This is a genomic window from Microbulbifer regidiadema (SeqCode), assembly GCF_052466995.1.
This window is the reverse complement of record NZ_CP174297.1, coordinates 230,686-461,371: the sequence shown is the minus strand read 5'-3', so window position 1 is coordinate 461,371 and position 230,686 is coordinate 230,686. Positions and strand designations below refer to the sequence as shown.

Sequence of the window (230,686 nt, the reverse complement as noted above, 5' to 3'; positions counted from 1 at the left end):
TATGGCCAAATCAGAAATCTGAACTAATCCCACCCCCTGGGCTCAACTGCCCAGCCGCAGGTGTCACGGGATTATTCAAAGGCTCCCCAGTTTTCCATATTGCATCCAGGCGTAGCAAATCGGTATGCTTTGACAGCTAGGGAGCCTTCCCATTGGGGTGAAGGCAAAGTCAAAATACAGCCAGATCATCACCATGATTGATTATGTACTCGTAAAGCACCTCCACATCACCGCCGCAGCCCTCAGTATCCTGCTGTTTACTCTCAGGATCGGGCTGGAATTCAGCCACAACACAGGCTGGCGCAACGGCCCCCTGCGCTGGGTACCACACCTCAATGACACCCTGCTGTTATCTGCGGCGGTCGGACTGGTAATCCTGGGTAGCTGGAACCCCGGCACCTCACACTGGCTGGCCGTAAAAGTGGCCCTGGTATTTGGCTATATCATTGCCGGCGTCTTTGCCCTGCGCCCCAGTTTTTCCAAGCCGATCAGGATAACGGCCTGTGTACTTGCGTTCCTGCAAGTTATCGCTATTTTTTATCTGGCCCTACACAAACCCAGCTTTTGACATCCCCTCCCCCGCCCTAAAGGGTGGGGGTTCCTACCGCTAGACGGCGACGTCCCGCCGCGCTTAGATCGCGCGTTTCAATCCCAACCTCAACCCCAAACATCGCGCTCAATGCCTTTTATAGTATATTTACTCGCATCAAACACCGGCTCACGCACTCCTGAAGACAGCTGGTTTTCGTAATCCGCCAGCACTTTAAAAGCGACACCCGACAACAGGATAATAGCTAACAGGTTCGCCGATGCCATAACCCCCATAGAGACATCTGCCATGCTCCATAGCAGAGCAAAATTTTCAACGCTACCAGTATCGGCGACCCAGGCCCCAAAAAGGACAAACATTAAAAATAATATTCGGTAGCATAAAATCGATAAGCGAGTGTGGTACAAATAATAAATATTGGTTTCGCCGTAATAATAATTCCCAATAATTGAAGTAAACGCAAAAAATATCAGTGAAATCGCGATAAAACTACTACCCCAAGCCCCCACCTCACTGGCCAGAGCATCCTGGACTAGCTCAACGCCTTCCATATTCCCCTCCATAAAAATATCGGCCACCAATATAATGGCGGCTGTGGAAGTACAGATAATAATGGTATCGAGAAATACCGAGGCCATTTGAACATACCCCTGCACCAGCGGATGCTTTACATCGGCAACCGCTGCCACATTGGGTGAAGAGCCCAGTCCCGCCTCATTAGAGAAAAGTCCACGCCTAATGCCATTCGCCACAACTGCACCAAAAGCCCCAGCACCCACCTCCTGAAAACCAAAGGCGCTCGCCAGTATCTCCTCTAGCACACGCGGCAACTCAGTAATATTGGTCAACAAAACGTAAAAGGCGACCAATAGATAGCCGATCGCCATAACCGGAACCACGATACCCGCGAAACGGGCAATGGAGCGAATCCCCCCAAAGACAATCACGCCGGCAACCAGCGCCACAATAGAACCAACCCAAAGTGGGCTGATGCCCCAGGCGCTATTTAGCGCAACCGCCATAGTATTTGACTGTACGGCATTAAAGGTAAAGCCATAACAAATCATCAGGAATATCGAAAAGACCAGGGATAACCACTTCCACTGACGCCCCAGCCCCTTCTCGATATAATAGGCCGGCCCCCCGCGAAATGTACCAGGGGCATCGCCGCGCTCCTTGTAGATTTGCGCCAGGGTATTTTCTACCAGACTGGTCGCCATCCCCAGCAGAGCCACCAGCCACATCCAAAACACCGCCCCAGCTCCACCGGCTGTTATGGCCACCGCCACACCGGCAATATTTCCAGTACCGATCCTTGCCGCAGCACTGGTGGCAAATGCCTGGAAGGCAGTCACCGAGTTTTCATTCTCCTTGTGAACGCCACGGACCATCACGCCGACCATATGGCCAAAGTGGCGAAACTGTATAAAGCGGCTGCGAATAGAAAAGTAGAGCCCCGCCGGCAGCAACCCCAAAATCAGGATACCAAGCCACCAGATTCCCCCGATTCCCCCCCATACGAGCGAATCGGCCCACTCAATCAAGGTGATGAGGAAATCTAAAAGCCCTTGCATTGCTCACTCCAAATGGCGGCTTATCCTTATAAACACAGCTGGTTGGTTGATTGGTAGTAAGACTAGCAGACCTTTCTCAGATGCATTTAAAGCTGACAATAGGTCTTTCATCCTATATCAGGATCGATAGCGTTGACGCTGTAATAGCACCAGCATTGAGGAGTCTCGGATAAATACGAATATCTCTATAACTATTGAAGGCTGTAGATGCCAAGCACAATGCGCCGTGAACGGCCTCAAGCTCGAATAGGGGAGCTATGAGAAAATACTAGTGTACTGTATTAAATAGACTTCTAATTTGAGAGTGCTTGGCGCGCACGCTCCACCTTCACTAAAATTCCTTCGGCAGATTTCGCCCACACAAGAGGTTTCTTGGCCTCACCATATATTTCAATAAATTGCACGATAGTCGTTTCCAACTCCTTAACTGAGGTGAATACCCCTCGGCGCAACTGCTTCTCTGTGAGTAACCGAAAAAATATTTCCATCAGATTCAGCCAAGGTGAACCGATCGGAATAAAGTGAAAATGAACTCGTTTGCTTCTCTTAATCCAGCACTTCCTAGTGGTGCCTGTCTTAAGCCCTTTGCAAGACTGTAACGCGACAACGGTGCCTTTCAAGATCCGGTCTACAGCAACTCACTCCCTGTATTGCGAGCTCTTGAAAAATTTAGACACTCCTGCAACGCAGCACCCTAATTGCAACTTACTCTAAAAACCAAAGACATTACAAAATTACTCAGAGGCCCCAGAAAATAAAGCTTGGGGAAACTCAAGCCATTCCAATAAAAAAATCAAACAATAGCTCGGCCCCAACCCCCGGCGCCCCTATAAAGACAGCACTATCTTTAACAAAAAATCTCCCGCGCCCGATCCGGGGATACCACTTTGCGGCCGCACTCCTCCGCCATCCCCGCCAACGCTTCAATCAACTGGCCATTGCCTGAAGCGCGTGCGCCGCTGGGCAAATAAAAAGTATCTTCAACCCCACTACGCAAATGCCCACCCAATTCTGCTGTTTTACGATGCACCGGCCAGATCTCCTCACGACCAATCACCGTACTCTGCCACAAGCTACCGGGCTTCATATATTTGGGGATAATTTCCAGCAACTCGGGATCGGCAGGCATACCTGAAGCCACCCCCATCACCAGGTTGTAGTTGGGCCTATCCACCATCCCTACATCTGCATACATTCCCACCGAGCGGACAATACCGATATCAAAGCACTCAAACTCCGGGCGGGTGCCCGTCTCCCGGCACACCGCCAGCAGCTCTTCCACTTTGTCGACCGGATTATCAAAGACCATTGGCGGCCAGGCCCAGGTGCCGTTAGAGCGGGCTTTCAAATAATTCAGGCTGCCGGCATTGCAGGCGGCAATTTCCGGCCTACCCGCGCGCACACAACTCAACGGCCCCTCCTGATCCCGCCCGATAGTGCCCGTGGAAAAATTTAAAATAACCCCGGGGCACTTATCGCGAATTGCATCGGCAATCTCTAACGCCACTTGCGGGTCCCAGGTGGGCAAATGGCCCCTATTCTCCTCTTGGGCGCGAAAGTGAACATGCATAACCGAAGCCCCAGCGTCATAGGCTTCGCGGGCCGAGCCTGCCATTTCCCTGGGGGTCACAGGCACCGGGTGCTGCTGGGGATTGGTAAGCACACCGGTCAGGGCGCAGGTAATCACTACTTCATCGGACATCGCTGGCTCTCCTAAATTATCTTTGTTAAGGCCGCTGTTTACAGGGCTATCCAGCGTGCTCCCACAGCTCCGGCAGAGTCCGCTGGCGATAAAACACCAGAGAAAATAGGGGGACTGCTTCTGGATAGTACATCGACAAAATACAGCACCAAGCGCTTGCTTGGTTTCATCAGACTACCACAGGGCCCCCACCTTAGAAAGGCGCCTTGTTTCCGCAGATTCATCTCGGCAGAATGCGGAAAACCCAATAAGGAAGTAAGTACCTCATGAGCGAGACGATCACTCCAACCACCGCCCCCTACGGCAGCTGGAAATCTGCGATCAGTGCAGATCTCCTGGTCGAGGGCAGCGTTCGCCTGGCAGAAGCCAGTCTGGTCGATGGGCGCTATTACTGGCTGGAATCGCGCCCCTCTGAAAAGGGAAGAAATGTACTGGTGCAATACTGCCCGCAAAATGGGCGCAGAGACCTCACCCCCGCCCCCATCGCTGTGCGCAGTAAAGCTCATGAATACGGTGGTGGCAGCTACCTGGTGCACGCGGATAGCGTCTATTTTGTGTTGGCAGAAGATCAGCGTATCTACCGCATGAAACTCGACAGTGCGATCCCCGAGGCGATTACAGCGGAAAAGAACTCCCGCTACGCCGACCTGATCATCGATCCCCTGCGCAATCGTCTTATTTGTGTCGAAGAGGACGCCAGTGAAGATACGCAGGGAGAGGAACCTCGGGCCCGTATTATCGCGATAGACTTAGACGACCCACTGGCCCAGCCCGCCAAAACCCTACAGGAAGGGGCCGACTTTTATTCAAACCCAAGCTTGAATCCGGCCGGCGATCAGCTGGCGTTCCTGCGCTGGCACCACCCCAACCTCCCCTGGGACGCCACAGAACTTTGTATTGCCAAACTCAATCCACAGGGGGATGCCGAAGAAATCACTCAGGTTGCCGGCGGCGAAAACGAGTCGATTTTCCAGCCCCAGTGGTCTCCCCTGGGCGAGCTCTGCTACGTCTCCGATCGCAACAACTGGTGGAATCTGTACAAACTGGGGCAAGACGAGCCACTGTGGAAAAAGGAGGCAGAATTCGCCACGCCGCAGTGGGTGTTTGGCATGTCCACTTACGGCTTTATCAGCGCCAAAGACATTCTCTGCACCTATACCCAAAACGGTTGCTGGCACCTCGGCATGGTGAACATGCAAAGCGGGGAACATAAAACCCTCTCCCAACCCTATTGCGATATCGAGAGCCTGCACTGTGAAAATGGCCGCGCAGTAATGATCGCCGCCGGTGCAGAGAGCTTTCCCGCCGTCACCGCCTTTGACCTCAGCAGCAGCACAACAGAACAAATTGCCAGCAGCAACAGCCGCTCACTGCCGGCCAAGCTGTTTTCTGTTGCGCAGGCGGTTACCTTTACCGCGGGCGAGCGCAGCGTACACGGCTTTTACTACCCGCCCCACAACCCCAGCTTCAAAGCGCCCGCTGGCGACAAGCCACCGCTTATTGTTTTTAGCCACGGCGGCCCCACCGGCGCTACCTCGGCGGGTCTCAACCTGAAGGTTCAATACTGGACCAGCCGGGGCTTCGCCATCCTGGATGTCAACTACTCCGGCAGCACTGGCTATGGCCGCGAATACCGCGATCGCCTGGCGAATAAATGGGGCATCTACGATGTTGAGGATGTCTGCGCTGGCGCCGAGTACCTGGTTGAAGGCGGTCTCGCCGACCCCGATCGATTACTGATTAAAGGCGGTAGCGCCGGCGGCTACACCGTTTTGGCGGCGCTGACTTATCACAACACCTTTAAGGCCGGTGCCAGCCACTATGGTATCGGGGAGTTGAGCAGCCTCGCTAAAGACACCCACAAATTCGAGTCCCGCTATCTGGACAAGCTGGTAGGTCCCTGGCCCTCTGCGGAAAAAATCTACCATCAGCGCTCCCCCATCAACGATGTGGAAAAACTGAGCTGCCCGGTAATTTTTTTCCAGGGTATGGAAGACAAGGTTGTCCCCCCCAATCAAGCTGAAACTATGGTTGCAGCCCTGCGCGAGCGCGGCATTCCCGTATCCTATATTACCTTTGCCAGCGAAGGGCACGGCTTCCGCAGTGGCGATAGCATTAAATTGGCTCTGGAGGGGGAGCTGGAATTTTATAGCCGCATATTTAATTTTCCGCTCGCTGAGCCCGGGCCGGGCATTACTATCGAAAACCTATAATCAAGCCGTTTATAAAGAGTTTAAGTAAGTATGGGAAGATGGAGACCGCCGCGCCCGCGCGGCTCCCGCTACATTACCGCTGAGGGCGCGCAACGTATGCGCGCCGAAGTTAAACACCTCTGGGAGGAAGAGCGCCCCCGAGTAACCCAGGCGGTCAGTGACGCCGCCAAACTGGGAGACCGCTCGGAAAATGCCGACTATATCTACGGTAAAAAAAGGCTGCGGGAAATCGACAGCCGTGTACGCTTTCTCACCAAGCGCCTGGAAGAGATTACCGTGGTAGATCGGATACCCGACGACAAGGACAAGGTATTTTTTGGCGCCTGGGTAACGCTTGAAGACGATGAGGGGGAGAGTGTTTGCTATCGTATCGTCGGCCCCGATGAGTTCGAGGTAAAAGCAGGCCTGATCTCGATGGATTCCCCCGTTGCCCGCGCACTGCTGGGACGCAAGCTCGACGATGAGGTGGATATCCGCCAGGGGGAAAAGTGGCAGACTTTTTATATTACTGATATTCGTTACGAGGAGCGGTAATAAACTTTAGATCTGTAAAGTCAGACATCTCTTACCGCCAGGTGAAACTATCACCCCCTCCCCCAAGCGACCTCCGGTACGGCTTTTTCTTTTTCAAGAAAAGCATTTGCTGGAGGTGGCCGTTAAAGCCTGCATAAACCTAGCCCTATGGCGCAGGCTTTTTACGCTAAACCGCAAAATATCGACTCTCTCCCCCTTCCCCAAAGACAACCAGGCCGGCAGAACTGGTTGACAGAGTCAACCAACATCAATAAAGTTGACACTATCAACCAGTTAGCATGGCGCCATGAACGACATCGCAATCAATGAATCCCTCCACCAGCTTATCCACGCCTACAAACGGCGCCTGCGAGCGGGTATGCAGGCGCAGCAGATTGGCCTGCCGGTCAGCCATATTCGGGTGCTTAAAGGGGTGTACAAGTTTCCAATGAGCACGGCCCGCTCAATTGCCCAGCGGATGCAGCTGGATAAAGGTCAAATTACACGAATCCTCAATGAGCTGGTGCACTCCGGGCTGGTCGAAAAGAGCGATAACCCAGATGACCGGCGCAGCCAGTTTTTAACACTCACTACAGACGGAATAAGCACACTGGAAACAGTGAGCGGGCAGGAAGCCGAAGTCGCCAGGCAAATGACCCGCAACTTGAGCACCGAAGAGCTCGAAAACTTCGCCCGTATTGCCCGTGCAATGGTCGCCAATATGACCGAGCACGCCACCCCTGACGAAAGGAGCTAAGCCCTATGGCCGAAAAAGTTACCAGAGAATTAGTCGTTATTCGCAGGACGCAAATTACAGACAATATGCTGCGCATTACCTTGGGCGGCGATGATTTAAAAACACTCGCCCCCCAGCAGGAAAGTGCCTACGTTAAACTCCTACTGCCACAGGCTGACAGTGAGCGTCCGCTTTTGCGCAGCTATACCATCAGGTATCAGCGGGATACTGAAATTGATATCGATTTCGCCCTACACGAACATGAAGGGCCCGCTTTAAGCTGGGCACTCAATGCACAACCCGGCGATAAAATCCAAACCCGTGGCCCCGGCCCCAAAAAACTGCTCCACCCCGAAGCAGACTGGTTTTTGCTGCTGGGGGATATGACTGCACTCCCCGCTATCAGCGTAAATCTTGCCGAGCTGCCCCAGGATGTGAAGGGTTATGCACTGATAGAGATCACCAGTGAAGCCGATATTCAGGAACTGCAACACCCGGAAAACCTACAGATTCACTGGGTGGTCAATCCGCGTCCATCTGGAGAGCGCCTGCTAGAAAAACTGCGTTCGCTCCCCTGGCTGGAGGGCCAGGCATCTGTGTGGAGCGCCTGTGAATTCGATAGTATGCGCACTCTGCGGCAATTTTTTAAGCAGGAAAAGGCCATCCCCAAAACCCATATTTATATCTCCAGTTACTGGAAATTAGGGCAAACTGACGAAGGCCATAAACTGGCCAAGCGCCTGGACAACGAACAGCTGGCAGAATAAAGAGCGCCCTCGGATCACTGGCAACAGACCGCCACGCTATTGCCAGCGACCACTACTCAGCTGAAACGGGGCTCTCCAATCGATACCAATCATTGGATAAATAGCCCCGTGCATCGGGTTTAGAGACCTGCCGGACGATTGCCGGCGAGTCCTGACTACAGTGCCACTCATACACAGAAGCTCGACCAGTCACCACCACGGGGATCATCTCAAAATCCGGATTATCCTTGCAGAAGGAGATCATAGCGCTACTCGGCTGCCGACTTGTATTGGCCTTTTTTGCACAGGGAAGGTTAGCCCCATAAAACAGGCACATACCTCTCCGCCATACGGCGCCACCCAGTCTTCCGGGGCCCCTGCACTGAGACTGGCCGCCTTGCGAATCCCATCGACAATCTCTTGGGGCATCGCCGGGTCGGCAAAATTATTGACGGGGTTGTCATCATCCACAACTGCCGCACAGTAAACAAAAGGGTTGCTGGATAAATTGCCCTCTGAAACCTCAGCGAGCGCCGCACTTATCGAACTGACACCGACCCATAACAGTGCAAAAAGCAAACCGTCTTTTCCTCGCCCCAATAGCGGAGTTCCTCAGCCCGCAGAGCGAATAAATAGCAACTATAATTATCTGGTCAACTTGCAACCTGACCGGGAAAGCTCCAATAAAGACCGTATTTTTTACAAGGAGTAATCTGTTGATTAATAACATCCTCTCTTACAGAAAAAAAGCTCCCCCTCCAGAACTCCCCCAATGGATTAGTTGCCACGAGCGCCTACCGGGAAAATATGAAGCAACCAAGCGTGGCTATGTGCGCGTCATCTGGAAATCCACACCGTCGATCGATGGCAATCTGGATTCGGCCTGGGAAGTGGGAATCGACCACTACGAAAATGCCCACATCTACCTGGGCTGGATGCCGATCCACTATGGCTGCCGCATACCTCCAGACACCTCGCTACAAGGGTGAAATTATTCAGCGGATCAAAGCAGAAAGTAGACGTTAAATAAGGTCTGCTACAGCGCGGCAATCCGTTTTTGCGCCTCTATAGAGCAAGCCCGGCAGCACTTATGCCCAGGCGCAAAGGCCTTATTGATTCAGTTTTGACAGGCCTTTGGTACTGTCACCGCCGAGCGCCGGCTCCAGGTAGAGGAACTTCCATAAATTTTAGCGAAACAATCGACCTCGATACCCCCATCACTGAAGCCGATCTGGAATTTATTGATGATGTAATGCACGAGTATGGTAGTAACGGCTCGGTACTGGATATTTGCGAGCTGGATGCTCCCCTGACCGCCCGGGTGTCGGGCCCGGAGATGGTTCCCCCCAGCAGCTGCTCCTGGTGACGCGCATCCAGCGCTTGTTTCTTGATCTATTCTCAAATCATCGGTTTATCGAGCCCCGCTATACTCACTCAGTGACCCAAACTACAAAATATTTCCCGGTGAAATTTCTCCATACATACTGATATCTGCAAAATATCTGCATCTCGGACTTAGTTTTCAAAAACACAACCGCATTGGGATATTCTGAACGTCGCTGGAAGTCGTTAACAACCTATGAAGAGACTCCCGCATCGATTTCCCCACTCTCTACCCCAAAGTGCCATTTATAATTTTTTTAATTAGCAGGGGTAACTCACAGAGCCTTTTTAGAGCAAAAATTGTCTTACTACTTGCATGCGTATAGAGCCGGGATACAAACTATTATCATCAGCCCCTTGAGTCCCTATCAGGCACATCAATTGCTATACCGTGCTGGCAACTCTTGCATGTTACGCCCCACAGTAAAATCATGCTGTATGTTAAAGAGAGGGGCAAAATCTCTGTATGCTAACTGCCGAGATAGAACTTACCGCCCTTAGGAAATTTCACCTCACCTCAAAATCCGCAGGAGCGGATCGCGTTAAATATTTACCTCCAGAGAAAGTACGCTGCGTAAATTCCCAGTCGGGCCACGGTGTAATCTAGACAGGTCTTTCCTTCAGCCAAAGCCACGAGGCTCGCTATGGACGCCAGGGGCAAATGACATCCACAAAAATGTGATAGCGATCACTGGATAAGCGAACCTGCAATTTTAGTGCTAAAGGGTAGCGATTCAGCACAGGGGCGTATTATCCCCCCCTGATTAAGGCACTGCGCCAATGTGTTGATATCATTTTGTACAAACTCGGCCATATCGCCGAACATAACCACAGTGGGCGCTTTTATCGCTTGATGAATTAAGTGATGCCCCAGTGGGAAAATACGAAAAACGAGCTGGATACTATGGCGAATTTGACTCTGGATGATACCCTGCCTGTTTCAGCAACCAATCGATAAGCTTTGATAAGCTGTCTACGGATAAACCGCTGCCATATTACGGAAAGTCGACATGCAAAAATCACCCTGGGTTGAAGACGCTATCACCAAGGCGGATGCACGCTGGCAAGCATCTAAATCCACTATTGAAGGAAAAGTATTCAGTGATATACAGGACAGTCAGGGGCGGCAATATGTCGATGTTGTGATGGAGGGCGGCGGTATGCTGGGTATCGCCCTGGTGGGATATACCTACATACTGGAAAAGGCGGGCATTCGCTTCCGCAAAATAGCCGGAACTTCGGCCGGTGCCATCAACGCCCTATTTCTCGCCGCCGCCGGCACCCCCAGCGCCAGCAAGAGCGAAAGACTCCTGGATATCCTCGCCGGTGCCAACTTTGCCAGTTTTGAAGACGGTGAGCGCTATGCGCGAAAAACCGTGCAACGGCTGCTCAAGGGTAGAGGCCTGCTCGGCAGTGTAGCTTTACACCCCCTGGATTCCATGCGCACCTTGCGACACCTACTCAAGCACAAGGGGTTAAATCCGGGAGACACCTTTACCCAGTGGCTGCAACAAGAACTGAAGCAGCTGGGCATCACCAACACCGCACAACTCAATCAGAGAGTTAACCAGTTCCCGCCACTCCTGCACCGTGGCAAGCCGGACAACCAGATTGGTTACGGCGAAGTTGCCCTGGTTGCAGCGGATATCACCACTGAGACCCGCGCGGTATTTCCGGCCAAGGCGCCACTGTATTTCGACAATCCAAACGCGGTAAACCCCGCTGAATTTGTCCGCGCCTCTATGTCGGTGCCCGGTTTTTTTAAACCTTACGTGGTAAAGGACATTCCCCAGCTCAGTGAGAACAACGCTGTCGCCGAGAACTGGCGCAGCATTAAGGGCATCGGCGATCCCAAGCGCTTCTTTCGCAACGGTTTCCCCAGGGATATTGAATTTGTCGACGGGGGCCTTGTTTCCAACTTCCCCTTTGACATCTTCCACAAATCCGTAGGCACCCCGAAGTTGCCGACTTTTGGCATTAAATTGGAAGTAGACCTGTACCAGCCCAAGTCCGATAAGGTGGGCAGGTTTACCATGGGGCTGGTCAGCACCTGCCGCAATATGCTCGACAACCATGTACGCGCCAGTCTCAATGCGGAGTACCACGCGCTGGTTAAGGAGATCCCAATAAAGTCCACCGCAACGGGAGAGGCCCCCCACTGGCTGGATTTTTCCATGCCCGATCACCACTGCGAACACCTGTTCCTATCCGGCGTCAATGCGGCTATCGAGTTTTTGAGCCAGGAGTTTCACTGGGAGGATTATTTGGTACTGCGTCAACCCGACGCCTTTTATGCCGGCGAAAAACTGGCTTAACAACAGCCCGGCGCCATAGTCGCACCGGGCCTTGTATTGCCGTTGCCTTAGAAAGAGCGACGGCGGTAAGAGCGGTAATCCGCGCGCCAGAAGTTACGCTCTAGCAAACGCTCCAACTGCTCACCACTTACCTTGGGGGCAACACCATCCAGCTGCGCCTGGGCGGCAACTGCCCTGGCGATATGCAAGCTTACTTCGCGGATATCATTGAGGTGCGGCAACAGAGCACCCTCGCCCTCTTTTACCACTGGCGCCTGCTCAGCCAAAGCATTCGATGCCGCCATCAACATACCATCGGTCACCTTGGAGGCACCGGAGGCAATCACACCGAGGCCAATACCCGGGAAAATATAGACATTGTTACACTGCACTACCGCGTAGTGGTGGCCATTCAGCTCCACCGCTGCGAAGGGGCTGCCAGTGGCCACCAGGGCCTCGCCTCGGGTCCAGCTGAATATTTCTGCGGGGGTCGCCTCTGCACGGGAAGTGGGGTTGGACAGCGGCATCACCAAGGGGCGGCGGTGCCCTTTGTGCAGCGCTTCGATCACCGGCTGGGTAAACAAGCCCCCCTGCCCGGATACACCGATCAGAATACTCGGCCCCACATTGCCGATCAGCGTCTCAAGATCCCAATCGGAAACCCCTTCGTACTTGCTCGGGTCCTGGGCCAGGGCCGCCTGGAAATCGTGCAGGCCTTTCATATCGGCAGTCACGAGCCCGTAGCGATCGAACATAAAGATCTGCGCGCGCGCCTCCGCATCGGCAAGGCCAGCCTGTACTTTCGCACTGACGATTTGCTCGGCAATACCGCAGCCCGCTGAACCGGCCCCCACAATCACCACTCTCTGCGCGGTGATGGTTTCCTGCCAGGTTTTACAGGCCGCCAGGATAGTGCCCAGGGCCACAGAGGCGGTGCCCTGAATATCATCGTTAAAGCAGCACAGCTGGTTCCGGTAGCGTTGCAACAGCGGCATGGCATTGGTTTGGGCAAAGTCCTCAAACTGTACCAGCACCTTGGGCCAGCGCCGTTTTACCGCTTCAATAAACTGCTCCAGGAACTCATCGTACTCCTCCTGGGAGATTCGCTCGTGGCGCCAGCCCATATACATCGGATCGCTCAGCAGTGTGCGGTTATTCGTCCCCACATCCAGCGTCACCGGCAGGGTATAGGCCGGGCTGATACCTCCGCAGGCCGTATACAGGGAGAGCTTGCCAATAGGGATACCCATACCGCCGATGCCCTGATCCCCCAGTCCGAGAATCCGCTCACCGTCGGTCACCACGATCACTTTAACGTTCTCTTTCGTAGCGCTGCGCAGAATATCGTCAATATGATCCCGGTCGGGATAGGAGATAAACAGTCCGCGGTGATTGCGATAAATACTGGAGAACTCTTCACAGGCTGCACCCACTGTAGGGGTGTAGATAATCGGCAGCATCTCCTCGATATGGTGCTCAATTAAGTAGAAAAACAACGTCTCGTTGTCGTCCTGAATTCCCCTGAGATAAATATGTTTTTCCAGGCCGGTCTTACACTGCTGATATTGGTGGTAAGCGCGCCTGGCCTGCTCCTCAATCGTCTCAACCGTATTTGGCAAAAGGCCGGCCAAATTAAATTCGAGACGCTCTTTTAAGCTAAATGCACTGCCTTTGTTGAGCAGTGGCATTTCCAGTAGGGAGGGACCTGCATGGGGAATGTACAGTGGACGCTTTTCTTTGTTACTCATATGCCTGCTTTTGCCTATCGCTCGAAGCGATGATTATTGCGTAGCTATCTTTCAATGTGACTGAATCAGTCAAACTTGTTCTTGAGGTTGCATAGATGTGCCAACTCAACTGGGGCCGGAAGCCTATCTATTGTACCTATAGATAACAAGGCCCCCGGTGCGAGCCAATTTTCGATTTAATCGGGCCGCCCAACTAGGCTAGCTGTAATTTAGCTTTCCCTTGTTGCGATTTTTTTTAAGCTAAAGCGCGGCCGCTTCACGGCGAGAATATAGTGCCGCCATCCATACACTCAGCAGAATTAAGGGGCCCAAATCAAGAAGCAAGAACGACAAGTAGAAGAAGCAAAAGCCACTCAGTGCGCGCTGCTTGCGATCTTAACGGAGCGGGAGACCCGCCAGAATTGTGATAAACCCACTGCCAGCGATGTCTATTTTGGCGATATACCTGACCATAGTGGCCGGACTGCCACTGCGAGATAACCAAGAGGGTTTCTTTCTTGCCGATAATACCGATAGAGGCAAGCCTGGAAGCACTGTCACCCTGACAGTGGATTGCCCCCCCTAGATTGCCAACCCAACCAGCCTTATCGCCAATATTGGCTGACAGATTACTCAGACGGCACCGGGTGGATCAGCTCAATCCCAGATAGCATCCAGCCCCCTTTAATAGCGAGGCTCCCTAAAGCTCTGTAGCTGCAACCTGATAGATATAGCCGGCGGCTGGCAGCCCCGGGAATAGAGGTAATATAAGGTTGAAATCCAACCCCACTGATCCCCTTGCCCACAGCGCCTGAATCAAATCAGTCCGTGTCAAAAAACACGTTGGGGGGCATGGGGACATGGGGAGCGCGGGTATCGATTCGCCCTATGACGATTTGATCGCAATAGCGATCTGAATTTCATTGCCGCCGACATACTGTTCAAAATCGGTGGTGAATGCGCGCTGATGGGGACAGTGCTCCGCAGCAAAATACTCCCAGACTTTGCCCCACAAATCGATCGCAACTTGGGGCATATCCCCTTTAGCGGAAAATATTAAGTATTGACCAGACTGTATTTGAATGGGCTTAAACGCCTCAGACATATCTTCAGACAAACTATCAGAACAGGCATAGACATCAAAAAAGCCGCTATGATCCGATTCATAATTGGCGTAAACCCCAAATACCTTTGGATTACCTCTCAACTTCGGTGCAGCCTCCGCGCCAAACCGATCCCACAGTGGCGCTATTCTTGCCTTATCCGGATCGGCCTCATTGGTATTCTTAGTGCGGGTGCAAAGGCCCACCAAATCCAAGCGCTCTAATTCTCTGACATCCATATTTACCGACCATTTATATAATTATTTGCAGGGAGCCGAATACTATAACAACTCCCGAGAAGCTGGCCAGGCGTCTACACGCACAAGCACATACAGGCACTCACTCAAACAGCGCCCAAGGGCTTCTGCCTGACCTCTGAGGGCGGGTATCCATACATCGATTTATACCGCTGGGTAAAATAGGATTGACTGGAAAAGCCGCTATCCAGCGCTATATCCACCAGGCGCTTGTGGGTAGTTCTCAACTGAATATCAGCGTGCTGCAGCCTCCGCTCATTGATCCAGGCTTTTGGCGATTCCGCTTTAAATACTCGGCTAAACCTGTTTTTAAATGACGTCAGGCTCATACCTATCTGCTTGGCATAGTCTGCCACAGACCAGTGCTGAGTCACATTTGCCTCCATAAATCGGCGAAAGCGCTCATTGGCCGGATTGATTTGGCGAAGCAGTTCTTCAGCCAGGCGACAACCACACCCGCCCTTCAGCTTTAAAAGAAGTAACTCCTCCAGCTTTAAGCTATTCAGGCTGTCATCGTTTAACTCGCTAAAGGCATCCAGTGAATCCAGAGTAAGACGTGTCAAATCACACTCCGGAAAAATAAAGGGGGCGCTATTGTGTGAGGCCTCTACACGGGGTAAAGCCGCCTGGGTATTTTTTGCCCTTATCAATACTTGACTATGCCGCTCGTAAAACCGGGTCAGCATGGCTGAACCTATACTGGCACAGATAATCAGCAGTTCCCTACCAGAAAATAGATTACTCACTTCAAGGCCGTCGACCGCGCCCGCCAGCCAAACCTGCCCTGAAGCAATATGAAACTCACAGGTGCCGCAATTGATAGCGGCTACGCCGTCAACCACCATAAAAAGGTTAAATTCAGACAGAAGTTCACATGGCGTCACTTCACCCGGCTGAACCCGTATCTTTTGAAACTGAAATAGTTCAGCTGAATCCTGGCCCGTAAAGGAAGCTTTTTGCCTTGGAGGGCTGTCAAAACCTTTTTGATAGGAGGCAATCATGGGTTCACCGCTCAAATTTACACCAATATTCCTTTAAGCTTCCATTTGGCACTATTGAGAGGGTGCTTTTCTGGAAGTTTGATCACCGGAAGCTACAAGCGACTCCCGGCTTCAGCTATTAGAAGCCACAACCGTTGAACTGAGCGTTTGAAGCATCATTTGAACAACCAATACCATGAAATTTTTTATAAAAATTTATGGAACAAAAGTGCCAGATTAACCATAAAGAGAGAATATTAAACCGAGCACACCAAGGGGCGGGGATTATATTTGTGAATAATGGCATTCCAGGATATCGCTAGCGCGACTTACCAAGCGCGCAGAGGTCTCTATACGGCCGGCAATACAATCTATCTATTTAGCATTGACTGAAGCCAAACCGCTCACTGATATAGCCTTTACACTTATTTACACAATTAATTTAATTAAGGAGCCTCTGCATACTACCCAGATTGGCAATGCAAGCGACACTCGCTGGCAACCAATTAAAGCTGTCGCCATATGAAAAATCACAGCGATACAATCCTGAAACTCTTCACCGGTAATTTTACGGTAAAAGAACCTAGGGGGCTTTAGCAAGGCTATGAACAACTCACAGTCAAGGCGCGGTTTTGTAGGAAAATAAAAGTCGCCACACCGAGTGTAAATTGCCCTGAAGCCCCCGCAGGGCGGGCCTCGAAGGCCGCAGCTGCCGCATTACCGCTCCTGCAAAAGTACGGCGCCCAATATCTGTAGCCGTATCCCGCAGAGGTATTACAGAGTTATTTGGAGGCTCCTTAGAACAGCACACTCTTACTGTCGCCAATAAAGTAAAAAAGGCCTAAACAAGTTGCCCGGTTAAATACTTTTATTTGAATCATCTATGCAAGTAATACCACTAGATTTCAAGGGTAGCTTCGATCATAAAATAATCAATTTATAAAGCCGATGAACATTTACTTTGTACCAGGTATGATTTTCTCCTAAAATATGACAAAATAACTCACATGGAAACTGCCCTACTCCATCGGGACACATTTTTGCACCAATCAAGTGCTTTGGAGCCAGGCGGAATATTTATTGATAAATAGAGAGAAGATTTACATAAAGCCTATGCCAGTGGATATATTCAAATCCTGCATTCAACTTTGAAGTGCATCAGTTAAATGTCCATATAGCAATTATAAGCTAGTATTTATTAAGATCTTTTCTGCTAGCCATTGAATTTATCAGTATGAGCAATCAGTAGGACGCTTTAAACCTATAAACTCTTAAGCCTTTGAGATTTATGTCAACAAGTTACTCTAAAGAATTAAATCGGCTTGCTCAACTTATGTGGGAGCAAGAAGCGGAATTGGAGCTTAAGCCCAAGGAAGAAAAGGAGTCTCCCCCAGAGCAATCCTCAGTAGACAGCGCCCCCAATGATGTTTTTTGGGGTAAATGGAAAGGGCGATATATCGTGGTAATGCGCTATGTATCGGGCAGAACAGCTTCCAATGTCAAGTTACCCAATATATACGCCGATGAGGCCGCTGCCCGCTCCGCCGCCCTCGATATCATTCGTAAATTTCCAACAGCTTCTATTCGCTATCTTTCCGCCAAAGAGCTGGCTGTTTACCTCTAGCTGACCTCAAAGCGGCTTTATTCCCAGGTGGCGGCCATTTGGCGCCACCGGCACTAACACCCCTATCAGCGTGAAAGCCCCCGCAGAACGGACCTGGAAGACCACAGAGAGATTGTGGGATTGTCCAGAGGCTCCTTAGTACCTGGAAATAAATTGGCGGACTTCCTCGACAAATACCTGCGAAGCCGGCTCCCGCCCCAAAAGTAAATGCCCGTCACTATTGAGGCCGACAAATCGAGCCCCCGGTATTGCCGAAGCAATTTCACAACCAGTTTGAACTGGAATTCGCTGATCCCCCAGTGAGTGAATCACCAAGGTGGGCACTGTAACCTCTTTAAGCTTTTCCCTCACATCAATGCTGCCGAAAACCGAGAGAAAACGGACAGCATTTTCAGGGGAAGTTGTCAGCCGCTGAAACTCATTAAACCATGCCAGCTCGCTGGCATTTGCACTTGGCATAAATGTCGAAGAAAAAATCTGGCGATAAGCCGGGTTATCCTGCCCCCAGCCCGTCTCTGTCAGAGTCATTACCGCTTCACGCTCTCTAACCGTAGCTTCACTCGCACCGATTCGCCAACCCGCGTGATAGCCGCCAAACAAAATCAGCTGCCTGACTCGGCTGGGGTGCCTTACCGCATACTCAATAGAGACAGCCGCTCCCTGTGATATCCCCAACAGCGTAAAGTTGTCGACCCCGCAGGCATCAACCACAGTCTCCAGATCTGTCACAAACGACTCAAATGAAATATTGTCGACCTCCCAGTCTGAAAGGCCGTTGCCGCGCTCATCGTAGCGAATAAACTGATGATCGACGGAGAGTTCCCGAAATAAAGGGCTCCATATGGGGGAATCCCAATCATGCTCCAGATGACTCAGCCAGTTGGCCGCCTTGACGATCGGAAGCCCCTCCCCCATCTTGGCATAGGCAATGCGCACGCCGTCATCTGCTGTGCAAAATTCAACCTTTTGCTGGGTTAGCAGTTTTCGCCCCCTCGCCCGATCATCAACAACCTCTTGCACCTCTGGCTCCCCCAGCTTGCTGGGTGACCACGCAATACCCGCCTTACGGAAACGATTCGCAAGCCTTGAACGCTCGTGCTCTATTTCACTATCCATCCCCAGTGATGCCATCACCCGCAGTAACTGCGTCGCAGCATTTGGGTTAAAGGGCTCCAACTCTTCCCAGCGGCGAGCCCAAACCAGCTGATCCGGTAGAGAAACCCAGGGGTGGGATGCCAGGCGTGACAATACCCTGCCGCGCAGCTGAACGATTTCCTGGCGCTCCGACAATAGCCACTGCTGGAAAAGCTCCTGGTCGGGGAGGTCGACACCATCGAGGAAAGGCTCTTGCAGTTGTCGGTAGATAGCCTCCAGCTCCGATGCCAGCACCTTGGGGGAATCAAGGGTTAAAGCGATTTGGGCAATATCAATAGCGACATCTTCCGTATCCATACTGACACGCTCTCTGTCGGCTATTAGACGCTCCTTGTCCGAGTCGTTGACTATCGATCGAATTTTGCTCAAAGACCAGCGCAGTGATGCGCGCGGATCATCTGGCAGCTCCCAAAATATTTCACACAGGCGATCCCGCCGGTGGGGCCTCGCCGCCAACAACAGGAAAGCCAAAAGGGCTCGGGTTATTTTAGAGGGCGGTAGATTGACCGGACTGCCATCACGAGTGACTAGAAAATCGCCCAGCATCTGAACTGAAATACCCATGAATGAATTATTTACCCCTGAAAAATAAGATATCTTCTAGGGAGCCTCTGAGTAGTTCTGCGATGCCCCTGGCTTTCAGGGCGGCTCTCAATCAAGGCGCGGCTTCGCGGCGCAGAGTGAAGGCACTCTGAGGGCCACAGCTGCTGCATTGCCGCTCTTGCAAGCCGGCGATCTATGCCCGACACCTACAACTCTCAAAGTCCGCAGAGATACTGCGGAATTATTCAGGGGCTCCCTAGCGCCCAAGAAAGATTCCGGCAATCTTCTCAAGGATACCGAATAGCTGCAAACACCATACATTACAGATGTGAAGCACTTGAACAATAGACGCCCTACTTCGCTATAACGGGGCCCAACGCTCAATAACTGGGTGGCAAAGCCAGGGAGTAACAGGTACAGCGCGGCGCCAAGGCGAGACTAAAATTGCAAGATTAGTCAGCAGGAGGGGAATTGCAGCGGGCTGTCTAAAAGGTGGCAGGAGTCACATCCGGGCCTCAGGGCGGCGCAGCTCCACTACCCACCATTCGAAATCGGCCTGAAATTTTATAAGGAAAAACTTATGGCTCATCCGTTAAGCACAAAAGGGGCTGGACCACCGAATCTCTTGCAAATCGGCAGGCCGGCCCCCTCTCAATCAGAATTTGAGAGCTTTAACCGCTCAGCAAAAATCTATTTGAGCAAAATTAACGATCTTTATGCACAAACAAGTTGAAGCCAATTTGACGTGACGTGCGGTAAAGGCGGGATTTCTGATGGTAGTGTTCATACCACTTTCTGAACTTGTCATAAGTCAGGAATTTAAACTCACCCTTATTGGGGTCAAAATAATAGCTTGTCTTGTTGGCACCGGCCTCTATACGAAATGCTGTCGCATGAGCCCAACCATTGCCCGCATATCTCATCATGCAGTAAATAGTACTATTCTGCTGCTTAAAAAAATCCTTTTCTTCAAGCGCACCAAAGCAGTTGTCAAACTGCTGCTCCAACGTAGGGTTTTGATTTTTTAGTGCAACACTACTACCCACCCGACCAATAAACTGAAAACCCTGGGTCTTTAGGTACTTTTCACTTTCCGTGACCATCTCATGGGGTTTATGCTCACGCCCTTCCTGACCATTTGGGAATTTATACCGATACATGGACGCGTAGCGCTGCGCCACAATTGCTATTTTTGTCGAGTCTATACTGTCACCGGTAGTCAGCGCACTCTGCAACCCCGACTGGAGGGATTTACTAATCCAGCTTACCGACAAAGCCTCACAGATCCCACTCTTTGTGTGGGGATGCTTTTTGGTAACTTTCGAATAATCCGCCTGGCTAAACTTCCAGGTTAAAACCCCGCCCATATTAGAGGCATCTACATCAACAGCTGGGAAAATTGGCATTTTGTCATCCTCACATCGCAACCAAAATCTGGTTTTTATGCTGCCCGGCACTTGTGCAAACAGTGTGTAAATTATTATTTAAAACAATGCCACAAAAAACTTACAGGTCCGCCACTTAGCTAAAAACCACAGCAAATCAATCGCTATAAAAATAAGCGCACCAACCACCCTTATAAAACTATAAATCTTGAAGGCAAGCTTAGGGTTGGCCACTCATGTAAAAACACTTAATAATATAAACTGTAAACATGCTATATTTTTGCAGATCACAAGTCCACGATAAGTGACCAATGTCACCATCAGGCAAATAAAACATAAAATAATTACCACTATTCAAAAGCCTACACCCTCGATAACCAGACCTTTTTATACACCTCTCCCAAATAGATATTAAATAAACTTCCCAGTACGGAAATCTAATTAAAGTTAAACTAAACTAATAGTTAAGCTTATATTTACAATTGATAAGCCACCATCAACAAACAGGATTCAATCGATAGGCTCTTATTAAGGAGCCTCTGAACAATTCCGTAATACCTCTGCGGGTCTTGAAGACTACAGATGTTAGGCGCAGTTCGCCGCGAATGGCCCTAGTCCTTTAACGCAGCAGCTGTGGCCTTCAAGGCCCGCCCTTCGGGGCTTACAGAGCGATTCACACTCCGCGTTGCGACTTCTTGAAAGGTCTAGACATTCCTGCGAAGCCGCGCCTTGATTGTGAAGCGCTCTGTAAGCCAGAGGCATCACGGAATTGTTCAGAGGCTCCTTAAACCTTGTACGGGGCACGATGGCGCGACCAAAAGACAGGAAAGATATACCCTCAAGCGCAAAAAGAAAGGAATATATACTGACAAAAGTAGCAAGATTAGAACAGTTAAGAGCAGGTCTGGAGCAAATGCCCAGTCTATTAGAAATTCGGTTGAACAATGCACCCTTCAAATATTGGCATATGGAGGCAATATTTGAAGGGCACGGCCCAGGCTTAAGCGTCCTGGCGAACCACTAGAGCGGCAAAGCCAAGCAATACGCTGCCGCTAAAACGTTGAATCCATTTCTGTATCATTCCGCCTACAGAAACCGCTCGCCATTGCGACAGCATAATCGCAACCCCCAAGAACCACAGAAAGATTATGGATGCGTGAATCGAGACCAGCAAGAAAGCTTCATAGTAGCTAGCACTACCTAGCGAGATAAACTGTGGGAAGGCGGCAAGGTAAAACATCGATACTTTCGGGTTCAGAATCTGGGTCAGGAAACCCTCGGCAAAATTTCGGTACGTATCGCCAGGTGCTTTTGCGCTTGGCTGTAATCTATCGGCAGCCCTGTGAGCGGAAGGCCTCGAGAAAGTAGCCACTATCGTTTTTACGCCCAAATAGGCCAAGTAGGCAGCCCCGAGATATTTGATCAGAGTATAAAGCTCAGCCGACTGTAGGATGATCGCCGATAAACCCAGAATTGAGATGGCGCCGTGGGCAAACGTTGCCGAAACCAGTCCCAGAATATTTTCCACTCCCGACCTCAGCCCCTTATCGGCCACCGTTTTAACAATGAGGACACTGTTCGGCCCCGGGGAAATTACTAACAAAAGGGAGACTGCGGCAAATGCAAGAATTTCACTCATAACAATAAACACCTTAAAAAAGCCAGTGGATAGGGGTACATCTAGGGGGTACATCTAGGGAGTAACCGAGCCAAAGGCTGACTCGGTCTAGCTCAATACAGGTAGGTTGCGGTGCCAGTAGCAATCAACTCATCCTTGTCGTTGCTCAATTCCATCCTTGTCACAACCAGCTTATTACCGGTGCGCAGAATTGAGCCATGGCAGAGAAAGTGCTCTCCCCTGCCCGGTTTCAGGTAGTCGACACGCATATCGACCGTACCCAGCTTTAACAGACGATCCACTTTTTCTTTCCAGTGGACATCTCCCAGATGCTGGTAGGCGGCGACCATTGCGGTCAAACCACCAACCGTATCCAGGGCGGTGGCAATTACGCCACCGTGCAGGATGTTCTTCCACACATTGCCAATCAGCTGTGGCGTGAGCGTAAAACCGGCTGAGAGCGTGAGCGCCTCCAGGTCCAGGTCGCGCATCTCAAGTCCAATTTGCTGATTGAAAGGGATCTGTTCAAAAAATTCCCTGACTAGTGCCTGAAACTCACTGGGTGAGGGTTCTGTCATAGGCGGGCAACCCGGTTCAGCCCATCCAGTGCGGCGCTGCGGTATGCCTCCGCCATGGTGGGATAGTTAAAAGTCGTGTTAACGAAATAATCGATCGAATTATTCGGTGCCGGCTGTTTCATAATGGCCTGGCCAATATGCACAATCTCAGCAGCCTCTGCTCCAAAGCAGTGAATGCCCAGGATTTCGTGAGTCTCGATATGGAACAAAATCTTGAGCATGCCTACGCGCTCACCAGAAATCTGCGCCCTCGCAGTGTGCTTAAACAGTGCGCGCCCCACTTCATAGGGCACTTTGGCCGCAGTCAACTCAGACTCGGTTTTACCCACTGAGGAGATTTCTGGAAGGGTATAAATCCCGGTAGGCGCATCCTCAATTACTCGATGGCCACGGCCGGCAATTGCTGCGGCGACGGCGCGCCCCTGGTCATATGAGGCGCTGGCAAGACTGGGCCAGCCAATCACATCGCCCACTGCGTAGATATTTTCCACTTCGGTGCAGTAGTGATCATCGACACTCAGCTGACCGCGGTGATTGGCCTCCAGGCCGACATTATCCAGACCCAAGCCGCTGGTATTGCCAGTGCGGCCATTACACCAGAGCAGTGCATCCGCATGAATGCGCTTGCCGGATTGCATCTCCATAATGACGCCCTGATCGTTGGGCAGTACCCGCGCGTACTCTTCCTGGTGGCGAACTGTGACCCCCATATCGCGCAGGTGGTAGCTCAGCGCATCGGAAATCTCATCGTCGAGGAATTCCAGCAGGCTATTGCGGGTATTGATCAAATCCACCTTAACGCCGAGGCCGGCAAAGATAGAGGCGTATTCACAGCCAATCACACCGGCGCCATAGATCATAATGGAGTGCGGGGTGTGCTGCATATCCAGGATCATATCGCTGTCGTAAACGCGCTCGTGGTCAAAGTCCACATCGGCGGGGCGGTAGGGACGCGAGCCGGTAGCGATAACAAACTTCTTCGCGGTAACCGTTTCTGCGGCACCATCGGGCATCAGCACCTCAACCGTGTGCTCATCGCGGAATTCCGCATCCCCAACGATCAGCTCAACCCGATTGCGAGCGTAAAAAGACGTGTGCATTTCCACCTGATAGGAAATGACTTTATTCACCGTCTGCATTACCTGGGGGAAAGTAAGGCGACGGGGTTCACCCAATGCGCGAAAAACGCTCTGAGTGTTGTAACGCATCAACTGTTTGACAGAGTGGCGCAGTGCCTTGGAGGGGATAGTACCTTTGTGGGTACAGTTACCGCCAACCACTTGGCGCTTTTCAATTACCGCAACACGCATACCTTTTTTTGCGGCGCTCATTGCGGCGGCTTCTCCAGCCGGGCCAGAACCAATTACTACCAGGTCAAACTTTTGCTCTGCCATTAAATGCTCTAATTCTATTTTCCAAACGGAGTCCACAGCGCGCTAACGCCATTTACTCAATACTAACTATACGATTATCGGCACCACCTGTGCCAATGACATAAAATAACAAGCCCGTTAATCACGGGCTTGCTAAAGAGGAAGGCTTACTTGCGTTTTGTCGCATCGTAAGCGAGATCTTCAGCAGCCACCTGCTGCTGTCTTTGTCTCTCTTGTTCCTTCTCACACTCATCGTCATCGCCACCGCAGACTGTGCAATCCTGCTTCATGCCGATATTGTTGAGCCCGCCACAAGTCCCTTTCAATGGTTTGTTCTGAACCATGGCCCCGAGCGCCATACCGGCAACAACGAGCAACATGGCCACAAAGGCAAATATAAAAATTGTCATTTCTCAGACCTCTCTAAATAAGCTTCGAACCCAGAGCTATAACGCTCTTCAAAACCTGCATCCGTTTTCACCACCATAAAGACAGCGAGATCGTCGCGCTCGGCCAGGGCCATGCCGGCATCCGCACCGAGAACATTGAGCGCGGTAGCCAGACCATCGGCCTCAGCACAGGTGTCGGCAACGACGGTTACCGATGCCAATCTGTGCTTGATGGAGCGCCCGGAGCGAGGATCAATACTGTGGGAGTAACGAACACCATTCCTTTCGTAGTAGTTGCGGTAATCGCCACTGGTAGCTACAGACTTGCCGCTCACCGCGATCGGCTCCTGCACCATCTGCCCGGCTGAACTGGGCACCTCGATGCCAATCACCCAGGCCTTACCCTTTGGATTCACACCCAGGGTTCGCAGTTCACCGCCAATCTCGACCAAGTAGTTGCCAATACCCAGGTCTTCCAGCAGCTCAGCGACTCTGTCTACACCGTGGCCCTTGGCAATCGCCGAGAGATCCACCTCAACCGGGCGGCTCTTGATAACGGTATCCGGCTTTCGGGTCAGGGTTAACGCATCGGAACCGACGACGGTTAGCAGATCGGCAATGTCTTTATCTGAGGGAATATGCTCAGGTTCAGGCTGTGGGCCAAAGCCCCATAAGTTGACCAGTGGGCCAACTGTCACCTCGAAAGCACCCTCACTGCGGTGGTAGATATCCAGGGACATCTCCAGCACATCGGCCAAATGTTGGCTAACCGGGATCGCCTGCCCTACCGGGCTGCGGTTAAAGCGCATTAACTCGGAGTCGTCGATATAGGTCGACATCTCCTGATTGACCTGCTGCAACTCATCGTCGATCAGCTGCTGCAACTCGTCCTGTTTAAGCCCCGGAGGTACCTGAGCTACGGTGATGTGATAGCTGGTGCCCATAGTGCGGCCCGCCAGCTGCCAGGTCTCAGCTGCGGGGGAGCAGGCCGATAAAATTACCACTGCCCAAAGCAAAAACAGGGCCGTAAAGACGGGCCCTGTTTTTGAGTTTGTCGGGCCTGTGATTGCTTTTAGCAAGCTAAGCCCTCCAATTATCCGCCGAAGTCATCCAGCAGGATATTTTCATCTTCTACACCCAAGTCTTTGAGCATATTGATGACTGCCGCGTTCATCATGGGCGGCCCACACATGTAGTACTCACAATCTTCCGGAGCCGGGTGGTCCTTCAGGTAGTTTTCATACACGACGTTGTGGATGAAGCCGGTGTAACCGGTCCAGTTGTCTTCCGGCTGCGGATCGGACAGAGCCACATGCCACTGGAAGTTGTCGAACTCGGAAGCCAGACCGTTGTAGTCGTCTTCGTAGAACATCTCGCGCAGAGAGCGCGCACCGTACCAGAAGCTGATCTTGCGGGTAGAGTTCAGGCGCTTGAGCTGGTCGAAGATATGTGAGCGCATCGGCGCCATACCGGCACCACCGCCGATAAATACCATCTCGTTGTCAGTTTCCTTGGCGAAGAACTCACCGAAGGGACCGTACACCTTGATCTTGTCACCCGGCTTCAGGCTGAATACGTAGGAAGACATCTGACCCGGCGGAATACCCTCAGTGCGGGGCGGCGGAGTCGCGATACGGATGTTGAACTTAACAACACCTTTCTCTTCCGGGTAGTTGGCCATGGAGTAAGCGCGAACCACGGGCTCGGTCACTTTGGACTCCAGCTTGAAGAAGCCAAAGTGCTCCCAGTCGCCACGGTACTGATCTTCAACTTCGAAGTCGGAGAATTGCACGTGGTGAGCCGGCGCTTCCAGCTGTACGTAACCGCCAGCGCGGAAGTCAACGTTTTCACCTTCGGGCAGACGCAGAGTCAGCTCTTTAATAAAGGTGGCCACGTTCGGGTTGGATTCCACAGTGCACTCCCACTGCTTCACACCAAACACCTCTTCCGGCACTTCGATTTCCATGTCCTGCTTAACCGCAACCTGACAGGAAAGACGCTTGCCTTCTTTGGCGTCGCGCGGGGTGAAGTGAGCCGCTTCGGTCGGCAGCATATCGCCACCGCCGGCAGTCACTTTACAGGTACACTGCGCACAGCTGCCGCCGCCACCACAGGCGGAGGCCAGGAACAGGTTGTTGGCAGCCAGGGTTTGCAGCAGCTTGCCGCCGGCCGGTACGGTGAGGGTCTTCTCACCGTTAACCAGGATGTTGACGTTGCCGGTGTTTACCAGGCGCGAGCGGGCCGCAAGGATCACCGCTACCAGCGCCAGCACGATGACGGTAAACATCGCTACGCCGAGGATAATTTCAATATTCATTCTATTGTTTTCCCCGCTTAGATATCGATGCCGCCGAAGGACATGAAGCCCAGGGACATCAGACCAACGGTTACGAAGGTGATACCCAGGCCTTTCAGGCCATCCGGAACGTCACTGTACTTCAGTTTTTCACGAATACCGGCCAGAGCGGTAATCGCCAGTGCCCAGCCGAGGCCGGCACCGAAGCCGTAGGCAACACTCTCACCGAACGCGTACTCGCGCTCCACCATGAACAGGGACGCACCCATGATGGCGCAGTTCACGGTGATCAGCGGCAGGAATACACCCAGCGCGTTGTAGAGTGCCGGTACATATTTATCCAGGAACATTTCCAGGATCTGTACCAGTGCCGCAATTACGCCGATGTAGGACAGCAGGCCGAGGAAGCTCAGGTCCACGTCGGGGTAACCGGCCCAGGCCAGTGCGCCGTCTTTCAGCAGGTAGGTGTAGATCAGGTTGTTCACCGGTACTGTCAGAGTCAGTACCACGATAACCGCAACACCCAAGCCAATAGCGGCCTCGATCTTCTTCGATACCGCCAGGAAGGTACACATACCGAGGAAGAAGGCCAGCGCCATGTTTTCAACGAAAACGGCGCGGATAATCAAAGAAATATAATGTTCCACGGATTAGGCCTCCTGCGCTCGGGAATTAGGCGCAATCTTGAACTCATCTTGCTCCACCTGTGCCGGTTTCCAGGCACGGATCGCCCAGATGAACAGGCCGATCAGGAAGAATGCGCTCGGTGGCAACAGCAGCAGGCCGTTGGGGATATACCAACCGCCGTTGCTCACGGTGGTCAGGATATCGATACCGAACAGTTTGCCGGCGCCGAAGAGTTCACGAACTACCGCGAGGCCGATCAGGATAACGCTGTAGCCCAGGCCGTTACCGATACCGTCGAAGAAGCTGGGCAGCGGCGGGTTCTTCATAGCGAAGGCTTCCGCACGGCCCATCACGATACAGTTGGTAATGATCAGACCGACGAATACGGACAACTGCTTGGAGATGTCGTAAGCCAGGGCCTTGATCAGCTGGTCAACCAGAATTACCAGAGAGGCAATCACAGTCATCTGTACGATGATACGAATGCTGTTCGGGATCTGGTTGCGGATCAGGGATACCGCAACGTTGGAACAGGCTACAACCGAGGTCAGTGCGATACACATTACCAGGGTAACCTGCAACGAGCTGGTAACAGCCAGTGCAGAACAGATACCCAGGATCTGCAACGCGATCGGGTTGTTGTTAAAAATCGGCTCTAGCAGAGTATCTTTAATTTTCATGCTTATACCTCCCCTGCTTTCAGGTTTTTCAGGAAGGGACCGTAACCCTGGTTGCCCAACCAGAAGTTCACCAGGTTGCTAACACCCTTGCTGGTCAGAGTCGCACCGGACAGGCCGTCTACTTCGTGAATCGCTTTCGGGCTGCTGGGGTTAACCTGGCCCTTGATCACTGCGATATCCACGTCGCCCTGGCTGTTGAAGACTTTCTTGCCAACCCACTGGGCTTTCCAGTTGGGGTTGTCAACTTCACCACCCAGTCCCGGAGTTTCCTTGTGCTCGTAGAAGCCGAGGCCCGCTACGGTGTCGAGGTTGCTCTCCAGAGCGAGGAAGCCGTACAGGGTGCCCCACAGGCCGTAACCGCGAATCGGCAGAATGATCTTGTCCAGCTTGCCATCTTTCTCTACCAGGTATACCTCTTTGGTATTTTCCCGGCGGATAATTTTGGCGGTGTCCTCGTCGGAAGACAGCTTTTCACTGCCGGACGGGATCTTGGCCGCAGCGCGACCGCTGCCGCCAGCCGGAGCCTGATCGGTAAACTTACCGGTGTTCAGGTCAACGTATTTAATCTGTACATCGGCGAAGGCCTTTTCGACTGCCGCTTTGTTAGCGTGAGAGTCGTTCAGCAGGCCGCCGGCCATCAGTACATTGCGCTTCATATCCAGCTCAGCATTGGCCTGCTGGGCGGGCTTCAGCATTACCGCAGCGGTAGATACCACTACGGAGCACACCAGACACATTACCAGCGCGACAATCAGAGTACCGGTTATGGAATCTTTATTAGCCACGTGCCAACCTCCGTTTGATATTGGACTGCACCACAAAGTGGTCAAACAGCGGAGCGAACAGGTTGGCGAACAGAATCGCCAGCATCATGCCTTCCGGGAAGGCCGGGTTCACCACACGAATCAGGACAACCATCACCCCGATCAGGATGCCGTACCACCAGCGGCCGGTATCGGTCATCGCAGCGGATACAGGGTCTGTAGTCATAAAGATCAGACCGAAGGCAAAGCCGCCCACTACCAGGTGCCAGTACCAGGGTACATGGAACATCGGGTTGCTGGCTTCGGAAGCGAACATGTTGAACATAAACGCGGTGGCCATCATGCCCAGCAGGGTGCCGGCTACGATGCGCCAGCTGGCGATCTTCATGCCCATCAGGATCACGCCGGCAATCAGCATCGCCAGGGTGGAGGTTTCACCGATAGAACCGTGCATTTTACCGAAGAAAGCGTCGAGCCAGGTCAGCTGGCCGCCAGCCAGGTTCACCACCTGGTTCTGAACACCTTCGCTGGCCATTACAGACAGCGCAGTAGCGCCGGTGTAACCGTCAACCGCAGTCCAGACCACATCGCCGGACATCGCTGCCGGGTAGGCGAAGAACAGGAAAGCACGGCCGGTCAGTGCCGGGTTGAGGAAGTTTTTACCGGTACCACCGAAGACTTCCTTACCGATAACCACACCGAAGCTGATACCCATAGCAACCATCCACAGGGGCAGATCCGGCGGACAGGTCAGGGCGAACAGGATGGAGGTTACGAAGAAACCTTCGTTGACTTCGTGACCGCGCACTGCGGCAAACAGCACTTCCCAGATACCGCCCACAATAAAGGTGACCGCATAAATCGGCAGGAAGTACATGGCACCGTAGACAAAGTTGTCCCACAGGCTAGCCGGGTTGTAGGAGGTCAGAGCACCAATAATGGCGTGGCGCCAGCCGGACAGGTCCGGGTTGGTCATGCCTTCGAGAATGGTGTTGGCCTGGAAACCGATATTCCACATACCGTAGAACGCCGGAATCATGGCACAAGCCCACACAGTGATCATAATGCGCTTCAGGTCGATGCCGTCGCGCACGTGAGCCGTGGTCTTGGTCTTGTCAGCCGGCTGGAACAGACCGGTGTCAATCGCTTCAAACAGGGCGTAGAACTTTTCGAACTTGCCGCCTTTGTGAAACTTGGGTTCGATCGAATCGAGGAATTTACGCAACATACTTACCCCTCCTTCTCAATACGGGTCAGGTTGTCCCGCAAAATGGGGCCGTACTCGTACTTGCCCGGACACACGAAGGTGCACAACGCCAGATCTTCTTCATCCAGCTCCAGTGCGCCCAGTTTCTGCGCCATCGCAGTATCGCCAACGATCAGGGAACGCAGCAGTTGAGTGGGCAGCACATCCAGGGGCATTACCTCTTCATAGGTACCGATGGGTACCATGGCGCGCTCAGAACCATTGGTGCTGGTGGTGAAGTTGAACAGCTTGTTCTTAAACAGGCGCGACAGGTAAATGGGGAAGATGGAGAAACGCTTGTTACCGGCACGCAGGTAGTGCAGGAACGGGCGCTCATTGCCCTCTTCCAGTATAGAGATCTGGTTGTGGTAGCGGCCCAGGTAAGCCAGGGGGCCCGCTGCGGTGCGGCCGCCAAATACGGAGCCGGAGATAACGCGATCGCTATCGCCTTTCAGATCGCCAGCAGTCAGCTCATCAAAGCTCGCGCCCAGACGGGTGCGCAGCAGACGCGGCTGCTTGACCTGAGGGCCCGCCAGGGAGATAACGCGGTCGGTGAACAGCTTACCGGTGGTAAACAGTTTGCCTACGGCGATCACATCCTGGTAGTTGATGGTGAATACACTGCGGTTGCCAGAAACTGGCTTCAGGTAGTGGATATGGGTACCGGACAGGCCTGCCGGGTGCGGGCCCGCAAAGGTTTCATGGCGAATATTAGCAGCGCTCGGTACCGGGATATCCGCATCGGGAGCGCTACAAACAAAGGTAGTCTCAGCCAGCTTGGACAGAACTTCTACACCCTGTTCAAACGCTTCGCGGTTCTCGGCAATAACCACTTCCGGATTCGCCGCCAGCGGGTTGGTATCCATCGCATTGATAAATACCGCTGCAGGCTCGGCATCCAGGGCGGGTACACGGCTGAACGGACGAGCGCGCAGCGCGGTCCACATGCCGGACTCAACCAGGTTTTCAACCACTTGTTCGCGAGTCAGGCCAGACAGTTTGTCTGCGCTGTAACTTTTGAACTCTTCCGCTTCGTCACCGTCTATCTCGATCACGACTGACTGCAGCACCCTGCGGGCACCACGGTTAATCGCAACAACACGGCCCGCAGCGGGAGCAGTGTAACGCACGCCTTCTGTTTTTTTATCGCTAAACAACAGCTGACCAAGTTTGACGCTATCCCCTTCAGCCACCGCCATCGTCGGCTTCATCCCGTGGTAATCGGGGCCGAGAACAGCGACGGTCTTGAGCGCAGGACCATCTTGGATGACCTGCTCGGGCGCGCCGGATATGGGTAAGTCCAATCCCCGACGGATCTTTCTCATACGCCTATGCCTAAGTTTCTAGTTTAAAAAATTGCAATAGGACCCACCGTCCCATTGCTGGGAAGCTAGGTCCTCTTGAGGAATTCCGCGCTGCGAGGGCTTACGCCGCATCACCCGTGAACCGGGAGGAAGGAAGCTGACTTATAGGTTGTGCGCGCTAACTTCTCGGCGCACGGCCGCCCCGCAAAATCGCGCGCATTATAAAGATGGGCCAGGGTCTTTACCAGCCTGGAAAGGCTTTAAGTGGCACTAAGTTGGGAAAATTCTGCTGAAAAAACAGGGATTTGGGGAGAGATGGTGCGGCGACCGAAGCGGTCGCCGGCACGTCACAGCCGCCTCTGGGAGCCGGCTGTGGCGAGGAGGCGTGACGCCTTAGTCCTCTTTCGGGAACAGCTTGTAGCGAACGCCGGCCATATCTTCCAGGCAGCGAACCACCTGACAGCTGTAGCCGAACTCATTGTCGTACCAGCAGTAGAGCACCGCGTTCTTACCGTCCACGATAGTCGCGGTGGAATCGAATACGCAGGCGCGGCGGGAGCCGACAAAATCGCTGGACACCACTTCCGGGGAGTTGGTGTAGTCGATCTGCTGGCGCAGCGGCGAGTGCAGCGCCACATCGCGCATATATTCGTTCAACTCTTCCTTGGTGGTCTCTTTACCCAGGTTCAGGTTCAGAATCGCCATGGAGACATTGGGGGTCGGAACGCGAATCGCATTGCCGGTGAGCTTACCCTTCAGCTCGGGCAGTGCCTTGGCAACCGCCTTGGCAGCACCGGTTTCGGTCAGAACCATGTTCAGCGCTGCTGCGCGACCGCGACGCTCACCCTTGTGGTAGTTGTCGATCAGGTTCTGGTCGTTGGTGTAGGCGTGTACCGTCTCCACGTGACCGTGCTCAACGCCGTAGCCGTCCATCATCGCCTTCAGGACCGGTACGATAGCGTTAGTGGTACAGGAAGCGGCGGACAGCACCTTGTCTTCCGGCTTGATGTCGCTGCTGTTGATACCGTAAACGATATTCTTGATATCGCCCTTGCCCGGTGCAGTCAGCAGCACCTTGGAGGCGCCAGGGCTCTCCAGGTGCTGGCTCAGGCCGTCTTCATCGCGCCATACACCGGTGCTGTCAACGACGATCGCGTCGTTGATACCGTGCTGGGTGTAATCCACTTCCTGCGGGGAGTTGGCGTAGATGATCTTGATTTCGTTACCGTTACAGATCAGGGAGTTGGTCTCCTCATCTACACGGATAGTGCCCTGGAAGGCGCCGTGTACGGAGTCGCGACGCAGCAGAGAGGCGCGCTTCACCAGGTCGTTGGGCGCCTTGCCCTTGCGCAGTACGATCGCGCGCAGACGCAGAACGTCACCACTGCCCGCTTTGTCGATCAGCAGGCGGGCAACCAGGCGGCCGATACGACCAAAGCCGTAGATCACAACGTCTTTGGACTCAGGCAGAGGCTTGCCGGCACCTGCGGCGTCGGTCAGCTCTTCGCGCACAAACTCGTCCACGGACAGGCCGCGGTCGTCGCGCATATATTTGTTGGTCATGGTTCCCAGGTCAATATGTACGGGACCCAGGTCCATCTTGCAGATGGCTTCCAATACAGGGAAGGTTTCAAACTCGGAGAGTTCATTCTCCTCAACCTGACGCACGAAACGGTGCGCTTTCATAATGCTCAGAACTGAGCGATTAACCAGGTTGCGGCCATACATATAAATACCGACGTTGCTCTCACGGTTGAGCTTTCCAATCATCGGGATCATGGATTCAGCCAGCGCTTCACGCTGTTTCCAATCCTTGAAAAAGTCCGCGGGCTTCGGTCGCTTCTGAGTCACTGTCAGACACCTCTGCAATGTGTTTAGTAGACAAGAAATACAGCCCTAAAACCACTCAGGGCCGCATGGCTGCGCATTATCAGTATTCGCTCAACACTGCGCAACTGAGCAAAAAAGAGCCAAAAAAATGTAGTAAAACTACCTTTTTGTAGCTCGCCCCCGGGATAGCGCGCAATCCTCAAAAAAACGTCGCCACCGCCGCCGGGAAACACAGATATGGGCAACATTCCCTGCAGCCAAAACCGTTCGCGGCTACAATAGCCGCCTCGACGACACCCCGAATAAAAGCGTGGATATATAAGGAAAGATGACAGAAATACAGCCCCTGACCCCACCGAAGTTTCGCTCCTCCAGTGACCGACAATTTTGGGGACAACTGCACGGCGCAGCTGCCGCGTCCGCCATCCTCAGCGCGGCGCGTAATAACAAGGCGCCCACCCTGTTAATCACAAAGGACAGTCTCGAAGCGCACCGCCTAGAGGTGCAATTGAAATTTTTTAACAAGGCGCGGCGAGATAAGGGGGGGAATGAGGCGCTGGAGATCTTCCATTTCCCCGACTGGGAAATCCTCCCCTACGACACCTTTTCCCCCCACCAGGATATTATTTCGGATCGCCTTGCCACGCTGTACCAGCTGCCAAAAATGGGCGCGGGTATCGTCATTATTCCCGTCAGCACCCTGATGCACCGACTCCCCCCCTGCAACTACATCGCCGGCAATGCGCTGATACTTGAAGAGGGGCAGCAGTTTGATATCGATATCCAGCGAAGGTTGTTGGAGCAGGCTGGCTATCACTGCGTAGATACCGTCTACGAGCACGGTGAATTTGCCGTACGCGGTTCGCTGATGGATATTTTCCCAATGGGCAGTCCCCTGCCCTACCGCATCGATCTGTTCGATGACGAGATTGAAACCCTGCGCACTTTCGACCCGGAAACCCAGCGCACCATCGACACCGTAAAAACCATTCACCTTTTGCCGGCGCGGGAATTCCCTTTGCACAAGGCCGCCCTGTCGGGATTCCTGCAAAACTGGCACGGCGAATTCGACAGTGACCCCAGCCAGGTACCGATATATCAGGATATCAGCGCGGGAATTGCCCCGGCGGGTATCGAATACTACCTGCCCCTATTTTTCGACGGCAATTGCTCCAGCCTGTTCGATTACCTGCCCGAGGGCAGTCAGGCGTTTTTGCAGGGGGACATCCAGCAGGCGCTCGGCAGTTTCTGGCGCGAAGTGAGCAACCGCTATGAAAGTCGTCGCGGCGACCTGACCCGCCCCATTCTGCCACCGCGCCAGATATTGCTGGAAGTCGACGAGTTTAATGGCGCCCTGAAGTCCATGCCCCGGGCAATCTTTGCGACGGAGAGCCTGCCGGAGGCCCAGGGCAACTTTAATTTTGCCGCTGCCACACCGCCCTCGCTGCCGGTAGATGGCAAGTCCGACCAGCCCCTGGCCGCACTGGAAAGCTACCTGATGGAATATTCCGGCCGGGTGCTCTTCTGTGCAGAGAGCAGCGGGCGGCGCGAAGCGCTGCTGGAGCTATTAAAGGGGATACGCCTGGCCCCGCCCAGCTTCCAGAGCTGGCAGGACTTCCTCGCCGCAGAGGACCCTATCGGCATTACCGTAGCCCCCCTCGACCAGGGACTGCTGCTTGAGGAGCCACAGATCAACCTGATCGCGGAGCCGCAGTTATTTGGTGAGCGCGTCCTGCAACAGCGCCGCCGCAAGAAGGCCAAAGATGAAGCGGACAACGCGGTTAAAAACCTGGCTGAACTGCGCATGGGCACCCCTGTGGTCCATATTGATCACGGCGTGGGTCGTTATCGCGGCTTACAGCACCTGGAGATCGACGGGCAACCGGCAGAATTCCTGACCCTGGAATACGCCGATGAGGCCAAACTCTATGTGCCGGTGGCCAGCCTGCACCTGATCAGCCGCTACTCCGGCGCCGATGAAGCCCTGGCACCGCTGCACAAGATGGGCAGCGAGCAGTGGCAAAAAGCCAAGCGCAAAGCTGCCGAAAAGGTACGCGATGCCGCAGCGGAACTGCTGGATATCTACGCCCGCCGCGAAGCCCGCATTGGCCACGCCTTCGACAACCCTCAACTGGCCTATCGGGAATTTTCCGCAGGTTTCCCCTTCGAGGAAACTCCAGATCAGCAACAGGCCATTGAGGCAGTTCTGGGGGATATGCTCTCGGACAAGCCGATGGACCGACTGGTGTGCGGCGACGTGGGCTTCGGCAAGACCGAAGTGGCTATGCGCGCCGCCTTTGTCGCCGCCCACGCAGGTATGCAAGTGGCCATGCTGGTACCCACCACCCTGCTGGCCCAGCAACACTATCAATCCTTCCAGGATCGCTTTGCCGATTGGCCGATCAATATCGAGGTGATTTCCCGCTTCCGCTCCGGCAAGGAAGTGGACAGCGTGAAAGAGAAGGTTTCCAGCGGCAAGGTGGATATCCTGGTTGGCACCCACAAGCTGCTGCAAAGCGATCTGGACTTTAAAAATCTCGGCCTGCTGATTATCGACGAAGAGCACCGCTTTGGCGTCCGGCAGAAGGAGCGCCTGAAGAGCCTGCGCTCCGAGGTGGATATCCTCAACCTTACCGCCACCCCTATTCCCCGCACCCTGAATATGGCCATGGCCGGTATTCGCGATCTATCGGTGATCGCCACCCCGCCGGCACGGCGTCTCTCGGTGAAAACCTTTGTGCGCGAGCGCGATGACGCCCTGGTAAAAGAGGCCATCCTGCGGGAGATATTGCGCGGCGGCCAGGTGTACTTCCTGCACAACGAGGTGAAAAGCATTGAGCGAATCGCGCGGGAATTGCAGGAGATGATTCCCGAGGCCCGCATCGGTATCGGCCACGGCCAGATGCGCGAGCGGGAGCTGGAACAGGTGATGAGCGACTTCTATCACAAGCGCTTTAATGTCCTGGTCTGCACCACCATTATCGAAACCGGTATCGACGTCCCCACCGCCAATACCATTTTGATCGAGCGCGCCGACAAGTTCGGCCTGGCCCAGCTCCACCAGCTGCGCGGCCGCGTGGGGCGCTCGCACCACCAGGCCTACGCCTACCTATTGACCCCCAACAAGCGCTCCATGACCGGTGACGCGGTGAAGCGCCTGGAGGCGATTAGTGAGGCCCAGGATTTAGGTGCGGGCTTTACCCTGGCAACCCACGATCTGGAAATTCGCGGCGCGGGCGAGCTGCTGGGTGAGGAGCAAAGCGGGCAGATCCAGAGCGTCGGCTTCAATCTGTATATGGAGATGCTCGACAAGGCGGTGAAGGCCATTCGCGAGGGCCGCACACCGAATATCGACGAGCCGCTCGAATCCCCAGCCGTGGACGTCAATCTGCGGGTCGCGGCGCTGATTCCCGAGGACTACCTGCCCGATGTCCACGGCCGCCTGATTATGTACAAGCGCATCGCCAATGCCACCGACCGGCAGCAGCTGAAAGAGCTTCAGGTAGAGATGATCGACCGTTTCGGGCTACTGCCGGAATCGGTAAAGCACCTGTTCCGCACCACGGAGATCAAGCTGAAGGCCGAGAATATGGGCATCCGCAAACTTGAAGCCTCTGCGGCAAGAGGACGTATCGAATTTGCGGAGAATACCCGTGTAGATCCGCTCACACTGGTTAAGATGGTGCAAACCCAGCCGGGACGCTACCAGCTGGCCGGCGCCAACCAACTGAATTTCAGTCTCGATGAGGAGGGTACAGAGCGCAAGCTACAGGAGATCAACGAAGTTCTGGAAAAGCTTGCACAGTGATACCATTCGGTAGGCGGCGGGAGCTGGCGGTTAGACTACCTAGTCAGCAGCTCCCACCCAAACGGCCTCCCGGCAACAACACTCTCGGCACCCCAATAGAATTGTTTAAGTGGTAAACCCATGAAAAGGATAATTAGCCTCTGCTCAACCCTGGCGCTCACGCTGGCAGCCACCAGTGCCCAGGCCGTTAACTACGCTGGCAATACTTTCGAAATAGAGATGATCGTATTCGAGCGCCCCCAGGGGATGGAAAACTCAGCAGAGACCTGGCCCGCCGCACCGCGCCTCCAGTACCCATCAAAGTGGGTCGACTTCGCAACCCCGCGCACACCGCGCCCAGCGGCGGCAGAGGAGGCGCTGTCACTGGATGACATTATCTCCACGCCTGAGGCGGGCAACCCATCGGACCTTGAGCCCGCAGGGCTTGAGGGCGTCCCCGGCGAAAATGTTGAAACGCGACAAGCCCCCAAACCCGCCGCCGCAAACCTGCTCCTGAGGCCGGTACCGACACTACTCAATAACAAGGCTGCAGCGATTTCCCGCGCCGGGGATAAAATCCTGTTTCACCGGGCTTGGCGCCAGGTGCTGAAAACCAAGAGAAATTCTCCCGCCATCCTGATTGATGGCGGCAGCCAGTTCAGCGGCCACAGCCAGCTTGAGGGGTTTATCACCTTGAGCGTTGCCCGCTATTTACATATCAGCACAAATCTATGGCTCAACGATTTTTATACCCAACCCGGGGAGCAAAGTATTCTCCTCCCTCAGCGCCCGCAAAATAAAGTGGAAAGACCACTGCAAATCTCTACAGATAACTACAGCGCTGGTGGGGATACCTATCCGCAAAATAACGGCTTTGATATTGAAGCTAATCAGGGTTCCATTCATAGCCGCGAGCCTCTCACCCTGAGTGAACCCGAATTTATAAAAGAAGCACCGCTATATGTTGCGCACGCAGCGAGATTACAACATGAGCGACGCCTGCGCAGCGGGCAACTGCATTATATAGACCACCCCGCGTTTGGTATTCTTATTGAGGTGCGCACCGTCGCCAAACCCAAAGAAGATTCATCAAATATCGACACCCCGGCCAATGAGCTTTCAAAAAATAGTGGCGCATAAAATTAACCCACCGAAGTAACCAAAAAATAAAGCCCCGCTCAGCACTGCGGGGCTTTATTTTAGATAGCACCAATACACAACCCCACCCCAAAGACTTTAATTCCAGACAAATTAATTCCAACATTCTTTTACAAAAGACGCCGTCGCTTTTTAATTTAATTGATTTACTTTCATTTAACCCATAGACATAAAACAAGCAAATACCGCCAATAACCAATAAAACCCAAACTAACAGCAACAACTGGGCTCAACAACAATAACAAAAATCAGGTTAGTATTGAGCAGCATATATGCCATCTTATACACATATATATCGGGGGGCTTTGATCCACTATAGCGGCAGAGCCAAAAATGCTATCGCAGTATCAATCTGGGCGAGCAAGCCGCTTATTGCCAAGCTCACGAATGCAGGGCCAGAAAACAAAAAAGCGGATCACAGGGATCCGCTTTTTAGAGGCGCTGACAGGGCCGGCATCAATTAATGCCGCAAAACCCTACACGACAACAGTTCTTTCAACGAGCGATCAGTAAATCACTCACAGGGAACAACATCTTCCGCCAGCAGTCCTTTGTCACCTTGTTGCATTTCGAACTCTACCGCCTGCCCCTCATTAAGGGTTTTGTAACCCTCGCCGCGAATGCTGCGATAGTGAACGAAAATATCTTCAGTTCCTTCTCCACAGGTGATGAAGCCATAACCCCGTGCGTTATTAAACCACTTCACTGTACCTGTAACGCGATCACTCATTGAGAAAACCTCATTATTGTTATTGCGCCTACCTCAACCACCTCACTGCTTAATTCGGCAAGAAGGGCAAACGCCACCCCATTGTTAACAAACTGCTCCATGCAGAATGCTATCTTGCTTAATCCGATGAGCAAACACTCAAAGGACGTACCCTGATTCTTAGATAAAACAGCGCCAGTGTCTAGTTTTCTCTGTGAAATAAATACTACGTTTTTACCAATATGCGTAATTAACCGTCAAAATCTACAAAAGCGCTCATTTGTAAACTAATCATTTGTACCTTATCGCACTCCCATTCCTCAACTGTCTAACGCGGCTTCTCGCGTTATCGCCGGTATATCGGCAATATGTAATGTCGAAGTCGGGAATGCACAGGATGCTCCATATCCTTCGATTATCTTAAGAATCGTTAATAGAACATCTTGCTTTATTTCGTGATAGCGTACCCAATCGGTAGTGCGGGTAAAAGTGTATATAAAGAAGTCCAGAGATGAGGCGGCAAAACTATTAAAGTTAACGATAAGCGTACGATTGGAATCAATTTCCGGATGCTCCTGTAACATAGTTTTAACATCGGCCACAATTGCCGCCATATGATGGGCATCCTCATAGCGAATACCGATCGTTTCGAAAATTCTTCGATTGAGCATTCGAGAGGGGTTTTCTACCGAGATCTGGGTAAAGACCCCATTGGGAACATAAACGGGGCGCATATCAAAGGTGCGTATTCTGGTCAGGCGCCAACCGATATCCTCTACGGTGCCCTCGATATCCCGGTCTGGGGAGCGCACCCAATCACCCACCGCAAACGGCCGATCCAGGTAGATCATCAGGCCACCGAAGAAGTTCGCCAGCAGGTCCTTGGCCGCGAAGCCCACCGCCAAGCCGCCAATGCCACCAAAAGCCAAAACGCCGCTAACGCTGTAGCCCAGGAACTGCATGATCACAATTCCCGCCGTGATCAGAATTGAAGCTCTGACCAGCTTGCCGATCGCCCGCACCGTAGTGGCATCCATCGGCTTGCCCATATAGCGCGGATCGCACAAATTATGCTCCACACTGCGGGAGAATCGCCAGGCAAACCAGGCCATCACCAGAATCAGGCCGATTTCCCGGATCGGTGTCGCCAGAGAGAATATCTCTGCGCCGGTGGCGCTCCCAGCCCGCTGCGCCGCAACACTCAGGCCCAGCAGCCAGACCAACACCTGCCCCGGGGGCGACAGCGCTCCCACCAAAGCATCATCCCAGGGATTAACCGTCTGCTCGGCTTTGATCATCATACGCCGCACAAAGCGGCCAAACAGCCAAGCCGCCACACCAGACACAAGTACAATGAGGAAAACTGACACTATCCAAACCCGGTTCTCACCCAGCCAGGACAACAACACACTCTCAACGGACTCCACTTGACCCCCTCCGCGTTCAATAACAATCAGCAATAGCTGCAATAAGGCCCCATCGAGCGGGGGCCCTACAAATTCAACAATATTTTCTCAGCGCATTATCGAAGCTAACCAGTCTCTGGTTCTATGCCAACGCGCACTCTTTTCAAGATCTGCCCAGGACGATATCACGGGCCTGCCTCTCATAGCCGACAGGCGGTGGCTCGATTCCGGCTTGGGCACAAAGGTTTCCAGGGCTGCCAGGGCCTCAAAGGCACCCACCCGATTGTTACAGACGATTCCCATGTCACAGCCCGCATGCAGGGCGGCAAGAATCCGGTCACCGTAACCACCCGCAGCCCCGGCTCCCTCCATCGACAAGTCGTCGCTGAAAATCACCCCGGTAAAGCCCAGCTGCCCCCGCAATACATCCTGCAACCAATAGCGCGAGAAACCCACCGGCTGGCTATCTATATTCACAAAGCGAATATGAGCCGGCATCACGGCGCTTAATTCTTGGGTGGCAATGCAATCGATAAAGGGCAGCGCATCTGTTGCCATAACCTGTTCCAGGGAGCGCTTGTCCTCAGGCAGCTCTACATGACTGTCCTCGAGTACATGACCATGACCCGGAAAGTGTTTTCCGGTCGTCGCCATGCCCGCCTCATGCATTCCCTGAATAAATGGGCGCGCCAGTGCGGTTAATCGGGCCGGGTTGGGACAGAAGCTGCGGTCGCCAATTACCCGACTGTGGCTGTCGTCCGCATCCAATACCGGCGCAAAGCTGAAGTCCACGCCCACAGCAAGCAACTCCGCCGCCAACAGCCAGCCCACATCTTGCAGCTGCTGGCCACTGGCCGCAGCGCCGAGGGCCTGCATGGAGGGTATGCGGGTAAAATCATCGCGAAACCGCTGCACCCGCCCCCCTTCCTGGTCCACTGCCAATAGGATTTCCGGGCGCACCGCGCGGATCGATCTCACCAGCTGGGTAAGCTGCTGGCGGTCCCGGTAGTTGCGGGCAAAAAAGATAAGCCCACCCACCATGGGGTGTCTGAGCAGCTCGCAATCTTCCTCGCTGAGTTCGAGTCCCTCGATATCCACCATTAGCGGTCCGAGTGATAGTGACATATTACATTCCTTATCGCTTTGGCAGCGCACTCACGGATTGTCCACCTTCAGCATGGCTGAAGCCGCAGGCACCAGGCGTTCAAGAGTCTGGGAAAGCGTACTATCGGCACCGAAGTCTTCCCGCAGGATCGCCTCAATCGCATCGTGGCTCGACAGTGTAAAAATGGTTGCGCCCAACATAAAGTAAAGGCGCCAGTAGAAGGTTTCCGGATCCAGCCCCGGCAGCGCTTCCGCCAACAGGCCGGCAAAACGGCGGTAGCTATCCCCATATCGGGATACGATAAATCGGCGCAGATGCCCCTGGAACTGGGTATAGGCCAACCCCAGCAGGCGCATAAACCGCTGCGGATCTTTCCCCTCCAAGCCCAGGCTTCCCAGGCCAACCCGGTACAGGCACTCGATCAGCTCCTCCACCCCCAGGGACTGCCCCTCGGCAACACGGCGATCCAGCTCTTCCTCCAGCGCATCGGTGAAAGGTGTTAGGAAACGTTCGAATACCGCCTGTATCAATTCCTTTTTGGAGCCAAAATGATAGTTAACTGCGGCCAGATTCACTCCCGCCGTGCTCGTGATCGTTCTCAAAGAGGTTTCAGTAAAACCTCGTTCAGCAAACAGCACTTCCGCTGCATCGAGTATCCGGCTGACCGTATCTGTCTGACTCATAAGTCTCAAACACCATTTAAAACATACGTTTAATCGCCGCCAGAGTAGCACATTCTCACTGCCGCAGAGCCCACTGGATAGGCGCCCCGCAGCCTCAGTCAAAGTGCCGAACGCCCCCAGACCCCCTTAGCGCTAAAGTGTGAGAGCAGTCCAGGTAAAAGTTTGAGCGGGGGTGTTTTTTAGTGCTTTAGAGATCGCAGGCTGGGGGATACCGCAAAAGAAAAGCGACCCGTTGAAGGATCGCAGAGTTGTTCGGGAGTAATTCAGAGCCCCGCTTTAGTTCGGTTTATTTGCGAGCTTATGCTTTCACATGCATATATTTCATAATTAGAGCCGCAGCCTCCTCCACACTATCGACAAGATGGAAGAGGTCGAGATCACCGGCATCGATGCAGTTGCGCTCTAAAACGGTATCTACCAGCCAGTCGTAGAGCCCACTCCAGTAGCGCTTACCCACCAATACAATCGGGAAGCGCCGCACTTTCTGGGTTTGTACCAGGGTGAGTGCTTCAAACAGCTCATCCAGCGTGCCGTACCCGCCGGGGAGCCCGACAAATCCGAGCGCGTGCTTTACAAATATAAACTTGCGCACAAAAAAGTAGCGGAAATTCAAACTGATATCTTGATAGGGATTCGCCGCCTGCTCAAAGGGCAGCTCTATATTTAAGCCAATCGACGCGCCCGGCTGGGCAAAGGCACCCCGGTTACAGGCCTCCATCAAACCCGGCCCGCCGCCGGTAATCACCGGTATTCCCTCCGCAGCGAGAAGCTCTCCCAACTTCACGCCCTGCTGGTACTCAGGACTATCCTCTGTAAACCTCGCCCCTCCAAACACAGTTACAGCCCCGCCCAACGCAATCAATCGCTCTATTCCATCGACCAACTCAGACTGAATACGAAGCACCCTCCAAGCTTCCGGCATCTTTGCGTCCAACATTACGTTTCCCCCTTATTGTCAGCTCTTTCAACGTTTTCTGCTTTCCTTACTTTCTCTCTCAATGTAGCAGTTCACAAAGACTAAAAGCTGAGGATTGCGCGAACATTAAATCTGTATATAATTCCAGCAACTGTATATAAATACAGAAAACTAGGTAAAACTATGACCAATCTCACCGCTCGTCAGACTCAGGTTCTCGACCTGATCAAAGCCTACCTGGATGAAACAGGCTACCCGCCAACACGGGCAGAAATCGCCCAGGAACTAGGCTTTCGCTCACCTAATGCCGCTGAGGAACACCTGAAAGCTCTCGCTAGAAAAGGCGCCATTGAGATGGTTGCCGGTGCCTCCCGTGGAATACGTATCCCCGACCATCAATCCGGTCTACCCATTGTGGGACGGGTTGCCGCAGGTCACCCGGTCCTCGCCGCTGAGCATATTGAGGACTACTGCGACATGCCTGCCAGCTTTTTCCACCCACCGGCCGATTACCTGCTGCGGGTGCACGGCATGAGTATGCGCGACGCCGGGATTCTCGATGGGGATTTACTCGCCGTACAAAAAACGGAACAGGTGCGCAACGGACAGATCGTGGTTGCCCGAATTGATGATGAGGTTACTGTGAAGCGTTTTCGCCGCAAGGGTAATCAGGCAACGGTTCAGCTGCTTCCTGAAAATGATGACTTTGAGTTAATTCAGGTCGATATGAGAGATAAGAACTTTGTGATTGAGGGGCTGGCTGTCGGTGTGATTCGCCAAGCACCTTAAGGCGCTCTAAAAACAACAACAGCGGCCACTGGCCGCTGCTGATTTAACCAATAGCACTGACATTAATGCAATGCTGCTATCAGGCATTACTATTAGTGAACGGTGTGATTTACCGGCATCAACTCTTCTTCCTCGAAGTAGCCCACCTCTAGATCGTCCAGATTTTGCACAGCTTCAATACCCGCTTCCAGCATAGCCCGAGCTACAGCAACCTTGTGCTTTTGCAAAAACTGAAGGCTCTCTGCTGAAAAAGAGATGCTCACCAAAGGGTCCTCCTTGTGGCCAGCACGACGCAAGGCTACATCGCCATTAGCCAACTCGATAATCTCAAAAGTTTCGGAGGACATTCGCTTTTCCTTCACGGCACAGTAGTTTGCGCCCAGTGTACCACAGGCTTGCGGGAAGTTTCATTCGCCCCGCTCAAGTCCGAGATGTTCTCAATTAATTTATACTCTGGCCCATTTTTAAGCTGGGACTTAGACAACTGCGCAGCAGTGTCGAACCCCTGCGACAAAAACAGGGGCCGACCTGAAAGCAGTGAAGAATACGGGCCTTAAAGGCCCGCAAAAAGATCAGTGAATTGCCCAGGGGCTTCGGAGATGACTTAACACTCGTCCAGATGGGCCCGCTGCCTCACCACCAGCTCGCTCAGGCAGCGATGCCAGTCGAGCAGCGACTCTTTGCACAGGGGGGCAAATTCTGGCGCGGCGACTTCATTGTGTAGCGGTATTAAATTGACCGGCTGTGACTTTTCCTCGGCAGCCGCAGATATTTTCTGCTGCTCCTGCCAGGCGTGCAGCATATGGGACAGCCAGCTTTGCGGATCGCCCACCAGGCCTGCCAGTTCATTGACCTCAGCACTGGCCCGCCCCTGGACACCCAGCGCATCGATAATCAACTGCGGGGAAGCCGGCTCAAACCCCAGCTGAAGCTGGCTGGCCTGCTCTGCGAGAAAGGCCCGGTAGGCCTTGCACAACTGCATCAATGCCGCTTCCTCCAGCGCATCGCGCTGGAGGGGAATATCCCACGGCTGCTGCAACAGCAACTGGCCCTTGCGCAGAGCCGAAGTCACATGGATGGTGTAGGGGTTACTCATGGCCTACTTCTTTGCCGCTGCTTTTTTAGTCGCAGGCTTCTTGCGCTTGGCAGCCGTGCTCTTGGTCGAGGCCTCTACTTTCCAACTGCCATCGCGGTAAAAAGCACGCCAACCGGTCGCCTTGCCTTCCTCCTCAGATTGAACGTATTGCTCCTGAGTTTTACGACTGAATCGAACCACCGTATCCCGGCCACTATCGTCCTGCGTCGGCGCAGAAAATAGGAAGCTGTATTTTGGATCGATTTCGCTCTGGTGGGGCAGCAACTCTTTGACCAGCGGAGCCCGGGTCTCGCGGTTTTTGGGGAACTGACTGGCAGCCAGGAACAGACCCGAGGCACCATCGCGCAGGATGTAGTGATCCTCCACTTTGATACAGGCCAGCTCCGGCATGGGAACCGGGTCCATTTTCGGTGGTGCCGGCTGTCCATTTTTTAACAGCTTGCGAGTGTTCTTACAGCTCTCATTGGTACAGCCAAAGTACTTGCCAAAGCGGCCCGACTTTAACTGCATATCACTGCCACATTTATCACACTCGATAATCGGACCATCGTACCCTTTAATTTTAAAGGTGCCCTGCTCTATCTCGTAGCCGCTGCAATCCGGGTTATTGCCGCAAATATGTAATTTGCGCTGCTCGTCCAACAAGTAGCTATCCATGGCAGTACCGCACTTGCCACAGCGGCGCTTCTCGCGCAGCAGCCTGGATTCCGCTTCCTCGTCCTTGTCCGCATCGACCGCTTCGTCCCCCGATACCAGGTTCATGGTATTGGTACAGCGCTCTTTGGGCGGCAGTGCGTAACCGGAGCAGCCGAGGAACACCCCGGTGGAACCGGTGCGAATCTGCATATGGCGGCCACACTTGCCGCACTCGATATCGGTATCGGTCGGCGTGTTGCGGCGCATGCCCGCATCGGCAGACTGGGCTTTTTCCAGACGCCCGGAAAAGTCCTGATAAAACTCATCGAGCAGTTGCTTCCAGCCCTTATCGCCATCGGCAACTGCGTCCAGAGATTCCTCCAGGTTTGCAGTAAAGCCGTAATCCATCAGGTTCTTAAAGCTTTCGCTGAGGCGGTCGGTGACAATATCCCCCATTTTCTCGGCGTAAAAACGGCGGTTCTCCAAACGCACATAACCGCGATCCTGGATCGTGGAAATAATGGAGGCGTAGGTGGAGGGGCGGCCGATGCCGCGCTTCTCCAGCTCTTTAACCAGGGCCGCTTCGCTAAAGCGCGCCGGCGGCTTGGTAAAGTGCTGTTTGGGGTCCAGCTGCTGAAGGGACAGTTTATCCCCGACCTTCACATCCGGAAGCAGTAGATCCTCATCCTTTTTGCCGCTCGCTGGAGCGACTTTGAGGAAACCGTCAAATCGAATCACCCGGCCCCGTGCGCGCAACTCAAAGTCACCGGCACTGACCACAATTGAAGAGGAGGTGAACTGGGCTGGGGTCATCTGGCAGGCCACGAACTGCTGCCAAATCAGGTTGTACAGCCTCTCCGCGTCCCGCTCGACACCGGAGAGCATATTCGGGGCGATACGCACATCGGATGGGCGAATCGCTTCGTGCGCTTCTTGAGCGCCCTCTTTGCTGCTGTAGCTGTTAGGGCTTTGCGGCAGATATTTATCGCCGTAATTCTCGCCAATATAATCCCGCGCAGATTCCACTGCCTCTTTACTGAGGTTGGTGGAGTCAGTACGCATATAGGTGATATGACCGGCTTCATACAAACGCTGGGCCAGGGTCATGGTCTTCTTCACGCTGAAGCCGAGACGGTTACTGGCCGCCTGCTGCAAGGTGGAAGTAATAAATGGCGCGCCGGGCTTGGAACTGGTGGGTTTGTCGTCGCGGGCTGAAACGACAAACTCACTGGACTGCAGCTGCTTGGCAGCATTCATCGCCAGCTCTTCGTTGGTGGGGCGGAAAGCCTCACCGGCCTGCTTTTTCACCTCGAGGCGCAACTTGGCCGCCTTTGTCGTTGCGGTGTCGGCAAACAGGGTCCAGTACTCTTCGGGAATAAACGCGCGGATTTCCCGCTCCCGCTCCACCACCAGGCGAACCGCAACGGATTGCACACGCCCCGCAGACAAGCCCCTGGCCACTTTCTCCCACAGGAGTGGGGATACCATATAGCCGACAATCCGATCGAGGAAGCGGCGCGCCTGCTGGGCGTTGACGCGGTTAATATTCAGACGGCCGGGATCTTTAAAAGCCTCCTGAATCGCCGATTTGGTGATTTCGTTAAACACAACCCGGCGGTAGCGGTCGTTATCGCCGCCAATCGCCTCGCGCAAATGCCAGGCAATCGCCTCTCCCTCGCGGTCCAAGTCCGTTGCGAGATAGATGTGATCGGCGCCTTCGGCGAGCCGCTGCAATTCGCTCACCACTTTCTCTTTGCCCGGCAGTATCTCGTAGTGGGCCTGCCACTCCTGATCCGGGTCTATCCCCATACGCTTGATCAGCTGCTCGCGATTTTTCTTGCGCTTGTAAGCCTCTTTCGCCTCGGGGGAAAGCTTGCGTGTTTCCGCCGCACGACGCGCGCGCTCCTTTGCGTCAACCGGTTGTTTATTGCCCCCACCCGTGGGCAAATCGCGAATATGGCCGACACTGGACTTCACAACAAAGTCCTTGCCGAGATATTTATTGATGGTTTTCGCTTTGGCCGGTGATTCGACGATGACCAGTGATTTACCCATAAGCCTTTGATTTCAAATGAAAATTTACTGCTATTGCAAGTCTTGTAAGCCCTCTTATCGGGCTTGTGCTGCGCGAATATATAAGCCTCACATCAAGCGCGGTCAAGCAAAGCTGACAATTTTCCGCTCTCAGTCACCAAAATTGGCACCGGCCAGTCCGCTAAAATGCGACCCCGTAGACGCTCTTTTATACCGCTTTCCCGCCGCTCAGAGCGGCCCCTCAGTGCCCGAGTGGGCGCTCACTTTCCGAATAGCTTCTTCTATTAAGGGGGTGTATTCATCGAGCGAAGCCATCAACTTTTGGAAGGCCTGTTCACCGCCGGTTTCCGGCCACTGAATACCGAGACCCACCGGGGTTGCGGTAATGGCACAGGCTCCCCGGGGGATTTTTTCCAGCAGCTGGTGTAAATATTTCCACGCAGCCTGTGGCGCCGGCTGGCCATCGACCCAATCCCAGACACCGGAAAAATTCAGCTCGTGCTCCAAGCGCTGCTTGTCCAGCACCCAATCCACTTGCAACCCTTTGCGATTCTGCCAGCAGCGGTAATAGACCGCCGCAGTGCCATCGCCTAAGGCGGCGGGCAGCGCCTGGATTTGTACGGTAATGCCGGCCCGGGCCGCCCGGCTGCGCAGGTCCGCCAGGCGGCTGTCGCGGGCATTGGGCTTGAGCCACATCACCGGGCCCAGCACCAGCGCGATGGCAAACACGATGATAATCACCGGCAACCAATCAGACATAACCATTCCTCATTGTGGAAAAAAGTGACTATTGTGCGGTGTTTCGTGTGATCTATGTCAATCGGTTTTTTTTGCGGTAGACTCAAAATAGGTGTCAAAAGGGTGTTTTCACAGTCAATAAAAAGGGATAGGAGCAGGTAAATTATGGCGAAATACCAACACATCCTCGTGGGCTTGGACCTGTCAAAAGAGTCTTCTCAGGTACTTGAAAAAGCGGCGGATATGGCTGAGGCATTTGGTGCAGAGCTAAGTTTACTGCACGCCATTGAGCCCCTGACCTTTGCCTATGGCGGGGATATCCCTATGGACCTCTCCGAGGTACAGGAGCAGCTACAGTCCCAGGCCAAGGAGCAGCTGCAAAAAGCCGCCGGGCCGCTAAATATCCCCGCCGATCGCCAGCACGTCATCCTCGGCCAACCCTCCACCGAAATTCACCGCCTGGCCCAGGATATCCAGGCCGATCTGATTATTATTGGCAGCCACGGCCGCCACGGCTTGGCGCTGCTGCTCGGTTCCACCGCCAATGGCGTCCTCCACGGCGCCAAATGCGATGTCCTGGCCATTCGGGTCTTTGTGGAGGACGAATAACCCGGGCAAAAAAAGGGAAGCGGCATCAGTTGCAACTTCCCTATTCCCCCCGCTAGTCGTCGCCGCCTTCCAGCTCCGACCAGCGCTCAAAAGCCTCTTCCAGCTGAGCCTGTTTTTCCGTCAGCGCACTCAACTTGGCTTGCACCTGCTGCTGCTCCTGCTGGTAAAAGCTGGGGTCTGCAACCTCCTGCTCAATCGCCCCGATTTCTCCCTCGAGGGTTTCAATTAAGGCGGGCAAGCTGTCCAGCTCTCTCTGAAGCTTATAACTCAGCTTCTTTTTCTTTGCCGGGGCCGCCTCTTGGGACTGAGGTTTCTCCTTCGGTTTATTGGCGGCGGGGTTTACCTCTTTCAACTCTGCAATAAAGCTGCCCCCCTGGCGCACAAAATCACCGTAGCCGCCGACGTATTCACGAATGCGGCCATCTCCCTCAAACGCGAGACACTCCCCCACCACATTGTCGAGGAAGGCCCGATCGTGGCTCACCAGCAACACCGTGCCGCTAAAATCGAGCAGCAGCTGCTCGAGCAGCTCCAAGGTTTCTACATCCAGGTCGTTGGTGGGCTCATCGAGCACCAAAATATTAGCGGGCTGGCTAAACAGCTTGGCCAGTAGGGCGCGATTGCGCTCTCCACCGCTCAAGGCGCTGACCTTAGTGCGGGCCTTTACGCCACTAAAGAGAAAATCGGACAGGTAGGACATAACATGGCGGCTCTTGCCGCCAATAGTCACTGAGTCGCGCCCTTCGGCAATATTATCGAGTACCGTTAAATCCGGATTTAGCTGGTCGCGGCGCTGATCGAAATAGGCCACCTGTTGCTTGGTGCCCAGGCGAACAGTGCCACCCTGGGACTTTAACTCCCCCAGTAACAACTTGATCAGGGTACTTTTGCCGACACCGTTGGGACCGATCAAGCCAACCTTGTCGCCACGCATCAGGGTGAATGACAAATCCTTAATCAGCGGCTGCTCGTCGGGGTAGGCAAAAGTGATCCCCTTCAGCTCGGCAACCAGCTTGCCAGACACCTCACCGCTATCCAGGGCCATCTTGGCGATACCCTGCTGGGTGCGGCGCGCCTCCCTCTGGCGGCGCAGTACCTGAAGTGCCCTTACCCGGCCTTCATTGCGGGTTCGGCGCGCTTTGATACCCTGGCGAATCCAGGTTTCCTCTTGCGCCAACTTCTTATCGAACAGGGCCTCATTTTTGGCCTCCTCTTCGAGAAGCTTTTCTTTTTCTTCCTGATAACGGTCAAACTTGCAGCGGAAAGTACGCAAATATCCGCGATCCAAATCCCAGACACTGGTGGCCAGACGCTGCGCCAGCGCCCGGTCGTGGCTCACGAACAAGAGGGCGCCACGATAACTGGCGAGGAAATTTTCCAACCACTCCACTGCGGCAATATCCAGGTGGTTAGTGGGCTCGTCGAGGATCAGCAAGTCCGGCTCTACCACCAGCGCGCGCGCCAGGGCCGCCCGACGCTGCCAGCCCCCGGAGAGGTCGGCCACCTTTTCATCGGCATTGAGGCCCAGGCGATCCAAAGCACTGTCAACTTTTGGCAGTAACTCCCAGCCGTGCCCCGCCTCAATCTTCGCCTGGAGATCCGCTGTGGGGGACTCCCGGTAGGCCGCCAGCACGGCGCCGATTTCTCCCAGCCCCATGGCTACGTATCCGTAGACAGAATCGGGGCAATCGGCGGGCAATTCCTGCTCCAGAACCGACTGCACCATACCGCTGGCACGAACAATTTCGCCGCTATCGGCGTCAACTTGACCTGCAATCAGGCGCAACAGGCTGGACTTCCCCTCCCCATTTCGCCCCACCAGGCATATGCGATCTCCACGCTCAACTTTTGCGCTGACATTGTCCGCCAGTATCTGGGTCCCGTAGCGAAGACTGACCCCATCCAATAGAAGCAACATAAATAGGCACTACAATTAGCAAACCCGAACCTCATTCCCGCTAATGAAAGAAGCGAAGCTGGCTCTTTCGGGCTCTGTGAAAAATCAGCTATTTTACGCGTTTTTGCCGTATAGTCAGTCATAGCTGAAAATATACGTCCAACCGAGGTGATTGAGATGTCAGCTGAAGCAAAAGGAATCGCACTTTTTTGTGCCCTAATTGTCGCCGGCTTCTGCACAGCGGCGCCCAGCAAGGCACTGGCGGCTCAAGCAGTCGCCAACACAGCGGAGGCACCAGAGAGCACTCTCACCGCGCAGAGAGCGCTATTGCAGCGGGCTCGGCAGGCCATCGAGCACAGGGATAAGCGGCAACTGGAAGCGCTCAAAGCGGAGCTGAAAGGTTACCCCCTGGTGGCTTACATTGACTATTGGGCGCTCAGTGACAAACTGCAGCAGCTGCCGCTAAAAGAAGTTGATCGCTTTTTAGACAGCAACAAAGGGACTGCCATCGGCGACTGGATGATGGTCAAACTGTTGCGCCAGCTTGGCAGCCAGAAGAAATTCACGACCTACTTGCACTATTACCAGCCCTCGCAACACAGTCGCGCCTCTCTCCGCTGCTACTACGCCGACGCCCTATCGCGCAGGGACGGTTTCCAGGCGGAAACCCAGCAATTACTCTCGGAGCTCTGGCTTGTGGGGCACTCCCAAGTTGAGGAGTGCGATCCCGTTTTTGCCCGCTGGATAAAGAGTGGCGGACTAACCCAAAAGCTCGCCTGGCAGCGGCACCTGCTAGCGGTGAAAGAGGGCAACCTCGATTTGGCGCGCTATATCGCAAAAAAAATGATGCCTAACCAGGCGCGGAAAGCGGAACTCTTGCGCTCGGTCCACCGCAATCCACAGCAGCTTATCACCCAGACCCCTCTCGCCCACAACTCACCGGGGTACCGCGATATCGTATTGCACGGCTTGCACCAGCTGGCGAAAAAAGACGCCGCCAAGGCCGAGAGCGCCTGGCACCGCTATCAGGCCAGCTACCTGTTTTCCGATGCTCAGCAGGAAGCTATGTTCAGGCATTTGGCACGGCAATTTGCCCGCCAGGACAATATGCAGCGCTTGCAGCAACTGGTTGAGCATCACAAAGTGACCGATGATCGCACCATCGAGTGGCTGGCCAGGCAATCCCTGCGCGAACTGAATTGGCAGCAGGTGGCTTTCTGGATTGACCGCTTACCGGAGGACAGGCAGCAGCTCGACCGCTGGACCTACTGGAAAGCCCGCGCCCTGGAGGAGCTGTACGGCCAGGAGACCGCCACAGCCTCCGCCCACCTCTACCGCAAAGCCGCGCGCAATCGCAGCTACTACGGCTTTCTGTCCGCAGACACTCTGGGCCAGCAATACAGTTTTGAGCACCGGCCGGCGCCTATCACTCCGGTACAGGTACAGGCGATATCCAAGCGCCCCGGCTTACAGCGGGCGCGGGAGTTACAGGCGATTGGCGAACTCTTTCACGCCCGCCGGGAGTGGAGTTACGCCACGCGATCCATGGATCACCAGGAACTACTCGCCGCCGGCAAGGTGGCCAGCACCTGGGGCTGGTACCACAAGTCGATTCGCTCCGCCCTCGCGGCAGACTACCTCGACGACCTGGAGCTGCGCTTCCCTCTCGCATTTTCTGAGATTGTGCAGGATATCAGCCAGCAGGTCGGTGCCCGGAACTCCGCACTGGAGCCCTATCTGATTTACGCGGTGGCGCGCCAGGAGAGCCACTTCAGCCACGATGCAAAGTCCAGCTCCGGCGCCCTGGGGCTTATGCAACTGCTGCCATCCACCGCAAAAGCGACAGCGCGCAAGGCCGGCGTAAACTACCGGCGCAGCTGGGACCTGCTGAGCCCCAGCACCAATATTGCCCTGGGCAGTTTTTACTTAAGCACTCTGCTCAACCGCTTTGACAACAACCGCTTTCTTGCCGCTGCCGCTTACAATGCCGGACCAACCCGCGTAGCGAGATGGCTAAAAGAAACTCGCCAGCAGCTGCCCTATGATGTGTGGATCGAAACCATTCCGTTTAGCGAGACACGCAACTATGTGCAAAATGTCCTCGCCTATTCGGTAATTTACGCCTATCGAAGCGGGTCAAAACTTCAGCTACTGAGGGAGAGCGAGGCTGCGCGGCTGCTGTAACTCAAAGCCGCGCCGCAAGCCAGTCTTGCAGTTGCTCCCGGTCAAACGGCCAGCCGCAGACATCATCGAGATCCCCCAGGCCAACCACCGGGATGCGAATAGAGAAGCGCTCCATCAGGGCTTCTTCTTCAGCGATATCCACCTCGCGAAGGCGCAGGTCAAACTTCTCCAGTGCGGGCCAAATTTCAACTTTGGCCTTTTCGCACAGCCCGCAACCTAAAGTCGTATAGAGTAACAGCTCTCTCATATTGCTTATCCAAACAGTCCCTGACTGGTCCCCCAAAGGTATCCCGCAGCCCCCAACACAACACCGGCGAGTAACAACCAGGTCCTGCTCTTAGCCCCGGGCTTGTCTTTCTCCTCAGCGGTTTCCTCCGGCAATCGGGATTGCACCGCATGGGGAACGGTATCGACCTCGCCGGGCACTGGGGGAGCGCCAGGCAAGTCGAAATCCGATAGCGCCGGACGTACGGCCGTACGATTATGATCATCTGCGGGGCCAACGACAGAAAAACTCAAGGTGTCGAATCGCAGCTCATCTCCCCTGCGCACCCGGGTCTCACTGACCCTTTTATTATTGACGAAAGTCCCATTTGCCGAACCCAAGTCAATAACAAACAGTAGCCCCTCCCGCACTTCGAGACGGGCGTGCCGACGCGAAAGGTGGGAGAGTGAAAAAGTAATATCGCACTCATCGGAGCGCCCGATAACCAAACTCTCGCGCAGCGGAAACACCTTGCCGGCAATAGCCCGGTGATTAGCTCGCAGCGCCCAGGCAACACCTTTGCCCGAGGCCGCCTTGGCAGAATCCGATTTGAGTTTGGTTACCTTGGGATCGACGACCTGAAGTAAGCGGCTGCCCACTTTGACCTGGTCGTTGACTTTTAATTGGCAGGGAGTACCCGTTGACTTGCCATTGAGCTGTATACGGGGCGCACCTGCCAAATTGTGCAGGGTCAGGATATCGCCATCGACAGTGATCTGCAGGTGTGACTTCGCTACGGAATCATCGGCTATACACAGATCACTACTCTGTGCCCGCCCCACAGTCACCCCTGGAGATACCAGCCAAACACTCTGGCTGAGATCATTAACATCACAAAGTTTGAGCATCGAAATCGTTCCTAAAGCCACAGTGGCCGTGTGAAAATTGTCCGATTATTGAAGACAGTGCGCTTAACTAATGTTAAAAAGCAGCCGAAACACTCTCTCTTTATTAATAAAGTTGAGTTTATCATGGGCAATATTATTAGCGTGTGATTAGGTTTGCAGCTTAAAATGGCCCTGTGGTCTACTATTCAACAGATTCAGTGATGACCTATTCAGCAATCGGCAGCTTATCTTCAAGCGTACCGATTACACAACAGGGAAGACGCGCATGATTACCGCAGGGTGATCAGCGTTAAAAGATCAAAATAAATTACAGGTAGTTGCACGCCAGTGAGTGAAGCCAAACTACACGAAGTATCAAGGCACAGCGAAACTGTTCAGCATAAGCAAGATGCGACACGCAGTGCCGGCGCCACCCATACCGGCTACAAGCGTGAACAGAATGAAGATGCCTATTGGGCTGCGGAAGACAAAGGCATCTGGGTTGTTGCTGACGGCCTCGGCGGTCACCACGCGGGTGAACTCGCCAGCAAAACCGTTGTTGAGGAAATCCAAAAGTCGGCAGAAACTGACCGACACTATGAGCGCGCGCTACAAAAAGCGCACGCCCTTCTCCTGGGCGATGAGCAAACCGCAGCCAATATGGGCTCCACAGCGGTTGTCGTTGCCGAAGAGAGAGACTATTTCCATATCTACTGGGTAGGTGACAGCCGTGTTTATCTCTGGGCCCCTGAAGGGGAAACAGGAAAACTCACTCAGCTGACTAGCGATCACTCCTATGTGCAGATGCTGATGGACTCCGGCGCAATCAATTCAGAGGAAGCCGCCATCCACCCCAATCGGCACGTGATCACCCGATGTATCGGCGGCAGTACCAATCCCAAGCTTGAGGTGGACCGGGTCTCCTATCGCTGGGCCGCAGGGCAGAGACTACTTCTCTGTAGTGACGGACTTAGTTCGGAAGTACCAGCTGATCAAATTGCACGGATATTAGCTGAAAACAGCAATACCCTCAGGGCTACAGAACTTCTTATCGCAGCGGCCCTAGATGCAGGAGGCAAAGACAATGTAACCGTTCAGGTGATTGATGCCCCGGCTACCGCACAACCCTCCCACACCGCCTCCCCCAGTCAAATTAACGACTCCAGCCCCCCCGGCTTCACAATCAAAATGCAGCGCCTTCTTGCCTTTTTCTTCGCAGTCGCTTTAGCCTCCGCAGCGACCTATGGACTTTCATTCCTGCTTTAAGATAAGGGAAGCACTCAATGGAAGTTGTTAATAGTGGTACCTCCTCACTACAGATACCGGGCTATCGCATCCTGAAGAAAATCAATCAGGGCGGTATGTCTTCGGTGTACCTGGCGGTACAGCGCAGTGTGGGCCGACAGGTAGCGCTCAAGGTTATGTCGCCGGTACTAAACGCCGACCCTATCTTTAGCGAGCGATTCCAGCGGGAAGCGAATATCGTCGGGCAGCTATCGCACCCCAACATTGTTGGTATTCACGATATTGGCCGCTATCGCAGCCTAAACTATATCGCAATGGACTATATGCCCGGAGGCTCAGTTGCAGAGCGCCTGGGCCGGGGCGGACTTGATCCCCTCGACGCGCTCAATGTGGTGCGCCAAATTGCTATGGCCCTGGATCACTCCCACAGCAAAGGCTATGTACACCGGGATCTGAAACCGGAAAATATTCTGTTTCGCGAAGATGGTTCGGCCGTACTCAGTGACTTTGGTGTTGCCCGAGCCATTGCGCGCACCACCCGTATGACAAACAGCGGTATGGTTGTGGGAACCCCCCACTACATGAGCCCCGAACAGGCGCGCGGAACGGCGGTAGATGGCCGCGCCGACCTGTACAGTCTCGGCGTGGTGCTCTATGAAATGCTGACTGGAGCCGTACCCTATCAGGCCGATGAAGCCGTCGCTATAGCGATCAAGCACCTCACCGACCCAATACCGCGACTACCGGCCCGCCACGCGCTCTACCAGCCCCTGCTCGATCGCTTTCTGGCCAAGGACCCGGACAAGCGTTTTCAGCGCGGCCTGGATGTCGCCGATGCCGCCGATGATCTGGTCGCCACGCTTGCGGGAAAACCCGCAAACCAAATCAGTCAGCTCAACAACTCGACCCTGAACACTTCCAGCCTGGCAAAAGCCCTGCTACTGACCATCTACGGCAGCGCGACCGATCGCCTCGGGAAAATTACCGCCAACTGGAGGGAAACAGCGGCACTGGAGAGCCCCGAACGCAAAGAGCAGCACACGGTTGTGCGCCTGCGCCAGTTCCTGGCCGAGCCGACCAAACACAAGCGCCCCTGGCTTATGAGCGGCTTAATTGTCTTCGGTCTCACCTCCCTGTGGAGCTTGTACAGCCTGATCAACCACAAGACCGATTGGCAATCCGGCATGCCTTGGCTGGATAGCGCGGCCGATTTTACCGCCGCCTCACTACTGGGCAATAAACAGGCATCCGCCTCTGCCCTCTCCCGCGAGGAGAGAGAGTCCGCACAGGTAGAAGCAGAAATAGAAGCGGAAGCAGAGATAGCGCTTAACAGTCCAGATTCAGCGGTTGCAATTGCCCCGCTAATCACCACCTTCGCAGCGCCCACCGATCAACAGGGCCCTGTCGCAGTGGAGAATGCGGCTCTTCCAGAAGAGATTCTCCCCCTGCCCGCAGAGGTGGAAAAAGAAGCGGAAGCAGAGGCTGAAGTAGAGCAACCCCCGCTCTACAGCCTGACCATCAACACGGAGCCCGCTGATGCCCGTGTGCGGATTATGAATATAGCACCGCGCTATCAGCCGGGTATTGAATTAAGTCCCGGCAGGTACGACGTTGAAGTCAGCAGAGCGGGCTTCAGCAAGGTGCGCCAATGGGTTTCTATTGAGGCAGAAAATCTGGAGGTCGAGCTCAAACTGGAGCGCGCCTACATTATTGGCAGAAGTTTCCAGTCAAAGCTCATCTCCGGCGGCCTGGGGCCGAGGATGGTCCCCGTTGCCGCCGGCAACTTTACCATGGGCAACAACCAGCGGCGCCTGGCCAGCCCCGCACACAAGGTACGGGTTGAGCAGGACTTTGCCATGTCCGTCTATGAAATTACTTTTGCCGAATACGATCGCTTTGCCGAAGCCACCGGCAGCGCAAAACCCAGCGATGCCGGCTGGGGACGCGGCGATAGACCAGTCATCAATGTGACCTGGCAAGATGCACAGGAGTACGTGAAATGGCTGTCCAAAGAATCCGGCAAACGCTACCGGCTGGCCAGTGAAGCCGAGTGGGAATATGCCGCGAGGGGAGGCAATAGCCACCAGTACTGGTGGGCCTCCAGCGACGCCCGCGGAAAAGCCAATTGTCGCCGGGGCTGCTCAAGCGAGTTCACAAAATTGTTCAGTATTAGTACCGCACCTGTCGGGCACTACCCGGCGAATCCCTTTGGGCTTTTTGATACAGCGGGGAATGTCGCCGAGTGGGTAGAGGATTGTTACCAGGCCGGTTACGACTCGACAAAATCCACTGCTGCACCGATAAAAATCAGAGGCTGCCAACTTCACACTGTCAGGGGCGGCTCAATGCGCGATATCTCTAGCAAGATATCTTCTGACTATCGGAAAGGCCTCAGTGAAACCGCGCGCGCTAAGGATGTAGGGATACGGGTTGTCATGGAACTGAATGAATAAAGGGGTTTTGGCGATTGCGCTACTAACTTTCAGCCCCTTTTTACCCGACAAAATTTTTATTAAAAACCGCAGGCACAAATAAATCTGAAATTATATTTTTGTGGCACTGCGAAACAACTTCTCTCCAACCACCAAAGCTCCCCGGGCTTAATGGCCAGCCGATAAAATCAAGCTGGCCATTAGCTTCCAACCCCTAAAGGTAAAGCGCTAGCCCTATCCTATTTCAGCCGAAGCTCCCAGACATTGTGAATTTTCGGATTGCGCTGAAAGTCCTTATCTAAAAGGTTCAGCTTCTCTACTGAAAACTCACTGGAAACTTCGTCATCCATCTTAAAGCTGCGCAAATTATTGGAAAATACCAGACGCCCCTGGGGTGACAACAGAGACATACACTGGCGAATCAGTTTGCCGTGATCCCTTTGAATATCCAACACACCGCTCATCTTGGCGGAATTGGAAAAACTCGGCGGGTCGAGGAAAATCAGGTCGTAGTGGCCTTTCCTATTCTGCTGTGCCGATTCAAGCCACTGTAGGCAATCGGCCTCCACCAATTGGTGGCGATAGGGGTCCATGTCGTTCGCGCGGAAATTTTGTGCCGCCCAGTTTTGATAAGTTCTCGACATATCGACACTGGTGCTCTGCTTGCATCCCCCCAGGGCCGCTTGCACTGTCGCACTGGCGGTGTAGCAGAAAAGGTTTAGGAATGTTTTACCGGTAGAGATCTCGCGCAGATACTTACGCACTGGGCGATGATCGAGGAAGAGCCCGGTATCCAGGTAGCTCCACAGGTCCACAGCCAGCTCAGCGCCGTATTCACCAACCCAGAGTTCCTTCCGCGATTCGGTCTGCTTCTGGTACTGGCTCCCGCCCTTGCCTCCACCCTTGTGGCTGTGACGGCGGCGCTCCTTGATACTGATATTCGCGCGGGGCAATTCGAGTACAGACTGAAGCGCCCTCAACAAATCCCGCAGGCGCCCCCGAGCTTTCTCTTCTTCAATCGTGGCCGGCGGGCGATACTCCTGCAAATGCGCGTACACGGCGCCATCCACAGTTTTGTAGATATCGATCGCCGCCGCATACTCGGGTAAATCCGCATCGTAGAGGCGATAGCAATCCACACCACTTCTAGCCGCCCACTTCCCTGTTGTGCGCAGATTTTTACGCAGGCGATTGGCGACCATTTCCGCCTGGGGTGAAAGTTTCGGCCCCTTATCTTCGCTCGCCGCCGCCCCGCTTTGCGCGCGCACTTCAAACATCAACAGCTGACTGGGGATACTGCCGTTGTAAAGCTGGTATTGCTTGTGGGAGCGCAGGCCTGTGGCATAACCGAGCTCCGGGTTGCCGGTAAACACCCCCACCAACCAGCCGGGGAATTCAGCTTTTAACTGCCGCCCCAGTTCAAAATAGGTCTCGCGCAGGGCCTCCTGCTCACCCAGGCGTTCGCCGTAGGGGGGATTTGTCAAAACCAATCCCGCCTTGACCTCTCTATGGCTCGGCACTTTAAACGCAGCTACCGGGCGACAACTCACCCGCACCTGGCGCTCCAGACCGGCCCGGGTAATATTGGCCTCAGCGGCAAACAGCACTTTCGCATCGGCATCGTAGCCGCGAATTTCCGGCAGCTCGCGGGCCAGGCCAACACCTTGGCGCTGCAACGCCTCCTCGCGAAGTTCATTCCAAATATCGCTCTGGTGGTTCAGCCAGCGCTCAAAACCAAAACTATCCCGCATCAATCCCGGGGCGATATCGGCCGCCATCATCGCCGCCTCCACCAGGATAGTGCCGGAACCACACATCGGGTCGAGCAGAGCCCCGCCCTCTGCGGCAATCTTCGGCCAGCCGGCGCGCAGCAACAGGGCCGCCGCCAGATTTTCTTTTAATGGGGCCGCGCCGATATGGGTCCGGTAGCCACGGCGGTGCAGGCTGTCACCACTCAGGTCGATAGCAATATCCAGCTTATCCCGGTGTAGGCGCAAAGCCACAGTCAGATCCGGATGGTGTTTTTCAATGCTCGGGCGGGCTCCCGAGTGGCGGCGCAGACGATCGACAATGGCATCTTTTGCTTTTTGAGCACCGAACTGACTGTTGCGGATCTCTCGGTTGGTACCAGAGAATTGCATCCACAGTTTGCCCGAGGGACGAATATGCAGCTCCCAGGGTTGCTCGGCCACCGCTCGATACAGGTCTTCAGCGGTGGCCACATGCACCTGCGCCAAGCGCAACATAATGCGGTTTGCCAAGCGACTCCACAGACAGCAGCGGTAAGCCAACTTCAGGGAACCGGAAAAATACACCGCCGCCGGTTGTTCCCGCACGGACTCCGCACCCAAATCGCGCAATTCATTGGCGAGCAGACCCTCTATTCCCTTGGGGCAGGTAGCGGTAAACTCGAGTTCTTCAGTTTGTAAATCTGTCAAAATACTTACTCATTAATCTCCCCCTGTGGGGGAATTTTTGTACGCCAGTAAAGGCCCTCTGTCCAAAGCCGTCGGCAAACAATCTGTGCCATCATTGCGCACAAACAAAACTTGAAGGCAAAAACTTCCCCTTCCCGGCCGGGGAAATTGAGCGCTATCGCCTTGCCCTAAAAGAGGACGATTATCCCATTTTGTGGCAGAAGAGAATACGCCCTGCCGTCAAATACTACCTGCCCCATAAGTCACGCCCGCACTGAGCGCTGTGGGCCCTACGACTATTTTCCGATTCCTGCTCAACCACTTTACTCTTTCCTCAAGATGGTCTGAGTCGGCCCGCCCAAGGTCACATTTCTTTCACTAAAATTTATTGGGAGACACCCAGAAATAGAACCGTCTGCTAACCTGCCGACAAACTCTGCACAAACTGACAAAGTAGAGGTGCCGTATACGATGAAACGCCAAAAACGAAATCACGCCGACAGGGCATTCTATAAGGGCTATTTGGCAGCCCTGAACAACAAGTCTATGGATAGTTGCCCATTTGTCGAAGAAGATTCTCACCAGCAGTGGGTCAACGGTTGGCGTGAGGGGCGGGAAGACTACTGGAATGGCTTTGACAGAGTGACCAAGGCGCAAAAGCTGGAAATCTACGGCGCCGTTTCAACCAAGGTCCAATACCCCGACGGGTGGAGCACGATTTAGCCGCGATAGGGGGGCTTGCTACCCAAGCCCCCTCTCCAGCGCGGCGGCCTGTTAATCAGCAGCCTGCTCTCGATCTTTGCTGCGGCGCTCCAAGGCAATAGCCTCTGCCGCTTCGCGAATCAATTCGGGTCCCCGATAGATAAATCCGGTGTACATCTGTACAGCGGTTGCCCCGGCACGAATCTTTTCTGCGGCACTATCGCCGTCAAAGATACCACCAACGCCAATAATCGGGATCTGTTTGCTCAACGCTTTCGAGAGCAGTTCAATCACCTTGGTGGATTGCTCCCGCAGGGGCTTTCCGCTCAAACCGCCCTCCTCGCTACCGCAGGGCAGATTAGCGACGGAGGATTTATCAATGGTTGTATTGGTGGCGATAACACCATCAATATCGTACTCGCACAGTGCCTCAGCGATCTGTGCCACCGCATCGCCTTCCATATCCGGGGCAATTTTGACCGCAACCGGAACGTAGCGATCGCTCTTTTGCGCCAGCTCCATTTGCTTGTCTTTGATACTGCCGAGCAAGCGGTTGAGACTGTCACCAAACTGCAAGTCCCGCAGTCCCTTGGTATTAGGGGAGGATACATTGGCAGTGATGTAATCGGCGTAACCGTACACCTTCTCCATACACAAGCAGTAGTCATCGGCGGCCTTTTCCACCGGAGTATCGAAGTTCTTGCCTACATTGATACCCAATACGCCACTATAGCGGCGCTTTTTCACCCGCTGAATCAGGTAGTCGACACCGAGATTATTAAAGCCCATGCGGTTGATAATCGCATCGGCCTCTTCCACCCGAAACAATCGCGGCAGCGGATTGCCGGGCTGGGGGCGAGGTGTCACTGTGCCCACTTCAACAAACCCAAAACCCAGTGCCCCGAAACCGTTAAAGGCCTGCGCATTCTTGTCCAGACCGGCCGCCAGACCCACCGGGTTGGGCAGGGTGAGCCCCATCAGCTCGACCGGATCATCCGGCACCGACTTTTTGTACAGGGACATCAAGCCGAGGCGCTCTGCGGCACCGATGGCATCAATCGACAAGTGGTGGGCCCGCTCAGGGTCAAGCGCAAACAGGGCTTTACGCAGTGTTGAATACATACCTTTCCTTACGTGGGGAGGCGAGCCCTTCGAGCAGTGAAGGGCTCTCTATTGTGATGACGGTACAGCAGGGGCCTCTGAGCGGCCCCTGGGCTCGATTCCGCTACTGCTCTGCCAGGACTTCCCGGTCCGCAGTGGCGTGCGCGAGGTACATAAGTTCGCGCAGGGCCACCGTAAACATGGCGAAATCGCCGACAGCAGTAGACTTCAACTCGGCGATCATATTGTGCCAGCGTTGAATAGCGGGCGCCATGATAGCGCTCCAGCGGGACATTGCACCCTCTACATCAAGATTTTCAGCCTTACCCAAACGGAGAATGTTCACCGCCAGTGTCGACAACTGGCTATCCAGATCATCCATGCTAGTCTCACGAGCCTGGGCCTGCCAGAAGCTGTCCACCGGCAAGTCGACGATCAGATTGCCAAACCAGTGCAGGTTCAGCTCGTCGGAAAGCCTGAAATAAACCGTGGCGACCTCCTCTACCGGCGTATCGCTGGCTCGCGCCGACTCGGAGATGCCCAGCGCTGAGTAGAGGTAGGTGGGCGATGCCGAGAGCAGAGCCAGGTCCTCCGGCACCCCGGCTTCCAATAACTTCTGGTAGCGCTGCTCCCATTCAACCAGGGGTTCTCCACTCAAGACCTGCGGCAGCGCCTTAATAACCCGCTGTACCGGCTCTTGGAACAGTTCACAATTATTAGCCGGCTCCAACTCATTGCGACGGTTGCGCAGGAACCAGCGCGTTGCCCGGCGCACCCGACCAATCATCGAGTTCAGCAGTTCCGTCTGCAACTCCGCCGGCACCTTGTAATCCAGGGCCGCCAGCTGTTGCTGGAAGTCGTGCATTTTGTACACATCGCGCGCGCTGACATAAGCGGCGGTGACATCGTTCACATCGGCGCCGGTGGCGGTGCCGATGCGGTTGTAGAAGGTGATCCCCATGCTGTTGACCATCTCATTGGCAACCTGGGTCGCCACAATCTGGCGCAGCAGTGGGTGGTCGTAGACCTGATCGCGATAGCGCGCTACCAGCTTCTCCGGGAATGCAGACTCCACCGCAAAACGCACCCGCTCGTTGTCGGTGATTTGTGCATTTTGCAGCTCCTCCTTCAATTTCACCTTCACGTATGAAATCAAAACCGATAGCTCAGGACGGGTCAGGGACTGCCCCTTGTGCTCGCGCTCAGAAATCTGCTCGTTGTCCGGGATAAACTCCAGCGCGCGGTTCAGTCGGCCGTCGTCTTCCAAGGTGTTGATGGTTCTGCGGTACTCATCCAGGCGCTTGGCAACCTGATACTCCGCCACACTGAGGGCAAAGGTCTGCTCGTAGTTGTTGTGCAACACCAGCTCGCCGACAGCATCGGTCATGCCATCCAGCAATTCATTGCGCTGCTTCTCGGTCAGATCACCATTGGCAACCACCTTGTCCAGCAGGATCTTGATGTTTACCTCGTGGTCGGAGCAGTCCACACCGGCAGCATTATCGATAAAGTCGGTGTTACAGCGCCCGCCATTGAGCGCAAACTCAATGCGCCCGCGCTGGGTCATGCCCAGATTGCCGCCCTCACCAAAGACCTTGGCGCGCAGCTCTCGGCCATCAACGCGCAGGTGGTCATTGGACTTGTCGCCGACTTCAGAATCTGTCTCGGTGGTGGCTTTAACATAAGTGCCAATACCGCCATTCCAGATCAGATCCACCGGCGCTCTGAGCAAGGCGCTGATCAATTCATTGGGATTGAGCTGGTCCTGCTTGATATCAAATGCCGCTTTCATCTCCGGAGTAATCGCGATGGCCTTGGCGCGGCGCTCAAAGATACCGCCACCTTTGGAGATTAATTTGCGCTCGTAATCTCTCCAGCTTGAGCGGGGCAGCGCGAACAAACGCTGGCGCTCTTTAAAGCTGGATGCCGCATCCGGATTGGGGTCCACAAAAATATGCAGGTGGTTAAAGGCCGCTTTCAGACAAATGTGCTCGGACAGCAACATACCGTTGCCGAACACATCACCGCCCATATCGCCGATACCGACAACAGAGAAGTTCTCTTTCTGGACGTCCACCCCCATCTCTCGGAAGTGGCGCTGCACCGACACCCAGGCACCGCGCGCAGTAATCCCCATTTTCTTGTGGTCGTAACCCTGGCTACCGCCGGAGGCGAAAGCATCGCCCATCCAGAAACCATACTCCCCGGCAATACCGTTGGCGATATCGGAGAAGGTCGCCGTTCCTTTATCCGCAGCGACCACCAGATAGGGGTCATCTTCATCGCGGCGAACAACGTGCTTGGGCGGCACAACTTCACCGTCTTTCAGGTTATCGGTGATATCCAGAAGACCGCGAATAAAGGTTTTGTAGCAGGAAATCCCCTCTTCCATCATGGCTTCGCGGCTGCCATCGGCGGGCGGGCGGCGCACAACAAATCCGCCTTTAGCACCACTGGGAACAATCACCGCGTTTTTCACCGCTTGGGCTTTTACCAGGCCCAGAACTTCTGTGCGGAAATCTTCCAGGCGGTCAGACCAGCGCAGGCCGCCACGGGCGACTTTACTGCCGCGCAAGTGCACACCTTCCACCCGTGGAGAGTACACAAAAATCTCAAATTCCGGGCGGGGCTCGGGAATACCGGGAATATCCCGGGGGCTGAATTTGATCGAAATATAATCCTTGGGCTGCCCCTCCTCATCCGCCTGGAAGAAGTTGGTGCGCAGGGTCGCCAGGATTAATTCCAGGTAACGGCGCAGAACCAGGTCTTCGTTGAGGTTGTCCACCGCATCCAGGCCGTCGTGAATTTTTGCAATCAAGCGCTCGACACGGGGCTGCTCCTGCTTGCCGCTGCTTAAACGGGGATCGAACATCGCCCTAAACAGGGCTACCAGATTGCGGGTGATATCCACATGGTTGGCCAGGGTAGCGGCGATATAGCTCTGGCTGGCACTGGACTTGGTTTGCTTCAAATAGCGCGCATAGGCGCGCAGCATGGATACTTCACGCCAGTTGAGACGCGCCGCCAGTACCAGGCGGTTAAAGGCATCGCTCTCCGCCGTATGGTTCCAGATTGCCGCAAACGCATCCTGGAACAGGCTGCGGGATGCCTGCGCATCAATTTTGGTGGGCAAGCCAAATTCCAGATGGAACTCGTGCATCCAGACATCGGTGTAGCCACGGGGGCGGATGGTATAGGGGAATTCTCCAATAACCCGCAAGCCCAGGTTTTCCAATACCGGGATCACATCGGACAGCGTCAGACCGCTGCCCCAGTTAAATACCTTAAAGCGCAGGCTACCCTGGGCCGCACCCACCGGCTGGTAGAAGCTCATTGCCACCCGGTTGTCTTCATTCAGACTCTGAACGGCGGCCACATCCTGCACGGCAATGCGGGGCTCAAAGTCCTCCCGATACCCCGCCGGGAAGGCGCGACCAAAAGTGCGGTAGAGGCGGCTGCCCTCTTCTTCCCCACTATTGTCAATCAGTGATCTTTGGAAAACATCTTCCCAGGAGCGGGTAATATCCACAATTTGCGCCTCCAGCAGCGCGACATCTAATTCAACAGGCTCATCGGGAGATACGCGGAAAACAAAATGCACCCGCGCGAGAATAGACTCGGAGAAGAAAGTGGTGAAGTCCGAGTCCTTGGCATTGATCGCTTTGGCAATATGCGCACAAATCACCTCGCGTACATCGCTGTTAAACAGTTCGCGGGGGACATAGACCGTGGCAGTAACAAACTTACCGAAGGGATCGCGGCGCATAAACAGGCGGAGATGCGCGCGCTCATTTAATTGCAGCACCCCCATAACCACCTCAAACAGCTCTTTGGTGCTGCCCTGGAAAAGCTCGTCCCGTGGGAAAGTGTCGAGAATCCGACGCAGGGCTTTGCCGTCGTGCCCCTGCCCGGAGAGACCACTGGACTCGATAATCGAGGCCATCTTGCGGCGAATAATCGGAATCTTAACCGGGCTCTCAGTGTAAACCGGCGAGGTATACAACCCCATAAACGCCGCCTCACCGATCACATCACCCGCGCTGTTGTAGCGCTTGATGATGACGTAGTCGGAGTAGGCCGTACGATGCACCCGGGACTTAACCGAGGACTTGGCAAATGTCAGGTAATTGGGGCCCTGGTAAAAACGCTGTTTACCCTCGCTGAAAGAGGTTTCCAGCACCGGGGCCGCCTCTTCCAGTTTTTTGAAAATACCGAGTCTGCGATCTTCGACTTCATTGAGGATTTTCTTATCCCCAACCATGCTAAATTCGTATTCGCGGTAGCCGAGGAAAGTAAAGTTACCATCGCGCATCCACTGCAAAAATGCACTGGCTTCCAGCAGGTTGGCATCTTCTTCCGGAAGACCCGCCTGTAACTGCCCCTCTATGGCACTGCATGTTTCCAGCATGGGGACATAGTCGTCCACCACCAGCTCAATATCACCGAGTACATCTTTTAGGCCGGTCATCAGCCCCGAGGCAAATTCCGATAAAGTGTCGTGATTAATCTCGACATAAATCATCGCCTCGTTGGTGATATGCCGACCTTTTGCCGGCGGCTTCTCCCCCGAGGCGCTTTCCTCTGGCGGCAACAGGCGCGTCAGCTGCCCCTTGGCATCGCGCTCGACTCGAACCACAGTACTCTTGATTGAGTGAGTGACCGTATTCTTCCGGTTGATCTCCATGCGAATGGAATCCACCAGAAAAGGCATATCCCGTTGCAGTACACCGATCACCGTGTGTGAACACTGCCAGCCATCATCTTCGAGACGGGGATTAAATACCTTCACCTTGGGGAGGCCGCCGGGGCGCTGCTGGATAAAGTTCCACCAGGTGTATATGCAGCCATAGACATCGACAAGACGACGGCCGGCCAGATCTTCCAGTGGATACTGGTTGAGGAACTGCTGGGCAAAAGCCACAACGGGTTCAGCCTCGCTGGTCAGCTTGTCACGAATCAGCTCGCTAATCTGCGCAACCAATTCTTCACGGCTGTCGGTAATAACCGTCGCCATATTCACGGGGAACCTCCCAATCTCATTTTTGTCACATCGAATCCAAACACTGTAGATCCGAAAAGATCATTATCTCAGCCCATACGCAGCTGCAGGGTTGAGTCCTAAAAATTACACTTTCAATCAGACGGTGAGGAGAAGTCCATTCCACCTCAGAATCCAGTCGGCTCAACAGAGGCCCTTGACTCAAGAGTTGCCTCTTCATTTGGTGCCGTTAAAATCAACGGTCGCCACCCTGCGGGCGGCGACTATATATAGATGGTAGAAAGCCAGCCAAGTCCGTGCGGCGGCTAAATGCTCAGAAGAAGAGAGACTATGGAAGCAAACCAGACTATTAGGGATCAGATCGCCGCACTGGGCGATTGGTTGGAAAAGCAGATTATTGGTCAAGAGAAACTGGTCAACCGACTGCTGGTCGCCATGCTTGCCGACGGCCACCTTTTGGTGGAGGGAGCACCAGGCCTGGCCAAAACCAAGGCCATTAAAACACTGGGCGAAGCTATTGAGGGTGACTTCCATCGCGTTCAGTTTACGCCAGATCTGCTGCCGGCAGATATTACCGGCACCGACATTTACCGGCCGGAAACCGGAGAGTTCCATTTTCAGCCAGGCCCAGTGTTTCACAACCTGATACTGGCCGATGAGATTAACCGCGCGCCTGCCAAAGTTCAGTCGGCGCTACTCGAAGCTATGGCAGAGCGGCAGATTAGTGTCGGCCGAAAAACTTATCCCCTTCCCCAGTTATTTTTGGTAATGGCTACCCAAAACCCTATTGAGCAGGAAGGGACTTATCCTCTGCCAGAGGCACAGTTAGATAGATTTCTAATGCAGGTAAATCTTGCCTATCCCGATGCGGAGGCGGAAGCAAAAATCCTGCGCCTGGCCAGATCCGAGGCTAGCCTTGGCGAAAATCGCCCCACTAAAATTATCAGTGAGGAGACCATTCTCCAGGCCCGCAACCAAATTCTGGAAATGCAGATGGTTGAAGCCGTGGAAACCTATACTGTCCAACTTGTCATTGCTACTCGCGAGCCGGCGAAGTATGACAGCGAGCTGGCGTCATGGCTAGATTTTGGTGCAAGTCCGAGGGCAACAATTGCACTGGACCGCTGCGCGCGGGCACACGCCTGGCTCGCCGGGCGCGACTACGTCACCCCAGACGATGTAATGAGCGTCGCCCCCGATATTTTACGCCATCGACTCCTACTGAGTTTTGAAGCGGAAGCCGCAGGAATTACCGCCGATCAGGTAATTGAACGTTTACTGCAACAGGTTCCAGCGATCTGATGTCCGCAGAAACAGCCCCAACGGAACTCGAGCTGCGCGGCGCTTACCCCGAGGTAACGCCGCTGGTACAAATGCGCTACGCCGCGCGGCAGCTGCAATTATTCAAACCGCGACTCGCCCGCAGCGACCAGGCCGGCAGCCTGCTCACTCGCTATCGCGGTCGCGGCATGAATTTTGAGGAAGTGCGGGATTACCAGGCCGGCGATGATGTGCGCTCCATTGATTGGCGCGTAACCGCTCGAACCGGCCAAACCCATACCAAGCTTTACCAGGAGGAGCGGGAGCGCCCAGTGGTGATCCTGCTGGACTTGCGCTCGCCGATGTTTTTCGGCAGCCAAAGAGCATTTAAATCGGTAACGGCCAGCGGTATTGCGGCAGCCCTGGGCTGGGCGGGCCTGCAACACAGCGATCGCATCGGAGCACTGCTTTTTTCCGACCGCGCAATCGATACTGTGCGCCCGCGCCGCAGCCACCACGCCGTGCTATCGATGATTCACAGTACGGTGGCGCGGGCGGCAGAGCTAAACAGCCCTATTGCCGCACAGGGCAGTCAATCGCTGAAAACATTACTCGAGGAAGCGCGGCGAATCGCGCGCCCCGGTAGCGCGCTCTTTTTAATCAGCGATTGTCACGATCTCGACGAGACCTGCTCACAACCGCTCTACCTTTTGTCCCGGCATGCCGACCTCCAGGTACTGAGAATATCGGACCCCCTGGAGCAACACCTGCCCGCTCAGTCCCTCACCATATCCGATGGCCGCCAGCGTACATTCCTTCACGCCGGCAACCGCCCGGTACACGAACACTTTGCCGAAAAGCAGGCCCGCGCCCGCGCCGGAGTCGAACAACTGTGCCGGCGTTATCGCCTGCCACTGCTGGACTTTGACAATACCCAGCCGCTGATTCCAGCACTGATGTCGGTCTACGGCTCGCGGCAGAGAAACGGCAGGCAAAATACGAGAAGGCTCAAGTAGTAATGATTTTTAACGTGCAGAAAAAGCTGACCGCCATTATTCCGGCGAGCGAAGGAGCGAAGGCAAAATGCACTGGCCATTTAATTGAGGGCCGGTCGTGACACGAGGAAGTCTTCTGCCAAAACAAATGCCCTCACCGGCACCCCAAGCTCCCTCGCCTGAGGCCCAGGAGTTGTTAGCGCAACTCCGCGACATCCAGGAGCCCGCAGCGATCAATTGGTGGCCGCCCGCTCCCGGGTGGTGGATGTTGGCCGCATTAATTCTGGCCGGCCTGGTCGCCGCCGCTCTGTGGTGGCGGCAGCGGCGCAAAAAAGCTGAGCGCAATCGCTATCGCGTAGAGGCAGCGGCACTGCTCGCCGCAATAGAGATTGAGCAAACGACTGCGGTGGCGGAGATTAATGAAATACTCAAGCGAGTTGCAGTGACTACCTACAGCCGCACGGAGTGCGGCAACCTCACCGGCACGGCATGGATCGAATTTCTGAAAAAATCGGCCCCGCTTGAGTGCCCCGCCGATGCACAACAGGCGCTCCGCGAAAACCTCTATCGCGGCACTTGTGATCCGGACAAAAACCGAGCGCTACAGGAATACGCTATTTTGTGGGTAAAGCAACACGGACAGCCCAGCACAAGCCACTCACAGCACCCGGGCGGGGAGGCTGCGCATGTTTGAATTTGCCTGGCCGTGGGTTTTCTTTTTAACCCCGCTCCCACTGCTCGCCCGCTGGCTGTTGCCCCGTGCCAAACCCATGAGCAGCGCCCTCAAGGTGCCCTTTTATGCGGAGCTGTCCCAGCGCGGCGGCGGCGAGCAAAACAACCTGCTCAACCTGATTTTGTTAATTCTGATTTGGCTACTTTTAATTAGCGGCGCAGCCCGTCCCCGCTGGTATGGAGAGCCGATTTCTCAACCCAGCAGCGCGCGAGACCTCCTTATTGCCGTAGATATTTCCGGCAGCATGGAAACACCCGATATGGTGATTAACGGGCGGCCGGCGATGCGCATCAGCGCCGTCAAACAAGTTGTCGGCAACTTTGTTGAGCGGCGCAAGGGCGACCGCTTGGGGCTGGTACTGTTTGGCACCCGCGCCTATCTACAAGCCCCCCTCACCTACGACAGGGAAACTGTAGGCACCCTGCTAAAAGAGGCACAGATTGGTTTCGCCGGACAGGGAACCGCTATCGGCGATGCCATAGGATTATCGGTCAAACGCCTAACCCAGCGCCCCGCCGACCAGCGCGTGCTGATACTCCTCACCGACGGCGCCAACACCGCCGGGGAAGTCTCCCCGCTCAAAGCCGCCGAGCTGGCACAGCAAGCGGGCATTACCGTCTACACCATCGGCGTGGGCGCCGATGAAATGGTGCAACCGGGCCTTCTGGGGAGCCAGTTTGGCAGCCGCAGAATTAACCCCTCGCGAGATCTCGACAGCAAGACCCTCAAGGAGATTGCCGACAAAACCGGCGGCCGCTACTTCCGCGCCCACAACCCGCAAGAATTGGCAGAAATCTATGCCGAACTGGATAAACTGGAGCCTGTCGAACAAGAGGCGGAGAGTTACCGTCCCATGAAGTCCCTGTTTACCTGGCCCCTGAGCATCGCTCTGCTTCTGGCTGGAGTTTGGGCCCTGATTCCCCTGGTGGGCAACTTGAGACTCCCCGCCAAGCGTGAAGAAATAAGTCGCACTAACGGAGGCCAGGCCCAGTGACTATGCTCGACCTACTCCAGTCCTTCCACTTCCTGCGCCCAGGCGTTTTATGGCTGCTGCTTCCCGCAGCACTCCTCTGCTGGGGGCTGGCAAAAATGGTGCTCAACAGCGCCCAGCTGCAAAAGGTCATAGACCCGGACCTGCTGCCCCACCTTCTACTGCGCGGCGGCAGCAAAAGGCCCTGGTTATTCGCCTTAATTTTTGCGCTGCTGGCGGCAATGATTATCGCCCTGGCGGGCCCCGCCTGGCGCAAGCTGCCGACGCCGGTGTACAGCAACCAGGATGCCCTGGTCATATTACTGGATCTGTCCCCCTCCATGATGGCGACAGACCTCTCCCCCGACCGGCTGACCCGCGCCCGCCTTAAGATTTTGGATATTTTGCGGCAGAGAAAAGACGGTCTCACCGCACTCGTCGCCTATGCCGGAGAGGCCCACGTAGTCACCCCTCTTACCGAGGACACCGCCACTATTGCCAACCTGGTACCAGCGCTGTCGCCCTCGATTATGCCGGTTCCCGGCAGCAATATTGAAATGGCGGTAAACACCGGAATTCGCCTATTAAAAGATGGGACTACCGGACGAGGCCAATTACTCGCCGTTACCGACGGCATAGACCCAATGGCCGCCGATGAAATAGGCGAGGCTCTATCCAGCGCAAAAGTCGAAATGAGCATACTCGCCGTGGGCAGCGGTGAGGGCAGCCCAATCCCCCGGGGAAATGCCGGCGGATTTGTAACCGACAACAAAGGCGCCATCGTCATATCCAACTTCGATGCCGGTGAACTTCGCCAACTCGCCCGCTCCAGCGGAGGGCGCTTTGCCAAAATCAGCATAAACGACAGCGATATCGACTACCTACTGCCGCAAGCAGACAGCCCCCAGCAAGCGCAGCTGACGGAAAGGGAGTTCGACCAATGGCGGGATGAGGGGCCACTACTACTTCTGCTACTACTGCCTTTCGCCGCCCTACTGTTCCGCCGGGGCGCCCTGGCATGCACCCTACCCCTACTGCTGCTGAGCGGGCTGCCCAGTGAAAGCCAGGCCATTGAGTGGCAGGATTTATGGCAACGCAAAGACCAGCAAGGCCAGCGCCTATTGGAAGAAGGACAACCGGCAGAGGCCGCGCAAGAGTTTCACAACCCCGAATGGAAAGGCACCGCCAACTATCGCGCGGGCAATTACGCCGAGGCCCAGAAAAACTTCGCCGAGAGCGATAAGTCACAGAGCCTCTACAACCTTGGCAACAGCCTGGTGCAACAGGGTGACTACGGCAAAGCTATCGAAGCGTACGATAAAGCCCTGCAAAAGCAGCCCGAATTTGCCGACGCCGAATACAATCGCGAAATCGCTGAAAAACTGCAGGAGCTGCAAGAAAAACAACAGCAATCCCAGCAGCAGTCCGGCCAACAGCAGCAGGGCGAGCAGCAACAGGATCAGCAGCAGGGCCAGGGGCAAGAGCAAAACCAGGAACAGCAATCGGAAAACAGCGAGCAGCAATCCAGCGAACAACAACAGAGCAGCAATCAACAGCAGGGCAACAACCAGCAATCCTCCGGCTCAACCGAGCCCTCCGAGCAGCAACCCCAGGGAGAAGAACAGCAGAACGCCCAGGAGCAAGGCAAAGAGGAGCAGCAGGGCGAACAACAGCAATCCCAGCAACAACAGGGTGAAGAGCAACCGCCACAGGGAGAGCCGCAGCCCGCCGGCGCTGATGAGGAGAGCCCGCTCGACCAGGAAACCCAGCAAGCTCTGGACCAGTGGCTCCGTCAAATTCCCGATGATCCCGCCGGCCTGATGCGTGAGAAATTCAAATACGAAAGCCTGCAAAGACGCCGCGCCTATCGCAGCGGAGAATGGGAACCACCAAAGAACGGTGCAACACAGAGATGGTAGAGAGCAGCAGAGCAATGTCACCGAATTCAAGGACACTGATTTCGAAACACCCTATGGACGTATCCATCAACAATCGCATCAAACTTGGCGGCCTCCCATTCGGCCACGTCTTTCTCTGGCTGCTTCTTGCGGCGGCCCTATGCGTGTCGACACCGGTTTTGGCGAGCGACCTCAATGCAACGGTAGACCGGAACAAAATTGGAATTGATGAGACTGTCAATTTGCGTGTGCGCTACTCAGGGGATAAGAGCGGCGGACAACCGGACTTTGATTTATTGGAGCAGGACTTCGATATTCTCTCGCACCAACAGTCCAACCAGTACCGTGTAATTAATGGGCGTGCAGAGAGTTTTGTCGAATGGGTGCTGGCGCTGGCCCCAAAGCGGGAAGGCAAACTGTTTATTCCCTCCTTTAACTACCAGGGAGAGATCTCCGATGCCGTCCCCATTACGGTTACCGAGGCCCAAAGCGGGCCCAATGGCGGAGAGAAACAGGCTTTCCTAGAGGTGACCCTCGACAAGGAAAAAGTCTATGTCCAGGAACAACTGCTGGTAAAAGTTCGCCTGTATACCACGATCGGCTTACACGATATCGCGACGGACCCTCTTAAGGTTGCCGGGGCCCATGCGGAAAAAGTCGATGAACAGCGCTATGAGCGCAAACTCAATGGTGTCAGCTATGCGGTTTATGAGCTCACTTATGCCGTTTTCCCGGACAATTCCGGTAAGCTCAGCATCCCCGCACTGAGCTATGTCGCCATTGCCGGGCGCAGGGACCCCTTCTCCCTGTTTAATCGCAACAGCCAGCGACTGCGGCTTCGCTCCCAGGAGAAGTCTATTGAAGTGCTGCCGAAGCCCGCTGACTACTCTGGCAGTCAGTGGCTACCCGCCGCCGGCCTCGGCATAGTGCAAAGCTGGAGTCAGGACCCGGATAGTTTTGCCGTAGGCGAACCCATTACCCGAATTCTAAATATCCGCGCCGAAGGGCTCAGAGCCGCACAGCTACCGCCTCTGCCAAAACTCAACGTGGATGGCCTTAAAACCTACCCCGATCAACCACAGCAAGAGGACCAAGTTGGCCCCAACGGGGTTACCGGAAGCCGCATAGAGACTACCGCGATCGTGGCCACACAACCCGGGGACTACGAACTCCCCCCAATCACTGTGACCTGGTGGGACACCAAAACCCAGCGGCAGCGCACCACTCAACTGCCGGCATTCCGCTTCTCTGTTTCCGGTACGGCTGCACCAGCAACCAACAACAGTGAAATCAGCGCCAACACCCCCCAGGTAACAGCCCCCGCTGAACAGCTCGGCAGCGCGAGTCACTTCTGGCGCAACCTGGCCATTATCGCCATTGCCTCCCACCTACTGTGGGTACTGTACTTTTTCTTGCAGCGACGCAAATTCACCCGACAGAGACCGAATATCAACCCCCAGACTCCCGATTTACAGCGTGAAACCAACGCACTTAAGAGAGCGCTGGAAAGCGAGGACCCCATCCATATCCAGCAAGCCGCGCTAAAATGGATTTACGCAAAGTGGCCACAAGCAAAGGGGAAAAGTTTAACGGAGGCTGCGGGGCAGCTACATATCTCCGAGCTGGGACAACTCCAAGCCATGCTGGATGCCTCCATTTACCGGTCACCGCCCAGCCCTTTGGACATCCATAAAGTGCAAGCAATTGTGGAGTCGCTACTCAAAGCACAACCAGAAAGAGAGTCCAGTGAGGCAGGTAGCGCCCTGCCCTCGCTGTTCTCCTGAAGGGGATCGCCGCTATCAAATAGGGGTTTACAGAGAATTTGGCCTTTACCTCTGAGGGTAAGGCCAACCCCGGTGTGGTTGAGCATCTTAAATAGAGCCAGGAATAAATTTGGCCCTGACGATCTCCAGACTTTGATAGCGCAATTTCAAGCTTTCTGTGAGCTGTCACCACATAAAAATGTGGAGTTAAGTTATAGATATTTTTATACAGCTAACACAACAAAAAACCAAAACAGAGCAAAAAAGGGGAAAATAAACCCAAAATAAGAAAATCATTAGGACGCAATGAGTATCTCACCCCTTTTGATAGGAACCCTCAAGCACAGCTAACGTTTTAGCCGAGGACTTAGCCCAGCAGAACTTATCCAGCCTTGTAAGAGCATTTTTCTGCAAACTCTCTACCAGTGAGCAATCAGATGTTAGCCTGACTAGAGCCTTAGCCATTCCCTCAACATCTAAAGGGTCTACCAGGAGCGCGGCCTCACCCGCAACCTCCTGCATTGCTCCGGAATTCGAGGTCAAGACGGGCGTACCCTGGCTAAAGGCTTCGACAATCGGAAGCCCAAAGCCCTCATAGAGAGAAGGGATTAACAATGCTCTAGCATTATTGTAAAGAGCTGGGAGCTGGCTATCGTCAACATATCCTAAAACCTCAACTCGCCCCCCAAGTCCCAGCTCCTCAATAACCTCCTCAACCTTCACCCCTCCCCACCCTTTACCTCCGCACAACTTCAGAGGCAAAGCTTCTTCTACAAGCATCGTATATTGGCAGTATGCCTCTAGCAGACGCCGCAAATTCTTACGCGGCTCAAGAGTACCTACAAATAGAAAATAATCCCCTCGAGTGGCTATAGAGGAGTAGGAATCTAGAAATGGGGCCTCGGGAATGACAACAACCTTCCCCCTAGAGCAACTGAAAGAATCTAAAACTTCTCCTCCAGTACTCTCTGACACAGCAATCACATTATCAGCCAAGCGCAATGATGGAGGCATTAACCAGCGCTCGAGCTGTAGACCCAGGCGCGACATAGTTTGCGGGAATTTTTGCCATACCAGATCATGTATCGTAACCACCTTGAAGGTACGTAAAGGCAAAAAAAGAGGCAAGTGATGGCGAGGGGACCAGAACACATCAATACGATCAAGCCTAGCCCAGAGCGGAAATACTACCTGTGCAAATGGAGAGCTAAGGCTCCCCCAGCTAACGTTACCACACCTAACAGTAATATTGCCTGTGTTTGGGAGGTTCCCTATGAGTGGCTTATGGCTATAGAGGTACCAATGATGTTCACTCTCACACATACGATCGAACAGCGCTCGGGTATAGCGACCTATCCCCGTTGTCGCCTCAGAAAGTGGGCGTGCATCAACAGCGATCCTGGCCATTAGACCCCCGCCCTCTGCTCGAGAACATCCTGATACAGCCGCTGATAAGAGGAAACCATCTTTTCTGCGGTAAACAACGCTTCAAAGCGACGGCGCCCAGCCCGCCCCATCTCTACAGCCCTCTCTGGCTCATGCCATAGTTTATCCATAGCTTCACGCAAGGAGTCCGGGTCAGCAGGCCTAACCACATAGCCAGTTTCACCATCTGAGTTCACATAACTCGTTCCAGTCCCAATCTCACAAGATACTAGCGGCTTCCCATTCATCAACCCTTCTATCAAGGTAACTCCAAAGGCCTCTGAGCGTAGATGAGAGGGAAAAACTACTGCTCGACATAGCGACATAAGCGCTACTTTTTCCTCATCACTAACGAACCCCGCAAAGATAATATTGTCAGCGCCCAATCCCTGGGACAGAGCTCTCAAGCGCTCCATCTCTGGCCCCTTCCCAGCAATAACAACGTTATATGCCTGGCCAGCTGCTGCCTTAATCAGGTAGTCCAACCCCTTGTAGTACCGAAGAACACCTACGAACAGCATGAAATCACGGCCAAATCGCGACTCGACTGAATCAAGCGTTTGGTGGTTTAAGAGGGGGTAGTCCCCCTCAGATATGCCTAACGGAATTACTTCAACCTTCTCTCGATAGTTGGATAGCACGGCACTAGTATCTGCATATGCCTGAGAAGTGGCGATAATTCGATCAGCACGACTGAGAAAATACCTCATTAAAGGCCTATAAATCGCCCCCAAGAAGCGCTGCCGAACAATATCAGAGTGATAAGTAATGACTAGAGGGCGCGAGCGGCCAGCCAGCAAGTAACTGATATCCCCAAATGGCCACGGAAAGTGGAAATGGAGGATATCGGGAGATCTTTTGAGGAGACGCAGTAATAAGCCTGGGCCAACGCAGCAGGAGGCAATAGAAAGCCACCTTTTGGCGGCACTGTATTTTACACCTGAATATATCGACTGCTCACAAGGTGTCTGTGACAGGGTTAAAACCTCACCCTCTGTTCTACGAGCAATCTCCAGAATAACCTGCTCCACCCCCCCTTGACTTTCCGGAAAAAATGTACGGTAGCACTGCAGTATTTTAGTTGAGGCTTCCAACTCATCCCCCCTAGCTTCTATAAGTCTACCCACAGATCACCGCCATAAATCATGACCACCCAACCAACACCAACCCGCAAGCTATAACTTACACCTGTAGGCTACTGTTTTTAAACAAAATATTGTATATTTTTACATTCTTCCAAGATTAACAATGGAACTCTGATATGACAACAGCAGCGCGCTATACATGCTGACAAAACTATTAGATTTCTACCCCTGGGACACTCTGAAAGAACGAGCTATTCTTTAGATGTTAAAAAATTATTTAAGTATTATTTGGATACGTGGTATTGGGGCGCTCAAAGCTGACTCCGAAAACTCCTACCTCGGGTCACTTTGGTGGGTGCTTGAACCCATCCTTTTGGCTGCACTTTTTTTTGTTGCCTTTTCTACAGGGCTTAAAGGTGGCGGTAAAGGTGCAGACTTTCTCTATTTCTTGCTGTGTGCACTCATTCCTTTCAAGTGGACATCCTCTGCAATAACTGGTAGCGGAACCTCGATTAGTAGCAACAAGGGTATTCTTAATCAGTTCTATCTACCTAAGTGGATATTCCCAACTATTGTAAACCTATCCATACTTTTGCGCTTTTCAATTGTCTTTCCGCTTTTATGTTTGTTTTTTATACTTAGCGGCTTTAACCCGAGTCTGAACTGGGTATTTTTGTTGCCAATTGTAGCTTGTCAGCTATTTATCACCTTGGGGCTTAGCTTTATGGCAGCTGCCATTGTACCCCTGGTTCCAGATACGAAGCACATTATTGGCCTCGGAATGACAACCATCTTATTTACCTCTGGTATATTTTTTGATATCAACAGCCGCCCAGAAGCAATTCAAGAAATTTTACACTTCAATCCCTTTGTCAGCATCTTTGATAGCTATCGCGCCATCATTATACGCGGTGAAAATTTAGATAGCGCAGATCTTATATACCCATATTGCTTCGCCGCAGTGTTCTTCCTCTTGGGATTTGGGATTTTACAAAAATTTGATAAGCATTACCCAAGGAGGCTCATATGAAAGATAAAGTACTCACCTTCAATGGGGTTGGCGTCGGCTTTCGTAGGCGTTTAACTCCCTTCTCCAAGAAGGAATATGTCCTTGAAAACCTTAATTTTGAGCTATTCAAGGGTGAAACTCTTGGTGTGATTGGTCGCAATGGAGCAGGGAAATCAACTCTTCTGAAACTTCTAGCAGGCATCATCAAACCTGACAAGGGCCATATTTCTCGATCCAAAGGATTGAGATCTCAACTACTATCTCTAAACCTGGGTTTTAATAAAAACCTAAGCGGCTACGATAATACTGTAATGGCTTTAGTTACGCAGGGTAAACCCATTAGCGTCGCAAAGTCTTTAGTTACAGAAATTGCGCAGTTTGGAGAGATAACACACCTAATGAACCAACCTGTGGGAACCTATTCTGCGGGGGAAAGGGCTCGGCTTGGCTTTTCAATTGCAATTCGCACCAACCCTGAGATTTTATTATTGGATGAAATCCTGGGAGTTGGAGATAAAAAGTTTAAAGAAAGGTCATCCCAGGAGCTAAAAAAGCGAGTTAGTTCTGATCAGACTGTTGTTTTGGTATCCCACTCAATTCGAACTTTAAAGAAATTTTGTGACCGCGTCCTCTGGATTGATCAGGGTAAAGTAAAGATGCTCGGCCCTACTCAACATGTATTAGATTGTTACTCTTTAGAGACTGAATCCACATGAAGATATATGTCCACATAGGATCAGATAAAACCGGAACCACGTCTATTCAAGACACTTTGTCCAGAAGCCGAAAAGCGCTAAGGAGGTCCGGGATACTCTACCCCCAACTGGAAAGATCACCACATCAGGAAGTTCTAGCGAGAGAACTCTTGTCAGGAAAGAAAGGGCCGGGCTGGCAGACTTTTGAGCAACAATTGAAAGGTTCTAGTGAGAGTATAATTCTTAGTTCTGAAATGCTTTGCGGGATTAGCGAAGCAGATATTCTACAACTCAAAAATTGGCTACATGATCACGAGGTCAAAATAATTGCATATATAAGAAAGTCTGACGAATATCTAGAGTCAGGCGCCATGCAGCAGCTCAAAAGCTGCAAATCAACGGTTGATTTCTTTCGCCTATATCGAAAATTAAAATGGCTTCCAGCAATATTTAATTCCTGGGTTTACATTTCTGGACTGAAACCTCTATTCGTATTTAGGTGGGCAAAAGTATTTGGCAAAGAAAATCTATATGTACGCCCCTACTGTGAGTCTCAGTGGGTAGATGGAAGTTTAGTGTCAGATTTTATGAGCACGCTGGGCCTTTCTTCACAGACTGAAAATTTAAAACAAACCCCTCGCAAAAAAAATATAACTCCCGATATATATACAATCTTCACAATGTCCTCTTTTGCAGCCACCAAACGCCCCTCTATAAGGCATCAATTCTCTGAGATAATGACCCAAAAATATGGGCAAGCGATGAAGCGACCTGTTACTAGCCGCCTTAAAAGGCACATGGCTTTAGCTATATCAAACATCATATTTAAACGAATTAGCAGAGAATTTAATTGCCCTCCTCCCGCGAAGAAAAAGCTATCGGCCAGTTTTGCGCCAGGAGAGTCATTGATCATCGGTAAATCACAGCAACTCCTACTTGAGTTTTCAATACATCAAAAAAAGAAAGTTAATCAACTGAAGAAGAAGCTTGCGCTTAAGAATGTCCAGAATTCTGGAAATACTCGACCATAATGATGGTAAGAAATTGATTTACATACCAATTCTCCCAGAGACCCGCAGCAATGGCTAATACTTGCAAAACTAAACGTATTCTATTTTTTACAATGCAGTATGGGCCGGGCTATACCCAAGGTACAGAAAGGTATATAAAGAATATAGCAAATGGACTTACCGATATAGGTTATGAGATTATAATCGCAGCTGGCGACCCAGAGAAAAAGAATACACATACACACAACGTGGAGCCAGCAGGCAAAACCACACTAGTTAAGATTCCCACAAAAGGATGGAGCACTCTTGACGGAGCATCTGTAAATTATTACAAAAATCTGCTAGGTGAAATTCAACCCGATATCATTCACATGGTTAATCCAGCCCACATTGGCGTTAATGCACTAATAGCAGCAAGAGCTCTTCAGCTACCTTACTTCATTACAGTTACTGATTTTTGGTGGTTATGCCCCAAACATACCTTAACCTTAAGTAATGGTAGGTTTTGCTCAGGCTTCAGAAAATCAACCGAGTGCTTAAAGTGCATTGCCTCAACACACCCAAACAAAGTCATTAGGGAGCTATCAACAAGAAATGGACTCAAAACTTTAACCCAAGGTGCCGTCCTCAGTAACAACCTCTTTAAGTTTGGCGGAATTACCAAATGGCCTAAAAGGAATAAGCTTCTCCAGCAAATTTTAAGTAACGCCGAAAAGGTTATCTGTCTTTCCAAAACCGGGAAGTCTCGCCTAGAAGATTTCTTTAAAATTAAAAATGCCACCTACCTACCAACAGGACTTTCCTCCGACTGGTTCCTGCCTCCCCCCCCTGAAAGGAAAGAGAAAAAATTTTTTACTAAAATTGGATTTTTAGGTGCAATTGCACCGCACAAAGGGGTACACATACTTGTAGAGGCAATATCTCAACTTGCATGCAAAAACGTTATATTGAGTGTCGCAGGAAAAATACATGACAAAGACTATGCCAGTTTGTTATTTAAGAGTAACGTCAATATAGAGTATGCAGGAGAAGCCAATGAAAAGGCCACTATCTCTTTCCTTGACTCCCTGGATCTACTAGTAATACCCAGTACCAGCCCTGAAAACCAACCTCAAGTTCTGCTTGAGGCCGGCGCAAGAGGAATACCAACAATCTCTAGCAACAGTCCAGGCTGCGCTGAACTACTGGAAACCAAGCTAACATTCCCAATGAATGATTCAAGATCACTAGCTCATCTTATCCAAAGCTTTCTAAGCAACCCATCTTCCTTTGCGCCTCCAGTAAAACCTCTTTCTATAGCAGAGGTCTCAGAGAAGACCTGCAATATCTATTCACCCCTAAAGCCCACCCTTAGCACAACCCTGAAAAACAATCATTAAAATCCAATAAAAGTTTATGAAAAAAATACTTTTTTATGAGCCAATGCCGGACATCCTGCGGGCAGAGCAGATATGCGCTATCGCACAACAAGAAATAAAAAATGGCAATCAAGTTTTCCTCATAGTTGAGGAGGAGATTCAACTTCTTTTTCGAAACGCCCAGAATAATCCTCACAGCATTTGCTGCATAAACATCATAAAATCCATAATTGCCGATTCAGGCATTCCTTTTTTTGCCCTCCCAAGGAATAAGGCACTAAGAAAACTCTTTAAAAGCTCCCCCAGAGCAACCCTAAAAAAAATACAGAAATATAGAAAATCCGCATATAAAGATATTATCACTGGGTACAACCCAGATCTAATTACCCTATGGAATGGGCTCGTACATTACCAGCAAGATTTCATCTCTTTAACAAAAGAGTTAAATCCCAAACAAAAATACTGCTACATCGAAGCCGGCTGGTTTCCCCAAAAAGGGACCTATTATCAAGACAGCAAAGGGGTTAATGCAGAGAGTTCAATCGCCCTTACATGCCCCCCCTCAATTTCAGCCAAAGAGAGAGAGACCCTAAACCACTGGAAGAAAAAATACCACATTCAACGTGGTAGATATGCGATTAAGGACTCTGGTTATATATTTGTTCCGCTTCAGCTGGAAACAGATACCAACATTACGATGTTCTCCCCCTTTAAAACTATGGCCAAATTTATAGAGTGGGTAATCAACAATACAGATGAAAAACAGAAGATTATAATAAGACCACACCCCATTCATCCCGTCATCCCAGAACTAGAAACAAAAAACATCCCTGGTAGAGTCACATTTGATAGTGAGACGCCTATTTGCAAACTCCTGGCCGAATGCAGCGCAGTCATAGGTATTAATAGTACTGTACTATTGGAAAGCCTAATCTACAACAAACCAACATACGCACTTGGAAATGGATTGTTTGATTCTTCTATGGCCATTCCCAAGCAAAAAATTGACACCCCTTTAAAGTTAAGTGGTAGCAAAAGTTCAAAACATGAAAGCGATGCCTTGCTGTATTTTTTATTAAAAAAACAGAAAAGTATTCCCACCTTTAACAGATCAGCTAACCAAACAGCCGTACCCTCACCATATAGCAGATCATCTATACTAACTGCAAAACTATACTTGTCTTTAAGGAGGAGGTTAAGCAGAAAGTAAGCACTACAAGCACACACAATAGGGGGGGGGCACTAAAAAGCTAAAACATGAAAACCTACAAGTGAAGCCGATCTGACAGAGCACACTACAATAATCTGCAACTGGCAGATCAAATCTTCACCGCTATCCACCTAAAGAACTTACAAGAAAAAGTTAGTTAAATACCCAGCCCGCTGAAATTAAATCTTTTTTCGCATACCCGCAACTAAAAAAGGAGTTCAACAAAGCCTCGTTACTTGACTTATAATACTTACTTATAAGGGACTGAGTTTCCTCATCAAATATTTCGCTTTTGAAACCAGGAATTTCGTTAAAATTATCCCCGCAAGAAATCAATAGACTTCGTAGTTTAAACTTAGCCTCCTCAGAATAACCTGAACTATTAATAGCCTGAATCAGTGCAACAATTTCCTCAGATAAGGATTTGTTCCTATAATCCATCATTGACATCCCTTCACTTGAAGTAAAAGCATTAAGCCCGTCATCGTGACTTACTTCACTAGACGCACTTCTATTTTTTACGACAACTTTTTTGAGAAAGCTATCAACAATAGATACAGAAGACTCAAGTTCGTAAGCATATGCCTGCACACTACCCTTACCAAATACCGATTCCCACCTGCTAAGCTTTTCATAATAGTCATAGTGTTGATAGTTTGCTGCAAAAAAAACCGAGAGACTACCTATATCTCTCCCGCTCTTAATTTTTTGCTTTATATGAGAGTGAATCATTGAAATTTGATTCCTCAAGTAACAAACAACTATAACCTCATGATTAGCTAAAAAGGGGAATACCGATAACAGCCTTTCCGGATTTATCGTCCACAAAAGCTCCGTAGAAAGGAGGCAAGATACATCATCCTCAAGCTGCTCAAAAATAGCACTATACTCGTGTTTATTGTTAACAATAGCTTGTGTAGGCTTACTTAACAAAGCCTTTCTAAATGAAGTATGCCCACATGATTCGTCATGCCCAACATCAGGATACAAAATACCAAATTTGGTTAATGTCTTAGCATTTTCAGACATAAATCTCTGAATAGAGGTAGTCCCAGTTTTCGGACTACCTATATGTATGATAACTTTTCCCATTTAAGCCTCAGGAAGATAGGGAAATATAACCACTCAAAATATTTTTACTCTACTGAGTAGCCATATTTTTCAGCCATACCCCGAACCAAGCTCGCCTGCTGAGGGAAATGCTCATCCAACTTCTCCCAAGATAAGGAAACCCTCCTTTTTGCATCTTTTCTGGCATTAACATCTTTTGGCAAAAAGTCCAACAACTCACCAGCCATTTTTGAGCCACCAACCATTTCGCAAAAGGTTACAAAAGTTGAACCTGCAATTGAAAAATCCTCCACCTTAAGTATTGGCTTACCCTGAGCGAATTCAGAGTTGTATCTCAACCAATAGTTGATAGCCCGCCCAAGCCTCACCAACTCAATAGGCTCATCGCCAGTAAGAAAATCAGCCTTGCCTAGATGCCTTTCAACTTGGGTGAATAGTGAATCGGCATGGGTTGTAGCGGACTCAATTGCAGAAATTGGATTCCTAACCATATGGAACTGTAAATTAAATGATTCTGCATATCGAGGAGTCAATAGAGACCACTTCCAACCAACAATTCCGTCATAGTTTCTAAATATATTTCTATTCTGCGCAATGTATTTAATCCCTCTTTCTTTGGGGAAAGGCCAATCATCACCCATCTCATGAAGAACAGCAAAACCCATATTCCTTAGAGCTGCTGCGACATATTTGCTGCCACTACGGCCACAACATGAAATATGAAACTTCTTTTTCATTTTTTACCACCTACAGATAAATAAAGTTCAAACAAAAATATTGGCTTATCACTACCCAATCAAGCTTTTTGACCTATCCGACTACAAATAACCATAAAATCCCGAACCAATTGGGAGGGGTTTTCAACTGCCTTAAGTAGATTTCTCTTGAGAAAAGCCTGCTCCATCTCGTATTTAAAGGTGCCTACTCCGACGCCACCAACTTGAGAAGTCGCTTTACACCCAGCCAATATTACAGGGAGTCGATTAAACACATCGCAATCGCTCCGAACCAAATGATCACATAAACTGTGATTCATAAATGCAATATATTTATTAAACTCTATCAGAGTTAACTCGCTATCAAAATTATTATTCAGCAACTCACCCAGCATCACTGGTGACTCGACATCATAGGTAAACCCTTTATTTGAGTAAAAGGCTCCCCCTATTGTAATCGGTTTCTTCCCTAAAAAGCATGCCTCCAAACCCGATTGTGAGCATAGGGTCATTGTAGTAATAGAGTTTGAGATCAAATGTGAAAGGTTGCTATCCTCTGTCAGGAAAACCCTTTTTGATTGCTGAGGATTAAACCCTTCTAAATACTGACTTAGTGCATCAAACGTAACCGGGGAGCGGCTCTCTGTTTTATTTCTTTCCCAAGGGTGCACCTTGACTATCAGGTTAAAATTAGTTTCCTCAACGACCTCTTTAATAATCCTCTTATACAACTCAACACTTGAAACAAGCTTCCTACTAGAATCGATTAGAGAGTAGTCATTCACAACCTGACAAGTAAGCAATAAATAATTATCAAAAGGCAGATCGCACTTTTCCTTTGGCTGCTTTACGTTCTTATTGAAAACTCCTACTGAAGAAATATATTCACAGGTCTTGGGCCACCTAGGAAAATCAACTTCAGGATTGAAGCTTAGAGAGGCAAACCTCAAGTCCGAGTTGTTAGCAATTGGCTCATACTTATTTTCCAAATAATAATGCTTACCCGTGAAGAACCCCTCGGCCAGGAGCGGCTCCGTTGAATTAAATCTACATAGATAAAGTAACGCCTTAGCCGAAATCGAAGACCCAGAAAATATTATCGCGAACTTATAGTTACTCTCTAACAGCTCTTCCCGCCAGACATCCAGCCAAAACATAGCCACTCGATAAGCCGCCAGCATCTCATCCAAAAATCCGGAATAAAGATAATCAAATAACTCTCTTGTGCTGGAAAAGGAAAAACTGGTTAACCCTTTATATACAAGGTGACTCAACAACTCCGCACGAGCAATCTCAAACACTGACACTCCACAATGTTTAAGGTTATACAACTTAACGTCAATATCACTGTGCAAAATATCGTCATACTTACTAAGTTTTTCAGAAGAGCAGTAAGTCTCAAGCGTATTGTTACGCAACTCATCATACTCAGAAAACTCTCTGTAAGCAATATTACTTGACTCCAGGAATTTAAAAAGACTAAAAAAGTTTCTTTTATGTATATGCAGTTTATCTGAAATCAGAACATCTGGTCTCATTTTTTCGCAACCCTCAAGTACAAGCTTTCATGCTGGCCCACAATATCACTCCAATCCGGAATATCGGTGAAGCTAACCGCTCCCACCCCCTCGATAAAATATCTATTTATTTGATGAGCCATACCATCAAAACCCTCCTCCAAGAAAACTCCATTCAAGCTTTTATCTGCATCAATGAAATCTACAGCCATTCCTACAGGCGTAGAGAAAATTGGCGTTTTTGTATAAATAGCCTCAGGTAGGTTCGCAGGCCCTCCCTCAAAATTAGATAGCATTAGCAATCCATCTAATTCAGCATAAATTTGCGGCATTAAATTATACGGAAGGTATGAGTAGCATAAAGCATCAAAGCCTCTCCGCTGCAAAAAATTGGCATCCATCAGGCGGCCAGCGCCGACAAGTACAAAGTCAAATAGTTCGGGAGATAAACGCTTTGCCAGCTCATATAGTCGATACTCCCCTTTGACCATGCGTCCATAGCGCTTTGATATAACCCCAAGGGTATATTTTTTTGGGGCAGCTAGGCGCTTTTCGCTTGCTGTAAAACGATCAAACAATGGTTTATTTACACCGTGCGGAATAACCACTGTATGCGAGATACCATGAAAATCGTTCAAGGTTTGCGACTGCTGAGAATTCAAGCAAACCACGAATTTACATTTCTCATATGCCCGCACAAAACTCATCTTGTCAAGCCATGAATCTTCATCATTCAAATCATGATGAACGGTACATATAGAATTTTCTGGAATATTATCTGCTAAATTAGGTCTATGAAAATGATAAACATCTGCACTTGGATCAGGTTCAGTAGTTATTATATGCCTAAACCCTTTTGATTTTAGGTTGTCAAAATACCCCAATATTGCATCAAAAATTGCACTATACATGTCACTAGACATGACATGATTAACTATAATCATTTTTCCCATAACCTCTACTTTACGTGTAAAAGCCTAACTAAATTTAATTTTCATTTTTCAACTCGCAAGCTGAATAGCAGTAAGAGTAGAAATCATTAATTAAATACTTCACCATGCTTGATACACGCTATACCCTTTACAGCTTAACCGCTAGCTAAGCCAGCCTAGTTTAGACCTACATGTTTCATAAAAATTGTGATCTATAGGGTGGATTAGTGTAAGGCGATGCGGCTTTTTATGTATTCGTATGATATCACCTGGCTCAGTTATTATTTGATCGTGCCCATCACAAGTTACATATGGATTAGCAATATTTTGATCCCCTACAATAAGCTTAAATTCACTACTCCCCTCTACCACTATTGGGCGACTACTAAGTGTATGAGGATTGAGAGGGACCAAAACAATTGCATCTAATTTTGGATGCATAATAGGGCCGCCACCAGATAGGGCATACGCAGTTGATCCAGTAGGGGTAGAGATAATTAGACCGTCTGATCGTTGCGTATAGACAAACTGGCCATCAATGAATAGATCGAACTCTATCATTCGAATAAATTCGCCAGGGTGCAACACAACATCATTTAAGGCTGCCCCCCTCCCTATCAATCTCCCACTACGATAAACAGACATATCTAGCAAGAACCTACTTTCTGCCATGTACTTGCCGGACAATACCTCACCAACTTTTTGCTCCACTTGGTCAGGAGTAATATCTGTGAGAAAGCCGAGGCGCCCCCTATTAATACCTAGTAATGGGACACTAAACTTCGCTAGGGCGCGAGCTGCCGCGAGCAAACTACCATCGCCCCCTACAACGATAACAAGATCACACTGCTCGCCAAGCTTATCCTTAGAAGAGGTACGGGTGCAGTGATTAGCTACAGCATTTGCAGTATCAACTTCAAGTACAACAGAGTATCCCTCAGCCTCAAGGAAGGCCATCAGGCGCCTCAAGGAAATGACCGCATTGTCACTTTCAGTCCGCCCTATCAGGCCTATACTTTGAAATTCTGACACCAATACCTCTCAGCTCACTGTCATTTACCCACTGATGAACCCTACCGAGACACAACCACTATCGGCAAAGTAGCATCCCAAGAAGGGCCGCCATTATGCCGAAGAGAGTACACTGAGTCGAATCATGTAGCCTTTGTACGCCAAAAACGCTATCTCCTACTAATTTTTGGGCCAAAATAACCCCTCTTACTTAATGTAAGCGCGTCGCCCTTGTAAGCCTCCAGAATGGAGTACAAGGATGCGACTACCAATAGGAATCTCCCCCTTAGAGATCCTATCAGAAAGCCCATTAAAAACCTTGACCATATAGACGGGGTCAAGCGGGATACCTGTTTCTGCTTCAAAATCAAAATGAAAGCTCCTCAACCAATCAGGGTACCTAGCATACCCCCCGCAATGGTACCCCCCAATCAAAGACTCTCTAAGCGCCGTACGGTAATCAACCCGCGCTACATCCAGCAGCTTATTCGCACACCTGAGGCGGGAGCCCCACTCACACACCCCCCTAAGAATACTATCACCCGCCTTTAAAACCTCCACCCCGATAACACGAACCCTGTCCATGGTTAGCGATAGCCCAGCAAAAGTAGCGCCAGTCCCACAGGCCACCCATATCTGGTCAAACTTAACGGGCATAGTGTCTTCAATCACTTCCCCAAGCAACTGTATACCCTCAACCCCCAACAGGTTACCTCCCCCCTCAGGGATAAAGTAACTCTCCCCCGCCTGTAGATCGAGCCGGCTAAAGAAATCCTTTTCCCCTCGCTTCCGATACTCCATCCTACTAACAAAATGTAAAACCATTCCCATCCGCTCAGCATCTGACAATGTAGCGCTAAGCTTTGGAGGCTTTTCACCCCGAATTACCCCAACCGTACGATAACCAAATCTGCTCCCCGCAGCCGCTACCGCATGAATATGATTTGACCAAGCGCCGCCACAGGTAACTAGCGTACTAGCACCCCGCCTTCTCGCCTCAATCAGGTTGTAAAAGAGCTTATATGCTTTATTCCCAGAAATGAGAGGGTCTATCAAGTCATCCCTTCTAATCCACACCTCAACTTCGGGAAAGACTCCCCCCCCCACTCTTTCGTATGGGACACTTTTTGCCGCACCAATAAAGCTACCTAAATCCAACTGGTCTAACGCGCCAAGCAGCATCTCCCCCCCTCCACCGCAGATAAGATAACTCGCAATAATAATACCCTCCACCAGGCACAGCTATACCTTCAAACGATGCCCCCTAGAGCCCAAGAGTTCGCTTTAGCCTCCCCCTCAAGTAGATAATTAATTCAGTGGGACTAAGGTAGGTGTAAGACCGACATTATCCAATACAGACCGGCTCAAAGATGAAGAAGTGCGACTAGCAAGGAAAGTTAAAGGCTTTACTTCAAATAACAGACACAAAAAAGCCCTCACAAGTGAGGGCTTTTTTGTGTCTGGCGGACCGGACGGGACTCGAACCCGCGACCTCCGGCGTGACAGGCCGGCATTCTAACCAACTGAACTACCGGTCCTCGGTAGTAAACTTCCCTTTGGGAAGTTGGTGGGTGGTACAGGGGTCGAACCTGTGACCTACGGCTTGTAAGGCCGTCGCTCTCCCAACTGAGCTAACCACCCGATGCTCTTTTTCTTAGAGGCCGTGCCCCCTTGAGCGAGGTGAATATTACCCGATTGTAATTTTCTGTCAACAATTTTCGCGCCAAAAATCCTATATGATCAATTTCCGCTCGATTCGCGGGGTAAAGATACAGGAGCGCCTCTCACCCCCTCAGCATTTGCCCCCTGTAGCACCTTCCCTTGCCTGTAGTCCGGGTCGAGCAGGTGCCCCGCAATTTTCACCGGTATCTCTCTGGGAATCAGCTGCTCCTTTGGCCGGGCAAGGTCCTGCTCGTTGTAATTACACACCCCAGTGGGGAAGATCCTCTTGAGATCCACCACACGGCTGGAAATTTCCTCGGTAAACGGGCCATAGACACCCTTGGCCAGGGCCAACTCAACCGGTTGCAGTGCGCACTTAAAGATATCATCGGTCACTGGGGCTCCCGCCAGCTGCCTCGATGTACTGTGGATCGGATACACCCGCATGCACTTGCCGGGAGCCCGGCTATTCCAGAGGCCATTCCAGACATCATCCCCAGATGCCAGTAAATTCCCCTCTTTGTCGAAGCAGCGGTCCCTGGCGTCGTCGGGGCGATTTTCCACCACTCCCTTAGCCGGATTCTTAACGATGTTCTGCACCCAGCGGTCGATAAGGTCCAGGGCCTCGTGCAGTGGGTTATAGTCCTTGTCACTCATCCATATCAATTGATTGTCCGCATGCCCGCGGGCCCGCCGGATACGTTCGCGGGCAGAGAAGGAGGCAGAGCTGTGATGCATATCCGGCTCTTTATCCAGGTAGTGGCGCAAATCAATGATGGGGATCTCTACATCTCCAAGGAAAACATGCCCGGAGCGATATATTCCATTGATTGCCTCCAGGCTTGCCCGACTGCGCTTTGCCGGGTTTAACAGTGTTCCCATATTGAGGTTTTGCTCGCTCCAAAGGGACAATCGAACAGGAAACATACTCCCGTTCATAAACCACAACTGCTCCTGACTTTGATCTTCTGGCGCTTTCCAGCCACCTACAGCAGCGTTAAGGCGTAAGAAGGTATCAATATTTATTTCACCACTCACGAGGGATTTCAGGCCGTACTGCACTCCCTCGTTGTCCCAGGCGCTATTCGCATACCCTGAGGCATTTGCCCCATAAAATTGGCGAAGGTCTTCCCAGTGTGTCCAATGTACCTTTGGGATAACCTCTGCGGCAAAACTCTTGGCAAAGTGAACGAAATTCGGATTGTTGACCAGTGGAACCAAGCCCCTCCAGCCCTCCACGCACTCAGTGCTCCCCTGAATGCCATTTCGATAGCGGCTATCAAAGATACCGGCAAAAAATCTGAGCATTCCAAATCTACTGGAGCCATTTTCACTGGCGGCCAGCCCCTGGATAACGGTGCGCTCCTCCGCCCTTTTCCAGCGCTGATTGGCACTGTCCACAATGTCAAAGAAATACTCTAATGGTTCACAATCGAAAGCATAAATCGTTTGAGACACCATGTCCGGGTAAGAGTAGAGAGGTATCGCCGCATCCAAGAGACCGGGAGCATTCTGTGCAAACAAATACTGCTGGATCGCGCCACCCGATCCGCCAATACCAACGGTATACATCGGCTCCCCATACAGCGATTCAAACTGCTTTTTAACGCGTCGGGCCGTGTCTTCCGCCAGCCACATATTGTAGTGATTTCTAGTTTGATTGGCGGTCGAATAGACAACAGCGTAACCCCGGGCAAGCTCATCCATGCGCCGCGTGGTAATATCGCCTTTATTGATCTTTCCCTGGCGCCCTCCAATGCCTACACCACCGCGAAACTGATAAATTAACCGCTTATTCCAGTTGCTGCCGCTTGGCCTGGCTGCCGACTCCCCCTCTCCCTTTAATACCGCTATCGCATAAAAGTGGCGGTTAATCGTTCCTGTCTCTACGCGAATAATAAAATCCACCGACTTTCCATTTACGGTCACCTTGTCGATATCACTTCTGGCTTCATGTAGATAGTGGAACTGACCATCGACATTACTGCGATAAAAATAGGTCACTTCTGTGGCGTGGCTGCAATCCCGACTATATCCGATCACCTCTTTTGTCTTCCGCCCCTTTTCATTCAGGGCGAAGACTGGCACCCCCTCCCCTTTCTGGTTATCGACCAGGGGCTGCTTATTGGTGATGTTATTTTCCCCACAATAGAGGGGGTAGCGGGATGGGCCGCTAAACAGCGTCTCCACCGGCCCGACCTCACCTATCCCAACGGGAAAAGGAAAGTATTCAGGCGGGCGTGACATCATTCTAGGGTGGGGGCCGGAGTAGGCTGGGGTTGGCTTATAATCCAATACCCCTTCCGGGATTCCCAGAACTGGAGCCTCTACACTCCCATGAACTTTTGGTAGCTGGCTATACCCATACCAAGCTGCCGCCACCAAACCGACCAGGAGAAAGAGCGAAATAGAGAGTACCCAGCCCATCCTTGCAGACATAAGCGCCTCCACCGGCAAATATCACGATCTGTACAATTTGAGTATATGAGCGGATATACCGGGCTACTGACAGTTGGCGTCGAGAGGCACTTAAGGGGTCTTTGGGCAACTTGATACCCCCCGGTAGAACTTTCAAAGCTATCCAGGGGCCCTCTAAAGAGAAGCCGAAGCTATAGAGAATTGCGCGGCAGCACAAATTTTTTAGGGGCAACAAAAAAGGGAGATCTAGTGATCTCCCTTTTCCTGAGGTCTATCGCTTAATCTTTGGCGATAATACCTTTTTCCTTAAGGGTGGAAAGGATCACCTCCACCTCCTCCTCAAGGGTCATTTCAGCGGTATTCAAGTGCAGTTCCGGTGAAACTGGCGCCTCATAGGGGTCATCAATGCCGGTGAACCCTTTGATTTCACCGGCACGGGCTTTCTTGTACAGACCTTTAGGGTCGCGCGCCTCGGCTTCATCCAACGGGCAGTCTACAAACACCTCCATATAAGGAAGGTCGCCCGCTTCGTGCATTTTTCTGACTATATCGCGATCTTCGCGGTATGGGCTGATAAAGCTAGATAGAACAACCACACCGGTATCAGCAAACAGCTTGGAAATCTCGCCTACACGGCGGATATTTTCTTGGCGGTCCTCTGCGGAGAAGCCAAGGTTCGAGTTGATACCCAGGCGAATATTATCGCCATCAAGACGGTAGCTAAGCACGCCACGGGCAGCCAGCGCCTTCTCTACAGCAACGGCCACAGTACTCTTGCCGGAACCTGACAGACCAGTGAACCAAAGGGTCACACCTTTGTGACCGAGGATACTCGCCCGGTTTTCACGGGTGACATCACCCTCATGCCAATGAACATTGGTCGCTTTTTGCTCAACTGTAGTCGTCACTGATCACTCCAAGTTTTGAATATTGTTCCCAACGTCGCAGGCCTAAGGCGTTTTATTACAGTAAGCATTGGCATCAATCTGCGATATGGCCGCCAATTATCGAGCATTTGAGCCGTAAGCGTAAAGCCCCTTGTTAGAACATGTCTACCCAGTTCAAAGTTCTGTGTGCATAAGCAATAAAGGTTCATTACTTATTGCCAGACAACTCGCCGGATAAAAGACCGAAGCTACCCTCCCCTATGGAGTGGAGTTCAATTCAGCTCACCCCCGCTTAAGTGCCAATCTACATATAAAAGACAAGTGGCAGTACAGATTTTTAATACCAAATATACCAGGTGGTAGGAGTTGAAATAAATCGTCTCTAAGCTTTGAGAGTGAGTGATTTATTTAGCTTGCAGCGAGCGTAGAAGATCTACGCTACTCACAACATCCGCCCTGAAAAGTTAACCCGCACCTATCGTTTAAAAGTAAAAAAAGAAAAAATAAAGGAGGAATTTCACCACCTACCCCTGATCGGCCAACAGCAAAATCACCAAATAGGAAATCCAGTGCGGCAATACAGTCTCTCCCATCTTCAGCAAAAGGCACTTTCGGAGGTTAGATTTACCCTCGCCACAAACCGACTTAAAGTTCTTTTTACGGCTAGAAAAATCTAGACTCCCAAAACAATAAAAAATCACTAATTTAAGGGGTCTACCGGTGTCACTTACCGATAAAAACAGCGTCTAGATTTAGATAATAAAGTTTCTAACCCCATAAAATTTTCAGCAAAGTTTCCCTGCCAATTATACGGGCTTTGCCTATCAATACTCTTACAGGCAATTACAGAATGACACGCTTTAATCTAGGTAGAAATACAGGATTCATGGTAACCTTTCAGCCTAAATTTAAAAGAGATAGCCCTATACTTCGTAGGGCTTATTTAGGAAAGAGGATATTTGCCAATGAATAAAGGGGTTTTAAATAGATTTAAAATTCGCAAAGGAAAGATTTTTGAAGCCCCACTGGAGGAGGCATTCGGTCGCCTGGTCACTCCTTTTGAAGAGTTTATTCACCGACAAAGCAGCAGTGGCATATTACTAATGCTCTCTGCGCTAATCGCACTAATTGTCGCCAACTCTCCCCTGCAGGAAGCCTACAAGCATCTGCTTCATATGCCTATTGCAATCGGTGCCGGGGAATGGATGCTCTCCCTTTCTCTACACCACTGGATCAATGACGGCCTAATGGCCATCTTTTTCTTTTTGGTGGGTCTGGAGCTGAAACGAGAGTTTCTCGTAGGAGAACTCTCAGATCTTCGCCAGGCAGTACTGCCAGTGATGGCGGCTATTGGTGGTATGGTGGTGCCAGCCCTGCTTTACAGCTCCCTAAATGCAGGCAGCGAAGCCGGGCCTGGCTGGGGTATCCCCATGGCGACAGATATTGCCTTTGCTGTGGGCTGTATTGCGCTACTGGGCAACCGAGTGCCACGCACAGTCGTCACTTTCCTGGTCGCACTGGCCATTGTCGACGACCTGGGTGCCATTCTTGTTATTGCGATCTGGTATACAGAGCAAGTCAATATGACGGCTCTCATCCTATCAGGCTGCCTCGTTGTGGTACTGGGCCTGCTTAATGCCGCAGGCATTCGCCGATCTGCGGCCTATGTCTCCGTTGGTGGGCTGCTGTGGTACGGACTCCACTCCGCAGGCGTTCACGCCACACTCGCGGGAGTTATTACTGCTATGGCCCTGCCGGCCAAGCCGAAGTACGACCCTGTAGCATTTAGCACCTTCGTTAAAGACATTATTCGCAGCTTTGACCGCTGTTTCCGCCCCGGCGACAAGATTATCGCCAACGATGATCTAAGAGCTCGCGTGATGGGTTTGAGCAACGGTGTCAACCTGGCTCAGTCCCCCCTCCAGCGCATGGAAACCCGACTGCATATCCCCGTAGGGTTTGTGGTAATACCAATCTTTGCCTTGGCCAATGCGGGGATTCCAGTCGCCAGCTTCAATAGCTCTGAAGCCGTGTTTAACCCAGTTACCCTTGGGGTTATTTTCGGCTTAGTCGTTGGGAAATTACTCGGCATTGTAGGTGCGACCTGGATCGGCTGGAAGTTGGGCTGGGGCCAGCTACCCAAATCGGCAAATTTCCGGCACATTGTCGGTGTAGCCTTACTTGCAGGCATTGGATTTACCATGTCCATTTTTATTGCCGAACTTGCATTCAGCACACAAAATGAACTGCTTATCCAGGCCAAAGCAGGCATTCTGTTAGCGTCAGTTATCGCTGGTACAGCGGGCTTCCTTGTATTGCGCAGCGCACCCGCAGCAGAAGAGACTACAGCAGAGAGCAAGGATTCAGAGTATCCGACCCAACCTGCCTCTAGCTAATTTTCAACGGTCAATAGTAAGCCGGGCAGTTTATAGCTGCCCGGCTTAATGAAAGTCCTGTAAGAATCACATGGTGTAGATAACAGCCTAACCCTCAGGCTAAATTCTAACCAAAGTTACATCGCAGTGCGCATAGTTCACTATGCTATTCGCTGTAGAGCCAATAAGAGAGCCCAACCCCTTCTTGGAATGAGTGCCCAGCACGATCAAATCCACCTCCCTTTTTTCAGCCTCTTTGCAGATAACTTCATAGGGTTTGCCGACTTTAAGTGCCCGATTTTTTTTAGCAATCCCAAAATCCGCAGTAATCTCATCAAATTTTGGAATGGCGCTTTCCTTTAGTTCTCGCTGATAATCCTTGGGTAAGAAACTGTAAGGCAACACATTTAAAACTATTAGCTTGCTATCAAATTTCCTGGATAGCTCTACAGCCTTAGATAATACAAACCTACCCTCTTGAGATGCCTCTATAGCGCAAAGGACAGTCCCGTACATACGATCCCCCATAGTTTCCACACTAGAAACCTAAAAAATTAAATGAAAACCGAAAACATCCCTACTCCAACATTGCTTAATAGTTTTACCATCTTAGCGACACAAGCGGAAGCGACAGATTAAAAAATTGAGAAAATCAGCTTGTACCCAGGCTTCAAAAGCCCCCTAGGCAGCTACAATTAGCCTCATAATATCTCTGCGAGAGCGCTCTACACTAAGACGCACCCAATACCTGTGACCTTCAAGGCCCAGAGGGGCACCATGAGTTCCCTTACAAAAGTAAAAATCTAACAAAAAGGCCAGCAAAAAGCTGACCTAAAAGACTTCTTCTCAATCATCTATCCAGTAGAACATATCACCTCAGCAAGGTTATTTTTATGCACCTAGAAATTTTACTTGGCAACTGAATCACGAAAGCTAACGATCACCAGCATCCTCAAGGGCTTGATAAATTCGACTGGGGTAATCGCCAATGATACCATCCACACCAAGTGAAATACTGCGCTCAATATCCTCTATATCATTAACGGTCCAAAGGTCAACCGCAACTCCTTTACCTTGAAAAAAGCGCACATAAGGCTTAGTTGTGATACCGTACGGCAATTGGGCAACATCAAAATCAGGATTGAAGGCCCAACCAAAACCAGAGCTCCAGGCAAGGCTAGCCTCTACAAGTTCGCCAACGGTTGCGCTGGTTCTCACCTCTCCCCCACTAATATCACGAAAATGCCCCATCGCCTTATTATGCTGACTAGCCACAGTCACCTGCTGCTCCATTCGGTAATCAACTATCACCTGCCAAAGTATTTCTGATAATGTTTTGTCATTTGGCTTAATCTCAATGTTAAATATGGCATTAGGATAGCGCTCAAACAATTCATTCAGCGTTAATAATGTATGCCCCTGATTCCGAAAAGGATAGCTAATGCCACTATCAAGTGTAAATTCATACCCGGCATCCAGAGCCTTGATCTCCCCCAGCGTCAGATCCTCAATTTTATCGGAGATCCCCACATTTTCTTTTAGATCCGCATCATGATTGATAATAATGTTATGGTCTTTAGACAGATGTATATCCAGCTCCAAGATATCAGCACCCTGCTCCAGAGCTTTATCAAAGGCTATAGCGGTGCCCTGGGGATACTCACCTGATGCACCCCTGTGAGCAAGGATATCGATGGCCCACACCTGACTATAAGCAACCACTGAAACAAGTACACAGACAACAACCTTAAGCATGTTTTTCATTGAGGGATTTCCTTTGTTAATAGGGGGTAACTATTCATCCAGAAATAAAAAAACCAACCAAACCCAGCTTGCTATCACACATCTAACATTAAGAATTCTCTTAACAAATACTTAATCTAGATTTCCAATCCCACCACTAAAAGAAAAGGGAGCCAACCAGCATAAAAACCTCCTCTTTCTATCATTGCAATCGAAACAAATCTAATTAAATAATTTCCACCACTGATAGTCGGGAAATTTTTGCTTGTAGAACACCTCCCGAGCTGACTGCTCGCCTTTTCATCGACGCCACTCTATAGAATTAGCCCGCCTCGTATCTAGCCAAGTGAAATTTAATCGGCACACCATCCTAAACGCCCCTATCAAATTTAAACAATATGCCATAAGCAAATAGTTGGTACTAACACACAAAATAGGTAAGTATCGCCACCCATTTCATTGACCAACACATCATAAAGCGCCGCCTCTGGCGGTAGAGCTTAACAAAACCCTATCGTTCCGAAGTGCAAAGGCAAGATATGATCTTTATGAGTTGGGGAGCACTACAGGAAAGCTGTATGCAAGATTGGCCCCCACCAACTCATGTGAAACCTTATTACAGGCCCAAGCGTAGGGAGGCGCGATCCGCAATATCAACGCTTAGGGACTAGACGCACAAAATACAATTAGCAGATAGGTGTAGATCTATCCGTATTGCCAGCACTGGAAGATGGCGGCGGTCCTAAAGTCTCAGGATATACCCGGCCTAAAAGTGAACAGGAAGCCTTGCGACAGCAGCCCATATGAAAATACTATGGTATAAAAAGTAAACTGCCCAAGAAAGAGGAGGTCACTGGGGTCGCCTCTACAGAACTGCATTCACCCTTTGTCGCCAGAATTGTTGCCAAGAGCAGCGCCTTTCAAGCCAGTAAGAAATCTCAAAGACCATTATCGGTCAGCCGTTGGCCTCAGAATCTTCTGCAAGCTGCCGCCTCAAGCTCCAATCTGAACTATCGAACCACCTAGATTGTGAAACTGGTACAATATACTCAACCTTCCGCTCTCCAAAATCTCCCCACTAACCTATCGGTTTAAACCGGCAATATCGCCAGTTGCTGCACTCGCAGTGTTAGCGTCAAGCAAGCTGGGGGCAACTACCCAGGTTAAGGTTTTCCATCGACTGACTTCTATCGCAGACACCTTAGATACTGTGGACACACCTCCGATAGCAGTCACCCAAGACTTACCCATGGCGATATCATTTATTGCCCTACACAGCACTCTCCGGCACCACCTGCCTTGCGCAACATTGGCCGCCCAAGGGGGTGCCTTTCCCATTAAATTTAAAACGGTGCTTAATATCTTAGTCATCACTGACAGATATAGGCTTTTTTCAACTCGCCTCAGATAGAGCATAAGTACGCATAGGTACTCTCGATCGCAGCTACAATCCCAGAGGGACTGCTGGGACACAAGAACGCCCCAGCAGCCCGGCAATTTATGACTCCCTTAGGGATAGCCATAGCCCGACCATAGATATGCTTCAGCCATATGGAAAGTTAGTAAAAAGCTCTTTCAACCAAAGGTTAGAGGACCGCGCAAGGCCGACAAACCTTGCGGCAGTGCTCTTAGGCTTAAAACACTGAAAAGAAGGCTCAATCAGCGCTTTTAGTAAAATACAAGCTATCTTTCACTCGAACCCCGGTGCTTGGATTGGTTACATACCAGGTCAATTCGTAATCTCCAGCCTCAAACCACTCGGGTATATTCAGATAGTTTCGGGGGTAGTCCTTTGCCTCAGAGTAATTTAATACAACGTCTCTGGGTTTATGAATGGGATAATGATCCCCATTGGGGAATTTGAGCACGCTCCACTGCTCCAGTGTAAGCAGCGATTGCGTAGAATCTAAATTACGAATGCTTGCATCGTAATTAACCCGTCCTCCGTAGGAGGGAACCGAAAATTCAGCCGGCTCATCAAGTACAACTGCCAGCTGAGTATCAGAAACATCACCCTCAACAACCAACTCCAGATCCCAGAAGTCTACATAACCGCCAGACACGTAGAGTGTAAACTCACTCTCCCCATCGAGAAAATTTTTTGCCAATACGCTATTGCCATCCCCACAGAGATCAATGTTCCCTATCTGCGGAACAGGATCTGGGTTTTCTGGAGTTGGATCTTCAACAGAATAACTGATAAGCGTCAATTGATCCGCAGCAGAAACAGCATCTTCACCCATCACGCTATAAGCTGCCAAGAAAGCATCCCCATCTTTAGCTTCAGCATTAACACAAACTCTTTCAATGGAGTCGAACTGATAGCCAACATCTAAATTCACATTATATTTATTTCCATCCTCCATTCTAAAAGGGAAGGGGCCATCTAGATCTATTTTTGTACTTATTGTATCAGCCTGAACCAGTGCCGACACACAGACTAACGTGAAACCACCAATAGAATTTTTTAATACAGCCCCGCATGGCAAGCGGGTTACAGCTAGCTTTTTCAAAATCATAATCCACTACATATATCATAAGGTACAACAATACTTCGGACAGCTTATGACACCAAATCTCGATAAAGTAGGGCTTACAGCTTGGCAAGCCACATTTATCGAACATCCTGAGTTCCCCCAGGCTGCGAAAAATAGCCTTATCGAACTAAGCCCATAGTTACTTGGCTAAAACCGTCCAGAATATTATATTGCACTCTTCCCTGCCCCTCTAAAACTTTCTCTCGCGCAAGCGTACCAAGTAGGTTACAAGCTAAAGACCTCGGGGCTAACATGATTACATTAGCAACTAACATTTATGGAGACATACCACGTCCCAAATTTTTACTGGCCGCTGACATATAGCAATTTACCAGCTTGATAAAGTTTGAGCTTGACGGGGACAACAAGGAGCAACCCTAACCACTGCCCCACCAAGTAGCGCTTTCGCTTTCCCGATGTGAGCATTAAGGTAGTTAGTGGGTATTAAGGCGTACTCAAGATTCTTCCGAGCATAAGACACGCTCCGCGTGGGTTTGCACCCACCTGAAATTCTACTCAGTCATTTCTAACAAAACCCAGAATCAAAACAGGGCACCCTTGCTTTCGCCAGAACAGCGATGACCCACACAAAAATCTGAATAATGTTAATTACTCCATCACAACCTTGCTTGCACAAAGTTATTTATCGTTTAATTTGCTCAAGACAAATTGCAACCTGCTTCAGGAGCAGCCGATTTTCATTGCCTCTCTCCTCCACGGAATCATCAAGACAGTGCCTTAAAGCTTCAAAATCCCTTTCCTGCCGAGCACCTAGAAAAGAAAAACTTACACCATCCACCGCATGGAAAAGACCAATAGAAAGTATCGTTCGATCTACCTCCTTAACAGATTTCCAGTCTGAAAGTTTAGCGCTGGCAAACTTTTCTCTGATTTGCCTATCATCTTCATATTCCCCATATTTATCGACAATAATACTTAGCAACAAGAGAAATACACAAACCCGCATAATAACGGTGAAGCACCCCCTGGAACCACTAGAAGCAGACATTTATAAGCATCCAACTCATATAATTCTTAATTTAATATCAAATGCAAACCTGTGCGACCCGCCAAGCCAAAGCGTAATACATGAATTATCAAATTCAACTTATAAATACAACCCCCAAGGGAGCATATATTAACCGCGCATGAGCCCTACAAAGATTACTAAGCTCAACGCCAACTGTCAAAACAGATGATTATTGAAAACATATCTACTATTAGATCTGAGATATTAAGCCCCTCTAAAAACTCCATAGGGCACCAAATGTTGGATATAGTAAATCAGATGCACCTCATTAGAAAATCATCTTGACTCAAACAATACAATCACCTCTGTATCATTATTCAAAATTCGCTGGGCAATTAGAACTTTAGACATAAGTACAACCTTTGACTGCTTTTGATGGGGAATAAATTCACGATTAACACTCCCCCCATAACAGGTATACGATATTCTGAACCTCAATCTGAAAGGAAACTAAACGATGCCCGCAATTAATACAGTTACTTTTACCGAAGACTTTCTAAGACGGCACCAAGCCGACACCCAGCCTCAGGCAGAGCAAAAAGCTACAGATCGATGGAACAGTGGTGAACGGCTGGGAAACCAACAAACCATACTGATTGACACAGCGGCTAATTTAAGTGCCAAAATCCTCGGCAATGTGGCTCAACGCGGCGACATATCCGCAGTTGATGTTCAAGTAGTAATTGACCAAACCTCCTTAATTTCCACTAAAAATGGTGATGCAATAAACAATCAAATAGAAGCTGATTACTCAGTTACTGTGCAGGGACAAAGAGATGGTACCAATTTAAAAATTTCTCACTTAGAGGGCTTCTAGTTAGTCTTAGTATAAATTAAATAGCGACTCCAAGATGTATCATTCAGTAGGATATTGGGCGATGCAGACCCTGATCGAAATCGATTTGCGATAACGTAAAAGACTCACAGACACCGCCCAGTTTTTAACTCTACGGACACTTCCAATACCCCCAGCAGTCTGTTCCAGCATTGCATGGATAGCTCTCTGACTTTACTCCACCATCACTATGTAGTGGTCTAATACTTCCGGACACTTCGCTAAGATGGTAAAACTACCAAGTGAGGTGACGTATGACAACAAAAGGTACACGCCGGCAATTCAAGCCGGAGTTCAAGAAAGACGCTGTAGCTCTTGTCTCTGAACAAGGCTATTCGATTTCTAAGGCCGCAGAGGCTGTAGGGACCACTGCTAATAACTTGCGACGCTGGGTAAAGGAGCTGAAGCAGGAAGAGAGCGGAGTAAGGTTGGATGCAGGCGAGCGCGCTGAATTGGATCGGTTGCGACGTGAAAACAAGCGCTTGCGGATGGAGAAGGAAATCCTAAAAAAGGCCAGCGCCTTCTTTGCGAAAGAAATGAAGTAAAGTACAGCTTCATCAAAGAGCAGAAAAGTAGCTTTCCAGTTAGGATGCTTTGCCGAGTAATGCAGGTAAAAAAGAGCAGCTATTACGATTGGTGCCATCGCAGTGATAGCTCAATAGATAGCCAAACATGGCAACTATGCCATCGCTTGAAGGCCTTATTTGCAGAATCTCGGCAGAGCTTGGGAAGCCGCCGACTAATGAAGCTATTACGCAGAGAAGGCTTTAAAATTGGGCGCTATCGAGTCCGAAAGCTAATGAAAAAGCTAGGTTTGGCAGTAAAATGCAAGAAGCGTTTTGCGTTGACGACAGATAGCAAACACCAACTGCCCATTGCAGAGAATCTTCTGAATAGGGATTTTTCGCCGAGTGCTAAAAATCAAGTTTGGGCTACGGATATTACATACATCTGGACGCTACAGGGATGGTTGTACTTGGCGGTAGTAATTGATCTCTATTCACGCCGGATAGTTGGTTGGCACCTAGATCGCCAGATGGAAACGGCTTTGGCGAGTCGTGCGCTGATGATGGCCGTCAATTTACGCACACCATCGCAAGGCCTTCTACACCACTCTGATCGAGGCAGTCAGTATGCCAGCCATACCTATCAGGCGTTGCTGAAGGAGCATGGAATGGTATGTTCAATGAGCCGTAAAGGAAATTGCTGGGACAACGCACCAACAGAACGGTTTTTTAGCAGCCTAAAGCGAGAGTGGCTAACGGGAAATCTCTATGAAACAAGGGTGGACGCGACAGCAGATGTGAGAGCCTACATTGCTTATTACAACTCACGCAGAATACACACAACATTGGGGGATGTAACCCCTATCGAATTTGAGAAATGTGCTTAAAGAGGTGTCCGGTTGGACTTGACCACAACAAGCCTACATTGCTTATTACAACTCACGCAGAATACACACAACATTGGGGGATGTAACCCCTATCGAATTTGAGAAATGTGCTTAAAGAGGTGTCCGGTTGGACTTGACCACAACACTACAGCAAGATTCACTTTACAGGTGATATTTTAAATATCCCAAGCCCCAAACAACTGTAGATACCGAAAAAACTCTCACCCCACCCAAACCATAATGCTGGAAATCTCCTCAAAGGGTTAGTGGACCCGAAAGAATTAATTCGGCAGATTTACGTAAAGCAGAACAAGTCTGAGGCACACAGATTGTAAGGCTGCCAACACCGGCTTTGTTTGTCACAGGATTAAACCGGAGATCCATCTTTCCAAGCATCACCAAAGCTCCCCCCTCATCCCAGCCCCAAAAAAAGATTTTAGCGCTTAATTACCACCTGTTAATTCATTAAGAAAAACTTTCCTTGACCTCATTTTCCACCCTGCGGATTTTTAACATTATTTTCTACATTAACTGCTAATATCGACATGTAATAACAAGCTGCCAAAAGCTGCTATCAACTTTACAACTTTGACATCATCAAATCACACTGCTAAAAATAGTAACTGTTAAGCAATTCGTAAAACTGTTAGAGGCTTTACTTATGAAAATTAATGCGGACTACGCTATAGATAATGAGGCTGATTGCGCTTTTGACAGGAGACGCATGGAGGCAGCCTTAGCCACCCCTAGACATGAAGCTCCAAAGGGGATGACTAGAGAGCAAAAAAGAGCATTCTTGAGTGGGCGGGCAGAAAAGTACGCCCCTAATCAAAAGAGAACATAGCTTATGCCTAGTCATATATGGTCATTAAGTGACAGCTTTAAAGTAACCTTTGATAACCTCCCCAAAGAACACCAAGATAAAATTATTAATTTTATTGATGTTTATGAAGAGAAGGGACTAGCTAATTTCAGCAACTATGAAGGGAAAGTTTCGCCATCCTGGCGTGAAGACCAAATTTCAAAGAGAGATAAAGATTACGCTCAAGCTCACAACCTATGGCATTACCACGTAGGAATCCCTAAATACGTACAGGTACACGACAAGTATAAAACCTCCGATTGGCTTCTCCATTTTCAGTGGACCTACGGAAGAAAGAAGATTTGTTTGGTTGACATTTACAGCCACTGGAATTTAGAAGGTAACTTCCACCTGCCGCCCAAAAAATACTTGGATTGGGTTTGCCGTGATTACAGGGAAAACGCTTGATATTTGAGCCTTATAATTAAGCATCCCTGTTCGCACCCCAGGCCACTCTCGTTAAATCCACTGAAACATCCCGGGTAATCTGCGGCAGTGTTATCATCCGATTGACGACTTACCTGGCCCTGCCCGCTCATTGTTAGTGGTGGGCCCCACCCAAAAAGGTTTAAGGCGCCACAACCCCTGGATATTCAACAGTTAACGTCCTACATCACACTCTCTCAATGCGATACTCTGCTATCACTGCGTCTCCCACTGTATGCACAGAGCACTCCTTTGTAGTAGGGATACCCGATCTGGAAGAGCGGCACCAGAGGCTTGCAGCTAAGGTGTAAAAACTCACCGCTGCCTGAAAGACAGCCGCCTTGATCGTCACGGAATGGGGGCGCTCAAACCCTTTAGCCAGTGTATTTGGTAGATATCAGCTGGTTTATACGTCGCCTCAATGAATCTATTGCTCGCCAAGCCAGTGCCGAAGACCTATATAGTGGCCGCTTTTACGAGGAGCACTACACCTGCCTTTTAATTGGATTACAGTCTCAAACCAGCAGACTGGAACGCCCGCCAGTTCAAGTAACAGGGCGAGGAGCCATTGAGTAGAGCCTCCCCTAGCAGCATTCCCTACCTACCCCTAGATAGCTATCAAAAATACTTTTGGTACGTAGTTGACGCCCCACCTAGAACCCCTGTGTCAACTGCTGACTCATAGCGCGGAAATCTTGTCTATTTTTTAACCTTTTGATCTGTGGGTGTCCAAGATTGCACGACCTCAAACCAGCAAATTGGAGCGGCCCCCTGTTCAGGCAACACGAGAAACCATTGGATAAAGCCTCTCCTAGCAGCATTACCTACCTATCCCTTGATGGCTATCAAAAATATTTTCAGTACGTAGTTGGCGCCCCACCTGGAACCTTCGTGCCAGCTTCTAACTCATAGCGTAGAAACCTTGCCTGTTTTTTAACCTTTTAATCTGTGGGTGTCCAAGATTACATCCAAGATTACACACGGGCCTTTGCCTAACTGGCTTCGCCGGACCCAGCCCGTGCGGGACACGCACGAATCGCCTACAGGACCTCCCGAGTTCCGCGCAAAAGACATCAATACATGCATCAGGTCTACTAACTCCGGAGATCGGGAAAGATACTCGCAAAAGCGTATCTTTCACCTATTGCCTTCCCCATCATCCAACAAAGTCGGCGATCTCAAGTTATATTTTCGAAGCTCAATACTGAGCCTGTACCTTCCCCTGTCAACGCTTAACGCTGGCCGTTACCGAACAACGCCCATGACTCGGGGCCCCAGCGGTTTGCTAAACCTTACCGGGTAGAGGGCTTTCACCTCCAATCTTTTGCCGATTTATCTCGGCGCACTGGGTGTCCAAAACCAGGCATGAGTGAGTTAACTTGATAAAACGTTCCAACTGAAATCCGGCCTCAGTCTTCCCTCCACCTTTACCTTCAAGCGGCCAACCACAATTCACCCGCACACAATCACCGTAGAGATCAAGCGTGCTGAAATCTGCACCGCCCAATAAGGCTATATTTTCTTCGGAAGCCAACCGACAAAGACTCCGGCTATCCAACCCTGGAATCTGCAACCAAATCACCATTCCTCCGTGGGGATCACTGATGCGCGATTCATCGGGCAAGTTTGAACTTAAGTAGTTGCGATAGGATGCGGCCTGCAAGGCAAGCTTTTGCCTGAGCCCCTGCACATGACGGGAGTATTGGTTGGTACCGATGAAATCGGCTACCGCTAATTGGACGGGCAAGCTCACACCGAAACTTTCAGTAAATCGATAGCGCTCATATTGTTTTCGATACCTTCCTGGTAAGCACCATCCCAGGCGATAGCCTGCGCTCAATGTCTTGGAGATAGAGCCACACCAAAGCACATACCCGCTCCGGTCCCAGTAGCGCACGGGCATGGGCAGACTTCTTTGAAATCCGAGTTCCAAATACACATCATCCTCGACAATTGGAATCCGATATTTACCAGCCAGTACGGCCAGGCTCTCTTTCTGCTCCGAGCTCAGGGACACGCCCGTAGGATTCATATGACTGCTACTAAAAAGACCCGCTTGGACCAATCCCTGCTGCATATAGCGCTCTAGCTGTGCGAGGTCTAAACCGTTTCCAACAGTCGGTATCTCAACAACTTTTCGTCCCATCAAAGCCAGCAGATTAAGAAGGCCGTTGTAACAAGGAGAACTGATCGCAACCGCATCACCGGGCTTAGTCGTAATGGCAATCGCTGTGCGGACGGCATCCATACAACCATTTGTCACTACTAATTCATTGGCAGAGAAATGCAAATCATAACTGGCAAAGTGTGCGCTAAGCGCACTGCGTAGAAGCGGCTCCCCTGAGGAAACTGGATAGCCATGCATACTGGCGCCAGCCTCTCGGGTTGCCCGCCGCATACTGCGCTCCAGGGAATCTAACGGCAATAGCTCTGGGGATAAAGACGCAACACCCAATGGCCCTGCTCCCAACCCACGGAAATAGTAATCGTGACTTACTGGATCTGTTGTTCGGCAGGTAAATGCAGGCATTATGGGAGGCGGGTTACTACTGGGAGGAACTGAGGCAAAGAATCCAGATTGCGGTCGAACCTTCGCCCAGCCGAGCTCCTCCAGCAAGTAGTAGGTGCTTTGGGCTGTTGTCAGGCTGACTTCGTTTTGTGCAGCGAACCGCCTGAGGGACGGTAGTTTATGACCGTTCGGTATTCTCCCTGACTGAATATCCTCTATACAGCGTTCGGCAAGCTCTTTATACCGCACCTATCCCCCTCCGATTCCGTCTCCACCCAAACTGTATACCTATTTTATACAAAAATTGCATCTGTATACCTTTTTTCATTTCTTGGATAGTTAGCCCCGAGACAAATTGGAGGGGCTGATGCGGTACTCGGATTTATTACTTGGTGTGCTACTAATGGCAATGTGGGGCTTCAACTTCATCGTTATTCAGATGGGAACGGAAGATCTGGACCCACTCCTTCTGGTGGCTTTACGCTTTTCTTTGGCAGCCTTTCCGGCAGTGCTTTTCGTTTCCAGACCGACAGTCAGCTGGAAGTACGTTCTAGCCTACAGCCTGACTTTTGGCTGTGGGGTTTGGGGGATGGCCACCTGGGCAATCTCTAGCGGACTCTCTGCGGGAATGGCCTCACTTCTTTTGCAAGTAAATGTTGCGATTAGCTTACTGTTCGGCTGGGTATTCCTGAAAGAAAAGATTATCCCGCAGAAAGCTCTTGGGGCTCTACTTGCCTTGGGAGGGCTGTTGCTAAGCTTGATGGTTAAAGATGGCACTGTGCCCCTTATCAGTATTGCACTTATCTTAATAGCGGCTACCAGCTGGAGCATCAGTGGGCTCATTGTAAAAGCCAGTGGCACACAGCAAGTATTTAGCTTTATTGTCTGGGGGCTATTTTTTGCACCGCTACCACTGTTCGCTGCTACCTATATTCAAAATGGTGCGGCTGTATTTTATGAAATTCAAAGCAACCTTAGTGGACGGTTACTTTTCTCCATATTGTTTCAGGCCTACCCAACCACTCTGCTGGGATACTGGTTCTGGAACCGGCTAATCGTTAAGTACCCGCTGTCTACTGTTGCGCCTTTAGGTTTACTCTGCCCCGTTTTTGGACTCATTTTCAGTTGGTTATTAACTGGCGAATCGATTGGTTCAGAAAAGTTAATGGCCGCTGTTATGATTTTTTCTGGGCTGGCACTTGGTATTGTTCATTTTCGCCAGAGCTTTAAGATGCTAAGAAACTCACGGATTTTTGGCATATTAAACATATCGCGATGAACAAGTATCCAAGTTGAGATTTGCCAGCTTCGCTTTCAGGCTCAGGAACCTCAATAATGTCTTCAAATTTTTTAGCCAGGATTCTCGGCATGGCGCCAATGCCACAATCAGAAAGCATTGCCTGGTTAATAATTTACTGACTGAAAGCAGTCAGGACAATATTTTGATCGTGAATGTGATTATAAACCCATTCATTCCAGTCAAAGTGGAACGGATGATCACATAAAGCCAGAAACCTGTGCTCTTGAAGATGATCTATGGATGTCCAAGACTGCACGTCCTTACAGTCGCCTCTGGCACACGGTTTCCATTCCCACTAAAAACAAAGCTAAGAAGATTAGAACTTTCAGAGTTTAGACACTAAATTCATAAACCCCAAGGATCAACCCACAAGAAATAAAAAAAACCTCGCACAAAGCGAGGTTTTAAACTCCAAAAAAAGAAGGGGCTAGGGCGGCAGACGGTGATCAACCCTACCACTGATAAGCAAACTTCAACTTAATACCATATAGCTCATCATCAAAGTTCAAGTCATCATCTTCGCTAACACCGCCATAAATATCGCCACCGATCACCCATGAGGAATCAGAAAACCCTGAAAAATAGTAGTTATAGAGTAAGGAAATTCCGTGATAACGAGTCATGACTCTACCTCCACTATCGGAACTAACAGCCCCCAGGAATGTTCCCACAGTGTGGCGATCGGAAGACACCAAGCGCTCCCAACCAATACCATAACCTTCGGTCCAACCGGTATGCTCTGAGTAACCCAACAAACCCAAAGTGGCAAAGTATTTATCTTCATCTCGGTTAATTGCGTACTTTGCCCCGAGCCCACCATGATCCCCACCCAAGCCTAATGAAAAGTTTGAGTCCCCAGCCGCAGAGGCGAAAGCAGAACAGGTTAAGAAAAATACGCACAGCAGATACTTCATTACAGCTCCAAGCTACTTCTTAGTGATTTCAACAGGGGGGGGATTTTTACAGCCAGATGGACATGACTCACGATCTGCCAAAATTAAACTTCAACATAGATTGAGGTCAAAATTGGCACCATGAATTGGCACCACGGAACCCAAAACGAAAAAACCCCGCACTAGGCGAGGTTTTAAGTCCTTGATAAACAAGGAAAAATATGGGGTGGCCGACGGGGATCGAACCCGCGACCTCAGGAGCCACAATCCTGTGCTCTACCGACTGAGCTACGGCCACCATAAAAGTGATATACTTCAGCACCTTGTGGCAGTACTGAGTACCGGATACCTCTTGCAACCAATCTGGCTTCAGACTAAGTCCTTTTTGCCAAACCAGCACCATCTTGTGGAGATGGCACGCCCGGCAGGACTCGAACCTGCGACCATCCGCTTAGAAGGCGGATGCTCTATCCAGCTGAGCTACGGGCGCAAGGTGAACCCGGAAAATTGGTCGGGGCAGAGGGATTCGAACCCCCGACATCCTGCTCCCAAAGCAGGCGCGCTACCAGACTGCGCTATGCCCCGTTTTTCCAATTGTTCGCTGCTTCTTAACTTTGCCAACCGTCCCGTGGGGGGTTGTGTAAGTCGCTGTAGCTGCGAAGTGCGTGCATAGTAATGATACCCTGGGTCCTTGTCAACGCTTCTAAGCTATTATTTTTAAAGAAGTTTATCCTTTTGCCTATCTGGGCCCAGAAGTGGCGAAATTATTTCCAACCTGTGCGAAAATGGCGCACTTCGCGAATCCGACCGGATAAAAAGTAAGCAGCTCTTAAAAGCCGCCTGCTTCCGCCCTTCTATATAAAGTAGGTGCTGGAGCAGACTCCGGTCTATTAGCCATCGATTTTTTACTGTTAGAGATAGTATCTATGTCTGCACTGGTTCTGGACGGCAAGGCCCTGGCACAGAAAACTGAAGAGGAACTCTCGGCTCGGGTAGCCGTACTAAAGGAAAAGAGTGGTGGCCAAACGCCAATCCTGGCGACCATCCTGGTAGGTGATGACCCCGCCTCCGCCACTTACGTAAAAATGAAGGGCAATGCCTGCCGCCGAATCGGCATGGATTCCCTCCAGGTGGAACTGCCCTCCTCCACCACCACCGAGCAACTGCTTACCAAGATCGAAGAACTCAACACCAACCCCAACGTCCACGGCATACTGCTCCAGCACCCGGTGCCGGCGCAAATCGATGAGCGCGCCTGTTTCGATGCGATCAGCCTGGAGAAGGATGTAGACGGTGTAACCTGCCTGGGCTTCGGCCGCATGGCTATGGGTGAAGAAGCCTACGGCTGCGCCACTCCTAAAGGAATCATGCGCCTGCTGGAAGCCTACAATATCGAATTGGAAGGCAAGCACGCCGTAGTTGTGGGCCGCAGCCCCATTCTGGGCAAGCCGATGGCGGCGATGCTGCTAAACGCCAACGCCACCGTGACCATCTGTCACTCCCGCACCCAGGATCTGGCCGAGCATATCCGCCGCGCCGATATCGTTGTAGGTGCCGTGGGCAAGCCGGAGTTTATCAAGGCCGAGTGGATTAAAGATGGCGCCGTGGTTGTGGATGCCGGTTACCACCCCGGTGGCGTCGGCGATATCGAGCTGGGCCCTCTGACTGAGCGCGCCGCTGCTTACACCCCGGTACCCGGCGGTGTTGGCCCCATGACCATCAATACCCTGATCTATCAATCTGTTGATTCCGGTGAGCGTAAAATTGGCTAACCTGATTCGTCTGGACAAAGCGGTCAGCCAGGTCACCGACCTCTCCCGCACCGATGTAAAGCGCGCCGCCTGGGCGGGGCGCATTACTGTGAATGGTGAGGTGGTCACCAGTGCGGCCATCAAGATACAGGTCAGTGATGAGCTGTGCCTGGATGATGAGCCCTTGCACGAGCCGGGCCCCCGCTACATTATGTTGAACAAGCCCCTGGGCTATGTCAGTGCCACCAAAGATGGCGAGCACCCCACTGTGCTGGACCTGATTGATGAGCCGAACAAGGCCAAGCTGCATATCGCCGGGCGCCTGGATATCGATACCACCGGCCTGGTGCTGCTTACCGATGACGGCCAGTGGTCCCACAAGGTGACCTCCCCCAACCACCACTGCGACAAGACCTACTACGCACTGTTGGCCGAGAAGATTGAGGAAGATGCCGTGGCAAAGTTTGCCAAGGGTATCTGGCTCAATAATGAAAAGAAGAGAACCAAGCCCGCCAAGCTGGAGATTCTCTTTGCCAATGAGGTGCGTATCACCATCGGTGAAGGGCGCTACCACCAGGTGAAGCGTATGTTCGCAGCTCTGGGCAATAAGGTAGTGGAGTTGCACCGGGAGAGAATCGGCGAAATCATCCTGGATGAAGAACTTCAGGAAGGTGAATACCGCCTCCTGACCCCTGAAGAAATCGACTCTATCCAATAAAATAATATGTCATCCCTTCTATATCAGGAACTTACCCAGGCCCCAGAGGAAACTCTGTGGATCGCCGATGAAAACAGCAAACCCCTCCTACACCAGGAGGGGTTTCACTTTGCCGGGGATTTACTCAGCAACCGCTGGGATATTGCCGAACTCGCTGCAAATAGGGTGCAGCGGAGCTTCTTCAACGACTTCCACTTTGAAGAGCTTGAGCGCAAATACCGCCGTATTGTCTACGCCGTTTCGAAAGAAAAGGCCGTGGTTCACCATATTATTGATCGCGCCCCCGACTTTCTCGGTGAGGGTGGCGAGCTGGTTCTGCTGGGCGAAAAGCAGAGCGGGATCAAAAGCTATGCGGCAAAAGTGGCCGAGCGCCTGGGTGGCGCCAAGCACTTGCAAAAGCACGGCAGCAGCTATCTGAGCTGCAATACGGTTGACTGCGGGGACAGCGGCACGCCAATTGCCGAACTCCAGTACCCGGAATTGCAGCAGCTTGCCGAGCTTGGCGATCTCTATTCCAAGCCGGGGCTGTTCGGCTGGAACAAGGTCGATAAGGGCAGCGCGCTGTTAGCTCAGCAGCTCACTACCGAGCTGCCAGCGGATGGCTCGCACATTGTTGACCTGGGCTGTGGCTACGGCTACCTGAGCCTGCAATTGGCCGCTCTAGGCAACTACCATTTTACCGCGACGGATAACAACGCTGCGGCCCTGCTGGCCTGCCGCAAAAACTTTACCGAGCGGAATATCGAAGGCATCGTTGTGCCCTCTGATGCGGGCTCTGAACTGGAGGGGGGTATTGCCGATCTGCTGCTGTGCAATCCGCCTTTCCACCAGGGCTTTCAAGTGGAGGGGGATTTAACCGATCGCTTTCTACAGCAGAGCGCGCGGATACTGAAAGATTCCGGTACTGCAATTTTTGTGGTGAATGAATTTATTCCCCTGGCCAAAAAAGGGCCCCGCTACTTCTCCCAGGTGACATTGATCACTAAAGAGCGGGGATTTTGTGTATACCGCCTGCGCCCCTAAGAGCTGGGGACGCAGGCCGGCAGCAGTCGCCTGGAGTCAGGCATTGGTCAGAAGACTAGTAATCGCGCAAGTTGAATAGATTCGACGACAGGGTGTGCTCTTCCAGCTCTTCGAGTTGCCGCAGTCGCTCAAATGCATCCCGGGCCGATGGGGTCTCCGCGCCCTGAGCCAGATCCCGATATTGATCGGCCAGATAGATCTCAATATCCATCGCCAGCTTGGCAATCTGCTCCAAGCTTTCAATATCAATGCCGCGCAAGCGTTGTAGAAACTCCTTCTCGCGCCCCTCCGGGGCAAATTGCACCCAGGTATGCAGGGCGCCAGGGGGCAGGTCGTCATGGAAGTTATCCAGTGAGTGCTTCATGGAGTCTTCCCGCCGCCGCAGCTGGTCCAGCAGTAACTCAACCCGCTCATTGGTGGCGAGCTGCTCGTACTCTTCGTATTGCAGCGCCAGCTTGGCGTGAAAATCCCTTCCTTCCTGAATTACATCCTCAACCGTTTTGTACCGCATCGTTCAATCCCAGCAGAACAATTTACTCGATTGAGTATAGTCACGAGGTGACAAAGGGCGCCAATGAATATCATCATTAACGCGACAGGGATTTAAGATTTTTTCAGTCGGGCCAATCCGCGCCAGCTGCAATCAGCGCAGCTGGCTCATGCGGAAATCCAGGCGCCGGTTGGGGTTGGCGGGATTGATTTTTTCCGGTGCCCTGGCCGCTAACTCGCCTTTGCGCAGCGCCCTTCTGCTCACGGCCAGGATATGATTTTCATACTGGGGCATATGCGCCATCCAGGCGCCGCCGAGGCGCTCACGCATAGCTTTGCTGCGCCAGGCGCTGTTCTGTAGCTCGGGGCGATCGCCAAAGTTACTGACCAGCACACCATCCCGGTGCAGCAGGCCCATCAGGCTGGCACACCAATTTTTATCGGCGGGTACTGCCCGCTGGGCCACTCCGTCACAGTGGCCAAACAGGTCGTCAATCACCAGATCGAAAGTGCTGGGAGAGGGCCGGCTCAGGTGATCGCACACAAAGTCACAGGCATCGGCACACACCAGCTCGACACCGCGCACATCGAAGAAGCGGCGGGCAATATCCAGATGCACCGGGTCCAAATCCACGCCGACAATACGCTTGGCGGAGGTAAATGTTTGCAGCAGGCGAATCAGGGCACCCCCACCAACGCCGAGCACCAATACCGAATCCAGGCGCTGTTCCGGGAGGAAAAATGCCGGTAACAGCAGCAATTCCCAAAGGGAGCCCTTGAGGGGATCGCGGGGATTCCACTGGGAGTGAAAAACCCCATTGCTATAAAGGCGCACACTGGCGCCGTGGTTGCGCACCTGATAACAGGTGTCGCCAACCTGCTTTTGCCAGAGCAGCGCCATCAGCTCGCCGGGAGGTCTGAGGACTCGAGCAGTATCCGGGCAAAGTCCTGTAGACCCGCCAGGTCTTCCTGGCTAAAACGGGCCACACTGGGGCTATCGATATCCAGTACCCCCAGGCAACGGCCGCTTGCGTCGTAGAGTGGCACCACCACCTCGGAGGCGGACACCGCATCGCAGGCGATATGGCCGGGGAACTGGTGTACATCGTCCACTAATTGGGATTCACCGGTAGCGACGGCGGTGCCGCAGACACCGGCGCCCACCGGAATCCGGGTGCAGGCGGGTTTGCCCTGGAAGGGCCCCAGGCGCAGTTCATCGCCGCAGAGAAAATAAAAGCCGGCCCAGTTGATATCCCCCAGCTCCATAAACAACAGCGCGCTGGCATTGGCGGTGTTGGCCAGCCAGTCTCGCTCCGCAGAAAGCAATCCTTCCAGCTGTCCATTTAAGGTGGTGTAAAACTTGTTCAGCGACATACCTAGCGCCCCTTGCCCACTTATAATTTCAAATTGTGCCAGCTTATAACTTCAAATCGTGCTCGCTAAAACTGGCAAACCCGCAAAACAGTATCCTGCGGCAGGCAGGTATTTTGCGGGCTTTGGCGAGGGAATCAATATGCAGAGGGCAAAATTACTGGTAGGGATCGAGCACTGCGGACTCTTCACCGCTCTCACCGCGATACTCATCGGCATCTACGGTGGGGCGAGCCCAGTCGCTGTCATCCTGGTTGCTGCGCGTATTCGACTGGATTGCCGGCGGCGCGCTGGTAACGTCTGATTGAATCAGGTTGCGAGATTTTTCGAAGCGCTCTTCCACCTTGGGCTTGGGCGCAACTTGTGGGGCATTAGCTTCGCGGCGAATGCGATTGGCCATAGCGCTCAAATTGGGGCGGCGACGCTCGGCGAGTTTTACCGCTTCCAGCTCGCTATTGAGTCGATTGATCTCCGCCTGCAAATCGCCCACCTGCGCTTGCAGCTCGGTAATCTGGGTCAACACGCCTTTTACTTTGCGACTTTCCTTTTCATACATCACAGCGGCACCGCCAAAGGCCAAAGCAAAAATGACCAGGATGGAAAACTGACGCATACTAAACTCCGAAAGCTGCATTTGATATTTTGGATGGGATTTTTACAGCATATTCTTTCCATCTTCCGAGAAATTGCGCATAAAACACAAGTTTAAACGCCAGTAAAAGTCTTAGCAGTCGCCATTCCCTAAAAACCAGCCGCTGAAATTTAGCCGATAGCGACACAACCCGGGCCAAGCCCACAAGTACCCAGAAAATATTGAACGTCCAACTTGCAAAAGCGCCCTACGCCAGCGCTCCGGCCAATTTGCCAATCTCAACCATCTCCTGATCCACATAGCGATTGAGAGCTGAAATTGCCGGTAACAGTACCGTATCTGCGTATTGGCAACCGATAGCTTGCACCGGTTTTTGCCCCGCCTTTTCCGCCTGCTCCGGGGTGTGTGCCTTTCCCGCGCGCAAAAAATGCAGCAACAGATCGTAGCCCGGGCGCCAGCACTGCAAGTCGGGAAAGCTCTTTCTCAGTGCTGCGGCAATGCGCAGGCCCTCGTAGTCCAAATCGCCCCAGAAAAAAGCTGGCAGCGCTTCGGGACTCTCCCCGTACCACCAGGCTAAGAACTGTTGCCGACTACTAGCGCTCACCGTATTAAACGTACTAAAGCGCACCCCCTCCCGGTTGCGAATGCGCTCCGCCCCGCCCTGGTAGCCCTCGCTATACACCAGTGCTACACAGCTGGGCTGCCGCTCGGCCAAACTGATAAAAGTGTCCTGGTTTTCAATAAAAATTACCCGCTCAAATGACTCCGGCAGGTAGGTGTGCAGCAACAGTGGGCGCTCTTGTATTTTGCGGCTCAATTCGGGGTAGAGGTTGCGCACCAGGGACTGACGACTGGGTAATTCGAGGTATTTGGAATCCCCGTTAAAGCAGCGCGCGGCCAGTTGCCGCCAGGAAATTTTATCGGCAAAGATCAGCGCTTTGCCGACGGAGACCCAGCAGGCAATAATCTCTTCAACGGAGTTAAACCCCGGTTGCAGCTCCAAGCCTTCGAGGGGAAAAGCAGCGGGGTTTTCAAAGCAATCGGCGTAGGGTTCCAGCAAGCTGGTCCAGGCGGACTGGCGCACAGTCGGGGATGGGCGCTTGAGCCACTGGCGCAGCTGCGCCTCACTGGCATCGCGGAAAATTAACTGGGCCCCCTGCCACTCGGCAACACCCGGCCGCCTTTTCGGGTTGGGCTTTACCGTAAAGCACTGGTATTCCCGCGCAAATTTCTGCAACCCCCCCCACAGTTCCTGCTCATCCTGACCGGGGTCCCTGAGGGGCTCCAGCACTTCCTGCCAGCGCTTGCTGCCGGCGCGCAGATCCAACCTAAAGCTGATACGCGTTTCCTTGCCGCGCAGCAGCTGGCTATCCCGCCGGTCCAGAATAAAATTCAGGATGCCGAGTAACAGCGGGTTTTCCTCTACCCAATAGGGCAATGCCTTTTCCATTGCTTGCCTCCCTGCCAATGGCGGGGTCTCCCCCGAAAATACCTATCCCTCAACCAGGTCCATAAAATCCAGCGATGCCTGTTGGCGAATCGTGCGGCGGTGGTTGGCCCAGAGTTCGGCGATGCGCTCTTGGTTGCACACCTTGCGATCCACATACACCCGCGTATTCAGCTGGCCGATAGGCTTGGCACTGGGGCACTTACTGAATACAAACTGATTCGAGATCAGGTCCATAAAGGGCCCGGACTTACTGCTGGGCATAATAAACAGCAGCTGTAGGCCCAGGGTTTCAGTCAGGTAACGAATCACTTCCTTGGAGCGGGACTCATCCATTTTGGAGAAGGCCTCATCCACCAGCACCATCTGCAAATGGCTGCCACTCTCACCAAAGCGGAAGGCCGAAGTCACCGCTGCGGAGCGGATAATATAGGCCGGGGTTTCCAGCTGACCGCCGGAACCGGTGCCGTACTGGCTGAGGGCGATCGGCTCCTTACCTTCCGGTTCCTTATAGATCTCATAGCTGCGGTAGTTGCGGTAGTCGCTGATTCGATCCAGCTCGCGCCGCGCCACCTGCTCGTCTTTACTCAGCAGCATACTCAACAGGCGGTCGCGCACCTTGCGGTGCTTGGGCGCCAAATCCGTGTCGAACAAGCTCTGCTCTTCGCCCAAATTGGGCAGCTCGATCACCGCCTTAAAGAAGCTCCAGTACTCCTTAAATTCCGCCACCCACTGGTAGTCGAAACGGAAACGCTCGCGATCCGCGCCGAAGCGGTGGTGCTCCAGCTCTTTGTTCAAATCATCCAGCACGCGCTTACCGTCGTTAATAGACTGGTAAATAGCGTGACACAGGTGAGTTACAAACGTGGTATTGAAGGATTTTTTCAATGCCAGCAGTTGATCGTGGCGCTCCACCAACAGGTTATTCTTCAGGCGGTTGCGCAGGGTCTCTACCTGATCGCCGAGGCCGCTGATCAACTTGAACAGGTTGTCTTTGTGGCCGCCGCTCAAGTCCGGCTCAAACACCAGGGTATCGACACTGGCACAGGTGGCGTTGTATTCCATCACCGCGCGATCCAGTTGGCGGCTGTATTTTTCCAGCTGCCCCTGCCAACTTTCGATATCCGCTGAGAAGTCGAAGTTGTCGGCGGCGCGCTCCACCTGCTCGTCGGCAGTAATCAGTACTTGCTCGGCGTCGAAAGTGGGGTCGATGGCGGTAATGCGCCTTACCATTGCCTCGCTGTCACTGGCAGCATCGTCCAGGGACTCCAGCTCGCCAGACAGAGCATACAAGAGTTTTTCGTTGCTTCTTAGCTTGGTCTCCAAAGAGCCATGCTTGCGCTGGAGGTCCGACAACTGCTTTTGCTGATCTTTGAGCTGGGCCTTGAGTTCATCGACCTGCTGCTCGAACTGCTCGAAGTCCTTCAGGTCCAGGTTTTCCAGAGCGCGCTCGGCGCTGCGCCATTCGCGCTGGGCCGCCAGGGCGGTATCCACAATGGACAACAGCTTGATATTCGCCAGTCCGCGCACTGCATTGGTGACGCGGCGGTAGAGCTGGTGGCGCTCGTTGACGTGGGCGGCCTCTTCCAGCAACTGCTCCATAGCGCGCTGCTGCGCCGCCAGTGCGCGGGCGCGGGCGCCCTGGCCGAATACCAACTCGGCATCGTCCATATCGCAGCGCCACATGCTGTAGTTGCCACTGGCCATACCGTCGGCAGTCAGGCCCCGGCGGGTGCCGCGCAGCTCGTGTTCATCCTCCACCTGCACCACGGCACCGTAAGAGGCGCGCAAATAGTGCTCGGCAGTTTTATGGGTGAACTCCATCAGTTCGATAATGGAACCCGACGGTGTATCCAGGCGCTCCGCATCGCGGCGGGCTTTATCCCCCTGGATCACGCGGGCGCGGTTGTTGCGCCCGGGCAGGCCGCGCACTATGCGAATCGCGCGGGCCTCGTGTTCCGGCTCCACAATAATCGAGAAACGCGCGCCGCCCAGATAGCCTTCAATCGCCATCTGCCAGCGCTCATCCAGCACTTCCACATAATCACACAGGACGCGGGGCTCCGCCTCTGGGCACTGTTCGCGAATTGCGGCCAGGGCCACTTCCACCGATTGGGGGTAGCGCACGCGGTTGGCCTGCAGATGCTGAATGCGGCTCTCCTGGGTGCGCAGCTGCTTTTGCAGTTGCTGCACTTTTTGCTCCCAGCGGGAAGCCTGCTGGGCAATCTGCTCTTTGGGGGAAATCTCATCACTGGCGCCGGCTTTGCCACTGCTATCCAGCAGGTCGAACAGGCGGTTCTGTAGGGCTTCACTGCTGGCAGCGCGCTCGCGCAGTGGCTCCAGTGCGGCCAGGTCAATCCAGTCCTTGCCCAGCAACTTGTGCAGATCCGGCAGGTCTTCCTCGCGGGCCACCTGCTTGATCGCCTGTACCAGCGCCTTATCGGAGAAGGCGGGAATTTCCAGTTCGGCGGAGGTGGAGTTGAGCAGATTTAATAATTCTTCGGCGGCCTCGCGGTTCTCGCGCCAGCGGGCCTCTTCGGCAGACAGCGGGGTGTGCTGCTGGGACAGCAGGCTCAGGGCACTGTTAATGCGCTGCTCCAGTTCGTCCTTATTGCGCAGCGCATCGATACCCAGGCGCTGGGCTTGAAGCTCTACCAGCTGACCATTGAGCTGCTCGACGCGTTCGGAAGCGACGCGCACTTCACGCTCATTGTTGTCCAGATCGCTGCGCAGTTTTTTCTGGTCGTTCTTGCCGCTCAGATAACTTTTTTGCACCCGCTGCTGGCGGTGGCGCGCACACAAATATTCCTGCACCCGCAACTGCAACCACTGCTCCCGGTAGAGCTCTACCGACTGGGCGATGGCCTCCAGGGAACTGACCCGCTCCACAATCTGGCGGGCTTCCTGCTCCATGCTGTGAATGGTTTTCATCAGTTCGGAGACGGAGCGGATGGCATCACCCAGATCGCGTTTTTCCAACACTTCCTGGGCGACAAAATCGTTGATGCTTTTTACTGGCTTGTAGGCCATAAAATTGGCAAAGGTGCGCGCGGCGTGCATAGCCTCGCGATCGGAGACCGCATCGCGGCGTCCGCGCAGGGCACCGTAAAGGCGGCGCAGGTAGGCCTTTTTCTTGTCGTACTGCTCGACTTTTTCGAACTGTTTGCTCAGGACCTGGTTGAATTTATCCAGTGGCAGTAAATGTTTGCCATCGGTGTAATCCCGGACAAAATCCCCCATCACCAACTGTTCGCCGGGGAATACGAAAAAGCGCAAATCACTTTGGCGGGCCTGGGCGGGTTTACTGCTGTTATCCAGGTGTGCGCGAATACCCATCACTGCGGTAAAAGGCTCAGCGTCGTCTTCACCGCTGGTGGGATGAAAAATACCGGCGATGTAACAGTCGGTGGGCTCAACACGGGCATAGCTGCCGTCGTCACAACCCAACACGTAGGATGCGAGCGTGCGCACTTGCTTGCCGCCGCGGCCGCGCTGGGTGGTTTCATCCTGCCCCGGGTTAAAGGTAAACAGGGTGTCGTGGGCGGCGGTCATCAATGTCTGGATGGCATCGGCTGCGGTGGTTTTACCGGAACCATTGCCACCGGAAAACAGGTTGATCGGGCCGAAATCATATTCCAACTGCGGAATATTACCCCAGTTAATCAGGATCAGTTTTTTTAGGAACATAGTCTTTTCAAAAAAACGGTCTTTTCAAAAGCAGGGTCTTTTGGCAGGCGGAAAGCCACTACCCTTTTTCGAGGCCCCGGCGGTCGAGTATTTGTCTATTTTTTGTGGCCGTTGTTGCGGCCTCTATTTTTCAGCTAAGAAGCCGCTTCACTCTCAAATAAGCTGTGGTCTTCGACCTCTGGGGTGATGCGCGCAGGCGCCGGCTCTGTTTCCGCTTCTTCAAGCTCACCCACCTTATCGGTTTCGGCAACTTGGCTCTCTGCGGCGGGCGGGACTTCGCTATCGATCAGCTGGCGCAATACCGACTCGCTGACAAAGTGGGCGATGGTCGGGCGCACGCGCAGCCACACTTCCGCACTGGTCTCCACTTCTTCGCTGCTGAACTGCACCAAACGCAGCTGGCGCAATTTCTTCAGCAGGTTTTTGCGCTCGGCGTGTTTATCCGGCAGGGACATTTTCAGCAGGTTGCGCATGCCCAGCTCCAAGGCTTCCATTGATAGCGCGGCACAGCCGCTCTCATCCACCTGCCCTTCCCGCAGCGCTTTATCGTATTCCACGCGCAGGGCGAGAATCGCGGCCACTTCCTGCTGGCTGAGGCGGGCGCGGAAGCCGCCGTGGTGCGGCTCTTCCTGGTCCGGCAGGCCCGGCACTTCGGCGCCGGGCGGATACACGCGGATAAACTGGAAACGACTGTCGTGCTGCAAACGCAATCCCAGCGGGGCCAACCACTCGCGCACCAGCTGCTCACAGCGCTGGAAGCGATCGTAAAGGGTGGTTTCGATTACGCTTTCATCCCGGCAAATAACGCCGTAATCCAACAGGCGCACCAGCAGCTCAGAAAATTCACTGCGGTTCAGGCGGCACTGCGCCAGAGCCTCTTCCAAAGCCTGCTCAATCACGGTTTTTCAGCTCCAGGATATATTCGTCAAATTCGGTGAAATAGTCATTGCTGGCGATTTCACCGGTAAATTTCACCTGCAAGTCGGCGGCGCCGCTCTGGTTCACCGCCGCCGCTTCGATCACATGGCTCATAGCGAGCAGATCCCGCGCATCCCGCAGTGGCAGGTTGCGGCTATTGATCTGGCGGCCGGTGCCGAGGGCATCACTCAAGTAATCGCGCAGGTTACTGTTGTTGAAGTTAAACGCCTGGTCGAGCAGTTGTTGCAGCTCGATCTCGCGGCGGTTCTCCTCACCGATGGGGGTTTCATCTTCGACCCGGGTATTTACCGGTTGGCGGCGGTTGCGCTGCCACAGCTGGGTTTGCTTGGGGTCGAACAGGCGCAGCTGGAAGCCGCCCAGCTGTTCGCCCAGCTGTTCGAGGATATGTGTTTTTTGCTGGCTCTCACCGAGGCGCTGGCACAGGTCGGCAAACTCGCCCTCGGCCTGGCTGTGCAGGTAGCTGAGCTGGCGAATAATAATATCCGCGCGCTTGGTAAAGCCCTGTAGCGCGCGGCGCAAGGCGGGCAGTTTTACCTCGCAGGCGCGGCGCATACGGTCCTCGATAGTATCGAGCATCAGCCACAGCAGGGACTGGCCCGGCTGCATCAATTCCGGCAGCAGCTGGCGCAGGCGCTTCTCCCACTCCGCTTTCTGCATATCCTCCTTGCGGCGAATGCAGTCAATCACCCGGTTGATGGAATCGCGGTGCTTCTCCACGCTGTCCGCAGACAGGCGGATAGCCAGGTCCGGCTGGAAGCGGCTCTCCATAAAGGAGAAAAACTCATCGGTGGCCTGCTGCACCAGCAACTGGGCCTCCACCTCCCGCACCATTTCCCGCTTGCGCTCTTCCAGCTCAGCGATCATATCGGTGAAATCCGCCACGATACGCTCGGAGTATTCCCAAGCATCGATCAAGTCGTGGACTTCACCTCGGCTGGCAAAGGCTTCCAGGGCATTTAAGGTGTTGCGGGTATTGCGGTGGCGGGTGCGCACGCGGGTGCCGTTCACTTCCACTAGCGGCTGAGTGAAAAGGCGGCCCCGGCGGCTAAACGGATAGGTGGCGGTGAGCGTGGCGCTGTCTACCTGCTTCTCCAGCCAACCGTATTCCACCAGGCTGTTCAGTACCCAGACGGCCTGATCGCGCAGGTTGCGGAAGCGGCCCTCCGGGTCCTGCACGCCGTCCTCGCTATCGAGCTGCGGCGCGCGGGTCAGGGCCTCGGCAAAAATTTCCAGGATCTGTTCGCGCAGCAGAGACTCACCGTAGTCAGCCTTGGCGGTGTACAGACGCTCATACAAAAGACGCAAGCACTCGACCACCTGCTCGCGGTATTTACCGGTCAGCGGGCGGAAGAAGTGCTGATAGGAATCGACGAAGAACAACGACTATAGGCCCGCTTATTCTTCTTCCGGCTTCTGGTTGAAGACGCAGTACTTGGTGTAGTCGCGGGTATCGTCAAAAGTCCACTGCCCCTTGGGGATGCTATCCATTTTCTCACACCAGGCATCGGAACCCCGTTTGGGCTCGCAGCCGGTCAGTGCGATAAGGGCGATCACAGCGCTGGTCAGGACAAGTACTTTTTTCATGGTTCGCTTCTACAAATAAAATTCGAATGGCAGTTCCCCGGCAGCCACAGAGTGACAGGCCGGGGAATATCTATCGGTGTCTCGGGTCTATCCGTGTGAAGTGGGCCGCGCTATTCGCGGCGCCACTTGGTACCTTCGCGGCTATCCTCAAGCACCACACCTTTGGATTTTAACTCTTCGCGAATCTCATCGGCGCGGGCAAAGTCACGGTTCTTCTTACTCTGCGCGCGCTCTTCAATCAGGGCTTCGATCTCCTCGGCAGAAATACCCTCATCACCCCCACGGGCCTGCTTGAACCAGGTTTCCGGGTCCTGCTGGAGGATACCGAGCATATCTGCGGCGGCCAGCAACAAGCCCTTCAGGCGCGCTTTATCCGCCTCACCGGCCTTGTTCAGATCGCGGGCGATCTGGTGCAACTCACTGATAGCGATCGGCGTATTCAGATCGTCTTCCAACGCCTTGATAAAGGCGCTGTCGTTAAGATCTGCCGCTTCAGCCGCAAGCGCTTCCGTTTCACGCAGGGCACCATAGAGAGTGTCCAGGGTGCGCCACGCCTGATCCAGCAGGTCAGCACTGAAATTCAGCTCGGAGCGGTAGTGGGCAGACAGCAGTGCGAAGCGCAGTACTTCACCGGGGTATTGGCCCAGCAGGTCTTTGACCATGCGGAAGTTGCCCAGGGATTTGGACATCTTTTCGCCGTCGATATTCACATAGCCGTTGTGCATCCAGTAGCGCACAAAGTCCACACCGTTGGCGCAGCAGCTCTGGGCGCGCTCGTTCTCGTGGTGGGGGAAGGTCAGGTCGCGACCGCCGCCGTGAATATCGATGGTGTCACCCAGGTGCTTCTTGATCATGGCCGAGCACTCCAGGTGCCAGCCGGGGCGTCCACGGCCCCAGGGGCTATCCCAACCGGGCTCGTCATCGGCGGACGGCTTCCACAATACGAAGTCGCCGGCGTACTTTTTGTAGGGCGCCACTTCCACCCGCGCACCGGCGAGCATATCGTCGAGGGAGCGCTTGGACAGCTGGCCGTACTCCTGCATGGATTCCACGGCGAACAGCACATGGCCCTCGGCGGCGTAGGCGTGGCCCTTCTCCAGCAGGCTTGCGATCATCGCGATCATTTCCGGCAAGTGCTGGGTGGCGTAGGGGACAATATCCGGCTCCAGATTATTGAGCGCGGCCATATCCTCGTAGTAGGCCTGGGCGTAACGCGCCGACAGCACGCCGATTTCCTCGCCGTTGTCCCGCGCGGTCTTCATGATTTTGTCGTCAATATCGGTGATATTGCGCGCGTAAATCACATCGCTGAAGTTTCTTTTCAGTACCCTGTACAGGGTGTCGAACACCACTACGGGGCGGGCGTTGCCAATATGCACGCGGTTGTACACGGTGGGGCCACACACATACATGCGCACCTGATCTTCCACCAGTGGTACGAAGGGTTCTTTCTTCCCAGAAAACGTGTTGTAGACCTGTAGAGACATTTTTTTCTCGAATTCTTTTGGCTGTGTGGCTGGGCCAGTCATTGGCCCAGCCGCGAAAACTGCCGCTCGGGCAGCTCTCCGCTTGGCTATTTGTTTTGCTCTTTGGCCCAGCTGTCACGCAGGCCAATGGTGCGGTTAAACACCGGCGCTTCCGCGCTGCCATATTTGCTGTCGCGACAGAAGTAACCGTTGCGCTCGAACTGGTAGCCCTGCTCCGGCTCCGCCTTGGCCAGGCCAATCTCGGCCTTACAGCCTTTGAGGACTTGCAGGTTGTCCGGGTTTACGCTATCGAGGAAGTTCTTGCCGCCGGCATCCGGCGCCGCATCACTGAACAGGCGGTCGTAGAGGCGCACTTCGCAATCGACATTGTTGTCCGCAGACACCCAGTGAATAACGCCCTTTGGCTTAACGCCGTCGGCCGGGTCTTTGCCCAGGGTATCCAGGTCAACCGAGCAGATCACTTCAACAATGTCACCGGCCTCGTTCTTCACCACTTCTTCGGCGAAGATCACATAGGCGTTGCGCAGGCGAACTTTCTTGCCCAGCACCAGGCGCTTGTACTTCTTGTTGGCCTCTTCGCGGAAATCTTCTTTCTCAATATAGAGAGTGCGGCCAAACGGAAGTTCACGGGCCGGCAGATCGTCGCGCACCGGGTGGCCCGGTGCCGACAGCATCTCTTCCTGGCCTTCCGGGTAGTTTTTCAGGGTGATCTTCAAAGGCTCCATCACGCACATAGCGCGCGGTGCATTTTTGTCCAGATCGTCGCGAATGCTGTATTCCAGCATGCCCACATCGACGACTGAGTCGGAGCGGGTTACGCCGATCATCTCGCAGAAGTTGCGAATAGACGCCGGGGTAAAGCCGCGACGGCGCATACCGGACAGGGTCGGCATACGGGGATCGTCCCAGCCGTCTACATGGCCTTCGTCTACCAGTTGCTTGAGCTTGCGCTTGGACACCACGGTGTAGTTGAGGTGCAGGCGGGCAAATTCGTACTGGCGCGGACGCGCGGGCACCGGCAGGTTCTCGATCAGCCAGTCGTACAGCGGCTTGTGATCTTCAAACTCCAGGGTACAGATGGAGTGACTGATACCCTCGAGCGCATCGCACTGGCCGTGAGCGAAATCGTAGCTGGGGTAAATGCACCACTTGTCACCGGTCTGGTGGTGGGCCATCTTTTTGATGCGGTAGATGATCGGGTCACGCAGATTGATATTGGGCGCGGCCATATCGATCTTGGCGCGCAAGCTGCACTGGCCCTCTTCCATTTCCCCGTTGCGCATCTTTTCAAACAGCGCCAGGTTTTCCTCGACGGAACGCTCCCGGAAAGGGCTGTTTTTGCCCGGCTCTTTCAGCGTGCCGCGGTAGTGGCGAGCCTCTTCTGCGGACAGGTCGCAGACGTAGGCTTTGCCCTCTTTAATCAGGTGCAGCGCCCACTCGTACAATTGATCAAAATTATCCGAGGAGTATTTGGCCTCGCCATTCCACTCAAAACCGAGCCAGGAGACATCGCGCTTGATCGCATCGACAAACTCTTCCTCTTCCTTGGCCGGGTTGGTGTCGTCAAAGCGTAAATTACAGGTACCACCGAACTCCTGCGCCAGACCAAAATTCAGACAGATGGACTTGGCGTGGCCAATATGCAGGTAGCCGTTGGGCTCCGGCGGGAAGCGGGTCGCGATCTGCGTAACCCGGCCCTCAGTCAGATCTTCACGGATGAGGTTCTGTAAGAAGTGAGCTGGCTTGCTCTCGGATGTCATAGGATTCTCTTAATTTACAGCTGTGCGAACGTAAACGGCGAATTATAACCTAGTTAGGGAGCCTCTGAACAATTCCATAATTCTCTGCGGGCCTCGCAGGTTGTAGAGGTTGGGCGCAGCTCGCCGCAAATGGCCACAGTCCCCTGCAAGGGCTGCAACGCACTGTGGCTTTTAAGGCTCACCCTGCGAGACTTGCCGATTTATTCAGCGGTTTCTCAAGTCATAAAATATCGAATTTGAGCGGGTAATTTTCACGGAAAATCATTGCAAGTGTTTGATTTTTGTACAATTGACACAGATATTCCGACTCGGCATTTTACAGCCACAGACTACAAGGTATCATGCCGCCCCAAACAAACCCTCATAGGACATTTTATGATCACCCTGCACACAACCCATGGAGATATAGCCATCGAATTGGATTTCGAAAAGGCACCCAAGACTGCGGCCAACTTCTTGCAGTACTGCCGTGACGATTTCTACACCGGCACCGTCTTCCACCGGGTGATCAACAACTTCATGATCCAAGGTGGCGGCATGACTCCGGACATGCAGCAGAAGGAGACCCGCGACTCCATCGAAAACGAAGCCAACAACGGCCTGAAGAACGACACCGGCACTCTGGCCATGGCCCGCACCATGGACCCGCACTCCGCCAGCTCCCAGTTCTTTATCAACGTTAAGGACAACGACTTCCTGAACTTCCGCAGCGAAGACTCTCAGGGTTGGGGTTACTGCGTATTTGGTAAAGTTGTCGACGGCATGGACGTGGTCAACAAAATCAAAGACGTTAAGACCGGCAGCAAAGGCTTCCATCAGGACGTGCCCCTGGAAACTATCGAAATTACCGGCATCAGCATTTCTGACGCCTACGCCGATAAGTAATTCCACCGGTCAGCACTGACTCTAAGGCGGGGACATTGTCTACTTATTTTATTTCTGACTTGCACCTCGACGAAAAACGCCCGGATATTACCCGGGCGTTTTTTGATTTTCTGCACGGGCGGGCAGCCGGTGCCGAGGCGCTGTATATTCTCGGCGACTTCTTTGAAGCCTGGATCGGCGACGACGACGATGCCCCTCTGGTCGAAGAGGTTATTCGCGAGCTAAATCACTACAGCGCGAGCGGGGTCGAGCTGTACCTGATGCACGGCAATCGGGACTTCCTGCTGGGAAGCGACTTTGCCCGGCGCGCAGGGGCCACCTTGCTTGAGGACCCCACTGCACTGTCTGTCGGCGGGGAGCGCATGCTGCTTATGCACGGTGACAGTCTCTGCACCCTCGACAAAGAGTACATGGCGTTCCGCCGCCAGGCCCGGGACCCCAACTGGCAGCGGCAGCTGCTGAGCAAGTCCCTACAGGAGCGCCGCGCTATTGCAGCGCAGATTCGCATGGCATCCAAGAGTATGAACAGCCGCAAAGCGGAAGACATCATGGATGTGACCCAGGAAGAAGTGGAGCGCGTTATGCTCGAGCACAATGTGCATCGCCTGATCCACGGCCACACCCACCGGCCCGCCCGCCACGCGCTGACGTTCAACGGTGAAGCGGCGGAGCGTATTGTGCTGGGAGACTGGGATAAGAACGCCTGGTGCCTGAAAGCGAATAAAGGCTCGCTGGAGCTACTCCACTGGCCCATAGACTAGCCCCGCCTTTTGCATGGGGCGCCGCCCAATCGGCAGCGCTTCACGCAATACCTTCAACGTCCCCTGATCCCCTCCCCGATGCTACAACTCCACAGCGATAGAGCAAAAAGCCCAACCAAGATTTTCTTGATTTAAGCCGGCGGCCCGATGCATGATCGTTACAGAGCAAAAGGGACAGGAGTTCCATCCAGGTGATCAACAACCTGAATAAACGCGTATTGATTCTCGGCGGCTACGGTGATTTTGGTGCGCGTATCGCGCAACTGCTGAAGTCCGAGCCCAATATCCAGCTGATTATTGCCGGCCGCAGCAAGGCGCTAGCGGATGAGCGCGCCCGGGCACTCGGTGGACTGGCGGAGGGCCTGCGCCTGGAGCGGGACTCCGTCAACCTGGCCGCACAACTCAAAGCCCTGCACCTGGATCTGTTAATCCACTGTGCGGGCCCCTTCCAGAGGGAAACCGATTACCGGGTTGCCAAAGCCTGTATCGAGGCGCGCACCCCCTATATCGACATCTCCGATGCGCGCCGCTTTGTATGCGACTTCCACCGCCTGTCGCCAATGGCCGAAGCCGCCGGTATTGCCATGGCATCCGGGGCCAGCAGTCTGCCCGGGCTCAGCTCGGCAGCCCTGGCAGAAATCCAGCAGACACTGCCGGTTATCCACTCAATCCAGATCGCCATCGCCCCCGCACATAAAGTTGAGCACGGGCTCGCTACGGTACGCTCGGGTTTTGAGTCCCTGGGAATGAGCTTCCCCCAGCTGCGCAAGGGGCGCTGGCGGGAGTCTTTTGCCGGCAACCACTTGCGCTCCGTAACCCTGGCCCACCCGGTGGGACGGCGCTGGCTGTGCGACTTTGAAGTGCCAGACCTGGAACTGTGCCCCAAACACCTGCCAGGACTATCTAGCGCAGTATTCTCTACGGGCACAGAGCCCCTGATACTCCAGGCGGGCCTATCCCTCTGCGCCCAGCTCTCGCGCTTAAGCCTGCCGACAACCAGCTCTCAGTTCGCACGCATTGCCCACAAGCTCAGCGCCCGCTGGCCCGGTGGCAGCCTCCATGGCGGCATGATTATTCGCGCTACGGGAGAAGACAGCGAAGGCAAAAGAGTCGGCAGGCAGTGGCAGATCCTCGGCCTGGATGGCGACGGCCCCTGGATTCCCGCAGCGCCGGCCGCCGCCCTGGCGAGAAAATTCCTGCGCGGCGAGATGGCACAGCGCGGCGCACACGCTTGCTGGCAACTGCTCACACTGGAAGAAATCCTGGCCGAACTGAAGGATTACTCCGTGGTCACCGCCATTGAGACTTTGCCGACCGAGCAGTGCGCCCCACCCACCCTCACAGCCAGCTAAGGGGCCTCTGAATTATTTAGAGCCCCAATACTCGGTCTTATCGAGGCAGCTTCTGCACAAATGATCTAGGTTCAGTATCGGAACTTTACGCAACGACGCTGAACCGGGTTTATGAGCACCTCCAACCCCTGGCGCGCCTATTCCGGCCGGAATGGGATAAAGCGCGCAATTATCCCTGTTACCGCACTGATTCTGACCCCCTGTTTTTTGGTGCTCACCTTTACCGGCAGCGCCTGGTGGTTGCTGGCCCTACTTATTAGCACCGCGCTGGTCCTGCTGGGACTCTACGATATATTCCAGCCCCACTGGAGTATCACGCGCAACTTCCCGGTAGCCGGGCGCATCCGCTGGATGTTCCTCAATCTTCGCCCCTATTTCCGCGCCTATATTGTCGAGGGGGATGAGGAGGGAAGACCCTTCAGCCACGAGGCCCGGCAGCTGGTTTACGCGCGCGCAGAGGGCTCTTCCGATATGCACCCATTCGGCACGGAGAAAGACGTTCAGGGAGAGGAATATATTTGGCTGTCTCACTCGATAAAGCCGGCAGAAAAACCCGATATTTCCCGCCGCACTGAGGTGGGTAAGGGGCGCTGCACACAACCCTACTCGACCGCCCTGTTAAATATCTCCGCGATGAGCTTTGGCGCCCTATCCGCAGCCGCCATTGAGGCACTCAATAAAGGCGCCGCCCTCGGCGGCTTTTATCACGATACCGGGGAAGGTGGTATCAGCCCCTACCACCGCAAACACGGTGGCGACCTGGTGTGGGAGCTGGGTACCGGCTATTTCGGCGCGCGCAACGACGACGGCAGTTTTAACCCGGATTTATTCCGCGAGACCTGTGACGAGCAGGTAAAAATGACCGAAATTAAATTGAGCCAGGGCGCCAAGCCCGGCCATGGCGGCGTTCTGCCCGGCGCCAAGGTCACCCGAGAAATTGCCTCCACCCGCAAGGTGCCCCCCGGCCGGGACTGTGTATCCCCCCGCTCACACGCCATGTTTTCCACCCCGATTGAAATGCTGGAATTTGCCGAGCAAATGCGCGAGCTCTCCGGAGGCAAACCCGTGGGCATCAAACTCTGTGTCGGCCATATCTACGAAGTGATGGCGATTATGAAAGCCATGCACGAAACCGGTAAGTTAGTGGACTTTATTGTGGTGGATGGCGCCGAGGGCGGCACCGGCGCAGCGCCGCTGGAACTCTCCAACCACGTGGGCATGCCGCTGCTGGAAGGGCTCATTATCGTGCGCAACGCCCTGGTAGGCGCCGGACTCAAAGACAGGGTCAAGCTCGCCGCCAGCGGCAAGGTTTACTCGGCATCCGGCCTGGCAAAGTGCCTGGCCATCGGTGCCGACTGGTGCAATGCCGCGCGCCCATTTATGTTTTCGGTGGGCTGTATCCAGTCCCAGCGCTGCCATACGGACACCTGCCCTACCGGTGTCACCACCCAGGACCCCAGGCGACAGCGGGGGCTGGTAGTGGATGTCCAAAGCCGGCGGGCAGCCGCCTTCCAAGCCAAAACCCTGGAAGCACTGGGCGATATTATCGCCGGCGCCGGCATCAACGACCCCCACGACCTGAAACCCTACCACCTGTTCCACCGCATCAACGGGGCCAAATCCCTGCCCATAGATCGAATCTGGCATTTTCTCGACCACAACTGCCTGATAGAGGCCCCGGAGGACACCCCCTACTGGCACTGGTGGCTGGCCGCACGGGCCGATAGCTTCCAACCCGCAATTCGGCTTGAGGAAGGAAAATACGCCTCTATACGCCAACCCACCAGCCACTAGCTTCGCCAAACCTGTGGAGGCAGCATGCAGACCGTTTCCGAGATTATCGTCGACACCCTGATCAAGGCCGGCGCCAAGCGGTGTTACGGCATTGTCGGCGATACGATCAATCACTTCACTTCCGCAGTGCGCGACTCCGAACTCGAATGGGTACACGTGCGCCACGAGGAAGTGGGGGCCTTTGCCGCTGGGGGTGAGTCCTACCTCACCGGCGAGCTCAGTGTCTGTGCGGGCACCGCCGGTCCCGGCAGCCTGCACTTTATCAACGGCATTTTCGAAAGCCACCGCAATGGCGCCCCAGTACTGTTGCTGGCCACCCGTATCGATCGGGTAGAACAGGGCTTTGGCTACCCCCAGGAAGTGGATCAGCAGAGGCTCTACGAGCAGTGCTCGGTATTTTGCGAAACCCTGACCCACCCGGAGCAAACCCGCCGGATGGTGACACAGGCCGCACAAACCGCCCTCAATCAGCGGGGTGTGGCGGTGGTGCAAATCAGCGGCGATCTGTTTAAACAAAAAAGCCGGGACACCCTACCCTGGTCGGTACATCGACCAGATTGGATAGCGCGCCCATCGGATTCTGAACTCGACGCCCTGGCGCAAAAAATTAATGCGGCCGAAAATATTACCCTCTACGGCGGTATCGGTTGCCGCTACGCCCGCAGTGAAACCGTTAAGCTGGCACAACACCTGGCCGCCCCCATCGCCCACACCACCAAATCGAAAGAGTTTCTCGAATACGACAACCCCTGCAATGTGGGTATGACCGGTATTCTCGGCAACCCGGCGGGCTACCGGGCGGTGATGTCCTGCGACCTACTGCTGTGTCTGGGTACAGACTTTGCCTACAGCCAGTTTTACCCGGAGAAAGCCGCGATTATTCAGATTGATGCGCAGGCGGCACATCTGGGACGGCGCACCCCGGTGGATATGGGTCTGGTGGGGCATGTGGGCGCCACCCTTGAGGCACTTTTACCCAGGCTCAAGGCCCGCTCCGACAGCACTTTTCTCGACAATCTACGCAAGCAGTACCGCAAAGACCTGCAAGAGATGGAAGCGCGCGGCAGGGAGCCTGACCCCGGTCTGATCCATCCCCAGTTTGTCGCCCAGACTCTCAACAAGCTGGCCGCTGACGATGCCGTATTCACTGCCGACGGCGGCAGCTGCATGGTTTGGCTGCTCCGCCATCTCAGCGCCAACGGCAAGCGCTCTTTTCTCACCAGCCTCTCCCACGGCACCATGGCCAATGCCTACCCCCAAGCCCTGGGCATAGCCAAAGCGTATCCGGGGCGCCAGGTGATCGCTATGTGCGGCGACGGCGGTCTGACCATGTTAATGGGGGATCTGCTCACCTTGGTGCAGGAGAACATCCCCCTAAAAGTCCTGGTATTTAACAACCACGCCCTCGGTTTTGTGGAGATGGAACAGCGTATCGAAGGGCTTCTCGACAGCTACACCGGCCTGCACAACCCAGACTTTGGCCGTGTCGCCGAGGCCTGCGGACTCAGCGGGGCCAGTGTCGAAAGTGCAGATCGGCTGGAGGAGAGTATGCAGCGCTGGCTGGCCACTGACGGGCCGGCGCTACTCAGCGTGCCGACCAATCGAGTCGAGCTGGTGATGCCGCCGGAGGTCACTGCACAGCAGGTGTCCTCCACGGCACTGTTTGGCCTCAAGGCGATACTCAATGGCCGCGCCGATGAGGTGGTGGATTTATTGAGGGATAATTTTTTGCGTTGAGACCCTAGCAAAGCGTTTGTACAGCGTTTGCGCGCCCATCTCGCGCCCCGAACAACAAAATATACAAAGGTCCTTCGACTGAAGTTACCCCTTGAGTGCATCAACAAGTGTTTCGGCCGTAATTGCCGTAATACCTTTGGCCTTCGACTCGCGGTTGCCCGCCACATTGAGGACCCTGGGGCGGTTTCTATGGAGAAAAGCCCGCACTAATTGGACCCGTGCGGCATCGCTGGGATTGATCACCAGGTAAGGTTTTTTCAGCGCTTGGCAATACTGAATGCTAAGCAGGGTACCATCACTAGAGGGATAACCCGCAAAGATAACTGTGGCATCGGAGTTGCGAATATTTGTCCGGGTGCGCTCAGCTAAATCCGGGGACCTATTTTCAAGTAAACCAAAGCTCTTCAAGAAATCGGCCCGCTCTCCCACCTCGGTCCAATAACTCAGGGGTGCCGTGCCCCCAGTCGGAATCCCCAGACGCCGACCGGCCAGCAAACCACCGGTATCCGCGCCTGTTTGCCCGCCGCTGATTATTTTCTCTGGCCGGTAGATCACAGTACCTTCCGCCCGGCTCCTTATAAAAGTTTCGACAGTTTATTTGATGGCATTTAAACCCGGATTTTATTAATCAAGCACGGCATTCTATCGCGCCCCAATGACCCCACCAAATCAGCTAAAGTATACCCCGCATCAAACAACAGCAGCACAAATAAACGCCAAACCCAAACTTTAAAATCAAGCAAAAACGTAACAACATCAGTTTACAACTAAGGTTTATGGGCCACGGCCTCCAACCTCTCCAACCTGTCATTGATTCGCTTCAACTCAAGTAAACTTTCCTCATTTCTTCCCAGAGCACTATTCTCTATTCGTACAGCGTACGCCGTCATAATCCTATTGAGTGGCGTAGTAACATCCAGGCCAACCTGACGTATAGCGATACTGAGGGCCATCAAAATAGCGCAGCATGCCCAGGCCCATCGCGGCATATAGTTAATCGCACGATTTTTAAATCCTGCATCAATGTCCGCCCTCTTACTATCATCCATTATCATCACCCACCTCCCTGCTTTTAGCTCAACCCCCATCCATAAAGGTGCGACTTAATCCGAGGCATGCTTAACCAGCAAGCATTGTCTTACTTAGCTCAATCGCACGATTACCTACCTGCTTGGCCCAGAGTGAATTCAACATCTCCTCAGCAGCTTGCTCATAATCCCCCGCCGCTATCGCAGCCAGCATATTCTTAAACCCCATCAAACCGGCCACACCCAAATTGAAGGCCATATTTACAAGAACTGCCTTCCTTTTCATACTGAGAGAATTAAAGAAGTCCAATTTTTCAGAGACCTCCCCAAAATAGAAATCAATATCATTTTTTAAGAGTATAAGCGCCTCATCGTATGATACGCCCCTATCTGACAAATTGCGACCGACTCCAATAGTTAGCCGGCCAGCACTGCACTTATAGGTCTTTAACTCTACCCCCTCATGACTCAGTAACTGCTCTACTAAATATTTTTTAAGCACATTATCCATACCTTTCTCCTTTTAGCCCCCAAGCAAGGTAGAAGTCTAAGCATATTGACTGCGAGAAAAACTTTTAGGCAATTTCTCAAAATCCGTCATATCCCGCCCATCCAAAACCAACCTCAAATCTACATTCATCGCACTGCAAATTAAAAATAGAGTTTTAAGTGAGGGCTTATTAACCCCTCGCTCAATTCGACTTACAAACTCAGCACTTATATTGGCAGCTTCCGCAAGCTCCTCCTGGGTCATACCTCTCTCCCTGCGAACAGACTTTATCCCATATGACACTGACTTATGAAAACCTTCAAATTCTCTCATTATTATTTCTCCATATACGATAAGGCACATCTCATACCAACCTAAAGTCTTAAACGGCAACCATCCGCAACCACGACCACCTCCAAGCTCCTCCTGAAAACTTCTCCTTGAAAATCATACTACCCCCAACAAGTAACCACCTGAAAGGGAGGCGCACTACGACCCCCTACACTGCCAGCTCCAGAGAAAACCATTTACAATTGGTGGGAGCACGCTTAGAAAAACAGACTCTGACTTACGCAAACCTGAATATACTTATAATGCAAAAGCCAACTAAACTACCACTACGGATTTTCACCCCAACACCTTACACACTTAGGTAGCATGCCAGCTAACACTCCTACAAAACCATTTCTCACCTCAAGACGAGATCAATCCCCGAAATATATAGCTCTACACAGCGCCTCACGATAAAAGCCACGCGATCAAACACAGCGCATAAGAAATTACCCACTCCAGACTAATACCCCAGTATGATTTTCCCTAAAGAGAAAAAATACCAACCCTTTATGACCGCATGGACAAAAAACAGTTTTTGCGGCAGTTCGATCAGTTTCAAAAGAAACCATATGCATCGTACAGGGCCAAACAAAAGCACACCTGAAACCATCAACTGAAGACCCCAATACCCGCCATAGACTATTATTTAAAAAATGACTTAATAGCACTCAAAAACAAAAACCTTTAAATCCTGACGAGACAAAGAAAGCCGAAAAAATTTTACAACGGCAGGAACACGCTTTTAAATTTAGAGAAGAGGAAAGAAGAGATTGTTAATTTATTGAACACCTCACACCCCTACCGAGCGGCACACAAACAGGGCAGAAAACACTAAAAATCTAATCTATAAATTACAAAACAGACAACCAGGCCGCACGCCCAGTGTCGCCTCCACATATAAAGTACCAACACACCTAACACAGATGTATGATTAAGTGCTAAACCTATGCGCCAAGAGTACAAGTATTTGCAATACCCTTTAAGCCAGACATACGGGATCACCAAAAAGTTCCCGTAATAACACCTCAAAATGACCATAGCAGATCAGTAACGGAGCCAAGACAAAGTCAACAAGAGTGAAAAAACCAGCAGCTCAAAAAAGCAACTGCTGGATCAAGCACCAATAAAAACGGCTGGCTATTGACTCATATCTATCACATCCACACCCCCATCATCGCCATCTGAAGTGATATAGCGTCCAGGAATGTGCTTAGCCACCCACATTTCTGCAAGTTGACGGCGATTGATAGGCTTTATAAAGAAATTAATCGGAACACCCGCCTCACCCGCTGCCGCCTGATCAACATAGTAAGTAAATGCCGTCATCAGAGTATCGATATCCAACATTTTATTACTAGCACCATCAAGCTTTTTAACCGCCGTAACAGCACTTTCCAGCTTGGCAGACTCCAATGCAATCAATCTTGCACCTGTCCTGGCTGCCTCAGCACTCTCGCGCAAACTATCATGCTTATCTGCCGTCCGATTCTGTAAACCGGCCAACTTATTCATGGTCTCCGCCATATCATCATCACTAAAACCTTTGATAACATGGGAAACGGTATTTGCTTGAATCGTCGGGATTACGCCATGGGTCACCAAGGTCACATGGGAGGATATACTGCTTGAGCTTAATACACTCTTAACGCTTTCAGCAAAAGAGGCATCCACACCGAAACCGCCGCTGACATCAGCAAACCAACTACCGGCATCCATTTGTACTTGTAAACTGGCAGCCGCAGCCTGCATCTGTTGTGCAGAGCGAGTGGTATTATCACGCAGTACATGAACCATCCCCACAAAGCTAGACCCGTAGGTCGCTCCCGAGAGAATATTCATCGTCTCCTCAGCAGGATCTGAGTTTGCAATTTGCCAAATACTGTTCGGATCTGAGGTATCGATAAGCAGATTAGCATTATCTTGGAAGACGGCATTCCAGGCCCGTATCCCCTTGTCAACATCAATAATAAACGGGGCGTACATTGAAGACTGCTTATGAGTGCAATTGGCAGTAATTAGCAGTGTCCCAGCCACACTATGATGCTCGATTTGCTGCTGAATTTGAGTCTGCACTGAATTGCTGATTTCAGCAGAACGAGAACTTCCCATAAAAGAGGTTGAGGCACTGATATACGAAGATATCTGCGCCATAACATCGCTGCTGGCCTGGAAGTTCTCCTCATAGCTAAAATATTGAGCATTCATACTCATTGAATCGGAAGAGATGGGGGTCCTTTTAATCTCACTTTTATTGAGATCAATTGGGCTCTCTATACTACTATTAATCGCGGGGAGGCTCGCCCTTGCCTCCTGTATTTCCGGATATTTTGCAAGAGCTACATCTGCATAAGTTTCAGCAGTAGTAGAAATTTCTTCAGCAATATCAGAAATTTTTTCCTCAAGATTATCTACCTGCACCCCCGTATTAACCAGCTCCTGCTTAGTAAGTTCAATTTCATGCTTCAACATGATTTGTGAGTTAAGCTTCTCCTTTTCTTTATCAACTTCACGTTGAAGACCATCAATCTCTTTAAGTACTTCAATATGATCATTTGGAACTATATTTCCCAGCGTCAGTGCCGGATCAAAAGGAATAGAATAAGACATAGCTACAATTTTCCTAAATTAGATTAAGTCAACCCTACGAAGGCCAAACTGGATGGATGTTTTTTAAACCATCAATTTTTATCAATAGTTTCCCACTAGATGTCTGACTCAAATATCCATCAACGTAACCAAGTACACTATCAACTAACGTATTACTACTTAGGCTTATGAAGTTTTCCGCTAAAATTTTTCTTTCTACCTCTCCGCAGGAAACCTGACTAAGACTTAATGGAACTACAACCTCTGAATCACTCCCACAAAAATCGAATGTAACGCTTATAGAAATATCGGTCTCGTAGCACTCATCTGACACACTAAAATCCCCAATAGCATCAAGCCTAACCTTCAGGTTAGAAAACCTCCCCTCAAGGGACTGGCTATCGCATGAGCAACCAGATAAATTCGCCATTCAAACTCTCCTTACCAATTAAAAATTAAGAGCATCATTGATGCAGCTCTATGTTCAATTAGCAGAGCACCAGAATGAAGGGATTTTAAGTACGACCTATAGGCATCTCTAAAAATTGTTATATTGAGAGATACCTATATCAAAGAAAGATAGAGCGACAACCCTTAGAGGCTCGACAAAAATACGTAAAAGATAAAGCAATCAAAGATCCTATTATCCGGTTTCGCCAGGCACAGCAACTCACAAAATTCTGCACACCTCATCGAAATCCAATCGAGGATTACGTGGGTACAATTTTTCAGTTTCACCATAACCGAGATTGCACAGAAAATTGGATTTTATAGAGCAAGCGGGAAGATGCTCCGGGCACGAATGTGGCTGCCGAGTACTTGTCACTGAAGAATTCTTTATCGACCAGCGCGTTATCAAACCCCGACATAGGTCCGCAATCGAGTCCCAGGGCCCGCGCCGCCAAAATAAAGTAGCCTCCCTGCAGCCCCCTGTGTCAGGATAGTTGTCGCCTCTTTAAAATGAAAAAGTAAGACAGGGGACGGTAAGAGCTGCCACCGGATAATCGACCTACCCCAGAGGTTGCTGTGGAGGAAGGCATTAGTGAAGCTACCTTGTACAATTGGCGCCAAGAAGCCAAAGAAAAGGGGGTCCCTGTGCCGGGTAGTGGTAAGCAGAGTGAAAATTGGTCAGCAGAAGCTAAGTTTGCTGTCGTCGTTGAAACAGCAAGGCTCAGCGAGGCTGAACTCAGTAAATACTGCCGTAGTAAGGGACTGTACCCCGAGCAGGTGCAGGCCTGGAAGACAGCCTTTATCGAAGGGACGCTGTCGGATGCTGAGCGACGCAAACGGGAGCGTGAAGAGGCTCGGCAAGCTAAGCGGCGTATCAAGGAGCTGGAGAGGGATCTCAGACGCAAGGAGAAAGCGCTAGCTGAGACAGCGGCGCTGCTGGTGCTTAGAAAAAAGTTGAATGCCCTCAGGGGAGAGGTAGACAGCGGGGACGATCACGGCCGAGGAAAAAGTATAAGCCGCCTACCACTCATGTGGCAGAAGCACCCAATCAAGTCTGGTCGTGGGATATAACCTATCTGCCATCGAGAATTAAAGGACAGTATTACTACTTGTATCTGGTGGAGGATATTTATAGTCGTAAGGGCGTGATCTGGGAGGTGCATGAGTGTGAATCTGGTGAACACGCAGCCACGCTGATGCAAAGGGCCGTACTCCGAGAGCAATGCTTTACTAGCCCCCCAGTGCTGCACTCTGACAATGGTGCCCCAATGAAGTCACAAACGTTACGGGCCAAGCTGTACGACTTAGGAGTTCAAACCTCACACAGTCGCCCACGGGTTAGTAATGACAACCCCTACACAGAGTCACTGTTCCGTACAGTAAAATACTGTCCTAGCTGGCCATCACAAGGATTTAACTCCTTAAATGCAGCGAGAGAATGGGTGGAGGAATTTATGCGCTGGTACAACCATGAGCATCTGCATAGTGGCATCCGCTATGTCACTCCGGCAGACAGGCATGTCTGGTAAGGATACAGTTCTGTTGTCGAATCGCAATAAGGTCTATCAGTTAGCGCGTGAGAGAAATCCACTGCGTTGGTCAGGAGGTACAAGGAACTGGAGACCGATAGGATCTGTAGCGCTAAATCCACAGAGAGCGGAGCCGGAAACTAAGACTGCTGCATAACAATGAAAGGCGACAACTATCTTGAAAAATACCGGTTAGGGGTGAGTAGTTACTAAAAAAACAGGAATAATTGATTCAGTCTCTTAGCGGTTCGTTTATTGCTTGAGTTAGTCTTAACAGGACTTATCCATATCTTCACTCCAGGCCATAGGTAAAAAAGCCTCATCAAGACTAACATTTAGATTGTGAGTAGAATAATTTGAGAGTACTTTAAGACTGGTTCCAACAATCACCTCTAAAACCGTCTCCTTGGTATAACCTGCCGCTAGAAACTCTTCTACCTCTTCTTCGGTTGCCCATCCACGCTTTTTATTAATAATGATACAAAATTTGCGTAATGCCTCAAGCTTCGGGTCATTTATTGGGGTACCACTACGCAACGAATTAATTACATCTTCATCAACACCAGCCTTTTTACAAACTGCTGTATGAGCAGCCATACAATAGGTGCAACCATTTAAACGACTATTTGTCATCAAGACAAGTTCGCGTTCTGTTGCACTCAAACGAGATTTGTCAAATAAGCCCATCAAGGTAAGATAGCCTTCTACCATTACAGGTGATTCGGCCATAGTAGCCATTAGATTCGGTACAAAACCTAATTTCTTCTTAGCCGCTTCTAGGATAGGTTTAGAGTCTTTAGGAGCTGTGTCAATTGTATATGTTGTAAAGTTGACCATTAGTTTCTCCGCATAACATATGCTTTACATTGCCTGATATAAGATTGCACAGAAGAGATAAAATTTGTTTCTTTGTGAGCTCAGTTTGTAAGGTTTCTAATAGCAGCTAAAGCCTCAGCGGGCTCCAGTCTATTTTGATAATCTGGATCAATACTTGCTAAAACAATGCGACCTTCTCTATTAATGACAAAGGTGGCAGATACAGGTAGTACCCAGTCATCAGTGCCATTATATTCAGGTAGACTACCACCAAGTTCTTTATATAAGACCTGTAATTCTTGAGGCAACCTAAAGGCAACACGATAGCTCTCTGCTACATTGGAACCGACATCAGAAAGAACATCGAATTCAAGGGCGTTCTTTTCCATAGTTGAAAGTGATGAATCAGGGGTTTGAGGTAAAATAGCAATAAGAGAACCTCCTGATGCTTTAATTTCTGGTAGAATTTCTTGGTATGCACGAAGCTCAAGATTGCAATAAGGGCACCAGCTACCACGATAAAATGAGATGATTACTGGCCCTTCTTCCAATTTCTTAGATAGACTAACGGATTTGTTGGTAGCTGATGGTAATGTGAAGTTAGGGGCATGATCACCAACACCTAATAACGGTCTTTTATGGAATTCTTTTTCTAAATCAGCTGAAGCGTTTTCCATTACTGATGCTACTCGACCATCAACTTTACTCAAAAATTCAGCTTTAAACGCACCGAGTTCGTTGGCGAGAGACATTGCTTTTCTCCTTTGAGGTAAATTTGATAAGAGATCATAGAGTTAAAAATCATGAATTGATTTTAGAGAACATTTAATAATAGAAGTAGAGTATAGAAGAATTAAAAGTGAACTTTATAGATCATCACTTACAAAAAACTTCTAAATAGAAGAACTACACCCTTACGATTAGGGTAGCCGCTAAAGAATCACTTCTACGTTGTTGGTTTATTTTTGAATAATGACTGATAAGACTCCTGTAAGATACATCGGAAAATGGCAATATGGTCCAAGTTTACATAGGTAAGTGAAAATGAGAGCCATACTCAAGCATAACCCTGTTCGAAAAAAATAGGCATTGCCAACCGCAGCGTATCAGGCCTGGCACCCGAAATGGGACGTTATGAGTCCTCATTAGAGAGAGATCTAATGGAGATACTGCGTTTTGAGCTGAAAACAACGCTATTGTGCATAGCGTTAATCAAGTGGATCATTTCGACCTCCTTTCTTTTCAACTCCTTCACTGCTTCAAGAAATTGGCGTGCTATCGTATCTGAGCAATGGCTCTAACCGTGAGAAATGGCCAATCTGGGATTGTTTCTCTGCAAAGGGTAGCCACTAACGTGGCACATTCACCAACAAATAGAAAAGGGTCGACATGCCGGGCTGATCCATGCCAACGTCCACAGCGGTAGCTGGCCAAGAGTGCTACATGCCCTGACCATAATCCAAGAGTCCTGGTTCGCTGGCGCATCACAGAAAGGGCAAACGAGTGGGGAGCGCCGCATAGAAGTTCCTATGGGATCGCTCCCTGGCTAGCCAACAGTACAGGTGCTTTCTCATATTGGGCATGGCATCGGCGACATCTATATTGGCCATAGCTTCGCACCCAGCATTTTCCGTGCGGTTAACTTTACACCTATCGTGGAGAAGAAGGTGAACGGCTGACTCTGGTGTGCCTCATTGAACCCCGAAAAGTGACGGGTCCCATTTCATGACACTGCCGAATACAGATTTCATCCGCCAGTTGTTGATCGTCGATCAGAGGGCCCCTAGATAATCAAAGAGCTTATCCATCAAATGTCTGCAAATATCCTTTGTAGGCATAACCACTCACTATAAACTAGATTTATAGAGAATTTGATTATGCCTACGTTTACTTACTTAGAATTCCTTTTTAATCAATTTAACCGCTTCTTTTGTGGTAAGTATATCATTAGCCATATACTTGAAGTTAATCATTGCTGCTTCGTAGCCATTGCCCTCGGGCAAATTTGCACCAGCTGTTGCATCGGTTACAACAGCCACTTCAAATCCCTGCTCTAATAATTCGCGCATATGCGATTCTGTGCATAGATTTGCAGACATCCCTGCAAGAATTACTTTATCAATCCCCTGTTTTCTCAGTTGGAGTACCAAATCATTTGTCTCAGGGCCATAAATTTTATGCGGGCCGGTCACAACTGTCTTACCATTATTTATATATGGCTTATATTGCTCCAACCAATCAGCTCCAGAGTTTTCAAACCCGTTTAAGCTTAGAGGGTCGTCTCGGTTGAACATACCAAGTTTGTGCATTACCACTTCGAGGTTCCCCTCAAACTTCCACTTATGATCATGAGGGTAGTAATAGTGTGGGGAAATAAATAAAGGCACATCCTTTTTCCCTGCAACTTTCATTAACCGTTCGAGGTTCTGAACTGTATTATTTTTTTCTACGCTTTCTCCCACCACACCCCAGGTTACACCATTAGGGCTTAAGAAATCATTCTGCGGGTCGGTTATTACGATTGCAGTCCGCTCCGGATCAATCTTCATACCAGGCTCGGCTTGACCGGCAAAGCTATTTAATGAGAAAGAGATAAACCCTAGTGCTACAACTGGCGCTACTAGATTATTTAAAAAATTCATCAGGTATTTTCCTATCCAAAGCTATTAAGTTATGTAGGGTAAGCAAGCAGGATATTGCTAGCACTCAACCTGGAACGTATAATATCCTTACAATCTGTATGATAAATGCTTTAGAATATGTATTTTATGTCAGATCGTATGAATATATGGTTTTTAGGTGTTTGCCGTTATGGACGTGTTAAGTGATTTGCTCCGGGTTTTCCACTTAAAAGCACATGTTTTTTTATACAGCCAATTTTATGGCGCGTGGCGGGTAGACACCTCCGGAGAGCAAAAGGCCACCTTTCATCTTGTTACCCGTGGTGTTTGCTGGTTACATTTACCCTCTCAGGATGTGCCAATACCATTAAGGGCCGGTGACTTGGTGGTATTTCCTCATGATGCTGTTCATACAATAACCCATAGTCAGGACACACCAGACCTTAAACTGGAACTTAACCAACCTAATGATGAGGGACAGGCTTTAGGTAGGGCTGCTACAAGTTTAATATGCGGTTATTTTGAACTCGATCACTTTAGCTGGAATCCTCTTCATGAAGATTTGCCTGAGGTTTTAATCGTTCAGAATGATTTGGCTGAAGGCGCTGCACTAATTGAAACGGTGACTCGTTTTTTAACATTTGAAATAGAAAACAATTTGCCTGGCGAGAAAATTGCTATTGATCACTTGTCCAAAATATTATTTATTTATATTGTCCGCGCTCATATGAAGAGCTCACAGTTTACCGATGGATACATTAAAGCACTCGCGGACCCCAAGCTGGGAAAAGTTTTACAGTCTATCCATTCTGATCCAGGATACTCGTGGACAGTTGATAAATTATCCAAACTTGCTGCTATGTCTCGATCATCATTCTCTGAAAAATTCCTGCTTTTAGTGAAAAAGACACCGATGCAGTATGTTACCAATTGGAGAATGCAGCGTGCTCACCAAGAGTTTTATGAAAAGAAAAATTCAACTGCTCAAGTAGCCCATCAGTTTGGCTATCAATCCGAGGCCAGTTTTAGTAAAGTATTTAAAAAACACTTTGGCTATGGTCCCGGAGCAGCAAGAAGGAAAGGTATCGAATCTTGACATTTCCAGTTATTTATTAATAACTCAGTAGCTTCTACAGCCTAACAGCCTAACAGCCTCCAAAATCATCTGCTCTACAGAATACTTTACTGCGCAGATCATCATAGCCACAGCACCAACAAATGTCGTAAGCGAAAGTGAAGCGTTGAGTTCAACGAGAACCAAAGATATTGCACTCACAGCTAGCAACTTTAAGTTTTCTATATGGATTTTCAAGAAGCTACGATCAATCAAACCTGAATGACAAATAAGAAAAAACCCTATTGCAACACATGAAGTTGTTACTGAAGCCTCAGGTGAATCACCTCCAACTTTCAGGGAGTGATAGAATCCATAATAGACAAATAGCGCCAAAAAATTGACCAACGATTTTTGCTATCCGTCTCAAAATTAGTTAATTTAACTCCTCCAAAAAGAAATGTCTATTCGTAGTGGTGCTAAAGGCGGAAAGGCAGTTCGTATCTGCTGTTGGTGACAGGCGTACACCAGGATTACTTCGGATATGACCATATAAGTCACAAGCCCCGCCCAATGGGGCGGGGTTTAGTCACATTCTATGATGTGTAGAAGTGTTTCTACATTATGCAACTGTAGATTGACTCAGCTTATCAAGGACCGGAAACAAATCGCTCGGCTCAGGACGACGTGTATAGTCAGGATTCACTTCAGCATAAGCAATCGTGCCATCGGTGTCGATCACATATCTTGCAGGCATAGGTAGATTCCACTCTCCATCACGGTGGATGGTCGGGAGTTCAACCTTGAACATCTTGTGGAATTCAATTACGTAGGACTGTAATGTCCAGCGTATACCTAATTTGTTTGCGAGCTCACCACCCTGGTCAGTTAGAATTGGGAAACTCAGCTTATTATCTCGTTGAGACTTACGGCTTTCCCCCGGCCCTTGCATAGAAATAGCAACCAAGGTTGCACCACGAGCCTTGATTTCCTCTGCAACTTCTTCTAATGCCTGGAGCTCAATATTGCAGTACGGGCACCAAACTCCACGATAAAAAGTGAGAATAACGGGACCTTTAGCAAGTAGCTCTTTCAATACAACTTCATTGCCGTCAGAATCTTGCAATGCAAAGTCTGGAGCTTTCTCTCCTACTTTAACAGATCGTTCTGCTTGGCCACTATCTGCCAATTCCTGGGAGGACCGGGCAAAAGCTTCGAAAGCACCTTCTGGGGCCTGTTTTTTAAACACTTCTTTAAAAGCATCTAGTTTCTCTTGAAGAGACATAATCCATTCCTGTAATCGCTTAAAGTTTCTAACCAAAGGTTATGGGTAAGACATTAGTGTGACTAGTCAGCCAATTGGTTGACTATCTATATAGACTTAAAGAACTGTCTACCCCAAACCGTTGTCGACTAGAGTAGACAGTTTGATATCTTCTATAAACATGCTATTTTGAAACTCACTGTATCCCTTAAGGACACAATCGATGTTCCAACAAGCTCACTTGAATGAGATAGTCGTGTTTATTGCTGTAGCAGAGCATGGTAGCTTTACAAAAGCTGCGGCATCATTGAACTCAACCAAATCAGGCACGGGTAAGGCCGTTAAGAAGCTTGAGGAGGAATTGGGTCTTAAGCTATTCAACAGAACAACACGCAGTATCAGGTTGACCGAAGAAGGCAAGATATTTCTTGATGCTGCAAAACATGCGATTGAGACAATCAATGATGCTAAGTTACTACTGAATGCTAGAAAGGATGAGCCTGCTGGGCGCTTACGCATCAATTTACCTATAGGAATTGGCCGAAATATTGTAAGCGCTTTAAAAGGTTTCACACAATCACACCCCAAGGTTACGGTCGAAGTCTCTCTTTCTGACAGCCTAGAGGATGCTATCAAAGGTGAATGGGATGTCGTCGTGAGAATTGGTGAACTAGAAGATAGCTCTTTTATCGCAAAAACCTTGTGCGAATCTAAGCGTATTCTATGTGCCTCACCTAGCTATCTATCAAAAAAAGGGAAACCTAAGACTTTAACTGAGTTACGAGACCATGAAGCTCTCGTTTTCCGGGCGCCCACTGGAAAAATGAGAGATTGGTCATTTCGAGAAAGTGATGGCTCAATTACTGAATTCTCCCCTTCCCCAGTAGCAATATTCAGAGATGGACGAACTCTGATAGACGCTGTTGTTGGTGGTATGGGTATAGCGCAGGTTTATGACAAAGCACTCGGCTCTTCTATTCAAAATGGTGAAGTTATTGAGTTATTCCCAGATAAAGTAGTACCCGGTCCACCTGTTAGCGCACTGATTCCTAGTGGTAGAGCAATGCCTGCGAAAACAAGGGTTTTTATCGAGTTTCTAAAAAACGAGCTTGGTTAGACTTTGATCTAATAGCTGGACTAAAGGTATACACTAAATATCCTCTACCATTAAGACCCATGCTTTATTCAAAGAATGCTAAAAAATGATTGAAGCAGGAAGCTTACTTCTTTGAGGGGAATTACAGCTTACGGCTCTTTCTTACTGAACCAGGATTAATGTCAAGTTGCTTCTTGAATGCTTTGCGAAAAGCGGATTCGGACTCATAGCCACACTTATCAGATATCTCTGCCGTTGATAGTGAAGTTGTCATTAAGAGTTGTTTGGCTAGCTGCATACGTCAAGCAGTTAAGTGCTGCATCGCCGGAGTCCCTACAAGATCATGGAATTTTTTGGCAAAAGATGACCTTCCCATGGCGGCATGTTTTGCCAGACTCTCTGTAGTGACCAAGAGCGTTCGGGATTATTGTGTACTGCTGCAAGAGCACGGCTTATTTTATTGTCGAATAGAGCGGCTAGTAGCCCACTTTTAACCTGACCAATTGCTATCTGCTGGCGAAGAACTTCTATGAATAGCAGCTTAGCAAGTTGATTGACAACTGAGTGTGAGCCAGGCCGCTTGTGGTTAAGCTCTAACATAATTAGATCTATGTAGGTTTTGACACCATGAAGAGCGATACTGTGCTTATTGACCGGCAATAAAATCAAAGACTCTAAAGTATCAAGTAGAGGCCAAATTATCGAATTTTCAAATTCGAAATATCCACAGATGATACGAGTGACTGACAGATCAGGGGTCCATTGTGGTAGAGCATTAATAGTATCCAAATCAGGGGGGGTATCGAACTATTACTCAATACATGGCTATCATCATGCGGAAAAATTATCAGGTCACCAGGTTCAAGCCTCTTTGGTGGCTGATTTTCTCTATGCAGCCATGCCTCCCCTTGATCTATCAAGTGAAAGGTCATCTTCCTGCTTCCAGAAGCATCGAGAACCCAGGTACCACAGAATTCGCCATCGACAAATATTTCTGCGCTAAGTGCCAAGCCTGTGAATAGCGTACTTAACGCATCTGGCTCCTCAAGATATACATCTGGACTTTCTGACATATTATATGGACGATTGACGTCTATTAATACCTATTGGGTGCACTATAATTCACTCTTAATGGAGGCACAATATTGACATTGCCCCGAACTTCATCCTTGATTAGAGTATTTATTGTGAAAAGAGCAACCATATATTCGACTTCTAGCTGCCCATATTGCGTAGCAGCCAAGTCTTTACTTACTAAAAATAACTTTGAAATAACAGAGTTTGATGTTGGGCGTGATCCCAATCGATATGCTGAAATGCAGAAACTAACACCAAAGCGTACCGTTCCTCAGATCACAATCAATGAGGAATATATCGGAGGGTATGCAGATTTGGTTAGTTATTTTTCTTCGAAATAAGCATACGATGAAATAATAGCCCTCGTGTAAGAGGGCTAAATGACAATTTGGTTTATTAGTTTTCCCTATTCACTAAAGTGTTTATCTTTAGACTCTGGCTTTTCCTTGCTCCCACAAAGAGACGCAGTGCTACTCTCAAAATAGTTAGGGACCTTATCATCAATAACTGACGGGTTGACAATAGTCACGGGTACATCTCTAGGACCTTTTTCTATACTGAAGCGAACCGGGTATACGATAGCCTTAAGGTTCGATAGGTGACCTTCCCTTTTAATAATTAAAGAATGACCTCTAAACATCAAGCTCCTTCTTTCTATTACTCAAAAGTGCCCCTTACTCTCCGACTGGTGCTCATTAATCACTAATGTAATTCATAAGCAGAAGGAATCAGTGGAGGTGGTAGAAAATAGCTGATCATGACAATCTATCAACGACAACAATTTATGAAGAGCGCTCTGAAGAAGTTCTTAAGGGGGCATTATTGTGTTGATGAGTATGTTCTCAATAGCAAGAAGTCATAAAGTTGAGCGTTTGATGCTCAGGTTTGAGAAAAAGCGAGATCGAGAATTCCAGTTGAGGAATTCCCGTTAATCCCTATAAGATATCTAAATCAAACTATTCAGCCACTGAAGTTTGTTTTCTTAAGAAGACACGCATTTTTTGGACAATGTCATCTGCATACTCCTCCAGCGGAAAATGACCAGTGTCGTACAGATGAAAGTCTATTACTTTAACATCTTTCTTATAGGCTTCAGCTCCGCTACCTGGGAAGATGGGATCATTTCCCCCCCATACAATTAGCATTGGCGGTTGCATTTCTCTCAAGTAAGATTGCCAATCCACATAATGTTTGAGATTATTTGGGTAGTCATAAAGTAATTCAAGATTTAAGGCTGACGTGTCAAACTCATCAACCACAGCGTGATCTAAATGCCACCCATCAGGGCTTATGTTTTCAGGGTTGTTTGCACCGCTGGTGTACATCCACTGGATTCCTTCAAGACTCATAAAGCCGTTAACTTTTGCTTGTTCATCTTCAAATGAGCGCTTGCTGCTGAGTGATTGGAGAGTTAACTCGCTCAGGCCTTCCTTGTAAGCATTGCCGTTCATCACAATGAAACCGGTAACTTGGTCTGGCTTAGACGTCGCGATTCGAAAGCCAACAGGTGCACCATAGTCATGGATCATCAGAAAATACTTCTTAATGCCTTGCTGATCGAGAAACTTCGATATCGTCGAAGCAAGATTATCAAACGTATATTCATATTCCTCAATGCTCGGCTTATCGCTGTAGCCAAAACCTGGATAGTCTGGTGCGATAATATGAAACTCGTTTCCTAGCCGAGAAAGGACTTCTCGATATTGATATGAAGAAGAAGGGAACCCGTGCAACAAAACAATAGTTGGATACGATGGATCGCCTGATTCGCGGTAGAAAATATTGATGCCATCAACGGATTCAGTTCTGTGTTTAACTGAATTTTCTGACACAATTGAGCCAAAATTTACGGTCGACTTTTTCATATTCAAACTCCAATCCATTTTTAAGCAGTTGTGGTAGTTTCACCATGTGTAGAGTACAAATCTAGAATTGTTAAGAAATATATCGGACCTATTCCTAACCTTGATATCCACACTAGCTAGACTTAGGAAGAAAAACTCCAAAATCTCACCCTCTATCTATAAAAATCTGAGTACAGTATAGAAAAACCCCTTTCCATAATGGAAAGGGATGAATTAGCAAATAGAAAGATTTTACTTACCCATTGATGCTAAATACGCTTGGATTTGCTTATATTCAACAGGGTGTTCATTTTTCAGATAATCCATATCGGTTGTCTTGAAAGCAGTCTTACTTCCTTTGCTCGCTCCAACTAGAATATTTTCCAAATCATCAACGATGTCACTAACTAGAGGGCGATCTTTTGCACCTCCAAGGTTCATTTCATTGGGGTTAATGGCCCAACGGTATAAAATATTTCCACTGGTGTCCTCGATAACCACGCCAGGTTGAACCATTCCATGTGAATAAGCATCAATACCATCTGGATAAGGAACTTCATTTTGTGGAGTAATGACTATGCCATACTTCCGTGCCTCCACGTTTTCATTATCAACAGTAATATCAAACCGTAAGTTGTTATTTTTCTTTGATTGGTTTCCTGCCTGGGAAGTGATACCAATTACCTCTCCACCCAGCTGATGAATTTTATCAATGTTGCTGTCGAAGTCTCTCAAGTAGGCATTACACCATGGGCACCAGTCACCACGAAAGAATACCTTTATCACAAATTGCTGCTTCATAATTAGATACCTCGCTATGCAATGCTATTAAGGGTTGAGTTTGCCTTTTCCGACGGCGCTTTTGATTTTTCAAAAACATGTAGGAATGTAGTTGGGTTTGGTCGTCTGCGGTAATTGTCAGTCTCATCACCAAATACTACCTTTCCATCTTCATCTAAAACTATCACTGTTGCCATAACTGTGTCCTTGGGGTATCCGGGCATTCCTGCAGGAGAGCCATCAATATCTTCAATACCCAAAACTTTAGCACCTTTTAATCCTTCATCTTGAAGAATTTCAAAGTGGTTAGGTAAATCAAGTTTTTTGGCGAGTGCTTGTGAATTACCGAAACCTTGATTAGAGATAAACTTCACTTTTACATCGTTTTGCTTCAGTTTATCAGCATACTTCTTCACTTCTTTAAGTTGATTCATGCAGAATGGGCACCAGTTGGCTCTGAAGAAAACCATGAGCGTTTTAGTACCATTAAATGATGAGGAAGAGACACTGGTTTCATCTAATCGTTTGAAGCGCATTTCAGGCAGTGTCCGACCTTTTGCTATAGCTTTGCTTTTTCCTCGATTGTAGTAGGAAAATGACCATACATACCAATGTAGAGACACGAAGCCCAGTGCGGCTACTGCAACAGGAATATACTGGACAAAGGACAGTGGAGCTTGAGTGGAATAAAGTGTATATGCAACTAATGCAACACCGGCAAAATTAATTGCCTGGATAGCCGGTAACCTTTCTGATGTTCTTGAAATACTGAATACATTTGTCAGCACCATCAAGAAAAATGGTAAAGGCAAAGTAGCTAAAAGCGCTCCTATCCAAATCGGATTGCCTCCAGATACATAGATCATAACACCGGACCCTACCCCACTTAACATATTCGATAGAATCATTGGTAAGATAAGTTTTGTTTTCATTTCAAGCTCCTAAAGCATTTGGTTAATGTTCAAAACTTACTATCTATCGTAATGTAAAGCTTAAATTTGATAATCAGCCAAATTAGAGGAACAATGTTTCCAAAATGGATACAATAGTGTTGGTTCTATAGGTCCATTAGTGAGTAGGAATAAGTATATTAAACTCAGGTTTGGGTTCGGTATTTTTCAAGATAGTTGTCGCCTTTCATTGTTATGCAGCAGTCTTAGTTTCCGGCTCCGCTCTCTGTGGATTTAGCGCTACAGATCCTATCGGTCTCCAGTTCCTTGTATCTCCTGACCAACGCAGTGGATTTCTCTCACGCGCTAACTGATAGACCTTATTGCGATTCGACAACAGAACTGTATCCTTACCAGCATGCCTGTCTGCCGGAGTGACATAGCGGATGCCACTGTGCAGATGCTCATGGTTGTACCAGCGCATAAATTCCTCCACCCATTCTCTCGCTGCATTTAAGGAGTTAAATCCTTGTGATGGCCAGCTAGGACAGTATTTTACTGTACGGAACAGTGACTCTGAGTAGGGATTATCATTGCTAACCCGTGGGCGACTATGTGAAGTTTGAACCCCCAGGTCGTACAGCTTGGTTCGTAACGTTTGCGACTTCATCGGGGCACCATTGTCAGAGTGCAGCACTGGGGGGCTAGTAAAGCATTGCTCTCGGAGTATGGCCCTTTGCATCAGCGTGGCTGCATGCTCACCAGATTCACACTCATGCACCTCCCAGACCACGCCCTTACGACTATAAATATCCTCCACCAGATACAAGTAGTAATACTGCCCTTTAACTCTCGATGGTAGATAGGTTATATCCCACGACCAGACTTGATTGGGTGCTTCTGCCACATGAGTGGTAGGCGGCTTATACTTTTTCCTCGGCCGTGATCGCCCACGATGTTGTAGTTGTCCCGCAGCCTTCAATATCCGATAAAAGCTTGATTCTGAGGCTATATACTCACCGCAATCTGCTAGTGCAGGCACTATTTGCCCCGGCGGCTTACTGGCAAACTCTGGGCTATTGCACACGGCTAAAACAGTTTTTCGCTCTTCTTCCGTTAGCCTGTTTTTCGGTATTGGGCGTTGTGCATTGGGACGAAGATCCTCCTTTGCCCCCTCTTCACCTCTCCAGCGCTGCAAGGTGCGCAGACTGATGCCGGCCTCATCACAAGCCGGGGCTTTACGGGCACCGGCTGCCACGGCTTCTTCTATCCAGCCAATGAGTTGATGCCGCTCTGGGGCCGGAGTCAATCGTCCCCGCTGTCTACCTCTCCCCTGAGGGCATTCAACTTTTTTCTAAGCACCAGCAGCGCCGCTGTCTCAGCTAGCGCTTTCTCCTTGCGTCTGAGATCCCTCTCCAGCTCCTTGATACGCCGCTTAGCTTGCCGAGCCTCTTCACGCTCCCGTTTGCGTCGCTCAGCATCCGACAGCGTCCCTTCGATAAAGGCTGTCTTCCAGGCCTGCACCTGCTCGGGGTACAGTCCCTTACTACGGCAGTATTCACTGAGTTCAGCCTCGCTGAGCCTTGCTGTTTCAACGACGACAGCAAACTTAGCTTCTGCTGACCAATTTTTACTCTGCTTACCACTACCAGGCACAGGGACCCCCTTTTCTTTGGCTTCTTGACGCCAATTGTACAAGGTAGCTTCACTAATGCCTTCCTCCACAGCAACCTCTGGGATAGGTCGATTATCCGGTGGCAGCAGCTTCTTAAGTACTGAGGCTTTGCGTTCTATTGAGTAACGGGGCATTTGCTCCTCTTACCGCCCCCTGTCTTACTTTCCATTTTAAAGAGGCGACAACTATCCTGACACAGGGGGATTCACCGAACTCTTAAAAAAGCAGACCCACCAAAAACGCAACCATGTTTGCGAGTGGCTACTGTCTATTCACATTAAAAAAACTGCTCACAATCGATAGGTAATATACCTTCAGTGATGTCATGACGTTTAATTTGAGCGGCTAATTTACGTCCTAGATTGCTATCAGAGAGCGTTGGTACTCGGGTCTTGTCGATTTCATAATTTGATTGTTCAAATTGAGCATTAAATCCGTTTACTCGCTGTAGAGCTTTGCGACAACGGGTCTTTTGGCTCAATTCAGAGATAGCTCTAATGCTGTTTTTTCGTGAAAAGCGTGGATAGTTTTGAAAGTAGAAAAATTCTTCCAAATGACGATTACTCCAGGAAAGAAATGTGTCCATTAAGCTATAAAAAAGTGTGTTTTCACTCAAATCATCTACCAGTAAATTGAATGTATTCTGCTCAACCTCTGGTAATTGGCTATGGGGCCCTGGCGTCATTTCCAATTGTAGCAACCAGGGGCCACCATTTACAGGGGTAATCTCTACCAGCTTAAGGCTAGCGCCATCGTACCTAAGATCTTCAAGGCTTTGTATTACAACTGATTCCGAAGCGGGTTCACGTATGTTGACAAACATACCCTGGTATTTGGCCATCAAGGGTAAATCGTGATGTGTGCTAAACGGTGTTGTGACTTTTTCTTTTTTGTGGAGCTTGAATAGCTCTCTTACTTCATGCTCGCGAGCTTTTTGAAGTGCTAAGTATGCAGTTTGAATGATCTCTGAACTTGGGAGATGAGGTTCTACACGCCATTTACGACCGTAAACAATTTTTTTGCTGGGTTGAGATTCTATGGAACGATAATTATCGTAACCTATAATTCCGACTTGTATATAAAGCTGTCTGTCAGTTTCTACAGCGAAAACCGGATATCTTTCATCATAACTAACATCAAGTAAGATGGCTTCAACCGATTGCAATGTGTGTTGGTACTTTAAATAATGTTGAGGTATACACTCATCCTTCTGATTGAGAGTAATAGTCGGTGCAAAAGCCAATGGTGTTTCACCTTCTAACAAGGAGAAACCGCCCTTTTCCAATTCAGCAGTTTGAGTTTTTTCTTGATTTTTGCACAACATTCTCGACTTCCTCTCATGCCTTCAATTCTCAATCAGAGGTTAAAGATTTAGAACCTGGTTACTGGCAGAGAGCTCTTAAAGCAAGCTAACTCTGAACCTAAATTATTAATGAGAGAGTTTATTTGTACCTTTTAATCCAATAAACATAGCATTTAGAAATTTATAGTATCAAATAATGATACAATAGAGGCTGCATTAATTGGCGTTTAGTGTCAAAAAAGGTTGTATTAATCGGTGTTGTAAAGAATTTAAGCACCTAAGGAGAGAAAGTTGAGTGTATAAGTACAGCTTACCCTTGGTAAGTTTTTTCGATTCTACCAATCAGTAAGCAACATTGAATATCGTGCGGAAGTGTTTTGGCTGCTCGATTTCATTCAACATGGCAATGGCATAATCTTCAGCACTGATCCGACTTTTGCCACCTTCAGCATTGTCCGCCCTGCAACACGAAACGCACCGGTTCTTTCACCTGGTTCGATCATGCCCCACTATTCACCCGAACGTAAAGAGGCCATCTTCAAGAAGATGGCACCGCCTCACAGTATGACCGTGGCCGAACTGGCTAGTCAGGAAGGCATCAGTACCGCCACCCTGTACAATTGGCGCAAAGCCGCTAGACAACGAGGTGCTGTTTTGCCGTCCAACTCTGCCACTCCCGAAAACTGGAGTAGCGAAGAAAAATTCAGAATCGTCCTTGAGGCCGCCCCGATGACTGAGGTGGAACTCAGTGAATACTGCCGCAAAAACGGCCTTTTTGCCGAGCAGATTCAGGCCTGGAAAGCGACCTGCATGTCAGCTAATGCTGTATCTGACGAGCAGTCGAAGCGCAACCAAAAAGCCAGTAAGGCCGAGAAAAAGCGTATTAAAAAGCTTGAGGCAGAGCTGCAACGCAAGGAGAAGGCACTCGCAGAAACCGCTGCGCTGCTCATACTGTCAAAAAAAGCCGAGGCGATCTGGGGCCACAAAGACGAGGACGAATGACCAGCCTTCCAGATCGCCAGCAAACCGGAATGCTTTTGTCTTAGCCGGTATAATTCTGCCACTAAAGATCAATGCATTGAGGGGTGAACCAGAAACTGCAGTTTCAAGAGGTAACTCAATAAGCTCACCATTTTCATTAGTAAGCTCAGCGCCCTATCATAGGTTTGAGCAATACCTAACCTAGCAATCACCGAATCGATAAAAGATCGTCCATCACTGAAAACAGCGAGGGACCGTTACGAGATAGGTCACGATACTGCGGGTGCGGAAATGCTGATTCCGCCCCGGCAGATTGGGATTTAACCGGGCCTCAGCCCAGACAACAAAAGCGAAATTGAGCAATAGCACCGGTAGCGCCCCGACAGTGCGAAATATCAGCAGCGTCCCCCCACCAGATACCACAGAGAAAACTGAGTATTACGGCACTAATAACAGGCGCGGACTCCCCCCCAAAATGGACAACCCCAACCACAGCATAAAGATTCCAACGACAAATGGCAGCAAACCCAGGTAGACCAGCCAGTTAAGGAGCCTCTGAACAACCCCGTAATACCTCTGCGGGTCTTGAAGGCTACAGATGTTAGACGCAGTTCGCCGCGAATGGCCCTAGTCCTTTACAAGAGCTGCAACGCAGCAGCTGTGGCCTTCAAGGCCCGCCCTTCGGGGCTTACAGAGGCATAACGGGGTTGTTCAGAGGCTCCAGGTATCTATACGAAGGAGAGCTATGGATGTCGGTACCCATGTCGTCTAAGCTTCCAGATCAAAGACCGTTTCGTCTCAAAACAACAAGCTTAGTGGCAGGGGCAAGCAGCAATGGATACCGAACAGAAGATTGACGTTAAACAAGCGCTGCGGGTATTTGATAAAGCGACCAAGGAGGGGCACAAGGAAGGCAATGAGTGGCATTACCAGGGGCTGACGGTCAGTACCGACTATGACGGTTATACAATTTTTATCAATTCCCCCAAAGTAAAACTAACCGTATTTTTCCACAATAAATTTTCTGTGGACTCTACCAGCAGTAAAGAGCTTGAAGAGTTTATCCGATTGCTGGATAGGCTTGATTCGAAGTGAGAGGAGGAACCTAAAAACACCCAAGCGTGCAAATTTTAAGCAGCGAGATGATGCACGTACCCATCGTGCGGGTCCGCAATGGGCGGCTCCCTATCCGTAATGAATCTCTACCCAACGATGCTGAATGTTATGGCAGTGCGCTACCTCAACGTTAACCGACTGGAAATATATCGGTAGGCTAGCCTTATCTTTTAACTCATGGATTTAGGTTCAGGTCCAAGGTATTAATCTTGGCATTAGGCTGCTATGCCGTCGGCTGACTTCGGTTTAATCACCTTGCTCATTGCTGAGCGAGGCGCTGCTATGTTCCACCATTTTTTCTATCCCACGATGGTGGCTAGCGGGCCGGGTCTACTCATGGGCCAGCTGGTAGTTTTGCTAGCGGCTTCCTCCCCACAAGACCTCGCGACCTTGCTGTTGCCACTCGCTAGTAGTTAACGCTTAATGGAGCCCATCTTCCTACAGGGGGCTTTCACCCCATTAGTTCACGCCAATGCTGGGTGTACCAAGCTGCTTAAATATCGCTCCGGCCAAAAAAACGGGCTCCACTACTGGACCTGCTAACGCGTACCGCTTAGCAAGGCGTTATGCAAATGAGCAAACTGAGCCCCCGGCATTATTGCCGGTCAAGCTGTTCAGTTTGCCTGAAGAACCCTGCTTACAACCATCGCTTCGGATACCGCTGCCCGGAAATAAGCCGGTGGTATAGCACCCCGAATACCACAATCAGAACGGTTCCTGCCGCCACCGGCATCAACAGGAAATCCCAGTGTTCACCTGCGAGCATAACGACCAGAGGATTGGCCCCAGCTGGTGGGTGAGTAGTATTGGTCAGAAGCATCGAGCTTACCGCTAATCCTACAGCTAACCCCATAGACCAGGGTGTAACTCCCGCTAAAGCTGCTACAGAAAGGCCGATCGCGGTTGTTAGAAGGTGCCCTACGATGATATTCCTAGGCTGTGCAAGCGGGCTTTCCGGTAATCCGAAAAGGATTACCATCGTCGCACCAAAGGGAGGAATCAGCCAAATGGTGGACTGAATTGCACTACCCAAGCTGCTCAGAGCGGTAATACACAACATTGCTCCCAGGCCCGCCAGCAAAGAAACAGAATGACGTGAAGTAATCAGGCGATTGTACATAGGGAAAACCTCTATTATGGTAGACAGGCCGGTCTACTTTAGGGTAGACAGTTCTGTCTACCAATGTCAAGATTCGAGCATCTGATATAGGTATTACCAATGGATAAGCAAGAATTGCTGGTTCGTACCGCCTTTAAGTTATTCTACATACACGGCATTCACGCCGTGGGTGTGAACCTGGTGTTGGCAGAGTCCGGCATAGCTAAAAAGACGCTTTATCACCATTTCCCGAGCAAAGAATATTTGGTAGAGGCGACTATACGTTATCGTGATCACAGTTACCGGGCATGGCTGATATCGAGGCTGGAAAATGTTCCTGCAGGCAAGCTCGCATTGCTAGAATTATTTAATGCCTTAACTGACTGGTTTCATAGTCAGGTTCCAGATATTGGCCACTTCAATGGCTGCTTCTTTATCAATGCCAGCGCTGAATTCGGTGACCAAGACAATGCCATCCATCGGGCCTGTGCCGAACACAAAGCTGGGATAACGCTATTGATTCGAAAACATGTTGAGGAGTTATCTCTTCCAGAGGAAATAACAGAAGAGATCACAAGCCTGACTGCTCTGCTTAAGGAAGGCGCAATCTCAATGGCCCATGTTCAGGGAAATCTTGATGCGGCGCTGGAAGCCAAAGGAATACTGGAGAAAGTTCTGAATAGTTATGCTGACAAATAAACTGGAAATTTGCGAAGGTAACATCTGCCGCTTCTTCTCCACCAAGAGATTAAGTGATGACAAAACGTTAGCGACAGCTGACCGAAAAGCAACGATGCCAGATTTGGGCGCTAAAGAAAAGAGATTGGAGTCAGAGGGTAATTGCCAGGGAGATTGGTGTTAGCCAGCCTACGATCAGCAGAGAACCCGCTCATAATCGAGGCGGAAGAGGCTATCGCTCTCAACAGATGGCTGAAGAGCGGCGTAGACAGGCAAGAAAACCAACAAAGATGCTATCCAAGGCTAGTGGAGGCCAACCAGTCCATGCCAGCCGGCCTCTTTTGCTATCGCCAAGTGTGTCAGCCATTGTGGAAATCTAAGAGTCCCAGTGAGAACTTAAGGCGCCTTTACTGCCCGGCACCTTCCGGCACACCACTGTGGAAACGGAACTGCCCATCAGTACCTTGCACCAATTCCTTTTCTTTCTCCAGCAGGGCCTGAACTCTAGGCTGAATATCTTCATCGCAGGCCTTTTGCGCCAGATGCAAATAATCGCGGAAGTGACGCGCTTCAGACTTCAGCAGCGAGAGATAAAACTTCTGCAATTCATCATCCAACTGCGGCGCAATTCGTGCAAAACGCTCACAGGAGCGCGCCTCGATAATAGCGCCACAAATCAGGGTATCTATCAGCCTGCCCGGCTCAGCACTGCGCACTTCTGCGCGAAGGCCCGCCGCATAGCGTGAGGCACTCACATGGGGATAGGCGATACCGCGCTTCTCCATAATCGCCAGCACCTGCTCAAAGTGACGGAGCTCCTCGCGGGCCAGGCGCGACATTTTGTTCAGCAGCTCAAAGTCATTCAGGTAGCGAAACATCAGATTCAGGGCTGTACCCGCCGCTTTCTTCTCGCAGTTGGCGTGATCGATCAGCATCATCTCCGGCTCTTTCAGAGCCGCCTCCACCCAGGCGTCGGGTGTGGGACACAGAAGAAATTCATTGATAGCGGACAGATCTGGAACTTGAGCACTCATAGGACGAACAAACTTAATCGAAGCAAAATAACTTGGCGCGGGATTATAGCGGTCCCAAGTCACAAACGCCCGCTTTTAAACGACCAGTAAGCCTCCCCCCTCTGCTGACAGGCTCTACAGGTAACCCGCCGGGAGGGCTATCAGCATAAAAGCACCCTCTATTGATAACGATTTATTAAGTGCATTAATATAAAAGTGACCTATTATCCGGCCTATCTGATGAATGACTACCAAACCCAGGCAAAAGCCATACCCCCGCTACTGGAAAACCTCCATGGCGCCGCCCAAACCCTGAGAGAATCCCTGGAACTCCTGCAAAATGCGGAGAAACCCTGGCAGCACTATCTACTCCAGCCGCCCTTCGCGCAGGACGCGGCCCTGAGCCTCAACCAGACTTTTGAGCGCCCCTACTCACTGTCTGGCGCCCTCTATTCACAACTCGACTACCTGGAGCCCATCAGCGCTGGGGGGGATGCTCGCGCCACCTTGCAGGTGCCCGGCCTGCTGGCAGTACCGGCCAAGACGCTGGGGTGCGCACAACAACTCAACCACCACAAAGAGCGCTTTGCCGAGGCTATTGCCGAACTTCGCAGCGCCCTGGCCGAGCGGCCGGTAGCCGAACAGGATCGCACCGTACGGGAAATCCTTGCGGATGCGGGGTATCCTCGCGCGCATCTACGCCAGTGCTATCGCCTAGTGCTGATGTGCCCGAAGCGCCCCGACGCCCTTACCCTGTCGTGGATCAAAGCGCGCAAGTCCATTCGCAAAGTCACGGTGAAGTGGTGTGAAAAGAAGCTGGTGCAGCTGGACCCCCAGGGAGCCGATCCGGGCATCCAGTATCAGCGCCAACTGCTGGCCGGACTGCACAAAAGCCAACAGGAAGATTTGCGCCAGGTACAGATACAGAGCCGCCCCAACCTTCAGGTTGCCGAAATCTTTTATGGCCAGGATGAGGAAGAGGAGTACCACCAAGTCGGCTACTCCTCTATGCCGGTACTGGTAGAGGCCAATGAGGCCGGGCAGCTACCCGAATTTACCCGGGTCGATCACCAGCCGAGTCTGAGCCGGCGGCGACAGAGGCGGGATTTGGCCATCGCCAATGAACCGTTTCTGCCAGCGCTACGGGTATTTTTGCGCCAGCAGCGTTGAGGTCAATCCGATACACTTCCCCACGCCTACCCTCTGCCAATAGCGGCCCCAGCTTCAAGCTGGGACCCGGCTCCGAGGGCAGCAGCCCCCTGTGCGAGCCACCTGCGCCAGATCGCCGATCCCCGCTTGCACCTCAGCGGTGGGATACCCCCATCAGCGCCCTCTCTATAGCTGGCTGAAAATCGGCTAACTGAGCCATCAAAGTGGCATACCCTGTTACCAGCCCCTGCAACAACTCAAAATTGGCAAAGCTGGGGGTAAAGCCAGAAGCATCAACCCCCTCAAGTGTCGCCGCCGCCTTATCCATATTGCCCGATAAGGCAGCACTCAATGCTGTATAAAATGCCATCTCAACCGGGGACTCATCACCGAGGTCAAAGGCAGAGGCATCGGCATAATTGCCTTGAAAAAAGACCGTTTTTTGCTGCAACCGAGCGGTATCGACCGCCCCCTGACGATCAATGCGCTGTTGCAGTAAATCATCAAACAGGGGGGAAGCCGTAATTTGCGCAGCAAACGCCGCCGCCTCCAGAAAATCATCCGAGCATTCTGTGAAGGTAGTGGCATCTGCATAAGTCAAAACGGTCGCCAGCATGGAAAGCTGTGAATCCCAAGGCAGTGCAGCAGTGAAAAAGTGTGGAGCGATAGTAGTGGCCACGGTCTTGATCAACTGCGCTTTGAGTGCAGCATCGGAGGCCTCATCTGCACCGAGTGCCTGATGTATTACCTGAGCCACCTGGTCTACATCGCGACTCAAGAGACCTGTAGTTAACTGCAATTGCAGCTGCATGATGGATGACGCACTATCCTGTACCGCCATTGCCTGTGCCGTTGCTTTTTCTACCGCCAGTTGCGCAGCCTCAGCTTCTTGAGCTTTTTGTAGTGCCCGCTCCTCAGTCAGTTGCCTCGCCTCTTCCGCCTGCACCTTGCGCTTTTGCAGTACATCCAGCAAAAAGTCATTGAGCTTACCGAACACAGCGGAATACCGGCGATTATCGTCGACGCTAACAAACTGACGGTCAACAAGCTCATAAAAGCCGGGTTCCTGATCGCCAAAATGTTCAACCTCGCGAATTGCTCGCGCATAGGTTGTAACCAACAGGCCTAACTCTTCCTCGCATTCGAGATATACCTGCTCCGGGCACTCGCCTTCAAGCGCATTCAATTGCTTGATTTGCTCCGCTGCATGCACAACTTTTTCTTCGGAATGCTCCAGCAGCTGATCTAAAATTTGAGCCGCGTGCTGTGGTTCCCCCAGGACTTGCCAGGTAATTGCCCATTGCAATGAGACAAAAGGCATTCGCTTCCAGAGTCGAGCTTCATCTAGTGTACCGTATTAAATAGATTGCTGATTTGAGAGTGCTTGGCGTGCACGCTCCACTTTCAATAAAATTTCCTCAGCAGATTTCGTCCACACAAAAGCTTTCTTGGCTTCATTATGTGTTTCAATAAATTTCACGATAGCCGTTTCCAACTCCTTGACTGAGGTGAATACCCCTCGGCGCAACTGCTTCTCTGTAAGTAATCCAAAAAATCTTTCCACCAGATTTAGCCAGGATGAACTGGTCGGAATAAAATGAAGATGAACTCGTTTGTTTCTCTTGAGCCAGCGCTTTACATTTTCATGCTTGTGAGTCGCGTAATTATCGACGATAAGATGAAGATCCTGTTCTTTGGGTGTTTGCTTTTCTACGGTCTTTAAAAAGCCTAAGAACTCCTGATGACGATGGCGCTTTCTACACTCACCTATGACCTCACCAGTCAGCGTATTAAGGGCGGCAAAAAGAGTGCTTGTCCCGTGACGTTTATAATCATGGGTCATGGTGCCACACCGCCCCGGTTTCATGGGTAGTCCAGGCTGTGTCCGATCCAGGGCCTGAATCGAGCTTTTTTCATCCACACAAAAGACAACAGCATTTTCTGGCGGTGACATATACAAGCCAACAACATCGCATAATTTTTCTTCAAAAGCAGGATCGTTACTCACCTTGAACTTTTCGGTTAGATGAGGCTTAAGGCCCACTTCCTGCCATACCCTGCTGACAAAAGAGTGGTTAATTCCTAAGACTTTCGCCATGCCTCGCGTTGTCCAGTGTGTCCCATCCTTTGGCTTACTTCCTGTCGTCATCTTGATAATTTTCGAGCGGAGTTTTGCCTGCTCTTCTGAATTCTTACCGCCATGATTAGCCCCCCTGGGCAAATCCTTCTCTATACCTGCCAGACGCTTTTCTGCAAAACGATTACGCCATCGGCCCACCGTATTGACATCAATGCTTAACTTTTTCGCAATTTGGTAGTTGGGAACCTGCTTGGCAGCGAGCAAAATAATCTTTGACCGCTCAGCTAATCTCACCGATATTTTTCGACTTTTTATATTCTTTTCTAACTGCTTTTTTTCTTCCGGTGATAAATTGATTTCAACTTGAGCTGGCATTGGTCTTCACTTAATCGCTAAATTAAGCTCACATTATATATCAGCAATCTATTTAATACACTACACTAGTGTGCTGTATTAAATAGATTGCTGATTTGAGAGTGCTTGGCGTGCACGCTCCACTTTCAATAAAATTTCCTCAGCAGATTTCGTCCACACAAAAGATTTCTTGGCTTCATTATGTGTTTCAATAAATTTCACGATAGCCGTTTCCAACTCCTTGACTGAGGTGAATACCCCTCGGCGCAACTGCTTCTCTGTGAGTAATCCAAAAAGTAACTACTCACCCCTAACTGCCACCTCATCAAAAAAACTATCAGATTTTTTAAAGCAAAGAAACAGAAAAGCTGAGACAAATGCTCTAAGCAAACTCGCTTTATTGTTATCCGCAACGATCTGAGACACGCCAAAATTTGTGATATCCTACACCTTCGAGATAACGGGTTCACTTTTCGGTTATGGCCAACATTAACAAAACTTCTGTGCGCGAGGAAATGGATCGCCTAAAAGCCGAGTTCCAGCGCCAGTGTGCCGAGAAGTTGTTAAGCCAGGAAAGTCGTCTGCTGCTGCAAAGCGTGTTTACTCTGCTAGAGTTGATACTCGCCATTTTTCTGGAGAAAAAAACGGCCAAGACGAATAAAAACTCCAGCAAGCCATCCTCCCAAACGGACAAAGATGAATCCGCATTACCCCATAAAGGCAAGGGAAAACAGAAGCCGTTCAGGCCGCTGACAACCATCGCATCACAGAAACTATCTCCATCAGCGAAGTCCGCTACTGCAGTGACTGCGGCGAAGACCTAACAAGCGCCCCGTGCTTAAGTCATGAACGACGCACTCGTATTGATATTCAGTTTGAAAAAGTAGTCGAGCATGTCGATGCCGAAGTAAAAGCCTGCCCCACTTGCACCCATACCGTGAAAGGCGAGTTCCCTGCCGATATGGCGGGACCATTGCAATACGGCAATGGCCTGAAAGCCTACGCGATCAACCTGTTGGTCTGTCAAATGATCGCCTTAAATCGGGTGCAGAAGGCGGTTAAAGCCATGATCGGGCAAGTGATCTCAGAAGCTACTCTGTTGAAATTTGTCCTGCGACTACATGAAGCCCTGGCGGACTGGGAGCAATCAGCTCTTGAGGAATTATTGCAAAATCCCTCGCTCAACGTAGATGAAACCTCCCTGAGGGTCGAGCAAAAGAATCATTGGATTCATGTGTATGCCTCCGGCGATATTACCCTCAAGTTTTTACACCGAAGTCGCGGTAAGGAAGCAATTGAACACATTGATATCATACCACGCTATGGGGGCGTCATTATTCATGACTGCTGGGCCTCGTATTTGTCTTATATCCACTGTGGGCATGGCCTGTGTGGCTCGCATTTGTTGCGTGAATTGACCTTTATCGTTGATGCCAATGGGTATGAGTGGGCGAATGATATGAAACGCTTACTGCAAGCCACCTGCAAAACAGTCTCGGTGAGAAAACGCAAAAAACTGATTAAAAAGGAATACGCTGTTCTACAACAGCAGTATCGGGAAATTATTGCTAGAGGTGAGCAGGAATTACCCGAGATTCCAGCTAAACCCAAAGGCCAGCGCGGCAAAATGGCGAAGACCGATGCGCATAATCTATGGGAACGCTTGAAAAATTACGAAATGGCGGTTTTATTGTTTGCCAAAGAGAGCCACGTCTCCTTTACCAACAATCGTGCGGAAAGGGACCTGCGCATGTCAAAGGTTAAGCAAAAAGTATCTGGTTGTTTTCGAGCGGCACACTATGCACAGGCCTATTGTCGCATTTCGAGCTATTTACAAACTATGGCTAACAAAGGCCACAACCCTTTGATTGCAATTCAGATGGCGCTTTCGGGCCGTATTTAAATCGGTAGGGGGTGAGTAGTTACCACCATCCTTAACTTCCGCCACCTACTTGAAGCACATCAGCTTGGCCGCCAGCTCTTTGAAGAGATAAATAGCCACCTCAAGGAACTCGGCATGCAGCTAAAAGAAGGCAGTATCGTGGATGCAGCGATTATCAATGCGCCCAGCTCCACCAAAAATCGTGAAAAGGCCCGAGATCCAGAGATGCATCAGACGAAAAAAGGGGGCAATGGTATTTTGGTATGAAAATGCATATTGGAGTTGATGATGTGGCCGGAGTAATACATAGCATAGATACAACAGCCGCAAATTCGCATGATGTGGCAGCTACAGAGCGAATCCTCCACGGCGAGGAAAAAAGAGTCTGGGGTGATTCTGGATACATTGGTGTGGAGAAGCGCGAAGCGTTAAAAGAGCGAGATCTGGATTGGTACATATTAACCCGGCGGAAATATAGATTGGCTTACTGCGCCGCATAATTGATTTTCTTATGCTTGAAGTAAGCAGCAACCCGCTTAGGTGTTTTTTGCAGTATCCACATATGCGATATAATTTTCTTCTTAAACTGCTTAGCATTTCGTGCTGGTGAAGTGCTGCGCACGCCAACCTTTAAATCACAATTCAAATATTCATCTGGATTGAGCTCCGGTGAATATGGCGGCAAATAGAATACCTCTATCTGATCCACTTGATCTTTCAACCAAGCTTTCACCACTTTTGCATGATGCACGCGCAAATTATCCAGAATCAAAATAACTTTACGTTTTGCGTCTTTTGTCAGGCGCCTCATAAATTCAATCAGGCGATCTGCATTCATGCTACCGTCGTAAATTTGAAAACGCACCTTTCCTTGATTGGTAATGGCTGAGATCATATTGCATGAAACGCGTTTAGTATTTAGCTGAATGACAGGTGTTCTTCCCTTAAGAGCATACCCTCGTCCATACTGGCAATCAGAGCGTACGCCTGTTTCGTCACCCCAGTAGATTTCAGCCTTTTCCTTCTTCGCCTTTTTCAGAATTCTTGGATACTCCACCTCCAGCCAAGATTCTACGCGAGTTGGGCATTGTTCATAAGCGCGCCTGAGAGGTTTTTGTGGTGTAAACCCCCAGCGAGCTAGTAGGTCACCAACAGTTCTGACGGCTATTTTGATATTAAATTCTTGCTTGATCAGCAGCTGAACAGCTTGTCTCGTCCAGAGTGCATAAGTCAGCTTCATTTGATCCGGACGTTTATCGATAATCAATTGCTTGATAGCTTTCTCTTGCTCTTCTGAGAGTAGGCGACCGGTTCCAGGCTTTCGCCCCAGCGTTTTGGCTGAAATTCCTTGGGTGCCATGAGCAAGATATGCTCGATACCATTTTCCAATGGTTTCAAAATGGACACCAACAAGGTCGGCAATTCTTTTGTAGGAGTAGCCATTTTTGCGAAGCCGAATGGCTTGCTTACGTTTTTCTTCTTTAGCAGAAGCGGAGAGCGTGCGTGCATCTTCTTTTTTCATGTCTGCATTATATCATCACTAGATGCCCGCCGGGTTAATAGCAATGAAGCCGAGCAAGCTAAAAACTCTTCCAGGGCGTGGTGAACTCCGTAAGGCGGAAAAGATTAAGGCGCAGATAAGAGCCAAGGTCGAGCATCCCTTTCGCTACATCAAGCGGGTATTTGGCTATGACAAGGTCCGCTATCGAGGGCTGCTGAAAAATACCGAGCGGCTGTGCTTGCTAGCAGGCTTCACCAACTTACTGATAGGGAGAAAATACTTGGCTACCCAGGGGTGGTACGCCTGAAATTCGCCTATTGCGGATTTTAGGTGAAAAATCAGGGGGCTATTACACGAAAATTAAGCATTTTCGCGTAATAAGGTGCATTTTTAAGCAGTTCAGCTTAATTCTAGAAAAATACCTGATTGATCAGAGGTTCCTTAATTGTGAAAGTGTCATCAAAATGGTGGCTGCTTAGTGCTCGTCCCAAAGGTCAATCCCCGAACACTTAGCAGCCTCATTGAGGGCTATATACTTAATCAGCCACTACCGACTTATCGTGTAGATTACCAGCTATAGCCATAATTTTGAAAGTCGTCTTTATAATAATTGACAACTTTTTCATACGCATCTTCGGGGATGTGCAATACGATGTTTTTATATGCTGGGTTCTTTGTTCGATTCAATTTTTTAAGATCAGGTAATTTTATATCGATTTCCTTTGCTAAGGCTTTCCAGTCCTCACCAATATCTTCGACTCTCCCTATAAAATCAACAACCTTTTCGCCATTATAATGAGTTTTTTTTGTTTGAGGAAAAAAGTGACTGATTTTATGTTTCTTATAGCCTTCATCTTTGATGAACGCGATATAATCATTGCCGTACTGGTCTCGAAGATTCTTTCTTCTTTTTGCAATAGTTGAATCGTCGTCGGTGATAGATCCTTCTATTTCCACCAAATGATAGAAGGCACTCCGCAAACGCGATAAAGGATTACGCACAAAGCAGAATCTAAAATAATCAGCACCGAGAAGATTTTTTTTGGCTGGTGTTGAATGGCCAATATCGATATGTTCAATTCCTTTTAAGGCTTTTCGGATACTGTTGCCAGCTGTTTTCTCAATGTGAATGAATACTAGTTTCTTTTTCATAAATTTCTCAGGTACATATTAAAGCAGGCTAGCTTCTTATTTGTAGTTAGGTAATTAACTGTCATAGAAGCTGTGCGGCTTTTCTTAGGTTGGTATTGCCGCTATAAATGATTTTTCGTCATTTACCTGCATGTCGCTTAAAGGTAAGAAATATGTGCAATACTTGTGTATTGTTCGAAGTTTAATTTAGTGATAAATTTCAGTACATCATTGCAGCTTCCGTTAACTGATCGAATTCGATCACTCTCATTTTGCCTATACTACTTTATATAATATTTATATGTCAACCGTTAATCATTGATTCTGCCGCTTATCGAAGAGATGAAATCGACAGTTTCAATATTGGCAGCAGTATGACGAAATGAAAATTCTTTCACATATCTAGGGAGGTTTTGGGCTCGTAATAGTGATAAATACTTAGGCTCTTTATGGATTCCGGGGAGCTACCCCAGCAACAAATTAAAAAGCCCGGAAATGGCCGATTTTCCTCGGCGCCTTAGATTGTGCAGACACTCAAAGAAGCTAAGATATAGTGGAAGTTTTTCTTGCGATATACCGCGATGAGGACGTAACCAGGATCGTAACAATGACCAGAAACCTTCCATAGTATTAACATGAACCTCATGAAAACCGTCGCCATCTTCATCCCTGGCATACTCACCCACACTATGGCAAACAGACTTGTGGGTATAACCCCACTCCTCTAAGCGGTCATAAATATTGTATTCATCCGTGTAGACCAGAGTGCCCGAAACGATAGTGCTTTCGATAAGCGGTTGAATCGTTGCTTGCTTTACATTTTCAAGCATACGTATTGCAACCTGCCCGCCTCTCTGAACCATGCCAAAAATGGGAGGCTTTTCCTTTTCCAGGGTACCTCACCCACGAGCACCTCTCAGTCGGTTCCGCCGTCCGCTACGGCCTTTTTTTAACTGCTTCAGGCGCCCTTTGCGGCCTGCAACAATATAGACCTCGTCACACTCTACCTCTCCCTCAAGGGAGGCATCAGGGGCTTTGTCACAAACGGCTTCCCTGAGCTGCTGAGTCATTTTATGAACATCATCTTTGTTCAGATCGAGCTCTTTGCTGATCTGCAAATTGGATAGATTCAATGACATGAGGTATAAGCAGTGCACCCAGACCTTTAGAGGCTGATGGTGCCCCGAAAAGACTGATAACGTCAGATCGTCAAAACGCCGCTGGCAATCTTTACAGCGATAGCGCTGCTTCTCAGGTTGTGTATCATCCTTTCCTTGTCGGGTAACATCCTGGCTCAAACAATGAGGACAGCACACACCATCGGGCCAGCGATACTGCCGTATCTGTTCGTAGCATTTTGCATTATCGAGGAGATCATGAAATTTCATCATGAGTCTGTTTTACAGACATTCGGCTACTGATTCCATTGATGATGTCTCAAATCTAGAGCTCCCCGGAATCCATAAAGAGCCAACTGTTTTAATTGTGTCTTCCATGGGCGGTTACTGCGTTAATCAGACTTCGTAAACCTTATTCTCTCAGTCTCCACCCATGGATTCCAGCACCACGCCCCCCAATTTTCCCCTCAAAACTGTCCGAAGTGTTGTTCTACGACTTCCCGGCAAAACACCGGCAGAGTATCCGAACAACGAACCCGATTGAGTCGACGTTCGGGACGATACGGCACCGGACCAAGCGTTCGAAAGGCTGTCTATCAAGAGAAGGGATGCTGCATATGCTGTTCAAGCTCGGGATGTGCGCGGAAGGAAAATGGAGAAAGCTTCGAGGCTTTGACTACCTTGCGAAGGCCATCACCGGAGTGAAATTCAAAGATGGAGAAGAGGTGCCAACCGCTGACCAGAGCGCCGCCTGATCAAACCTGCTGAACACCAGAATTGACAATAACTCTACAACGGTCAGGGACGCCCTAAACCGTTTGACGGAAAAGTTGACCTTGAAGATTTATGCCGTTTTGATTTTGCTGGAACTTTTGATGCTAAAGTTAAAGTCTACACGAAGGTGGTACACGCCAAATTTTTAAAACGCGCCATACGCGTGGTGCTACTCAAGCCTATCGATGACGATAAAAAAGGAAGTGCGTTACTGTATTCTACAGATACGAATTTAGATGCAATGAAATTGGTCTCGTACTACAAATCAAGATTTCAAATAGAGTTATTATTCAGGGATGCGAAGCAATACACCGGATTAACTCACTGCCAATCCGTGCGAAAGGAAGCCATAAACCTTCATGTTAATGCGTCGCTGACAGCGCTGGATTTGCTGAAATTTGAAGATCGCAGAGAGACGCAGACAGATGCACCTACAGTTATCTCAATCGCCAGCTGGAAGCGCCGCAAGTTCAACCAGCATCTGATGAATAGGATTTTTAGCAGCTTAGGTCTGGACCGAAGCTGTGAAAAAGTCAGCTACATTTATGGTCGCTACAGCGATTACGGGGCAATTGCGGCATAAAAGTGTCCGAAGTATTGTCACAGGAAAAGTGCAATTCAATAGCCGCAATAAATTCCTTTCAGCGAGAAACCTTAAAAGATTAATAGATATGGCAATACCTATCGCCAAAACATCCCTAAATTTAACTCAGCGAATTAAGCTTGATCACCTAAAAACCTAAATTTGAACTGTGAGACATTAATTCAGGACAGTTTTTTGCCCCACCCACTCTCACGTAATAGAAATATTTTGATTTTTAAGATTAAACACCCATACCCCCCATTCACCATTCAGAGGTTTTTTATCATCAAGCAATACACTTTGTGAAAATCAATAACTGGAAAACTAACGAGTCAATATACAGCTGACAGGAACATCTGGTTTTTACTGTGGTATGGATGTGCAAACTTTATGCGATGGCGCTCGCCAGTCAGCGTCAATCCCATACCAGCCCCCCCTCAGAGGAATAAAAGAAAGCCCTCAAACAGCTCAACACTCCCCCTCGTTTTTAATTTACATATCTTATGCGTCGGTCACGCTTATTCCAGGCCCGGCATTGGCTACATTGAAAATATACTGACCGCTGACAACACCGAGGTCCATCGACTGGCAGTGGCTGCCGAGAATGACATCAAAAGCCTATCCCGGTTGCCGGCACCCGGACCGGAATAGAATTCTAACGAGAGAGACTGCCCCGGGGAGACTGAGGCAGCGGTGCGTGGAGAGACATCCATGTGGATATTGCGGAGTTCTTTAGAGGCTCCTTTAGTCTTTTTGCAGGCCCGGGGCGATATAGCGCAGGTAATAGGCCACCGATAGCGCGTAAAAGTCTTCATCAATACGCCGGCGGACCTCTACCAGAGTGACCCCTTGCGCCTCGGCGGTGGGGCGCAACCCATAAGCACTCAAATCCCCAATCTGGCTGGCGCCAGCGCGGAGTAACTCAAACACCCAGCAATAAGCATTCAGGTTGTCATCAAAGCGGATCTGTTGATGACGCAACTGGGAAAGCAGCAGCGACTCATCGACAATTTCCAGCTGGCTGCGCACAGCATTGATCAAATAGCCCTCTCGCCTCGCGGCAATAATGCGGCGCTGCTCTTCACTGTAGGCATTCCAGTCGATCACCTCGTGCGCAAAGCGCTTGCAGCCACGGCAAACATCATCGCCAATTCCCGTGGAGCAAACACCGATACAGGGTGTGCGAACCTTCTTATACATTAACTATCCGACTAACCTATTTATGCCGCCCGAGCGGCCTTCAAATTGCGCGTAGCCTATTTTGTTTCCGCCGCTAAGAAAAGGGGGGCTGCACCAACAGCCAAACCACCAAAATTCACCTAGCAAATAGTCACAATTCACTTAACTTATTGATTTTTCGATAAACTTAACAGAACTAGGGCTTTCCTGTAGTATTCGCCCCCCGCCATCAGCGGCCTCGAAAAAAAAATCCCGGCTGACCGTTAATAGACCGGGAATTCCACCCGCTGTAGGTGCCACCCCACACACCAAGAGGGACTTATCAGTGCTTGAAGCCTATCGCAAACACGTCGCCGAACGCGCCGAACAAGGCATTCCGCCAAAGCCATTGGACGCCGAGCAAGTCGCCGGCCTGGTTGAATTGCTGAAAAATCCGCCAAAAGGCGAAGAACAGGAACTGGTTGACCTGCTCACCCAACGCGTTCCGCCGGGCGTTGACGAAGCCGCTTATGTAAAAGCTGGCTTTCTGTCCGCCATTATCAAAGGTGAAGCAGAATCCCCGCTGATCGATCGCAAACACGCTGTAGAACTGCTGGGCCAAATGCTGGGCGGCTACAACATCTCCACCCTGGTCGAACTGCTGGACGACAAAGATCTGGCCGAGCTGGCTGCCGAGCAGCTGAAAGGCACTCTGCTGATGTTTGATGCCTTCCACGACGTGGAAGAGAAAGCCAAAGCCGGCAACGAATTCGCCAAAGCAGTCATCCAATCCTGGGCTGACGCCGAGTGGTTCACCAAGCGTAACAAAGTGCCCGAGAGCATCAAAGTTGCCGTATTTAAGGTAACCGGCGAAACCAACACCGACGACCTGTCTCCGGCACCGGATGCCTGGTCCCGTCCGGACATCCCCCTGCACGCGCTGGCCATGTATAAAATGAAGCGCGACGGCCTGGAGCCAGAAGAAGCTGGCGTTACCGGTCCGCTGAAGCAGATTGAAGAAGTTCAAGCCAAAGGCCTGCCCGTTGCTTTCGTTGGCGACGTAGTGGGTACCGGTTCTTCCCGTAAGTCCGCCACCAACTCCGTACTGTGGTACTTCGGTGACGAAATGCCGGGCGTGCCCAACAAGAAAGGCGGCGGTATTTGTATCGGCGGTAAAGTTGCCCCAATCTTCTACAACACCATGGAAGATGCCGGCGCGCTGGTATTCGAAGCCCCCGTTGACGAACTGGGCATGGGCGACGTTATCGAAATCCGCCCCTACGACGGCAAGATCCTGGCTGAAGACGGTAAAGTTCTGTCTGAATTCCAACTGAAGTCCGACGTACTGCTGGACGAAGTTCAGGCTGGCGGTCGTATCAACCTGATCATCGGCCGCGGCCTGACCGGCAAAGCCCGTGAAGCCCTGGGCCTGGCGCCTTCCGAGTTGTTCCGCAAGCCTGAGCAACCTGCCGACACCGGCAAGGGTTACACTCTGGCGCAGAAGATGGTTGGTAAAGCTTGTGGCGTTGAAGGTATCCGTCCGGGCACCTACTGCGAGCCGAAAATGACCACTGTGGGCTCCCAGGACACCACTGGCCCCATGACCCGCGACGAACTGAAAGACCTGGCCTGCCTCGGCTTCTCCGCCGACCTGGTAATGCAGTCTTTCTGTCACACTGCGGCCTACCCCAAGCCCGTTGATATCAGCACCCAGCACACCCTGCCGGACTTCATCATGAACCGTGGCGGTGTTTCCCTGCGCCCGGCTGACGGCATCATCCACAGCTGGCTGAACCGCATGCTGCTGCCGGACACCGTAGGTACCGGTGGTGACTCCCACACCCGCTTCCCCATGGGTATCTCCTTCCCGGCAGGTTCTGGTCTGGTAGCTTTCGCCGCCGCTACCGGTGTTATGCCGCTGGATATGCCTGAGTCTGTACTGGTGCGCTTCAAGGGCAAAATGCAGCCCGGTATCACCCTGCGCGACCTGGTGCATTCCATTCCTCTCTACGCCATCAAGCAGGGCCTGCTGACCGTTGAGAAGAAAGGCAAGAAAAACATCTTCTCCGGCCGTATCCTCGAGATCGAAGGTCTGGATGATTTGACTGTAGAGCAGGCATTCGAGCTGTCCGACGCCTCCGCCGAGCGCTCCGCTGCTGGCTGTACCATCAAGCTGTCCGAAGACACCATGTCTGAGTACCTGCGCTCCAACGTAACTCTGTTGCGCTGGATGATCGCTGAAGGTTACGGCTCCAAGCGCACCCTGGAGCGCCGCGCGCGCGCCATGGAAGAGTGGCTGGCCAACCCGAAACTGATGGAAGCGGACGCCGACGCCGAGTACCTGGAAGTAATCGAGATCGACCTGGCCGAGATCAAAGAGCCGATCGTATGTGCTCCTAACGATCCGGACGACGCTCGCCTGCTGTCCGACGTTGCTGGCGACAAGGTAGACGAAGTGTTTATCGGCTCCTGTATGACCAACATCGGCCACTTCCGCGCTGCCGGTAAACTGCTGCAAGAACACAAAGGTGGCATCTCCACACGCATGTGGATCTCCCCGCCCACCAAGATGGACGAGCACCAGTTGATGGAAGAGGGTTACTACAACATCTACGGCTCTGCCGGTGCCCGCACCGAGATGCCCGGATGTTCCCTGTGTATGGGTAACCAGGCACGTGTGGCACCGAATGCCACCGTACTGTCTACCTCTACCCGTAACTTCCCCAACCGTCTGGGCGATGGTGCCAACGTGTACCTGACCTCTGCTGAGCTGGCTTCTGTAGGCGCCATCCTGGGTAAACTGCCGACTCCGGCTGAGTACCAGGAATACGCACAGAACCTGGACTCCATGTCCAGCGAGATCTACCGCTACCTGAACTTCGATCAGATTGAAGACTTCCAGAAGTCTGCCGAAGAAGGCAAGCGTATCGCCGCGACTGAGATCCAGGAAGTGAATGTCTAAGTGACAGCCTGATCCAGACGAAAAGCCCCGCTAACTAGCGGGGCTTTTTTTCTGCTGAAATAAACAAGACACCAATAACAAAAGCAGATAGTGCCAGGCAGGCGTTGAGCGTAAATGCTGTATCGATTCCCGAGGGCATATCAGCTGCCAATGCAACAATGGTGGTATTCAGGCCTAACCCCACTGCACCTCCCGCTATTTGCAGCATAAAAATTATTGCACCCGCCAAACTTGCTCGGCTGGTATCAACAACAGTAATAGCGACCGTTGTAATCGTAGAATTAAACAAACCGATACCCGTCCCCAGTAGCAGAAAACCAGGAATTAGAACAATATACTGAGTATCTTTGTGTAGGTGAGATAAAATATACATTCCCAACGCCATCAGCAAAGTGGCCACTGCTACTATCTTCCTAGCCCCTATCACATCGTATACTTTTCCAGCGAAAAAACCGAAAACACTAAAGGCAAGCATCATTGGGATCAGCCCCATTCCAGCCCTCACTGCCGATACGCCGCGAATATTGGTTAAGAATTGCAGGATAAAAAACAGCCCGGCAAAGAAGAGAGCAGAAATTAGCAAGGTGGCAATTCCGGCGAAAATAAACCGCCTATTCCCAGCCACATCCGGTGGAATCAAGGCCCGCTGACCCACCATTTTTTCAATTAGGGTAAACAAGCCTATAAACAGGAAAAAGGCCACAATAAGACCCAGCACCAGCGGACTTTTAAAACCGACATCAACCACAAGGTCAAACGCAAGCAGCAGGGCAAATAAAGCCAGCGATAGGAAGACTATGCCGCCATAGTCAATACGCTCATCACAAGCCTCAGGGGAATCATCGGGAATAACTTTCCAACAAACATACAGGGCAATTGCCGATATCGGCAGATTGATAAAGAAGATCCACCTCCAGCTGGCGTAATCCGCCAGAGCCCCACCTAACAAAGGGCCTACCGAGTTGGCAATACCACATACAGTAATCCCCCCCTCCGGCCAACCCCGCTCGCTTTTCACCCATCAAACCATAGGTCATGCCCAGGATTGATGGCCACATCATCGCTCCCCCAACCCCCACCAGCGCGCGGGATAGCAACAGCATTTCCATATTGATCGCCAAACCGCCCAACAGTGAAAAAACCATAAATAGCAAGGTGCCAATCAAAAAGATGTTTCTTCTGCCGTACATATCGGCCAGTCGGCCACCTGAGATAATCAATACACCAAAAACCAAGACATAGCCGTTAATGACCCACTGTGTCGTTGTGATATCCGAGCGAAACTCATGCTCCATCGCCGGCAATACAGGAAAAAATGCGGTAAAATCATTAGCAACAAGGAAAATAGCCAGGGACAGAGCCAACAAGCTAAAATAAAGCTTTCTTTGTAAACGGACTTCTTCTCTTTCCACCCCTGTGGTCTCTTTTTTGGGCAAGAAAGTAAAATCTCAAGCAACAAAAATAGCCAACCATTAAAAAACTGACAAGAAAACAAGTATAGAGCACACAGGATTTCATCGCGGGTAGCAGTAACAGCACCCCCGAAACAAATAGAAGTCTAGTATCGGCAACAACACACCCAATTTAATCCCCAAGCTTAATTGGCATCAATAAACCGAGAGCAAACCACCAATAAGAGGGGGTAGGCGCTTGCACCATGGTACATATCACGGACCCGATAAATTCTGATGCCATTGCATTTACATTGGGCAAAGCAAAAATTACTATAAAGCGATCGGCTCATTCCGATATAGAGATCTCATCAGCAGTTACAGATAGGCAATAGACGCTACATGCCGAGAAACTACTACAAAGCTCCTAAAGCAGAATTAGACAACAGCCCCCCTGAGCAAAGAAGCCGCTTATCCTTCAGGATCGCCTTCAAAGCATCGGCTGTAGTTTGCGCCATTTTCCCAGCAATTATTGCCATCCTCTCCATCTTTGACGCACCAGGGCCCCGGATGCTCACTGGCCTGACCTCGGCGCTAACAACTTATTTAGTTACAGCTCTGATTGCCCTAATAGCGACGCTCACCTACGGAAAGCTTGTAGAGAATTTCTTATTGAAAATGCAGATCTACACTCGAACCACCATGATTCTGGGCGGTGCCCTACCCAGCATCCTGCTCTGCCTGTTTGAATCCTTTTTGCCCGCAATTATTATAGGTTTATACGCCATTCCTATCGCTTTTCTATGCCACCACCTTATAAAAGCCAGCCCACCAATTCCGCAATAACGCTAAACAGCATATAGTTTACTGTTGCATCTGGCACTATTTACTACAATCGCAGATTGTATATAAGAAGAGGAAAACTCCTCTCTCTACCGATTGAGGCACCAGTTCGCCCCTTAGAGAAATCCGCCTAAGAACAACTTAATTCGGCAAGAGAAAAAATCTATTAGTCAGGCTCAGCCCCTTACTCCCTTGTAACAATCCGAATTATTAACAATAAAGCATTTATAAACATCAAAATCGATCGGGCAGCCAACCTTCCCCAGCTTCTCTGCCTTTCGCTTTGGCGTATCAAATAGCCACTTATGATAAATAACCAAATACCTCTTCACATACATCTGCATGAATGTACTTGTACTCACCATTCGCAGCCTCCTTCCATACCAAAAAAAAGCTTTGTGAAAATAAATTTCAAATGCAACCCAAATCACAACTCCTAAAAACCACACAAACCTACACAAAGAAAAATTTTAAGCATCAACAGACGCAAATATCTGCATCGGCATGCAACTATATTGCGACTCTTTAACCCCCTTACAGAACACCTCACCCACAGAGATATCGCAGAATTACGCAAAGACTCCCCAATCAGAATATTTCAATCAACCCGAAAGCCTTACTATCTTGGCAAAGTATTCGCCAGCATTACAATAGCAATGTTACCTCCTCCCCACCTTCATCGTCTTCTTCATCATCACTTGGGAAGCTCGACTTTCGATACGAAAATTTTGCTGTATGCTTATCGCATTCAGCCTCTGTCTGTGGAAACATAGAAAAATCTCTAAACCTTAGATCCAGTATCGCCCTAAAAATGCTATTCCGATAAGCATACCGAGGATAATCCAAACCCCACACCTCCACAGACAAGGTCCCCCCGGGCAACAGCAATTCAGTGAGATTTCTAAAGGCATTATCACTATTTATAAAACTTTCACCCGCCCCACTAAAAACATCGATAAATTTAAAGTACTCCCCCAGATAAGAGCCATAATTCTGCGACGCACATACATTAAATATCAAATTGGGCTCAAACTCCGGGCGCTCATCCGCGATAACAAAAGGATCAATCTCATCAAAGTAGTACTTAATAAGCGCGCGGCACTCAGGTACATCCCATGGAAAACAATGCACAACAAGCGCATGTCTTTTAGGGTTTTTAAATACAGGCATTTATAGACTCCATTTATAGTTGTAATAATCACCCATAAATATGGATACCGATACACAAGTTAAATGTCGACTTCTGTTAGACCTAAACTTTCCTGCAAAATATCACTTTAATCAAAAACAAATCGAGAGTCAGCGCCGCCATGGGACCACATGGTGACCACCCAGACACCTCTACAGAACACCTCTACAGAACACCTCTACAGAACACCTCTACAGAACACCTCTACAGAACACCTCCCCCAAAGGTGGAGCACAGAACTATTACATCAACTAAAAATTTCTCACCTTACAAACAACCCTCAAACACCACATACATTTCAACCCAACGGCACAACAAAAACCCCGAGAAACATTACAATATTACACGAACATATCTTTTGAATTACTGTGACGCCGTTACCAAATTGCCTTTCTCGACCTTATCTGATTAAAACCTTTACTCATAACACAACCATCTAAAATACAGTCTCTCCTTAATAACCTTAAATGTGACGACAGCTTTACTGCTGACCAAGCTTCTAGCAATCAGCATCCAACTCAATATAAGCAATTGTTATTAGTAATTTTATCCCAGTATCGCCCACATCAATTCTCGCAAATCACACCACAAGAGAAAACCACTCAAAATAAACAACCTTACAGAACAAGAACTGCATAAAGAGCAGCTAACACTAACATCCGCAATACGACTCAAGCTTAGATAAGTCACAATACCTGCCACTCCCGCCAAAGAAATAAGACCACCCACTTGTTTCAGGCGGCGAGACAACACCCGCCCTAATCGATCAGATTTTTTGGATATTTTTTTGATAACCCTACTGCATTAAAACATATTAAAACCCCTTCCATCGCCAACTGCAACAAACCTCACCACCCTCCATATTCAGCTTTTTCATATCCAAAGGAGCCACATCAGACTTATTGGCATAAGCCATTTTTATAGTACCCACTATAGATTTTCACCAAAAAAATTGTTTATCATCCACACAGTCTCACCGGGGCTCACAACAAAAAAATGATAGCGATCCCTTCAGGACAAACCCAAGATTACAAATACAGCAACTCAAACCACAAAAAATCAAATAATGCATGAAAATTTAATTAAAATAAAATTAAAAATCCCACCATATCGCATCCGGACTACCCTCTACCATATAGAGCCTCCCAACGTACACAAAATACGCTCCCACCAAGCAGAGACAACACCAAGCCTCCTTCCAAATCATTACAGGAAGAAAAAGCAACTACTACTTTTGTAGGTCACAACTAGCGGTAGCAATAACAAAACTCTACGAACAAAAACTTGAAAACAAAAAACAAATTGAGACTGAAAAAATTATTCCACATCCACATTGCCAACCCTGAAATTTACTGCTAATTATTTACCTCGTCCTCACTAGAGATAGAGCGGAAAATTTCGGTATTAACTCGCTCCAGCTCTTAGAGGTCGCCTCAACCTAACCAAAACTCTATTATTTACGGAGAGAATAAATGCAGAAGCCCTACGGATGGATTGGTTGTGCCCTTAGTGCAACCCTGAGTTTCTTTCTGGTGTCACAGTCAGCTATCGCCAAGAATGATGACACACTTATTACTGACCCTGTGGTTTTAGAGGCAATGGGTTTTGAAAGGGACGCAAATAATGTATACGCAGCTAAGGGGGTCAACCTGGATAGATCCCGTGAGCCTGTCCTAAAATCAACTGATAGCCCTGATGCTCAACAAGAGCTATTCCCATCAGGAAGTACGGATTATTCACCCATTACGCCGAAGGAATTTATCGGCCGAGTTGATACCACAGGAACACAGTGGTTATATAACGCAGGCATCAGCTTTGAGCTCAGCCGCTTAGGTACTGAGCGATTTGCCGATGCTCAGTTTGATGATCTACCCAATGGTGGAACTCTGGAGTTTTATCGATGGTGGTGGTCTGATAATGACACCGCTTCAATGATGGAGACTTTTGTTTTTGAAATCTGTCAACCCGCCTTCGCCGGCGGCGCTATCACCTACACGACTCTAGCATCCAGCCCAAGCTTTGACTCGACTACCGGATCAACGGTTGTCTCCCTATCAAGCCGCCCCATTGATACTCAAAGCTGTTATTACTTAGCTCGCGTGCGATTTGATGCCGCAACAACACTCTTAGAGCTACAAAAGGTTCGGCTTCAGTTTATTCACCCATAAGCCCTCCCTAAAAGTTAGAGTTAGCGCCATTAAAGCCTCACCCAATTGGGTGAGGCTTTAGGTATTTAAACGCACCCAGCCGGGAACTGACCAATAACCCCCAGGAGAAACTCTCGACACCCACAAATGCAGTGATCATAACTATCCTCTTGCATTAAGAACGTATAAAGCAACCAGACCCTTGACAGCGCAACTGAGTTGATTTTGACAAAAGAGAAGTCGGGACAAAGCCCGCCGCTCAAGAACAGGGTTGCAGGCTATATTTTGACCTTATTCTGAAATACCATTTGCAACAATCTATCCGCTAGACAATACAGTCACATTCTTCCAAACCATTTAAAAAACCACCTAGCACACCTATATTTTTTATACAATCCCGCAGCCATTTATTCCGATTCAAATCTGGCATATATACCGGCAAAAAATCAGCTAAAACTGCCATCCTCTAAAACGCTTAAAAGCACAAATTGAACTAAAAGATTACACCGCACCCACATTGCCAACCCTGAAATTTACTGCTAATTATTTACCTCGTCCTCACCAGAGATAGGGCACACAAAATCTTTGACAGTTAGCTTAACGTTGAATCGCCCTAGCTCTTAGAGGTCGCAGCAATCTAACCGAAATTCTATTATTTATGGAGAATGTAGATGCAGAAGTCCTACGGATGGATTGGTTGTGCTCTTAGTGCAACCCTTGGCTTCTTGATGATGTCGCAGCCGGTTATAGCAAAAAATGATGACTCTCTTATTACTGACCCTGACACCTTAGAAGCGATGGGCTTTGAAAGGGACGCAAGTAATGTATATGCAGCCAAGGGCGTCAACTTGGGCAGGTCAGTTGATCCCTACCTGGGGGCAACTGATAGCCCTGATGCTCAAGAAGGATACTTTCCCTCAGGAAGCACAGACTATTCGCCAATTACGCCGAAGGATTTTATCGGTCGAGTGGATACCACTGGGTCGCAGTGGTTATACAATTCAGGAATCAGCCTTGAACTCAGTCGTCTAGGTACTGAGCGGTTTGCCGATGCCCAATTTGATGACCTTCCCAATGGCGGCACTCTGGAGTGGTATAGGTGGTGGTGGTCTGATAGTGATGCCACGTCACTGATGCAAACTTTTGTTTTTGAGGTTTGCCAACCTGCCTTCGCTGGCGGCGCCATTACATACACGACTATCGCTTCCAGCTCCAGCTTTGATACAACCACAGGGTCAACCTCTGTATCTCTTTTAAGTCGCCCCATTGATACCCAAAGCTGCTACTACTTGGCTCGTGTACGATTTGATGCCGCAACAACACTCTTGAGACTACAGAAGGTTCGGCTGCAATTTATTCACCCATAAGGTCAACCCTGAAAATTAAACCTACGGTTAAAGCCCCACCAAATTAGGTGGGGCTTTAACTACTGGAGCACACCCAACTGAGCGCAGCAAATAGAACCGAAAGGCAAGTATATAATTCATTCCTGATAGAAACAGATTAGGTATCAAGATTTACCGTATAAAAAATTATTAGTGTTCAGTTAATTTTGATCGACCGCAGCCCCATTTATATCAATCTGATAAGGATGGTAGGCTGAGTCAACGGTGAATTCGATATTGGTACCAAGTAGTTAAAGGCTTACTGATAATAGGGACTATAATTTAAATTGTGCAACTGCTCATACCCCATACCAGATGCCACAACGTAACCGCCACCTACTCTCTTAGCTTTTAAATTTTAAAAAAAATCTGTACTATGCCACCGGCCATTTATAGTGAATTGTAACAAAGTCTATCTGGTACATTTTATTAGCCAGGTGGCAATATCGCTTACGAAACCTCCTCAACACAATCACTTTTATGGACAAATATTGACCTTGTGTGTAGGCAAATAAAGGAAAAATTGTGGAAGATATTAAGGTAGAAACTATTAAGAAGGGAATTGCTGGCGCTGTTGTACTACTGCTAATCCTACCTATCCTCATGGGAACCGTCTTTACGGTTGACGAAGGGCACGTAGGAATTGTAAAGCGTTTTGGTAAGGCTGTTTCACAGGTTGATCCCGGAATTCATACAAAGGTCCCACTTATAGACAATGTAGTCGAAATCGAAGTCAGAACCCGGAAAAATGTTGAGACGATGAATGCCGCCACGGCGGAGCAGATGCCGTTAAAAGCGGTGACAGCTGTGAACTGGACGGTAACTCGTAGCGCTGCCATTGATTTGTACAAGCAATATGGTGGCCTGGAACAATTTGAGCAGCGTATCCTCGACCCCAGACTGAGAAGTGCCAGTAAAGCGGGTTTAGCCGAGTTTAAAGCCGAACAGATTATTCAGAACCGAAATGCGGCAATCCGACGGATTGAGGAACTCCTGGAAGAGGAAACCAAGGGGCTGCCTATGGAGCTTGGCGATGTACAGATTGAGAGCATCAACTTGCCTCCCAAGTACATCCAGTCTATTGAGACCAAACAGACGGAACTCAATCTGGCTGCGGCAGAAAAACACAAACTAGAGCGTCAAAAACTTGAAGCACAGCGTGAAGTGAATACAGCCAATGCACGCCGTGATGCCACCAAAGCTAAAGCGGATGGTGAAGCTCATAAGATTCGGGTAGAGGCCGAGGCGGAAGCTTATGCCATTCTCGAAAAGGGTGAAGCCGAGGCCGCAGCGATTAAAGCAAAAGCCGAAGCAATTGCCAAAAATCATACCTTAGTTGAATATATTCGCGCGCAGCAGTGGAATGGCCAGATGCCTTCAACCATTATGGGCGGCGATCAACCAATTCTGTGGGATATGGGAAGTAATTCTAACCGCAAAAATTAACTTGCCCCACAGTTAGAGTTTTTCTTACCTTTTGTAGCAAAGGCTTGGCGTCTCCCAATAGCGGCGCCAAGCCTATCTTCTTATGTTGGCAGTATTTTCCAGATAGTGATCACCACTTAAGCCCCTCTCAGCTGCGGCAACTTTGCCTCAGTTTTCCAAGCCAAATGATAGATACTTACCTCCACCTCTTAAAGGGAATCATTTAGAGAACCCCTATTACACATATCAATGTCTACCGCCTTTCAGGTACAGAAATAATTTTAACAAGAGTTGAAGGGGCTATAGCAATTCTGCCTAGGCGTATATCGGACTCCCCGGGAAGTCTTACCCCAAATCGAATCGGATCTAGATCATCACAAGCAGCAGAATCATTACTGGCCCCACGCACAACAACCAAAGTCTCAATAATAGATGCTGGAAGTCCCCTTCCACTTGCCCACCAAATACCTGCTTATCAACCACAATTAAGATGTAGCTTGTGCTTTAGCGCCACCTTTGGGGACTGACTTGGGCAATACAATAAACCGGTAGCTGCAGAATCAACCGCACAATCCCTCCTAGGAGATTTTTCTCAAGCTATTGATAGTTAATTCCCAAGGAAAATACCCAGCACTCAACCCAGAATTTAGGGGGCACCCAATCACATCATCCGGCATTATTTCGCGTAATAGTATTTTGAGCGTCAGCAGTAAGTTTGCATGAAAGTAGTTTAGGTGATTACTCAGTGAGTTAAAACCCACCTTAGATTAAGCAACCGTTTAGTAGCGTTTCAAATCGGCGAACAGATCACAACCAGATTAATAGAGCTTAATAATTTGTAAGGAAATAGATATGAAAGCTTACACCTCCATTGCTGCGGCAGTTGCGTTAGCCTTCAGTGGGCATACCGCCGCCAATACTACCGACGTCTCTCAAAATGGCAACGGAAATACAGCTACGTCTAACCAAGTCGACCCTACCACTTCGGGCAATGTTGCAAGCTTTACGCAAACTGGTGACAATAACTCATCGATTACATCTCAGCTAACAAACTCGACAAATAATTTTATTTACAGCACTCAAGTTGGCGACAACAACACAGTTTCATCGATTGAGCAATCTGATACCACAGCATCGACTGTTACCATATCACAAAATGGCCAGAGCAATTTTTTTGTTGCAGTTCAAATTAGGGCCACCTCAAGTACCGCAACAGTTACGCAAATTGGCACTTCGAATCAATTCGTTCCGGTACAAACCGATTCATCGCTCAACACTACTGTAATCAGCCAAAATGGTGACTCCAATGATGGCTCTATTACTCAAGCGATTTCTTCGGGAAATATGCTTTTTATCACCCAGGTTGGAACAAGCAACTCCGTAGCCGGCGCTCAGAACATGGAGACTTCTAGTACTGCCATCATATTGCAGGATGGAACGTCAAATATGGCTTCATTTGGCCAGGGAGCTGGAACGGGAAATAACCTGACAGTAACCCAGCTGGGAACAAGTAACACCTCAATGGTGATCCAGCCTACATCCATAGGCGATACTGCCGAGCTTGTACAGAACGGCGATTCAAATGATGCGGATATCTCACAAGAACTCGGTACCGGCAGCAGTCTTTATGCTGAACAACTGGGTACTACAAATATGGTTATGACCTATCAAACTGGGGCAAGTAACGAAGGGGAAATCGAACAGGATGGCTTGAGTAATTCCGCAAACCTCTCCCAAGATGGAGATCTATTGGCAGCCTATATGGAGCAGATTGGCGATTCTAATGGATCTACTATTACTCAAACATCAACGATGAATTCAGCCAGCAGTATACAAATGGGCACAACTAACACTCTCGACACCACCCAGGCAACCACTGGGAATTCTGCAATTGCCACCCAAGTGGGCACTAATAATACAGGCACAATCTTGCAATAATTATACTCGCCGGCCCCTGGAGGTTCCAAACCAGGGCCGGCCAATCTCACTGCTGTGCCAGCCTACTAGAGCTATAAGCTCCCCTGCTTCAAGTTGCTATCTGCCAGAATAGCACAAGCTTAAACAGCCACTCTTTTAAATCCGGCTAAAACGTTAAAGATTCACCCCTAAGATTATGGGGCTTTACCAGCCCCCTCCTTCTCCAACTTTTCTTTAGCCTGAGGTAAAAGATCATAGATAGGTGGATTATTTGATATAAAGCCGATCTTAAATTGTGGAGGGTACTTAATAAGCTCTTTCATATAGTCACCCGCCGCTGTCATCACGGGTACAAGCATTGGCAAATGACGCACACCAATACTGGCATCTTCCTGGGGGTTGGAATAAAGATTAAACAGTATCGCCCCGCCACTCTCAACAAAAATGGGGCCGCTAAATCCCCCCCAGTTTCCTCTCTGTACTACACCACTCTCAATTTCTGCGGTCCATACATATTTGAACTCATCAATACGCATCGCAGAAAAATACTGATTCATGGTATAGGGCCTACTGCGACGTGCAGATTGACCATTATCAGCCAACAACATTCCAGTTTGGTCGATACCATCGATATAGCGATCTTCGCTGACAAAGCTTGCAACTGCTTTACCGGGCTTACCCGCTATCGAAATAGCCGTATTAAATAGATCAGCCAGATCAAATAATCCTTCAGTCCGGCGCGGCTTGATAACTCCCTGCCAATATGCAAATGTCGGCACCCTTACGCCCCCCTCCCAGCTAGTCCCTTTACAGCCCCGAAAAGGCGTTCGACCATAGGGGGGAACCTCACACTCCGGGCCATTATCCGAGGTGAAAAAAATAAGAGTATTAGATAGCTGATCTGTTTCCTGCAACGCAGCAAACAACTGCGCCAATACATAATCCATCTGCACCATACAGTCGCTATATACCGTACGAGCCCTGGATTTACCCGCCCATTTATCGGATGGATAATTATCAAAATGACAACCTCTAGGAGCGTGATATAGGAAAAATGGCTTTTCAGAGGTTTTCATTTTCTTAATAAAATTTACACTGTACTCCATCCACTGATCATCAAGCACCTTGATATAGTCCAGATCAATCTGATGGATATCTTTACATTTCTCTCTATCCTGTGGCGTACAGTGTACCTCGCTATGGCTAAATGACTCCTTCTGCATCATTGCAAAGCGCTCTGGAGACAGTGCTACTTCCGGATTAAAATAGACGTCTCTCCACTCTGTATACATATCTGATACACCGAGAAATCCCCGATAATCGTCATAGCCAACATTCTGCGGTAAAGACCCCTTATTCTCCCCCATATGCCATTTACCCACCCCCTGGGTAACATATCCCAGTTCCTTAAGTATGGCGGGCATTGTGACTGCACCATCTAAACCACCGGCTTCACCGTACATAGGGGGGCGCAAGATGCCATGATGTAAAGGGTTTTGACCGGTATGGATCGTCGCTCGTGTCGGCGAGCATGAAGGTGTTGAATAGGCAGAGGTCAGTATAAGTCCCTCATTCGCCAACTTATCCATAGTTGGTGTGGCATTGCCTACTGCAATACCCCCACCATTAAATCCGACATCCATCCAACCCACATCATCGAGCAGGAAAATCAGTATGTTAGGCTTTTTGCCAAACTTTTCTTCCAGAAGCGTCAGCATCTGCCTAGCTTGCTTTTCCTCTTGCGGGTGCTGGATTACCGGGTACATATTATCCGCCAGCTTTACCGGCTTTAAATGCAGAAACTGATCGGGATGGCTGTACCCTGGTGCAGAGGTTGGCCCCGTAGTGCTCCCCCGCAAATTTTCTGCCTGTGCCATAAGGCTTGACAGCATAAAGATTGCAACAAGGCACGCAATATAGACTTTACCGCCAAAGAGCCATAACCAAAACAGCTTCATACCTGATATCCAGTTAACGTTTATATTGAGCTGGCGGCCTCTAAGCGCACCAATCCCCTGAAATCTCCAAAGTTAAACTGCCAATAATCTATACGGATTAAAATAGTGATAGCTCGCTTTAATACTTATTGAAGGATAGCCTTGATCGCTTACACTTCACCTCGCAATCAATATTTATAGAGAATATGGAAAGCCTCCATCAATGGATAAGAGGACAAATTGTCGGAGAGGAAAAGTTTTCTTACTTTTTATAGCGAATGCTTGCCACCTCTCAACAAGAAAACGCCAAATCCACCTCTAGACTGCCAACACAAGCGACACATGCTTAACCGGCTTTGGCTTTAAGGGAATGTAGACTCACCGCAGACTAGACTTACTGGCACACACTCTAACGTCTACCGCCTTTCTGTAGTGGCACACTAAATTTTATTGCGAGAGGGCATTTAAACTTTGAGACAAAGATAACCCAAAGATATCTAAAAAAAGAACAAAGAAGGACAACCGCCCTATAATATGAAAAGATAAAATTACCGGCGATCTAGTTGAAAAACCAGATAATGTTAGAAATTATACTCAGCAGATAGGCACGGAAATTTTATTACCCTCTCCCCCAACATATAAAAGGAAATGTATGAGACTCGTTTAAAATGGCGGGGCTTACATTCAAAGAAACATCATACATCCGTTCAGCACTTAAATATCGTTTAGCTGGCTTAGCGCCTGAAATGGATACTGACAATAAAAATATTGTTGACGAATCCTTGTCTAAAACCGAACGAATCGACAGATAAGAAGATATTGTCTTTCACAGCAAGCTACTCTACCAATTTGAGCGAGTAGACAAACACTCACAGGAGCTAAGAGTAGTACCAAGTATTACTATACCAAATACCGAATAAGTCAGATCCTGTATAGCCACAATCTAACCCAGTTACGAGACAGACCCGGCTAACGCCAGGCCCTAAACTCACAACTTGCCAATAATATTAATAAACACCCCATGACTGTCATAGTCCAGCTGGGTGAGGTCATCAGAGAAGTCGGTAAAGTTGTAGCCCACCCCCAATTTAAGGTGATCGCCGACATGGCGATACAGACCTATCAAGGCACCGCTCTTGCGGTCCTGGGCATCGGGGAGGTCCAATAGGCGGGCTTCCAGAAGGAGATCCCAACGCTTGATAAAGTGCCAGTCGGCACGTACTACATAGAGGCTGGCACGGCTGTCAAAAAACTCTGGATCTTCCGTATCCATACTCAACTGACCCAGACGATAGGCGTACTTGCCGCCCAAAGTCCACTGTCGGTTGAGATCGTAACTGGCATCTACGGAGAAGATATGGCTCTTCTGGATAAATTCAGTGGAGGTATTTTCAACCGTAACCTGATCCTGAGTCGGCACATTATAGAAGTAGGTGTACTTCATCAGGGTATTCAGGCGGTCATTATTTACCGGGCGATAAGCATAACCCATAACCGCTTCGGTAAACTTACCATCGTAGAATTCACCCTGTGAGCTTTTACTGTCGGAGTAGTTGAACTTGCCCACCAGGCGCCAGTCTGGGGTAAACTGGTAATTGAAAGTATTTTTTAATAACCAGGTATCGCGTTCAGTTTCCGATACCGTATTGTCATCCGCTACAGTTTCCGTGATATCGGTGCGGTATTCCAGCGCTGATGAAATACGTATAGCATCCACACCATAGCCCATATTAAAGCCCAGCGCATTGCGCTCAGTTTTGGCCCCGGTATCTGGGTCTTCCAGTGTGCCCGCTTCCAAAGTGGTGCCATAGGTCCAGCGGTCATTGGGAGCCAAGTCCATACCCAGGGCATGGGTCAAACCGGTGGAAACGTCACCGTGGCTGTAGCGCTCTTCACCGTAGATATTTAGCGTGTCGGAATAGCGGCTGCGGAAACCGGTACTCATATTGCCCTTGCGTGCGCGCACACCGGTATCGCTGCGCTCATTGTCCAGGGCGTAATTCATATAGAGACTGGTTCTGTCGGTTACCAGGAAATCCGTACCCAGGCGGGCAGCTGTACCGGTATCACCGCCAGAAACCTCACTGTCCATGGTCAAACGGTCACTCACCCGATAAGCGCCACCAAAACCAATGCGGTTGTTCTCTTCGCGAGTACCCGTCACCTCCATCGTATTCTGGACAAAACCAAAGGCGCTCCAGCTTTCGCCGGAGTCATAGCTGGCTTCCACAGCGATATCCGTACGATCCCCTTCGGTCTGGGTGGCAGCGACAACTTCGGACTCATCCTCACGACTGTCATTGCGAACTGCGGAAGTAAGGCGCCAGTGATCATTGATACGGTAGCCGAGCATCAAGTCTATGGCATTGGTTTGCAGCCCATCCTCCTCCTCTTTGCTATCAGCTTTGATCCTTACATCAAAACTCTCGCCAATCGGTAGGTTAACGCCGCCGCCGTACTGGAGGGTATCGCCATCCGCATATTGGCCGGGACCGGAAAAACCGGCTTCGCGTTCCTGATGGTAGAAGTTACCAGAGCCGCGCAAGCTGTCGAAGAAATCTCCCAGCTGTACAACGCCTTCCACCTTGGTGGCACTGGCAGCAACGGTTGAATCCAGGCTTTCATCATCGAAGGTATAGCCACCATCCAGGGAGCTGACACTATCGAGGCTACTGCCCTCGCTATCGGCCATTTCAATTTTCAGCCAACTGCTGGCGCTTTTACGCAGAGTCAGGTCGATGCCCTGTAGCGAACTTTCATTGTCATCTTCATCCTGCTGAATACTGCTGAAGCCGAATTTGACATGATCGCCCAGCCAGTAGTGGGCGCGACCACCAACAGCCAGGGTATCCATCTCTTCAAAGCCGGGAGTGTATTCGTAGCGCGCTACCAGATACTGGGGATTGCCGTTATACGCCCCATCTTCAATTAATAGCTCGTCATTGGCCAGGGACGACAGCGGGCTGTTAAGCAGGATACGCCCTTGAATATAGTCAATATCGTAATCAACTACGGCGGTGAGGGTCTTAACTGCGAGTACCAGTCCGGAATCTTTATCCCGAACCTCCACCCGTAAACTCTCCGAGCCGCTGGAAATATCCTGGTGGCGGAGGTAATACAGGGAACCGCCGGTTCCACGATATTCATCGCGCCCGGCAATAGTGCCAGGCTCTGCTCCAAAAGCATCTATTTGAAAACGTTTCTCACCAAAGCTGGTCATCCCGTCGGTTTCAAAGTGACCGCTAGCGCCATACAGCGTCCGGTCAATTTGGGCCAGCTCATTGTCGGCGTAGTTTGCTTTGAAATTACCCCAGAGCCCGTAGTCATCGTACTTGGATAATTTTACGTAGAACTTACCCGATGTGGGCGCATCTTCGACTACGGTGGAATCATCGCCAAACGTCGGGTAGTACAAATCACTATCCAGACGGCGGAATAAGGCATCGGGGGATTTTTCCATAAAGTTGGAAAATAGATCCTCTACCGGCCCCTCTTCGGTATCCGCACTGGCTGACAGGCGCCAGCCTTCCCCGAAACCACCGTTAGTGTAAAACGCCAGGCGACCGTCGTAACTTACCGAGTTGTCATAATGGGTTTCATCGCCGGTAACCAGGGCTGCGGGGCCATTGGTTTTATCGTAACCAACGGTAAGATCGGCAATCCCTACGGTAAACCAGTCGCTTTTGGCAAAATCCAAATCCCGCAGGAAGAGTTCGCCATTGCCCTCGTCATCAAGAATCGCCACTTCCACCGTATGCATACCCGGTGCAAAAATTTGCTCGGCGATAAACTGGCCCTGTGTATCGACTGGGACTGGGTTACCCGCTAACCATACGGTATGTCCAGGCGGCACCTGGGCACCGTTGACCAGTACACTGTTGCCATCCAAGGGAATGTTCTGCTGTGCTAGGCGGTTTTCACCGTACCCCACCAACAGTTCCCTGCCGATATCTTCACTGTCTGAAGACTCTTCGACTTTATCCACCAGCCACAGGGTTTGTTCCCTGGTCTCGTCATAGCGGCCCTTGCTGTCATAGGCTCGCAGTACGTAGTGCAGCTTTTTCAGAGGCGCCTGGAACTCAGAAAACTCTGCGCGCCACTCCCCTTTGCCAAGGTGATCCAGCGGCACAACGGCCAATGGCGTATCGCGCAGGGACTGGCCCTCTTCAAACAAGCGCACCTCTGCACTTTTAATAAAAGAGGGATAGTTGGTATAGCTACTGAAAAATACCCGGTTTTCGGCCAGGTCGGTATCCGGGTTATCCGTATAACGGATTGTATTGGGCCACGCCGTCACATTCAGGCGCGGCTGCATTTTTTTATTGTCGAAGCGGAATTGGATATTGGCTTCCTGCAAAGCCACATCGGTACAGCGCTGTAAGTCCGCCGAGTTTTTATAGGGATCGTATTCGGGACTGCCGTCGACGGTGATACGCATTAAGTTGAGCGCGTAGGGATTATTGGCCACGGCCTCGCGATTAATCCGCTCGATTTGCAGGCGATCACTTTCTGTGAGAATAGCCAGTTCATCGTATAGGACTTCGACTTCAACTCTGGCGCCGTCGCGCTGTTCAAATCCATTGCGCACTACATCATCAGATTGGACATAACCGCGCCCCTCAAACTCCACCTGGGTGTCGTCGAGGTTTAGCAGTTCCTGTACCTGTGCCATAGCGCGCTGGGCGCGGGCACCGGACAAGCCCTGATCATCGCCGTAAACCATTGCTTCGCGGCGATCCATCCGCTGGTTATCGCTATAACCGATAAAGCTCAGGCGAACATTCGCCTTATTGGAGATTTCAGCCATGGCCGCACGTATTTGGGTCAGCTGTGCCTGGCTGATAATCGGGTCGCCGTTGTCAAAGCGAATCGGCGATAATTTTCCCCCAGCGGATTCATAGGCGATGGTGAGGGTTTCTGCTGCGGCCGCTTCCGGACAGGCCTGTACCGATTCGGTAGCGACCTCCAGTGGATCGTCATACCAAAATTCCACTTCTACCCGGCGATTGAGGGCGCGGCCCTTGGGGGTATCGTTGGCCGCTATTGGCTGACTGGCCCCTTTACCACTGCTGGTGAGCATCGTCGCCGGTAAATTCAGTGCGGCACCCAGGGCCTGAGCGACACGGCGGGCTTCGCTATAGGATTGCTCTTGATAAGCCTTTTGTTGCGCTTCTGCACTTTCACTCACGTCCAGAGGGCGGGCATCGGTATGGCCGATAAAGTGAATAACCAGATTGTTTTTATCCACCAGATTCGATCGAACTTCGCGGATACGGCGAATAAAGGCTTCCGGTAATTCTGTTTGCCCTCCCCCCATTCGCAGTGGCGTCACCAGATTTCTAAGGCGTGCCCGCTGTTCGCTGCCCGCAGCGTAAGTCAGCCTACACACGGTTTCCTGGCGACACACCTTAACCCGGTTGAGTAACAGTGCCTCGGCACGGGCACGCTCCGCCATGGCTTTTTTATCCAGGGCATCGTAGGTCACTTTCACCTGTATGCGGCGGTTCTCTTCGCGACCGGCGGTCGTAATATTATCCGCTATGGGCTCCAGATCCCCGCGTCCTTCAACAGCAATCATTTGCTCGGGCAGTTCGAGGGCCTCTTGCAGAAAATCCGCCGCAAACTGCGCCCGCGCCAGGGTAAATTCCTCTTTACTGGCAAAATCCGCTAGCAGCTCTCCGCTGAGAGGATCGGAATCTGTGTGGCCGATAAAGTGCAATTTGAAATTGGGCGTCTCGCCCAGTTCATTCAAGCGCTGGCGCAGCAGTGCCACTGTTTGCGGAGAAATTTCATCCTCAACACCATGGAACAGAATGGGGTCGATAAAGTCTTCCACCACAATCGGGTCCAGCGGTGCGACAAATTGAGTCGCGTCCTGCACCCATTTATTAGTGGGCGCACGCAGCAGCATACCCTCGGTATTGCTGCCGATCGGTTGCTCCTCAAATTCTGTTTGAGTTTCACTCTCCTCAGAATTCAAGCCCGGAAGATTTTGCCAGACCTGCCACCAGCCCGGCTCAGCCACCTGCGTATCCGCCTCTTGGGCCTGGGCCGGAAGTGTCAACGCCAGCGCAATCGCAGTGGCGAGACGGCGATCCCGCCGGGAGAAAAGGCGGGGCGTCTTCGCCGCAGAACTTATCGAGCGGGCTCGCTGGACAATATTCCGTTTCGCAAAGGGCATTACTGCAATCCTCCTTTGCCGGGGGGCGCGCCACGGCGCCAGAAAACTTCAGTTTCAATGGTCAAATCATAGTCACCATTGCTGCCCTCCCAATCTCGGGCAACTTGATCCTTAATCGCCTGTAGGCGCTCTTCTACCAAGTCCGAGTCTTCGTTCTCTCCAAGATAGGCAAGGCGTAAAACAGAGGGGGCTTCACTAAGTTTGTCTAACAATAAATCCATTCGGGAATGCCATTGCGGGCGCAGTTCTGTTGTGCCCGGTTCAAATACCGCATCGGCAATATCCAAGCGCACCACCCGGTGCAAGCTGGCTCCAAAATTGAACTTGAGCATCTTGCCTCGGGTAGCTCGCAGCACACGCGGGTTTTCAGTGGTGAGACGATACCCGCTTGGCAAGCTGCGGTCGTCGAGCTTGAGCACAAAATTGGAACCCCGATCGCCATTCGGCACCACCGCACAGGTGATATGGAAGCGGCCGTGGGAGTCCGCTGTGGCATTCAGACCGGTGGCCGTCACTACTCGCGCACCGGGCAGACCGCCCTCACCCTCATCCTGGTAGCCATTCATATTTTTATCGTCAAACACTTTGCCGATAACATCGGTGCAGTCGAAGGTGGGATCGGGCACTACCCGCACCGTCGCAGAGGCTTCACCAGAGGCGGCCTGAGCCGAGAGCTGGTTGTATAGACGCGCGCGGTTGACATATTTGCCTTCGCCCACACCGGAACCCACAACCAGCAGCAGTTTCAATACGCGGGTCTCTTCCGCTTCCACTCGCAGATCCGACCAGCTCAGCTGCAAACCTTCGCTGTCCGGCTCCGCCGCCTCGCCATCGAGGCGCGCTGATCCCGCGACGTACTTGAAGCCTGCGGGGAAGTAATCCACCAGCTGTATATCGGTTAGCGGTATCGGCAGTGTATTGCCAAAGGTAATGGTATAGGGCACCAGCTGGCTGCGGGTTACGTTGAGCATGGCCGCAGTTTTGGTGATGGAGAGCGCGCCCTCCAGCTCCGGGTCCATGGCGATATGGTTATTAAACAGCTGGCTTTCCCCTGGAATCTGGCCGTCATCCAAGGTCATGCGCAGGTAGTAATCCGTTGCCGCATCCCGTGCCTCCACGTCCAGGGAGGGGTGAGCGGACGACTCCTGTACCTCACAGTGGTTGGCCGTAGCGGTAACCATATCCGCGTTGCTGCCCAGGCAGCCAGCCACATCAAAACCGGCGGTTTCGCTGTTAGTCTGTGCAGGAATTACCTGTGATTCTCCCCCCACATAATCCTCATCGCCGATATCTACCTGGATCAGGTAATCCACATTGGACGGACAGGCCGCATCGCTGAAGTTGATATCGAATTTGTAGTAGCCGCCGGACTGGGTTACCTGCCCCTGCTGCGTTTCATCATCAAAACAGCGCGCCGGAAGCTCCTGACCAGAACTCACCCGCAACATAGTGAGCGTGGCGCCCTCAATGGCGGAGCGGCTTACAGAGTCGTAGACCACACCATTGGGCGTCAGTGGTAAATTCAGATTTTGCGGGTTTGCTCCCGAGTCCACGTAGATTTCACTAATCGATTGCGGACCGCTGGTGAAATCAGAAACGCTATTCCCCAGGGAGGCCGTATTTTCCGTGGCATCCGGTGCGGTGTAGCGCATCTCGTAGCTGAGGCCACCATAACTGTTGGGCACCAATCCCTGGAACTGGAAGTAGCCATTTTCATCAGACTGAACCGTTTCCATCAGTTCATCATTGAAATACAGGTCTACAGCCCAGTTAAGCAATAGGCGCTCATCCGTATCCAGGGCATCGTTGAAATTCACATCGTGCCACAGATAACCGGCCAGGTTAGCGATACCGGGAGTACCGCCAACATCGATGGCAACGCTGGCCTGGCTACTGGAAACCGGGTCATTCCACTGCACTTCTGCGGTGTTCACTACGGTAAAACCGTAATCCAGGTTTTCTGACATCTGCGCCTGGAAACGCAGAGTAACCACCTCTCCCGGCTCCAAATCGCCGTAGGTCGTGGCGTAGTCCGCAGTGATCAGCGTATCGGCTACGGTTACACCGTCGGCCTGCCCGTTGAGCAGGGCCGAATCCGCAACATAGGTGAGAACCCCATCCCCGGCAACGGCCAGATCATCGATGATCTCAATATCAGTTGCGGGAACACCGCTGATATTTTCAACAGTTACCAGGTACTCCAATAGCGCACCCGCCTCTGCGGCACCACCGCCGACAACGGCAACTTCTTTCACAATGGACAACAGTTGTGCATCGCCCACAACAACGTCCGTTGGCTGGGCGCCATTGGCCGGGTTGCCGTCGGCATCAGTTAGAGTGAGTGCCAACTCATCGGCTTCGACACTGCCCTGGTTGCTAATCACCGTACCTGTCGCGGTGCCCGCATTCACCATCACTTCAAACGTCACAGTGGCAGTTTGGCCCGAGGTAATAACACCCTCATTAGCGCCCGGTAACGGGGGTGTCAGATCATCGGATGACACTGGCAAGGCGGTGTCCAGTTGTGAATTACCACCGCCGTTATCCGCCACCGCTGTACCATTTAATGTGGTGGTGCCGGCAACATAGGTGGTGTCATCTGGCAGCTGGTCGGTAAGCGCCACTTCCAGTGCGTCTACGCCCCCCATATTGGTAATAGCGATGGTATAGCGAAGTACATCGCCGGGATCGACAATCCCTGCGGAGGCGTAGTCTTCGGCAATTTCCACGGTCTTATGGGCAATTAACAGAGGCACATCACCGACGATATCGATCGTGGGGTCATCGGGGGTATCGGTATTCGGGTCATCGGAAGGTACTTCAGCAAAAGTACCACTACCCGCACCCTCGCCATTGACGAATGCCTGGTTCGAAATCACGGTGCCGTCATTAACGTCATTAATGGTGACATCAAAGGTAATTACCGCTGCTGAAACACCATTGGCACTGGCACCGATAAAACCATCGGCTTCGCCATCGCTATTTACACTCATCCCCGCAGCCAGCGGAGAGCTACCACTGATATCGGATAATGTAGAGCCATTCAGGGTGGTAGAGCCGCTGACATAAATCGTGTTCGCGGGGATCTGATCCAATATCAGGGAATTGATCGCGTTCTCATTACCCGCGTTCTCCACGGTAATGGTGTATCGCAGGGTATCTCCTACCATCAGCAAATCGGCATCATCGGTCATATCTGCCGAGGTTTTTTCTACGATCAGTGACGGCTCCGACTCAATCAGTACTTCGGTGGGATCTTCATCCCCCGCAGTATCCGGATCATCGATGCCATTGATATTGGGATCGTCACTGTCTTGTAGCAGTTGTCCGGGAAGCTGAATCTGAGCCTGGTTCAAGACTTGGGTTCCACTGTCAATAACAGCGGCCAGGGTCACTTCATAAATAATCTGAATGGAATCACCGGTGCTGCCACTCGCGCTCAGATCCAGATTGTTAACTTGCAGATAACCACTATTCCAGGTTCCGGCAGAGGGATCGGTAGCACTGCTATCACTGCCTGTCGGTGTACTCAGCAACTGCAAACTACCCGATTCAAACAGCGCCGAATTATTTAATCGGCCCAGATCATCGCTGACTTCAACTCCGCTCACATCAACACCGCTCGTATTGGTCAGAGTCAGCGTGTAACGTAAAACTTCTGTGGGACTGGCGGCGGTGGCCGGATTTTCTCCACGGCTGATATTTTCTACAGCCTTGTAGAAAGTTACTGTCGGCACAGAGGCGCTAACCGAATAAGCGTCCTCATGATCCAGTAGCGCAGGCGTACCATCGGTGGGCGCCGCACGGGTGTACTGGCGAACTTCGCTGAGGCTGCTATCCCAGCTATGCCACTGGGTAACGGCGGCGATATTCGTCAGCGTATCACCATCGACCGTATCGCTATCCAAATAGGCGTCGTAGCCAATCAGCAGGTGGTAATCCGCATCCAGCATCGCCGCTGCGCCAAGGGTGGTAATTGTGAGAGTACAAGTCGCACTATCGAATACCCCATTAAAATCTGAACCCTCTGTCAGGGTGGCCATGGTGGTGCCGGCGCCATCGGTAATTTGCGCGGTAAAATTGGCCGGGGCAGTTTCACACATACCACCGGGATTATTATCCGGCAAAATATCGGTAACACTGATATCCCAGGCCGGGCCCGTACCGGTATTGTGCAAATCTAAAGTAAAGGTACCGCCAATACCGGACTGTACGCTGGTCGGGCCAGATTTAGTCAGGGTAATCGCTGTGGGTTCTACAACGTCCATATCTGCGGTTGTGTTGCCACTACCGGCACCCTGCCCTGCAGAGGCATTGTCGTTGTCGTAGTTGTAGCTATAGCTGGCACTGGTGGCAAAATTCAAGCCGTCCACATTGGGCGGATCTATATCCAGCAGGCGCAGGGTTACATCAATAACGACCTGCTCGCCGGCCGGCACATCTATTCCAGAAGTGCTATCGGCAATACTGAGACTGGTAGAGCTGCCGTTATTTTCCGGTGTGAAAGATGCACTGCCAGATACTTTACTGGCACTGACAAATTCCAGGTCGGCGGCAGACGCAGTCAGATCCATCAACACGGTGACATCGTGGAGCGCGGTGGTTTGCACCGTTTCCGGGATGGTAATGCGATAGTTAAACGGCTCGCCAATAGAGGCTGTCAACTGGGTCACTTCGATCGACAGCGGCGCGGCATTGGGAGTATTAAACTGGACGCTGACCGGAGCAGTCGGTCCATAATCCTCACGCATATCCTCAGTAACCGCCACTGAATTGAGTGACGGCAAATCGTCATCGTCGAGAGAGTAATAAACCTCAACATAAGCCGCATTCTGCAAGCTGAGCCCGGCACCTAAGTTAGAGTCAGCCTCAACGCGATAAACCATCTCCAGGGATTCGCCCGCATTGATTGCATAGCCGGTACCTGCGGCAAAATCCCATACGGCTTCACCGGTACTGCTATCAAACGTGGGCGCAACTGCTGTCGCAGTGGCACTATTTACAGAAAGGGATTGGACACTGACGCCCCCTTGACGCAAGCCCAGGGGAATCACATCGCGGAATACCGAATCGTAGGCCGCTGAAGAACCGTTGTTAGTTATTGTAACGGTGTATTCAATCGTATCGCCGGCGGCAAGGGTACTGCCATCTGCGGGGTTTGCGCTTATGGCTACGGAGAGATCCGGCTGCAACAGATCAAGTGTTTCACTATCACTGCGGGTCTCAGCTCCGGTGGCAGCATCAAAACCAAACTCTGCGGTATTGGTCAGTGCGGTATTAGTGGCCGGCCAGGGATGAGTGTCCTCATTGAGAACCCGCACCAGGTAGCGCAGCACAAATTCATCGTTGCCGATATCGTTATCTGCCGTATTGACCAGGTCGGGAATACTCCAGGTGAGCGTGGTGGCCCCCGTAGCGGGATCACCAGACTGTACCGGCTCGGCAATATCACTGTGGGTAAAGGGGGCCGCAGCAGCAAATGGTGCAGAGGTCTCACCATTAATTGAGAGCGTACTGACAAACACCATTCCCTGGGGCAGGGTATCGACAATAAGCCCATTGGAGGCCGTGCCCTCTGGCAGGGACAGGGTAATCTGGTATTCGACCAAATCCCCCACTCGCAACTGCTCATCAGCACTAACGTAGCTATCGTCCAAGCGAATTTTGCTGATTGTACTGTCGTTAGCGGCGTCCACCTGGGCGACGATATTTTCCAGCCAATAATCGTTCAGGCCACCGCTGCCATCGGCACCGTTACGCTCATAAACACTACTGTTATCTTCATTGAGGCTGGTCCACTCCACGCTGGCCGTTGCGGACAGTGTCGCTGCCGGCTGCACGCTGTCGAGTACAACCGCGTCGAAGACCAGTGCACTGCTAGCACCTGCGGCGATATCCAGATCGCTGTTAGCCCGCTCCCACAGCAGGGTTTGCGCTGCGCTAATTCCATCGCCAATCACGCTGGGGTCCGCCTGGGAAATGCCGGCAAAGGTCACAGTGCCCGGAACAAATTCAATCCCCAAAGACAGTACTTCATTAACTGATAAGTCGTAGGCCGCAGAGTTTTCTGCATTACCCGCAGCACTGAGGTCCAGGGTAAAACGCAGTATATCACCCGCATCCGGGTCGCTGCCGGGATTGGTTTGGTTGGCAACAGAGGCGATTGCGCTTATTTCCGGCTCGACAATAGTGAGTGTTGCCGCAGTGCCGCTGCCGCCAGACTGTGACGCAGCGCCATCAGTGGCTGCGTAAATATAGCTCACTTCATTGTCAAAGCTGTGGCCCGCCTGGGCCGTGGCATTGTTGGCTACCCGGGCGCGAACTTCAAAAATCGCCACGGTACCCGCTGGAATAATATCAATGGCCAAGTCGATATTATTGCCGCTGGTATTATCGGTGTAGCTAAGCCCGTTAATTTCCTGTAGTTGCACCAGCTCCAGACTGGAATCCAACACATCGGAAATTGCAATATCGTAAATGGCCGAGGTGGTACTGCTACCGGGTACCTGTATTTGGTATACAACCTCATCGCCGACAGCCGCAGTAGATGCGCTCTGTAAGATTTTCTGCGGAGCCGTCACACTGGTGGCCGCAGTGCCCATAGGATAGGGCGTGCCCAGGGTAACTGCCGAATACTGTTCGCCGTCACTCGCTTCCAGCGACCAGAATTCATCGACCGTAAAGGTATTAACCCAGCTTTCGCCGCCACTAATATCCGTATAGAAACCAATTTCATAGCTGATTTCCAGACAAGTGCCCGCCTCTACCGGCACCAGGAAATCGAAGCCCATATCATCACCGCGCGCTGCGGGGGCGCTATAGGTGTAATCTGTTCCCTGCGCCAGCGCAGTTCCGTCCAGGCTCACCTGGAGGTTGGCAATAGAGCCCTCGTCCATCTGCGTCGCCAAGTCATCGGTCAGCGACAGGTTATAGGCGGGGGCAAGGCCCGAGTTACAGGCTTGCAGGGTAAACTGCATGGTATCATTGGCCGGGTCCACATTCATATGGGAGCCGGGCCAAGTGGCATCGGTCTTGGTGAGACTGTCGATAACCGGTTGCAGCACGGTAATGTCGGCACTGTCCTGCAAGGTACTGGCGGCACCGGTGTAACTCAGCTGGGCCGTATTGGTCAGGGTTGCCGTAGGCGCGCTGATTCCCGCCGCCGCTACCACCTTAGCCGTGTACTCAATAACAAAATTATTGGTATTGCCGAAATTACTGCTGATATCCCCGAGGCTCCAGGAGACCGTACCAGTGTCACCGGCAGTGGGAACTGCAATAGCGGAATAGGTAAAATCATTCAGACTGTCGTCGTAGGGAGCCGCAGTGTCCCCATTTACGCTGACAATAGTGTCAAACTCCAAACCACTGGGCAGCGCATCATCAATGGTGACTGCCGGTGTGGTTCCCGCCTGCAAATTTAGAACAAGCTGGTAAGTGACCGTATCACCAACACGCAAAGTGCCCACTGCCGTTGCAGTATCCGTATCGGCAATTACTGTTTTTGCAATACTGGTATTATCCACTGTATCGATGCTGGCCTGTGCGGGGCCAACACAGTAATCGTCAGGTGCAGAAATACTGGGACACCCAGCACCGTCGCGCTCATAAGCCTGATCATTGATACTGCTATCATCCAGGGAGGTCCAGTCCAGCATCACACTGTTGCTGATGGGCGAACCAAAAACACCGGTAACTTGAGTGCGGTAGGTGAGCACCAGTGTTTGGCCCAGCTCCAAATCCAGGCTGTTATCGCTGTTATCCCGCCCCCATACCAGTGGGCCCGTTGGGGCCGCTGCCGGTGTGGCGACAAAAGCGGATACTGCGCTGCCATCTATTGCTGCGGTAGGGGTAAAACTGCTGTCGAAGGTCAATTCGGCAGGCAGGGTGTCGACCAAATTCAGCTCATAGGCTGCGGCAGTGGAGCCGGAATCGTGCTCCACGGTAATAACGTATTCCAGTACATCGCCACCCACCGGCAGGTTGCCCGGATTGGTGGCATTGCTCACCGCCTTGCTAATTGCCAGTAGCGGCTCTACGACCGTTACACTGGCGGTGCTGTCGTTGATATTTTCCGTGCTGCCGGTTTCCCCATTGCTGTATGTCAGCGCAGCACTATTCTGACGGTTGTCACCATCATTAGTGGCGAGATCATTTTCGATACGCGCAAAATAGGTAATCCGAATCAGCGGGGTAATCGCACTTCCGGCAGTGTCATTTTCACTGGTGGTATCGACGCTGCCGATATCCCAAGTGGCATTTCCGGCAGTGTTATCTCCCGGGAAACTGTTAAAGGCGGATTCAGAGGGTGTACTGCCATTGATTGTTTCGATACCGATAAAATCATAAGTGATATCGTAATCGGTATTGTGAGAGAGCACATAACCTTCGGGACTACCCAGCTGATCAGTGATAACTACATTCTCACTGATACCTTCCGGCAAACTGATTTCCAGCTGGAATTCTTTATGGGCACCAATGGTGGGAATTACTGCGGTATCCAGATCTGTTTTAGTCAGTTCTAATGCCGGGACTTCGGTCTGGGCACTGGCAGTGGTTTCATAGTCGTTAATGGGGTCGCCACTATTAGGCAGAACACCAATGCGCATGCCGTCAGCAGCGCCATCGATGCCAATAGTATTGCTACTGTTAAGGGCAGTATTTGTACCCGGCAGGGATTGCCAGCGGGCTTCAACGGTATTATCCAGAATTTCATGGGGCTCAACGCCCTGCTCTACCTGAACTTCAAAAGTAAACGTTTTTGTATCGCCAACGGCAATGGTGTAATCGCTATTGCTGCGATTCCAGCTAAAGATGGGCGCATTGCTACCGACCGTAGTGACATCGATATTATTGGGGGGATCATTGCCGCCCACATTGCCCAGGTAAATCAGGTTACTGCCGGTAAGATCGTCGAGCACCTGCAAGTTGTAGGCATCGGCACTGCCAATATTTTCCGCGCTAACCGTCACCGTGAGAATATCGTCGGCATCACTATTGGTAACAGCAAAGGATTTTGTCAGCTGTATTTGCGGTTCCAGTACCGTAATTTCATGTGCATCAAAGGGGACCGCTACAGAGGTCCCAGACTCATCCACATAGGTAACTTGCGCAGTGGTATAGCTACCACCGTTGCCCAGCACATCGCCATCATTGGTATTGCTGCTGTTCTCAATACGGGCGATAAACTCTACCGGAAAATCAAATAAGCTACCGGAAACCGTGGTGAGTTCCTGATCGCCAAAATCCCACTCCACATAATCCGCAGTGCCCGTGCTGGTACAGGTAGCACTAAAAGTACCACCCGGTACAAAGCCAGCATCATCATAGGGGGAGGCGCTTAAATCGATCGTTTCCCCTTCAATACAGCGCATACCCGCCGGCAGTTCATCACGAATCACAAAATTCCGCAGTTTCGCCGCCGGGATTTGTGCCGTCAGTTCATAGCGCACCTCTTCGCCGACAACTGCGGTATCGCTACTAGTGCCACTGGCAGTGCCATTGGAAAATTCAAGGGCCTCTTTCGGCTCTGCCTGTACCTCAATAATCTGCATCTGCGCCTGGGCACTGTCAGACTGGTAGTGACGCGCACGCCCCTCTGCGGGGGTGCCATCACCCACACCATCATTGTCCGAGTCACTGTCAATTGGCAGAACCGTCTGATTGCCAGAATCACCTTCCAAACTGTCGTAGCGGGCGAAGAAAGTATTGGTAAACAGCTGTAAAGGGGCTACGGACTGGTGTGGCTTCACACGGTAGTACAGGGTGACGGAATCACCGGGATTAATTCGCTCAAGTGCGCTGGAGTGCTCATAGGAAAAGGTGATAAAAGCGGGGGTGCCACCATCACTACAGTGGCTCGCTTCCGAGTAATTATTTGCACCCGAGCTAGTCCCCACCCAGCCATCATCACCACTAATAGTTTCCGAACTGCCATCGGCATCGTTATCCAGACTGTCGGAGTCCATGGCCTGTACACACATCTGGCCGGAGGCATCCAGGGTATCGGTTACCACAATATCGTAGGCGGGAGCGCGATCAACGCCACTATCTGCTGCCCGGTTGGTGACTGTCAGGCGGAAGATATAGGTCTGGTCGCGGTGCCCTTCATTCGTAAAATCAACAAAGTTACTACAGCTTGTTCCTATGCCGTACAGATTTTCATTACAGACTTTTTTGTCGACTTCTATTGAGGGTTCAGTAACCGTCACCGATTCCGACCACTCAGTAATATCCGGGAAACCGGGGACCGTGGTTGCAACACCATCAATATTGGTGAGCGTGCCGCTGGTGTTGTAGTTATCTACGATAATGGTTTCCGTATCGAAAACCGCAGTAAACTGGGCGCGGGCATAGTCCGTGCTGTCATTCGCGTGTTGGTTCGGGTCGGTGCTTTCCGTATCCAGCGGGTCATTGAGCAGACGGGTGGTCATATCCGCGAGGAACCAGCGATCTTTCTCGGTAATACTGGCTGTAATATCCCACTGTAAATCCGTTTCACTCAACAGGTTGTTCAGGCCACCGCCCTCGACAATATCGCTGGAGGATATAGCCACACAATTTGCCTGGGAGGTGGGATCGGGGAGACTGACATCGGAACAGTTTAATGAGGAGTCCGCAATATAGCCCTGGCCATCGGGGAGATCGTCGATCACATCGACATCTTTCACTTCAATCAAAGTGAATCCGGGCGTATCGAAGCCAAACCAGCCACCGGCTTGAATCTCAAAGCTACACTCTTCACCAATCAAAACACTGCTGTTGGGGTAGGCACTTTCACTGGTAAGCTCGTTACATTCGTCGGAACGCTCTTTAACCAGGTTAAAGCCCATCACCCGCGCGCGCATACCATCGAGGCTGTAGTTATTGGCCAGCTGTTGATTGGGGGTTGTATCCGTTAGGGAATCCGGGGTGGGAAAACTCAGCGCGGTGCCGTCGTACAGGGTGATTTCACCCACGACATCTGCGCGGAAAGTAAGGTCGTCATCGCTGGCCGAGTGGTTTTTCTCTACCTCGAAAACCACGCGCTCTGTTGCACCGGGCCCGATTTCACCGCCCAAATCACCGCTATCACAGAGATACACCGTGGAGGAACTTGGCAGGTAATCCGGCTGATTCCAAAGCGGATGCGCAGGTACGCTGCCCAGGCTGGGACTTCCCAGTGCCGTACAGCTGCGGTCATTGGACAGAACCCTCATCGCCTCACCAAAGGTGATGTATACGGAGTAATCACTCGCATCGTGGCCGCCATTATTGGTGATATCCACCGTCAGCTCCGATGTACCACTGTCGCGCACAATATAAAGGGGGTGAACCGTACTCACATCCAGGTCTTCAGGATCGGGGGTAACCGATTGAGACTCTACTTGGGTTAGCGTGGTGCCTGTAGAGCAGAAGTCCTCGTACTCGATCGTGAGAACGTTATCTGTCAGGGCGATATTGCTATTGGGGTCAGTACCGGTGGTGGTGGACTCTTCCTCTACATCCAGGTCCGCCTCCAAATCATAGAAATCCGGCTCGATCGTAACGATGCGGAAGCGAATTTGGATTTCATCGCCATGCCGCATCATATTCTCTTGGTCGGAATATACCGAGTGAACCGTACTACTCAATAAGCGGAATTCCGGCTCATTATTATTCAGTGGATCAGAGTCCCACTGATTCCAGGTAGACCCCACTCGCCATTCCAGCGTATCGGCTTTGCCATCGTAGGTGGCGCTGTAGTTGGTACCACGGCTTTCCTGGGAAATTTCTGGAGTAAAAGTAGTATCAACCACATATTCGTCAGGCAAATCACTGACAAACTGAATATCTTTTACTGAGCCGCCAGTTTGGTTGTTGATGGTGATAGTTACGTAGCCAGCGGCACCCAGAGGTTGGTTCAGGTTGGTACCGGTTATCTCCTGGGTAATGGTCAAATCATCTTCTACAAGTGTGCGCATCTCAGCAATATCTGAACCTGGCCCACTGGTAGAGGAGGGACTAGAAATACCACCAACCCCCGTATCCCCATCAATTTCACAGCCCCACTGCACATCAGAAATAGTATTTTCGCCATTACTACAGGAGCTATTTACCTTACCCACAAAAAAGATATCGTGGTATCCACCTGCCTCAACATCGGTATTATCTGGACCGCTTGCAAAATTACCGTCCAAGACAAAATTATTCTCTGTATTACTAGCAGAAATACAGCTGCTACCACCGGATGCAACGCCATTATCCTGGGCGACCGTAAGTGCTGAATTCAGGTTTGGGCAGGCATAGTTGATGTCCATATTGGGGTTGGTCATTAAATCATCAAAGCGGACATCCTCCATATCAGCAGCACCCAAGTTGCTAATACGGACACGCCAGACCACATCATCGCCAATATTGCCATACACATTATTGGTAAAATTAGTTTGACCTGCATCGACATTTCGCCCGCGCTTATTGATCGATGGAAGAGGCTCATAGAGACTCAGGACCAAGCTGTCAGTATCTGTCGTGGTTGGATAACTGCAATAATCGAAGGTTGCGGTGGCATTTAAGGTGCGGTTATTGCCTACCAGCTCTTCTTCTTCGTCATCCCGGCTGCGCACATCAAAGGTAATAGTCAGGGTCGTATTTTCATCCCGCTCAGCGAGCGCTGACAAATCATTCTGATCCCAGGTGATAGTGGTGCCGCTAATGGTGGGCTCACTCAACACCGATCCAGAGCTCACTGACGTAGAGCCTGTTACATACTCAAGGCCGGACGAGCCCAAGTCCTCGCTAATAACGATATTCTGGATAGACTGAGTACCCGCCAGGCCGCTGTAAATGCTGGGCACATCGATTTCGATAGTTACTTGCCCATCACCACATAAAACACACCAGCTATCACTGGAGCGGTGACTGAGAATATCAAACCCTGTGGGGTCTTCGGTTAAAGAAGGACAGCTGGATTGAGCCGATGCCTGTGGTGCAGCTAGCAGGATCAGTACACAGACCAATAAAAATCCAATCATCACAGACTTGTAGGATTTTTGCTCAACTACTTCCGACTTCATTATCACTTAACAGCCGCCACTTTCTAATACAGGGGTTTGGAGAAAAATCGGGCGTTTCCACCAGATACTCCACGGTGGGCGAACTTTAATTACAACCCCCTCTAGTAGCCGTGAAGCAAGTCATAATTAGCTAGCTAGACAGGAAAAATTTTGCAGGGATTGCCAAGTGGTTCTCAAGCAGGCGTGTAGAAGCTGAAATTTTCCACTATATGCACAAATAATGAGCGCGGAAAAATGCTGGAAGTTTAAGCGGTCGGAACCCACCAGCTGATGGGCTCCGACCGCCTAGCCACCTAGGTCGGCGGGAAGAAGTCAATTGGATAGAGAATGGTGATTGTCGGCACTCCGGCCTTCTCACCAAAGTTAAACCGTTTGACCCTGGCCACAATTTTTGTGTTCAGTGACGGTGAATCCACATCACTGGAATCTACACTAACGGCTGAAACCGATCCGTTGGGCTCAATAGTAATCTTCAACACCATCTTACCCTGTAGTGCGGGGTTGTTGCGCAACTCGCGATTGTAGATGCGGTACAAGGTGGCCTTGTAGCGGTCGAAAACAATCTGGATCTCCTCGTCTGTCCGCGACGGACCCGCTCCATCGCTAAGTGGACGATCCTCACCGGCAAAGTCACCTTCAGTACCGATAGCGCTTTCCACTCGTGCAAAAGCAATACCGCCGAGGTCCGAACCCGATCCGCCGACATTGCGACTCAGCTCCGCCGTATTGATACCGCCACTACCCGCAGTCGATGCCGCAGTGATCAGTGAGCGCTGACTACGATTTTCCTTCTTACCGGCTGTGCTCAGCTGAGTTTGCTGACCGAGACGGTTATCCAGATCATCCTGGATCAAGTCCTGGAAGTTATCCTTAAAGGCGAGAACACCAGAGCGCTCAGCTTTTTTGCGCGCCTGCTTTTTCTCTGCCTTGGAGGGTTTTGGATCCTGCTTGGCCATTTTTTGCTCAGGCTTCTTCTCCGGCTTTTTCTCCTCCTTCTTGGGCTTGGCTTTCTCCGGCTCCGGTGGTGGCTTGGGCTTGGTTTTCTTCTCAATAACCAGCTTGGCCAGGCGCTCGGGAATCTCCACTATTTGGGTCTCAGGCTGGGGCACCGTATACAGGGGAATCAAGTAGCCCAATAGTGCGGCGAAAAACAGCGAGATAAAAACACAGCGGCGAAAACGCTTTTCGTCCTCGCCCTGCTTGTGCCACGGCATCACCATAGGGCGGAAGCTGGGCTGTTCGAATTCCCGCGTTATCTCGAACTCGAACTTTGATTCTTCCTCCTCACGGCGCAGTTCATCTGCGCGCTCATCCAGCGCAAAGATCTCTTCGTGACACTCGGCAATGCTACCCTGTAAAGCACTGCGCTCCCCGCGCAACTGCTCCAGGTGCTGATTGAAACTGCGCGTCGAGTGGCCGATCCTCTCAATAACTTGCGCAGAGGCATTCTCCCGATAATCTTCCGCCCAGAACATTTCTCCCGCGCCCGCTTCTTCAAGCTTGCGCAAGCGTTCAGAGATCTCGTCGAGCAACTGATACTTGGACCCCTGGTCCTGCAATTCAGCCAGCTTCTCTTCGATCCGGTGCCGCTCATCCTCGAGCAGCTGCATGCGATGGCGAACCGCTTCAAGCGCCTCGCCTACCGCCTGCTGTTGTTGAAGAAAATTACTCACAAACTTCCATTAACCCTGAGATGCTTTCTGAATAACCGCCAGTGAAACTTTGGTATAGCCAGCGTCTGTACAGCTGGACATCACCTTTTTCAGCAAACTGAACGGAATGCCTCTGTCCGCAAGAATATTGACCTCCGGTGGTTCTGGGTCCTGCCCACCCTCCGCTGCGCCCTCGGCCATATCTGCCGAGCCCACGCCAATTGCCTTGGCCAGCTCCGCCACCATGGCATCCTTGATGGCCGCAATAATGATCTCCTCACTCTCCAACACCTCTGCGGTGGCAATCACCGAGTTGGACTCCACCAGGATTTCATCATTGGTCACCATCAGGGTTACGGTTTCCCGGGGTTTGGTTTCCACAACGGAATCCGGCAAGGTAATCACCTTGGGGGGCTCCAGCGCTTCGTTGCTGGAGGTATTGGTCAGCAGGAAAAATACCAGGATCGTAAAAACATCCATCAGGGAGGTCAGGTTCATGCCTGAGGTTTTCTTGCGCTTATGGCTGCGCGCCATACGCTTCATGCGTCGGCTTTCATTTCTCACGGCGCATCTCCTATGGAAATATCAGGAAACAAAATCACCTTTTCCACGGCGTCTGGATCACTGGGATCACTCCCGGCAACCCGCACCTCAGCCCCGCGCACGCTATCCATAATGCCCACTAAATGCTCATAGGCGATGGTCGGCTCCATCAAGATGATAGAGTCGGTTTTATCTGGATAACTGGCCTTAACTTCCAATAAAAACTGCGTGAGCTTCTTGAGGTCGTACACTTCTGCTGTGGGCAGTACCGCGAGGGTCTCAGTCTGCTCAGCATCTGCGGCGAGGGGCGCCGGGGCACCCTCACCCTCTACTCCAACAGTCAGATTGGGGAAGCGCGCAATAACCTTCTCACCATCACTGATTTCCAGGGCCTGCTCGCGCACAACGACCTCTACAGTCACCGTGGGATCATCCGGCGCACCGCCGCCGGCACCACTCGGCATATTCAATTCGAGAATTGTCACCCGCGAAAATACCGCCGATACCAAGAGGAAAGGCACCAATACCACCATCAAATTCAAGAAGGCAGTGATATCCAGCTCAGGAGCTTCTTTATCCCGCCCGTGGCGCCGCCTTCTCATTACGCAGTTTCCGTTTGCTGTGCTACTGAATTGGTTTTTGCTGGCGCTGCTTTTTCACTGGAAGGCTTGGATTTTGTCGGCTCTACCTCAAAGCGGCGACGGGTTGCGCCATCAATCAGGTTGGACGCTTTTACTGAAACCATCTCCAAGCTGTCGATAATTTCACCGGTAAGCGAGTTCAGCAGTGCGTGGACGATCAGTAGCGGAATACCGGTCATCAGGCCGAAAGCGGTCGTGTTCATCGCCACAGAAATACTGGCGGAGAGCAGGTCTGCCTTTTCTGCCGGGTTGGCATTAGCCACTGCCGTAAAGGCTTCGATTAGACCCATAATGGTTCCCAGCAGCCCCAGCAAGGTGGCAATATTGGAGAACAAAGCCACGTAGGGGGTGCGCTTTTCCAACTGCGGAGTGATTTCCATCATGCTCTCCTCCATCGCGATTTCGATATCTTCACGACGGCGAACAGCCCCCTGTCGGGCCAATCCCATAGACAGCAATTTGCCCACACTGGACTCATCTTCTTTTACCATCTCGCGGGCGCGATCGAAGTCGCCTGAAGACAGTACCGGCTGTAACTTGTCCCACATATTGCGATTGCTGCGGCGCTCTAAATGCAGGCGAATAAAACGTTCGATAGCCACAGCACCACCCAGTGCCGCAACCACGAGAATCGGGTACATAAAAGTACCGCCCGTCTGGAAAAACTCGATGACGTTATTGAAAAAGCCCATTACAAACCCTCTTGAGAAATACTGCTAAAACTTGGCGCAGCTCCGGCGAACACCGGAGCCAAAATGGCGTTAATCGCCAGACAGGCTGAGCTGGTAGAACTCCAGCTCTCGCATGAAAACTTCCTTGTCGAGCGGTTTGAGTTTGTCATCCATCAAACTGGAGACAAGATCGCTTTCGACACCCACTTCGGAACTTTTCCAGGGGACAATATACAGGGATTTGGGCGCTTCCTTATTACCGATAATAGAAATGCCCGATAACTCCTTAATCTTTGCATCCACTTTTTTAGTAGTGGAGTCCTTTTCTTCCTCGCCTTCGGACTGGGCCAAAGCGCAGGGAAAAGCCATAAAACTGACCACAAATAGTAGAGCCCAGCGCAACTTACTCACTTACCAGCCCTCCGCTTAAGATCAGCCAACCAGATAGTGACATCCCGGTCCTCTGGTTCCAATTGTACATATTGTTCGAATTGTGCCAGAGCGCACTGAAGATCTTGCAGATAGAGATCACACAATATGCCCAGGTTTTTTATCAGCGGTCGATATTCTGGGTTTTCTGCCAAGGCATTCACATATATTTTTCGCGCTTCGGCAAAGCGTCCCTGCTTGCGGTAGAGAACCGCCAGCTCATTCGTTGCGACCGGATGCTTTTCATCCAGTGCCAGCGCCTGTAAAAAAGCAGCTTCCGCTTTTGCTTCATCGCCACTTTTGTAATGGGCAATACCAAGATTGATATAGGGGGCCGGCAGGCGCTGCTCGCGCTCTACCACTGACTGCAACAGCTCAATAGCTCTCGCATAATCCCGCTCGGCAAGGTATTCCAACGAGCGCTCAAAGTCCCGACTCACACTGCCCGACACCCGTACCGACGAGTAATCCGAGATTTTCCCCGAGCGGGTTTGAGTGCTGGCACAAGCCGCTAACAGCACCGCAAACACCACTAGAAAAACAATACGCATTTGTTTTTGCATAACTTCCCACTCCAAAACTGACAAATGCCCGCTACTACTGACCGGAGACAGCCTCTCCCGCTGCGGGCAATTCCGGCGCCGGCGGCAGGGGTACAATACTCTGGAGATACTCACCCGCCTGCTCTGTTCGCGCATAGCGCGCGGGCATTAGACCGGCAAGCTTACCGATACTTTTCTCAATCCATGGGTTGTAGATACCCACACCGAGCAATTCGACATTCTTCTGGTGAACCGAAATCGCTTTTTCCTCGAACGGATAAATCTGATCCTCCAGTGCCAACTCATACTCTTCCAACTCCAGGGCATTCAGGTTAGTCGGGCGCTCGGAGTCCTTTAGGGCTACGCTAAAGTTGAGGTAGATTTCAGCCAGGTAAAAAGTTGCCGCCGCAGTAACATCGGCCACCTGATAATCAATCAGGTTGGTAAATGCGCGAGTTGCTGCCTTCATACGCTTGCGCTTGAGGTTGAGGCTTTTCTCGATAGGTGCAACCAGGTCCACCTGCGTGAAAGCTTCAAAGCTGGGTTCTGCCAACAGTAAAGCGGCATTACCCGCGAGGTAGCGGGTGCGGTCACTGCGCTGTGAACCCCCTCGGGATTCCACTTTCACTAACGCGCGCAACTCACCCATATAGCGCTTTTGATCCCCGGATGCCTTGTAGATATCGGCAATTTTCTGCCGGGTTTCCAGCGCCGGCTCCATGGGCTCGGGGAAGTAATCCACATAGCGACGCAACACAGACAACGCTTTAGCGCTATCCTCTGCCGCTGTATACAGGTCGGCCGCCTGAGTTAGGGCTTCACGGCGGATTTCATCGTCTTCAGACTCCCGCTCAATCCGCTCAAACTCCGCCGCCGCCAGTAGCAGCTCACCGCTCTCCTGATAAACCACGGCCAACTTCTTGGTGACATCTTTCGCCAGTTGGTGCTCGGGGAAATAATTGCGGAAGTTATTTAATACGGTAGCCGCCTGGGCCCAATCTTTAAGCACAATCAGTGATGCGGCCGCATCGTACTCTGCCGTAGCCAAAATGGAGGCACCCGGTGCCGCACCGCGAATACGCAGGAAATGAGTGGCTGCCGTAGCATGATCCTCCTGCTTGCGCGCCATATCGCCCTGCTGGTAAATGGACGCGGCCAGATTATCTACCAGGGCCACCCGATCTGCGGCATTCTGCGCTGTCAGTGCCAAAGTCTCGCCGTAGGCAATTTCTGCATCGGCAAAGGCTGCGGTATCAAAGGAGGCATGCGCTACCAGCATCCAGGCCGAGCGCCGGATCTCCTGCTCCGCAGCGGGGAATTGCTCCAGCAGTGAGCGGCCATTGGCGATCGTCGGGGTGTAGTCTTTTAGTCCGTAGAGATCCTCTACCGCGCCGAGCATGATTTGTGGAGCCTTGCCATGTTCGGGGAAGGTAGCCGCAAATGTCAGCGATGAACGGATGATCTCCCGCAAAAGCGGTGCCCGCTGCTCATCCGCTGCCCCCTTTAAGTTATTGGCCAGATGTTCGCGGTAAGCATAAACCGCAGCGTAACCGGCCTCACTGGAATCCTTGTGCGCGGGATACTCATAAGCGGTGCGCTCATACTCCAGCGCCGCACCGTGGAAATCCCGATTTTCCAGCATCAAGCCGGCAAGCTGGTAATTGATTTCTGGCGCGCGCTCCGTTTCACGGAAGGAGTCCAGATAGCTGCGATACCAGTGAATCGCCTCGCGATAATTTTCTGCTTTTTTATCTTTCAGCTTCTTGTTCTGGTAGGCCGCATGATAGTGCCCGGCGAGGTCGATCAGGTTGGTCTGCAGGAAGGCAACTACCTCGCCGTATTCATTGATATCAAATACCGTCCAGTAGTCGGCATTCAGCGCATAGGTGGTGGCGAAATCCTTCTTCGCCTCAAGCACCAGCTTGGGGAAACCGCCCTTACTGTAAATCTCAATAACCCGGATAGAGAAGTCCGCAGAGACCCTGTGCAACTGGTTTCGATCAACAAAGGCAATATAGGATTTTGCCGCATCCTGATAGCGGCGCTTTTCCAAGTAGTACTCACCCAGGTGGCTGTAAACCCGGAATTCGTAATCTCTATTGCCCTTGCGGGAGAAGTAATCGACAACTGAATCCGGACCCTCCAGGTAAGAAAAGCTCAAACTCACTACGCGGAAAGTATCGTCAATATGCTTGCGTTCACCCTTATTGGTTTGCTGGTCAAAGTCATAACCTTGGGAGACCTTGTAATCCAACATGGCGATATAGTCATCCAGGGCCATTTCATACATATCCTGCTTAAACAGCGCCCAACCCCGTTTATACAGGGCGAGTTCGTAAAAGCTGGATATCACCCCAATATCGATAACTTTGCCGTAGGCGTCCTCCGCATCGAGAAACTTTTTGCGGGTAAAATAGTATTCACCCAGCCGGAACCAGGATTCATCAATATGTCGTGAGTCCGGGTAGTTAGCCACCAGCTGGCGCAGCACATCCACCGCCGCATCAATTTCGCCGGCCTCTTCATAAGCGCGGGACAACTGATACATCACCTGGTCGTTGCGGTGATACAGGGGATACTTTTGCAGTAATTTAATATAGAGATCAATGGCCTCGCGGGCATTGGCTGACATCATCGCCTCAGAATCGACACCCGGCGCTTCCAACGGGGTCTCATCGGCGGCAATTTCGATACTGCCACTGGCGCGGGTTTCAAATTCCTCATCGGACTCAGTGGCAAGCGAATCTTCCGCTCTTGCAACTACCGGCTCCGCCTTAGCCACGGGCGCTACTGGTGCTGTTGCCTCGGGCGCATCCAGGGTATTTTCAGGCTTGGCTTCCGACGCATCGACAGCAACCACCGCTCCGCTGCCCGCTGCTGTGCCGACAAGGTTATCGAGCTCTGCATCTTCAGCGCGGTGCGCCTGCTTGATTTTCAAATCCGCAATCCGCCGCATCGCCTCAGGGGTCAGCTTGGATTCAGGTGTTTTCTGTAGGTACTTCTGATAACTGGCCAACGCTTTTTCCAGGCTGCCATCAATATGCTCTTCCTTGATTTCCACTTCGACATTCTGAAGACTGCCGATAGTCTTACCGCTGTTTCCCGCACAGCCTCCCAGCAGCAAAAGTGCCGAAAAAAGCCCAGTAATAACGGCAAACGATTTACCCGTTTGAGGTTTGAACCCGGGCAACTTGCTCATGAGTCACCTCCCGCTGCGGATTCTTCTTCCTCCGCCGGAACTATCTCCGGTGGGTTATCTCCAGGGATAGTCTCTTCCAGCTGAGCCTTGTGTTGCTCCACTTTCAACTCATCTTCACGCTGCTCCTGAAGCTCATTAGCGCGGTCGTAGCTGTCGGCCAAGGCGAAGCGGGCTTTGATTTGGTAGCTTTCCAATTGGGCGCGGCGGCGCTCCAGCTCTGCAATTGCCAGGGTCTCAAGCATAGTGCCCTGGCGGGCCATCAGGGTTTTCAAGCGCCGCTGGGTCTGCTGGATACGGGCGCGCAAACGGGTAATACTCCGATCGTATCCGGTATAGCTGTGAGTCGCTGCCTGGCGGCTGCGCACAAAGGCATCGTAAACGGACTGAAGCCCTTCAATTGCTTCGTTCAACTCCGCCAGGTGTTTATAGGCCTCGGTCAGGCGCTGGTCGTACTCAAAAGAAAGGCGCAAGTCCAGCACCCCCTTGAGTCGCTGAACACGAGCCAAGGTATTAGCGGTAAAACCCTGGGGATGTTCAGCCATTTTGCGGCTAATCTCCACGAGCTGTAATCGCGCTTCCTGCTCTGCCGCCGTTGCCAGGTACTCTGGACGGCGGGAGATCAGCATCTGCTCTATTCGTTTGACAAACTGGTCCCGCTGCTCAACCCGCAACTTGATACGGGCATCAAGTTCGCGAAATTGGCGGTCCAATTCCGGCAATAGGGGTTCGTAGTAATCCCGGCGGATACGGATAATATTTTCGTAGGCTGTCAGGTTCTTTAGCCACTCTTCATTGCGCTCATATAAGTCGTTGAGGTCGCGATAGTTACGCAAAAATTCCTGATAGTCATTGGAGGCCATCAGGTCGAGTAGATAGTGGGTTTCAGGTGCTTCCGGCAGGTTGCGCAGTGCAACCACCCAGTTGTGTACCTGGGTGGCCTCTTTACGGCGCAGTGCCTCAAGGAATTTGCCTTTGCGGATACTGTGAATGGACTGGGTCAGGGTATCAATTTCATGCCCAAAGACATCCATGGCACGGCCGTAGTTAATGGCTGCGGTACTGTGAATATCCAATTTGCCGTAGGCATAGGGCACCGCCAACATCACTTCTTGCACAGATTCATTGGTATGCTTGCGGTCTTGCAGTAGCTTCCAGGGCACCAGTGCCCGGTCATAGCGACCCGCACGGGCCTCTACCCAACCAGCGCCCAGCAGCGCTCTGTTTGAAAAGGGGCCATCGAGATTGACGCGATCAAAAAAGGGGCGCGCCCTATCCAACTCGCCCAGCTCCATCAAATGAGAGCCCAGCAAAAGATTGGTTTTATCGTACAGAGCCTGTAAGGCGGCCTCTGAACTTCGCTTTCTTCCCAGCGCGGTCAACTCGAGAACACCGCGCTCCTCTTCCCCCGCCTTCAGTTGGGCGATTCCCAAGTTGAAAGCGACAAAGCCCTCAAGGGACTCTTCACCCTTAAGATCCTGCAACAGTTCCACCGCTTCCTCAAAACGGCCGAGTTGCATATAAACGCGCGCACGCAAAAACTGCTCATCGGCACGCACTCGCTCTGGAACCCGGCCCTCGATCATTTCCAGGGCGTGCAAAGCGTTGCGCGGCTGCTGTTTGTGATAGTGGATTTTTGCCAGTCGATAAGCGGCTTCGTTGCGCACCGGCTGGGAGACATTGCCCTTCAGCACCGCCTCGAGAGCCCGCCCGGCCTCCCGGTGCATACGATAGGACAGCTCCAGATCGCCCACGGAAAACTCAGCTTGCCCCAAGTGCGCACTGAAAGGATCGAGCTCAGGTTGGTCTAAGCGGTGGTATTGGGCAAGTTCTGTATCCAGGGCCACGATTGCATCGAAATAACTTTCCTGGTGAGCATGGAACATGGCCGCACCAAAAAAGAGATCCTCAAGTTCCGCCGGCTCTTCAGTCGCGGCTTTAACGGGCAGTGCCGCCAGAGAGCAAAAGGATAGAGCACCGAGCATTACCCTGAGTTGACAGGGCAGCCCTTTTACCAGGAAGCTGAGCATGATTACCAGTCCTTGAAGTTAATCGTGGACTCGGTGCCCAGAACCTTAATCTCGACAAATTTGGGGCCTACGGCTTTCTCTACGGTGTAGGAAGCGCTCGCCCGATACTCTTTTCCAGATGGGGTTTTGCCAATAAAGCTAACTTCTAGAGGATGTCCGCCTACCTGCACATTGCCCGTGTATATTTTTTGTACGCCGCCTTTTTGCAGAGATTCGATTTCCCGGTAGGTATAGAGGTGGTGGGCAACAATTTTGCCATTCAATGTGACTTCGACGGATTCCAGTTCGAAGGGCTTTTTATCGGCGACTGAGACAAACAGTGCTACCTGGGTATTTGAGGGAAATAGCAGCTTCTCCTCCAACTGTGCCAATTCAGCGGTAAGATCGATTACATCTTTCTTAACATCCTGGATCTGCTCATCCAGACCGCGAATATCCTCTCTGTTAACACTCTGAGCATGCCCGGCACTGGCCAACAGAAAGAAAAGTGCTATCTGAAGAATTCTGAACATGCGACCTACCTCCAACCCAAAACTATCCATCCCTGCCAGATGACCTGAAGCAGGATCACAATAAACCCAGGCACACCGAGGCCTTGAGCTGCGGCATTGTATTGAATAGCGGCCTGGGCAGATGTGAGGAACGTCAAATCTCACAAAAACTCAAAGAATGGATAAATTTTGAAAAGCGCCTGAAAGACCCCAAAATGAGAACTGCATCTCAATATAAGCGAGGCGCGCATCAACTTTCAGTATTGGCGAGGTCACCCACTAGTTGCCCCCTAATTTCCCTAGCCTAGACACCCCCAAAGTAGACCAGCGCCCGACAAGCTGGCGCTCTGGGGGTTAACGAGTGGTGGAGACCCTTTGTTTTGAACCTCAATACACCCCCTGCCAGCTTGAAATTGCCCCCTGAGCACTTATGCTTAAAGAGTCGCCTATTCACCAAGGTGCGCCCTCACAATACAACCTAAGCGCTTCTAATCAGACTTGTAGTAGAGAAAGCTTAATGCACAAATTAACTGCATTTTTCCTGCTTCTATATACGGCTATCTCCTGCGCCCAAGGGCCCAGTGTGAGTACCTTAAAAGATTTTCAATGGAAAAACCGAATTCTGTTACTCAATATTCCCGGCAATCCGGATAACGCGGTTAATGAGCTGCTCAAGCTGGCTCCGCAATTTGCCGAGAGAGATCTACTGTGGTTCTTATTTTCCGATGAGGCCCTCGAAACTAACTATGGAGGAGAAGTCAGCGATAACTTTCCCGCAGATATCAAAAATAGCTATCTTCCGGGAGAGGGGACAAAAATTGTCCTAATTGGTAAAGACGGAGAGGTTAAGTACACGGCAAACACATTCTCGGCCAAGACGCTTTTCCAGCGTATCGACAGTATGCCAATGCGGCGCCATGAGATGCGGCAAGGCAGCGGACCTTAACGCAAGATAGCCCCTCGATAAGCACACCCTCTGCGATCTGCGGCAAGTCTCTCTAAACTCCCACACAGAGTGAAAACCGAAACCAACAGCCCCCCAGTTTGACAAGCGCCAATACAGTTGCGTTAAAGTGCCATTACAGGTCTTATTTAACGTGTTGCCACTGGAATCCATATCCAATGACCCAAAGAGCCATCATCCTCGGAGCGACAGGGCTTATCGGAGGGCATCTCACCGAGCAACTCGCCGGCGACGAAACCTTTGCTGAAATACTCACCCTGACCCGCCGGCCACAGACTGTGGTCAGTAACAAAGTGCACAATCATATTGTCGACTTTGAGCGACTGGAGGAAGCCGCCGCGCTTTTCCAAACCCATACTTTATTTTCCTGTCTGGGCACCACACGCAGGCAAGCGGGCAGCCTGGCGGCCCAGTACCGAGTGGATGTTGAATATCAATATAAAGCGGCTCAACTAGCCGCAGAGGCGGGGGTCAGCCACTATCTACTGGTTTCATCCAGTGGTGCCAACCCCAACAGTGCCAGTGCTTACTTGCGGATGAAGGGTGAACTGGAGGAGAAAGTCACAAAACTGCCGTTTAAGCGTATCAGCATACTACAACCCTCCCTGCTCCTGGGGAATCGCAACCATTCGCGGCCGGGAGAACAGCTCGGCACTATCCTTCTTCCTTTAATATGCAAACTGCCTGGCCTTAGACGTTACCGGCCGATTGAAGGGCGCGCAGTAGCCGGCAAGATGGTCCGCCTGAGTCGACAGGAACAAACGGGGATTGAGATACTGCGCCTGGACCAGCTATTTAACCCTTGAAAGCCAAAAGCCAATTTATCACTGCCGAATTTCAACTATTCCTCTTTTGTGAATAGAGCTAACCAGCGTGGGGATTGGCGTTTGTCACAGCAGCATGCGCCAGCGGCTCTCCCTCTAGCCTCAGTTTGTACTTCGGCTATACAAACCGAGCAGGTGGGGAAAACGCACCATGGCAAAAATTGCCAGCAAGTCATATATCGCATGCCAGATGATCACACCGACCAGCCCCCCGGACATCTGATAAAAGATACCCAGCACAAGCCCGATCATAAAGGTGAGACAGAAATACACCCAGGAGGCACAGTGCAGCAACGCAAATATCAGCGAGGCTCCCAATAGGCCGAGGAATGGTGTACTGAGCTGCGAAAACCAAGACTGTAAAAAACCGCGAAATAGCAGCTCCTCACAGACGCCGGCCGCCAGAGCAACCCATACCATTTGCGACGAGGACAACCTGGAAAACAACCGTGTCAGCTGGGCACAGTGATGTCGCAGTATTTTGCCGAATAGCGACTCGGAGCGCGCCAATATCAGCACAACCGCAAATGTGACAATAGCCCCCAACAATCCCAGCAGTAACTGTAGCCATATTCTATCGCCGAGAAAGGAGACCTCCATGGATACAAGGTAAAAGCCCAGTATCGCCAGCAGTAGACAACCCAGCTGAATATCCATCAAAAAAAAGAAAACCGGCAGACCTCGCCTGGCCGGACTGGCAACTTCCATTTGTGGCTTCTCCCTTCGTTTATTGATTTTCCGAACCTCTGACGGTTTTCAATCTCGCCCGCCCATCCGCAGAGACCATCAAATCAGCCACTCCGCCATCTCGCAATTGCGCTTCCAGATCCAGTGCTTTTTCCTTCGGGGCAAAATAGGCTTCGATACCATAGCGAACCCGGTAACGCCACGACGAGTTCTCAAGCTTTATATCCGTTATCCGCCCCCGGATAAAAACACCGCTATCTGGCGGCTCAAGCCCGGCAGAGTCCAGCTCATACAAGCCGGACTCCCCTTTCTTTAGGCTTACATAGACCACGACCCCATAGCTCAGGCGATCGCCCTCTGAAAATAGGGTTTGATCCAGGCTGGAGAAGGGGTAACTCAATTGAGCGTAGTTACCTCGAAACAGAGAGCGCGGATCGACAGGGATTGCTTTCACTGCAACAGGCTGCCCCGTCCAAAGTGGCACCTGAGCTTGAACATACATGCCCACCAGAATAAAAAACTGCACTGCAATAGCGGCAACCAGGCCAATCACAATCCCGCGCTTCATGGCACACTCCCCTCAGTCTGGTGATACTTCCAATACTTGGCCGCCGCCAGCAAAAGCGCTGCGAATAAAATAAACAGGAGGGCAGCCCCGATATAATCGCCAATCAGATCGATGTAGCGCAGCAGGGCTGTCAGTAGGATCGCCATAATCCCGAGAAAGAAGTAGTGCGAGATCCCATCGTGAATCCCCCTAAAGACCAGCCAAGTCCCAGTGGCAATCAAGGCAAAGTTGGTGAAAATTTGTAGCCAAACCGCATAGTCTGTGGTGGCGCTGGTCGTTATCAAAGCCAGCACCGCCACAAACACACCACCAATTCCCAGGCCAAATACCGGCCTCCGCGCGAGAAATGCCAGCGCTACAGATACAACAAGCAGAGCCCCAACCACTACCCACATAGATGACAGGTGACTCCAGGAGGCTTTTATCATCTCTTCCCAGGGAGATTCAAAGCTGAATATCAGCAGGCCCACTAAAGTAAATCGCAGGCACCAGATTGAAATTACTGCGGCGTAGTCCTTTGCGGTCACCGATGGGCGAGTTACCAGCCAGTGGGCAAAGTTGTACAGCAGGATAAAGAACGAAACGGCAACAATCAGATTTTCTGGAGAAACATCCGCACTCAGTTCTTCACCCTGTAAACGCCAAAACTCTGACAAAGAGAATTCCAGCCAAAGACCCAAGCTAAATATAACGGTTAACAGGAGAACCACACTCGCCCGACCGCTCAGCAAGGTATACAGAGCCCCCAGTAAGAAGATCGGGAACAACGCAGGGTAGAAGCCCAAACTCAGCTCCGAGAAGAACCACAACAAAGCCAGCAGCAGAGACTGCTCTGCGAGCCAGGGGCTGCGGGTAAGCAAAGCGAATGGCAAGCTGCCCAGTGCCCACCAGAGAATACCATCCGGCATATGTTCACCCAGGTGGTATATCTGCGCGATCAAGATAATCGCCGCACCAAAAAACAGGTTACCCAGCAGGAACAAGCCCTCCCCGGCCCTCTTATCTCCCGACAGGAAGACCTTAAGCGCCAGCCCCTGGGTAATCAGGGTCAGAGCAATCACCCCTCCCATTCGCACAGCCCTGGGAATTTCCTCCCAGTTGGCTCCAATCAGGGTAATCAGCGCCAAGCCAATAAATAGGTAGGCCAGTCCAACCAAGATACTGTATCCCAGGGTCCTCTGCTGCGCCTTATGGTAATCCACTGCATAGCGCGCACAGACCTGCTCGGCCTGAGCTTCACTGATCACACCGTCTTTCACCCAATCTCCGGCTTCTCGGGCCAGGTCATGCTTCAGTAACCGTATCAATCGCATAGATGCGCCTTGTAGATCGCCCACACCCAGTGGGCCAGCATTAAATGTGGGCCCGAGTATCACCGATGTATGCAGTGACCTCAAATTGGTACGAAGTGAAGAATTAACTATCACCAAGATCGCTAAATAGCAGAAAACTATCTCAGACATTTAAATTGTTAATTTCTATTAGAGGTTACCAGTCAATAGCATAGGAATTATCAAGTTAAGCACTCGCACCTCATAAGGAGCCCACCATGTCCCGCTATATCGAATCCGAACTCAAACCCTTCAACGCCAAGGCCTATCAAAATGGCGAGTTTCACGACATCAGTGACGCCGATGTCAAAGGTCAATGGGCGGTATTCTTCTTTTATCCCGCCGACTTCACCTTTGTGTGCCCGACCGAACTGGGCGATCTGGCGGACAACTACGAAGAATTTAAGAAGCTGGGCGTAGAGATTTATTCTGTCTCCACCGACACCCACTTCACCCACAAGGCCTGGCATGACTCCTCCGACACCATCGGCAAGATTCAGTATCCGATGATCGGCGATCCCACCGGCACTATTACCCGCAACTTCGGAGTAATGATTGAGGAAGAAGGTATTGCCGACCGTGGTACTTTCGTCATAGATCCCCAGGGCCGTATTCAGATTGTAGAAATCACTGCCGGCGGTATCGGCCGCGATGCCAGCGAACTGCTGCGCAAGATCAAGGCTGCCCAGTATATCGCTGCGCACCCCGGCGAAGTTTGCCCCGCTAAATGGAAGGAAGGTGAGGAAACCCTGGCTCCCTCACTCGACCTGATCGGCAAAATTTAAGACTTCCCAAGCCCTCACAGGATTGGAGCTGACCTTGCCCGCCTTTTTGGCGGGCATTGTCATTTCTGTTGCCTAAAAACGTCTCAATCCCTCAACTTCCCCCTTCTGCCGCGCGAATCAAGCAGGTTTTCGAGCTTACAACTCAACCCGGCCACTGGCACCGGCCTTCCTGTGCATTTACAAAACCAAAACTATTGAGAGGCAAACATTGATAGGAAATTTATATTAAAGATATAAATATTGATAATTTTTATTAAAGAATTCATATCGATAGTATAGATCTCGTTCCCAAACAACGACTGACAAGACAGCGATGAGTAAGGAGTTACCCATGTCACGCTACATAGAATCCCAGCTGAAACCCTTTAACGCCAAGGCATACCAAAACGGCGATTTCTCCGATATCAGCGACGCCGATGTTAAAGGCAAGTGGGCCGTGTTTTTCTTCTACCCCGCCGACTTCACCTTTGTGTGCCCCACTGAACTGGGTGACCTGGCGGATAACTATGAAGAATTTAAGAAACTGGGCGTTGAGATCTACTCCGTATCCACCGACACCCACTTCACCCACAAGGCCTGGCACGACTCCTCCGACACCATCGGCAAGATCCAATACCCGATGATCGGCGACCCCACCGGCACTATCACCCGCAACTTCGGTGTGATGATTGAGGAAGAAGGCATCGCCGATCGCGGCACCTTTGTGATCGATCCAGAAGGCCGTATCCAGATCGTTGAGATCACCGCCGGCGGTATCGGCCGCGATGCCAGCGAGCTGTTGCGCAAAATCAAGGCTGCCCAATACATTGCCGCTCATCCCGGTGAAGTTTGCCCGGCCAAATGGAAGGAAGGCGAAGAGACCCTGGCCCCCTCCCTCGACCTCGTAGGAAAGATTTAACCCAAATACCTCTGACCCGGCCCACTAAGTAGGTGGGCCCCACCACCCCCTGAGACTGTTAGAGAGAGGACACACCGATGTTGGACGCAAACCTGAAAAAACAACTGGACACTTACTTGCAGAATATCGTCAAGCCGATCGAGATTCGTGTGTCCACCGATAACCGTGAAAAATCCAAAGAATTGGAAACCCTGGTCGATGAAATCGCCGGGCTCTCCAATAAAATTACGGTACAACAGAGCCAAGCTAAGCGCACACCGAGTATGGCTATAGCTCCAGCGGGAGAGACTCCTAGAGTCAGTTTTGCCGGCATTCCCCTGGGCCACGAATTTACATCACTGGTATTGGCACTACTGCAAGCCGGTGGCCACCCATCCAAGGCAGACCCAGAGCTACTGGAGCAAGTGCGCAACTTAAAAGGCGAATTTCACTTTGAAACTTATATCTCCCTCTCCTGCCAAAACTGCCCGGATGTGGTTCAGGCACTAAACCTGATGGCCAACCTCAACCCGAATATTTCCCACGAAATGATTGATGGCGGGTTGTTCCAAGAGGAAGTTGAGCAGCGCAATGTGATGGCTGTACCTGCGGTCTACCTCAACGGTGAGCACTTCGGCCAAGGCAGAATGACCCTGGAAGAAATTGTCGGCAAACTGGATAGCGGCGCCGCCGAACGCAAAGCCGAGGAACTGAATGAAAAAGCACCCTACGACCTCCTGGTCGTAGGTGGCGGACCCGCTGGTGCCGCCGCCGCTATTTACGCGGCCCGCAAAGGTATTCGCACCGGACTTGTGGCAGAGCGCTTCGGTGGCCAGGTAATGGATACCGTAGGTATTGAGAACTTCATCTCAGTGCCCTATACCGAAGGCCCGAAACTGGCCGCCAGCCTGGAACAACATGTTAAAGAGTACGGCGTAGAGATTATTACCGAGCAGCGCGCAGCCAACCTGCAACGCAATGAAATGATCGATATCCAGTTACAGAGTGGCGCCACGCTATCCAGCCGCTCAGTCATCTTGGCGACAGGCGCTCGCTGGAGAGAACTGGGCGTGCCGGGGGAGGCAGAGTACCGCACTAAGGGCGTAGCCTACTGCCCCCATTGCGACGGCCCTTTCTTCAAGGGTAAGCGTGTCGCGGTAATCGGTGGCGGCAACTCGGGTATTGAAGCCGCTATCGACTTAGCCGGAATCGTTGAGCATGTCACTGTATTGGAGTTCGCCGATACACTGCGCGCAGATGAAGTACTGGTGCGCAAAGCGCAACTGATGGACAACATCGATATTATCGTCAATGCCCAAACTACCGAGGTCCTTGGCGATGGCAGCAAGGTCAACGGCCTGGCCTATACCGATAGAGCAAGCGGTGAAAGCAAACAACTCGACCTTGCCGGCGTTTTCGTACAAATTGGCCTGGTACCCAATACGGAGTTCCTCAAGGAAACCGAGGTAGAGATGAATCGCATGGGGGAAATTGTTATCGACGAGCGCGGTGCTACTTCCATCCCAGGCGTTTACGCTGCCGGTGACGCGACAACAGCCCCCTACAAACAGATAGTAATCTCGATGGGCGCGGGTGCTACAGCGGCGCTGGGTGCGTTCGACTACTTGATTCGAGCTTCCGTTGAATAGTATTAAAATTTAAAAAAGGCCAGTCTTTGACTGGCCTTTTTTATGCGTTTAAATAATCGGCAGCACAGATGGAGCAGGCATTCAGAAAACGCCTATTCCAAAATAAGCATCATGGGTTATTTAAAAACCTATATTTACAATAGACACTAAATCCACAGTGCTAATTTGCATATATTATCAACAAAATAAAAAACAAATTAATTGAAACCTATAAAATACCAATTGGCATCACCTACCAATCATCAAGCGGCAAGAAAAATTTTAGCGCACACAACCTATCTATCATCTTGGGAGCCCCCATGAAGAAGCCAAGCCTACCACTTCTTTTAACCCTGCTACCGACCTTGGGATTACCTCTGGCCTCAAATAGTTTTGCTGTGAGCTGTGGCGACACGATCACTACCCAGGAATCCCTCACAGAAGACCTCTCCTGTGGCACCAACCCCGCTCTCACGATTAACGGCCCCAGTGGCGGACTGAACTTAAATGGATTTACAGTAACCTGCCTAGATTCATCATATGAGGGAATCTATCTAACGGGCCTCGCTGCCAGCTTGTTTAACGGTGTCATAGACAATTGCAATGACTCAATAGCACTAATGGAAGATGGCATTCATTTTGTCAGCGATATAGAGATCTACAATCTTGTCGATGTGGGCGTGCGGATTGAAAGCAATAGTAATTTTGTTGCCGGCGTAATAATACCCTTTTATGGTACACAATTTTCAATAGGCATAGACATAGAAAACCCTGCAAGCTTCAACCAGATTACTGGCAATTTTTTAGAATCACCGGGGTTTTCGGGAATATACATAGAGGGTAGCAGCAATACGGTGACAAGAAATGAAATTATAGAATTCGATGAATTCGGTATAACTCTTGACGCCGACGGCGGGAGCAACTTAGTCCTATTCAACAGCATAGTCGGCGATAGTGTACCGAGAATATCTAACACGCTAAACGGCTATGATGGCGTGGGAATATCTGTAAACTCAGATTCAAACCTTATATCCCAAAATGCCATATCGAACAACGTCACCGGGATCAAAATCAACAACAGTGACCGCAACACAGTAAGTGGTAATGAAGCTGTCGACAACACTGACTACGGCATAGTAATTGAGGGGGCAGGTGCCGAGTCTAATAATATTCTATCTAACACAGCCAATAACAATGGTATATTTGACCTCTATTCTCCCGATGACCCAAGCTGCACATCTTCAAATAATTGGGCCGGCAACAGCTTCACCTCCAATGATCCCAGCTGCCTAGACTAAAAAATAATACAATTAAACATATACAATTTAATATACAAGCGATAGCTGAGCCGTATGTCGCTTACTGCCAGACAGATAAACATATCATTTAAAGACGCAACAACAGATTTAACATCAAAGGCAACCCTTAAAGCTAAGTTCATAATTCAAATTAAACATCACCAACAGCAATCAAAACAACCAAATATTGTGTGAAAAAAGCCGACAACCCCTTACATACTTCGCCAAGACAAAAAAAACAATCTAACCAAAGTACCCATAACGGCCATCGAAACAGCAAAACATATAAAAACTAACAGCAGTGCTCTTCACCGAAGCCCTAATTAGACAGCCTTAGCACGAATAACTTTACCGTTATATACCCGGCTTTATCAAACACTAACGATATGAATAGATTACAGAGCTGCTAAAACCTCCTTCGCAGACTTTGTTCAAAAAAAATGTTTAGTGGCCCTATTATGCCCCCAATAAAACCCATTATAGCGCCCTCCTGATCATCAACCGAAGTAAATACACCTCTATACAATTGCTTTTTTGTAAGCAAACCCAAAAACCTTTCCTCTAAACTTATCCAAACGGCAACTTGTACTACTATCAAATAATTTGAGCACATAGATTACTTTCTGTTAACGCAACAATCGCTTACCTAGGTACGAACGATGAAAAAAGTTACGCTGACAATCGCCTATGCCCTGCTACCCGCAATTGGATTATCAACATCACTTCTCAGCCACGCCGTGAGCTGTGGAGACAATATTACGACTCAGGAAATCCTTACTGGAGACTTATCGTGCGCCACAAATCCGGCACTGACGATTACAGGCCCAGCCGGCAGCCTGGACATGGCCGGCTTTACCGTCATCTGTACAAATCCAGCCAATGACGGTATTAGCCTGGAAGGGCTTGGCGCAAGACTTTCCAATGGAGAGGTTGAAATCTGTAACGACAGCGTAATACTCTCAGGAGACGGGTCCCACTCTGTGGTAGATATTGGGATCATAGATCTCTTCGGTACGGGTGTCGTTATTGACAGTGATAATAATTTTGTCAGCGAAATCGCTTTTGCTTCCGACGGAGCAACCTCCACCCATGGAATACACGTTACCGCATCCGCAAGCTATAACACCATTACTGACAATTTTATTGATAGCTCTGGTGACGATGGCATATTGTTAGAGGGCACATCTAACAATGTTACTAACAACATTGTTGATAGTACATCTGACGCTGGAATAAATGTTGCCTCTGGCGCCAACTCCAATATCATTATATTGAATTTGATTCAGAATGGTGGAGACACGGGAATTAAAGTAAATTCAGACGCCAATCTTATTTCTCAAAATCAGGTAAATAACAATATAACGGGCATTACAATTGAAGATGCGAGCGACAATCTAGTCAACCTCAATGAGGTTGGCGACAATACCGACTACGGAATCTCTATTGAAGGAGCAAGCTCTGAAGGCAACGACATTCTCTCCAACTCGTCTTCGAACAGTGGATTATTAGATCTTTATTCACCAGACGACCCAAGCTGTACAGAAAATGACTGGATCGGAAACATCTACACCACTCGCGACCCCTCATGCCTAAACTAACAGCAAAATTGACCTAGAAAGACTCCAACTTAAAGGCGACAATGAAAGACCCAATGGTAAAAATACTGTTTGTATTTTTACCATTACCACTCTATCAAGTATTAGTCACAAAGTTGTCGCCGATATCACAGGCCTTTCTTGATGCAAGGCATTCCTTTACAGAAAACATACTCAATCCGGGAAAATTATAAATGCCGAAATCACTGGATTGAAGATACGCCGCACAGACAACTATCTATTTATCACTTAGCAGATTATCTCTCAGCAATAATCCATATCTCTTTTGTGTGCTTTGAAATTCGACACAAAGACCACTTTCTTTATCCCCTCCAATCACATTTCCATATTTACCATTGAAAATAGCAAACTATTGCCCGCTTAAAAGCAGATGCAGGACCTATTTTAACAAATGGATTACCCTACAGCCCAATAACCTCCCTATGAAAATGGACCCCAAGTTCTATCCGTAGATAGAGTACCACCTTTAAAGCATTCAGCAATAATAAATCCACAGCAAAGAAAGGGGTGACTATTACCCTCCCCTCAATAGCCCCCACAATTAATAAAGACCATCGATACGACCAAAAGAAAAACCAAGTGAAGCTGAAACAGCAACTTGTACTACTATCAAATAATTTGAGCACATAGATTGCTTTCTGTTAACGCAACAATCGCTTACCTAGGCACAAACGATGAAAAAAGTTACGCTGACAACCGCCTATACCCTGCTACCCGCTATTGGGTTATCAATATCGCTCCTCAGCCACGCCGTGAGCTGCGGAGACAATATTACGACTCAAGAAACCCTTGATGCGGACTTGTCGTGCGCCACAAATCCGGCACTAACGATTACAGGCCCTACCGGCAGCCTGGATATGGCCGACTTTACTGTCGTCTGTACAGTTGCAACCAATGACGGTATTAGCCTAGAAGGGCTTGGCGCAAGACTTTCCAATGGAGGGATTGAAAGCTGTAGTGACAGCGTAATACTCTCCGAAGATGGGGCTCACTCTGCGGTAGATATTGTGATCATAGATCTCTCCGGTACGGGTGTCGTCATTGACAGCGACAATAATTTTGTCAACGAAATATTTTTTTCCTCCGACGGACTAAGCTCCACCTACGGAATACACGTTACAGCATCCGCAAGCTATAACACCATTACCAACAATTTTATTGCTACATCTGGCGGAGATGGCATATTGTTAGAGGGTACCTCTAACAATATTACTGGCAACGCTATTGATGGTACAATTAACGTTGGAATAAATATTTCCTCTGGCGCCAACTCTAATATCATTATGTTGAACTTGATTGAGTATGGTGAGGATACGGGCATTGAAGTAAATTCAGACGCCAACCTTATCTCTCAAAACGAGGTAAATCACAATATAACAGGCATTAAAATTGAAGGTGCGAGTGACAATCTAGTCAACCTGAATGAAGTTGATGACAATGCCGTCTACGGAATCTCTATTGAGGGAGCAAGTTCTGAAGGCAACAATATTCTCTCCAACTCGTCTTCAAACAGTGGATCATTAGATCTTTACTCACCAGACGACCCAAGCTGCACAGAAAACAAGTGGAGCGGGAATATCTATACCACCCGTGATCCCTCATGCTTAAACTAGCCTTAAGGTCTATCTAAGGAATCTCTGACTCAAAGGCGACAATAAAAGACATAATGATAGAATGCTGCTTGTATTTTTAGCAGTATTATCTTATTAGTCATAAAGTTGTCGCCTATGTAGAGGTCGGCAGGTACTGACTGGAAAAGTAAAGCAACCTAACTTTGCCGACATTACCCTCACGTCTGAACAACCCATACAGAAACTTCAGCACCAATATACATGACACTCCGGGAAAATTTATCAATGCTGTTAATATAGATGCACTCAACTCAACCTCCCTATTCGCTGTTTAGCAACTCGCAAGTAGATCAATAGTACCAAAAAACCCTCTTGCCGCTCGCCAGCCTTATTTGCCACTCATCCTAAATTTTAGATCGACGGCATACTTTTCTCTAAAATAGCAACCATTCAACAAGAGAGCACAAGGAGAATAATTATGCAGTTTATTCAGAGTAAATTTATCGGGATCAACTCAAAACTGAAGTCACTGATCCTTGCCAGCAGCCTACTCTCCACTGCAACCATGGCGAGTGGTATCGATGGTGAATGGAAGGCAACCATTCAAACTCCTAGTGATAACATACTTCCCGTTACCCTCCATATTGATCAGGATAACGGAAAGTGGACGGGCGTACTGGATAGCCCCGCACAAGACGCCTACGGCATAGAAATGTCACAACTGGAGGTCAGTGACAACCATATTTCTTTCGAAGTTGAAGATTTACAGATCAGTTACCAGGGAACATACAACCCTGTAGTTGAACTTATGTTTGGCTCATTCACTCAGGGGGAATCACTACCTCTTAACTTCAGAAAGATAACCACAGATAAGCCGGAGAACCGTCCACAGACACCAGTAGGACCCTACCCTTACACTATTGAAGAGGTAAGCTTTAAAAGCAAAATTACAAATCATATTCTCTCTGGGACACTGACCAAACCAAAGTCTGCGATCAAAGCTACAGCCGTTCTGATTAGCGGTTCCGGGCCCCAGGATCGAGATGAAACATTATTCGGGCATAAAGTTTTTGCCGTAATTGCCGACTATTTAACCCGTCAAGGATACGCCGTGCTGCGTTATGATGAGCGAGGAATCGGTGAATCCACCGGAAACTTTTTTACTGCAACCACCGAAGATTTTGCCAATGATACCAGTGCAGTTGTGGACTACCTAAACAGCCGCAGGGATCTCCCCCAGGGTAAAATTGGCTTAATTGGCCACAGCGAAGGGGGCATGATAGCCCCTATGATAGCCAGCAGCCGCGACGATATCGCCTTTACAATTCTGCTCGGCGGCCCTGCGGTTAAAATGCAAGAGCTCTTTCTCGACCAATGGTACCGGGATAGAAAGCATAGCGGGGTGACGGAGGAAAATCTACAGAAAATTCGCAAACTTGATAAAATTATTTTTGAGCAGTTTGCTCAGCTTTCCGAAGGGGAAGCTATCAGCGAAAATTTGCATCAAGCACTTTATAAGAGCGTTGAATTGGAGGGTTTAGAAGGAGGCGAACTGGAGACACAGGTTGAGTTACTCAAGAAACAATATTCCACCCCGTGGTTCCGCTATGCACTGAATTTCAACCCGGAATCCTATTTAGAAAACACAAAGTGCCCACTACTGGCCCTTAACGGCTCATTGGATTTCCAAGTTGATGCAGAAATGAACTTAGGCAACCTGGAAAAAGTGTTAAGCAAATCCAGCCATAAAGATTATGAGATTACTAAACTCGACAAACTAAACCACCTGTTTCAAACAGCCAAAACCGGCAGCGATGCTGAATATGCGAAAATAGAGGAAAGCTTCTCTCCTGGCGCCCTAAAAATAATGACTTCCTGGCTGAATGATCGATTTTAATTTTCCCCAAGAAAAAATGCGATGCTCCAAGATAAGGGGTATCGTATCAAGATGTAATAACCTATGAAGCTTCTAAAATCCCCCAATCCAACTACCAAGTTCCTAGCTTTTCATTTTGGTGGCTGGCTCATGTTTGCCCTAGTGAATGCGATTTCACGAGGATTGCTTACTGATGAGAATTTCGAACAGCTCGCGGCACACACTTTCACCCTTATATCCACTTGTGGTTTTTCAACCCTCGTCATTCGAGAAATCATATACCGCTTTAATCTTTTGGATAAAAATTGGCGGCAACAATGGCCCATTTTCATCCTATCCTCAATTACTCTCGCATTTATATGTGCCTACAGCTCGCTCACTTTAATTTTCTCGTATTACAACTTAGCAGGGTACACCGCACCCAGCTCCTTTTGGAATAATGTACTTGGCAACTGGCTACTTATGACCATCCTAATGTTAAGCTGGACCTTGATATACATTACAACAGTTAACCAGGATAGACTGCTCAAAGTCGAGCAGGAGGCCGTACAGCTCAACCTACAGCTCAACGAAGCTAAAATGGCTGCACTTATGGGGCAGCTTAACCCTCACTTTCTTTTCAATGGCCTAAATAATATCCGGGCACTGATTCTTGAGGATACGACAAAGTCAAGAACAATGCTGACGAACCTCTCCGATCTGCTACGATACACACTGATGGCACACAAACAGAAAACCGTTCCCCTCAGGGATGAACTGGAGATAGTCTGCCAATATATTGAACTACTTAAAATACAATATGAAGATCGCTTAACTTTTAACCTGGAAGTTGACTCAGACTTAATGGGAGAGCGCATCCCCCCACTTCTTATTCAATTGCTAACAGAAAACGCTGTCCGTCATGGAATCGAAAAATCCAGAACAGGGGGAGAACTGAGTGTAAAAATAGACTCTGTAGAGCAGCATATAGTCATTACCGTAACAAATCCAGGCACTTTAGATATCACCCAAGATAAAACCGCAAATATCGAAGACAAAAAAAGTGGAAATACAGGACTGGGGTTAGCCAATATCCAAAAGCGATTAACCCTCCAGTATGGAGAAAAAACCTCCTTTCTGATAAAACAGCAGGGACAACAAGTTATTGCTCAGTGCCATATCCCCACCTCACCTTTACAACTAGCGGTATAAGAAGTGAAAGCCATTATTATCGAAGACTCCAGACTCGCACGTAATGAACTGAAGGAGTTACTGAAACCACACAAACATATAGATCTGGTAGCCGAAGCACAAGATTGCGAGCAAGCGGTATCGCTAATTAGAGAAGAGCAGCCAGATTTGCTTTTTCTAGATATCAATTTACCCGATGGCACAGGCTTCGATATACTCGAAAAGCTTGATACCGCCCCTAAAGTTATTTTCACAACCGCTTACGACGAGTATGCGATACAGGCTTTCGAGGTCAATGCTCTCGACTACCTACTAAAGCCCATAAACCCAGAGAAATTCGAGCGGGCCTTAAGTAAAGCACAGGAGGATTCACCCTCAACACCCAGTGCCACCTCAGCCAACTACCTGGACACCAGCAATAAAATCTTTATAAAAGACGGGGAGCGCTGCTGGCTTGTTGAGATTGGGAATATTCGATATTTTGAAAATTGTGGCAATCACGCGCAAGTCTTCTTTGAAGACAACAAGCCGTTTATCTATAAATCCCTGGCAAAAATTGAGCAGAGACTGAACCCGGAGATGTTTTTCCGCGCCAACCGACAACAAATCATCAATTTAAACTATATTAAGAATATTGAACCCTGGATAAATAGTGGGCTAATGGTAACCATGACTGACGGTAAAGAAATAGAAGTTGCCCGGCGACCAGCCTGTCGCTTGCGGGAGATGCTGAGCTTTTAGGGGCGATCAGGAGAAAAATACGGCATAACTCTACAAGCTTCCAGGTAGGCCTCGACACAGTAGCAAACAAATGCGGCAATCTTAGGTCAGCAGCTCAAAAAGCTGCTGTCACTTCCTGACGGCAATACCCGCCCCCCCTAACCCAGCCGTGCAAATGCCTGATACTGACTTAAAAATACATCGCCAGATAACCGCTGTAGAAAATTACTCTTCTTCAAGCAGTCCATCACCGGCCCTTTCACTTCCGATAGGTGCAGTTGAATTCCCCTCTCCACCAGGGCGCGATCAATAGATTCCAGCACCTCCAGGGCACTCCAATCTATTTCATTTACTGCGCTGCACATCAATATCACATGCTTCACTTTCGGATTGCGGGCCAGATCTATATAAATGCGCTCCTCTAAAACCCCAATATTCGAGAAAATTAAACGGCCATCTACACGAAAAGTAAGAATCTCAGGAATGGTTTTTACTTTATGCCGGTGGATATTGCGAAAATGCTCTGTTCCCTCTACCAATCCCACTTCTGCAATGTGGGGCTTTGAGGCCCGATAGATAAATAACAGTAGTGAAACACCTACTCCACAGGCAACTCCCGGCTCTACACCAAGCAACAACGTGACGGCGATCGTCAGAGTTACTGCGAGAAAGTCTGCCTTGGCAAAATGCCAAGTCTTACCCAGAATGGAAAAATCAACCAGCGATAGAACGGCCACAATAATAGTGGCGGCCAGAGTCGTTTTGGGAAGGTAGTATAGAAACGGCGTTAAGAAGAGTGCAGCCAGGGCAATACCCACTGCGGTAAAAATACTGGCTAACTGTGTTTGCGCACCCGCTGCATCATTCACCACTGAGCGGGAG

Annotated in this window: 180 protein-coding genes, 5 tRNA genes and 6 pseudogenes (2 of these 191 running past the window's edge); 75 read left to right on the top strand and 116 right to left on the bottom strand. The window is 50.7% G+C overall.

The window, feature by feature from the left end:
* Positions 1-27: the final stretch of a hypothetical protein gene (locus tag ACJJIK_RS01945; protein ID WP_444944013.1), read on the top strand. It extends 126 nt beyond the left edge of the window; only the last 27 of its 153 coding nucleotides appear in the window; its start codon lies beyond the left edge, outside the window; the stop codon is at positions 25-27.
* A 130-nt stretch (positions 28-157) separates the two neighbouring features.
* Entirely contained in the window at positions 158-568 is a 411-nt protein-coding gene (locus tag ACJJIK_RS01940; protein WP_444931407.1) for a SirB2 family protein, read from the top strand.
* Positions 569-657: 89 nt separating this feature from the next.
* Here ACJJIK_RS01940 and ACJJIK_RS01935 read toward each other — a convergent pair whose 3' ends face one another.
* The 3 genes from ACJJIK_RS01935 to ACJJIK_RS01925 all read right to left on the bottom strand — a co-directional run bounded on the left by ACJJIK_RS01935 (position 658) and on the right by ACJJIK_RS01925 (position 3,826).
* Positions 658-2,124, bottom strand: coding sequence for an alanine/glycine:cation symporter family protein (locus tag ACJJIK_RS01935; RefSeq protein ID WP_444944012.1), 1,467 nt, complete (start codon positions 2,122-2,124; stop codon positions 658-660).
* 293 nt (positions 2,125-2,417) lie between these two features.
* Positions 2,418-2,612 carry a hypothetical protein gene (locus tag ACJJIK_RS01930; RefSeq protein WP_444931409.1) on the bottom strand — a complete coding sequence of 65 codons (195 nt, stop codon included), beginning with the start codon at positions 2,610-2,612 and terminating at the stop codon, positions 2,418-2,420.
* A 359-nt stretch (positions 2,613-2,971) separates the two neighbouring features.
* Positions 2,972-3,826, bottom strand: a complete 855-nt coding sequence (locus ACJJIK_RS01925) for a 3-keto-5-aminohexanoate cleavage protein (protein WP_444931410.1) — start codon at positions 3,824-3,826, stop codon at positions 2,972-2,974.
* A gap of 266 nt (positions 3,827-4,092) precedes the next feature.
* Here ACJJIK_RS01925 and ACJJIK_RS01920 point away from each other — a divergent pair, with 266 nt between their 5' ends.
* The 4 genes from ACJJIK_RS01920 (at position 4,093) to ACJJIK_RS01905 (ending at position 8,055) form a co-directional block, all read left to right on the top strand.
* Entirely contained in the window at positions 4,093-6,039 is a 1,947-nt protein-coding gene (locus tag ACJJIK_RS01920; RefSeq protein ID WP_444944011.1) for a prolyl oligopeptidase family serine peptidase, read from the top strand.
* A gap of 30 nt (positions 6,040-6,069) precedes the next feature.
* The gene (greB, locus tag ACJJIK_RS01915; RefSeq protein WP_444931412.1) at positions 6,070-6,573 is read left to right on the top strand and encodes a transcription elongation factor GreB; all 504 of its coding nucleotides are present in this window, start codon (positions 6,070-6,072) and stop codon (positions 6,571-6,573) included.
* A gap of 286 nt (positions 6,574-6,859) precedes the next feature.
* Positions 6,860-7,309, top strand: coding sequence for a MarR family winged helix-turn-helix transcriptional regulator (locus tag ACJJIK_RS01910; protein ID WP_444944010.1), 450 nt, complete (start codon positions 6,860-6,862; stop codon positions 7,307-7,309).
* 5 nt (positions 7,310-7,314) lie between these two features.
* Entirely contained in the window at positions 7,315-8,055 is a 741-nt protein-coding gene (locus ACJJIK_RS01905) for a siderophore-interacting protein (protein ID WP_444944009.1), read from the top strand.
* A 240-nt stretch (positions 8,056-8,295) separates the two neighbouring features.
* Here ACJJIK_RS01905 and ACJJIK_RS01900 read toward each other — a convergent pair whose 3' ends face one another.
* Positions 8,296-8,613, bottom strand: a complete 318-nt coding sequence (locus tag ACJJIK_RS01900) for a hypothetical protein (RefSeq protein ID WP_444944008.1) — start codon at positions 8,611-8,613, stop codon at positions 8,296-8,298.
* Positions 8,614-8,750: 137 nt separating this feature from the next.
* Between ACJJIK_RS01900 and ACJJIK_RS01895 the strand changes: the two genes are divergently transcribed.
* The 3 genes from ACJJIK_RS01895 to ACJJIK_RS01885 all read left to right on the top strand — a co-directional run bounded on the left by ACJJIK_RS01895 (position 8,751) and on the right by ACJJIK_RS01885 (position 11,732).
* Entirely contained in the window at positions 8,751-9,023 is a 273-nt protein-coding gene (locus ACJJIK_RS01895; protein ID WP_444944007.1) for a hypothetical protein, read from the top strand.
* 101 nt (positions 9,024-9,124) lie between these two features.
* The gene (locus tag ACJJIK_RS01890; RefSeq protein WP_444931417.1) at positions 9,125-9,400 is read left to right on the top strand and encodes a hypothetical protein; all 276 of its coding nucleotides are present in this window, start codon (positions 9,125-9,127) and stop codon (positions 9,398-9,400) included.
* Positions 9,401-10,427: 1,027 nt separating this feature from the next.
* Positions 10,428-11,732 (top strand): patatin-like phospholipase family protein, encoded by a 1,305-nt coding sequence (locus tag ACJJIK_RS01885; protein WP_444944006.1) that lies wholly within the window; start codon positions 10,428-10,430, stop codon positions 11,730-11,732.
* A 47-nt stretch (positions 11,733-11,779) separates the two neighbouring features.
* Here ACJJIK_RS01885 and ACJJIK_RS01880 read toward each other — a convergent pair whose 3' ends face one another.
* The 3 genes from ACJJIK_RS01880 to ACJJIK_RS01870 form a co-directional block, all read right to left on the bottom strand.
* The gene (locus ACJJIK_RS01880; protein WP_444944005.1) at positions 11,780-13,459 is read right to left on the bottom strand and encodes an NAD-dependent malic enzyme; all 1,680 of its coding nucleotides are present in this window, start codon (positions 13,457-13,459) and stop codon (positions 11,780-11,782) included.
* Between the two features lie 865 nt (positions 13,460-14,324).
* Entirely contained in the window at positions 14,325-14,780 is a 456-nt protein-coding gene (locus ACJJIK_RS01875; protein WP_444931420.1) for a GyrI-like domain-containing protein, read from the bottom strand.
* Between the two features lie 104 nt (positions 14,781-14,884).
* A complete protein-coding gene (locus ACJJIK_RS01870) occupies positions 14,885-15,799 on the bottom strand; it encodes a helix-turn-helix transcriptional regulator (protein ID WP_444944004.1) in 915 nt (304 codons plus the stop codon).
* 1,267 nt (positions 15,800-17,066) lie between these two features.
* Here ACJJIK_RS01870 and ACJJIK_RS01865 point away from each other — a divergent pair.
* A complete protein-coding gene (locus ACJJIK_RS01865) occupies positions 17,067-17,402 on the top strand; it encodes a hypothetical protein (protein ID WP_444944003.1) in 336 nt (111 codons plus the stop codon).
* 135 nt (positions 17,403-17,537) lie between these two features.
* On the opposite strand, the gene ACJJIK_RS01860 is transcribed toward ACJJIK_RS01865, so the two are convergent.
* The 14 genes from ACJJIK_RS01860 to ACJJIK_RS01795 all read right to left on the bottom strand — a co-directional run bounded on the left by ACJJIK_RS01860 (position 17,538) and on the right by ACJJIK_RS01795 (position 33,217).
* Positions 17,538-19,121 carry an alpha/beta fold hydrolase gene (locus ACJJIK_RS01860; RefSeq protein ID WP_444944002.1) on the bottom strand — a complete coding sequence of 528 codons (1,584 nt, stop codon included), beginning with the start codon at positions 19,119-19,121 and terminating at the stop codon, positions 17,538-17,540.
* A 683-nt stretch (positions 19,122-19,804) separates the two neighbouring features.
* Positions 19,805-20,506 (bottom strand): YopT-type cysteine protease domain-containing protein, encoded by a 702-nt coding sequence (locus ACJJIK_RS01855; protein WP_444944001.1) that lies wholly within the window; start codon positions 20,504-20,506, stop codon positions 19,805-19,807.
* 979 nt (positions 20,507-21,485) lie between these two features.
* Positions 21,486-22,124: a LysE family translocator gene (locus ACJJIK_RS01850; RefSeq protein ID WP_444944000.1), complete on the bottom strand. Its 639-nt coding sequence runs from the start codon at positions 22,122-22,124 to the stop codon at positions 21,486-21,488.
* 92 nt (positions 22,125-22,216) lie between these two features.
* On the bottom strand, positions 22,217-22,681 hold the full coding sequence (locus tag ACJJIK_RS01845; protein ID WP_444943999.1) for a thioesterase family protein: 465 nt from the start codon (positions 22,679-22,681) through the stop codon (positions 22,217-22,219).
* A complete protein-coding gene (gene sthA, locus ACJJIK_RS01840) occupies positions 22,678-24,075 on the bottom strand; it encodes a Si-specific NAD(P)(+) transhydrogenase (RefSeq protein WP_444931427.1) in 1,398 nt (465 codons plus the stop codon). The genes ACJJIK_RS01845 and sthA overlap by 4 nt, the downstream gene beginning before the upstream one ends.
* 146 nt (positions 24,076-24,221) lie before the next feature.
* On the bottom strand, positions 24,222-24,464 hold the full coding sequence (gene nqrM, locus ACJJIK_RS01835; RefSeq protein WP_444931428.1) for a (Na+)-NQR maturation NqrM: 243 nt from the start codon (positions 24,462-24,464) through the stop codon (positions 24,222-24,224).
* Positions 24,461-25,522 (bottom strand): FAD:protein FMN transferase, encoded by a 1,062-nt coding sequence (locus ACJJIK_RS01830; protein ID WP_444943998.1) that lies wholly within the window; start codon positions 25,520-25,522, stop codon positions 24,461-24,463. Before ACJJIK_RS01830 ends, nqrM begins: the two co-directional genes overlap by 4 nt.
* 14 nt (positions 25,523-25,536) lie before the next feature.
* Complete coding sequence (nqrF, locus tag ACJJIK_RS01825; protein ID WP_444931430.1) at positions 25,537-26,760, bottom strand: NADH:ubiquinone reductase (Na(+)-transporting) subunit F; 1,224 nt, start codon at positions 26,758-26,760, stop codon at positions 25,537-25,539.
* A 17-nt stretch (positions 26,761-26,777) separates the two neighbouring features.
* Positions 26,778-27,386 carry an NADH:ubiquinone reductase (Na(+)-transporting) subunit E gene (gene nqrE, locus ACJJIK_RS01820; RefSeq protein ID WP_020413086.1) on the bottom strand — a complete coding sequence of 203 codons (609 nt, stop codon included), beginning with the start codon at positions 27,384-27,386 and terminating at the stop codon, positions 26,778-26,780.
* A gap of 3 nt (positions 27,387-27,389) precedes the next feature.
* Positions 27,390-28,046 (bottom strand): NADH:ubiquinone reductase (Na(+)-transporting) subunit D, encoded by a 657-nt coding sequence (locus ACJJIK_RS01815; RefSeq protein WP_444931431.1) that lies wholly within the window; start codon positions 28,044-28,046, stop codon positions 27,390-27,392.
* A gap of 2 nt (positions 28,047-28,048) precedes the next feature.
* Entirely contained in the window at positions 28,049-28,831 is a 783-nt protein-coding gene (locus ACJJIK_RS01810; RefSeq protein ID WP_444943997.1) for a Na(+)-translocating NADH-quinone reductase subunit C, read from the bottom strand.
* Positions 28,824-30,038 (bottom strand): NADH:ubiquinone reductase (Na(+)-transporting) subunit B, encoded by a 1,215-nt coding sequence (locus tag ACJJIK_RS01805; RefSeq protein ID WP_444931433.1) that lies wholly within the window; start codon positions 30,036-30,038, stop codon positions 28,824-28,826. Before ACJJIK_RS01805 ends, ACJJIK_RS01810 begins: the two co-directional genes overlap by 8 nt.
* A gap of 2 nt (positions 30,039-30,040) precedes the next feature.
* Positions 30,041-31,381 carry a Na(+)-translocating NADH-quinone reductase subunit A gene (locus ACJJIK_RS01800; protein WP_444931434.1) on the bottom strand — a complete coding sequence of 447 codons (1,341 nt, stop codon included), beginning with the start codon at positions 31,379-31,381 and terminating at the stop codon, positions 30,041-30,043.
* A gap of 372 nt (positions 31,382-31,753) precedes the next feature.
* On the bottom strand, positions 31,754-33,217 hold the full coding sequence (locus ACJJIK_RS01795; protein ID WP_444932322.1) for a glyceraldehyde-3-phosphate dehydrogenase: 1,464 nt from the start codon (positions 33,215-33,217) through the stop codon (positions 31,754-31,756).
* A gap of 301 nt (positions 33,218-33,518) precedes the next feature.
* On the opposite strand from ACJJIK_RS01795, the gene mfd reads away from it, so the two are divergent.
* Positions 33,519-36,998, top strand: a complete 3,480-nt coding sequence (mfd, locus tag ACJJIK_RS01790) for a transcription-repair coupling factor (RefSeq protein ID WP_444943996.1) — start codon at positions 33,519-33,521, stop codon at positions 36,996-36,998.
* A gap of 120 nt (positions 36,999-37,118) precedes the next feature.
* Complete coding sequence (locus ACJJIK_RS01785; RefSeq protein WP_444943995.1) at positions 37,119-38,117, top strand: CsiV family protein; 999 nt, start codon at positions 37,119-37,121, stop codon at positions 38,115-38,117.
* Positions 38,118-38,649: 532 nt separating this feature from the next.
* Here ACJJIK_RS01785 and ACJJIK_RS01780 read toward each other — a convergent pair.
* From ACJJIK_RS01780 to ACJJIK_RS01760, 5 genes are all read right to left on the bottom strand, one after another.
* Positions 38,650-38,865, bottom strand: coding sequence for a cold-shock protein (locus tag ACJJIK_RS01780; RefSeq protein ID WP_020413094.1), 216 nt, complete (start codon positions 38,863-38,865; stop codon positions 38,650-38,652).
* A 299-nt stretch (positions 38,866-39,164) separates the two neighbouring features.
* Entirely contained in the window at positions 39,165-40,304 is a 1,140-nt protein-coding gene (locus ACJJIK_RS01775) for a mechanosensitive ion channel family protein (protein WP_444945032.1), read from the bottom strand.
* Between the two features lie 54 nt (positions 40,305-40,358).
* Positions 40,359-41,375, bottom strand: coding sequence for a beta-N-acetylhexosaminidase (gene nagZ, locus ACJJIK_RS01770; protein WP_444931439.1), 1,017 nt, complete (start codon positions 41,373-41,375; stop codon positions 40,359-40,361).
* A 30-nt stretch (positions 41,376-41,405) separates the two neighbouring features.
* Positions 41,406-42,038: a TetR/AcrR family transcriptional regulator gene (locus ACJJIK_RS01765; RefSeq protein ID WP_444931440.1), complete on the bottom strand. Its 633-nt coding sequence runs from the start codon at positions 42,036-42,038 to the stop codon at positions 41,406-41,408.
* A gap of 298 nt (positions 42,039-42,336) precedes the next feature.
* Positions 42,337-42,975 carry an LOG family protein gene (locus tag ACJJIK_RS01760; protein WP_444931441.1) on the bottom strand — a complete coding sequence of 213 codons (639 nt, stop codon included), beginning with the start codon at positions 42,973-42,975 and terminating at the stop codon, positions 42,337-42,339.
* 162 nt (positions 42,976-43,137) lie between these two features.
* Between ACJJIK_RS01760 and lexA the strand changes: the two genes are divergently transcribed.
* Positions 43,138-43,743 carry a transcriptional repressor LexA gene (gene lexA, locus ACJJIK_RS01755; protein ID WP_444931442.1) on the top strand — a complete coding sequence of 202 codons (606 nt, stop codon included), beginning with the start codon at positions 43,138-43,140 and terminating at the stop codon, positions 43,741-43,743.
* Between the two features lie 92 nt (positions 43,744-43,835).
* Here the strand turns inward: lexA and ACJJIK_RS01750 are convergent, their stop codons facing one another.
* From ACJJIK_RS01750 to ACJJIK_RS01735, 4 genes are all read right to left on the bottom strand, one after another.
* The gene (locus ACJJIK_RS01750; RefSeq protein WP_444931443.1) at positions 43,836-44,090 is read right to left on the bottom strand and encodes a hypothetical protein; all 255 of its coding nucleotides are present in this window, start codon (positions 44,088-44,090) and stop codon (positions 43,836-43,838) included.
* Between the two features lie 257 nt (positions 44,091-44,347).
* Positions 44,348-44,839 (bottom strand): DUF6586 family protein, encoded by a 492-nt coding sequence (locus ACJJIK_RS01745; RefSeq protein ID WP_444931444.1) that lies wholly within the window; start codon positions 44,837-44,839, stop codon positions 44,348-44,350.
* Between the two features lie 3 nt (positions 44,840-44,842).
* Positions 44,843-47,530: a type I DNA topoisomerase gene (gene topA / locus ACJJIK_RS01740; protein ID WP_444943994.1), complete on the bottom strand. Its 2,688-nt coding sequence runs from the start codon at positions 47,528-47,530 to the stop codon at positions 44,843-44,845.
* Positions 47,531-47,737: 207 nt separating this feature from the next.
* Complete coding sequence (locus ACJJIK_RS01735) at positions 47,738-48,268, bottom strand: hypothetical protein (RefSeq protein WP_444931446.1); 531 nt, start codon at positions 48,266-48,268, stop codon at positions 47,738-47,740.
* Between the two features lie 144 nt (positions 48,269-48,412).
* Between ACJJIK_RS01735 and ACJJIK_RS01730 the strand changes: the two genes are divergently transcribed.
* Positions 48,413-48,856, top strand: coding sequence for a universal stress protein (locus ACJJIK_RS01730; protein ID WP_444931447.1), 444 nt, complete (start codon positions 48,413-48,415; stop codon positions 48,854-48,856).
* Positions 48,857-48,908: 52 nt separating this feature from the next.
* Here ACJJIK_RS01730 and ACJJIK_RS01725 read toward each other — a convergent pair whose 3' ends face one another.
* On the bottom strand, positions 48,909-50,774 hold the full coding sequence (locus ACJJIK_RS01725) for an ATP-binding cassette domain-containing protein (protein ID WP_444931448.1): 1,866 nt from the start codon (positions 50,772-50,774) through the stop codon (positions 48,909-48,911).
* 156 nt (positions 50,775-50,930) lie between these two features.
* Here ACJJIK_RS01725 and ACJJIK_RS01720 point away from each other — a divergent pair, with 156 nt between their 5' ends.
* Entirely contained in the window at positions 50,931-52,937 is a 2,007-nt protein-coding gene (locus ACJJIK_RS01720) for a transglycosylase SLT domain-containing protein (RefSeq protein WP_444943993.1), read from the top strand.
* 1 nt (position 52,938) lies between these two features.
* Here ACJJIK_RS01720 and ACJJIK_RS01715 read toward each other — a convergent pair whose 3' ends face one another.
* A complete protein-coding gene (locus ACJJIK_RS01715) occupies positions 52,939-53,184 on the bottom strand; it encodes a glutaredoxin family protein (RefSeq protein ID WP_444943992.1) in 246 nt (81 codons plus the stop codon).
* 5 nt (positions 53,185-53,189) lie between these two features.
* A complete protein-coding gene (locus ACJJIK_RS01710; RefSeq protein WP_444943991.1) occupies positions 53,190-54,050 on the bottom strand; it encodes an FHA domain-containing protein in 861 nt (286 codons plus the stop codon).
* A 327-nt stretch (positions 54,051-54,377) separates the two neighbouring features.
* Here ACJJIK_RS01710 and ACJJIK_RS01705 point away from each other — a divergent pair, with 327 nt between their 5' ends.
* A complete protein-coding gene (locus tag ACJJIK_RS01705) occupies positions 54,378-55,295 on the top strand; it encodes a PP2C family protein-serine/threonine phosphatase (RefSeq protein WP_444931452.1) in 918 nt (305 codons plus the stop codon).
* Between the two features lie 17 nt (positions 55,296-55,312).
* Positions 55,313-57,727, top strand: coding sequence for a bifunctional serine/threonine-protein kinase/formylglycine-generating enzyme family protein (locus tag ACJJIK_RS01700; RefSeq protein WP_444943990.1), 2,415 nt, complete (start codon positions 55,313-55,315; stop codon positions 57,725-57,727).
* Positions 57,728-57,945: 218 nt separating this feature from the next.
* Here the strand turns inward: ACJJIK_RS01700 and rlmKL are convergent, their stop codons facing one another.
* Complete coding sequence (gene rlmKL / locus ACJJIK_RS01695; protein ID WP_444943989.1) at positions 57,946-60,144, bottom strand: bifunctional 23S rRNA (guanine(2069)-N(7))-methyltransferase RlmK/23S rRNA (guanine(2445)-N(2))-methyltransferase RlmL; 2,199 nt, start codon at positions 60,142-60,144, stop codon at positions 57,946-57,948.
* A 450-nt stretch (positions 60,145-60,594) separates the two neighbouring features.
* Here rlmKL and rmf point away from each other — a divergent pair, with 450 nt between their 5' ends.
* Complete coding sequence (gene rmf, locus ACJJIK_RS01690) at positions 60,595-60,846, top strand: ribosome modulation factor (RefSeq protein WP_444931455.1); 252 nt, start codon at positions 60,595-60,597, stop codon at positions 60,844-60,846.
* A 51-nt stretch (positions 60,847-60,897) separates the two neighbouring features.
* Here the strand turns inward: rmf and ACJJIK_RS01685 are convergent, their stop codons facing one another.
* Positions 60,898-61,947, bottom strand: coding sequence for a quinone-dependent dihydroorotate dehydrogenase (locus ACJJIK_RS01685; protein ID WP_444931456.1), 1,050 nt, complete (start codon positions 61,945-61,947; stop codon positions 60,898-60,900).
* 103 nt (positions 61,948-62,050) lie between these two features.
* Positions 62,051-66,946 (bottom strand): NAD-glutamate dehydrogenase, encoded by a 4,896-nt coding sequence (locus ACJJIK_RS01680; protein ID WP_444931457.1) that lies wholly within the window; start codon positions 66,944-66,946, stop codon positions 62,051-62,053.
* A 309-nt stretch (positions 66,947-67,255) separates the two neighbouring features.
* Here ACJJIK_RS01680 and ACJJIK_RS01675 point away from each other — a divergent pair, with 309 nt between their 5' ends.
* The 6 genes from ACJJIK_RS01675 to ACJJIK_RS01650 all read left to right on the top strand — a co-directional run bounded on the left by ACJJIK_RS01675 (position 67,256) and on the right by ACJJIK_RS01650 (position 74,565).
* Positions 67,256-68,227, top strand: coding sequence for an AAA family ATPase (locus ACJJIK_RS01675; RefSeq protein ID WP_444943988.1), 972 nt, complete (start codon positions 67,256-67,258; stop codon positions 68,225-68,227).
* The gene (locus tag ACJJIK_RS01670) at positions 68,227-69,201 is read left to right on the top strand and encodes a DUF58 domain-containing protein (protein ID WP_444943987.1); all 975 of its coding nucleotides are present in this window, start codon (positions 68,227-68,229) and stop codon (positions 69,199-69,201) included. The genes ACJJIK_RS01675 and ACJJIK_RS01670 overlap by 1 nt, the downstream gene beginning before the upstream one ends.
* 97 nt (positions 69,202-69,298) lie before the next feature.
* On the top strand, positions 69,299-69,874 hold the full coding sequence (locus ACJJIK_RS01665) for a DUF4381 domain-containing protein (RefSeq protein WP_444943986.1): 576 nt from the start codon (positions 69,299-69,301) through the stop codon (positions 69,872-69,874).
* A complete protein-coding gene (locus tag ACJJIK_RS01660) occupies positions 69,867-70,907 on the top strand; it encodes a vWA domain-containing protein (RefSeq protein WP_444943985.1) in 1,041 nt (346 codons plus the stop codon). The genes ACJJIK_RS01665 and ACJJIK_RS01660 overlap by 8 nt, the downstream gene beginning before the upstream one ends.
* Positions 70,908-70,909: 2 nt before the next feature.
* A complete protein-coding gene (locus tag ACJJIK_RS01655) occupies positions 70,910-72,802 on the top strand; it encodes a VWA domain-containing protein (RefSeq protein ID WP_444945031.1) in 1,893 nt (630 codons plus the stop codon).
* Positions 72,803-72,816: 14 nt separating this feature from the next.
* Positions 72,817-74,565 carry a BatD family protein gene (locus ACJJIK_RS01650; protein ID WP_444943984.1) on the top strand — a complete coding sequence of 583 codons (1,749 nt, stop codon included), beginning with the start codon at positions 72,817-72,819 and terminating at the stop codon, positions 74,563-74,565.
* Positions 74,566-74,859: 294 nt separating this feature from the next.
* On the opposite strand, the gene ACJJIK_RS01645 is transcribed toward ACJJIK_RS01650, so the two are convergent.
* Both ACJJIK_RS01645 and ACJJIK_RS01640 read right to left on the bottom strand, forming a co-directional pair.
* The gene (locus ACJJIK_RS01645) at positions 74,860-75,951 is read right to left on the bottom strand and encodes a glycosyltransferase family 4 protein (RefSeq protein WP_444943983.1); all 1,092 of its coding nucleotides are present in this window, start codon (positions 75,949-75,951) and stop codon (positions 74,860-74,862) included.
* A complete protein-coding gene (locus tag ACJJIK_RS01640; RefSeq protein ID WP_444943982.1) occupies positions 75,951-77,063 on the bottom strand; it encodes a glycosyltransferase in 1,113 nt (370 codons plus the stop codon). The genes ACJJIK_RS01645 and ACJJIK_RS01640 overlap by 1 nt, the downstream gene beginning before the upstream one ends.
* A 253-nt stretch (positions 77,064-77,316) precedes the next feature.
* Here ACJJIK_RS01640 and ACJJIK_RS01635 point away from each other — a divergent pair, with 253 nt between their 5' ends.
* The 5 genes from ACJJIK_RS01635 to ACJJIK_RS01615 all read left to right on the top strand — a co-directional run bounded on the left by ACJJIK_RS01635 (position 77,317) and on the right by ACJJIK_RS01615 (position 82,336).
* Entirely contained in the window at positions 77,317-78,084 is a 768-nt protein-coding gene (locus ACJJIK_RS01635; protein ID WP_444931465.1) for an ABC transporter permease, read from the top strand.
* A complete protein-coding gene (locus tag ACJJIK_RS01630) occupies positions 78,081-78,779 on the top strand; it encodes an ABC transporter ATP-binding protein (RefSeq protein ID WP_444931466.1) in 699 nt (232 codons plus the stop codon). Before ACJJIK_RS01635 ends, ACJJIK_RS01630 begins: the two co-directional genes overlap by 4 nt.
* Positions 78,780-78,928: 149 nt before the next feature.
* On the top strand, positions 78,929-79,789 hold the full coding sequence (locus tag ACJJIK_RS01625) for a hypothetical protein (RefSeq protein ID WP_444931467.1): 861 nt from the start codon (positions 78,929-78,931) through the stop codon (positions 79,787-79,789).
* A gap of 50 nt (positions 79,790-79,839) precedes the next feature.
* Positions 79,840-81,147 (top strand): glycosyltransferase, encoded by a 1,308-nt coding sequence (locus tag ACJJIK_RS01620; protein WP_444931468.1) that lies wholly within the window; start codon positions 79,840-79,842, stop codon positions 81,145-81,147.
* 16 nt (positions 81,148-81,163) lie between these two features.
* The gene (locus tag ACJJIK_RS01615) at positions 81,164-82,336 is read left to right on the top strand and encodes a capsular polysaccharide export protein, LipB/KpsS family (protein ID WP_444943981.1); all 1,173 of its coding nucleotides are present in this window, start codon (positions 81,164-81,166) and stop codon (positions 82,334-82,336) included.
* Between the two features lie 153 nt (positions 82,337-82,489).
* Here ACJJIK_RS01615 and ACJJIK_RS01610 read toward each other — a convergent pair whose 3' ends face one another.
* The 10 genes from ACJJIK_RS01610 to cysC all read right to left on the bottom strand — a co-directional run bounded on the left by ACJJIK_RS01610 (position 82,490) and on the right by cysC (position 92,571).
* Entirely contained in the window at positions 82,490-83,428 is a 939-nt protein-coding gene (locus ACJJIK_RS01610) for a hypothetical protein (protein WP_444931470.1), read from the bottom strand.
* 44 nt (positions 83,429-83,472) lie between these two features.
* A complete protein-coding gene (locus tag ACJJIK_RS01605; protein WP_444931471.1) occupies positions 83,473-84,144 on the bottom strand; it encodes a hypothetical protein in 672 nt (223 codons plus the stop codon).
* Positions 84,145-84,203: 59 nt separating this feature from the next.
* Positions 84,204-85,661 (bottom strand): capsular polysaccharide export protein, LipB/KpsS family, encoded by a 1,458-nt coding sequence (locus ACJJIK_RS01600; RefSeq protein ID WP_444943980.1) that lies wholly within the window; start codon positions 85,659-85,661, stop codon positions 84,204-84,206.
* The gene (locus ACJJIK_RS01595; protein ID WP_444931473.1) at positions 85,658-86,593 is read right to left on the bottom strand and encodes a hypothetical protein; all 936 of its coding nucleotides are present in this window, start codon (positions 86,591-86,593) and stop codon (positions 85,658-85,660) included. Before ACJJIK_RS01595 ends, ACJJIK_RS01600 begins: the two co-directional genes overlap by 4 nt.
* A 141-nt stretch (positions 86,594-86,734) precedes the next feature.
* Positions 86,735-87,604, bottom strand: a complete 870-nt coding sequence (locus ACJJIK_RS01590) for an NAD(+) kinase (protein WP_444931474.1) — start codon at positions 87,602-87,604, stop codon at positions 86,735-86,737.
* A 186-nt stretch (positions 87,605-87,790) separates the two neighbouring features.
* Positions 87,791-88,816, bottom strand: a complete 1,026-nt coding sequence (locus ACJJIK_RS01585; protein ID WP_444943979.1) for a 1-aminocyclopropane-1-carboxylate deaminase/D-cysteine desulfhydrase — start codon at positions 88,814-88,816, stop codon at positions 87,791-87,793.
* 228 nt (positions 88,817-89,044) lie between these two features.
* Positions 89,045-89,121: transfer RNA gene (locus ACJJIK_RS01580), tRNA-Asp, on the bottom strand.
* A 27-nt stretch (positions 89,122-89,148) separates the two neighbouring features.
* Positions 89,149-89,224, bottom strand: a tRNA-Val gene (locus tag ACJJIK_RS01575).
* A 99-nt stretch (positions 89,225-89,323) separates the two neighbouring features.
* Positions 89,324-91,684, bottom strand: a complete 2,361-nt coding sequence (locus ACJJIK_RS01570) for a DUF6351 family protein (RefSeq protein WP_444931476.1) — start codon at positions 91,682-91,684, stop codon at positions 89,324-89,326.
* A gap of 257 nt (positions 91,685-91,941) precedes the next feature.
* Positions 91,942-92,571 carry an adenylyl-sulfate kinase gene (cysC, locus tag ACJJIK_RS01565; RefSeq protein ID WP_444931477.1) on the bottom strand — a complete coding sequence of 210 codons (630 nt, stop codon included), beginning with the start codon at positions 92,569-92,571 and terminating at the stop codon, positions 91,942-91,944.
* Positions 92,572-93,515: 944 nt separating this feature from the next.
* Here cysC and nhaA point away from each other — a divergent pair.
* Complete coding sequence (nhaA, locus tag ACJJIK_RS01560) at positions 93,516-94,946, top strand: Na+/H+ antiporter NhaA (protein WP_444943978.1); 1,431 nt, start codon at positions 93,516-93,518, stop codon at positions 94,944-94,946.
* 99 nt (positions 94,947-95,045) lie between these two features.
* Here nhaA and ACJJIK_RS01555 read toward each other — a convergent pair whose 3' ends face one another.
* The 4 genes from ACJJIK_RS01555 to ACJJIK_RS01540 form a co-directional block, all read right to left on the bottom strand.
* The gene (locus ACJJIK_RS01555; RefSeq protein WP_444931479.1) at positions 95,046-95,441 is read right to left on the bottom strand and encodes a universal stress protein; all 396 of its coding nucleotides are present in this window, start codon (positions 95,439-95,441) and stop codon (positions 95,046-95,048) included.
* 417 nt (positions 95,442-95,858) lie between these two features.
* Positions 95,859-96,689 carry a glycerophosphodiester phosphodiesterase gene (locus ACJJIK_RS01550; RefSeq protein WP_444943977.1) on the bottom strand — a complete coding sequence of 277 codons (831 nt, stop codon included), beginning with the start codon at positions 96,687-96,689 and terminating at the stop codon, positions 95,859-95,861.
* Between the two features lie 1,634 nt (positions 96,690-98,323).
* On the bottom strand, positions 98,324-99,181 hold the full coding sequence (locus ACJJIK_RS01545; protein WP_444943976.1) for an RbmA family biofilm matrix protein: 858 nt from the start codon (positions 99,179-99,181) through the stop codon (positions 98,324-98,326).
* Positions 99,182-99,848: 667 nt separating this feature from the next.
* A complete protein-coding gene (locus tag ACJJIK_RS01540; protein ID WP_444943975.1) occupies positions 99,849-100,214 on the bottom strand; it encodes a hypothetical protein in 366 nt (121 codons plus the stop codon).
* Positions 100,215-100,692: 478 nt separating this feature from the next.
* Here ACJJIK_RS01540 and ACJJIK_RS01535 point away from each other — a divergent pair, with 478 nt between their 5' ends.
* From ACJJIK_RS01535 to ACJJIK_RS01520, 4 genes are all read left to right on the top strand, one after another.
* Positions 100,693-101,052 (top strand): hypothetical protein, encoded by a 360-nt coding sequence (locus ACJJIK_RS01535; RefSeq protein WP_444931483.1) that lies wholly within the window; start codon positions 100,693-100,695, stop codon positions 101,050-101,052.
* A gap of 272 nt (positions 101,053-101,324) precedes the next feature.
* Positions 101,325-102,463, top strand: a protein-coding gene (locus ACJJIK_RS01530) for an IS3 family transposase (RefSeq protein ID WP_444943741.1) whose coding sequence is annotated in 2 segments (ribosomal slippage) — positions 101,325-101,574 and positions 101,574-102,463 — 1,140 coding nt in all. Because the reading frame shifts where the segments join, the coding sequence is not laid out codon by codon here.
* Positions 102,464-102,500: 37 nt separating this feature from the next.
* On the top strand, positions 102,501-102,578 hold the full coding sequence (locus ACJJIK_RS01525; protein ID WP_444945030.1) for an IS3 family transposase: 78 nt from the start codon (positions 102,501-102,503) through the stop codon (positions 102,576-102,578).
* 732 nt (positions 102,579-103,310) lie between these two features.
* A complete protein-coding gene (locus tag ACJJIK_RS01520; protein WP_444931486.1) occupies positions 103,311-103,733 on the top strand; it encodes a hypothetical protein in 423 nt (140 codons plus the stop codon).
* Between the two features lie 1,303 nt (positions 103,734-105,036).
* Here the strand turns inward: ACJJIK_RS01520 and ACJJIK_RS01515 are convergent.
* Entirely contained in the window at positions 105,037-106,149 is a 1,113-nt protein-coding gene (locus ACJJIK_RS01515) for an aminotransferase-like domain-containing protein (protein ID WP_444945029.1), read from the bottom strand.
* 180 nt (positions 106,150-106,329) lie between these two features.
* Positions 106,330-106,509 (bottom strand): annotated as a pseudogene (locus tag ACJJIK_RS01510) (GntR family transcriptional regulator); the annotation flags it as partial.
* Positions 106,510-106,627: 118 nt separating this feature from the next.
* Here ACJJIK_RS01510 and ACJJIK_RS01505 point away from each other — a divergent pair.
* Positions 106,628-107,539, top strand: a complete 912-nt coding sequence (locus tag ACJJIK_RS01505; RefSeq protein ID WP_444943974.1) for an EamA family transporter — start codon at positions 106,628-106,630, stop codon at positions 107,537-107,539.
* Positions 107,540-108,012: 473 nt separating this feature from the next.
* Here ACJJIK_RS01505 and ACJJIK_RS01500 read toward each other — a convergent pair whose 3' ends face one another.
* The 4 genes from ACJJIK_RS01500 to ACJJIK_RS01485 all read right to left on the bottom strand — a co-directional run bounded on the left by ACJJIK_RS01500 (position 108,013) and on the right by ACJJIK_RS01485 (position 109,038).
* Positions 108,013-108,474 carry a hypothetical protein gene (locus ACJJIK_RS01500; protein WP_444931489.1) on the bottom strand — a complete coding sequence of 154 codons (462 nt, stop codon included), beginning with the start codon at positions 108,472-108,474 and terminating at the stop codon, positions 108,013-108,015.
* 201 nt (positions 108,475-108,675) lie between these two features.
* A tRNA-His gene (locus ACJJIK_RS01495) sits at positions 108,676-108,751 on the bottom strand.
* Positions 108,752-108,866: 115 nt separating this feature from the next.
* Positions 108,867-108,943, bottom strand: a tRNA-Arg gene (locus ACJJIK_RS01490).
* Between the two features lie 18 nt (positions 108,944-108,961).
* Positions 108,962-109,038, bottom strand: a tRNA-Pro gene (locus ACJJIK_RS01485).
* Positions 109,039-109,379: 341 nt separating this feature from the next.
* Between ACJJIK_RS01485 and folD the strand changes: the two genes are divergently transcribed.
* Genes folD through ACJJIK_RS01470 form a run of 3 tightly spaced genes read left to right on the top strand, consistent with a single transcriptional unit; the run spans position 109,380 to position 111,945 of the window.
* Entirely contained in the window at positions 109,380-110,225 is an 846-nt protein-coding gene (folD, locus tag ACJJIK_RS01480; protein WP_444931548.1) for a bifunctional methylenetetrahydrofolate dehydrogenase/methenyltetrahydrofolate cyclohydrolase FolD, read from the top strand.
* Entirely contained in the window at positions 110,218-110,922 is a 705-nt protein-coding gene (rsuA, locus tag ACJJIK_RS01475; RefSeq protein WP_444943973.1) for a 16S rRNA pseudouridine(516) synthase RsuA, read from the top strand. The genes folD and rsuA overlap by 8 nt, the downstream gene beginning before the upstream one ends.
* Before the next feature lie 6 nt (positions 110,923-110,928).
* A complete protein-coding gene (locus ACJJIK_RS01470) occupies positions 110,929-111,945 on the top strand; it encodes a class I SAM-dependent methyltransferase (RefSeq protein WP_444943972.1) in 1,017 nt (338 codons plus the stop codon).
* A 55-nt stretch (positions 111,946-112,000) separates the two neighbouring features.
* On the opposite strand, the gene ACJJIK_RS01465 is transcribed toward ACJJIK_RS01470, so the two are convergent.
* The 11 genes from ACJJIK_RS01465 to ACJJIK_RS01415 all read right to left on the bottom strand — a co-directional run bounded on the left by ACJJIK_RS01465 (position 112,001) and on the right by ACJJIK_RS01415 (position 125,301).
* Positions 112,001-112,456: a hypothetical protein gene (locus ACJJIK_RS01465; protein WP_444931551.1), complete on the bottom strand. Its 456-nt coding sequence runs from the start codon at positions 112,454-112,456 to the stop codon at positions 112,001-112,003.
* A gap of 132 nt (positions 112,457-112,588) precedes the next feature.
* Positions 112,589-113,335 carry a spermidine synthase gene (locus ACJJIK_RS01460; protein WP_444943971.1) on the bottom strand — a complete coding sequence of 249 codons (747 nt, stop codon included), beginning with the start codon at positions 113,333-113,335 and terminating at the stop codon, positions 112,589-112,591.
* Complete coding sequence (locus ACJJIK_RS01455) at positions 113,335-113,808, bottom strand: GAF domain-containing protein (RefSeq protein ID WP_444931553.1); 474 nt, start codon at positions 113,806-113,808, stop codon at positions 113,335-113,337. The genes ACJJIK_RS01460 and ACJJIK_RS01455 overlap by 1 nt, the downstream gene beginning before the upstream one ends.
* A 154-nt stretch (positions 113,809-113,962) precedes the next feature.
* On the bottom strand, positions 113,963-114,418 hold the full coding sequence (locus ACJJIK_RS01450; RefSeq protein ID WP_444943970.1) for a hypothetical protein: 456 nt from the start codon (positions 114,416-114,418) through the stop codon (positions 113,963-113,965).
* A 226-nt stretch (positions 114,419-114,644) separates the two neighbouring features.
* A complete protein-coding gene (locus ACJJIK_RS01445) occupies positions 114,645-115,847 on the bottom strand; it encodes a hypothetical protein (RefSeq protein ID WP_444931555.1) in 1,203 nt (400 codons plus the stop codon).
* Between the two features lie 42 nt (positions 115,848-115,889).
* On the bottom strand, positions 115,890-119,531 hold the full coding sequence (locus ACJJIK_RS01440) for an ATP-binding protein (RefSeq protein ID WP_444943969.1): 3,642 nt from the start codon (positions 119,529-119,531) through the stop codon (positions 115,890-115,892).
* Between the two features lie 134 nt (positions 119,532-119,665).
* Positions 119,666-120,430: a DUF4194 domain-containing protein gene (locus tag ACJJIK_RS01435; protein WP_444943968.1), complete on the bottom strand. Its 765-nt coding sequence runs from the start codon at positions 120,428-120,430 to the stop codon at positions 119,666-119,668.
* Entirely contained in the window at positions 120,423-121,850 is a 1,428-nt protein-coding gene (locus ACJJIK_RS01430; RefSeq protein ID WP_444943967.1) for a Wadjet anti-phage system protein JetA family protein, read from the bottom strand. The genes ACJJIK_RS01435 and ACJJIK_RS01430 overlap by 8 nt, the downstream gene beginning before the upstream one ends.
* Positions 121,851-121,865: 15 nt before the next feature.
* On the bottom strand, positions 121,866-122,054 hold the full coding sequence (locus ACJJIK_RS01425; RefSeq protein ID WP_444931558.1) for a DUF3012 domain-containing protein: 189 nt from the start codon (positions 122,052-122,054) through the stop codon (positions 121,866-121,868).
* Between the two features lie 110 nt (positions 122,055-122,164).
* Positions 122,165-123,541, bottom strand: coding sequence for a cysteine--tRNA ligase (cysS, locus tag ACJJIK_RS01420; RefSeq protein WP_444943966.1), 1,377 nt, complete (start codon positions 123,539-123,541; stop codon positions 122,165-122,167).
* An 86-nt stretch (positions 123,542-123,627) separates the two neighbouring features.
* Positions 123,628-125,301 carry a glutamine--tRNA ligase/YqeY domain fusion protein gene (locus tag ACJJIK_RS01415; RefSeq protein WP_444943965.1) on the bottom strand — a complete coding sequence of 558 codons (1,674 nt, stop codon included), beginning with the start codon at positions 125,299-125,301 and terminating at the stop codon, positions 123,628-123,630.
* Positions 125,302-125,676: 375 nt separating this feature from the next.
* Here ACJJIK_RS01415 and ACJJIK_RS01410 point away from each other — a divergent pair, with 375 nt between their 5' ends.
* The 5 genes from ACJJIK_RS01410 (at position 125,677) to ACJJIK_RS01390 (ending at position 131,830) form a co-directional block, all read left to right on the top strand.
* Positions 125,677-126,186: a peptidylprolyl isomerase gene (locus ACJJIK_RS01410; protein ID WP_108733726.1), complete on the top strand. Its 510-nt coding sequence runs from the start codon at positions 125,677-125,679 to the stop codon at positions 126,184-126,186.
* A gap of 35 nt (positions 126,187-126,221) precedes the next feature.
* A complete protein-coding gene (locus ACJJIK_RS01405; RefSeq protein ID WP_444943964.1) occupies positions 126,222-126,947 on the top strand; it encodes a UDP-2,3-diacylglucosamine diphosphatase in 726 nt (241 codons plus the stop codon).
* A gap of 191 nt (positions 126,948-127,138) precedes the next feature.
* Entirely contained in the window at positions 127,139-128,299 is a 1,161-nt protein-coding gene (locus tag ACJJIK_RS01400; protein ID WP_444943963.1) for a saccharopine dehydrogenase family protein, read from the top strand.
* Between the two features lie 111 nt (positions 128,300-128,410).
* Positions 128,411-130,093: an FMN-binding glutamate synthase family protein gene (locus tag ACJJIK_RS01395; protein ID WP_444943962.1), complete on the top strand. Its 1,683-nt coding sequence runs from the start codon at positions 128,411-128,413 to the stop codon at positions 130,091-130,093.
* A gap of 24 nt (positions 130,094-130,117) precedes the next feature.
* Positions 130,118-131,830 (top strand): thiamine pyrophosphate-dependent enzyme, encoded by a 1,713-nt coding sequence (locus tag ACJJIK_RS01390; RefSeq protein WP_444943961.1) that lies wholly within the window; start codon positions 130,118-130,120, stop codon positions 131,828-131,830.
* An 84-nt stretch (positions 131,831-131,914) separates the two neighbouring features.
* Here the strand turns inward: ACJJIK_RS01390 and ACJJIK_RS01385 are convergent, their stop codons facing one another.
* The 6 genes from ACJJIK_RS01385 to ACJJIK_RS01360 form a co-directional block, all read right to left on the bottom strand.
* Entirely contained in the window at positions 131,915-132,385 is a 471-nt protein-coding gene (locus ACJJIK_RS01385; RefSeq protein ID WP_444943960.1) for a YpsA SLOG family protein, read from the bottom strand.
* A gap of 212 nt (positions 132,386-132,597) precedes the next feature.
* Positions 132,598-132,879 (bottom strand): hypothetical protein, encoded by a 282-nt coding sequence (locus ACJJIK_RS01380; protein WP_444931566.1) that lies wholly within the window; start codon positions 132,877-132,879, stop codon positions 132,598-132,600.
* A gap of 70 nt (positions 132,880-132,949) precedes the next feature.
* The gene (locus ACJJIK_RS01375; protein WP_444943959.1) at positions 132,950-133,369 is read right to left on the bottom strand and encodes a glycoside hydrolase family protein; all 420 of its coding nucleotides are present in this window, start codon (positions 133,367-133,369) and stop codon (positions 132,950-132,952) included.
* A gap of 36 nt (positions 133,370-133,405) precedes the next feature.
* Positions 133,406-133,681, bottom strand: coding sequence for a helix-turn-helix domain-containing protein (locus ACJJIK_RS01370; protein ID WP_444943958.1), 276 nt, complete (start codon positions 133,679-133,681; stop codon positions 133,406-133,408).
* 1,137 nt (positions 133,682-134,818) lie between these two features.
* Positions 134,819-136,288, bottom strand: coding sequence for a hypothetical protein (locus tag ACJJIK_RS01365; RefSeq protein ID WP_444943957.1), 1,470 nt, complete (start codon positions 136,286-136,288; stop codon positions 134,819-134,821).
* A 34-nt stretch (positions 136,289-136,322) separates the two neighbouring features.
* A complete protein-coding gene (locus ACJJIK_RS01360) occupies positions 136,323-136,697 on the bottom strand; it encodes a hypothetical protein (protein WP_444931570.1) in 375 nt (124 codons plus the stop codon).
* 560 nt (positions 136,698-137,257) lie between these two features.
* Here ACJJIK_RS01360 and ACJJIK_RS01355 point away from each other — a divergent pair.
* Positions 137,258-138,403, top strand: a pseudogene (locus ACJJIK_RS01355) (IS3 family transposase).
* A 113-nt stretch (positions 138,404-138,516) separates the two neighbouring features.
* On the opposite strand, the gene ACJJIK_RS01350 reads toward ACJJIK_RS01355, so the two are convergent.
* The 3 genes from ACJJIK_RS01350 to ACJJIK_RS01340 all read right to left on the bottom strand — a co-directional run bounded on the left by ACJJIK_RS01350 (position 138,517) and on the right by ACJJIK_RS01340 (position 141,704).
* Positions 138,517-139,083 (bottom strand): carboxymuconolactone decarboxylase family protein, encoded by a 567-nt coding sequence (locus ACJJIK_RS01350; RefSeq protein WP_444943956.1) that lies wholly within the window; start codon positions 139,081-139,083, stop codon positions 138,517-138,519.
* 80 nt (positions 139,084-139,163) lie between these two features.
* Positions 139,164-139,814: a peroxiredoxin-like family protein gene (locus ACJJIK_RS01345; RefSeq protein ID WP_444943955.1), complete on the bottom strand. Its 651-nt coding sequence runs from the start codon at positions 139,812-139,814 to the stop codon at positions 139,164-139,166.
* A gap of 1,143 nt (positions 139,815-140,957) precedes the next feature.
* Complete coding sequence (locus tag ACJJIK_RS01340) at positions 140,958-141,704, bottom strand: cysteine hydrolase (RefSeq protein WP_444943954.1); 747 nt, start codon at positions 141,702-141,704, stop codon at positions 140,958-140,960.
* A gap of 169 nt (positions 141,705-141,873) precedes the next feature.
* On the opposite strand from ACJJIK_RS01340, the gene ACJJIK_RS01335 reads away from it, so the two are divergent.
* Complete coding sequence (locus ACJJIK_RS01335) at positions 141,874-142,779, top strand: AraC family transcriptional regulator (RefSeq protein WP_444943953.1); 906 nt, start codon at positions 141,874-141,876, stop codon at positions 142,777-142,779.
* Positions 142,780-143,359: 580 nt separating this feature from the next.
* On the opposite strand, the gene ACJJIK_RS01330 is transcribed toward ACJJIK_RS01335, so the two are convergent.
* A complete protein-coding gene (locus ACJJIK_RS01330) occupies positions 143,360-144,022 on the bottom strand; it encodes a peroxiredoxin-like family protein (protein ID WP_444943952.1) in 663 nt (220 codons plus the stop codon).
* 202 nt (positions 144,023-144,224) lie between these two features.
* Between ACJJIK_RS01330 and ACJJIK_RS01325 the strand changes: the two genes are divergently transcribed.
* Positions 144,225-145,118 carry a LysR family transcriptional regulator gene (locus ACJJIK_RS01325; protein WP_444943951.1) on the top strand — a complete coding sequence of 298 codons (894 nt, stop codon included), beginning with the start codon at positions 144,225-144,227 and terminating at the stop codon, positions 145,116-145,118.
* A gap of 121 nt (positions 145,119-145,239) precedes the next feature.
* On the opposite strand, the gene ACJJIK_RS01320 is transcribed toward ACJJIK_RS01325, so the two are convergent.
* From ACJJIK_RS01320 to ACJJIK_RS01310, 3 genes are read right to left on the bottom strand one after another with little or no spacing between them, the layout of a single operon-like run.
* Positions 145,240-145,395 (bottom strand): helix-turn-helix domain-containing protein, encoded by a 156-nt coding sequence (locus ACJJIK_RS01320; RefSeq protein WP_444943950.1) that lies wholly within the window; start codon positions 145,393-145,395, stop codon positions 145,240-145,242.
* Positions 145,396-145,430: 35 nt separating this feature from the next.
* A complete protein-coding gene (locus ACJJIK_RS01315) occupies positions 145,431-145,886 on the bottom strand; it encodes a cupin domain-containing protein (RefSeq protein ID WP_444943949.1) in 456 nt (151 codons plus the stop codon).
* Positions 145,796-146,170: a cupin domain-containing protein gene (locus ACJJIK_RS01310; RefSeq protein ID WP_444943948.1), complete on the bottom strand. Its 375-nt coding sequence runs from the start codon at positions 146,168-146,170 to the stop codon at positions 145,796-145,798. Before ACJJIK_RS01310 ends, ACJJIK_RS01315 begins: the two co-directional genes overlap by 91 nt.
* A gap of 114 nt (positions 146,171-146,284) precedes the next feature.
* On the opposite strand from ACJJIK_RS01310, the gene ACJJIK_RS01305 reads away from it, so the two are divergent.
* The gene (locus ACJJIK_RS01305; RefSeq protein ID WP_444943947.1) at positions 146,285-146,515 is read left to right on the top strand and encodes a glutaredoxin domain-containing protein; all 231 of its coding nucleotides are present in this window, start codon (positions 146,285-146,287) and stop codon (positions 146,513-146,515) included.
* Between the two features lie 615 nt (positions 146,516-147,130).
* On the opposite strand, the gene ACJJIK_RS01300 is transcribed toward ACJJIK_RS01305, so the two are convergent.
* From ACJJIK_RS01300 to ACJJIK_RS01280, 5 genes are all read right to left on the bottom strand, one after another.
* Entirely contained in the window at positions 147,131-148,039 is a 909-nt protein-coding gene (locus ACJJIK_RS01300) for an alpha/beta fold hydrolase (RefSeq protein WP_444943946.1), read from the bottom strand.
* A gap of 231 nt (positions 148,040-148,270) precedes the next feature.
* Complete coding sequence (locus tag ACJJIK_RS01295) at positions 148,271-148,819, bottom strand: peroxiredoxin family protein (RefSeq protein WP_444943945.1); 549 nt, start codon at positions 148,817-148,819, stop codon at positions 148,271-148,273.
* Positions 148,820-148,833: 14 nt separating this feature from the next.
* Positions 148,834-149,730, bottom strand: a complete 897-nt coding sequence (locus tag ACJJIK_RS01290; protein ID WP_444943944.1) for a peroxiredoxin family protein — start codon at positions 149,728-149,730, stop codon at positions 148,834-148,836.
* 211 nt (positions 149,731-149,941) lie between these two features.
* Positions 149,942-151,497, bottom strand: a protein-coding gene (locus ACJJIK_RS01285; RefSeq protein ID WP_444943943.1) for an IS3 family transposase whose coding sequence is annotated in 2 segments (ribosomal slippage) — positions 149,942-151,012 and positions 151,015-151,497 — 1,554 coding nt in all. Because the reading frame shifts where the segments join, the coding sequence is not laid out codon by codon here.
* A gap of 143 nt (positions 151,498-151,640) precedes the next feature.
* Positions 151,641-152,687, bottom strand: coding sequence for a hypothetical protein (locus ACJJIK_RS01280; RefSeq protein ID WP_444943942.1), 1,047 nt, complete (start codon positions 152,685-152,687; stop codon positions 151,641-151,643).
* Between the two features lie 351 nt (positions 152,688-153,038).
* Between ACJJIK_RS01280 and ACJJIK_RS01275 the strand changes: the two genes are divergently transcribed.
* On the top strand, positions 153,039-153,668 hold the full coding sequence (locus ACJJIK_RS01275) for a transposase (protein ID WP_444943941.1): 630 nt from the start codon (positions 153,039-153,041) through the stop codon (positions 153,666-153,668).
* A gap of 813 nt (positions 153,669-154,481) precedes the next feature.
* A complete protein-coding gene (locus ACJJIK_RS01270; RefSeq protein ID WP_444931572.1) occupies positions 154,482-154,742 on the top strand; it encodes a DUF3081 family protein in 261 nt (86 codons plus the stop codon).
* 658 nt (positions 154,743-155,400) lie between these two features.
* Here ACJJIK_RS01270 and ACJJIK_RS01265 read toward each other — a convergent pair.
* Positions 155,401-155,883, bottom strand: coding sequence for an HPP family protein (locus ACJJIK_RS01265; RefSeq protein ID WP_444943940.1), 483 nt, complete (start codon positions 155,881-155,883; stop codon positions 155,401-155,403).
* A gap of 99 nt (positions 155,884-155,982) precedes the next feature.
* On the opposite strand from ACJJIK_RS01265, the gene ACJJIK_RS01260 reads away from it, so the two are divergent.
* Complete coding sequence (locus ACJJIK_RS01260) at positions 155,983-156,561, top strand: TetR/AcrR family transcriptional regulator (RefSeq protein WP_444931574.1); 579 nt, start codon at positions 155,983-155,985, stop codon at positions 156,559-156,561.
* A gap of 77 nt (positions 156,562-156,638) precedes the next feature.
* On the top strand, positions 156,639-156,920 hold the full coding sequence (locus ACJJIK_RS01255; protein WP_444945028.1) for a hypothetical protein: 282 nt from the start codon (positions 156,639-156,641) through the stop codon (positions 156,918-156,920).
* 27 nt (positions 156,921-156,947) lie between these two features.
* Here the strand turns inward: ACJJIK_RS01255 and ACJJIK_RS01250 are convergent, their stop codons facing one another.
* Positions 156,948-157,574, bottom strand: coding sequence for a tRNA-(ms[2]io[6]A)-hydroxylase (locus ACJJIK_RS01250; RefSeq protein ID WP_444943939.1), 627 nt, complete (start codon positions 157,572-157,574; stop codon positions 156,948-156,950).
* Positions 157,575-157,769: 195 nt separating this feature from the next.
* Here ACJJIK_RS01250 and ACJJIK_RS01245 point away from each other — a divergent pair, with 195 nt between their 5' ends.
* Entirely contained in the window at positions 157,770-158,723 is a 954-nt protein-coding gene (locus tag ACJJIK_RS01245; protein WP_444943938.1) for a hypothetical protein, read from the top strand.
* Positions 158,724-158,856: 133 nt separating this feature from the next.
* Here the strand turns inward: ACJJIK_RS01245 and ACJJIK_RS01240 are convergent, their stop codons facing one another.
* From ACJJIK_RS01240 to ACJJIK_RS01230, 3 genes and pseudogenes are all read right to left on the bottom strand, one after another.
* Positions 158,857-160,023: a hypothetical protein gene (locus tag ACJJIK_RS01240; protein WP_444931577.1), complete on the bottom strand. Its 1,167-nt coding sequence runs from the start codon at positions 160,021-160,023 to the stop codon at positions 158,857-158,859.
* 36 nt (positions 160,024-160,059) lie between these two features.
* Positions 160,060-161,157: an IS630 family transposase gene (locus ACJJIK_RS01235; protein WP_444943937.1), complete on the bottom strand. Its 1,098-nt coding sequence runs from the start codon at positions 161,155-161,157 to the stop codon at positions 160,060-160,062.
* A 78-nt stretch (positions 161,158-161,235) separates the two neighbouring features.
* A pseudogene (locus tag ACJJIK_RS01230) lies at positions 161,236-161,430 on the bottom strand (IS630 family transposase); the annotation flags it as partial.
* Between the two features lie 185 nt (positions 161,431-161,615).
* Here ACJJIK_RS01230 and ACJJIK_RS01225 point away from each other — a divergent pair.
* The 3 genes and pseudogenes from ACJJIK_RS01225 to ACJJIK_RS01215 form a co-directional block, all read left to right on the top strand.
* Positions 161,616-161,960, top strand: coding sequence for a hypothetical protein (locus tag ACJJIK_RS01225; RefSeq protein WP_444931578.1), 345 nt, complete (start codon positions 161,616-161,618; stop codon positions 161,958-161,960).
* Positions 161,900-163,039, top strand: coding sequence for an IS66 family transposase (tnpC, locus tag ACJJIK_RS01220; protein WP_444945027.1), 1,140 nt, complete (start codon positions 161,900-161,902; stop codon positions 163,037-163,039). The genes ACJJIK_RS01225 and tnpC overlap by 61 nt, the downstream gene beginning before the upstream one ends.
* A gap of 21 nt (positions 163,040-163,060) precedes the next feature.
* Positions 163,061-163,485: pseudogene (locus ACJJIK_RS01215) on the top strand (IS5 family transposase); the annotation flags it as partial.
* Between the two features lie 17 nt (positions 163,486-163,502).
* Here the strand turns inward: ACJJIK_RS01215 and ACJJIK_RS01210 are convergent.
* Positions 163,503-164,540 carry an IS630 family transposase gene (locus ACJJIK_RS01210; protein WP_444931579.1) on the bottom strand — a complete coding sequence of 346 codons (1,038 nt, stop codon included), beginning with the start codon at positions 164,538-164,540 and terminating at the stop codon, positions 163,503-163,505.
* A gap of 85 nt (positions 164,541-164,625) precedes the next feature.
* Between ACJJIK_RS01210 and ACJJIK_RS01205 the strand changes: the two are divergent.
* Positions 164,626-164,826, top strand: a pseudogene (locus ACJJIK_RS01205) (transposase); the annotation flags it as partial.
* A 260-nt stretch (positions 164,827-165,086) separates the two neighbouring features.
* Here ACJJIK_RS01205 and ACJJIK_RS01200 read toward each other — a convergent pair.
* The 3 genes from ACJJIK_RS01200 to ACJJIK_RS01190 form a co-directional block, all read right to left on the bottom strand.
* The gene (locus ACJJIK_RS01200; RefSeq protein ID WP_444931580.1) at positions 165,087-165,671 is read right to left on the bottom strand and encodes a sulfotransferase family 2 domain-containing protein; all 585 of its coding nucleotides are present in this window, start codon (positions 165,669-165,671) and stop codon (positions 165,087-165,089) included.
* A gap of 443 nt (positions 165,672-166,114) precedes the next feature.
* On the bottom strand, positions 166,115-166,543 hold the full coding sequence (locus ACJJIK_RS01195) for an IS1595 family transposase (protein WP_444932326.1): 429 nt from the start codon (positions 166,541-166,543) through the stop codon (positions 166,115-166,117).
* A gap of 6 nt (positions 166,544-166,549) precedes the next feature.
* Complete coding sequence (locus ACJJIK_RS01190; RefSeq protein ID WP_444943936.1) at positions 166,550-167,038, bottom strand: transposase; 489 nt, start codon at positions 167,036-167,038, stop codon at positions 166,550-166,552.
* A gap of 218 nt (positions 167,039-167,256) precedes the next feature.
* Here ACJJIK_RS01190 and ACJJIK_RS01185 point away from each other — a divergent pair.
* Positions 167,257-167,523 (top strand): annotated as a pseudogene (locus tag ACJJIK_RS01185) (IS256 family transposase); the annotation flags it as partial.
* A 146-nt stretch (positions 167,524-167,669) separates the two neighbouring features.
* Entirely contained in the window at positions 167,670-168,125 is a 456-nt protein-coding gene (locus tag ACJJIK_RS01180) for a transposase (RefSeq protein WP_444931582.1), read from the top strand.
* A gap of 744 nt (positions 168,126-168,869) precedes the next feature.
* Here ACJJIK_RS01180 and ACJJIK_RS01175 read toward each other — a convergent pair.
* The gene (locus ACJJIK_RS01175) at positions 168,870-169,325 is read right to left on the bottom strand and encodes a DUF1289 domain-containing protein (RefSeq protein WP_444931583.1); all 456 of its coding nucleotides are present in this window, start codon (positions 169,323-169,325) and stop codon (positions 168,870-168,872) included.
* A 304-nt stretch (positions 169,326-169,629) separates the two neighbouring features.
* Here ACJJIK_RS01175 and acnB point away from each other — a divergent pair, with 304 nt between their 5' ends.
* On the top strand, positions 169,630-172,245 hold the full coding sequence (gene acnB / locus ACJJIK_RS01170) for a bifunctional aconitate hydratase 2/2-methylisocitrate dehydratase (RefSeq protein ID WP_444931584.1): 2,616 nt from the start codon (positions 169,630-169,632) through the stop codon (positions 172,243-172,245).
* A 34-nt stretch (positions 172,246-172,279) separates the two neighbouring features.
* On the opposite strand, the gene ACJJIK_RS01165 is transcribed toward acnB, so the two are convergent.
* Together ACJJIK_RS01165 and ACJJIK_RS01160 are read right to left on the bottom strand one after the other, a co-directional pair.
* Positions 172,280-173,194, bottom strand: coding sequence for an MFS transporter (locus ACJJIK_RS01165; protein ID WP_444943935.1), 915 nt, complete (start codon positions 173,192-173,194; stop codon positions 172,280-172,282).
* Complete coding sequence (locus ACJJIK_RS01160; protein ID WP_444943934.1) at positions 173,085-173,657, bottom strand: MFS transporter; 573 nt, start codon at positions 173,655-173,657, stop codon at positions 173,085-173,087. The genes ACJJIK_RS01165 and ACJJIK_RS01160 overlap by 110 nt, the downstream gene beginning before the upstream one ends.
* A 381-nt stretch (positions 173,658-174,038) precedes the next feature.
* Here ACJJIK_RS01160 and ACJJIK_RS01155 point away from each other — a divergent pair, with 381 nt between their 5' ends.
* Complete coding sequence (locus tag ACJJIK_RS01155; protein ID WP_444931586.1) at positions 174,039-174,482, top strand: hypothetical protein; 444 nt, start codon at positions 174,039-174,041, stop codon at positions 174,480-174,482.
* A 642-nt stretch (positions 174,483-175,124) separates the two neighbouring features.
* Here the strand turns inward: ACJJIK_RS01155 and ACJJIK_RS01150 are convergent.
* Positions 175,125-175,649, bottom strand: coding sequence for a hypothetical protein (locus ACJJIK_RS01150; protein ID WP_444931587.1), 525 nt, complete (start codon positions 175,647-175,649; stop codon positions 175,125-175,127).
* 1,491 nt (positions 175,650-177,140) lie between these two features.
* Between ACJJIK_RS01150 and ACJJIK_RS01145 the strand changes: the two genes are divergently transcribed.
* From ACJJIK_RS01145 to ACJJIK_RS01130, 4 genes are all read left to right on the top strand, one after another.
* Complete coding sequence (locus ACJJIK_RS01145; RefSeq protein ID WP_444931588.1) at positions 177,141-177,836, top strand: hypothetical protein; 696 nt, start codon at positions 177,141-177,143, stop codon at positions 177,834-177,836.
* A 650-nt stretch (positions 177,837-178,486) separates the two neighbouring features.
* Positions 178,487-179,182, top strand: a complete 696-nt coding sequence (locus ACJJIK_RS01140) for a hypothetical protein (protein WP_444931589.1) — start codon at positions 178,487-178,489, stop codon at positions 179,180-179,182.
* A gap of 543 nt (positions 179,183-179,725) precedes the next feature.
* Complete coding sequence (locus tag ACJJIK_RS01135; protein ID WP_444931590.1) at positions 179,726-180,646, top strand: prohibitin family protein; 921 nt, start codon at positions 179,726-179,728, stop codon at positions 180,644-180,646.
* An 831-nt stretch (positions 180,647-181,477) separates the two neighbouring features.
* The gene (locus tag ACJJIK_RS01130; protein ID WP_444943933.1) at positions 181,478-182,563 is read left to right on the top strand and encodes a hypothetical protein; all 1,086 of its coding nucleotides are present in this window, start codon (positions 181,478-181,480) and stop codon (positions 182,561-182,563) included.
* 173 nt (positions 182,564-182,736) lie between these two features.
* Here the strand turns inward: ACJJIK_RS01130 and ACJJIK_RS01125 are convergent, their stop codons facing one another.
* The 12 genes from ACJJIK_RS01125 to ACJJIK_RS01070 form a co-directional block, all read right to left on the bottom strand.
* Positions 182,737-184,500: a sulfatase-like hydrolase/transferase gene (locus tag ACJJIK_RS01125; protein ID WP_444943932.1), complete on the bottom strand. Its 1,764-nt coding sequence runs from the start codon at positions 184,498-184,500 to the stop codon at positions 182,737-182,739.
* A gap of 967 nt (positions 184,501-185,467) precedes the next feature.
* Entirely contained in the window at positions 185,468-190,660 is a 5,193-nt protein-coding gene (locus ACJJIK_RS01120) for an OmpA family protein (protein ID WP_444943931.1), read from the bottom strand.
* The gene (locus ACJJIK_RS01115) at positions 190,660-203,694 is read right to left on the bottom strand and encodes an isopeptide-forming domain-containing fimbrial protein (protein WP_444943930.1); all 13,035 of its coding nucleotides are present in this window, start codon (positions 203,692-203,694) and stop codon (positions 190,660-190,662) included. The genes ACJJIK_RS01120 and ACJJIK_RS01115 overlap by 1 nt, the downstream gene beginning before the upstream one ends.
* 293 nt (positions 203,695-203,987) lie before the next feature.
* A complete protein-coding gene (locus tag ACJJIK_RS01110) occupies positions 203,988-205,367 on the bottom strand; it encodes an AgmX/PglI C-terminal domain-containing protein (RefSeq protein ID WP_444943929.1) in 1,380 nt (459 codons plus the stop codon).
* Positions 205,368-205,376: 9 nt separating this feature from the next.
* Entirely contained in the window at positions 205,377-205,910 is a 534-nt protein-coding gene (locus ACJJIK_RS01105; RefSeq protein ID WP_444931596.1) for an ExbD/TolR family protein, read from the bottom strand.
* The gene (locus ACJJIK_RS01100; protein WP_444931597.1) at positions 205,907-206,491 is read right to left on the bottom strand and encodes an ExbD/TolR family protein; all 585 of its coding nucleotides are present in this window, start codon (positions 206,489-206,491) and stop codon (positions 205,907-205,909) included. The genes ACJJIK_RS01105 and ACJJIK_RS01100 overlap by 4 nt, the downstream gene beginning before the upstream one ends.
* Positions 206,491-207,222: a MotA/TolQ/ExbB proton channel family protein gene (locus tag ACJJIK_RS01095; protein ID WP_444943928.1), complete on the bottom strand. Its 732-nt coding sequence runs from the start codon at positions 207,220-207,222 to the stop codon at positions 206,491-206,493. Before ACJJIK_RS01095 ends, ACJJIK_RS01100 begins: the two co-directional genes overlap by 1 nt.
* 69 nt (positions 207,223-207,291) lie before the next feature.
* Positions 207,292-207,612: a hypothetical protein gene (locus ACJJIK_RS01090; RefSeq protein ID WP_444931599.1), complete on the bottom strand. Its 321-nt coding sequence runs from the start codon at positions 207,610-207,612 to the stop codon at positions 207,292-207,294.
* Positions 207,609-208,193, bottom strand: a complete 585-nt coding sequence (locus tag ACJJIK_RS01085; protein WP_444943927.1) for a tetratricopeptide repeat protein — start codon at positions 208,191-208,193, stop codon at positions 207,609-207,611. Before ACJJIK_RS01085 ends, ACJJIK_RS01090 begins: the two co-directional genes overlap by 4 nt.
* 34 nt (positions 208,194-208,227) lie before the next feature.
* Complete coding sequence (locus ACJJIK_RS01080; protein ID WP_444943926.1) at positions 208,228-211,371, bottom strand: tetratricopeptide repeat protein; 3,144 nt, start codon at positions 211,369-211,371, stop codon at positions 208,228-208,230.
* Positions 211,368-213,398 (bottom strand): tetratricopeptide repeat protein, encoded by a 2,031-nt coding sequence (locus ACJJIK_RS01075; RefSeq protein WP_444931602.1) that lies wholly within the window; start codon positions 213,396-213,398, stop codon positions 211,368-211,370. The genes ACJJIK_RS01080 and ACJJIK_RS01075 overlap by 4 nt, the downstream gene beginning before the upstream one ends.
* 2 nt (positions 213,399-213,400) lie before the next feature.
* Positions 213,401-213,910, bottom strand: coding sequence for a hypothetical protein (locus ACJJIK_RS01070; RefSeq protein ID WP_444943925.1), 510 nt, complete (start codon positions 213,908-213,910; stop codon positions 213,401-213,403).
* A 496-nt stretch (positions 213,911-214,406) separates the two neighbouring features.
* Between ACJJIK_RS01070 and ACJJIK_RS01065 the strand changes: the two genes are divergently transcribed.
* Both ACJJIK_RS01065 and ACJJIK_RS01060 read left to right on the top strand, forming a co-directional pair.
* Positions 214,407-214,835: a DUF4174 domain-containing protein gene (locus ACJJIK_RS01065; RefSeq protein WP_444943924.1), complete on the top strand. Its 429-nt coding sequence runs from the start codon at positions 214,407-214,409 to the stop codon at positions 214,833-214,835.
* 176 nt (positions 214,836-215,011) lie between these two features.
* Positions 215,012-215,659: an NAD-dependent epimerase/dehydratase family protein gene (locus tag ACJJIK_RS01060; RefSeq protein WP_444943923.1), complete on the top strand. Its 648-nt coding sequence runs from the start codon at positions 215,012-215,014 to the stop codon at positions 215,657-215,659.
* Between the two features lie 120 nt (positions 215,660-215,779).
* Here ACJJIK_RS01060 and ACJJIK_RS01055 read toward each other — a convergent pair whose 3' ends face one another.
* The 3 genes from ACJJIK_RS01055 to ACJJIK_RS01045 are packed head-to-tail and all read right to left on the bottom strand — an operon-like array spanning position 215,780 to position 218,245.
* Positions 215,780-216,385, bottom strand: coding sequence for a lysostaphin resistance A-like protein (locus ACJJIK_RS01055; RefSeq protein ID WP_444943922.1), 606 nt, complete (start codon positions 216,383-216,385; stop codon positions 215,780-215,782).
* Between the two features lie 19 nt (positions 216,386-216,404).
* The gene (locus ACJJIK_RS01050) at positions 216,405-216,932 is read right to left on the bottom strand and encodes a GDYXXLXY domain-containing protein (protein WP_444943921.1); all 528 of its coding nucleotides are present in this window, start codon (positions 216,930-216,932) and stop codon (positions 216,405-216,407) included.
* The gene (locus ACJJIK_RS01045) at positions 216,929-218,245 is read right to left on the bottom strand and encodes a DUF2157 domain-containing protein (protein ID WP_444943920.1); all 1,317 of its coding nucleotides are present in this window, start codon (positions 218,243-218,245) and stop codon (positions 216,929-216,931) included. Before ACJJIK_RS01045 ends, ACJJIK_RS01050 begins: the two co-directional genes overlap by 4 nt.
* A gap of 236 nt (positions 218,246-218,481) precedes the next feature.
* Here ACJJIK_RS01045 and ahpC (ACJJIK_RS01040) point away from each other — a divergent pair, with 236 nt between their 5' ends.
* The 9 genes from ahpC (ACJJIK_RS01040) (at position 218,482) to ACJJIK_RS01000 (ending at position 229,825) form a co-directional block, all read left to right on the top strand.
* Positions 218,482-219,048, top strand: coding sequence for an alkyl hydroperoxide reductase subunit C (ahpC, locus tag ACJJIK_RS01040; protein WP_444931609.1), 567 nt, complete (start codon positions 218,482-218,484; stop codon positions 219,046-219,048).
* Positions 219,049-219,379: 331 nt separating this feature from the next.
* Complete coding sequence (ahpC, locus tag ACJJIK_RS01035; protein ID WP_444931610.1) at positions 219,380-219,946, top strand: alkyl hydroperoxide reductase subunit C; 567 nt, start codon at positions 219,380-219,382, stop codon at positions 219,944-219,946.
* A 77-nt stretch (positions 219,947-220,023) separates the two neighbouring features.
* Positions 220,024-221,574 (top strand): alkyl hydroperoxide reductase subunit F, encoded by a 1,551-nt coding sequence (gene ahpF / locus ACJJIK_RS01030; protein ID WP_444943919.1) that lies wholly within the window; start codon positions 220,024-220,026, stop codon positions 221,572-221,574.
* A 299-nt stretch (positions 221,575-221,873) separates the two neighbouring features.
* Positions 221,874-222,851, top strand: coding sequence for a right-handed parallel beta-helix repeat-containing protein (locus tag ACJJIK_RS01025; protein ID WP_444931612.1), 978 nt, complete (start codon positions 221,874-221,876; stop codon positions 222,849-222,851).
* Positions 222,852-223,510: 659 nt separating this feature from the next.
* Complete coding sequence (locus ACJJIK_RS01020; RefSeq protein ID WP_444943918.1) at positions 223,511-224,449, top strand: right-handed parallel beta-helix repeat-containing protein; 939 nt, start codon at positions 223,511-223,513, stop codon at positions 224,447-224,449.
* A 692-nt stretch (positions 224,450-225,141) separates the two neighbouring features.
* A complete protein-coding gene (locus ACJJIK_RS01015) occupies positions 225,142-226,080 on the top strand; it encodes a right-handed parallel beta-helix repeat-containing protein (RefSeq protein WP_444943917.1) in 939 nt (312 codons plus the stop codon).
* Positions 226,081-226,516: 436 nt separating this feature from the next.
* Positions 226,517-227,935 (top strand): alpha/beta hydrolase family protein, encoded by a 1,419-nt coding sequence (locus ACJJIK_RS01010; protein ID WP_444943916.1) that lies wholly within the window; start codon positions 226,517-226,519, stop codon positions 227,933-227,935.
* Positions 227,936-227,998: 63 nt separating this feature from the next.
* Positions 227,999-229,105: a sensor histidine kinase gene (locus ACJJIK_RS01005; protein WP_444943915.1), complete on the top strand. Its 1,107-nt coding sequence runs from the start codon at positions 227,999-228,001 to the stop codon at positions 229,103-229,105.
* A 3-nt stretch (positions 229,106-229,108) separates the two neighbouring features.
* Positions 229,109-229,825, top strand: coding sequence for a LytR/AlgR family response regulator transcription factor (locus ACJJIK_RS01000; RefSeq protein WP_444943914.1), 717 nt, complete (start codon positions 229,109-229,111; stop codon positions 229,823-229,825).
* Positions 229,826-229,962: 137 nt separating this feature from the next.
* Here the strand turns inward: ACJJIK_RS01000 and ACJJIK_RS00995 are convergent, their stop codons facing one another.
* Positions 229,963-230,686: the 3' end of a SulP family inorganic anion transporter gene (locus tag ACJJIK_RS00995; protein WP_444943913.1), read on the bottom strand. It continues 989 nt past the right edge of the window; only the last 724 of its 1,713 coding nucleotides appear in the window; the start codon falls outside the window, past its right edge — the gene reads right to left on this strand; it ends in the stop codon at positions 229,963-229,965.

Bases quoted from the DNA above. Each gene is read 5' to 3' on its own strand.
- ACJJIK_RS01935 (WP_444944012.1), bottom strand. From the start codon at position 2,124: ATGCAAGGGCTTTTAGATTTCCTCATCACCTTGATTGAGTGGGCCGAT.
- ACJJIK_RS01930 (WP_444931409.1), bottom strand. From the start codon at position 2,612: ATGGAAATATTTTTTCGGTTACTCACAGAGAAGCAGTTGCGCCGAGGG.
- ACJJIK_RS01925 (WP_444931410.1), bottom strand. From the start codon at position 3,826: ATGTCCGATGAAGTAGTGATTACCTGCGCCCTGACCGGTGTGCTTACC.
- ACJJIK_RS01920 (WP_444944011.1), top strand. From the start codon at position 4,093: ATGAGCGAGACGATCACTCCAACCACCGCCCCCTACGGCAGCTGGAAA.
- greB (WP_444931412.1), top strand. From the start codon at position 6,070: ATGGGAAGATGGAGACCGCCGCGCCCGCGCGGCTCCCGCTACATTACC.
- ACJJIK_RS01910 (WP_444944010.1), top strand. From the start codon at position 6,860: ATGAACGACATCGCAATCAATGAATCCCTCCACCAGCTTATCCACGCC.
- ACJJIK_RS01905 (WP_444944009.1), top strand. From the start codon at position 7,315: ATGGCCGAAAAAGTTACCAGAGAATTAGTCGTTATTCGCAGGACGCAA.
- ACJJIK_RS01890 (WP_444931417.1), top strand. From the start codon at position 9,125: ATGCCCAGGCGCAAAGGCCTTATTGATTCAGTTTTGACAGGCCTTTGG.
- ACJJIK_RS01885 (WP_444944006.1), top strand. From the start codon at position 10,428: ATGCAAAAATCACCCTGGGTTGAAGACGCTATCACCAAGGCGGATGCA.
- ACJJIK_RS01880 (WP_444944005.1), bottom strand. From the start codon at position 13,459: ATGAGTAACAAAGAAAAGCGTCCACTGTACATTCCCCATGCAGGTCCC.
- ACJJIK_RS01875 (WP_444931420.1), bottom strand. From the start codon at position 14,780: ATGGATGTCAGAGAATTAGAGCGCTTGGATTTGGTGGGCCTTTGCACC.
- ACJJIK_RS01870 (WP_444944004.1), bottom strand. From the start codon at position 15,799: ATGATTGCCTCCTATCAAAAAGGTTTTGACAGCCCTCCAAGGCAAAAA.
- ACJJIK_RS01865 (WP_444944003.1), top strand. From the start codon at position 17,067: ATGTCAACAAGTTACTCTAAAGAATTAAATCGGCTTGCTCAACTTATG.
- ACJJIK_RS01860 (WP_444944002.1), bottom strand. From the start codon at position 19,121: ATGGGTATTTCAGTTCAGATGCTGGGCGATTTTCTAGTCACTCGTGAT.
- ACJJIK_RS01855 (WP_444944001.1), bottom strand. From the start codon at position 20,506: ATGCCAATTTTCCCAGCTGTTGATGTAGATGCCTCTAATATGGGCGGG.
- ACJJIK_RS01850 (WP_444944000.1), bottom strand. From the start codon at position 22,124: ATGAGTGAAATTCTTGCATTTGCCGCAGTCTCCCTTTTGTTAGTAATT.
- ACJJIK_RS01845 (WP_444943999.1), bottom strand. From the start codon at position 22,681: ATGACAGAACCCTCACCCAGTGAGTTTCAGGCACTAGTCAGGGAATTT.
- sthA (WP_444931427.1), bottom strand. From the start codon at position 24,075: ATGGCAGAGCAAAAGTTTGACCTGGTAGTAATTGGTTCTGGCCCGGCT.
- nqrM (WP_444931428.1), bottom strand. From the start codon at position 24,464: ATGACAATTTTTATATTTGCCTTTGTGGCCATGTTGCTCGTTGTTGCC.
- nqrF (WP_444931430.1), bottom strand. From the start codon at position 26,760: ATGAATATTGAAATTATCCTCGGCGTAGCGATGTTTACCGTCATCGTG.
- ACJJIK_RS01815 (WP_444931431.1), bottom strand. From the start codon at position 28,046: ATGAAAATTAAAGATACTCTGCTAGAGCCGATTTTTAACAACAACCCG.
- ACJJIK_RS01805 (WP_444931433.1), bottom strand. From the start codon at position 30,038: ATGTTGCGTAAATTCCTCGATTCGATCGAACCCAAGTTTCACAAAGGC.
- ACJJIK_RS01800 (WP_444931434.1), bottom strand. From the start codon at position 31,381: ATGAGAAAGATCCGTCGGGGATTGGACTTACCCATATCCGGCGCGCCC.
- mfd (WP_444943996.1), top strand. From the start codon at position 33,519: ATGACAGAAATACAGCCCCTGACCCCACCGAAGTTTCGCTCCTCCAGT.
- ACJJIK_RS01785 (WP_444943995.1), top strand. From the start codon at position 37,119: ATGAAAAGGATAATTAGCCTCTGCTCAACCCTGGCGCTCACGCTGGCA.
- ACJJIK_RS01780 (WP_020413094.1), bottom strand. From the start codon at position 38,865: ATGAGTGATCGCGTTACAGGTACAGTGAAGTGGTTTAATAACGCACGG.
- nagZ (WP_444931439.1), bottom strand. From the start codon at position 41,375: ATGTCACTATCACTCGGACCGCTAATGGTGGATATCGAGGGACTCGAA.
- ACJJIK_RS01765 (WP_444931440.1), bottom strand. From the start codon at position 42,038: ATGAGTCAGACAGATACGGTCAGCCGGATACTCGATGCAGCGGAAGTG.
- ACJJIK_RS01760 (WP_444931441.1), bottom strand. From the start codon at position 42,975: ATGTTGGACGCAAAGATGCCGGAAGCTTGGAGGGTGCTTCGTATTCAG.
- lexA (WP_444931442.1), top strand. From the start codon at position 43,138: ATGACCAATCTCACCGCTCGTCAGACTCAGGTTCTCGACCTGATCAAA.
- ACJJIK_RS01750 (WP_444931443.1), bottom strand. From the start codon at position 44,090: ATGTCCTCCGAAACTTTTGAGATTATCGAGTTGGCTAATGGCGATGTA.
- ACJJIK_RS01745 (WP_444931444.1), bottom strand. From the start codon at position 44,839: ATGAGTAACCCCTACACCATCCATGTGACTTCGGCTCTGCGCAAGGGC.
- topA (WP_444943994.1), bottom strand. From the start codon at position 47,530: ATGGGTAAATCACTGGTCATCGTCGAATCACCGGCCAAAGCGAAAACC.
- ACJJIK_RS01735 (WP_444931446.1), bottom strand. From the start codon at position 48,268: ATGTCTGATTGGTTGCCGGTGATTATCATCGTGTTTGCCATCGCGCTG.
- ACJJIK_RS01730 (WP_444931447.1), top strand. From the start codon at position 48,413: ATGGCGAAATACCAACACATCCTCGTGGGCTTGGACCTGTCAAAAGAG.
- ACJJIK_RS01725 (WP_444931448.1), bottom strand. From the start codon at position 50,774: ATGTTGCTTCTATTGGATGGGGTCAGTCTTCGCTACGGGACCCAGATA.
- ACJJIK_RS01720 (WP_444943993.1), top strand. From the start codon at position 50,931: ATGTCAGCTGAAGCAAAAGGAATCGCACTTTTTTGTGCCCTAATTGTC.
- ACJJIK_RS01715 (WP_444943992.1), bottom strand. From the start codon at position 53,184: ATGAGAGAGCTGTTACTCTATACGACTTTAGGTTGCGGGCTGTGCGAA.
- ACJJIK_RS01710 (WP_444943991.1), bottom strand. From the start codon at position 54,050: ATGCTCAAACTTTGTGATGTTAATGATCTCAGCCAGAGTGTTTGGCTG.
- ACJJIK_RS01700 (WP_444943990.1), top strand. From the start codon at position 55,313: ATGGAAGTTGTTAATAGTGGTACCTCCTCACTACAGATACCGGGCTAT.
- rmf (WP_444931455.1), top strand. From the start codon at position 60,595: ATGAAACGCCAAAAACGAAATCACGCCGACAGGGCATTCTATAAGGGC.
- ACJJIK_RS01685 (WP_444931456.1), bottom strand. From the start codon at position 61,947: ATGTATTCAACACTGCGTAAAGCCCTGTTTGCGCTTGACCCTGAGCGG.
- ACJJIK_RS01675 (WP_444943988.1), top strand. From the start codon at position 67,256: ATGGAAGCAAACCAGACTATTAGGGATCAGATCGCCGCACTGGGCGAT.
- ACJJIK_RS01670 (WP_444943987.1), top strand. From the start codon at position 68,227: ATGTCCGCAGAAACAGCCCCAACGGAACTCGAGCTGCGCGGCGCTTAC.
- ACJJIK_RS01660 (WP_444943985.1), top strand. From the start codon at position 69,867: ATGTTTGAATTTGCCTGGCCGTGGGTTTTCTTTTTAACCCCGCTCCCA.
- ACJJIK_RS01655 (WP_444945031.1), top strand. From the start codon at position 70,910: ATGCTCGACCTACTCCAGTCCTTCCACTTCCTGCGCCCAGGCGTTTTA.
- ACJJIK_RS01650 (WP_444943984.1), top strand. From the start codon at position 72,817: ATGTCACCGAATTCAAGGACACTGATTTCGAAACACCCTATGGACGTA.
- ACJJIK_RS01645 (WP_444943983.1), bottom strand. From the start codon at position 75,951: ATGGCCAGGATCGCTGTTGATGCACGCCCACTTTCTGAGGCGACAACG.
- ACJJIK_RS01635 (WP_444931465.1), top strand. From the start codon at position 77,317: ATGTTAAAAAATTATTTAAGTATTATTTGGATACGTGGTATTGGGGCG.
- ACJJIK_RS01630 (WP_444931466.1), top strand. From the start codon at position 78,081: ATGAAAGATAAAGTACTCACCTTCAATGGGGTTGGCGTCGGCTTTCGT.
- ACJJIK_RS01620 (WP_444931468.1), top strand. From the start codon at position 79,840: ATGGCTAATACTTGCAAAACTAAACGTATTCTATTTTTTACAATGCAG.
- ACJJIK_RS01615 (WP_444943981.1), top strand. From the start codon at position 81,164: ATGAAAAAAATACTTTTTTATGAGCCAATGCCGGACATCCTGCGGGCA.
- ACJJIK_RS01610 (WP_444931470.1), bottom strand. From the start codon at position 83,428: ATGGGAAAAGTTATCATACATATAGGTAGTCCGAAAACTGGGACTACC.
- ACJJIK_RS01605 (WP_444931471.1), bottom strand. From the start codon at position 84,144: ATGAAAAAGAAGTTTCATATTTCATGTTGTGGCCGTAGTGGCAGCAAA.
- ACJJIK_RS01600 (WP_444943980.1), bottom strand. From the start codon at position 85,661: ATGAGACCAGATGTTCTGATTTCAGATAAACTGCATATACATAAAAGA.
- ACJJIK_RS01595 (WP_444931473.1), bottom strand. From the start codon at position 86,593: ATGGGAAAAATGATTATAGTTAATCATGTCATGTCTAGTGACATGTAT.
- ACJJIK_RS01570 (WP_444931476.1), bottom strand. From the start codon at position 91,684: ATGTCTGCAAGGATGGGCTGGGTACTCTCTATTTCGCTCTTTCTCCTG.
- nhaA (WP_444943978.1), top strand. From the start codon at position 93,516: ATGAATAAAGGGGTTTTAAATAGATTTAAAATTCGCAAAGGAAAGATT.
- ACJJIK_RS01555 (WP_444931479.1), bottom strand. From the start codon at position 95,441: ATGTACGGGACTGTCCTTTGCGCTATAGAGGCATCTCAAGAGGGTAGG.
- ACJJIK_RS01550 (WP_444943977.1), bottom strand. From the start codon at position 96,689: ATGAAAAACATGCTTAAGGTTGTTGTCTGTGTACTTGTTTCAGTGGTT.
- ACJJIK_RS01540 (WP_444943975.1), bottom strand. From the start codon at position 100,214: ATGTCTGCTTCTAGTGGTTCCAGGGGGTGCTTCACCGTTATTATGCGG.
- ACJJIK_RS01535 (WP_444931483.1), top strand. From the start codon at position 100,693: ATGCCCGCAATTAATACAGTTACTTTTACCGAAGACTTTCTAAGACGG.
- ACJJIK_RS01520 (WP_444931486.1), top strand. From the start codon at position 103,311: ATGCCTAGTCATATATGGTCATTAAGTGACAGCTTTAAAGTAACCTTT.
- ACJJIK_RS01515 (WP_444945029.1), bottom strand. From the start codon at position 106,149: ATGCGGCGGGCAACCCGAGAGGCTGGCGCCAGTATGCATGGCTATCCA.
- ACJJIK_RS01505 (WP_444943974.1), top strand. From the start codon at position 106,628: ATGCGGTACTCGGATTTATTACTTGGTGTGCTACTAATGGCAATGTGG.
- ACJJIK_RS01500 (WP_444931489.1), bottom strand. From the start codon at position 108,474: ATGAAGTATCTGCTGTGCGTATTTTTCTTAACCTGTTCTGCTTTCGCC.
- folD (WP_444931548.1), top strand. From the start codon at position 109,380: ATGTCTGCACTGGTTCTGGACGGCAAGGCCCTGGCACAGAAAACTGAA.
- ACJJIK_RS01470 (WP_444943972.1), top strand. From the start codon at position 110,929: ATGTCATCCCTTCTATATCAGGAACTTACCCAGGCCCCAGAGGAAACT.
- ACJJIK_RS01465 (WP_444931551.1), bottom strand. From the start codon at position 112,456: ATGCGGTACAAAACGGTTGAGGATGTAATTCAGGAAGGAAGGGATTTT.
- ACJJIK_RS01460 (WP_444943971.1), bottom strand. From the start codon at position 113,335: ATGGCGCTGCTCTGGCAAAAGCAGGTTGGCGACACCTGTTATCAGGTG.
- ACJJIK_RS01455 (WP_444931553.1), bottom strand. From the start codon at position 113,808: ATGTCGCTGAACAAGTTTTACACCACCTTAAATGGACAGCTGGAAGGA.
- ACJJIK_RS01450 (WP_444943970.1), bottom strand. From the start codon at position 114,418: ATGCGTCAGTTTTCCATCCTGGTCATTTTTGCTTTGGCCTTTGGCGGT.
- ACJJIK_RS01445 (WP_444931555.1), bottom strand. From the start codon at position 115,847: ATGGAAAAGGCATTGCCCTATTGGGTAGAGGAAAACCCGCTGTTACTC.
- ACJJIK_RS01440 (WP_444943969.1), bottom strand. From the start codon at position 119,531: ATGTTCCTAAAAAAACTGATCCTGATTAACTGGGGTAATATTCCGCAG.
- ACJJIK_RS01425 (WP_444931558.1), bottom strand. From the start codon at position 122,054: ATGAAAAAAGTACTTGTCCTGACCAGCGCTGTGATCGCCCTTATCGCA.
- cysS (WP_444943966.1), bottom strand. From the start codon at position 123,541: ATGTCTCTACAGGTCTACAACACGTTTTCTGGGAAGAAAGAACCCTTC.
- ACJJIK_RS01415 (WP_444943965.1), bottom strand. From the start codon at position 125,301: ATGACATCCGAGAGCAAGCCAGCTCACTTCTTACAGAACCTCATCCGT.
- ACJJIK_RS01410 (WP_108733726.1), top strand. From the start codon at position 125,677: ATGATCACCCTGCACACAACCCATGGAGATATAGCCATCGAATTGGAT.
- ACJJIK_RS01395 (WP_444943962.1), top strand. From the start codon at position 128,411: ATGAGCACCTCCAACCCCTGGCGCGCCTATTCCGGCCGGAATGGGATA.
- ACJJIK_RS01390 (WP_444943961.1), top strand. From the start codon at position 130,118: ATGCAGACCGTTTCCGAGATTATCGTCGACACCCTGATCAAGGCCGGC.
- ACJJIK_RS01380 (WP_444931566.1), bottom strand. From the start codon at position 132,879: ATGGATGATAGTAAGAGGGCGGACATTGATGCAGGATTTAAAAATCGT.
- ACJJIK_RS01375 (WP_444943959.1), bottom strand. From the start codon at position 133,369: ATGGATAATGTGCTTAAAAAATATTTAGTAGAGCAGTTACTGAGTCAT.
- ACJJIK_RS01370 (WP_444943958.1), bottom strand. From the start codon at position 133,681: ATGAGAGAATTTGAAGGTTTTCATAAGTCAGTGTCATATGGGATAAAG.
- ACJJIK_RS01365 (WP_444943957.1), bottom strand. From the start codon at position 136,288: ATGTCTTATTCTATTCCTTTTGATCCGGCACTGACGCTGGGAAATATA.
- ACJJIK_RS01360 (WP_444931570.1), bottom strand. From the start codon at position 136,697: ATGGCGAATTTATCTGGTTGCTCATGCGATAGCCAGTCCCTTGAGGGG.
- ACJJIK_RS01350 (WP_444943956.1), bottom strand. From the start codon at position 139,083: ATGGTCAACTTTACAACATATACAATTGACACAGCTCCTAAAGACTCT.
- ACJJIK_RS01345 (WP_444943955.1), bottom strand. From the start codon at position 139,814: ATGTCTCTCGCCAACGAACTCGGTGCGTTTAAAGCTGAATTTTTGAGT.
- ACJJIK_RS01340 (WP_444943954.1), bottom strand. From the start codon at position 141,704: ATGAATTTTTTAAATAATCTAGTAGCGCCAGTTGTAGCACTAGGGTTT.
- ACJJIK_RS01335 (WP_444943953.1), top strand. From the start codon at position 141,874: ATGGACGTGTTAAGTGATTTGCTCCGGGTTTTCCACTTAAAAGCACAT.
- ACJJIK_RS01330 (WP_444943952.1), bottom strand. From the start codon at position 144,022: ATGTCTCTTCAAGAGAAACTAGATGCTTTTAAAGAAGTGTTTAAAAAA.
- ACJJIK_RS01325 (WP_444943951.1), top strand. From the start codon at position 144,225: ATGTTCCAACAAGCTCACTTGAATGAGATAGTCGTGTTTATTGCTGTA.
- ACJJIK_RS01320 (WP_444943950.1), bottom strand. From the start codon at position 145,395: ATGCAGCTAGCCAAACAACTCTTAATGACAACTTCACTATCAACGGCA.
- ACJJIK_RS01310 (WP_444943948.1), bottom strand. From the start codon at position 146,170: ATGTCAGAAAGTCCAGATGTATATCTTGAGGAGCCAGATGCGTTAAGT.
- ACJJIK_RS01300 (WP_444943946.1), bottom strand. From the start codon at position 148,039: ATGAAAAAGTCGACCGTAAATTTTGGCTCAATTGTGTCAGAAAATTCA.
- ACJJIK_RS01295 (WP_444943945.1), bottom strand. From the start codon at position 148,819: ATGAAGCAGCAATTTGTGATAAAGGTATTCTTTCGTGGTGACTGGTGC.
- ACJJIK_RS01290 (WP_444943944.1), bottom strand. From the start codon at position 149,730: ATGAAAACAAAACTTATCTTACCAATGATTCTATCGAATATGTTAAGT.
- ACJJIK_RS01280 (WP_444943942.1), bottom strand. From the start codon at position 152,687: ATGTTGTGCAAAAATCAAGAAAAAACTCAAACTGCTGAATTGGAAAAG.
- ACJJIK_RS01270 (WP_444931572.1), top strand. From the start codon at position 154,482: ATGGATACCGAACAGAAGATTGACGTTAAACAAGCGCTGCGGGTATTT.
- ACJJIK_RS01265 (WP_444943940.1), bottom strand. From the start codon at position 155,883: ATGTACAATCGCCTGATTACTTCACGTCATTCTGTTTCTTTGCTGGCG.
- ACJJIK_RS01260 (WP_444931574.1), top strand. From the start codon at position 155,983: ATGGATAAGCAAGAATTGCTGGTTCGTACCGCCTTTAAGTTATTCTAC.
- ACJJIK_RS01250 (WP_444943939.1), bottom strand. From the start codon at position 157,574: ATGAGTGCTCAAGTTCCAGATCTGTCCGCTATCAATGAATTTCTTCTG.
- ACJJIK_RS01240 (WP_444931577.1), bottom strand. From the start codon at position 160,023: ATGCCTTTTGTCTCATTGCAATGGGCAATTACCTGGCAAGTCCTGGGG.
- ACJJIK_RS01235 (WP_444943937.1), bottom strand. From the start codon at position 161,157: ATGCCAGCTCAAGTTGAAATCAATTTATCACCGGAAGAAAAAAAGCAG.
- ACJJIK_RS01225 (WP_444931578.1), top strand. From the start codon at position 161,616: ATGGCCAACATTAACAAAACTTCTGTGCGCGAGGAAATGGATCGCCTA.
- ACJJIK_RS01210 (WP_444931579.1), bottom strand. From the start codon at position 164,540: ATGAAAAAAGAAGATGCACGCACGCTCTCCGCTTCTGCTAAAGAAGAA.
- ACJJIK_RS01200 (WP_444931580.1), bottom strand. From the start codon at position 165,671: ATGAAAAAGAAACTAGTATTCATTCACATTGAGAAAACAGCTGGCAAC.
- ACJJIK_RS01190 (WP_444943936.1), bottom strand. From the start codon at position 167,038: ATGAAATTTCATGATCTCCTCGATAATGCAAAATGCTACGAACAGATA.
- ACJJIK_RS01175 (WP_444931583.1), bottom strand. From the start codon at position 169,325: ATGTATAAGAAGGTTCGCACACCCTGTATCGGTGTTTGCTCCACGGGA.
- ACJJIK_RS01155 (WP_444931586.1), top strand. From the start codon at position 174,039: ATGCCGAGAAACTACTACAAAGCTCCTAAAGCAGAATTAGACAACAGC.
- ACJJIK_RS01150 (WP_444931587.1), bottom strand. From the start codon at position 175,649: ATGCCTGTATTTAAAAACCCTAAAAGACATGCGCTTGTTGTGCATTGT.
- ACJJIK_RS01145 (WP_444931588.1), top strand. From the start codon at position 177,141: ATGCAGAAGCCCTACGGATGGATTGGTTGTGCCCTTAGTGCAACCCTG.
- ACJJIK_RS01140 (WP_444931589.1), top strand. From the start codon at position 178,487: ATGCAGAAGTCCTACGGATGGATTGGTTGTGCTCTTAGTGCAACCCTT.
- ACJJIK_RS01130 (WP_444943933.1), top strand. From the start codon at position 181,478: ATGAAAGCTTACACCTCCATTGCTGCGGCAGTTGCGTTAGCCTTCAGT.
- ACJJIK_RS01125 (WP_444943932.1), bottom strand. From the start codon at position 184,500: ATGAAGCTGTTTTGGTTATGGCTCTTTGGCGGTAAAGTCTATATTGCG.
- ACJJIK_RS01120 (WP_444943931.1), bottom strand. From the start codon at position 190,660: ATGCCCTTTGCGAAACGGAATATTGTCCAGCGAGCCCGCTCGATAAGT.
- ACJJIK_RS01115 (WP_444943930.1), bottom strand. From the start codon at position 203,694: ATGAAGTCGGAAGTAGTTGAGCAAAAATCCTACAAGTCTGTGATGATT.
- ACJJIK_RS01100 (WP_444931597.1), bottom strand. From the start codon at position 206,491: ATGAGAAGGCGGCGCCACGGGCGGGATAAAGAAGCTCCTGAGCTGGAT.
- ACJJIK_RS01095 (WP_444943928.1), bottom strand. From the start codon at position 207,222: ATGGGCTTTTTCAATAACGTCATCGAGTTTTTCCAGACGGGCGGTACT.
- ACJJIK_RS01085 (WP_444943927.1), bottom strand. From the start codon at position 208,193: ATGCAAAAACAAATGCGTATTGTTTTTCTAGTGGTGTTTGCGGTGCTG.
- ACJJIK_RS01080 (WP_444943926.1), bottom strand. From the start codon at position 211,371: ATGAGCAAGTTGCCCGGGTTCAAACCTCAAACGGGTAAATCGTTTGCC.
- ACJJIK_RS01075 (WP_444931602.1), bottom strand. From the start codon at position 213,398: ATGCTCAGCTTCCTGGTAAAAGGGCTGCCCTGTCAACTCAGGGTAATG.
- ACJJIK_RS01070 (WP_444943925.1), bottom strand. From the start codon at position 213,910: ATGTTCAGAATTCTTCAGATAGCACTTTTCTTTCTGTTGGCCAGTGCC.
- ACJJIK_RS01065 (WP_444943924.1), top strand. From the start codon at position 214,407: ATGCACAAATTAACTGCATTTTTCCTGCTTCTATATACGGCTATCTCC.
- ACJJIK_RS01060 (WP_444943923.1), top strand. From the start codon at position 215,012: ATGACCCAAAGAGCCATCATCCTCGGAGCGACAGGGCTTATCGGAGGG.
- ACJJIK_RS01055 (WP_444943922.1), bottom strand. From the start codon at position 216,385: ATGGAAGTTGCCAGTCCGGCCAGGCGAGGTCTGCCGGTTTTCTTTTTT.
- ACJJIK_RS01050 (WP_444943921.1), bottom strand. From the start codon at position 216,932: ATGAAGCGCGGGATTGTGATTGGCCTGGTTGCCGCTATTGCAGTGCAG.
- ACJJIK_RS01045 (WP_444943920.1), bottom strand. From the start codon at position 218,245: ATGCGATTGATACGGTTACTGAAGCATGACCTGGCCCGAGAAGCCGGA.
- ahpC (WP_444931609.1), top strand. From the start codon at position 218,482: ATGTCCCGCTATATCGAATCCGAACTCAAACCCTTCAACGCCAAGGCC.
- ahpC (WP_444931610.1), top strand. From the start codon at position 219,380: ATGTCACGCTACATAGAATCCCAGCTGAAACCCTTTAACGCCAAGGCA.
- ahpF (WP_444943919.1), top strand. From the start codon at position 220,024: ATGTTGGACGCAAACCTGAAAAAACAACTGGACACTTACTTGCAGAAT.
- ACJJIK_RS01025 (WP_444931612.1), top strand. From the start codon at position 221,874: ATGAAGAAGCCAAGCCTACCACTTCTTTTAACCCTGCTACCGACCTTG.
- ACJJIK_RS01020 (WP_444943918.1), top strand. From the start codon at position 223,511: ATGAAAAAAGTTACGCTGACAATCGCCTATGCCCTGCTACCCGCAATT.
- ACJJIK_RS01015 (WP_444943917.1), top strand. From the start codon at position 225,142: ATGAAAAAAGTTACGCTGACAACCGCCTATACCCTGCTACCCGCTATT.
- ACJJIK_RS01010 (WP_444943916.1), top strand. From the start codon at position 226,517: ATGCAGTTTATTCAGAGTAAATTTATCGGGATCAACTCAAAACTGAAG.
- ACJJIK_RS01005 (WP_444943915.1), top strand. From the start codon at position 227,999: ATGAAGCTTCTAAAATCCCCCAATCCAACTACCAAGTTCCTAGCTTTT.